General features: G+C 71.7%; 208 protein-coding genes, 1 tRNA gene, 2 pseudogenes and 1 riboswitch (2 of these 212 cut by a window edge). Of the genes and pseudogenes, 128 read left to right on the top strand and 83 right to left on the bottom strand.

The genetic code is table 11. From position 1 onward, the window contains the following. Positions 1-237: the beginning of a CHAT domain-containing protein gene (locus BLV96_RS35550; protein ID WP_086677959.1), read on the bottom strand. Its footprint begins 3216 nt before the window's first position; the window shows 237 of its 3453 coding nt (coding positions 1-237); it begins with the start codon at positions 235-237; the stop codon falls past the left edge of the window. 62 nt (positions 238-299) lie between these two features. On the opposite strand from BLV96_RS35550, the gene BLV96_RS35545 reads away from it, so the two are divergent. Together BLV96_RS35545 and BLV96_RS35540 are read left to right on the top strand one after the other, a co-directional pair. Further along, entirely contained in the window at positions 300-1472 is a 1173-nt protein-coding gene (locus BLV96_RS35545; RefSeq protein ID WP_086677958.1) for an SEFIR domain-containing protein, read from the top strand. 112 nt (positions 1473-1584) lie between these two features. Continuing rightward, entirely contained in the window at positions 1585-2106 is a 522-nt protein-coding gene (locus BLV96_RS35540; protein ID WP_086677957.1) for an RICIN domain-containing protein, read from the top strand. Positions 2107-2208: 102 nt separating this feature from the next. Here BLV96_RS35540 and BLV96_RS35535 read toward each other — a convergent pair whose 3' ends face one another. The 3 genes from BLV96_RS35535 to BLV96_RS35525 all read right to left on the bottom strand — a co-directional run bounded on the left by BLV96_RS35535 (position 2209) and on the right by BLV96_RS35525 (position 4016). Continuing rightward, complete coding sequence (locus tag BLV96_RS35535) at positions 2209-2619, bottom strand: histone-like nucleoid-structuring protein Lsr2 (protein WP_086677956.1); 411 nt, start codon at positions 2617-2619, stop codon at positions 2209-2211. A 196-nt stretch (positions 2620-2815) separates the two neighbouring features. Then, complete coding sequence (locus BLV96_RS35530; protein WP_086673238.1) at positions 2816-3007, bottom strand: hypothetical protein; 192 nt, start codon at positions 3005-3007, stop codon at positions 2816-2818. Positions 3008-3353: 346 nt separating this feature from the next. Next, entirely contained in the window at positions 3354-4016 is a 663-nt protein-coding gene (locus BLV96_RS35525) for an HU family DNA-binding protein (protein WP_086673240.1), read from the bottom strand. 762 nt (positions 4017-4778) lie between these two features. Here BLV96_RS35525 and BLV96_RS35520 point away from each other — a divergent pair. From BLV96_RS35520 to BLV96_RS51325, 4 genes are read left to right on the top strand one after another with little or no spacing between them, the layout of a single operon-like run. Then, the gene (locus BLV96_RS35520) at positions 4779-6521 is read left to right on the top strand and encodes an ATP-binding protein (RefSeq protein WP_086673242.1); all 1743 of its coding nucleotides are present in this window, start codon (positions 4779-4781) and stop codon (positions 6519-6521) included. Positions 6522-6558: 37 nt separating this feature from the next. Further along, positions 6559-7719, top strand: a complete 1161-nt coding sequence (locus tag BLV96_RS35515) for an exonuclease SbcCD subunit D (protein WP_086673244.1) — start codon at positions 6559-6561, stop codon at positions 7717-7719. 1 nt (position 7720) lies between these two features. After that, positions 7721-11122 (top strand): AAA family ATPase, encoded by a 3402-nt coding sequence (locus BLV96_RS35510; RefSeq protein ID WP_167379837.1) that lies wholly within the window; start codon positions 7721-7723, stop codon positions 11120-11122. Next, positions 11119-12096 (top strand): hypothetical protein, encoded by a 978-nt coding sequence (locus BLV96_RS51325; protein ID WP_086673246.1) that lies wholly within the window; start codon positions 11119-11121, stop codon positions 12094-12096. The genes BLV96_RS35510 and BLV96_RS51325 overlap by 4 nt, the downstream gene beginning before the upstream one ends. A gap of 111 nt (positions 12097-12207) precedes the next feature. Here BLV96_RS51325 and BLV96_RS35500 read toward each other — a convergent pair whose 3' ends face one another. Then, positions 12208-12555, bottom strand: coding sequence for a hypothetical protein (locus tag BLV96_RS35500; protein WP_086673248.1), 348 nt, complete (start codon positions 12553-12555; stop codon positions 12208-12210). 163 nt (positions 12556-12718) lie between these two features. Here BLV96_RS35500 and BLV96_RS35495 point away from each other — a divergent pair, with 163 nt between their 5' ends. Further along, positions 12719-14782 (top strand): glycoside hydrolase family 3 C-terminal domain-containing protein, encoded by a 2064-nt coding sequence (locus BLV96_RS35495; RefSeq protein ID WP_086673249.1) that lies wholly within the window; start codon positions 12719-12721, stop codon positions 14780-14782. 395 nt (positions 14783-15177) lie between these two features. Here the strand turns inward: BLV96_RS35495 and BLV96_RS35490 are convergent, their stop codons facing one another. Both BLV96_RS35490 and BLV96_RS35485 read right to left on the bottom strand, forming a co-directional pair. Further along, complete coding sequence (locus tag BLV96_RS35490; RefSeq protein WP_086673251.1) at positions 15178-15750, bottom strand: hypothetical protein; 573 nt, start codon at positions 15748-15750, stop codon at positions 15178-15180. Between the two features lie 52 nt (positions 15751-15802). Next, entirely contained in the window at positions 15803-16048 is a 246-nt protein-coding gene (locus BLV96_RS35485) for a hypothetical protein (protein ID WP_086673253.1), read from the bottom strand. A gap of 100 nt (positions 16049-16148) precedes the next feature. Here BLV96_RS35485 and BLV96_RS35480 point away from each other — a divergent pair, with 100 nt between their 5' ends. Then, a complete protein-coding gene (locus BLV96_RS35480) occupies positions 16149-16463 on the top strand; it encodes a nuclear transport factor 2 family protein (RefSeq protein WP_086673269.1) in 315 nt (104 codons plus the stop codon). 14 nt (positions 16464-16477) lie between these two features. Here BLV96_RS35480 and BLV96_RS35475 read toward each other — a convergent pair whose 3' ends face one another. Beyond that, positions 16478-17179, bottom strand: coding sequence for an IclR family transcriptional regulator (locus BLV96_RS35475; protein ID WP_051183801.1), 702 nt, complete (start codon positions 17177-17179; stop codon positions 16478-16480). Between the two features lie 143 nt (positions 17180-17322). On the opposite strand from BLV96_RS35475, the gene leuC reads away from it, so the two are divergent. The 4 genes from leuC (at position 17323) to BLV96_RS35455 (ending at position 23537) form a co-directional block, all read left to right on the top strand. Next, positions 17323-18756: a 3-isopropylmalate dehydratase large subunit gene (gene leuC / locus BLV96_RS35470; protein ID WP_086673255.1), complete on the top strand. Its 1434-nt coding sequence runs from the start codon at positions 17323-17325 to the stop codon at positions 18754-18756. A gap of 22 nt (positions 18757-18778) precedes the next feature. Then, entirely contained in the window at positions 18779-19381 is a 603-nt protein-coding gene (gene leuD / locus BLV96_RS35465; RefSeq protein ID WP_086673257.1) for a 3-isopropylmalate dehydratase small subunit, read from the top strand. A 229-nt stretch (positions 19382-19610) separates the two neighbouring features. Continuing rightward, positions 19611-20294 carry an HU family DNA-binding protein gene (locus tag BLV96_RS35460; RefSeq protein ID WP_086673259.1) on the top strand — a complete coding sequence of 228 codons (684 nt, stop codon included), beginning with the start codon at positions 19611-19613 and terminating at the stop codon, positions 20292-20294. Positions 20295-20735: 441 nt separating this feature from the next. Further along, positions 20736-23537: an AfsR/SARP family transcriptional regulator gene (locus tag BLV96_RS35455; RefSeq protein WP_244180709.1), complete on the top strand. Its 2802-nt coding sequence runs from the start codon at positions 20736-20738 to the stop codon at positions 23535-23537. Between the two features lie 77 nt (positions 23538-23614). On the opposite strand, the gene BLV96_RS35450 is transcribed toward BLV96_RS35455, so the two are convergent. Genes BLV96_RS35450 through cofC form a run of 3 tightly spaced genes read right to left on the bottom strand, consistent with a single transcriptional unit; the run spans position 23615 to position 27600 of the window. After that, positions 23615-24568, bottom strand: a complete 954-nt coding sequence (locus BLV96_RS35450) for an NUDIX hydrolase (RefSeq protein ID WP_086673264.1) — start codon at positions 24566-24568, stop codon at positions 23615-23617. After that, positions 24565-26937, bottom strand: a complete 2373-nt coding sequence (locus BLV96_RS35445) for an RNA degradosome polyphosphate kinase (RefSeq protein WP_086673271.1) — start codon at positions 26935-26937, stop codon at positions 24565-24567. Before BLV96_RS35445 ends, BLV96_RS35450 begins: the two co-directional genes overlap by 4 nt. Positions 26938-26988: 51 nt before the next feature. Next, positions 26989-27600: a 2-phospho-L-lactate guanylyltransferase gene (gene cofC, locus BLV96_RS35440; protein ID WP_086673265.1), complete on the bottom strand. Its 612-nt coding sequence runs from the start codon at positions 27598-27600 to the stop codon at positions 26989-26991. Between the two features lie 1410 nt (positions 27601-29010). Between cofC and BLV96_RS35435 the strand changes: the two genes are divergently transcribed. From BLV96_RS35435 to BLV96_RS35425, 3 genes are all read left to right on the top strand, one after another. Continuing rightward, positions 29011-29730: a lysophospholipid acyltransferase family protein gene (locus BLV96_RS35435; protein ID WP_086676610.1), complete on the top strand. Its 720-nt coding sequence runs from the start codon at positions 29011-29013 to the stop codon at positions 29728-29730. Then, positions 29730-30746: an NAD(P)H-dependent glycerol-3-phosphate dehydrogenase gene (locus BLV96_RS35430; protein ID WP_086676609.1), complete on the top strand. Its 1017-nt coding sequence runs from the start codon at positions 29730-29732 to the stop codon at positions 30744-30746. Before BLV96_RS35435 ends, BLV96_RS35430 begins: the two co-directional genes overlap by 1 nt. A gap of 187 nt (positions 30747-30933) precedes the next feature. After that, positions 30934-31413 carry a cysteine dioxygenase gene (locus tag BLV96_RS35425; RefSeq protein WP_086676608.1) on the top strand — a complete coding sequence of 160 codons (480 nt, stop codon included), beginning with the start codon at positions 30934-30936 and terminating at the stop codon, positions 31411-31413. Between the two features lie 5 nt (positions 31414-31418). On the opposite strand, the gene BLV96_RS35420 is transcribed toward BLV96_RS35425, so the two are convergent. The 7 genes and pseudogenes from BLV96_RS35420 to BLV96_RS35395 form a co-directional block, all read right to left on the bottom strand. Beyond that, a complete protein-coding gene (locus BLV96_RS35420; RefSeq protein WP_086676607.1) occupies positions 31419-32396 on the bottom strand; it encodes an asparaginase in 978 nt (325 codons plus the stop codon). A 13-nt stretch (positions 32397-32409) separates the two neighbouring features. Next, positions 32410-32679 (bottom strand): hypothetical protein, encoded by a 270-nt coding sequence (locus BLV96_RS51485; RefSeq protein WP_341866130.1) that lies wholly within the window; start codon positions 32677-32679, stop codon positions 32410-32412. A gap of 151 nt (positions 32680-32830) precedes the next feature. Next, positions 32831-33007: pseudogene (locus tag BLV96_RS51480) on the bottom strand (SAM-dependent methyltransferase); the annotation flags it as partial. Positions 33008-33231: 224 nt separating this feature from the next. Further along, complete coding sequence (locus BLV96_RS35410) at positions 33232-33612, bottom strand: VOC family protein (RefSeq protein ID WP_086676606.1); 381 nt, start codon at positions 33610-33612, stop codon at positions 33232-33234. Positions 33613-33676: 64 nt separating this feature from the next. Further along, positions 33677-34417: an FAD:protein FMN transferase gene (locus BLV96_RS35405; protein ID WP_086676605.1), complete on the bottom strand. Its 741-nt coding sequence runs from the start codon at positions 34415-34417 to the stop codon at positions 33677-33679. Beyond that, positions 34414-34872, bottom strand: a complete 459-nt coding sequence (locus BLV96_RS35400; RefSeq protein WP_086676604.1) for an FMN-binding protein — start codon at positions 34870-34872, stop codon at positions 34414-34416. Before BLV96_RS35400 ends, BLV96_RS35405 begins: the two co-directional genes overlap by 4 nt. 13 nt (positions 34873-34885) lie before the next feature. After that, a complete protein-coding gene (locus tag BLV96_RS35395; RefSeq protein ID WP_086676616.1) occupies positions 34886-36232 on the bottom strand; it encodes a ferredoxin reductase family protein in 1347 nt (448 codons plus the stop codon). Between the two features lie 147 nt (positions 36233-36379). Between BLV96_RS35395 and BLV96_RS35390 the strand changes: the two genes are divergently transcribed. Beyond that, entirely contained in the window at positions 36380-37093 is a 714-nt protein-coding gene (locus BLV96_RS35390) for a response regulator transcription factor (protein ID WP_086676615.1), read from the top strand. Beyond that, positions 37090-38511: a sensor histidine kinase gene (locus tag BLV96_RS35385; RefSeq protein WP_086676603.1), complete on the top strand. Its 1422-nt coding sequence runs from the start codon at positions 37090-37092 to the stop codon at positions 38509-38511. Before BLV96_RS35390 ends, BLV96_RS35385 begins: the two co-directional genes overlap by 4 nt. On the opposite strand, the gene BLV96_RS35380 is transcribed toward BLV96_RS35385, so the two are convergent. Next, positions 38489-39139: a pyridoxamine 5'-phosphate oxidase family protein gene (locus tag BLV96_RS35380; RefSeq protein WP_086676602.1), complete on the bottom strand. Its 651-nt coding sequence runs from the start codon at positions 39137-39139 to the stop codon at positions 38489-38491. The two genes, BLV96_RS35385 and BLV96_RS35380, sit on opposite strands and share 23 nt — an antisense overlap. Positions 39140-39219: 80 nt before the next feature. Between BLV96_RS35380 and pdxR the strand changes: the two genes are divergently transcribed. Both pdxR and BLV96_RS35370 read left to right on the top strand, forming a co-directional pair. Then, the gene (gene pdxR, locus BLV96_RS35375; protein ID WP_086676601.1) at positions 39220-40608 is read left to right on the top strand and encodes a MocR-like pyridoxine biosynthesis transcription factor PdxR; all 1389 of its coding nucleotides are present in this window, start codon (positions 39220-39222) and stop codon (positions 40606-40608) included. A 102-nt stretch (positions 40609-40710) separates the two neighbouring features. Next, positions 40711-41805, top strand: a complete 1095-nt coding sequence (locus BLV96_RS35370; protein WP_086676600.1) for a D-alanine--D-alanine ligase family protein — start codon at positions 40711-40713, stop codon at positions 41803-41805. Here BLV96_RS35370 and BLV96_RS35365 read toward each other — a convergent pair. Then, complete coding sequence (locus BLV96_RS35365) at positions 41802-42335, bottom strand: DUF3515 domain-containing protein (protein WP_208608405.1); 534 nt, start codon at positions 42333-42335, stop codon at positions 41802-41804. The genes BLV96_RS35370 and BLV96_RS35365 overlap by 4 nt on opposite strands. Before the next feature lie 64 nt (positions 42336-42399). Further along, entirely contained in the window at positions 42400-42633 is a 234-nt protein-coding gene (locus tag BLV96_RS35360; protein ID WP_003091994.1) for an Lrp/AsnC family transcriptional regulator, read from the bottom strand. A gap of 124 nt (positions 42634-42757) precedes the next feature. Between BLV96_RS35360 and BLV96_RS35355 the strand changes: the two genes are divergently transcribed. After that, positions 42758-43714 carry a thiamine-phosphate kinase gene (locus tag BLV96_RS35355; RefSeq protein ID WP_086676598.1) on the top strand — a complete coding sequence of 319 codons (957 nt, stop codon included), beginning with the start codon at positions 42758-42760 and terminating at the stop codon, positions 43712-43714. A 16-nt stretch (positions 43715-43730) separates the two neighbouring features. After that, positions 43731-44210 carry a GNAT family N-acetyltransferase gene (locus tag BLV96_RS35350; RefSeq protein ID WP_086676597.1) on the top strand — a complete coding sequence of 160 codons (480 nt, stop codon included), beginning with the start codon at positions 43731-43733 and terminating at the stop codon, positions 44208-44210. Here BLV96_RS35350 and BLV96_RS35345 read toward each other — a convergent pair. Then, positions 44197-45399, bottom strand: coding sequence for a glycoside hydrolase family 27 protein (locus BLV96_RS35345; RefSeq protein ID WP_086676614.1), 1203 nt, complete (start codon positions 45397-45399; stop codon positions 44197-44199). The genes BLV96_RS35350 and BLV96_RS35345 overlap by 14 nt on opposite strands. A gap of 32 nt (positions 45400-45431) precedes the next feature. On the opposite strand from BLV96_RS35345, the gene BLV96_RS35340 reads away from it, so the two are divergent. Genes BLV96_RS35340 through BLV96_RS35330 form a run of 3 tightly spaced genes read left to right on the top strand, consistent with a single transcriptional unit; the run spans position 45432 to position 47498 of the window. After that, on the top strand, positions 45432-45962 hold the full coding sequence (locus BLV96_RS35340) for a gamma carbonic anhydrase family protein (RefSeq protein ID WP_086676596.1): 531 nt from the start codon (positions 45432-45434) through the stop codon (positions 45960-45962). Positions 45963-45992: 30 nt separating this feature from the next. Further along, on the top strand, positions 45993-46670 hold the full coding sequence (locus tag BLV96_RS35335) for a uracil-DNA glycosylase (RefSeq protein WP_086676595.1): 678 nt from the start codon (positions 45993-45995) through the stop codon (positions 46668-46670). Positions 46671-46727: 57 nt separating this feature from the next. Beyond that, positions 46728-47498 (top strand): alpha/beta fold hydrolase, encoded by a 771-nt coding sequence (locus BLV96_RS35330; RefSeq protein ID WP_086676594.1) that lies wholly within the window; start codon positions 46728-46730, stop codon positions 47496-47498. Between the two features lie 58 nt (positions 47499-47556). On the opposite strand, the gene rpmB is transcribed toward BLV96_RS35330, so the two are convergent. After that, positions 47557-47748, bottom strand: a complete 192-nt coding sequence (rpmB, locus tag BLV96_RS35325; RefSeq protein WP_003091970.1) for a 50S ribosomal protein L28 — start codon at positions 47746-47748, stop codon at positions 47557-47559. Positions 47749-47882: 134 nt separating this feature from the next. On the opposite strand from rpmB, the gene BLV96_RS35320 reads away from it, so the two are divergent. The 3 genes from BLV96_RS35320 to BLV96_RS35310 are packed head-to-tail and all read left to right on the top strand — an operon-like array spanning position 47883 to position 52078. Next, complete coding sequence (locus BLV96_RS35320; RefSeq protein ID WP_086676593.1) at positions 47883-49457, top strand: DAK2 domain-containing protein; 1575 nt, start codon at positions 47883-47885, stop codon at positions 49455-49457. 3 nt (positions 49458-49460) lie between these two features. Then, entirely contained in the window at positions 49461-51614 is a 2154-nt protein-coding gene (recG, locus tag BLV96_RS35315; RefSeq protein WP_086676592.1) for an ATP-dependent DNA helicase RecG, read from the top strand. Then, the gene (locus BLV96_RS35310) at positions 51611-52078 is read left to right on the top strand and encodes a GNAT family N-acetyltransferase (protein WP_086676591.1); all 468 of its coding nucleotides are present in this window, start codon (positions 51611-51613) and stop codon (positions 52076-52078) included. The genes recG and BLV96_RS35310 overlap by 4 nt, the downstream gene beginning before the upstream one ends. Here BLV96_RS35310 and BLV96_RS35305 read toward each other — a convergent pair. After that, complete coding sequence (locus BLV96_RS35305) at positions 52038-52673, bottom strand: TetR/AcrR family transcriptional regulator (RefSeq protein WP_086676590.1); 636 nt, start codon at positions 52671-52673, stop codon at positions 52038-52040. The two genes, BLV96_RS35310 and BLV96_RS35305, sit on opposite strands and share 41 nt — an antisense overlap. A gap of 31 nt (positions 52674-52704) precedes the next feature. On the opposite strand from BLV96_RS35305, the gene BLV96_RS35300 reads away from it, so the two are divergent. The 5 genes from BLV96_RS35300 (at position 52705) to BLV96_RS35280 (ending at position 61373) form a co-directional block, all read left to right on the top strand. Next, the gene (locus tag BLV96_RS35300; RefSeq protein ID WP_086676589.1) at positions 52705-53838 is read left to right on the top strand and encodes an erythromycin esterase family protein; all 1134 of its coding nucleotides are present in this window, start codon (positions 52705-52707) and stop codon (positions 53836-53838) included. A gap of 301 nt (positions 53839-54139) precedes the next feature. Then, positions 54140-56113 (top strand): caspase-related protein, encoded by a 1974-nt coding sequence (locus BLV96_RS35295; RefSeq protein ID WP_341866129.1) that lies wholly within the window; start codon positions 54140-54142, stop codon positions 56111-56113. A gap of 37 nt (positions 56114-56150) precedes the next feature. Beyond that, complete coding sequence (locus tag BLV96_RS35290; protein WP_086676588.1) at positions 56151-57059, top strand: S8 family peptidase; 909 nt, start codon at positions 56151-56153, stop codon at positions 57057-57059. 133 nt (positions 57060-57192) lie between these two features. Then, on the top strand, positions 57193-60570 hold the full coding sequence (locus BLV96_RS35285) for a pyruvate carboxylase (RefSeq protein WP_086676587.1): 3378 nt from the start codon (positions 57193-57195) through the stop codon (positions 60568-60570). Next, positions 60567-61373, top strand: coding sequence for an arginase family protein (locus BLV96_RS35280; protein WP_086676586.1), 807 nt, complete (start codon positions 60567-60569; stop codon positions 61371-61373). The genes BLV96_RS35285 and BLV96_RS35280 overlap by 4 nt, the downstream gene beginning before the upstream one ends. On the opposite strand, the gene BLV96_RS35275 is transcribed toward BLV96_RS35280, so the two are convergent. Both BLV96_RS35275 and BLV96_RS35270 read right to left on the bottom strand, forming a co-directional pair. After that, positions 61345-61704, bottom strand: a complete 360-nt coding sequence (locus BLV96_RS35275) for a GntR family transcriptional regulator (protein WP_086676585.1) — start codon at positions 61702-61704, stop codon at positions 61345-61347. The genes BLV96_RS35280 and BLV96_RS35275 overlap by 29 nt on opposite strands. Further along, positions 61701-62396: a hypothetical protein gene (locus BLV96_RS35270; RefSeq protein ID WP_086676584.1), complete on the bottom strand. Its 696-nt coding sequence runs from the start codon at positions 62394-62396 to the stop codon at positions 61701-61703. Before BLV96_RS35270 ends, BLV96_RS35275 begins: the two co-directional genes overlap by 4 nt. Before the next feature lie 300 nt (positions 62397-62696). Here BLV96_RS35270 and BLV96_RS35265 point away from each other — a divergent pair, with 300 nt between their 5' ends. Then, on the top strand, positions 62697-63974 hold the full coding sequence (locus BLV96_RS35265) for a PucR family transcriptional regulator (protein ID WP_086676583.1): 1278 nt from the start codon (positions 62697-62699) through the stop codon (positions 63972-63974). A gap of 4 nt (positions 63975-63978) precedes the next feature. Here the strand turns inward: BLV96_RS35265 and BLV96_RS35260 are convergent, their stop codons facing one another. The 6 genes from BLV96_RS35260 to BLV96_RS35235 are packed head-to-tail and all read right to left on the bottom strand — an operon-like array spanning position 63979 to position 73400. Further along, positions 63979-65454 (bottom strand): AbfB domain-containing protein, encoded by a 1476-nt coding sequence (locus BLV96_RS35260; RefSeq protein ID WP_086676582.1) that lies wholly within the window; start codon positions 65452-65454, stop codon positions 63979-63981. Between the two features lie 12 nt (positions 65455-65466). Next, a complete protein-coding gene (locus BLV96_RS35255) occupies positions 65467-67485 on the bottom strand; it encodes an AbfB domain-containing protein (protein WP_086676581.1) in 2019 nt (672 codons plus the stop codon). Continuing rightward, positions 67482-67883 carry a hypothetical protein gene (locus BLV96_RS35250; RefSeq protein ID WP_091389973.1) on the bottom strand — a complete coding sequence of 134 codons (402 nt, stop codon included), beginning with the start codon at positions 67881-67883 and terminating at the stop codon, positions 67482-67484. Before BLV96_RS35250 ends, BLV96_RS35255 begins: the two co-directional genes overlap by 4 nt. Before the next feature lie 4 nt (positions 67884-67887). Beyond that, positions 67888-68457 (bottom strand): hypothetical protein, encoded by a 570-nt coding sequence (locus BLV96_RS35245; protein ID WP_086676579.1) that lies wholly within the window; start codon positions 68455-68457, stop codon positions 67888-67890. Beyond that, positions 68454-72269 (bottom strand): hypothetical protein, encoded by a 3816-nt coding sequence (locus tag BLV96_RS35240; protein ID WP_086676578.1) that lies wholly within the window; start codon positions 72267-72269, stop codon positions 68454-68456. Before BLV96_RS35240 ends, BLV96_RS35245 begins: the two co-directional genes overlap by 4 nt. Before the next feature lie 45 nt (positions 72270-72314). After that, a complete protein-coding gene (locus BLV96_RS35235) occupies positions 72315-73400 on the bottom strand; it encodes a hypothetical protein (protein ID WP_244180707.1) in 1086 nt (361 codons plus the stop codon). 198 nt (positions 73401-73598) lie between these two features. Between BLV96_RS35235 and BLV96_RS35230 the strand changes: the two genes are divergently transcribed. From BLV96_RS35230 to BLV96_RS35215, 4 genes are read left to right on the top strand one after another with little or no spacing between them, the layout of a single operon-like run. Then, positions 73599-74204, top strand: coding sequence for a hypothetical protein (locus BLV96_RS35230; RefSeq protein WP_086676577.1), 606 nt, complete (start codon positions 73599-73601; stop codon positions 74202-74204). A gap of 3 nt (positions 74205-74207) precedes the next feature. After that, positions 74208-75704 carry a chymotrypsin family serine protease gene (locus tag BLV96_RS35225; protein ID WP_086676576.1) on the top strand — a complete coding sequence of 499 codons (1497 nt, stop codon included), beginning with the start codon at positions 74208-74210 and terminating at the stop codon, positions 75702-75704. Next, positions 75701-76621 carry a polyprenyl synthetase family protein gene (locus tag BLV96_RS35220; RefSeq protein ID WP_086676575.1) on the top strand — a complete coding sequence of 307 codons (921 nt, stop codon included), beginning with the start codon at positions 75701-75703 and terminating at the stop codon, positions 76619-76621. Before BLV96_RS35225 ends, BLV96_RS35220 begins: the two co-directional genes overlap by 4 nt. Next, the gene (locus tag BLV96_RS35215; protein ID WP_086676574.1) at positions 76618-78477 is read left to right on the top strand and encodes a hypothetical protein; all 1860 of its coding nucleotides are present in this window, start codon (positions 76618-76620) and stop codon (positions 78475-78477) included. Before BLV96_RS35220 ends, BLV96_RS35215 begins: the two co-directional genes overlap by 4 nt. 10 nt (positions 78478-78487) lie before the next feature. Here the strand turns inward: BLV96_RS35215 and BLV96_RS35210 are convergent, their stop codons facing one another. Together BLV96_RS35210 and BLV96_RS35205 are read right to left on the bottom strand one after the other, a co-directional pair. Further along, positions 78488-79927, bottom strand: coding sequence for a DUF6801 domain-containing protein (locus BLV96_RS35210; protein ID WP_086676573.1), 1440 nt, complete (start codon positions 79925-79927; stop codon positions 78488-78490). An 89-nt stretch (positions 79928-80016) separates the two neighbouring features. Further along, a complete protein-coding gene (locus BLV96_RS35205; protein WP_086676572.1) occupies positions 80017-80625 on the bottom strand; it encodes a DUF6801 domain-containing protein in 609 nt (202 codons plus the stop codon). 506 nt (positions 80626-81131) lie between these two features. Here BLV96_RS35205 and BLV96_RS35200 point away from each other — a divergent pair. After that, the gene (locus BLV96_RS35200) at positions 81132-81971 is read left to right on the top strand and encodes an RCC1 domain-containing protein (RefSeq protein WP_428839445.1); all 840 of its coding nucleotides are present in this window, start codon (positions 81132-81134) and stop codon (positions 81969-81971) included. A gap of 56 nt (positions 81972-82027) precedes the next feature. Here the strand turns inward: BLV96_RS35200 and BLV96_RS35195 are convergent, their stop codons facing one another. The 12 genes from BLV96_RS35195 to BLV96_RS35140 form a co-directional block, all read right to left on the bottom strand. Beyond that, positions 82028-82696, bottom strand: a complete 669-nt coding sequence (locus tag BLV96_RS35195; protein WP_086676570.1) for a hypothetical protein — start codon at positions 82694-82696, stop codon at positions 82028-82030. Between the two features lie 42 nt (positions 82697-82738). Continuing rightward, positions 82739-83344 carry a hypothetical protein gene (locus tag BLV96_RS35190; RefSeq protein WP_086676569.1) on the bottom strand — a complete coding sequence of 202 codons (606 nt, stop codon included), beginning with the start codon at positions 83342-83344 and terminating at the stop codon, positions 82739-82741. Further along, the gene (locus BLV96_RS35185) at positions 83341-83856 is read right to left on the bottom strand and encodes a hypothetical protein (protein WP_244180703.1); all 516 of its coding nucleotides are present in this window, start codon (positions 83854-83856) and stop codon (positions 83341-83343) included. The genes BLV96_RS35190 and BLV96_RS35185 overlap by 4 nt, the downstream gene beginning before the upstream one ends. Continuing rightward, a complete protein-coding gene (locus tag BLV96_RS35180) occupies positions 83841-85046 on the bottom strand; it encodes an MCE family protein (RefSeq protein WP_086676568.1) in 1206 nt (401 codons plus the stop codon). Before BLV96_RS35180 ends, BLV96_RS35185 begins: the two co-directional genes overlap by 16 nt. Continuing rightward, positions 85046-86107: an MCE family protein gene (locus BLV96_RS35175; RefSeq protein ID WP_086676567.1), complete on the bottom strand. Its 1062-nt coding sequence runs from the start codon at positions 86105-86107 to the stop codon at positions 85046-85048. Before BLV96_RS35175 ends, BLV96_RS35180 begins: the two co-directional genes overlap by 1 nt. After that, entirely contained in the window at positions 86104-87108 is a 1005-nt protein-coding gene (locus BLV96_RS35170) for an MCE family protein (RefSeq protein WP_208608404.1), read from the bottom strand. Before BLV96_RS35170 ends, BLV96_RS35175 begins: the two co-directional genes overlap by 4 nt. Beyond that, positions 87105-88097, bottom strand: coding sequence for an MCE family protein (locus tag BLV96_RS35165; protein WP_086676611.1), 993 nt, complete (start codon positions 88095-88097; stop codon positions 87105-87107). Before BLV96_RS35165 ends, BLV96_RS35170 begins: the two co-directional genes overlap by 4 nt. Beyond that, on the bottom strand, positions 88094-89101 hold the full coding sequence (locus BLV96_RS35160) for an MCE family protein (RefSeq protein WP_086676565.1): 1008 nt from the start codon (positions 89099-89101) through the stop codon (positions 88094-88096). The genes BLV96_RS35165 and BLV96_RS35160 overlap by 4 nt, the downstream gene beginning before the upstream one ends. Then, positions 89098-90375, bottom strand: a complete 1278-nt coding sequence (locus tag BLV96_RS35155; protein ID WP_091389968.1) for an MCE family protein — start codon at positions 90373-90375, stop codon at positions 89098-89100. The genes BLV96_RS35160 and BLV96_RS35155 overlap by 4 nt, the downstream gene beginning before the upstream one ends. Next, a complete protein-coding gene (locus tag BLV96_RS35150; RefSeq protein WP_086674920.1) occupies positions 90372-91223 on the bottom strand; it encodes an MlaE family ABC transporter permease in 852 nt (283 codons plus the stop codon). The genes BLV96_RS35155 and BLV96_RS35150 overlap by 4 nt, the downstream gene beginning before the upstream one ends. A gap of 2 nt (positions 91224-91225) precedes the next feature. Beyond that, positions 91226-92020, bottom strand: a complete 795-nt coding sequence (locus BLV96_RS35145; RefSeq protein ID WP_086674921.1) for an MlaE family ABC transporter permease — start codon at positions 92018-92020, stop codon at positions 91226-91228. 558 nt (positions 92021-92578) lie between these two features. Continuing rightward, a complete protein-coding gene (locus BLV96_RS35140) occupies positions 92579-93571 on the bottom strand; it encodes an LLM class flavin-dependent oxidoreductase (protein WP_208608403.1) in 993 nt (330 codons plus the stop codon). An 82-nt stretch (positions 93572-93653) separates the two neighbouring features. Here BLV96_RS35140 and BLV96_RS35135 point away from each other — a divergent pair, with 82 nt between their 5' ends. Continuing rightward, a complete protein-coding gene (locus BLV96_RS35135; protein WP_086674923.1) occupies positions 93654-94136 on the top strand; it encodes an NUDIX hydrolase in 483 nt (160 codons plus the stop codon). An 81-nt stretch (positions 94137-94217) separates the two neighbouring features. After that, positions 94218-98000 carry an nSTAND1 domain-containing NTPase gene (locus BLV96_RS35130; protein WP_482746379.1) on the top strand — a complete coding sequence of 1261 codons (3783 nt, stop codon included), beginning with the start codon at positions 94218-94220 and terminating at the stop codon, positions 97998-98000. 181 nt (positions 98001-98181) lie between these two features. Here the strand turns inward: BLV96_RS35130 and BLV96_RS35125 are convergent, their stop codons facing one another. Beyond that, entirely contained in the window at positions 98182-100296 is a 2115-nt protein-coding gene (locus BLV96_RS35125; RefSeq protein WP_086674925.1) for a HelD family protein, read from the bottom strand. A 192-nt stretch (positions 100297-100488) separates the two neighbouring features. Between BLV96_RS35125 and rsmD the strand changes: the two genes are divergently transcribed. From rsmD to BLV96_RS35055, 14 genes are all read left to right on the top strand, one after another. After that, positions 100489-101049: a 16S rRNA (guanine(966)-N(2))-methyltransferase RsmD gene (rsmD, locus tag BLV96_RS35120; RefSeq protein WP_086674926.1), complete on the top strand. Its 561-nt coding sequence runs from the start codon at positions 100489-100491 to the stop codon at positions 101047-101049. Between the two features lie 43 nt (positions 101050-101092). Further along, on the top strand, positions 101093-101578 hold the full coding sequence (coaD, locus tag BLV96_RS35115) for a pantetheine-phosphate adenylyltransferase (RefSeq protein ID WP_086674927.1): 486 nt from the start codon (positions 101093-101095) through the stop codon (positions 101576-101578). A gap of 94 nt (positions 101579-101672) precedes the next feature. Next, positions 101673-102368, top strand: a complete 696-nt coding sequence (locus BLV96_RS35110) for a ribonuclease domain-containing protein (RefSeq protein WP_086674928.1) — start codon at positions 101673-101675, stop codon at positions 102366-102368. Between the two features lie 66 nt (positions 102369-102434). Further along, on the top strand, positions 102435-102947 hold the full coding sequence (locus tag BLV96_RS35105; RefSeq protein ID WP_086674929.1) for a SigE family RNA polymerase sigma factor: 513 nt from the start codon (positions 102435-102437) through the stop codon (positions 102945-102947). Further along, positions 102947-103687: a hypothetical protein gene (locus BLV96_RS35100; RefSeq protein ID WP_086674930.1), complete on the top strand. Its 741-nt coding sequence runs from the start codon at positions 102947-102949 to the stop codon at positions 103685-103687. Before BLV96_RS35105 ends, BLV96_RS35100 begins: the two co-directional genes overlap by 1 nt. A 113-nt stretch (positions 103688-103800) precedes the next feature. After that, on the top strand, positions 103801-104529 hold the full coding sequence (locus BLV96_RS35095) for a DivIVA domain-containing protein (protein ID WP_086674931.1): 729 nt from the start codon (positions 103801-103803) through the stop codon (positions 104527-104529). 212 nt (positions 104530-104741) lie between these two features. Continuing rightward, positions 104742-105329 (top strand): YceD family protein, encoded by a 588-nt coding sequence (locus BLV96_RS35090; protein ID WP_167379836.1) that lies wholly within the window; start codon positions 104742-104744, stop codon positions 105327-105329. A gap of 89 nt (positions 105330-105418) precedes the next feature. Then, a complete protein-coding gene (rpmF, locus tag BLV96_RS35085) occupies positions 105419-105601 on the top strand; it encodes a 50S ribosomal protein L32 (protein ID WP_013223689.1) in 183 nt (60 codons plus the stop codon). A gap of 13 nt (positions 105602-105614) precedes the next feature. After that, positions 105615-106364 carry a ribonuclease III gene (gene rnc, locus BLV96_RS35080; protein WP_208608402.1) on the top strand — a complete coding sequence of 250 codons (750 nt, stop codon included), beginning with the start codon at positions 105615-105617 and terminating at the stop codon, positions 106362-106364. An 89-nt stretch (positions 106365-106453) separates the two neighbouring features. Then, complete coding sequence (locus BLV96_RS35075; RefSeq protein WP_086674933.1) at positions 106454-107809, top strand: polysaccharide lyase 6 family protein; 1356 nt, start codon at positions 106454-106456, stop codon at positions 107807-107809. A gap of 30 nt (positions 107810-107839) precedes the next feature. After that, the gene (gene mutM / locus BLV96_RS35070) at positions 107840-108697 is read left to right on the top strand and encodes a bifunctional DNA-formamidopyrimidine glycosylase/DNA-(apurinic or apyrimidinic site) lyase (protein ID WP_086674934.1); all 858 of its coding nucleotides are present in this window, start codon (positions 107840-107842) and stop codon (positions 108695-108697) included. A gap of 58 nt (positions 108698-108755) precedes the next feature. After that, a complete protein-coding gene (locus tag BLV96_RS35065) occupies positions 108756-109190 on the top strand; it encodes a helix-turn-helix domain-containing protein (protein WP_086674935.1) in 435 nt (144 codons plus the stop codon). A gap of 311 nt (positions 109191-109501) precedes the next feature. Beyond that, positions 109502-110065 (top strand): hypothetical protein, encoded by a 564-nt coding sequence (locus tag BLV96_RS35060; protein WP_244180701.1) that lies wholly within the window; start codon positions 109502-109504, stop codon positions 110063-110065. Then, positions 110062-111249 carry an MAB_1171c family putative transporter gene (locus tag BLV96_RS35055; RefSeq protein ID WP_086674937.1) on the top strand — a complete coding sequence of 396 codons (1188 nt, stop codon included), beginning with the start codon at positions 110062-110064 and terminating at the stop codon, positions 111247-111249. Before BLV96_RS35060 ends, BLV96_RS35055 begins: the two co-directional genes overlap by 4 nt. On the opposite strand, the gene BLV96_RS35050 is transcribed toward BLV96_RS35055, so the two are convergent. Next, the gene (locus BLV96_RS35050) at positions 111224-112126 is read right to left on the bottom strand and encodes an SMP-30/gluconolactonase/LRE family protein (RefSeq protein ID WP_086674938.1); all 903 of its coding nucleotides are present in this window, start codon (positions 112124-112126) and stop codon (positions 111224-111226) included. The genes BLV96_RS35055 and BLV96_RS35050 overlap by 26 nt on opposite strands. A 62-nt stretch (positions 112127-112188) precedes the next feature. On the opposite strand from BLV96_RS35050, the gene BLV96_RS35045 reads away from it, so the two are divergent. The 3 genes from BLV96_RS35045 to BLV96_RS35035 all read left to right on the top strand — a co-directional run bounded on the left by BLV96_RS35045 (position 112189) and on the right by BLV96_RS35035 (position 114310). Continuing rightward, on the top strand, positions 112189-112635 hold the full coding sequence (locus BLV96_RS35045; RefSeq protein ID WP_244180699.1) for an Lrp/AsnC family transcriptional regulator: 447 nt from the start codon (positions 112189-112191) through the stop codon (positions 112633-112635). 89 nt (positions 112636-112724) lie between these two features. Then, positions 112725-113060, top strand: a complete 336-nt coding sequence (locus tag BLV96_RS35040) for a PadR family transcriptional regulator (RefSeq protein WP_086674939.1) — start codon at positions 112725-112727, stop codon at positions 113058-113060. Further along, complete coding sequence (locus BLV96_RS35035; protein ID WP_086674940.1) at positions 113057-114310, top strand: DUF1700 domain-containing protein; 1254 nt, start codon at positions 113057-113059, stop codon at positions 114308-114310. The genes BLV96_RS35040 and BLV96_RS35035 overlap by 4 nt, the downstream gene beginning before the upstream one ends. Positions 114311-114424: 114 nt before the next feature. Here the strand turns inward: BLV96_RS35035 and BLV96_RS35030 are convergent, their stop codons facing one another. Beyond that, the gene (locus BLV96_RS35030) at positions 114425-114949 is read right to left on the bottom strand and encodes a YflT domain-containing protein (RefSeq protein ID WP_086674941.1); all 525 of its coding nucleotides are present in this window, start codon (positions 114947-114949) and stop codon (positions 114425-114427) included. Positions 114950-115380: 431 nt separating this feature from the next. On the opposite strand from BLV96_RS35030, the gene BLV96_RS35025 reads away from it, so the two are divergent. The 4 genes from BLV96_RS35025 to BLV96_RS35010 are packed head-to-tail and all read left to right on the top strand — an operon-like array spanning position 115381 to position 119564. Continuing rightward, a complete protein-coding gene (locus BLV96_RS35025; RefSeq protein WP_208608401.1) occupies positions 115381-116745 on the top strand; it encodes a glutamine synthetase family protein in 1365 nt (454 codons plus the stop codon). After that, complete coding sequence (locus BLV96_RS35020) at positions 116726-117436, top strand: gamma-glutamyl-gamma-aminobutyrate hydrolase family protein (RefSeq protein WP_086674943.1); 711 nt, start codon at positions 116726-116728, stop codon at positions 117434-117436. The genes BLV96_RS35025 and BLV96_RS35020 overlap by 20 nt, the downstream gene beginning before the upstream one ends. Beyond that, positions 117433-118797 carry an aldehyde dehydrogenase family protein gene (locus tag BLV96_RS35015; protein ID WP_086674944.1) on the top strand — a complete coding sequence of 455 codons (1365 nt, stop codon included), beginning with the start codon at positions 117433-117435 and terminating at the stop codon, positions 118795-118797. The genes BLV96_RS35020 and BLV96_RS35015 overlap by 4 nt, the downstream gene beginning before the upstream one ends. Next, positions 118797-119564 carry a 3-oxoacyl-ACP reductase gene (locus BLV96_RS35010; RefSeq protein ID WP_086674945.1) on the top strand — a complete coding sequence of 256 codons (768 nt, stop codon included), beginning with the start codon at positions 118797-118799 and terminating at the stop codon, positions 119562-119564. The genes BLV96_RS35015 and BLV96_RS35010 overlap by 1 nt, the downstream gene beginning before the upstream one ends. On the opposite strand, the gene BLV96_RS35005 is transcribed toward BLV96_RS35010, so the two are convergent. Then, on the bottom strand, positions 119561-119758 hold the full coding sequence (locus BLV96_RS35005) for a hypothetical protein (RefSeq protein WP_086674946.1): 198 nt from the start codon (positions 119756-119758) through the stop codon (positions 119561-119563). The two genes, BLV96_RS35010 and BLV96_RS35005, sit on opposite strands and share 4 nt — an antisense overlap. A gap of 72 nt (positions 119759-119830) precedes the next feature. Here BLV96_RS35005 and BLV96_RS35000 point away from each other — a divergent pair, with 72 nt between their 5' ends. The 7 genes from BLV96_RS35000 (at position 119831) to BLV96_RS34970 (ending at position 129431) form a co-directional block, all read left to right on the top strand. Beyond that, positions 119831-121123 (top strand): helix-turn-helix domain-containing protein, encoded by a 1293-nt coding sequence (locus BLV96_RS35000; RefSeq protein WP_086674947.1) that lies wholly within the window; start codon positions 119831-119833, stop codon positions 121121-121123. A gap of 103 nt (positions 121124-121226) precedes the next feature. Beyond that, positions 121227-121320, top strand: a riboswitch (glycine riboswitch). Between the two features lie 136 nt (positions 121321-121456). Beyond that, complete coding sequence (gene gcvP, locus BLV96_RS34995) at positions 121457-124288, top strand: aminomethyl-transferring glycine dehydrogenase (protein WP_086674985.1); 2832 nt, start codon at positions 121457-121459, stop codon at positions 124286-124288. A 6-nt stretch (positions 124289-124294) separates the two neighbouring features. Continuing rightward, entirely contained in the window at positions 124295-125386 is a 1092-nt protein-coding gene (gene gcvT, locus BLV96_RS34990; protein WP_086674948.1) for a glycine cleavage system aminomethyltransferase GcvT, read from the top strand. Between the two features lie 13 nt (positions 125387-125399). Beyond that, complete coding sequence (gene gcvH / locus BLV96_RS34985; RefSeq protein WP_086674949.1) at positions 125400-125777, top strand: glycine cleavage system protein GcvH; 378 nt, start codon at positions 125400-125402, stop codon at positions 125775-125777. Continuing rightward, positions 125777-127051: a serine hydroxymethyltransferase gene (gene glyA / locus BLV96_RS34980; RefSeq protein WP_086674950.1), complete on the top strand. Its 1275-nt coding sequence runs from the start codon at positions 125777-125779 to the stop codon at positions 127049-127051. The genes gcvH and glyA overlap by 1 nt, the downstream gene beginning before the upstream one ends. Next, positions 127048-128049 carry a lipoyl synthase gene (gene lipA / locus BLV96_RS34975; protein WP_086674951.1) on the top strand — a complete coding sequence of 334 codons (1002 nt, stop codon included), beginning with the start codon at positions 127048-127050 and terminating at the stop codon, positions 128047-128049. Before glyA ends, lipA begins: the two co-directional genes overlap by 4 nt. Before the next feature lie 14 nt (positions 128050-128063). Further along, a complete protein-coding gene (locus tag BLV96_RS34970; RefSeq protein WP_086674952.1) occupies positions 128064-129431 on the top strand; it encodes an L-serine ammonia-lyase in 1368 nt (455 codons plus the stop codon). An 82-nt stretch (positions 129432-129513) separates the two neighbouring features. On the opposite strand, the gene BLV96_RS34965 is transcribed toward BLV96_RS34970, so the two are convergent. Next, positions 129514-129702, bottom strand: coding sequence for a hypothetical protein (locus BLV96_RS34965; protein ID WP_167379822.1), 189 nt, complete (start codon positions 129700-129702; stop codon positions 129514-129516). 155 nt (positions 129703-129857) lie between these two features. Here BLV96_RS34965 and BLV96_RS34960 point away from each other — a divergent pair, with 155 nt between their 5' ends. Further along, positions 129858-130577: a FadR/GntR family transcriptional regulator gene (locus BLV96_RS34960; RefSeq protein WP_167379835.1), complete on the top strand. Its 720-nt coding sequence runs from the start codon at positions 129858-129860 to the stop codon at positions 130575-130577. Positions 130578-130593: 16 nt separating this feature from the next. On the opposite strand, the gene BLV96_RS34955 is transcribed toward BLV96_RS34960, so the two are convergent. Beyond that, entirely contained in the window at positions 130594-132504 is a 1911-nt protein-coding gene (locus BLV96_RS34955; protein ID WP_086674988.1) for a LamG-like jellyroll fold domain-containing protein, read from the bottom strand. A 156-nt stretch (positions 132505-132660) separates the two neighbouring features. Between BLV96_RS34955 and BLV96_RS34950 the strand changes: the two genes are divergently transcribed. Further along, a complete protein-coding gene (locus BLV96_RS34950) occupies positions 132661-134574 on the top strand; it encodes a transglycosylase domain-containing protein (RefSeq protein WP_086674953.1) in 1914 nt (637 codons plus the stop codon). Between the two features lies 1 nt (position 134575). On the opposite strand, the gene BLV96_RS34945 is transcribed toward BLV96_RS34950, so the two are convergent. Next, positions 134576-135232: an O-methyltransferase gene (locus BLV96_RS34945; RefSeq protein ID WP_086674954.1), complete on the bottom strand. Its 657-nt coding sequence runs from the start codon at positions 135230-135232 to the stop codon at positions 134576-134578. 62 nt (positions 135233-135294) lie between these two features. On the opposite strand from BLV96_RS34945, the gene BLV96_RS34940 reads away from it, so the two are divergent. Both BLV96_RS34940 and BLV96_RS34935 read left to right on the top strand, forming a co-directional pair. After that, complete coding sequence (locus tag BLV96_RS34940; RefSeq protein WP_086674955.1) at positions 135295-136617, top strand: aminotransferase-like domain-containing protein; 1323 nt, start codon at positions 135295-135297, stop codon at positions 136615-136617. Between the two features lie 95 nt (positions 136618-136712). Beyond that, entirely contained in the window at positions 136713-137837 is a 1125-nt protein-coding gene (locus BLV96_RS34935; RefSeq protein ID WP_086674956.1) for an FAD-dependent oxidoreductase, read from the top strand. Here the strand turns inward: BLV96_RS34935 and BLV96_RS34930 are convergent. From BLV96_RS34930 to BLV96_RS34920, 3 genes are all read right to left on the bottom strand, one after another. Beyond that, positions 137834-139615, bottom strand: coding sequence for a hypothetical protein (locus tag BLV96_RS34930; RefSeq protein ID WP_086674957.1), 1782 nt, complete (start codon positions 139613-139615; stop codon positions 137834-137836). The genes BLV96_RS34935 and BLV96_RS34930 overlap by 4 nt on opposite strands. A 373-nt stretch (positions 139616-139988) precedes the next feature. Continuing rightward, a complete protein-coding gene (locus BLV96_RS34925; RefSeq protein ID WP_086674958.1) occupies positions 139989-141968 on the bottom strand; it encodes an SDR family oxidoreductase in 1980 nt (659 codons plus the stop codon). 59 nt (positions 141969-142027) lie between these two features. Beyond that, positions 142028-142231 (bottom strand): hypothetical protein, encoded by a 204-nt coding sequence (locus BLV96_RS34920; RefSeq protein WP_086674959.1) that lies wholly within the window; start codon positions 142229-142231, stop codon positions 142028-142030. A gap of 207 nt (positions 142232-142438) precedes the next feature. On the opposite strand from BLV96_RS34920, the gene BLV96_RS34915 reads away from it, so the two are divergent. Further along, entirely contained in the window at positions 142439-143662 is a 1224-nt protein-coding gene (locus BLV96_RS34915) for an NAD(P)/FAD-dependent oxidoreductase (RefSeq protein ID WP_086674960.1), read from the top strand. On the opposite strand, the gene BLV96_RS34910 is transcribed toward BLV96_RS34915, so the two are convergent. Then, the gene (locus BLV96_RS34910; RefSeq protein WP_086674961.1) at positions 143631-144848 is read right to left on the bottom strand and encodes a multidrug effflux MFS transporter; all 1218 of its coding nucleotides are present in this window, start codon (positions 144846-144848) and stop codon (positions 143631-143633) included. The two genes, BLV96_RS34915 and BLV96_RS34910, sit on opposite strands and share 32 nt — an antisense overlap. Before the next feature lie 205 nt (positions 144849-145053). Between BLV96_RS34910 and BLV96_RS34905 the strand changes: the two genes are divergently transcribed. The 6 genes from BLV96_RS34905 to BLV96_RS34880 are packed head-to-tail and all read left to right on the top strand — an operon-like array spanning position 145054 to position 151559. Beyond that, a complete protein-coding gene (locus BLV96_RS34905; protein WP_086674962.1) occupies positions 145054-145905 on the top strand; it encodes a fumarylacetoacetate hydrolase family protein in 852 nt (283 codons plus the stop codon). 2 nt (positions 145906-145907) lie between these two features. Continuing rightward, the gene (locus BLV96_RS34900) at positions 145908-147212 is read left to right on the top strand and encodes an enolase C-terminal domain-like protein (protein ID WP_086674963.1); all 1305 of its coding nucleotides are present in this window, start codon (positions 145908-145910) and stop codon (positions 147210-147212) included. Next, positions 147205-147951, top strand: a complete 747-nt coding sequence (locus BLV96_RS34895; protein ID WP_086674964.1) for an SDR family NAD(P)-dependent oxidoreductase — start codon at positions 147205-147207, stop codon at positions 147949-147951. Before BLV96_RS34900 ends, BLV96_RS34895 begins: the two co-directional genes overlap by 8 nt. Before the next feature lie 46 nt (positions 147952-147997). Next, positions 147998-149029 (top strand): sugar ABC transporter substrate-binding protein, encoded by a 1032-nt coding sequence (locus BLV96_RS34890; RefSeq protein ID WP_086674965.1) that lies wholly within the window; start codon positions 147998-148000, stop codon positions 149027-149029. Continuing rightward, entirely contained in the window at positions 149026-150549 is a 1524-nt protein-coding gene (locus BLV96_RS34885) for a sugar ABC transporter ATP-binding protein (RefSeq protein WP_086674966.1), read from the top strand. The genes BLV96_RS34890 and BLV96_RS34885 overlap by 4 nt, the downstream gene beginning before the upstream one ends. Continuing rightward, positions 150546-151559 (top strand): ABC transporter permease, encoded by a 1014-nt coding sequence (locus tag BLV96_RS34880; protein ID WP_086674967.1) that lies wholly within the window; start codon positions 150546-150548, stop codon positions 151557-151559. The genes BLV96_RS34885 and BLV96_RS34880 overlap by 4 nt, the downstream gene beginning before the upstream one ends. 28 nt (positions 151560-151587) lie before the next feature. Here BLV96_RS34880 and BLV96_RS34875 read toward each other — a convergent pair whose 3' ends face one another. Beyond that, positions 151588-152310: a FadR/GntR family transcriptional regulator gene (locus BLV96_RS34875; protein ID WP_086674968.1), complete on the bottom strand. Its 723-nt coding sequence runs from the start codon at positions 152308-152310 to the stop codon at positions 151588-151590. 80 nt (positions 152311-152390) lie between these two features. Here BLV96_RS34875 and BLV96_RS34870 point away from each other — a divergent pair, with 80 nt between their 5' ends. The 3 genes from BLV96_RS34870 to BLV96_RS34860 are packed head-to-tail and all read left to right on the top strand — an operon-like array spanning position 152391 to position 154551. Further along, the gene (locus BLV96_RS34870) at positions 152391-152729 is read left to right on the top strand and encodes an L-rhamnose mutarotase (protein ID WP_086674969.1); all 339 of its coding nucleotides are present in this window, start codon (positions 152391-152393) and stop codon (positions 152727-152729) included. A 5-nt stretch (positions 152730-152734) separates the two neighbouring features. Beyond that, on the top strand, positions 152735-153703 hold the full coding sequence (locus BLV96_RS34865; protein WP_086674989.1) for an aldo/keto reductase: 969 nt from the start codon (positions 152735-152737) through the stop codon (positions 153701-153703). Further along, the gene (locus tag BLV96_RS34860; protein WP_086674970.1) at positions 153700-154551 is read left to right on the top strand and encodes an amidohydrolase family protein; all 852 of its coding nucleotides are present in this window, start codon (positions 153700-153702) and stop codon (positions 154549-154551) included. The genes BLV96_RS34865 and BLV96_RS34860 overlap by 4 nt, the downstream gene beginning before the upstream one ends. A 31-nt stretch (positions 154552-154582) precedes the next feature. Here the strand turns inward: BLV96_RS34860 and shbA are convergent, their stop codons facing one another. The 4 genes and pseudogenes from shbA to BLV96_RS34840 form a co-directional block, all read right to left on the bottom strand. Beyond that, on the bottom strand, positions 154583-155239 hold the full coding sequence (gene shbA / locus BLV96_RS34855) for an RNA polymerase sigma factor ShbA (protein ID WP_244180696.1): 657 nt from the start codon (positions 155237-155239) through the stop codon (positions 154583-154585). A 255-nt stretch (positions 155240-155494) separates the two neighbouring features. Beyond that, complete coding sequence (locus BLV96_RS34850) at positions 155495-155791, bottom strand: DUF202 domain-containing protein (protein ID WP_086674972.1); 297 nt, start codon at positions 155789-155791, stop codon at positions 155495-155497. Positions 155792-156343: 552 nt separating this feature from the next. Further along, complete coding sequence (locus BLV96_RS34845; RefSeq protein WP_086674990.1) at positions 156344-156697, bottom strand: YidH family protein; 354 nt, start codon at positions 156695-156697, stop codon at positions 156344-156346. Positions 156698-156712: 15 nt separating this feature from the next. Then, positions 156713-157186: pseudogene (locus tag BLV96_RS34840) on the bottom strand (GtrA family protein); the annotation flags it as partial. A gap of 151 nt (positions 157187-157337) precedes the next feature. Here BLV96_RS34840 and BLV96_RS34835 point away from each other — a divergent pair. Both BLV96_RS34835 and BLV96_RS34830 read left to right on the top strand, forming a co-directional pair. After that, positions 157338-157748, top strand: coding sequence for a hypothetical protein (locus tag BLV96_RS34835; protein ID WP_086674973.1), 411 nt, complete (start codon positions 157338-157340; stop codon positions 157746-157748). Positions 157749-157831: 83 nt separating this feature from the next. Next, positions 157832-158125: an iron-sulfur cluster biosynthesis family protein gene (locus BLV96_RS34830; protein ID WP_020644357.1), complete on the top strand. Its 294-nt coding sequence runs from the start codon at positions 157832-157834 to the stop codon at positions 158123-158125. A gap of 57 nt (positions 158126-158182) precedes the next feature. Here BLV96_RS34830 and BLV96_RS34825 read toward each other — a convergent pair whose 3' ends face one another. From BLV96_RS34825 to BLV96_RS34810, 4 genes are all read right to left on the bottom strand, one after another. Further along, entirely contained in the window at positions 158183-159304 is a 1122-nt protein-coding gene (locus tag BLV96_RS34825) for a glycerate kinase (RefSeq protein ID WP_086674974.1), read from the bottom strand. Further along, entirely contained in the window at positions 159301-160233 is a 933-nt protein-coding gene (locus BLV96_RS34820; protein ID WP_086674975.1) for a 2-hydroxyacid dehydrogenase, read from the bottom strand. The genes BLV96_RS34825 and BLV96_RS34820 overlap by 4 nt, the downstream gene beginning before the upstream one ends. Positions 160234-160263: 30 nt before the next feature. After that, positions 160264-161151 (bottom strand): SGNH/GDSL hydrolase family protein, encoded by an 888-nt coding sequence (locus tag BLV96_RS34815; protein WP_086674991.1) that lies wholly within the window; start codon positions 161149-161151, stop codon positions 160264-160266. Positions 161152-161256: 105 nt separating this feature from the next. Further along, positions 161257-163335 (bottom strand): alpha-galactosidase, encoded by a 2079-nt coding sequence (locus tag BLV96_RS34810; RefSeq protein ID WP_086674976.1) that lies wholly within the window; start codon positions 163333-163335, stop codon positions 161257-161259. 76 nt (positions 163336-163411) lie between these two features. Here BLV96_RS34810 and BLV96_RS34805 point away from each other — a divergent pair, with 76 nt between their 5' ends. The 28 genes from BLV96_RS34805 (at position 163412) to BLV96_RS34670 (ending at position 195459) form a co-directional block, all read left to right on the top strand. Continuing rightward, positions 163412-164602: an ROK family protein gene (locus BLV96_RS34805; protein WP_244180695.1), complete on the top strand. Its 1191-nt coding sequence runs from the start codon at positions 163412-163414 to the stop codon at positions 164600-164602. A 19-nt stretch (positions 164603-164621) separates the two neighbouring features. After that, complete coding sequence (locus BLV96_RS34800; protein ID WP_086674978.1) at positions 164622-165890, top strand: ABC transporter substrate-binding protein; 1269 nt, start codon at positions 164622-164624, stop codon at positions 165888-165890. Beyond that, positions 165887-166843, top strand: coding sequence for a carbohydrate ABC transporter permease (locus BLV96_RS34795; protein ID WP_086674979.1), 957 nt, complete (start codon positions 165887-165889; stop codon positions 166841-166843). The genes BLV96_RS34800 and BLV96_RS34795 overlap by 4 nt, the downstream gene beginning before the upstream one ends. Further along, on the top strand, positions 166843-167682 hold the full coding sequence (locus tag BLV96_RS34790; protein ID WP_086674980.1) for a carbohydrate ABC transporter permease: 840 nt from the start codon (positions 166843-166845) through the stop codon (positions 167680-167682). Before BLV96_RS34795 ends, BLV96_RS34790 begins: the two co-directional genes overlap by 1 nt. A gap of 22 nt (positions 167683-167704) precedes the next feature. Continuing rightward, positions 167705-168457: an alpha-galactosidase gene (locus BLV96_RS34785; protein ID WP_086674981.1), complete on the top strand. Its 753-nt coding sequence runs from the start codon at positions 167705-167707 to the stop codon at positions 168455-168457. Between the two features lie 165 nt (positions 168458-168622). After that, positions 168623-169432 (top strand): CoA transferase subunit A, encoded by an 810-nt coding sequence (locus BLV96_RS34780; RefSeq protein ID WP_086674982.1) that lies wholly within the window; start codon positions 168623-168625, stop codon positions 169430-169432. 757 nt (positions 169433-170189) lie between these two features. Next, a complete protein-coding gene (locus BLV96_RS34775) occupies positions 170190-170915 on the top strand; it encodes a CoA-transferase subunit beta (RefSeq protein WP_208608410.1) in 726 nt (241 codons plus the stop codon). Between the two features lie 88 nt (positions 170916-171003). After that, positions 171004-172185 (top strand): thiolase family protein, encoded by a 1182-nt coding sequence (locus BLV96_RS34770; RefSeq protein ID WP_086673689.1) that lies wholly within the window; start codon positions 171004-171006, stop codon positions 172183-172185. Between the two features lie 12 nt (positions 172186-172197). Then, positions 172198-172935, top strand: coding sequence for a protocatechuate 3,4-dioxygenase subunit beta (pcaH, locus tag BLV96_RS34765; protein ID WP_086673691.1), 738 nt, complete (start codon positions 172198-172200; stop codon positions 172933-172935). Further along, positions 172932-173486, top strand: a complete 555-nt coding sequence (gene pcaG / locus BLV96_RS34760; RefSeq protein WP_086673693.1) for a protocatechuate 3,4-dioxygenase subunit alpha — start codon at positions 172932-172934, stop codon at positions 173484-173486. Before pcaH ends, pcaG begins: the two co-directional genes overlap by 4 nt. Continuing rightward, positions 173483-174277 carry a 3-oxoadipate enol-lactonase gene (gene pcaD / locus BLV96_RS34755; protein WP_086673695.1) on the top strand — a complete coding sequence of 265 codons (795 nt, stop codon included), beginning with the start codon at positions 173483-173485 and terminating at the stop codon, positions 174275-174277. The genes pcaG and pcaD overlap by 4 nt, the downstream gene beginning before the upstream one ends. Then, positions 174274-174675 carry a 4-carboxymuconolactone decarboxylase gene (pcaC, locus tag BLV96_RS34750; protein WP_086673697.1) on the top strand — a complete coding sequence of 134 codons (402 nt, stop codon included), beginning with the start codon at positions 174274-174276 and terminating at the stop codon, positions 174673-174675. The genes pcaD and pcaC overlap by 4 nt, the downstream gene beginning before the upstream one ends. A 9-nt stretch (positions 174676-174684) precedes the next feature. Beyond that, complete coding sequence (locus BLV96_RS34745) at positions 174685-175515, top strand: IclR family transcriptional regulator domain-containing protein (RefSeq protein WP_086673698.1); 831 nt, start codon at positions 174685-174687, stop codon at positions 175513-175515. Between the two features lie 503 nt (positions 175516-176018). Continuing rightward, complete coding sequence (locus BLV96_RS34740) at positions 176019-176606, top strand: nucleotidyltransferase family protein (protein ID WP_086673700.1); 588 nt, start codon at positions 176019-176021, stop codon at positions 176604-176606. A gap of 26 nt (positions 176607-176632) precedes the next feature. Beyond that, positions 176633-177499 carry an AAA family ATPase gene (locus BLV96_RS34735; RefSeq protein ID WP_086673748.1) on the top strand — a complete coding sequence of 289 codons (867 nt, stop codon included), beginning with the start codon at positions 176633-176635 and terminating at the stop codon, positions 177497-177499. A 39-nt stretch (positions 177500-177538) separates the two neighbouring features. Then, the gene (locus BLV96_RS34730) at positions 177539-179269 is read left to right on the top strand and encodes a hypothetical protein (protein ID WP_086673703.1); all 1731 of its coding nucleotides are present in this window, start codon (positions 177539-177541) and stop codon (positions 179267-179269) included. Between the two features lie 258 nt (positions 179270-179527). Further along, a tRNA-Arg gene (locus BLV96_RS34725) sits at positions 179528-179604 on the top strand. Positions 179605-179993: 389 nt separating this feature from the next. After that, positions 179994-181106, top strand: coding sequence for a vWA domain-containing protein (locus tag BLV96_RS34720; RefSeq protein ID WP_086673705.1), 1113 nt, complete (start codon positions 179994-179996; stop codon positions 181104-181106). Continuing rightward, positions 181099-182211 (top strand): XdhC family protein, encoded by a 1113-nt coding sequence (locus BLV96_RS34715; protein ID WP_086673707.1) that lies wholly within the window; start codon positions 181099-181101, stop codon positions 182209-182211. The genes BLV96_RS34720 and BLV96_RS34715 overlap by 8 nt, the downstream gene beginning before the upstream one ends. A gap of 271 nt (positions 182212-182482) precedes the next feature. Continuing rightward, complete coding sequence (locus tag BLV96_RS34710) at positions 182483-183007, top strand: (2Fe-2S)-binding protein (RefSeq protein WP_086673709.1); 525 nt, start codon at positions 182483-182485, stop codon at positions 183005-183007. Then, the gene (locus BLV96_RS34705) at positions 183007-185448 is read left to right on the top strand and encodes a xanthine dehydrogenase family protein molybdopterin-binding subunit (RefSeq protein ID WP_086673711.1); all 2442 of its coding nucleotides are present in this window, start codon (positions 183007-183009) and stop codon (positions 185446-185448) included. Before BLV96_RS34710 ends, BLV96_RS34705 begins: the two co-directional genes overlap by 1 nt. Further along, positions 185445-186299, top strand: coding sequence for an FAD binding domain-containing protein (locus tag BLV96_RS34700; protein ID WP_086673713.1), 855 nt, complete (start codon positions 185445-185447; stop codon positions 186297-186299). The genes BLV96_RS34705 and BLV96_RS34700 overlap by 4 nt, the downstream gene beginning before the upstream one ends. 78 nt (positions 186300-186377) lie before the next feature. Beyond that, positions 186378-187130, top strand: a complete 753-nt coding sequence (locus tag BLV96_RS34695) for an SRPBCC family protein (RefSeq protein WP_086673715.1) — start codon at positions 186378-186380, stop codon at positions 187128-187130. A gap of 1161 nt (positions 187131-188291) precedes the next feature. Then, positions 188292-189518 carry a diguanylate cyclase gene (locus BLV96_RS34690; RefSeq protein WP_086673750.1) on the top strand — a complete coding sequence of 409 codons (1227 nt, stop codon included), beginning with the start codon at positions 188292-188294 and terminating at the stop codon, positions 189516-189518. A 714-nt stretch (positions 189519-190232) separates the two neighbouring features. Further along, positions 190233-191300 carry an NAD(P)-binding domain-containing protein gene (locus BLV96_RS34685; protein ID WP_086673752.1) on the top strand — a complete coding sequence of 356 codons (1068 nt, stop codon included), beginning with the start codon at positions 190233-190235 and terminating at the stop codon, positions 191298-191300. 422 nt (positions 191301-191722) lie between these two features. After that, positions 191723-193282 carry a galactose-binding domain-containing protein gene (locus tag BLV96_RS34680; RefSeq protein WP_086673717.1) on the top strand — a complete coding sequence of 520 codons (1560 nt, stop codon included), beginning with the start codon at positions 191723-191725 and terminating at the stop codon, positions 193280-193282. 9 nt (positions 193283-193291) lie between these two features. Then, positions 193292-194521: an MFS transporter gene (locus BLV96_RS34675; protein WP_086673719.1), complete on the top strand. Its 1230-nt coding sequence runs from the start codon at positions 193292-193294 to the stop codon at positions 194519-194521. Further along, positions 194518-195459 carry a hypothetical protein gene (locus BLV96_RS34670; RefSeq protein WP_086673721.1) on the top strand — a complete coding sequence of 314 codons (942 nt, stop codon included), beginning with the start codon at positions 194518-194520 and terminating at the stop codon, positions 195457-195459. Before BLV96_RS34675 ends, BLV96_RS34670 begins: the two co-directional genes overlap by 4 nt. Here BLV96_RS34670 and BLV96_RS34665 read toward each other — a convergent pair. Beyond that, positions 195449-196021, bottom strand: a complete 573-nt coding sequence (locus BLV96_RS34665) for a TetR/AcrR family transcriptional regulator (protein ID WP_086673723.1) — start codon at positions 196019-196021, stop codon at positions 195449-195451. The genes BLV96_RS34670 and BLV96_RS34665 overlap by 11 nt on opposite strands. A gap of 79 nt (positions 196022-196100) precedes the next feature. Here BLV96_RS34665 and BLV96_RS34660 point away from each other — a divergent pair, with 79 nt between their 5' ends. Beyond that, complete coding sequence (locus tag BLV96_RS34660; protein ID WP_086673725.1) at positions 196101-197480, top strand: cytochrome P450; 1380 nt, start codon at positions 196101-196103, stop codon at positions 197478-197480. A 33-nt stretch (positions 197481-197513) separates the two neighbouring features. Here BLV96_RS34660 and iolD read toward each other — a convergent pair whose 3' ends face one another. Genes iolD through BLV96_RS34625 form a run of 7 tightly spaced genes read right to left on the bottom strand, consistent with a single transcriptional unit; the run spans position 197514 to position 204887 of the window. After that, positions 197514-199349: a 3D-(3,5/4)-trihydroxycyclohexane-1,2-dione acylhydrolase (decyclizing) gene (gene iolD / locus BLV96_RS34655; protein ID WP_208608400.1), complete on the bottom strand. Its 1836-nt coding sequence runs from the start codon at positions 199347-199349 to the stop codon at positions 197514-197516. Then, the gene (iolB, locus tag BLV96_RS34650) at positions 199346-200236 is read right to left on the bottom strand and encodes a 5-deoxy-glucuronate isomerase (RefSeq protein WP_086673727.1); all 891 of its coding nucleotides are present in this window, start codon (positions 200234-200236) and stop codon (positions 199346-199348) included. The genes iolD and iolB overlap by 4 nt, the downstream gene beginning before the upstream one ends. Then, complete coding sequence (gene iolC, locus BLV96_RS34645) at positions 200233-201174, bottom strand: 5-dehydro-2-deoxygluconokinase (RefSeq protein WP_086673729.1); 942 nt, start codon at positions 201172-201174, stop codon at positions 200233-200235. Before iolC ends, iolB begins: the two co-directional genes overlap by 4 nt. Beyond that, on the bottom strand, positions 201171-201950 hold the full coding sequence (locus tag BLV96_RS34640; RefSeq protein WP_086673731.1) for an ATP-binding cassette domain-containing protein: 780 nt from the start codon (positions 201948-201950) through the stop codon (positions 201171-201173). Before BLV96_RS34640 ends, iolC begins: the two co-directional genes overlap by 4 nt. After that, on the bottom strand, positions 201947-202990 hold the full coding sequence (locus BLV96_RS34635) for an ABC transporter permease (protein ID WP_086673733.1): 1044 nt from the start codon (positions 202988-202990) through the stop codon (positions 201947-201949). The genes BLV96_RS34640 and BLV96_RS34635 overlap by 4 nt, the downstream gene beginning before the upstream one ends. Further along, positions 202990-203985 carry a sugar ABC transporter substrate-binding protein gene (locus BLV96_RS34630; RefSeq protein ID WP_086673735.1) on the bottom strand — a complete coding sequence of 332 codons (996 nt, stop codon included), beginning with the start codon at positions 203983-203985 and terminating at the stop codon, positions 202990-202992. The genes BLV96_RS34635 and BLV96_RS34630 overlap by 1 nt, the downstream gene beginning before the upstream one ends. Positions 203986-204008: 23 nt before the next feature. After that, positions 204009-204887 carry a TIM barrel protein gene (locus BLV96_RS34625; RefSeq protein WP_086673737.1) on the bottom strand — a complete coding sequence of 293 codons (879 nt, stop codon included), beginning with the start codon at positions 204885-204887 and terminating at the stop codon, positions 204009-204011. Positions 204888-204999: 112 nt separating this feature from the next. On the opposite strand from BLV96_RS34625, the gene BLV96_RS34620 reads away from it, so the two are divergent. Genes BLV96_RS34620 through BLV96_RS34610 form a run of 3 tightly spaced genes read left to right on the top strand, consistent with a single transcriptional unit; the run spans position 205000 to position 207487 of the window. Next, positions 205000-206019 (top strand): LacI family DNA-binding transcriptional regulator, encoded by a 1020-nt coding sequence (locus BLV96_RS34620; protein ID WP_086673739.1) that lies wholly within the window; start codon positions 205000-205002, stop codon positions 206017-206019. Next, positions 206016-207014 (top strand): Gfo/Idh/MocA family protein, encoded by a 999-nt coding sequence (locus tag BLV96_RS34615; RefSeq protein ID WP_208608399.1) that lies wholly within the window; start codon positions 206016-206018, stop codon positions 207012-207014. Before BLV96_RS34620 ends, BLV96_RS34615 begins: the two co-directional genes overlap by 4 nt. After that, positions 206957-207487 carry a GNAT family N-acetyltransferase gene (locus tag BLV96_RS34610; protein WP_208608398.1) on the top strand — a complete coding sequence of 177 codons (531 nt, stop codon included), beginning with the start codon at positions 206957-206959 and terminating at the stop codon, positions 207485-207487. Before BLV96_RS34615 ends, BLV96_RS34610 begins: the two co-directional genes overlap by 58 nt. On the opposite strand, the gene BLV96_RS34605 is transcribed toward BLV96_RS34610, so the two are convergent. Further along, entirely contained in the window at positions 207477-207809 is a 333-nt protein-coding gene (locus BLV96_RS34605; protein ID WP_086673740.1) for an ester cyclase, read from the bottom strand. The two genes, BLV96_RS34610 and BLV96_RS34605, sit on opposite strands and share 11 nt — an antisense overlap. Before the next feature lie 60 nt (positions 207810-207869). On the opposite strand from BLV96_RS34605, the gene BLV96_RS34600 reads away from it, so the two are divergent. Then, positions 207870-208694, top strand: a complete 825-nt coding sequence (locus BLV96_RS34600; RefSeq protein WP_086673742.1) for a LysR family transcriptional regulator — start codon at positions 207870-207872, stop codon at positions 208692-208694. On the opposite strand, the gene BLV96_RS34595 is transcribed toward BLV96_RS34600, so the two are convergent. After that, complete coding sequence (locus tag BLV96_RS34595; protein ID WP_091389963.1) at positions 208650-208973, bottom strand: hypothetical protein; 324 nt, start codon at positions 208971-208973, stop codon at positions 208650-208652. The genes BLV96_RS34600 and BLV96_RS34595 overlap by 45 nt on opposite strands. 34 nt (positions 208974-209007) lie before the next feature. Next, the gene (gene asnB / locus BLV96_RS34590) at positions 209008-210849 is read right to left on the bottom strand and encodes an asparagine synthase (glutamine-hydrolyzing) (RefSeq protein WP_086673746.1); all 1842 of its coding nucleotides are present in this window, start codon (positions 210847-210849) and stop codon (positions 209008-209010) included. 402 nt (positions 210850-211251) lie between these two features. Between asnB and kdpF the strand changes: the two genes are divergently transcribed. From kdpF to BLV96_RS34550, 8 genes are read left to right on the top strand one after another with little or no spacing between them, the layout of a single operon-like run. Then, positions 211252-211353: a K(+)-transporting ATPase subunit F gene (kdpF, locus tag BLV96_RS34585; protein ID WP_091389961.1), complete on the top strand. Its 102-nt coding sequence runs from the start codon at positions 211252-211254 to the stop codon at positions 211351-211353. Next, entirely contained in the window at positions 211353-213014 is a 1662-nt protein-coding gene (kdpA, locus tag BLV96_RS34580; protein ID WP_091389959.1) for a potassium-transporting ATPase subunit KdpA, read from the top strand. Before kdpF ends, kdpA begins: the two co-directional genes overlap by 1 nt. Next, the gene (kdpB, locus tag BLV96_RS34575) at positions 213011-215011 is read left to right on the top strand and encodes a potassium-transporting ATPase subunit KdpB (RefSeq protein WP_091389956.1); all 2001 of its coding nucleotides are present in this window, start codon (positions 213011-213013) and stop codon (positions 215009-215011) included. The genes kdpA and kdpB overlap by 4 nt, the downstream gene beginning before the upstream one ends. A 5-nt stretch (positions 215012-215016) precedes the next feature. Beyond that, positions 215017-215607, top strand: coding sequence for a potassium-transporting ATPase subunit C (locus tag BLV96_RS34570; protein ID WP_091389986.1), 591 nt, complete (start codon positions 215017-215019; stop codon positions 215605-215607). A gap of 4 nt (positions 215608-215611) precedes the next feature. Further along, positions 215612-218140, top strand: a complete 2529-nt coding sequence (locus tag BLV96_RS34565; RefSeq protein WP_091389953.1) for a sensor histidine kinase — start codon at positions 215612-215614, stop codon at positions 218138-218140. Further along, positions 218137-218835 (top strand): response regulator, encoded by a 699-nt coding sequence (locus BLV96_RS34560; protein ID WP_091389950.1) that lies wholly within the window; start codon positions 218137-218139, stop codon positions 218833-218835. The genes BLV96_RS34565 and BLV96_RS34560 overlap by 4 nt, the downstream gene beginning before the upstream one ends. A gap of 22 nt (positions 218836-218857) precedes the next feature. Then, on the top strand, positions 218858-219085 hold the full coding sequence (locus BLV96_RS34555) for a hypothetical protein (protein ID WP_091389948.1): 228 nt from the start codon (positions 218858-218860) through the stop codon (positions 219083-219085). Further along, positions 219086-219277, top strand: coding sequence for a hypothetical protein (locus BLV96_RS34550; protein ID WP_091389946.1), 192 nt, complete (start codon positions 219086-219088; stop codon positions 219275-219277). Here BLV96_RS34550 and BLV96_RS34545 read toward each other — a convergent pair. Then, complete coding sequence (locus BLV96_RS34545; RefSeq protein ID WP_091389944.1) at positions 219274-220413, bottom strand: acyl-CoA dehydrogenase family protein; 1140 nt, start codon at positions 220411-220413, stop codon at positions 219274-219276. The genes BLV96_RS34550 and BLV96_RS34545 overlap by 4 nt on opposite strands. 65 nt (positions 220414-220478) lie before the next feature. Here BLV96_RS34545 and BLV96_RS34540 point away from each other — a divergent pair, with 65 nt between their 5' ends. After that, positions 220479-221120 carry a TetR/AcrR family transcriptional regulator gene (locus tag BLV96_RS34540; RefSeq protein ID WP_091389942.1) on the top strand — a complete coding sequence of 214 codons (642 nt, stop codon included), beginning with the start codon at positions 220479-220481 and terminating at the stop codon, positions 221118-221120. 107 nt (positions 221121-221227) lie between these two features. On the opposite strand, the gene BLV96_RS50040 is transcribed toward BLV96_RS34540, so the two are convergent. After that, the gene (locus BLV96_RS50040; protein ID WP_167379833.1) at positions 221228-221845 is read right to left on the bottom strand and encodes a hypothetical protein; all 618 of its coding nucleotides are present in this window, start codon (positions 221843-221845) and stop codon (positions 221228-221230) included. Between the two features lie 187 nt (positions 221846-222032). On the opposite strand from BLV96_RS50040, the gene BLV96_RS34530 reads away from it, so the two are divergent. Together BLV96_RS34530 and smc are read left to right on the top strand one after the other, a co-directional pair. Further along, the gene (locus BLV96_RS34530) at positions 222033-222320 is read left to right on the top strand and encodes an acylphosphatase (protein ID WP_086679970.1); all 288 of its coding nucleotides are present in this window, start codon (positions 222033-222035) and stop codon (positions 222318-222320) included. Between the two features lie 101 nt (positions 222321-222421). After that, positions 222422-226024: a chromosome segregation protein SMC gene (gene smc / locus BLV96_RS34525; RefSeq protein WP_086679968.1), complete on the top strand. Its 3603-nt coding sequence runs from the start codon at positions 222422-222424 to the stop codon at positions 226022-226024. 6 nt (positions 226025-226030) lie between these two features. On the opposite strand, the gene BLV96_RS34520 is transcribed toward smc, so the two are convergent. The 4 genes from BLV96_RS34520 to BLV96_RS34505 form a co-directional block, all read right to left on the bottom strand. Then, positions 226031-226255 carry a hypothetical protein gene (locus BLV96_RS34520; RefSeq protein ID WP_086679966.1) on the bottom strand — a complete coding sequence of 75 codons (225 nt, stop codon included), beginning with the start codon at positions 226253-226255 and terminating at the stop codon, positions 226031-226033. A gap of 56 nt (positions 226256-226311) precedes the next feature. Continuing rightward, complete coding sequence (locus BLV96_RS34515) at positions 226312-226812, bottom strand: DUF3455 domain-containing protein (protein ID WP_086679974.1); 501 nt, start codon at positions 226810-226812, stop codon at positions 226312-226314. Positions 226813-226898: 86 nt separating this feature from the next. Then, complete coding sequence (locus BLV96_RS34510) at positions 226899-228467, bottom strand: sodium:solute symporter (RefSeq protein WP_086679964.1); 1569 nt, start codon at positions 228465-228467, stop codon at positions 226899-226901. A gap of 15 nt (positions 228468-228482) precedes the next feature. Beyond that, on the bottom strand, positions 228483-228628 hold the 3' portion of the coding sequence (locus BLV96_RS34505) for an anhydro-N-acetylmuramic acid kinase (protein ID WP_208608397.1). The gene runs 1054 nt beyond the window's last position; only the last 146 of its 1200 coding nucleotides appear in the window; its start codon lies beyond the right edge, outside the window; the stop codon is at positions 228483-228485.

Below are 228628 nucleotides of genomic sequence, written 5' to 3'. Positions count from 1 at the left end.
TAGGTCGTCGTCTTCGCCCGTGACGCTGTGGCGTAACCAGTGCAGGGTGCCGAGCGCGTGGCGGACCTGCAGGTCCACCTCCACATCGGCCGCGGCGGCCAAGGCCGAGAGGCAGCGGTCGGCGTCGGCCGACGTGAGCACCTCCGGATCGGCGGTCTCCCCGAAGCGGGTCACCAGGCCGACGAGGTCGCGCAACGCGGCGTCACGTCCGGGGTTCCGCTCGTCGTCCGGGGGCACGCGGCCAGGATGCCACGACCGGCGGGCTACTCTGGCCGCTCGCGACCGGCCGGGGAGGCGCCGTGGAGGAAGAACTGTGCGAGCTGTCGTTCGGCTTGGTGGACGCCGGTGCCCGGACGATCGATGCGGAGCCGGCCAAGGTCGACCTGGGCACGCTGCGGCTGCGCGGCTGGCACGTCGACGCCGTGCGGTCCCCGGCCGGCTTCGGCGACCACGACGTCCATCTCCTGAAGATCAACGCGGAACTGCGTCGGGAACCCGGAGTTCCCGGCCCGCGGTGGTTCGAAGTGGGCTACACCTTTTCCGCGCCCGGGAACGGTGACGCGATCGTCGTCGACGCGATCCCGCGCACGGTCCTGGCACCGCAGCCGGCGGCTTCCCACCGGCTTGACGGTGGCCTCGCTTTCGTCGCCGGCCAAGGTGACCTCCACCTCCCGGCGTACGAGCCGGTGGTGGACGTGTTCGGCCTCGGCGGGCCGGACGTCCGCTGGCGGTACTCCGCGGCCGGCGTCCACCCGGGTTCGCGCGTGTCGTGGCTGGTTCTCGCCGTGCCGCCGGGAAGCCCGGAGGTCGAGGTGGAGGTGGCGATGCGCCACGACCTCACGCCGGACGACGCTCTCGGAATGGTGCCGACGGCGGACCACTCCCGGTTCACCCTCCGGCTGGACCGGGGCACTCGCGCGGTGGAACCGGAGAGCGCGCCCGCGGTCCGGGTGACCGGGACGGCGGCGCCCCGCGTGTTCATCTCCTACACCCACGACGACGCCCGGCACGTGGAAGCGGTGCGGAAGCTCGCCGACTTCCTGTGCGAGTGCGGGATCGACACGCACCTCGACCGCTGGGACCTGGAGCAGCGCCGCAACTGGGGTCACTGGGCGATCCACAACATCCGGGCCGCCGACTTCGTGCTGGTCGTCGCCTCTCCGCTCTGCAAGGCCGTCGGCAACGGCGAAGTCGCCAACAAGGCGAACCGGGGCATGCAGTCCGAGCTCGTCGTGCTGGCCGACAAGCAGCACACCGATCGCGAAACGTGGACGAAGAAGCTCCTCCCGGTCGTGCTCCCGCCGCACACACCGGACGACCTGCCGGACTTCCTGCTGCCCCAGTCGGCCGACCACTACGTGGTGTCCGCGCCGACCGTCGAGGGCGCGGAGAGCCTCCTGCGGACGATCACCCGCCAGCCGAAGTTCACGAGGCCGCGGGTCGCGGCCGAAGTGATCCGGTTCGACGACTGAAGCTGTCGACGGATTGTCGAAGACCTGTCGACGGGCCGACGGAGGATGCGTCCTGAGGCCGGTGGGCGGGGCCACTGCCTCGATCTGGTGCCGACCGGAAGAGGGAGCAACCATGAAGATCCGCACCAAGGTGTTCGCGGCGGTTTCAGCGGGCCTGATGGCCGTGGGGATGACCGTGCTGGGCGCGGGGGTCGCGCACGCCGCCGATCCGCATCCCATCAAGAACGTCAACGGCTTGTGCCTGGAACCGCTGGACAAGTCGGTCGAGCTGTTCGCGTCGATCGTGCAGGTGGACTGCGACGGGTCCGCCGCGCAGCGCTGGAGCGCGCAGGGCTTCGGGGGAACCAACCGGTGGCAGTTCGCCAACGAGGCGAGTCACCTGTGCTTCGACGCCTTCGACGGCGCCTTCAACCAGGCGCGGCTCCTGCAGAACCAGTGCGCGCCGATCAGCAACGACCAGTTCAAGAGCAGCAGATCGCTGCCGGACGTCGTGACGCTGATGGCCAGGGTGGGGTTCCGGGACACCGGTTTCTGCATCGACGTGCCGGGCAACGCGAGCACGCGGCGGCTGGCCGTGCAGCTGTTCCAGTGCAACAACACCGACGCGCAGAAGTGGCTGGTCGGGTTCGCGTGATGGTGAACTGAGCGGGCCTGCGTCGGCGGCGAAGACGCTTCGTCCTCGCCGCCGACGGGCCGCGGCCTCGATCTCTCCCCAGTGATCTGCCCGCCACCGCCGTCACTTCTTGGCGGCGGCGACCTTCTTGCGCGGGGCGCGCTTGCGCGGCGCGGCCGGGGCCTCGGTCTCGGCGACCTGGGCCTGCTCGTAGGCCGAGATCACCTCGGAGGACAGGCGGCCGCGCTCGGAGACCTCGTAGCCGTTCGCGTTCGCCCAGGCGCGGATCTGCTGGTTGCGCTCGCGGTCGGTCGTGCTGGTCGTGGTCGACTGCCCGGTGGCGACGCGCACCTTGCGGCCGCCGATGCGCCGGCCGGCCCCGATGTAGCGGGCGAGCTCGTCGCGCAGGGCGGCGGCGTTGTCGTCCGAAAGGTCGATTTCGTAGGTGACGCCGTCGAGGCCGAACTGAACGGTCTGGGCAGCGGCGCTGCCATCGATGTCGTCCAGGATCTCGACGAGGACTTTCTGGGCCACGGGAATGCTCCTCAAGCTGGATGTGCGTCCGGGGAACGTGACGTGTGACAAGTTGCACAATGATCGACGTTCTCAGGTGGAGTGTATCCACCCGGGGATCGGTACGGCAATTTCCCCGTGCTTCCCGTGATTCGGCGGTCCTGAGTGGACGCACGGCGCCGGTTCCACAGTGGAAACCCGGCGCGGCGCCCGGCCGTCAGGTTCCGGACGGCGTCGAGCCCTGCTCGCCGTGGTGGTAGGGCGGATCCGTCTCGAGCGCCTCGTCGGCCTCCTCCTCGACGGGATCCGAGAGGTCGGCTTTCTCGGCGGCCTCTTTGGCCTCTTCGATGTGCCGCCGCGAGCGGGCGAGGTCCGCTTCGGGCTCTTCGTGGTTCTCGTTCGCCGCCATCACAACTCCTTGCCGGGGGCAATTCCGTGGTGGGTGGTTACCCGCTTGGCGGGACGGCAACCGCGGGGGGTGGAGATCGATTCTTTCGGGGGCATTGCGGAATCCGGGACGGGGAATCGCGGGGCGGGTCTCGAGCGCTGTGGCGGCGTTGTGGTGCTTGGTGCAGCCCAGCCGGCGCTGTGGTCCGCCTGTGGGGTGGAAGCGCGTGGGGGGTCGTTACGGCCGCCTGTCGCGGGAGTTCGGTTCGCTTGTGCTGCGCGTGGCCGGGTCCGGGGAACGCCGTTCCCCCGAAACGCCGAAGGGCCCCGCACCAGCCGGTGCGGGGCCCTTCCGGGTGAAGACGGTGTTACTTCTTCTTGGCGGCCGACGTGCGCTTGGCCGGGGCCTTGGCAGCCGTGGTCTTCTTCGCGGCGGCGGTCTTGGTCGCGGCCGGCTTGGCGGCGGCCTTCGCCCGCGTGGTGGTCGCCTTCGCCGTGGTGGCCTTGGCCGCGGTGGTCTTCGCCGCGGTCTTCGGGGCCGCCTTGGTGGCGGTGGCCTTGGCGGCCGGCTTCGCCGCGGTGGCGCGGGCCCGCGTGGTCGTCGAGCGCGTGGTGGCCGGCTTGGCGGCAGCGGCGCGCGTGGTGCGGGTCGTGGTGGCCTTCGCCGGAGCGGCGGCGGCCTTGGTGGCGGTCGCCCGGGTCGTCGTCGCCGCCGCGGTGGCGCGCTTGACCGGGGTCGCCTTGGGCAGCTTCTTGCTGCCGGAGATGACGTCCTTGAAGGTGGTGCCGGCGCGGAAGGCGGGCACGTTGGTCTTCTTGACGCGCACGGCCTCACCGGTACGCGGGTTCCGGGCGGTGCGGGCCGCGCGGGCGCGCTTCTCGAACACCCCGAAGCCGGTGATGTTGACCTTTTCGCCCTTGTTGACCGTCCGGATGATGATGTCCACCAGACCGTCAACGGCCTGCGAAGCCACCTTCTTGTCGCCCAGACGCTCCGACAGCGCCTCGATCAGCTGGGCCTTGTTCGTCATTCCAGTCCTCCATAGTGGAACTACTAGTCACGGCCCATCTCGGCCGACACTGCACACGGTATTACCAATACCGCACAAAATCCAACCGGAGGTCGAAATATTTCCTTGCGAGGGCGCTGGTTCCGCCTCCCGAGGGAGGTTCGTGAGACGGCACCCGGAATGGAAAGCGGACGTCGACCATGGCTCTGAGCAGGCAAAACATGGTACGGGGGCCGTCCACTGTGGTCGTCCATATAGGACCCAGGGGGTTCCGCGCGGATTTTTGCGCGACACGCCGGTGCGAGGCCTCCGAGCGTGTGTCCGGGGCCACGCGGAGCCCGATCCCGCGTAGCGGCGGGGGTTCCCGGGCGCCGGATCAGGCTTGCCCTGGCGCCGCCGGGGATCTCGCTGCGGAGCCCGGGAGACCGATCGCGTGGGGCGGCCGCGTCGATCGACGGCCGTAACGCCGAACTCGTCGTGGACGACCTCTCCGGCGTGCGGGGCCATCCGCGGTCGACGGGCGAACAGTCCTTCCACGGCAGGCAGCACCGCGATCTCCCGCTGCGGTTCGTGCGGTTCGGGACCGGTACCGCCATCGAGTCGGTAAGTGACGGAAAAAGCCGTGCGGTGACTGAAGATCTTCCCCGTAGGGTGAACTCACTCGTTCGGCCCAGTGTGACCGCTCCGGTACGCAGCAGGCGCTACGCCGTGTTGGGCGCGGGACTGTCGGTCCGGCGGGCTAGTCTGCCGCGGGAGGAAGACCCGGGTGCGACAGGGAGAACCGTGGACCAGGAGACGCTCACCACCGTGGTCGGCCGGGTGGCCGGGACCGAGGACTCGACGCCGCTGCAGTTCCACGTGGCCATCGATCCGGATGCCTATCTGCAGCTCGACGACGTCGTCGTCACCCGCAGGCAACTGCCCGGCCTCGGCGAAGTCACCTCCTACGGCGTCGTCACGCAGGTGAGCGCGCGGCACGAAGGTGCCAGCTTCGGCAGCGATGTCTTCCTGATCTCCGACGGTGTCCTGCCCGCGCAGGTGCAGGAGATCGCCGAGATCGCGACCACCCGCGTCGAGCCCGAGTGCTACGTGCCGCCGAAGCCGGGCAGCCAAGTGTCCAGGGCGGTGGGGGAGGATCGCGCGCAGGCGCTGTACTTCGACAACATGACCCGCCAGGTGGCCGTCGGCCTGGGGCGGGACGGCGAACCCGTCTACCTCAACATGGACTTCCTCGACGGCACCCGCGGGGCGCACGTCAGCATCTCCGGGGTCTCCGGCGTCGCCACCAAGACGTCGTTCGCGTTGTTCCTGCTGCACTCGATCTTCCGCGGCGGCGCCCTGCCGAACGCCCACAACGCCAAGGCCCTCGTCTTCTCCGTCAAGGGCGAGGACCTGCTGTTCCTCGACACCCCGAACCGCGCGCTCGACGAGAAGCTCAAGGCCGAGTACGCCAAGCTCGGCCTGCCCGCGGAGCCCTTCGCCTCCGTCGGCTTCTACGCGCCGCCCACGCCGTCGGACACCACCGGGAAGCCTTACGTCACCGGGCGGACCTCCGGGGTCGGCGCCTTCTGGTGGACCATCGCGGAGTTCTGCGCCGGCGACCTGCTGCCCTACGTCTTCGCCGACGCCGAAGACGAGCGCAACCAGTACACGATGGTCATCCACCAGGTCGCGAACCGCTTGCGGCTCGACAGCACGCCCGCGGGCAAGGACGGCGCCGCGAACGTCGACGGCGTCCTGTGCCGCACCTATGCCGAGCTCATCGACGTCATCTGCGAGCGCGTCACCGACGAGGAAACCCGCGCGAGCTGGGCGGGTGCCGTCACCGGCGCCGGCACGGTCAACGCCTTCATCCGCCGCCTGCGCTCCAGCCAGCGCGCGCTCAACGGCCTCATCCGGGGCGACCTCACCGACCACGCCGCGCGCAAGCTGTCCACGGAAAACCAGCAGGTGACGGTCGTGGACATCCACAACCTCGTCGAGCGCGCGCAGCGGTTCGTCGTCGGTGTCACGCTCGCCGCGGAGACCGCGCGCAAGGAAGCCGCCGGTCCGGGCGGGCTGCTGTTCACCATGCTGGACGAGCTCAACAAGTACGCCCCGCGTGAAGGCAGCAGCCCCATCAAGGAGGTGCTGCTGGACATCGCCGAGCGCGGCCGGTCCCTCGGCGTCATCCTGATCGGCGCGCAGCAGACCGCCTCCGAGGTCGAACGCCGGATCGTCAGCAACAGCTCGGTGCGCATCGTCGGCCGCCTCGACGCCGCGGAGGCTTCGCGTCCGGAATACGGCTTTCTCCCGGCCAGCCAGCGGGTCCGCGCGACGCTCGCCACGCCCGGCACGATGTTCGTGAGCCAGCCGGAGATCCCGGTGCCGATCGCCGTCGGCTTCCCGTTCCCGGCCTGGGCCACGCGGCTTTCCGAGGCCGGGCGGATCCCCGCGACGACAGCGGCGTCGAAGAAGTCCGATCCCTTCGCCGGCCTGCCGACGCGCGGCAGCGACCCCTTCGGCGACGACCCGCCGCCGTTCTGAGCCCGCCGGCCCGCACGGAAGAACGGAAGGACGAAGCGTGAAGTTCCTGCACACCTCCGACTGGCACGTCGGCAAGACGCTCAAGGGCCGCAACCGCCTGGACGAGCAGCGTGCGGTGCTCGGCGAAATCGTCCGGATCGCGCGGGACGAGCAGTTCGACGCCATCCTCGTCGCGGGCGACCTCTACGAGACGTCGGCGCCGTCGGCGGCCGCGCAGGAGCTCGTGGTGCGGGCCCTGATGGCGCTGCGCGAAACCGGTGCCGAGGTCGTCGCCATCGCCGGGAACCACGACCACGCCGCGACGTTCGAGGCGTACCGCCCGCTGCTGAAGGCGGCGGGCATCCAGCTCACCGGCGACCCGCGTCCGGTCCACGACGGCGGCGTCCACTCGTTCGACGCGCGGTCGACGGGCGAACGCGTCAACATCGCCGTGCTGCCCTTCCTGTCCCAGCGCTACGCGGTCCGCGCCGCCGAGCTGCTCACCGGGACCCCGGCGGACAACGTCGGCGAGTACGACCAGCGCGTGCGCGACATCCTGGAGCACCTCAAGACCGGGTTCACGCCCGGCGCGGTGAACCTCGTCATGGCGCACCTGACGGTGACCGGCGGGACGATGGGCGGCGGCGAGCGCGCGGCGCAGTCCATCTTCGAGTACCACGTGCCGGCCACGGCGTTCGGCGCCGATCCGCACTACGTGGCGCTGGGCCACCTGCACCGGCGCCAGTCGCTGCCCGCCGCGTGCCCGGTGCACTACAGCGGTTCGCCGTTCGCCGTCGACTTCGGCGAGCAGGACAACAAGAGCGTCGTCCTGGCCGTCGAGGTCACGCCGACGACACCAGCGAAGATCACCGAAATCCCGATGACCCAGGGGCGCCGGCTGCGGACCGTCCACGGCACGGTGGCGGAGCTCGTCGGCCGCAAGGAGGAGTTCGGCGAGGACTACCTGCGCGTCTACGTCCGCGAGGCGACCCGGGCCGGGTTGCGCGAGGAGATCCAGGAAGCCCTGCCCCAGGCCCTGGAAATCCGCATCGACCCGGAGTTCGCCGCCGCGGTGACGACGGCGAACGGCGACCGCGCGATCGCGGACCGTTCGCCGGGGGAGCTGTTCGCGAACTACTGCGAAGAGCGGACAGTCGAGGACAAGCGCGTCCAGTCGCTCTTCGCGCGGCTGCACGACGAAGAGACGAGCGGGGTGTGACATGCGGCCTGTGCTGCTGGAGATGACCGGCTTCGCGTCGTTCCGCGACAAGACCGAAGTCAGCTTCGCGGACACGGACTACTTCGCGCTCGTCGGGCCGACCGGCGCCGGCAAGAGCACGGTGATCGACGCGCTCACCTTCGCCCTGTACGGCTCTGTCGCGCGCTGGGACCACGAAGGGCTCGTCGCGCCCGCGCTCGCTCCGACGGCGAACCGCGCGACCGTGCGGCTGGTGTTCGACGCCGGCGGCGCGCGCTACCACGTCGTGCGCGAAGTCCGGCGCAGCGGCGGGAAGAAACCCACGGTCAGCGTCAAGAACGTGCGCCTGGAACGGCTCATCGACCCGACGGCGCTCGGCGGTCCGGAGGACGACGCCGACCCGGTCGCCGCGGACTCCGAGGTCACCCCGGCCGTCGAGCGGCTGCTCGGGTTGACGTTCAAGCACTTCTGCACCTGCGTCGCGCTGCCCCAGGGCGATTTCGCCGAGTTCCTGCACGCCAAGGCCGCCGACCGGCAGAAGATCCTCATCAAGCTGCTGGGCCTGGAGGTCTACGAGCGGATCGGCCGCCGCGCCGACACGACCGCGAAAGAGCAGAAGCTGAGCGCCGAGGTCCTCACCCGCCAGCTCGGCAGCTACGCCGACGCGACGGAAGAAGCCGTCGAAGAGCTGGCCGCGCGGATGACGGCCCTCGCGGACCTGGACGCGCGCGTGACCGCGGCCCTGCCTGGGCTCGGCGACACGACCCGCGCGCACGACGAAGCCCGGCAAAGCGTCGTGACGCTGACGAAGGAACTGAGCGTCCTCGACGCGGTCGAACGTCCCGACGGCGTCGAAGACCTGGAAGCCCGGCGCCGCGCCGCGGCGGACGCGGTGACGACGGCACGGACCGGGCTGGAGACGGCCGAAACGGCGGACGAGGCGGCCCGTGCCGCGCTCGCGGCCGCTCCCGCTCGCGGCGAGCTGGAACGGATCCGCGCGGCCCGCACGGAACTCGCAGAGGCCGAGAAGGCGCTCCCGGGCCTGGAAGAGGCCGCGAAGGCGGCGTCGGAGGCGAAGACGGCCGCCGCGGCGGCGGTGACCGAAGCCGTGGCCGCGGTCGAGACGGCCCGCAAGACCCGGGACACGACCGCGCGGGCGGCCGAGGACGCGGCCGGCGAAGCGGCACGCGCCCGTCAGGACCGCGACCGGCTGGCCGGGTTGCGGCCGCCGGCGGACCTCGGTGACCTGGCGAAGGAAGCGGCGCGGGTGGCGAAGCGCACGTCGGACGCCGACGCGCGCCTGCGTACCGCCGAGACCGCCGACGCCGAAGCGCGCGCTGCGCTGGCCGCGCAGCCGGACGTCGCTCCGCTCGCGGCGGCCCGCTCCGACGCCCGGACGCTCTACACGGTGTGCGACGCGCAACGGAAAGCCGCGCCCGAGCAGGCCGCGCGCCGCACGGAACTCGAAGCGGCGCGAGCCACCTTCGCCCGCGCCGACGCCGAAGTCGCCGCGGCGAAGACGGCCGTGACCGAAGCCGAACGCGCCGGGCAGGCGCTGACGCTGCGGGCCGGGCTCGCCGTCGGGCACCCGTGCCCGGTCTGCGAGCAGGAAGTCGCGACGCTGCCCGACGCCGGCGGCCACGCCCACCTGGCCGAAGCGGGGGAACGCCTCGAGCGCGCCGAACGTGACCGCGCCGCCGCCGAGTCCGCGCTGCGCAAGCTGGAGCGGGCCGTGGACCGCGACGCCGACTCGGCCGCGTCGGCGGCCGCGCAGGCCGAAGAACTGCGTGCGGTGCTCGCGGAGGTCGACGGGCCGCCCGAATCGCCAGTGCTGCGTAGGCCGGTCGAGGCGGATTTTTCCGAGCAGGACTACGCCGACCTCGTTACGGCTGTACGTGAGCGGGGCGAGTGGCTGTCGGCGACGATCGACGGCCGCACCCGGGTCGCCGAGGCCGCGCACGCTGCGGACAAGGAACTGGCGGCGGCGCGCGCCGACCGCGCGGCGGCGAAGGAAGAAGCCGACGGCGTCGAGAAGTCGTTCGCGGCGGCCCGGGAAGCGCTGCGGGTGGCGCGCGATCCCCTGGTGGAGCTGGGTGCGCCCGCGGTCGACGACGGTGACGTCCCGGCGGGCTGGCAGCGGCTGACCGCGTGGGCGGCGGCCACCCTGGACGACCGGCGGACGGCGCTGGCCGCGCGGGAAGCGGCCGCCGAAGCCGCGGGCAAGGAAGCCGTCGTCGCGGCGGACGACCTCGCTTCGGCCGAGCGGACCGCCGAGCAACGGCGGAAGCGGGCGGAAGAGGCGGCGCTGGCCGAGCAGTCGGCGAGCACCGTGCTCACGACCACCCGGCGCCGGCACGGCGAACTGAGCGAGACCCTGGCGGACGCGCCCGCCGCCGAGGTCGTCACCGAACAGCTCGCGAAGGTCGCCGAACTCGAACAGGCCGCGAAGAAGGCGGACACCGACCTGCGCGCGGCCCGCGGTGTCGCGAAACAAGCCACCGAGGCCCAGGCGCGCATCGCCGAGCGGGTCGACGCCGAACGGCAGCGGCTGTCCCGGGCGCGCGATCCGCTGGTGAGCTTGGGTGCCCCGCCGATCGACGGCGAGAGTCTCCTCGGCGCCTGGACCGCGCTCACGGATTGGGCGGCCGGGCAGGCGAACCAGCACCGCGAGCGCCTGGCCGTCGCGACGACGGCCGAGGGCGAAGCGGCCGAAGCGTTGCGCGCGGCCGAACGCGCTGTCGCCGACGACGTCACCGCGCTCGGCGTCGCCCTGCCGGAGGGGCCGGTGCGCGACCGCGTGCCGGTCGCGCTGGCCACCGCACGGACGCGTGCCGAAGCCGACCACACGGAGCTGAAGCGGCGCGTCGCGCACGTGGCGGGCCTGCACGGCGACATCGCGGCCGCGGAGTCCGAGGCGCAGGTCGCGCGGCTGCTCGCGGATCTGCTGCGCTCGGACAAGTTCCCGCGCTGGCTGATCGCCGGGGCGCTGGACACGCTCGTCGCCGAGGCGTCGGCGTCGCTGCTGGAGCTGTCCGGCGGGCAGTTCGAGCTGACCCACGACAAGGGCGACTTCCTGGTGGTGGACCACAACGAGGCCGACGCCCGCCGGCCGGTGAAGACGCTGTCGGGCGGCGAGACGTTCCAGGCGTCGCTCTCGCTGGCCCTGGCGTTGTCTTCGCAGCTGGGCGCGATGGCCGCCGAGGGGGCGACCAAGCTCGAGTCGATCTTCCTCGACGAGGGCTTCGGCACCCTGGACGAGGCCACCCTCGACGTCGTGGCGTCCACATTGGAGAACCTGTCCGCGTCCGGCTCGCGGATGGTCGGGGTGATCACGCACGTGCCGGCGCTCGCCGAGCGCGTGCCGGTGCGGTTCCTGGTCACCCGCGACGGCTCCGGCTCGCACATCAGCAGGGAGGGTGCATGACGGCGGTGGCCGGGACGCACTTCAGCGTCGACTCGTGGGACCCGGGCTACGGCAGCTCGATGGAGGCCGAGGAGCTGGCGCGCTCGGGTGCCGAGGTCGAGCTCGAGGTCGAGGTGCCGATGGCGGAGTGGGCCCCAATCGACCCGTCGCCGGTTTCGCCGCCCGACGCGGTGTTGTTCGTCGACGGCGTCCGCCGCATCGACGCCCGCGTCTGGATCGACGACCCGGAGGGGACGAACTCGGCGTCGATCGGGCTGTGCGCGTCCTACGCGGCGGGCGTGGTGTGCTGCTGCGACGGGCGGGCGCACGTGATCGGCACGGACGTCCGGCGCGGGGTGTTCACGGTGGCCCCGGAGGCGGCCGACATCGCGACGACGGCGGGGGTCTACCGCGCGTTCCGCGCCACGGCCAAGGAGGACAAGCCACTGGCGGTGGTGCTGTCGTCGGCGTTGCAGGAGCAGCTGGCGGAGGCGGAGCTGGACACGGCGGTCGCGGCCCGGACGGCGATCGCGGACCACGTGGGCACCGACCTGCTGGTGGTGGACGGGCCGTTGAGCGGCCGCACGCACCTGCCGCGGGCGGTCGGGTTCATCAAGAGCCACCAGACGACGTACCTGCCGGGTGAGCTGAACGCGATGGTCGGCGGGCTGGCGCCGCACCAGCGGACCCCGGTGTTCCTGATGGGCACGACGTGGGTCCGGCACTCGTGGTACCTGCGGCTGCCGTCGGTGGGTGGGCCCCCGTGGTCGGGAGTGGTCCGGGTCGAGGCGGCGCCGCATCTGGGGCGTGCCGAGGTGGCGGAGCTGGCGAACCTGACGCAGTCGGTGCTGGGGCGGTTCGCGTCGGTGGAGTACAAGGACTCCCGGGCGCCGCAGAACCTGTATCCGATCGCCGGGCTGGAGCGGGATCTGCGGCATCGGCTGGGGGACCAGCAGTTCGTCTACCGGGCGTTGCGGCGGGCCGCGACCCGGTGAGACCGGCCCGGCGGGAGCGATCCCGCCGGGCCGGACCCGCCCTCTGGGGTGGGCGGGCCCCCGGAGCCGCTGCCTGGGGAGCACCCGCTCCGGGGAGTCCTGTGTGGACGGTCAGCCCGTCGGCTGCGTCACCGTGAAAGAACCCGTGGCCGTCCGCCCGTCCGCGCACGGGAACACCGCCAAGTACTTCCCAGGCCGCTCGACCGCCGTCGCGTAACCGGCGAACCGGCCCCACTCGCCGTCCTTCGTCCACTGCAGCGGCGCCGTGAAGCCCCTCGACGTCACCGGTCCGCTCGGCGTGCAGCCCACTTCCCACTCCGAGAACACGACCGCCTGGACCTGCCCGGCCGGCTCGGTGAACTGGGTCAGCGACCACACCACCGCCTGGTCCGCGTGCGCCGGTGCCGCCGAAAGGAGCGCCCCCGCCGTCATTAGGCCGATCAGTGCTTTCTTCACCATGCTCGATCCCCTCTTTCGCATGGCCACTCCACGCTTGAGCCGGGGAAACGGTTGAGCCGCACCGATGTTCAAGTACGTGAACGACTATCGAGTCTATGTTTCCTGGTCACGTATGCGTTAACTTGTCCGCCGTTGATCCCGTTCGACCGCGAGGGAGACCGCGATGCGCACCGGCCGGCTTGTTCTTGCCGCGGTACTGGGGTTGTCGCTCGCGGCGCCGGCCACGGCGCTCGCGGACGCGCAACCCTGGCGCGATGCCCGCCAGCCGCCCGATCGGCGCGCCGCGGAGCTCGTCGCCGCGATGACCCTCGACGAGAAGATCTCCCAGCTGCACCTGCAGCCCGACGCGCAGCACCAGCGGTTCGTCCCGCCGATCCCGCGCCTCGGCGTGCCCGGCTTCCGGATCGCCAACGGCCCCGCCGGCATGGGGCCGGCCGACGACAAGCCGCAGAAACCGGCCACCGCGCTGCCGGCCACGATGGCGCTCGCGTCGACGTTCGACACCGGCCTCGCGCGCCGATACGGCCGCCTGGTCGGCGACGAAACCCGCGCGCTCGCGCACAACGTGTCCGAAGGACCGGACATCAACATCGCCCGCGTCCCGCGCAACGGCCGGACCTTCGAAGGCATGGGCGAAGACCCGGTCCTCGTCGGGGCCATGGGCGCCGCCGACATCCGCGGCATCCAGGAGAACGGCACCATCGCCGAGGTCAAGCACTACGCGGCGAACAACCAGGAGACCCAGCGCCAGAGCATCGACGAGCACATCGACGAGCGCACCCTCAACGAGCTGTACCTGCCCCACTTCGAGCAGGCCGTCACCGAAGGCCACGCGGGCTCGGTGATGTGCGCCTACCCCAAGATCAACGGCGTCTTCACGTGCGAGAACCCGGCGCTGCTGCAGGACAAGCTGCGCGACGACTGGGGCTTCAAGGGGTTCGTCCAGTCGGACTGGGGTGCCGCGCACAGCACCGTCGGCTCGGCGAACGCGGGCATGAACCTCGAGATGATCGACGGCACGTGGTACGGCGAGAAGATGAAGCAGGCCGTGCTCGCCGGGCAGGTCAGCGAACAGCGCGTCGACCAGCTGCTCCTGCCGCGGTTCCGGACGATGTTCGCGTTCGGGCAGTTCGACCGCCCGCCGGTGCTCACGCCGTTGCCGGTCGCGGAGCACGACGCCGCCGCGAAGCAGTTCGCCGAACGCGGCATGGTGCTGCTGCGCAACGAGCACGCCCAGCTCCCGCTCGACGACCGCGCGGTGAAGTCGATCGCGCTGATCGGCCCGTTCGCCACCAAGGCCAAGACCGGCGGGGGCGGCAGCTCCGCCGTCATCCCGACGTCCACAGTGGACCCGTTGCCCGGGCTGCGGGCCCGGGTCCCGGGAGCCGCGGTGACGCTGGACGACGGCAGCGACCCGGCCCGCGCGGCTTCGCTGGCGGGGACTTCCGACGTCGCCGTCGTGATGGTCGGCGACAACGAAACCGAGGGCAAGGACCGGCCGAGCCTGGCCTTGGACGGCACGCAGGACGCCCTGGTGGCGGCGGTCGCGGCGGCGAACCCGCGCACGGTCGTCGTGGTGAAGAGCGGCGGCCCGGTGCTGATGCCGTGGGCGTCGTCGGTGCCGGCGATCCTGCAGGCGTGGTACCCCGGTCAGCAGGACGGCGCCGCGGTGGCGAGCGTGCTGTTCGGCGACGTCAACCCGTCGGCGAAGCTGCCGATCACGTTCCCCGCGGCGGACGCGGACACCCCGGCCAACACGGCGGCGCAGTTCCCGGGCGTGAACGGGGTCGCGGAGTACTCGGAGGGGCTGCAGGTCGGCTACCGCTGGTTCGACGCGCAGGGCCGCGCGCCGCTGTTCCCGTTCGGGTACGGCTTGTCGTACACGACGTTCGCGTTCTCGGGCTTGTCGGTGCGCTCGACGGGCGACGGCGCGACGGCGACGTTCACGGTCCGGAACACGGGCCACCGCGCGGGTGCGGAGGTGGCCCAGCTGTACCTCGGGTTCCCGGCGGCCGCGGGCGAACCGCCGCGGCAGCTGAAGGGGTTTTCGCGGGTGGAGCTGGCCCCGGGGCAGTCCCGCAGGGTGACGATCCACCTGGACGAGCGCGACTTTTCGGCGTGGGACGCGAGCAGCCACGCGTGGGCGCCGGTGAAGGGCGGGTTCACGGTCCAGGTGGGCGACTCGTCGCGGTCGTTGCCGCTGCGGGCGCCGCTCGTGCGCCGCTGACGTCGGGAGGAGTTGTCCACAGCCCGGGCGTGATGTGGATCAGTACGCCCGGGCGGTGGCTTCACACGGCTTTTCGTCGGAGGGGCCCGATACGCTGGAAGCGGGGCAGCCCCCCAGGGAGGGCGGGGTCCGGCAAAGTCGCGCCGGCCCGTTTCGCAGCGGCTCCGGCGGTGTCTTGAATGAGTCATTCAGGTCTTCAGAGGTCCTGAATGACTCATTCAAGACTTTCGCGGGGCCCGTTGCCGAGGCCATTACGACTTTGCCGGAGCCCCGAACTCCCAAGTCCCGAATGAGTCATTCAGGATTCCGGCGAGCCGGTCAACGGCGGCCTGCCCGCGTCTCCGCCCGGACCCTGCCCCAGACGGGCGGGGTCTGGTGACGGCGGGGCGTCCGCTTCAGGCCTTGCAGCCCGGTGCGCTGGCCGCGGCGGTCAGCAGCTCCTGGGACTCGGCCAGCGGGGCCACCGGGTCGTACGTGCCGTCCAAGTCCAGCTGCGCCTGCTCCAGCGCCTTCATCGCCGGGTCCTGCGAAGCCACGTCGCCCGGCTTCGCGCCGTCCAAAGCCGTCTTCGCGTCGCGCGCGCGGTTGTGGGATGTCGTGTACTTCTTCACGAACGCCTGCCGGACCGTCTCCGCCAGGGGTTCCGGCGCCGGCGGGAGCGCCTTCAGGCGGTCGACCACCTCGCCCGTCCGGTCCGCGATGCCGCCCAGCTCCTGGCTCAGCGTCTTCTGCACCTCCTCGACCGAGCCCGGCTCCGCCGTTCCCGGGGCCACCTCCGCGTTGTTGCGCTTCCGGTAGTCGTGGATCACCGAGCAGAAACCGTCCAGCCACGCGAGCGTCGCCGGTTCCACCGACGGCGGCGACACCGGCGCGGTCACCGTCACCGTCGGCGGTGGTGCCGATGGACCGGGCTCCGAACACGCGGTCAGCAGCAGGCAGGCCCCCAGCAAACCCGGCACGATCCTCATGGCGTCCCCTCACCGTTTGCGACTACACGCGCGAGGGGCTCCGCCGGTTGCGTCACGCCGCGGCGAGCGTTCCGCCCAGCGCGAGCCGGCCGTCGTCGGTCAGCTCCGCGCGCGTCCACTGCCCGAGCGCCGCCGCGCGGGCCGGCCGGATCAGCCCCGCCCGCGCCAGCTCGTGGGCCGTCGCCTGGTCGCAGCACGGCAGCCCGTCGACCCGCAGGTCCGGTTCGCAGCTGCAGGTCAGCTCGGCCCGCCCGGCGCCGACCGCCCGCAGCATCGCCAGTGCCCTTCTGTTCAACATGGTCGTTCCCCCTCCGTGGTGCTGTCCTGGAGGAGACGTGAGCGCCGTCACCGAATACGCGGTTTTCGCGAGGTTCCCCCGAACGGTGCACGATGACGCCATGACGAACCAGATCGAAGACCCGGCCGTGCGCGCGTTCGTAGACGCGCTGAACGCGGGCGACCGCACAGCGTTCCGGGCCGCGCTGACGCCCGACGCGACGATGTCCGACGACGGCACCGACCGGGACCTCGCGGAGTGGACCGAAAAGGAGATCTTCTCCAGCCAGGGCCACCTGGAGGTCGAAACCGCCCAGGACGAAGGGAGGCGGTTCGTCGCGAACTACTCGAACTCGACGTGGGGCGCCATGCGGACGCGGTGGGCGTTCACCGTTCGCGACGGCAAGGTGGCGCGCTTCGAAACCGGCCAAGCCTGACTCCTGACCGGAATTCAGAGCCGTTCCTGCAACGCGTCCGCGGCGGCGAGCAGGTCCGCGGCCCAGCGCGCGCCCGGCTTGCGGCCGATGCGCTCGATCGGGCCGGACACCGACACCGCGGCCACGACCGTGCCCGCGGAGTCGCGGACCGGCGCCGAGATGCTCGCCACACCGGGCTCGCGCTCGGCGACGGACTGCGCCCACCCGCGGCGCCGCACTTCCAGGAGAGTCCGCTCGCCGAAAACCGCGTCGGCCAGGATCGTGCGCTGCGTGTGCGGATCCGCCCACGCGGCGAGGACCTTCGCGCCCGAGCCGGCCGTCATCGGCAGCCGGGATCCGACCGGGACGGTGTCGCGCAGGCCGGACGGGGGTTCCGCGGTCGCGACGCACACGCGCTGGACGCCGTCGCGGCGGTAGAGCTGAACGCTTTCGCCCGTGACGTCCCGCAGCTTCGGCAGCACCACACCGGCCGCGTCGAGCAGCGGGTCCGTCGAACCGCCCGCCAATTCGGCCAGTGCGGTACCGGGACGCCAGCGGCCGTCCGGACCGCGGCGCAGCAGCCGGTGCACCTCGAGCCCGACCGCGAGCCGGTGCGCGGTGGCCCGGGGCAGGCCCGTCCGCGTGCACAGTTCCGCGAGGCCGCAGGGGTCGTCCGCGACCGCCTGCAGGACGGCCACTGCTTTGTCCAGTACTCCGATACCGCTATGCTGTCCCACGACCCGATACTAGCGTCCCGCACTTTGGGAAGTCCAGCATCTGGGAAAACCCTGAACTCGAGCTGCGCCCTTCCTTCGCGGCTCGCATCCGTTCCGCAGGTGCGCGCCCGAGTTCCGACGTCGAACCGTGGAAGGAGCCGGAGATGACCAGCCCGACCGGCAAGGCCCGCACGCTCGCGGAGAAGGTGTGGGAAAGCCACCTCGTGCGCCGAGGCGAAGGCGCCGAGCCGGACCTCCTCTACATCGACCTCCACCTGCTGCACGAAGTGACCAGCCCGCAGGCCTTCGACGGCCTCCGCCTGGCCGGGCGGCCGGTGCGCCGCCCCGACCTGACCATCGCGACCGAGGACCACAACGTCCCGACCGTCGACATCGAGCTCCCCATCGCCGACCCGGTCTCGCGCACCCAGGTCGACACCCTTCGCCGCAACTGCAAGGAGTTCGGCGTCCGGCTGCACCCGATGGGTGACGCCGAGCAGGGCATCGTGCACGTCATCGGCCCGCAGCTCGGCCTGACGCAGCCCGGCATGACCGTGGTCTGCGGCGACAGCCACACCTCCACGCACGGCGCGTTCGGCGGCATCGCCTTCGGCATCGGGACGTCCGAGGTCGAGCACGTGCTCGCCACGCAGACGCTGCCGCTGCGGCCGTTCAAGACGATGGCGATCACGGTCGACGGCGAGCTGCGGCCCGGCGTCACGGCGAAGGACGTCATCCTCGCGGTGATCGCGAAGATCGGCACCGGCGGCGGGCAGGGCTACATCCTGGAGTACCGCGGCAAGGCCATCGAAGCGCTGTCGATGGAAGCCCGGATGACCGTCTGCAACATGTCGATCGAGGCCGGCGCCCGCGCCGGGATGATCGCGCCGGACGAGACGACGTTCGCCTACCTGAAGGGCCGTCCGCACGCGCCGCGGGGCGCCGACTGGGACGCGGCGGTGGAGAACTGGCGGCAGCTGCGCACCGACGACGGTGCCGAGTTCGACGCCGAAGTGCACCTCGACGCGAACGAGCTCACGCCGTTCGTGACCTGGGGCACCAACCCCGGCCAGGGTCTCCCGCTGGGCGCCGACGTGCCCGACCCGGAGCAGATCCCGGACGAGAACGACCGCATCGCCGCTGAAAAAGCCCTGTCCTACATGGACTTGACGCCCGGGACGCCGCTGCGCGAGATCGCCGTGGACACCGTCTTCCTCGGCTCCTGCACGAACGGCCGGATCGAGGACCTGCGGGCGGCGGCCGAGGTGCTGCGCGGTCGGAAAGTGGCGGACTCGGTCCGGATGCTGGTGGTTCCCGGCTCCATGCGGGTCCGCAAGGCGGCCGAGGAGGAGGGCCTCGACGAGGTCTTCACCGCGGCCGGCGCCGAATGGCGGCAGGCGGGCTGCTCGATGTGCCTCGGCATGAACCCGGACCAGCTGAAGCCGGGCGAGCGCAGCGCGTCGACGTCGAACCGCAACTTCGAGGGCCGGCAGGGCAAGGGCGGCCGGACGCACCTGGTCTCGCCGCTCGTGGCCGCCGCCACGGCCGTGCGGGGCACGCTGTCGTCGCCGGAAGACCTCGTCACCGCCACCGTCTGACCTCCCGAGAGGAGTACCCACCATGGAACCGTTCACCCAGCACACCGGCATCGGCGTCCCGCTGCGCCGGTCCAACGTGGACACCGACCAGATCATCCCGGCGGTCTACCTCAAGCGGGTGACCCGGACCGGGTTCGAGGACGGGCTGTTCGCCGCCTGGCGCGGTGACCAGGACTTCATCCTCAACACCGAGCCGTTCTCGCGGGGCAGCGTGCTCGTCGCGGGGCCGGACTTCGGCACCGGATCGTCCCGCGAGCACGCCGTCTGGGCGCTGCTGGACTACGGCTTCCGGGTCGTCATCTCCGCCCGGTTCGCCGACATCTTCCGGGGCAACTCCGGCAAGGGCGGCCTGGTGGCCGCGCAGTGCGAGCAGCACGACGTCGAGCTGCTCTGGAAGCTGCTGGAGAACGAGCCCGGCACCGAGGTCACGGTCGACCTCGAGACCAAGACCGTGCGGGCCAAGGACTTCACCGCGCCCTTCCAGATCGACGACTACGTCCGCTGGCGGCTGCTCGAAGGTCTCGACGACATCGCTCTCACGTTGCGCCATGCCGGTGAGATCGATGCGTTCGAGACGGCCCGCCCGTCCTGGAAGCCGACGACGACGCCGATCGCCGTTCCGTAGCGCTTTCGGAGGCGGAATCTCTTGCGGTGCAAGGGATTCCGCCTCCGGTGCGGTCGGCTGCGACACCACGCCAAACGGCTCTCGCGGGGATCTCCCGCGAGGCGGAACCCGCCCCGGGGCAAGGGAAAGATTCCGCGTGCCGTTTGGAATTTGTGCTGCCTTGGTAATACCGTGTCGCTAGTCGGCCCGACGCGGCCGTGGACGAGTACTTCCTTCTTGGAGGACTGGAATGGCCAACAAGGCCCAGCTGATCGAGGCGCTGACGGAGCGCCTGGGCGACAAGAAGGCCGCTTCCGAGGCGGTCGACGGTCTGGTCGACATCATCATCCGGACGGTCAACAAGGGCGAAAAGGTCAACATCACCGGCTTCGGGGTGTTCGAGAAGCGCGCTCGTGCCGCTCGTACCGCGCGCAACCCGCGTACCGGCGAGGCCGTGAAGGTCAAGAAGACCAACGTGCCCGCGTTCCGCGCCGGGACCACCTTCAAGGAGGTCATTTCCGGCGCGAAGAAGCTGCCGAAGGCCACGCCGGTGAAGCGCGCGGCCGCGTCTTCCCGCGCCACCACCTCTTCCCGCGCGACGACCACCCGCGCGGCCGCGGCCAAGCCGGCCACGGCGCGGGCGACGGCGACGCGCACGCGGGCGACGGCGGCCAAGCCGGCGACGACAACGCGGGCGACGGCGGCGAAGGCGACCACGTCCCGCGCGAAGGCGGCTCCGAAGGCAGCCGCGGCGAAGACGACGGCCGCGAAGACAACGACGGCCAAGACGACGGCCGCGAAGACGACGGCCGCGAAGCCTGCGGCGGCGAAGACGACCGCGGCCAGGACGACCGCGGCGAAGTCCACGACGGCCCGGAAGACCACGGCCACCAAGGCTCCGGCCCGGCGCACCACGGCGGCGAAGAAGAGCTGACCACCCGAAACTGTCGTACCCCTGCGGTAACGTGAAAGCAGGGGTCCCCTGGGGGGTGACCCCCGCTGGGCGTAGGGCATTCACGGCCAGGGCCCCGCGCATCTCGTGCGCGGGGCCCTGCCGTGTTCGAGGACCCGATGGGGAAAAGCGATCGGCCGAAGGGCCGCGCGGGGGTGGCTCGGGTCTTCGGCCTGCCTGATGGGTGAAGCGATTCTGGTGGCTGTCGGCCGGTGGTGGAGAAGCGATCCGCCCGCAACCCACCTTGCCCCGCACCGGAACCCGCGTTACCCGCTGCCAAGATCGGCCGTCCGAACGGGACCCGTGCACCACCCGCTCGGAGCACCCGCCCGCCCCGCAACCGGTTCCGCCCAATTTCGCAAAGTTGCTTGAGCGCCCGGCCGAGTGATGCCACGCTGCCTTCCTCGGGGTCCGCGTCCGGCGGTGTCCCGCGGCGCGGCGAACCTGGGGGCGACCACCATCGACATCCGGCTGCTCGGCCCGTTCCAGGCGCTCGTCGGCGGCTCACCGGTCGTGCTGACCAGCTCCCGGCAGCGTGCCCTGCTCGCGACCCTCGCCCTGTCCGCGGGCCGCCTGGTGACGATCGACGCCCTCGCTCGCGGTGTGTGGGGCGAGGCCCCGCCCGCGCACATCCGCGGCAGCCTCCAGACCTACGTCATGCGGCTGCGCCGGCTGTGCGGCGAAGACACCGTCGTCACCGAACCGGACGGGTACCGGCTGGTCGTCGACCCGTCCCGGGTGGACGCGCTGCGCTTCCTGCGCACCCTCGACCAGGCCGCCGCCTCCACCGAACCCACCCGTCGCCGGGCCCTGCTCACCGCCGCGCTCGCCGCCTGGGGTGGTGCTCCGCTCGAAGGCGTCGGCTCTCCCGTGCTCGCCGCCGAATGGGGGCCGCTGCTGACCGAGCGGTACCTCTTCGCCGTCGAACAGCGCATCGACCTCGACACCGGGCTCGTCCCCGACGCCCGGCTCATCGCCGAACTCACCGACCTCGTCGCCCAGCACCCGCTGCGGGAATCGTTGTGGGAACGGCTGGTGCGCGTCCTCGCGCGGTCCGGCCGCCGCGCCGAAGCGCTGTCCCGCTACGCCGGGCTGCGCGCCCTCCTGGCCGACGAACTGGGCGTCGAACCCGGTGAGGACCTGCGCCGCCTCCACGCCGAACTACTGGCCGCCGACACCGAGCCGGCTGTGCACACTGTGCCGCGCCAGCTGCCCTTCGACGTCGCCGGCTTCACCGGGCGCGGTCCCGAACTCGCCGAACTCGACCGCCTGCCGCCCGGCGGCGCGTCCGGCATCGTCGTCATCGAAGGGACCGCCGGGGTCGGGAAGACGTCGCTGGCCGTGCACTGGTCGCACCGCGTCCGCGACCGCTTCGCCGGCGGCCAGCTCTTCCTCGACCTGCGCGGGCACTCCGCGGGCACCCCCGTCACGCCCGGCGCCGCGCTGGCCGGCTTCCTGCGCGCCCTCGGCGTCCCGGCGGAAACCCTGCCTTCCACAGTGGAGGAACGTTCCGCGCTCCTGCGCAGCCGCCTCGCCGGCAGCCGCACGCTCATGCTGCTCGACAACGCCCGCGACGCCGACCAGGTCCGGCCGCTGCTGCCGGGGCCGGACAACCTCGTCGTCGTGACCAGCCGCAACCAGCTGCGCGGCCTCGTCGCCCGCGACGGCGCCCGCCGGATCGCCTTGCGCTCCTTCGACGACGTCGACGCCGCCGCGCTGCTCGCCGGCAGCGTCGGGCCGCAACGCCTCGCCGCCGAACCGGACGCCGTCGCCGAGCTCGTCCAGCTGTGCGGCCGGCTCCCGCTGGCGCTCGCGCTGGCCGGGGAACGCGCGTCGCGGTTCTCCGGCGTCTCGCTCGCGGGGATCGTCGAAGAGCTGCGCGACCAGCGGCTGCGCCTGGACACCCTGCGCGACCCGCAGGACGCCGGCACCGACCTGCGGGCCGCGTTCTCGTGGTCGTACAAGGCGTTGCGCCCGGCCGCCGCGCGGTTCTTCCGGCTGCTCGGCCTGCACCCCGGCCACGGCTTCAGCCTGTCCTCGGCCGCCGCGCTCGCCGGTGCGGACCTGCGGGAAGCCCGCGAGCTGGCCGACCAGCTCGCCGCCGCGCACCTGCTCAACCAGCCCGGCACCGACCGCTACCAGTTCCACGACCTCCTGCGCGTCTACGCCGCCGAGCTCGTCGAAACCGAGTCGAGCGCGGCCGAACGCGCGGCGGCGCTGCGCCGGCTCCTCGACTGGTACCTCGCGAGCGTCGCCGAAGCGACCAAGCTCGTCCGCCCCGACCTGCTCACCGACGACATCGCGCTCGACGCCCCGCCGCTGCCCGCCGTCCCGTTCACCCAGCACGAACAGACGATCGCCTGGTACACGACCGAACGCGCGGCCCTCACCGCGCTCGTCGGCATCGCGGCCGAAACCGGCTTCACCGCCCACGCGTGGAAGCTCGCCTGGCTGCTGCGCGGGTTCTTCGCCGAACGCCACGACCGCGACGACTGGATCACGACGGCTCGCACGGCCGTCACCGCCACCCGCGTCGCCGGCGACAACACGGGCCTGCAGTACAGCGCCAACAACCTCGGCTCGGCCTACCTGCGCACCCTGCAGCCCGACAAGGCACTCGAAGCCCTGGAGGAGGCGCGCGCGGCGTCGGAGACCGGCGACGGGACCGCGCTGGCCGTGGCGATCCTGTCCAACCTGGCCGGCGCGTACTACGTCCGGGCCGAGTACGCCGAGGCCGAGCGCCACGCGCTGCAGGCGGTCCGGCTCGCCCGCGACCACGGCCAGCGGACGTTCGTGCCGCACGCGCTGCTCAACGTCAGCGCCAGCCGCATCGGCCTGCGCAACTACGACAACGCCGCCGACGCGGCCGAGGCGGCCCGTGACGCCTTCGAGGGACTGGGTGACCGTTACCACGCGGCGCTGGCGCTGGGCAACGTCGCCGAGGCGCTCGAAGGTGCCGGGCGGTACGACGAAGCGGAGAAGGCGGGCCTGAAAGCGCTCGCCGAGCTGAAGGAGCTGAACGCCGAATACGGCACCATCGACGTCCGGATCACCCTCGGCCGGCTGAAGCTCCGCACGGGCCGCGGCGAGGAGGCGCGGCGGCACTGGGCCGAGGCGCTGAGCGTCTGCCAGCGCCTCGGCGACCCCCGCATCCCGGAGATCCAGGCTCTGCTGGCGACGGTGCCGGCGGCCGGGCCCCCCGCCCGGGATGCGCCGTACCCCTAGCCCGGCGCAGCCCAGCGGGACCCGGTACCAGTACACCAAGATCGACTGTCACGACGCTGTCGCGGGACAGCGCCGCCTCAGCGGTGGCTGGGCGACGGCGTCGGCAGCGCGCTCGGGTAGTAGTCGGCCGCCAGGAGGACCGGGCCCTCCTCGGCCGTCGGCGCACGGAACGACAGGACCCAGAACGAGCCCTTCTTGCTCGGCACCACGCCACCGCGCGCCGCGGTCAGCTCCACGCCGTCGCGGTCGGCCAGCGCGCTTACCAGGTCCGGGATCACCCCGCCCTGGCTGCACACCACCGGGGTCCCGCCGTCGCCGGCCAGCGCCAGCAGGCGCGCGACGCCCAGCACCGGGTCCGGCCAGTATCCCTCTTCCGACAGCAGCGGCTCGTGCCGAACCTCGGCGCCGAGGTCCTCGGCGACCCCGTGCACGGTCTGCACGCACCGCAGCCGCGGCGCCGAAAGCACCCGGTCCGGGCCGAACAGCCCCAGCACCCGCCGCAGCGCCGAAGCCTGCCGCAGCCCCGCCTCCGACAGCGGGCGCAGGTCGTCGTCGCCGGTCCATTCGTCACGCTTGCCCGCCTTCGCGTGGCGCACCAGCACCAGCGTCGTCAGGCCCACCGGGAGCTCGCAGAAAGCGCGCAGCACCCGCACGTCTTCCGGCCGGGTCAGCAGTTTTTCCGCCGCCGTCGGGACGAGCCAGCGCAGTTCGTCGACCTCGTCGTTCGCGGCGAACTCGCCGGACACGGCCTTGGCGCTGAAGTAGTCGACCGTCTTCGGGACCGTGCCGTTGCCGCCGCGGGCCGGCACCGGGTACGCCGTCCGGGCCAGGTAACGGCCCAGGACCGCCTCGAACCCCGTCTCCTCGCGCACTTCCCGCACGGCCGCCTCGGCGATCGTCTCGCCGGGGTCGAGCTTTCCCTTCGGCAGCGACCAGTCGTCGTACCGCGGGCGGTGGACCAGGGCGACTTCCGTCGTCCCGCCGGCGACGCGCCACAGCACCGCGCCGGCCGCCCGTACCTCGTGGGTCATCCGGCGGCCCCGTGCAGCTTCGCCAGCTCCAGCTGGTGGTCGCGCACCCGGGAACCGTCCGCCGGGAACGGCGACCACTCGCCGCTCGCGGTCAGCACCCAGCAGCGCGTCGCCGGGTCCAGCGCCGAGTCGAAGATGTTGTCGAGCTGCGCGGTGAGCTTCGGGTCCTTGACCCGCACCAGCGCCTCGATCCGCCGGTCGAGGTTGCGGTGCATCATGTCCGCGCTGCCGATCCAGTGCGTGCCGCCGGCGCGGAAGTTGAAGATCCGCGAATGCTCCAGGAACCGGCCGAGGATCGAGCGGACGTGGATGTTCTCCGACAGCCCTTCGACGCCGGGCTTGAGCGTGCAGATCCCGCGCACCACGATCTCGACCGGCACCCCGGCCTGCGACGCGTGGTAGAGCGCGTCGATGACCTGCTCGTCGACCAGCGAGTTGCACTTGATCCGGATCCCGGCGTCCTGCCCGGCCCGCGCCAGCTCGATCTCTTCGCCGATCGCGCGCACGATGCCGCGGCGGATGCCGTGCGGCGAGGTCAGGATCGTCCGGTAGGTGTCCTGGCGGGAGTAGCCGGTGAGGACGTTGAACAGGTCGGTGACGTCCGCGCCGATGCTCGGGTCGGCGGTGAACAGGCCGATGTCCTCGTAGAGCCGCGCGGTCTTCGGGTTGTAGTTGCCGGTGCCGATGTGGCAGTAGCGGCGGATGGTCGAGCCCTCCTGGCGCACGATCATCGACACCTTGCAGTGCGTCTTCAGCCCGACCAGGCCGTACACGACGTGCACGCCCGCGCGTTCCAGCGTCCGCGCCCAGGTGATGTTGGCCTGCTCGTCGAACCGCGCCTTGATCTCGACCAGCGCGACGACCTGCTTGCCCGCCTCGGCGGCGTCGATCAGCGCGTCGACGATCGGGGAATCACCGGAGGTCCGGTACAGCGTCTGCTTGATCGCGAGGACCTTCGAGTCGGCCGCGGCCTGCTCGATGAAGCGCTGCACGCTCGTGGAGAACGAGTCGTACGGGTGGTGCACCAGCACGTCGCCCTCGCGCAGCGTCGCGAACACGCTTTTCGGCGTCTCGCGCTCGCCGAACGCCGGGTGCGTCGCCGGGACGAACGGCCGGTCCTTCAGCTCCTTGCGGTCCACTCCGGACAGCTGGTGCAGGCAGGTCAGGTCGAGCAGGCCGGGCACCTCGACGACGTCCGCCGGGTCGACGTCCAGCTCGCGCAGCAGCAGCTCGAGCATGTGCTCGCTCATGTCCTGCGCGACCTCGAGGCGCACCGGCGGGCCGAACCGGCGCTGCGCCAGCTCGCGCTCGAGGGCCTGCAGGAGGTCTTCGTCACGGTCTTCGTCGACCTCGAAGTCGGCGTTGCGGGTGACGCGGAAGACGTGGTGCTCGGTGACGTCCATGCCGGTGAACAGCTCGCCGAGGTGCGCGGCGATGAGCTCTTCGAGGGGGAGGAACGTGGCCGTCCGGCTGGTGCGCTCGGTCTCGACGCGCATCAGGCGTGCGACGTTGCTCGGCACCTTCACACGGGCGAAGCGCTCGGTGCCGCCTTCCGGGTCGCGCACGGTGACCGCGAGGTTGAGCGAAAGGCCCGAAATGTAGGGGAACGGGTGCGCCGGGTCGACGGCCAGGGGCGTCAGCACCGGGAAGATCTGCTCGGAGAAGTAGCTGGAGAGCCGGAGCTGGTCGGCGCCGGAGAGGTCGGTCCAGCCGACGATCCGGATGTCGTGCTCGGCCAGCAGCGGGCGCAGGCCCTTCTCGAACGCGCCGGTCTGCTGCTCGACGAGGTCCTGGTTGCGCTTGGCGATGTAGTCCAGCTGTTCGCGCGGGGTGAGGCCGTCGGCGCTGCGCACCAGCAGGCCGGTCTCGTCGCGGCGCTTCAGGCCGGCGACGCGGACCATGTAGAACTCGTCCAGATTGGACGCGAAGATGGCGAGGAACTTCGTCCGTTCGAGCAGCGGCTGCGACTCGTCCTCGGCCAGCGCGAGCACGCGGGCGTTGAAGTCCTGCCACGACAGCTCGCGGTTGAAGTACCGGTCGTCCGGCAGCGTCTCGACGGCGGTCGGCGCGGCGGTGACGGCGGGCGGCGCCGACGGGACGGCGCGGAACTCCTCGGCGCCGCGCGGGTTGCCCTGCGCGGAGCTGCGGCGCCGGGTCGCGGCCGGGGTGGCCGCCGCGGTGGTGGTCTTGCGGGTCCTGGCCTTGCCGGCGGTGGCACGAGCCGCGGTGTCGCGCGCGGTGGACTTCGACGGGACCTTCTTCGCCGCGGCGGGTTTGGCGGCCGTGGACTTCTTCGCGGTCTCCGAAGATCCGCTCGCCGGGTTCCGTCGCCTCCGCGGTGCGGGCGTGCCGCCGTCGTCTGTGCTCACGGACCCCATTCTTCACCACGCCACGCCGAATTGCGCAGGCCGCGGTGAAGGTCAGGTGAACAGCTCGGCGGTGTGTTTCCCGACACCCAGGGTTTTGACGTGGGCGAGGTCTTCGGGCGTGTCGACGTCGCTGCGCAGGCTCGGGAGCCTTCCCCGGAGCGGGACGGCGCCGGAGGCTTGGTGGAGCCGGGCCGAGCCGGGCCCGAAGCGCGGGTCGAGGGGGGCGCCGGGCGCGGACAGCAGGAGGGTGGTGCCGGTGCCTTGGCGGTCGGCGACGAAGGCTCTTTTTCCTCCGGCTTCGGCGATGGCTTCGGTCAGGTCGATGGCGCGCAGGGCGGGGAGGTCGGCCTGGAGAGCGCCGACGACGGCGTGGGGGTCGTCCTTACGGAGCAGGTCGGCACCGTGGCGGAAGGCGGCGTTGAGGGTCTGTTCGGCGGGTTCGGCGACGACCTCGACGCCCATCTCGGCCAGCTCCGCGAGCGCGGCCGGATCGGCGGCGACGAGGATCACCCGCCGGACCCGCGCGGTCGAGGTGACGGCGGCGAGCGTGTCGGCGGCCAGCGCGAGGACGAGCGCGGGATGCCGATCGGGTTCGACGGCACCACGCAGCCGCGACTTGCCGTCGCGGGGGTGTTTCATCGGCACGACCAGGTCCACGTCCACGTGTCCATTTTTACCCGAAACGGCGGGCGGGTGTCGGCGGGTGGGGCGGGTTGTCCACAGGTGACGGGGGTTGTGGACAACTTGGGGGTGGGGTGTGGCCGATGGGGGTTTCGGTCGGTCAGGGTCGATACGCTTGGGACAGGTGGCCCCCAGGGAGGGTGGGCTCCGGCGAAGTCGGATCGGTGCGGCCGGCCGGCGGCCGGTGACGTCATGAACGAGTCGTTCACCTCGCCGGATGCGATGAACGAGTCGTTGATGACCATCGAAGCGCCTCTTCGGCCCAGCGTTCCGCGGGCGGTGGGGTCAGGCGGAGCATCGCCCCGCCCCGCCCGGCTGCTGGAGCCCTGGCGTCAGGTGACTTGAATGGGTCATGGCGTTTGGGGCGGGGCTTGGGGACGTGCATTCGGGTCGCGCTAGGTGGAGTGGGGGCAGCTGTTCTGCCAAAGCCCTTCCGGCACCCCGAAGCTGTCATTGTGTTCTGGCTTCGGATCGGGGTGCGGGGGAGTCTGGGTTCTCGTCGGTGCCCGTTCTCGGGGGCCTCTCGCCTTTGGCGTCGGCTTTTGTGGCGAGGCGGTGGGCAGTCGTTCAGGCGGGGTTGGCGGTTGGCATGAACGGGTCGTTCGTCGCGTCCGACGTCAGGGTCCCGGCGAAGTCGGATCGGTGCGGCCGGCCGGTGGCCGGTGACGTCATGAACGGGTCGTTCATCTCGCCGGATGCGATGAACGAGTCGTTGATGACCGCCGACGCTCGGCATCCCGCCGAAGCGCCTCTTCGGCCCGGCGTTCCGCAGGCGGTGGTGCCGGGGCGGAGCATCGCCCCGGCCGACTTTGCCGGAGCCCTGCCAGGGAGGGTGGGCTCTGTCCGGGGGTGGGGCGTGGCTGCTGCGCAGGGATTTCGGCTGGGCCCGCGGCTGTCGGTCGGCGGGCCGAGGGGTGCCAAGGGGCGGGCTGGACCGGGGGTCGGGCTGGTTTGGGGCGCTGGGCCGGGCCGGGGCGGTGGGCGAGACTTGGGGCGCCAGGCCGGTTTGGACCGCTGGGCTGGGCCGTGATGTCGAGCCGGGCCCAGGGCGCTGAGCAACACCGGGGCGCCAGGCCGGGCCGAGGTGCAGACGGGTAACCCTGCGGCTCCCGCAGGCCGGACCGTCTTCTCGAAGCCGATGCCGCCCTGCCGAAAAGCCCGGCATCTCGCGAGCCGAACCCCGGGCACCCGACCCACCGGCCCGCCTGGACTCGCCCCGACCACCGCCGATCACCACCCACCGGTCCGAGGAGCCCGCGAGCCGCGTCCCGAGCGGCCGGCCGGCCACACCCGACCCGGCCCGACCACCGCCGATCACCCGCCGATCACCGCCCAAGGACACCCTCCCTGGACTGCCCCGACCCCGGCGCGGCAGGATCTGGGGGAGCTGACGTGGAGGAGGAGATCGTGGCCCGGCGTGAGAAGGGCGGCTTCTGGGTGGGGCTGGCCGCCGTACTGTTCTACCCGCTCACCGGCATTGCCCGGCGGGTTTTCGTCGGGGCCGAGAAGATCCCCAGGCAGGGGCCCGCGCTGCTCGTCATGAACCACATCTCGCACCTGGACCCCGTCGTCGACGCCGTCTTCGTGCACCGGCAGAAGCGCGTCCCGCGGTTCCTCTACAAAGAGAGCCTGCAGCGCGCGCCGATCCTCGGGCCGATCGTCTCCGGGTCGGGGCAGATCCCCGTCTCGCGCGGGTCCGCCGCCGCCGGGGACAGCCTCAAGGCCGCGCACCAAGCCCTCGAAGAAGGCAAGATCGTCGTCATCTACCCCGAGGGCACCATCACCAAGGACCCGGCCGGCTGGCCGAAGGAGTCCTTCACCGGCGCCGCCCGGCTCGCGCTGCAGAACGACGTCCCCGTCATCCCCATCGCGCGCTGGGGCACCAACCAGCTCTTCAACGGCTACACGAAGAAGTTCACGCCCTTCCCCCGCAAGACGATCACCCACTCCGTCGGCGACCCGATCGACCTGTCCGCCTACCGCGGCGGCAACACCCGCAGCGCGTCGAAGCTGCGCGAGGTCACCAAGGTCATGATGGACGAGGTGACCCGCCTGCTCGGCGAGATCCGCCACGAAGAACCGCCGTCGGCGAAGCCGGGGGACCCCGCCTGATGCGCGCCGACGTCCAGCGGGTCACCGTGCTCGGGGCCGGCTCGTGGGGCACCGCCTTCGCCAAGGTGCTCGGCGACGCCGGCCGCGACGTCACGCTGTGGGCGCGCCGCGAGCAGGTCGCCTCCGACATCCGCGAGCGGCACGTCAACAGCGCCTACCTGCCCGGTGTCGGCCTGCCGGAGAACATCACCGCGACCAGCGACCCGGCGCACGCCCTCGGAAACGCCCAGGCCGTCGTGCTGGCCGTGCCCAGCCAGAGCCTGCGCGCGAACCTCTCGGAGTGGCGGCCGCTGCTGCCCTCCGACGCCATCCTCGTCAGCCTCGCCAAGGGCGTCGAGCTCGGCACGCTCAAGCGGATGAGCGAGGTGATCGGGGAGATCGTCGGGATCGACCCCGGCGAGGTCGTCGTCGTCACCGGCCCGAACCTGGCCAAGGAGATCGCCGCCGGGCAGCCGTCCGCGTCGGTGCTCGCCTGCGCCGACCACGAACGCGCCGTCGCGATCCAGCGCGCGTGCGCCAACTCCTACTTCCGCCCGTACACCAACACCGACGTCGTCGGCTGCGAGCTCGGCGGCGCCTGCAAGAACGTCATCGCGCTGAGCACCGGCATGGCCGCCGGCCTGGGCCTGGGCACCAACACGATGGCGACGCTCATCACCCGCGGCCTCGCCGAGATGGCCCGGCTCGGCGCGAAACTGGGCGCCGACCCGCTGACCTTCGCCGGGCTCGCCGGCGTCGGCGACCTGGTCGCGACGTGCTCGTCGCCCCTTTCGCGCAACCGGACTTTCGGCGAACGCCTCGGCCGCGGCGAGACCCTCGAACAAGCGCAGGCGGCGGCCGGCGGGCAGGTCGCCGAGGGCGTCATGTCGTGCTCGTCGATCCGGGCGCTGGCGCAGAGCGTCGGGGTCGACATGCCGATCACCGACGCGATGCACCGCGTCTGCCACGAGGGCGTCGACCCGCGGCAGGCGGGCGCGGAGCTGCTGGGCCGGTCGCAGAAGCACGAGTGGTCCTGATCCTCCCGGCTGCTGGGACGGCTTGACCGCGGCGATGCCGTACGGAACTCTGGTTGCCATGTTCGCGTACGAGATGACTGAGCTGCGGGGCCGCACGGGCCTTCGCGCCGTCATGTGCGCGTGTCGCTGTTGTCGGTGAACCCCGCCCCGGCCCAGCTCGACACCCTTTTCTCCCGTGAGGACCCTCATGTTCGCCGTTCCGGACAACACCCTGCTGCGTCCCGAAAACCCCGCGCTGCGCCACCCCGTGCGCGTCGCGCTGGAGGTCGCCGCCGACCGCGACCGCTGGAAGCACCTGCTGCGCTATGACCCCGAAGAGCGCTTCGCGACGCTCGTCGAGAAGGACGGGCAGCAGGAGGTCTGGCTGATGAGCTGGCTGCCCGGCCAGCGCACCGACCTGCACGACCACGCGGTCGCCAGTGGCGCGTTCACGCTGGTCAGCGGCCGGTTGACGGAGGCGGTGGCCCGCCGCGCGCCCGGCGGCCGCGCGGTCACCGAGCTGCACGCGCTGTCGGCGGGGCAGTCGCGGGTGTTCGGCCCGGGGTACGTGCACGAGGTGCGCAACGACGGCCCGGACCCGGCGGTCTCGGTCCACGTCTACCGCGACGCGGGCCGCGCGATGCGCCCGTACCACCTCGACCCGCTGGGCGGCCCGGTCCTGGACTGAACCACTCAGTCGAGGTCGCCGCGGGCGCGGAACTCGCGGTCGATCGCCTCCCGGTCCGCGCCGGACGCGAGCAGCGTGTGCAGCAGGATGCGGGACTTGCGCGCGTCGAGCCAGCCGGCCATCGTCGCGCCCATTTCGATCAGGCTCGACTCCGAACCGTGGAAGCCGTACGTCGAGCGCAGCGTCGGCCCCGCGCCCGTCCGGGACGCCACCACGACCGGCACGTCGGGAACCAGCCGCGAAATCACGTCGGCCGTGGCGGACGACACATGGCCCACGCCGGTCGCCGCGACCACGATCCCGCGCACGCCCGGCTGCGTGGCCGCGTGCGCGAGCGTCGCCCCCGAGTCGTCCAGACCGGCTTCGACCACCGGGACCAGCCCGCCGAAGTCCGCACCGGGCAAAGGCGCGAGCCGTGGCGGCGACGGGTGGAACCAGTGCACGGCGTTCTCGACGACCATGCCGAGCGGACCCGCCGGCGCCGACGAAAACGCTTCCAGGTGGCTCGAATGCGCTTTCCGCACCCAGCGTGCCGCGTGGACGTCGTCGTTCAGCGTCACCAGGACACCCCGGCCGCGGCTGCGTGGGTCGGCCGCCACGGTCAGGGCGCCCCGCAGGTTGGCCGGGCCGTCCGGGCTGAGCAGCCCGGCGTTGCGCATCGCCCCGGTGACGACCACCGGGACGTCCGACGGCCAGGTCAGCTCCAGGAAGTACGCCGTCTCCTCCAGGGTGTCCGTGCCCTGGACGACGACGAACCCGTCGGCTTCCTGCCGCAGTCCCCAGTCGCGGCACCGCAGCAGCGTCGCGAAGTCGAGCGACGCGCTGCCGATGCCGGCCAGCGTCTCGGCCAGGACATCCATCGGCAGGTCACCGAGGCCGCCGAGCAGGTCGGCCGCGCCGAGCCGCGGCACCGCACCGCCGGAACCGGGCACCGGGGCCATGGAGATGGTCCCGCCGAGGGTGGCGAGGGCGATCAAAGGCATGCGCCCACCCTATTCAGCCGGCCTTGACCGCCTGGAGCGTGTAGCTCGCCGCGAGCCGCGACGGCGTGTCCGTGAGCCGCCACTCGCCGGTGGCCTCGTCGTGCGTCATCTGCCCGGGCAGCGCGTTCCACGGGACGCTGTCGTGCTCGGCGAACCCGGTCAGCGTCAGCCCGTTGTCCAGCAGCGCCGTGATGAGCTCGCCGAGCGAGTGGTTCCACGAGTGGCTGACGCTGTTCTCCAGCTTCCGCTCCACCTTGACGTACGTCTCGGGTTCGTCGAACACCAGCGGCTCGGCGTGCTCGAAGTACGGGGTAGCGCGGCGCCGCCGGGTCCGCCGTCTCGTCGAGCGACCACAGCATCGGGTGCCCCTCGCGGACGAACAGCCGGCCGCCGGGTCGCAGCAGACCGGCGACCACCGATGCCCAGCGCGCGATCGACGGCAGCCAGCACAACGCGCCGATCCCCGTGTAGACCAGGTCGAACCGCCCGGCGCCCAGCACCTCGACCGCGTCGTACACGTTCGCCTCGTGAAACTCGACCGAAGCGCCCGTGGTGGCCGCGAGCCGCCGCGCCGCCGTCAGCGCCGGGCCCGAGAAGTCGAGGCCGGTCATCGAAGCGCCCAGCCTCGACAGCGAAACGGTGTCCGTCCCGATGTGGCACTGCAGGTGGACCGCGCGCAGCCCCGCGATGTCGCCCAGCCGCGGCCGGTCGAACCGCACGACGCCGCTCAGGTACGCGGGGTCCGCCGCGAGGGCCGCGAAGCTGTAGTCCGGCGACGCCGCGTGCAGCACCGCGCGTTCGTCCCAGTTGGCCTTGTTGACGGCGAACGAGTCCGTCACGACGTCGCGGCTCGTTCGGCCGCGCTGCGCAGGACGCAGAACTCGTTGCCCTCCGGGTCGGCGAGCACGGCCCAGCCGGTGCCATCCGTGTTGCGGCGGTCGTCGACCAGCGTCGCGCCCAGGCCGAGGATGCGCTCGACCTCGTCGTCGCGCGGGCCGTCAGGCTGCAGGCACACGTGGAGCCGGTTCTTGACCGTCTTCGGCTCCGGCACGCGCAGGAACAGCAGGTCGATGCCGCCGGCCAGTTCGATGCCGCACTCGTCGTCGCCCGGCTGGTCCTCGTCGGGGACCGGCTTCCCGGTGACCTGGCTCCACCACTGGCAAAGCGTGTACGGGTCGGCGCAGTCGACGGACACGTGCAGGACGGACGACGGCATGGCTCTCCTCGAGGCAGACGGCTGCTCCCGAGTCTGGCCGAGCTCCCGCACGAGCGCGAACGGATTACGACGCCAGCGCGAGGCCCGCCGTCCGGTGCACGCGGCGGCTGTCGTCGACGATGAGGATCTCGCAGTCCGGCCGGTCGGCCGCCCACGTGATGCCCTCGGCGCCCATCGCGAACGCCGCCGTCGCCAGCGCGTCCGCGGTGACCAGGTCGCGGGCCATCACGGTGACGCTCAGCAGCCCGGTCGCCGGTGCGCCCGACCGGCCGTCGAGGATGTGCGAGCCGCGCTCGTAGGCCGCCGACGTCGCGATCGCGCCGTTGCGCGACTCCAGCACCGCGCACACGGCCAGGGGCTGCTCGGGGTGGCGCACCCCGACCCGCCAGGCGCGTCCCGGGTGCGGCTCGCCGGCGGTGACGACGTCGCCGCCGGCGTTGAGGCAGAACGTCGTCGCGCCCTCGGCCTTGAGCATGTCGGCGGCGCGCTGCACCGCCCAGCCCTTCACCACCGCGCACGGGTCGAGGCCGCGGCCGGGCAGCCGCGCGCGGAACGCGCCGCCGGAAAGCTGTTCGTAGTACGCGCACAGCTCCAGCACTTCGAGGAGGTCGTCGCTCAGCGCGTCGGCCGTCAGCTCGCCGCGGTCGTACCGGCTGACTTCACTGTCCTCTTTGAACGGGCTGAACTTCGCGTCGACGTCCCGGAACCACGCGAACACCTCGTCGACGATCTCGGCGAAGTCGCCTTCATCGCGCAGGTCCAAGGAAATCGGCAGGCCCATCACCTGCTCCACGCGCGTGGTCATCTGCTGCCCCGGGCGTCGATCGCCGCCTGCAGCGACGTCTTGTAGGACTCACTCGTCTCGGTCGCCCCGGTGATCGTGTCGATGTCGGCGCTCTGGGCCTTCATCGCTTCTTCCTGCAGGCGCGGCAACGCGGTGAGCGCGCGACCGTCGTCCGGAGCCTGCAGCAGCGTGACCGCGACCATCCGCGACCCGGTGAACGTGACCTGGACCTGGACCGTGCCGTAGCTGCTCGACTCCGGGGTGCCCTGCGTGGTCACTGTCGCGTTCGCACTGTCCGGAGTGGACGATGCGGGCGGAGCGGCCGAGGACGGCGGAGCGGCCGATGTGGACGGTGCGCTGGTGCTCGGCGGCGCCTGCGCGACGGACGCGGTGTTGTGCACCGGCCCCGGCTCGAACCGCCAGACCGCGATGAACCCCGCGATCGAGAGCGCGACGACGAAAATGGTCTTCTTCACGGTGGAAATCCCCCTAGGCCGCGAGGCTGAAGCGTTCGGCGTGGACCTGGGTCTTCGGCACCTTCAGCTCGCGCAGGCTGCGCAGCACGGCCGACGTCATCCCCGGCGGGCCGCAGACGAACACGTCCCGCTCGTGCACGTCCGGCACCATCATGTGCAGGTTCGCCGGCCCGAGCATCGTCCCGCGCGGGCCGACCGCCTGGTCCGGTCCGGTGAGGACGCTCACGACGGCGCCGCGCGCCTTGGCCAGCCCGTTCAGCTCGGGCAGCAGCACCGCGTCGGCCTGCGTGCGCACCCGGTACAGCACGACGACGTGGCCGTCGATGTCCTCCAGCAGCGCGCGGATCGGCGTGATGCCGACGCCGCCCGCCACGAGCAGCGCGTTGGGCCGCTGCTGGTGGATCGTGGTGAACGCGCCGTACGGGCCCTCGGCGAACACCCGCGTCCCGACCCGCAGGTGCCGCAACGACGCGCTGGCGTCGCCGAGCGCCTTGGCGGTCAGCCGCAGCGTGCGGCCGTCGGGCGCGGCCGACAGCGAGAAGGGGTTGGCCTGCCACCAGCGGTCCTTCGTGAGGAACCGCCACAGGAAGAACTGGCCCGCCCGCGCCGGCATCTTGTCGAGGTGCTTGCCGGTCATGTACACCGACACCACGTCCGGGGCCTCGGACACCACCGCGGTCACGCGCAGCTGGTGGCGCAGGTTCCGCCACAGCGGGAGCACGACGCGCCCGGCGAGCACGGCGGTGCCGGCGCCGAGCCAGAGCGTCCACCAGTAGGTCTTCGCGGTTTCCGAGCCGGCGAACGACTGGCCCAGCGCGATCTGGTGGGTGAACGCCAGCAGCACCGCGGCGTAGGTGTAGAGGTGGATGAAGTGCCAGGTCTCGTAGGCCAGCCGCTTGCGCGCGAACTTCGCCGACGCCGCCCCGACGATCAGGATCACGGCGAACGCCACGAGTGCCCGCAGGATGCCTTCGAGCGTGTCGGCCATTTCGACCAGCTCGTCGACGACGCCCTTGCTCGACACCTCCGCGTAGCCGAACGCGATGAACACCAGGTGCGCCAGCAGGGTCCACAGGATCGTGAAGCCGGTCCAGCGGTGCCACGTCGTGAGCCGGTCCATCCCGATCCGCCGGTCCAGCCACGGCAGCCGCGCGACGAGCAGCAGCTGCACCGCCATGGCCAGCGCGCCGTACATGCCGGCGAGCCGGCCGATGCTGATCAGCACGTTCTGCGACAGGCCGGCCTGCGCGAACAGCGCGGTGACGGCCGCCACATTGGCGCCCAGGAAGAGGAAAAGGCCGGATTTCGCGGCGATCCGGGGGCGGATCGCCGGGCGCGTGGCCTCGGCGGTCTGCGTCATGCTGGTCACACGGATCCCCTTCGGTTTCGGTTCACGAAGGCCAGCCTCGCCACGGACCCTGTGGCGAGTCTGGGTACCGGCTGTCGGATTCCTGTCGGCCGGTGCCAGCGGTCGCCGCGCGCGCGTGCGCCGGGAGAAGATGGGGTGGTGGAGCCCTCCGAACCCGTGCGCCTGCTCGTCGTCGACGACGAGCCGCACATCGCCGACCTCGTCGCCACCGTCGCCCGGTACGAGGGCTGGCAGGCGGTCACGGCCGGGTCCGGGAAGGCCGCGCTCAGCCAGGCCGCCGAGTTCGGGCCGGACATCGTCGTGCTCGACCTGATGCTGCCCGACCTCGACGGCTTCACCGTGCTCGACCGCCTCCGGGAGACCGGCAGCGCGGTGCCCGTGGTCTTCCTCACGGCCAAGGACGCGACGGCCGACCGGGTCGCCGGGCTCACCCGCGGGGGTGACGACTACCTCGTGAAACCGTTTTCCGTCGAGGAGCTGATGGCGCGGCTGCGGGCAGTGCTGCGGCGCAGCACCGGCGTCACGCACCAGGTGGCGACGCGCCCGGCCGTGCTGCGCGTCGGGGACCTGACGCTCGACGAGGACACCCGCGAGGTCCGGCGCGGCGACCGCCTCGCCGAGCTGACCCCGACCGAGTACGAGCTGCTGCGCTACCTCCTGCGCCGGTCGCCGTCGGTGCTGACGAAGGCGCAGATCCTCGACCACGTCTGGGAGTACGACTTCGGCGGCCGGTCCAATGTGGTCGAACTCGTCATCTCGCACCTGCGGCGCAAGGTCGACGCGGGCGACGGCGAACCGCTGATCCACACCGTGCGCGGCGTCGGGTACGTCGTGCGCCAGGCGCACCGGTGAAGCGCTTCTTCCGCCGGTGGTACGGGGCCTGGCAGCGCACGCGGCTGGGCACCCGGATCACGCTCGGCCTCGGCGCGCTCGCGCTGGTCGTGTTCGCGGCGGTCGGCGTCACGATGGTCGGGATCATGCACGGCTACCTCGACCGGCGGCTCGACGAGCAGCTGTCCAAGAGCCAGAACACCCAGCTGCCGCAGCTGCGCGAGACGCACGGCTCGCCGCAGTCGGTCTACTCGTGGTACTCGGCGCTGTACAAGGTGCGCGACGGCGTCGCGACGCCCCAGCCCGGCGGCCAGCTGCCCGGCGACGCCAAGCAGCTGGCCAAGATCGCCGCCGACGCGGCCGGCGGCGACGTCACGCGCAACATCTACCTGCACGACGACGGGCCGTACCGGGTGCGCGCGTGCCCGGTCGACAACGGGTCGGTGCTGCTTTCGGCCGCCCCGCAGAAGGACCTCGACGGGACCGTCCGGCAGTTGATCTGGGTCGAGGTCGGCGCGTTCACGTTCGCGCTGGCCGTGCTGGTCGTCGTCGGACGGCTGGTGCTGCGCCGCGGCCTGCGCCCCCTCGCCGACATGGCGGGCACCGCGCACGACATCGCGTCCCACGACCTCACGGCGAACGCCGACCTGCCGGTGCGCGCGGCGGGCACCGGCGGCGGCGCCGAGGTCGAGGAGCTGCGGACGGCGTTCAACGTGATGCTGGCCCACATCGACACGTCCTTGGCGGCGAAGACCGAGGCGAACGAACGGCTGCGCCGGTTCGTCGCGGACGCCTCCCACGAGCTGCGCACACCCCTGACGTCGATCCGCGGCTACGCCGACCTCTTCCGCTACGCGGCGGCGAACGAGCCGGCCGAACGCGAAGCGCACCTGGCGAAGATCCGCTCGGAGACGACCCGGATGAGCGTGCTGGTCGACGACCTCCTGCTGCTGGCCCGGCTCGACGCGCGGGCCGCCGAGACGCCGTTGCGGCCCGAGCGCGTCGACCTGGCGGAGCTGGCCGGCGACGCGGCGGACGCGTTCACCGCCGGGCGGCCGGACCACCCGCTGACGACGGCGCTTTCGCCGGCTTTCGTGTCCGCGGACCCGCTGCGCCTGCGGCAGGTGCTCGACAACCTGCTGGCCAACGCGGCCGTGCACACGCCGCCCGGGACCGCGGTGCACGTCTCGGTGGCGGTCGCGGATTCGTTCGCCGTCGTCGAGGTCGGCGACGCCGGGCCCGGGATCGCCGTCGCCGATCAGGAACGGATCTTCGACCGGTTCTTCCGCGTCGACGACTCGCGCACCCGCGGCAACGGCGGCACCGGGCTCGGGCTGTCGGTGGTCCAGTCCCTCGTGACGGCGCACGGCGGCACGGTCGGCGTGGCGTCGGAGCCGGGCCGGACGACGTTCACGGTCAGGTTGCCGCTCGCCCGGTGACGTGCGGCGGCGTCGTCCAGCCGGGGGAGAGGTCCTCGGACGGCTCGGGGGCGCCGAAGACCGTCCGGACCGGGAGGACGCCGGCCCAGGCTTTGTCGGCCTCGAGGTCCTCGGGCTCGTCGTCCGGGCCCTCGGCGCGCATCTTCACCGACGCCTCGGCGAGGTCGAGCGCGAGGACGGACACCGCCGCGAACTCCTTCGCGTTGACCTCGCGCGCGTGTTCCCACGAGCCCGGCGCGAGGTGGTCGGTGAGCACCCGGAGGCCGTGCGTCTTCGCTGCCGCGTCCGTGACGAGTGCCGCCTTCCCGAAGATCACCGCGCTGCGGTAGTTCATCGAGTGGTTGTTCACCGAGCGCGAGTAGACGATGCCGTCGAGGAGGGTGACGGTGACGCAGACGTCGAGGTCCTGCGACGCCGTGCGGAGGCTCGACGCGCCGGTGGAGCCGTGCAGGTAGAGCGTGTCGCCGTCGCGGCCGTAGCCGGTCGGCAGGACGATCGGCGCGCCGTCGCGGACGATGCCGAGGTGGCAGATCAGGCCCTCGTCGAGGACGGCGTGCAGGGCCGAGCGGTCGGTCACGGCACGGTGCTTCTTGCGGCCGAGCGTGGTGCGGGACGTGGTGGACAGCATGCGACCAGCGTCTCCCAGCGCAGTGGCATCGGAAAACGGCCACTTCTCGTACACTTGGGAAGTCCACTCGAGGAGGCCCCGTGACCCACGCCGACACCGCGCTCCCGGTCAGCCTCGACCGCGCGGCGGTGACCCCGCTGGCCGTCCAGCTCGCCGACGCGCTGCGCGAAGCGGCTGCTTCGGGCCACCTCCGGGGTGGCGACCGGCTGCCGTCGACGCGCGCGCTGGCCGGCCGGCTCGGGGTGAGCCGCACGGTGACGTCGGCGGCGTACGAGCAGTTGCACGCCGAGGGCTGGATCGCGGGGCGGCACGGCTCCGGCACGTACGTGACGATGCCGCCGTCCTTTTCGGCGTCGGAGGTGCCGGCGCCCGCCGTCCCGGCGCCCGAGGCCGACGCGCCCGCGCTGCTCGACCTCGGTCCCGGCACGCCGTGGGCGGACGGCCTGGACCGCGCGGCCTGGCGCCGCGCGTGGCGGGCCGCGGCCGACCCGGATCCGCTGGTCCGGGCCCACCGCGCGGGGCTGCCGGAGTACCGCGCGGCGGTGTCGGAGCACCTGCTGCGCCACCGCGGGCTGGCGGCGGGCTCGGTGCTGGCGACGGGCGGCACGACGGCGGCGGTGATCGAGCTGGCGGCGGCGGTCCTGGAGCGCGGGGACGTCGTCGCGGTCGAGGAGCCGGGGTACCAGCGGGCGGTGCAGGCGTTCCGCCGGGCGGGCCTGCGGGTGGTGGGGGTGCCGGTGGACGACGAGGGGTTGCGGCCTTCCGCGATCCCGGCGGGCACGCGGGCGGTGTACTGCTCGCCGGCGCACCAGTACCCGATGGGCAGCCGGCTCTCGGCGGCGCGGCGGGTGTCGCTGGTGGAGCTGGCGCGGTCGTCGTCCATGTTGGTCATCGAGGACGACTACGACGGGGAGCTGCGCTTCGACGTGGCGCCGTTGCCGATGCTGGCTTCGCTGGCCCCGGACGTCGTGGTGCACCTGGGGACGACGTCGAAGATCCTCACGCCGACGTTGGGCGCGGGCTGGATGGTGGCGCCGGAAGCGATCACGTCGGCGGTGCTGGCGTACCGGGATTCGACCGGGACGCGGCCTTCGCCGGCGGGGCAGCGGGTGTTGTACGAGTTCGCCCGAAACGGGGATCTGGGACGGCACCTGCGGAAGCTGCGCCGCGAGATGGCGGAGCGCCGGACGCTGCTGGCGGGAGCGTTGTCGTCGGCGGGGATCCCGATCCGCGGCGACGACGCCGGGGCGCATCTGGTGGTGCCGTTTTCGTCGGCTTCCGTGGAGGCTTCGGTGATCGCGGCGGCCGAGCGGCGGGGGATCCGGTTGGACGGGTTGGCCCGGCATTTCGCGGGCGAGCCGTCGGCGCACGGGGTGGCGATCGGGTATGCGGGGTGTTCGCGGGAAGCGCTGGTCGCGGCCCTGCCGGCCCTGGTTTCCCTGCTGCGCGGACAGTCCCTCCCGTCGTAGCGACGCGCCGGGAGCGCCGAGGTTGCGTTCACCGCTCCACCGCCGCCGCCCGCCGCACCGGGCTCGGCTGTTCCGCGAGGTCACCGGGTACGGTGGCTCACCATGAGCGAGAAACTCCGGGTCGCGGTCGTGTTCGGCGGGCGCAGCAGCGAGCACACCATCTCGTGCCTCTCCGCGGGCAGCGTCCTCGGGAACCTCGACCCCGAGCGCTTCGAAGCCGTGCCCGTCGGGATCACCCGGGAAGGCCGGTGGGTGCTCGGCACCGGCGACTCCGCCCAGCTCGCCATCCGCGGCCGCGAACTGCCGTCGGTCGACGACGGCAAGGGGCTCGTCCTCGCCGGCGATCCCTCCAGCCGCGGGCTCGTCGCCGTCGAGGCCGGGCGGGAAAGCGAACTCCTCTCCCAGGTGGACGTCGTTTTCCCGGTGCTGCACGGCGCCTTCGGTGAGGACGGCACCATCCAGGGCCTGCTCGAGCTCGCCGGCATCCCCTACGTCGGCCCCGGCGTGCTCGCCAGCGCCGCCGCCATGGACAAGGAAACCGCGAAGAAACTCCTGGCCGCCGAAGGACTTCCGGTCGGGACCTTCACCGCGCTCAAGCGGAGCCAGTCCACTTTGGACGACGAGGACCGGGCCGAGCTCGGCCTGCCCGTCTTCGTCAAGCCCTCACGCGCCGGCTCGTCCGTCGGGATCAGCCGCGTGACGACGTGGGACGACCTCGACGCCGCCATCGCGTTCGCCCGCGAGACCGACCCCAAGGTCCTCGTCGAGGCCGCCGTCGTCGGGCGCGAGGTCGAGTGCGGCGTCCTCGAATTCCCGGACGGGCACGTCGAAGCCTCGCTGCCCGCCGAGATCCGCGTCCTCTCCGAAGACGAAAACGCTTGGTACGACTTCGAAACCAAGTACCTCGGCGACGACGCCGAGCTGGACATCCCGGCCAAGCTCGACGACGCCCTCACCGAGAAGCTGCGCGCGATGGCGGTCCAGGCCTTCGACGCGCTCGACTGCCAGGGCCTCGCCCGCGTCGACTTCTTCGTCGGCGCCGACGGCGAGCTGACCATCAACGAGGTCAACACCATGCCCGGCTTCACGACGAAGTCCGCCTACCCGAAGATGTGGGAGGTCACCGGCGTGGACTACGCGACGCTGCTGACCACGCTCATCGACACGGCGATCGCCCGCGGCACCGGCCTCCGCTAGAACTTCAGCGGCTTGGCCGGCAGCTTCGCGGCCACGGTGTCCGAGATCGTCTGCAACGGACCCGTCCCGGCGCTGTCCGGCACGGTCAGCGCCGCGTAGACCTCGCGGTCCACGACGTACCACGTCGACGCGCCCTCGCCCGGCACCTGCAGCCACTGGACGCCGTTCACCAGGCGCAACGCCGCTGTCGGCGTCAGCTCCGGCGGCCGGTTCAGCCCGCAGCGCAGCACCAGCGGGTCGTCCGTGCCCCAGGCCACCGTCGCGGGCGGCGCCGGGGCGGCCAGTTCGCGCACCTTGAGAGAAGTCCCGTTGGACGTCAGCTCCGTGGGCACTGCCCCCAGCAGTGTGGTGCAGGCGGGCGAGCCCGCGGCGGGCGCCGGCACGGGGACCAACGGCAGCGGACCCGCGGCATCCGAGGACGAGCGCTGGGTCAGCGCGAAGACGGCGACGGCGACCGCCAACGCCACGGCGAGCACGGTCGCGGTGACGAGCACCACCCTGGGCGGGGCACCGGTGTCGGAGTCAGGCACCCCCCAATGACACCACAGTGACATTGCACGGGGGACGACCCCCGAACCCCCGGAACCGCCGAGGTCAGAGGTGGACGACCGGGCAGGTCAGCGTCCGCGTGATGCCTTCCACGTTCTGCACCTTCGCGACCACGAGCTGGCCCAGCTGGTCCACGTTGTCGGCGGCCGCGCGGACGATCACGTCGTACGGTCCGGTGACATCCTCCGAGCTGGTCACGCCCGGGATGCTGGAGATCTCGGCGGCCACCGCGGCCGCCTTGCCGACCTCGGTCTGGATGAGGATGTATGCGTGGACCACGGCGCGCCCTTTCGTCGGGATCGGTCGGCTCAGGTAGGAACGTATAGCCAGCTCACCGAAAAACATAGGGCATCCGACTATCGGTGATCGATCTTTGTCCTGGGGAAGAAAGCAGAGGTGACGGGTGTCACCGAACGACGGAACGGTCGCCGGGACCGGCGAGTTCGCGCTCATCCGCGCCGTCACCGAAGGACGGCGCCAGCCGCCGGGCACCCTGCTCGGCCCGGGCGACGACGCCGCCGTCGTCGCCGCGCCCGACGGCCGCGTGGTCGCCAGCACCGACGTGCTCGTCCAGGGCGTCCACTTCCGGCTCGACTGGTCGCCGCCCGAGTCCGTCGGGCGCAAGGCCGTCGCGGTCAACCTGGCCGACATCGCCGCCATGGGCGCCGCGCCCACCACCGTCCTGGTCGGCATCGCCTGCCCGCCCGACACCCCGCGCGAGGTCGTCACCGGCCTCGCGGACGGCATGTGGGCCGAGGCCGAACGCGCCGGCGTCGGCGTCTCCGGCGGCGACATGGTGCGCGCCGACCAGCTCGTGATCAGCGTCACCGCGCTCGGCGACCTCGGTGACCGCGAACCCGTGACGCGCTCGGGTGCCCGTCCCGGCGACCTCCTCGCCGTCAACGGGCGCCTCGGCTGGGCCGCCGCCGGCCTGGCCGTGCTGGGCCGCGGCTTCCGCTCCCCGGTCGGCGTCGTCAACGCCCAGCGCTGCCCGGAACCGCCCTACGAAGCCGGTCCGCGCGCCGCCCTGGCCGGGGCAACGGCCATGATCGACGTCTCCGACGGCCTGCTGGCCGACCTCGGGCACATCGGCGCGGCCTCCGGCGTCGGCATCGACGTCCGCACCGCCGACCTCGACGTCCCGGCCCGGCTCACCGAAGTCGGCGCCGCGCTGGGCGCCGACCCCCTCGACTGGGTCCTCACCGGTGGCGAAGACCACGCCCTCGCGGCCACCTTCCCGCCGTTCACCGAACTCCCCGAAGGCTGGCGCACGATCGGCGTCGTCACGATGGCCGACTCCGGGATCACCGTGGACGGGAAACCGTTTTCGCGAGAAGCGGGCTGGACGCACTGGCGCTGATCTAGGCTCGGAAAGCGTGAGAATCGTTCCGGTCCCCTACGACCACCCCGACGCGGCCAAGCTCATGGCCGCGGTGCAGCTGGTGTACGTCGAGCGTTACGGCGACGAGGACATGACCCCGATGAGCCCGGCGGACTTCGATCCGCCGCAGGGTGTGTTCCTCGTCGGCTACCAGGGTGAAGAAGCCGTCGCCTGCGGGGCGTGGCGCGCCCACGACGGCCCCGAGCCCGACTTCCGCGAAGGCGACGCCGAGTTCAAGCGGATGTACGTCGCCGATTCGGCGCGCGGCCGCGGGTTCGCGCGGATGATCCTGTCCGAGCTGGAGCGCACCGCGGCGCTGTGCGGCCGCAAGCGCGCGGTCCTGGAAACCGGGACCAAGCAGCCGGAGGCGATCGCGCTCTACACGTCGTCGGGGTACGACGAGATCCCGAAGTTCGGCGTCTACAAGAACGAGCCGGACAGCCGGTGCTACGGCAAGGACCTCACCTCGGTGTGAGCTTGAGCAACGCCGCCGCGTGCGGGCGCAGCGACGCCGACACGGCGGTGCCCGTGTCCTGGTGGGTCCACAGGTCCCGGACGGACCAGGAACCCGGGATCGACGCGGAAACGGTCGTGGTGGTGCTGCCGGTGTTGAGCAGCACCACCGCGAACCCGCCGCCGGTAAGCGGTTTCCCCCACACCTGGTAGCCGGGGCCGGTGTCGAGCTGCCGGCCCTGGCCGCCCGCGAAGTCCTGGTCCACGGCGATCGCCTCGGGGTTGGCGAGGGTCGCGAGGTCGGTGCCGGTCAACTTCGCCGGGTCGGTGCCGGCGAACAGCGGCGCGTTCAGCACGGCCCAGACGCTGAAGTGCGCGCGGGCCTCGTCCGCGCTCAGCGTGCCGTTGCCGACCTGCAGCATGTCCGGGTCGTTCCAGCCGCCCGGACCGCCGCTGTGCACGGCGACCGCGGCCTGCTGGTCGATCGTCGCAAGCACGGAGTCCCAGGTCGCGACGAGGTCGTTCGTCGTCCGCCAGGAGTTCGCCACCGGCCGCGCCCAGGTCCACGGGCTGGAGACGCCGTATTCGGAGATCGCGTAGACGATCGGGCGGGGCAGCGCGGCGAGCTCGTCGCGCATCTTCTCGAACGCGGCCCTGCGGTCGAGGCCGTCGACGGTGTCGGCGTTGCACCAGTCGTACTTGAGGTAGTCGACGCCCCAGCGGCCGAACGTCTCGGCGTCCTGGCGTTCGTGGCCGAGCGAGCCGATACCGGACGCGGGGTAGGCGTCGTTGGCCATCGCGCACGTCCGGCTGCCGGGCACCGCGTAGATGCCGAACAGCAGGCCGCGCGAGTGGACGTAGTCGGCGAGGTCGGCGATGCCGTGCGGGAACCGCTTCGGATCGGCCTGCAGCGACCCGTCGGCGGCGCGCGTGGGCGCCTGCCAGCAGTCGTCGACGACGACGTACCGGTAACCCGCGTCACGCAGACCGGAGTCGGCGAGCGCGTCGGCCGCCTTCTCGACGACGTCTTCGGTGAGGTCGTAGCAGCGGACCTGGTTCCAGCTGTTCCAGCCCATCGGCGGGGTCGCGGCCAGGCCGTTCGCCAGCGCCGGGGTCGCGACGGGCAGGCTGAGCAGCCACGTCAGCACGACGAGGAGGAGCACGAGCGGGCTGGTTTTCGGCTTCGCGGTGATGTCGTGATCCAATCGCACCGGAAGTGAAACCGCGGTCACCCGGAGGCGGCATGCCGATCTACGCACTCGGTTCGCTCGAGCCGACGATCCACCCCGACGCCTACGTCCACCCGGACGCGACGGTGATCGGCGACGTCCGGATCGGCGCGCACGCGTCGGTGTGGCCGCAGACCGTGCTGCGCGGCGACCACGGCTACATCGAGATCGGCGAGCGCTCGAACGTCCAGGACGGGTGCGTCCTGCACTGCACCGAGCGGCACCCGACGATCCTCGGGCCGTCGTCGGCGATCGGCCACGCCGTGCACGTCGAGGGCGCGCGGATCGGCACCGGCTGCCTGATCGCGTCCGGCTCGGTGGTGCTCAACGGCTCGGTGATCGAAGACGGCGGCATGGTCGGCGCGGGCGCGGTCCTGTCCTACGGCTCGCGCGTCAAGACCGGCGAGATCGCGCTGGGCGTGCCGGGCAAGACGCGGGAGAACAAGTCGTTCAGCGCGGAGAACATCGCGATGGTGGTGGAGTCCTACGTCGAACGCGGCCGCCGGTTCAAGAAGGAGCTGAGGCGGCTCGACCCGCTCGGGTGACGTCGGCCACGCCCGGTAGGCTTGCGCGCCGTGACCGCACGACCGCTGCAGGACATCGTCGAGGCAGGCTGGGCCGAGGCCCTGGAACCGGTGGCGCCGCAGGTCGCCGCGATGGGGGAGTTCCTCCGCGCGGAGATCGCCGCGGGCCGGACCTACCTGCCGGCGGGTGAACACGTGCTGCGGGCGTTCAAGCAGCCGTTCCACGACGTGCGCGTGCTGATCGTCGGGCAGGACCCGTACCCGACGCCCGGGCACGCGGTGGGCCTGAGCTTTTCGGTGGCGCCGGACGTCCGGCCGATCCCGAAGAGCCTGATCAACATCTACAAGGAATACGCCGACGACCTCGGCCACCCGCTGCCGTCGAACGGCGACCTCACGCCGTGGGCCGACCAGGGCGTGCTGCTGCTGAACAGGTCGCTGACCGTGCAGCCGGGCAAGTCCAACTCGCACCAGGGCAAGGGCTGGGAGGCGGTCACCGAGCAGGCGATCAAGGCCCTCGCGGCCCGGTCGGAGCCGATGGTGGCGATCCTCTGGGGCCGCAACGCGCGCAACCTGCGGCCGATGCTGGGTGAGGTCCCGTGCATCGAGTCGGCGCACCCGAGCCCGCTCTCGGCGCACAACGGCTTCTTCGGGTCACGGCCGTTCAGCCGGGCCAACCAGCTGCTGGAGCAACAGGGCGCGGCGCCGGTGGACTGGAAACTCCCGTAGGTTCGGTGTCCGGATCCGCGTGACGGCTCCGACCAGGGGTGAACCTTTGGAGGAAGCATGAACGTCACTTCGGCCGACGGCACGGCCATCTTCTTCGAGCGGCGTGGGTCGGGCGCGCCGGTGATCCTGGTCGGCGGCGCGTTCAACGACCGGACGACCGTCACGGGCCTGGCGGAAGTCCTGGCTCCGGACTTCACGGCGATCACCTACGACCGCCGCGGACGCGGCGACTCCGGCGACTCGCCGGACTACGCGATCGAGCGTGAGATCGAGGACATCGCGGCGCTGATCGCCGAGGCCGGCGGGACGGCGTCGGTGTTCGGGCACTCGTCGGGGGCCGTGCTCGCCCTGGAGGCGGCCGCGGCGGGCATCGGCATCGACAAGCTGGTGGCGTACGAACCGCCGTACGCGACGCCGGAGCAGGACCGGGGCGACGTCCTGGAGCAGGTGCAGGCCCAGCTGGCGGCGGATGACCGCGACGGCGCGGTGAAGACGTTCCTGATGGTCGCGGGCACCCCGGAAGAGATGGTCGAGGGCATGAAGCAGGCGCCGGTGTGGGGCTGGTTCACGGCCCTGGCGCACACGCTGCCGTACGACCTGACGATCTGCGGCCCGGGTGCGCGTCCCCGCCTCGACCACCTGGCGAAGATCACGGTCCCGACCCTCGTCATCGGCGGCGGCGCGAGCCCGGAGCAGCTCCAGGCGGGCGCCCGCGTGGCGGCCGAGGCGGTGCCGGGCGCTCGGTACGAGACCCTGGCCGGGCAGGACCACGGGGTGCTGCAGTTCCCGGAAACGCTGAAGGACCTGCTGACCGGCTTCCTGAAGTAGCCACAGAAAAAGGGCGGGTGCTCCGAGGAGCACCCGCCCTTTTCGAACTCTTCTCGCCTCAGCCGCGAACGACCTTGCCCGCCTTGATGCACGAGGTGCACACGTTCAGGCGCTTGCGCTGGGACACACCCACCTTGGCGTGGACGGTCTGGATGTTCGGGTTCCACCGGCGGTTGGTACGGCGGTGGGAGTGCGAGACCGACTTGCCGAAGCCGGGTCCCTTGCCACAGACGTCGCACACGGCAGCCACGTCGAACTCCTTTGGATCTGGGTCATAGAAATGAGCCCAGATGCACTGGGCAACTCGACCATAGTAACTACTGCGATCGAGGCCCCCGGCACCGGGTCGATACGCTGCCGGAAGACCGGTCAGGAGGTTACGGGGTGCGGGTGCTGGACGCGGCGGCGGTGGCGGCCTGGGCTGCGGGTTGTGTGCACAGCCTGGCGAGCCTGCGGCCGGCCATCGACGAGATCAACGTCTACCCCGTCGCCGACTCCGACACCGGCTCCAACATGCTCTTCACGATGACCGGCGCGGCTCGCGCACTCGCCGAAGCCGACCCGGGAACCGCCGCCGAAGCGCTGAAGGTCCTCGCCCGGGGTGCGGTCGCCGCCGCCAAGGGCAACTCCGGCGTCATCCTCTCCCAGGTCGTGCGCGGGCTGGCCGACCGCGCCGAAGGCGAGCTGGACGGCCCGTGGCTGGCGCAGGCGCTGGGCCACGCCGACCAGGTCGCCACCGGTGCCGTGAGCCGCCCGGTGGCCGGGACCATCCTGACCGTCCTGCACGCCGTGGCGACCGCCGTGCGCGGGGACACCCGGTCGCTGACCGAGGTCGCCCGCGAGGCCGCGAAGGAAGCCGCGCACGCCCTCGAGAAGACGCCCCTGCAGCTGCCCGCCCTGGCCAGGGCCGGGGTGGTCGACGCCGGCGCCCGCGGGCTCGTCGCGGTGCTCGACGCCCTGGTCGGCGTCCTCACCGGCACCGCGCTCGAGCGGGACCACGCCCTCGAAGTGCCCACCGCGGAAGAGCAGGCCTACGCCTGGGAGGTCATGTACCTCCTCGACGGCGTCGACGAGCAGAGCCTGCCGACCCTGCGCAAGGAGCTGAGCGGCCTCGGCGACAGCGTCACGGTCGCCGGCGACGGCTCGGGCAGCCACGCCGTGCACGTCCACTGCGCCGACATCGGCGCCGCGATCGAAGCGGGGCTCACGCTCGGCCGTCCGCGTGCGATCCGCGTCGAACCGCTGCTCACGCCGACGCCGATCGAGCCGGGCGGCGGGATCGACCGCACGGTCGTCGCCGTCGTCCACGGTGGCGGGCTGGCCGAGCTGCTGCGCGCCGAAAGCATCCCGGTGCTGGCCGTGCCCGAGGGCGAGACGCCGAGCGTCGAAGACGTGATCGGCCTGCTCAACGAAGCCGCCGGCCGGCACGTCACCGTGCTGCCGGGCAGCGTCGGGCTCACCGCGGCGGTCGACACCGCGGCCGGGCACGCGATGGCCGCCGACCGGGACGTCGTGGTCATCCCGTGCGTCTCGCCGGTGCAGGTGCTGGCCGCCCTCGCCGTGCACGACGCCGGGCGCCGCACCAACGACGACGTCGTCGCGATGGCCGAGGCGGCCGCGGCGACCAGGCGTGGCGAACTGCGGATCGCGCAGGAGGAGTCGCTAACCTGGGTGGGCCGGGCCCAGTCCGGTGACGTCGTCGGCCTGGTCGACGACGAGGTGGTGCACATCGAGCCCGCGCCGGCTTCGGAGACGAACCTGGTCGCGGCCGCGATGAAGGTGCTCAACCGGATGCTGGCCCTCGGCGGGGAGCTGGTGACGGTGCTGAGCGGGGCCGACGCCCCGCCCGGGGTCGCCGAAGAGCTCGCGGAGCAGCTGCGGGTGGAGCACCCCGAGGTGGAGCTGACCAGCTACGCCAGCGGCCAGGCGGAAGCCGTGCTGCTGATGGGAGTCGAATAGCCGATGGCCGGACTGCGCGACAAGCTGCCGCTGCTGCTGGGCGCCAAGACGGCGAAGGCGCTCGCCACCTCGCTCGACATCGAGACGGTCAGCGACCTGCTGCGCCACTACCCGCGCCGCTACGCCGAGCGCGGCGAGCTCACCGACATCGCTGGCCTCGAGCTGGGCGAGCACGCGACCGTGCTGGCGCGCGTGGAGAAGGTGAGCAAGCGGCGGATGAAGTCCCGCAACGGGACCATCCTCGACATGGTGATCACCGACGGGAAACGCCGGCTCACCTGTGCCTTCTTCAACCAGGCCTGGCGCGAGAAGGACCTCGTCCCCGGCAAGCACGGCCTCTTCGCCGGCAAGGTGTCCGCCTTCCGCGACACCCTGCAGCTGACCAACCCCGAGTACGAGCTGTTCGAAGCCGACCGCGCCGACGAGGCCATGGACGACTTCCTCGCCGCGATCATCCCGGTCTACCCGGCGGCGCAGGGCATGCCGACGTGGTCGATCGCCAAGTGCGTCCGGCAGGTCCTGGACGTCCTGGAGGTCGACGAAGACCCGATGCCGGCCGAGCTGCGGCGGCTGCACAAGCTGTCCGACCTCGACACCGCCCTGCACGGCATCCACCGCCCGGCCAACTGGGCGCACCTGGAGGCGTCGAAGAAGCGGCTGAAGTGGGACGAGGCCATGGCCGTCCAGCTGATCTTCGCGCAGCGGCGGCACTCGGCCATCTCGCGGCCGGCGAAGGCCAACCCGCACGTCAGCGGGGGCTTGATGGACGCCTTCGACAAGCGGCTGCCCTTCGACCTCACCGCCGGCCAGCGCGGGATCGGCGACGAGATCGCCGCGGACCTCGCCACCGAGCACCCGATGAACCGGCTGCTGCAGGGCGAGGTCGGCTCGGGCAAGACGATCGTCGCGCTGCGGGCGATGCTGCAGGTCGTCGACAACGGGCGGCAGGCCGCGATGCTCGCGCCGACCGAGGTCCTCGCCGCGCAGCACGCGCGGTCGCTGCGGGAGATGCTCGGCGACCTCGGCCAGGCGGGTGAGCTGGGCGCGGCGGAGAACGCCACGAAGGTCACGCTGCTGACCGGGTCGATGGGCGCCAAGGAGCGCAAGAAGTCGCTGCTGGAGATCGTGAGCGGCGAGGCGGGCATCGTCGTCGGCACGCACGCGCTGATCCAGGACCACGTCGAATTCGCCGACCTCGGCCTAGCCGTCGTCGACGAGCAGCACCGCTTCGGCGTCGAGCAGCGGGACGCGCTGCGCACCCGCGGCGCCGGCGACACCAGCCCGCACGTGCTCGTCATGACGGCGACGCCGATCCCGCGCACGGTCGCGATGACCGTCTACGGCGACCTGGAGGTGTCCGCGCTGCGCGAGATGCCGGTCGGGCGCTCGCCGATCTCCACCACGGTCGTGCCGGTCGCCGAGAAACCCGCGTGGTTCGACCGGATCTGGCAACGCGTGCGCGAAGAGGTCGGCAAGGGGCACCAGGGGTACGTCGTGTGCCCGCGGATCGGCGACGAGCCGCCGTCGGACAAGAGCGACAAGCGGCCGCCGCTCGCGGTCCTCGACGTCGCGCCCGACCTGGAGCACGGCGCGCTGCAGGGCCTGAAGATCGGCGTGCTGCACGGCCGGATGCCGCCCGACGACAAGGACGCCGTGATGCGGGCGTTCTCCGCGGGCAACCTCGACGTCCTCGTGGCCACGACGGTGATCGAGGTCGGCGTCAACGTCCCGAACGCGACCGCGATGGTGATCATGGACGCCGACCGGTTCGGCGTCAGCCAGCTGCACCAGCTGCGCGGCCGCGTCGGCCGCGGCAGCGTGCCGGGGCTGTGCCTGCTGGTCACCGAGGCCCTCGACGGCACGGCGACGCGCGAACGGCTGGCGGCGGTGGAGTCGACGACCGACGGCTTCGAGCTGTCCCGGCTGGACCTCGAACTGCGGCGCGAAGGCGACATCCTCGGGGCGGCGCAGTCCGGCAAGCGGTCCGGGCTGAAGCTGCTTTCGCTGCTGCGCGACGAAGACGTGATCGCGGCTTCGCGGGCGAGCGCGCAGGAGATCGTCGAGAAGGACCCGGACCTGAAGAAGTACCACGGCCTGGCGCAGATGGTCGCCGACGTCGTCGACGTCGAGCGCGCCGAGTACCTGGAGAAGACGTGATCCGCGACGCCACGGTGGCCGACGCGCCCACGATCGGCGAGGTCCACGTGCGGTCGTGGCAGGCGGCTTACGAAGGGTTGATCCCGGCGGACTTCCTCGCCGGGCTGTCGGTGGAGCCCCGCGCGGCGGCGTGGGCTCGGCAGATCAGGGATGGCGGCCGGGTGCTGGTCGCCGACGACGACGGCGTCATCGCGGGGTTCGCCGCCTTCGGGCCCGGGCAGCTCTACGCGCTCTACCTGCTGCCGGAGCACTGGGGGCGGGGCGTCGGCCGGGCGCTGCACGACCGGGTCGTCGAAGAGCTGCCCGGCGACAGCGCCATCTTGTGGGTGCTCGCGACGAACGAGCGCGCGAAGGCCTTCTACGTCCGGCAGGGCTGGGTGGCCGACGGCGCGTCGCAGACCGAGACGATCGACGACGGCCGCGTCACGCTGGAGGAACTGCGGTACCGGCGTTCGCTGCCGTGAACACGCCGGCTTTCGCGGCGGCCGCGGCGGCTTTGGCGGCGACTCCGGCGTCTTCTTTGCTGACGCCCTCGCGGGAGACGAACAGGCGGTAGAAGATGGGCCCGCAGGCGACCCGCACGACCTCGACCGCGTCGGTGCCCGCCGGGACCTCGCCGCGTTCGACGGCCCGGTCGACCACGACCGCCGAACGGGCGTGGCGGTCGACGTAGAACTCCTGCAGTGCGTCCGCCGCGCGGGGTGACAGGAACGCCGCCGAGATCGACGCCGTCGGCAGCTCGCGCTCGCCGGGCGAGGTGAAGTAGTGCACCAGCTCCAGGTTGATCCCGCGCAGGTCGCCCTCCAGCGAACCGGTGTCCGGCGCGGTCCACTCCTGCTCGGTGCCCATCAGCAAAGCCGCGGCGACCAGGCCTTCGGCGGACTCCCAGCGGCGGTAGAGCGTCGTCTTGTGGACGCCGGAGCGTTCGGCGACCGCCTCGACGGTCAGCTCCGCGTACCCGCGTTCGCCGAGCAGCTCGAGGGTGGCGTTCAGCGCGGCGAGGCGGGTCCGCTCGGTGCGGCCGCCCGGGCGCTTGGTCCCGGAAATCTCGGTTGCCAACTGCTACTCCTGTTGCGTTAGTGTGCCCAGTATGCCAGAAACCGACTCCGTCGACGTCGCCTCCATCGCCGAGCTGATCGGCGACGCCGAGGTCGTCGCCCTCGGCGAGAACAACCACCACATCCGCGAGTTCGGCGTGCTGCGCGACCGTCTCCTGCGGTACCTCGTCGCCGAGCGCGGGTTCACCGTGCTGGGGTTCGAGGGCGGGTTTCCCGAAGGGCGCCTGGTCGACACCTGGCTGCGGGGCGGACCCGGCGAGGTCGCCGACGTCGCCCGGGACGGCTTCACCTTCGGCCTCGGCGACTCGGCCGAAGTGCACTCGATGCTGACCTGGCTGCGGGGTCGCGAGGTCCGGTTCTCCGGGCTGGACGTGCCGAGTTCGGCCGGGTCACCGGTGCCTTCGCTGCGCGCGGTCCGCGAAGTCCTGGCGCGGGTCGATCCCGCCAATGTGTCTCTTGTGGACACGGCGTTGGCGGCCTGCGAGCCGTACGCGTCGGTGAGCAGCGCGGTCGCGCCGGGTCGGTACGCCGCCATGGACGTGGCAGCGCGGGATGCGGCCACCGCGGCGCTGACCGTCCTCAAAGGACACGTCGAGTCGCTGGCGCCGGAGGCCGCCCACGACGCGGAGGGCGCGCTGCGCGTCGACCTGTACCTGCGGGAGCTGGCCGCGCTGATGGCCGGGCAGGCGCCGGAGCCGCAGAGTTCTTCGCGGGACACGTACATGGCGGCGACCGTGCGGCTGCTGCGTCGCCGGCACCCGGGCGAGAAGATCGTGCTGATGCTCCACAACGGACACCTCCAGCGCGTGCCGTTCTCGCCGATGCCGGGCATGACGGCGCCGTCCGCGGGCACGCACCTGGCCGCCGAGCTGGGCGATCGTTATTTCGCGCTGGCCATGACGGCCGTCTCGGGGACGACGACCGGGCTCGCGCCCGACGACGCGTTCCCGCTCGGCTTCCGGATGTTCGAGCAGGCCCTGGAAGCGCCGGCGGACGGCAGTGTCGAGGCGGCGCTGGCCGCCGAAGCGCCGTGCGTGGTCGCGCGTCCCGTGGCGACGGGCATCCGGCACGCGCACATGAACGTGGCGGTCGACGTCGCTTTGGCGTTCGACGCGGTGGTCTGCCTGAAAGGGCAGGAAACGATTTTCCGTTCGGACGCTGAATAGGTGTGCCCGTTCGGCTGCTTGCCGTAACGCGTCGCGTGGGCGTTTCCTACCGGTATGGCCGGGCGGAGGCGGGCGTTGATCGTCGCCAACGGCGAGTACGACAACGCGGGGCTGCAGCGGCTGGGCTCGCCCGCGGCGGACGCGGACGCCCTCGCCGGGGTGCTGGCCGACCGGGCGATCAGCGACTTCGACGTGCGGGTGGTCCGCAACGAGACCGCGCACGTCGTCCAGGCGGATCGAGGACCTGTGCGCGGAAGGGCGTCCCGACGACGTCCTGCTGCTGCACTTTTCCTGCCACGGCTTGAAGGACGACGCGGGCGGCCTGTACTTCGCGGCGCGCAACACCCGTCCGGACCGGCTGCGGTCGACGGCCGTGCCCGCCCAGTTCGTCCAGCAGTGCATCCGGCAGACGCGCTCGCGCAGCGCGGTGCTGCTGCTGGACTGCTGCTACGGCGGGGCGTTCGGGCAGGGCGTGGCGGTCCGGGCGTCGGGTGACGCGAACGTCCTGGACAGCTTCCGCGGCGGCCGCGGGCGAGCGGTGATCACGGCGTCGAACTCGATCGAGTACGCGTTCGAAGGGGCGACGCTGGCGTCGGACGAGCCGGCCCGGCCGTCGGTGTTCACCTCGGCGCTGGTGGAGGGGCTGCGGACGGGCGAGGCGGACCGCGACGAGGACGGCTGGATCGCGCTGGGGGAGCTGTACGAGTACTTGTTCGACCGCGTCCGCGAGCGCAACCCCAAGCAGACGCCGAGCCGGGACATCGAGATGCAGGGCGAGCTGTACCTGGCGAAGAGCCGGCGCCGGCGCATCAAGCCGTCCCCGGTGCCGCCGGATCTGGCGGGGGCGATCGCGGCGGAGAACCCGTTCACGCGGCTGGGAGCGGTGGCGGAGCTGCGGCGCCGGTTGTCGAGTCCGAACCTGCCGGTGGCGGTGGGGGCGTTCGAGGCGTTGAAGTCGATGGCGGCGACGGACATCGAGCACGTGGCGGCGGCCGCCGCGGACGCGTTGTCGTTCGCGGTGGTGCGGGTGGATGCCGGGTCTTTCCGGTTGTCGGCCCCGGCTGGGTCCGGGGCGTCGGCTTCGCTGCGGGTTTCGGGACCGCCGGTGGCGCGGGAGGTCCGGTTCGACCCGTCGCACGCGTGGATCCGGGTGGCCGAGGTGGCGGGCGGGGCCGAGGTGACGGCCACGGCGGGCGAGTCGGGAGTGCGGCGCGGAAAGGTGGTGGTGACGGGCCCGACGGGCGACGCGGTGGTGGAGGTGGAGATAAGAACCGAACCGGCACCGACTGCGGTCGCCGAACCTGAATCCGCACCGAACGTCGAGCCGGTGGTCGCTGCGGAACCGGAGACCGTGCCTTCGCCTCACCCCGAGCCCGAGCCCGAGCCCGAGCCCGAGCCCGAGCAAGTGGCGGAACTGGCCCCACCAAAGCGCCCCAATGTGGCCTTCGGTGCGTCTGACGCAACCAAGGCCACATTGGGGCGCACTCCCGAGCCGACCAAGCAAACCGGCGCCATCGATCCTGTCGGTGGCTTCGCCGGGATCCTCGCCATCGCCGGTACCGTCTTCGCCGTCGCCGGGCTACCCCTCCACTACCGCTACGACAGCTACACCCTCGCCCAGTACCGCCCCGGCATGGAGTACTCCGTCGCCGTCGTCGCCGCGTGCGCCCTCGTTGCCGGGATCCTCACCCTCGCCCCGAGGACTCGCGAACGCACCGGCCCCGCCCTTCTCCTCGGTGCCGGCCTCGCCGCTCTCTTCGGCCTCCTCCGCTTCGTCGGCGAAGCGCTCACCCTGTCCACCGGCTCGGACACCGAACTGAACGCCGGTTTCACGTTCGCGCTGCTCGCGCACCTCGCCTGGGCCGTCGCCGGCCTGTGCGCCTTCGTCGCGTTGCGACGGACCGTTCGCCGGATCACCGGCTGGGCCTCGTGGGCCGCCATCGCGCTCGGTGTCCTGGCCGCCGCCGGGTGGATCCTCCAGCTCGTCGAACTCGACAGCTACGACTCCGACAACGCCGGTCGCAACGGGGCCTACTTCCTGCTCGGTGCCCTGGTCGCCGTCGTCGTTCCCGTCGTCGCCGTGGTGCTGCGCCCCGCCGTGCTCGTCACCGGGCTCGCCGGGCCGGTCGCGGTGCTGCCGCCGACCTTCGCCGTGCTCGCCGACTACTCCTCCCTCACCTACGCCGGGCAGATCGTCGCCGTGGTGGCTGTGGTGCTGCTCGCGGTCGATGCCGGGGTGCTGGCCCGACGTCAGCCGATCGAGCGACAGTCCTGAGTTGTCACCTCGCCACCGCCGGGGTACCACGACGATCATGAAGACAGCGACAGTGGCCGCGGCCGTGGCGATCGTGCTCGCCGGGCAGACCCCTGCCCTCGCCGACGGCGGTGTGCAGGCCGACCCGCCCAGCTGGGGTCTCGACCGGATCGACCAGCGCACCGGGCTCGACCACGCCTACCACTACGCCACCGCGGCCGAAGGCGTCTCCATCTACGTCATCGACAGCGGCGTCGACGCGAAGCACCCCGACTTCCAGGGCCGCGTCGCCCCGGGACGGGACTTCCTGAACGGCGGCTCCGACACGTCCGACACCAACGGTCACGGCACCCGCCTCGCCGGGATCGCCGCCGGCAAGGACTACGGCGTCGCGAAGGGTGCGCAGATCGTGCCCGTGCGGGTGCTCGACAAGGACGGCGGCGGCGCCACCGACCAGATCATCGCCGGCATCGACTGGGTCACGCAGAACGCCCAGCAACCCGCCGTCGCCGTCCTCGGCATCGGCGGGGTCCCGAACGACCAGCTCGACGCCGCCGTCAAGCGCCTCGCCGCCGTGGTCCCGATCGCCGTTCCGGCGGGCAGCGAGGCCGCGGACGCCAGCGGCTTCTCCCCGGGCCGGGTCGCCGAGGCGCTGACCGTCGGGGCCACCGACGCCCAGGACCACCCGGACAAGGCGTCGAACTTCGGCCAGGACGTCGACCTCTACGCCCCGGGTGCCGACGTCCCCGGCCCGGTCGCGGGCGGCACCGGCGCGGGGCCCGAGTCGGGCACGTCGATGGCGGCGGCCTTCGCGGCCGGCGTAGCCGCGCTCTACCTGGCCCAGCACCCGGAATCCAGCCCTGGCCAGGTGGAGCAAGCGCTTGTTCAAAGCGCGACGGCGAACGCGCTGCAGGGCGTCCCGGACGGCACGGCCAACCGGCTGCTTTACGCGCCACCGGGATCCTGACAAGCTGCCCAGACGCTCCCCCGGCCAACCTCCAGCGGCGCATGATGTCCATCACCCGGGACAGAACTCCCGCAGAGCGGGAAGAACCGGGTAACGTGCGTTGACTTACCGATCCAAATGGGAAGGACCGGGCATGTTCCGCAAGGTGCTGGTGGCCAACCGCGGGGAGATCGCGATCCGAGCGTTCCGCGCCGGCTACGAACTGGGCGCGGGGACCGTCGCCGTGTTTCCGCACGAAGACCGCAACTCCCTGCACCGGCTGAAGGCCGACGAGGCGTACGAGATCGGCGAACCCGGTCACCCCGTGCGCGCCTACCTCTCGGTCGACGAGATCGTCGCCGCCGCGAAGAAGGCGGGGGCCGACGCCGTCTACCCCGGGTACGGCTTCCTCTCGGAGAACCCCGACCTCGCGCGCGCGTGCGAAGAAGCGGGCATCACCTTCGTCGGGCCGAGCGCCGACATCCTCGAGCTCACCGGCAACAAGGCCCGCGCGGTCAAGGCCGCGCGCGAGGCGGGCGTGCCGGTGCTCGGGTCGTCCGAACCCTCCAGCGACGTCGACGCGCTGGTCGCCGCGGCCGAAGAGCTGGGCTTCCCGGTGTTCGTGAAGGCCGTCGCCGGTGGTGGCGGGCGTGGCATGCGCCGCGTCGAGGACCCCGCCCAGCTGCGCGAGTCCATCGAGGCCGCCGCGCGCGAGGCCGAGTCCGCCTTCGGCGACCCGACCGTCTTCCTGGAGAAGGCCGTCGTCGAGCCGCGGCACATCGAGGTGCAGATCCTCGCCGACGGCGCGGGCAACATCATCCACCTCTACGAGCGCGACTGCTCGGTGCAGCGGCGCCACCAGAAGGTCGTCGAGCTGGCCCCGGCGCCGAACCTCGACCCCGAGCTGCGCGACCGGATCTGCGCGGACGCCGTGAAGTTCGCGAAGCAGATCGGCTACCGCAACGCCGGCACCGTCGAGTTCCTGCTCGACAAGCAGGGCAACCACGTCTTCATCGAGATGAACCCGCGCATCCAGGTCGAGCACACGGTCACCGAAGAGGTCACCGACGTCGACCTCGTGCAGTCCCAGCTGCGGATCGCCTCCGGCGAGACCCTCGACGACCTGGGCCTGAGCCAGGACAAGATCTACCTGCGCGGCGCCGCGCTGCAGTGCCGCATCACCACCGAAGACCCGGCCAACGGCTTCCGCCCGGACACCGGCATGATCTCCGCCTACCGCTCGCCGGGCGGCTCGGGCATCCGGCTCGACGGCGGCACCGCCTTCTCCGGCACCGAGATCAGCGCGCACTTCGACTCGCTGCTGGTGAAGCTCACCTGCCGCGGCCGCGACTTCAAGACCGCCGTCGGCCGCGCGCGCCGGGCCGTCGCCGAGTTCCGGATCCGCGGTGTCGCGACGAACATCCCGTTCCTGCAGGCGGTTCTGGACGACGAGGACTTCCGCGCCGGGCGCGTCACGACGTCGTTCATCGAACAGCGCCCGGAGCTGCTCACCGCCCGGCAGTCCGCCGACCGCGGCACGCGGCTGCTGACCTACCTCGCCGACCAGACGGTCAACAAGCCGAACGGCGAACGCCCGAAGACGCCGGACGCCACGCTCAAGCTGCCGAAGCTCGCGAAGGACGCCGAGCCGGCGCCGGGGTCGAAGCAGAAGCTCGTCGAGCTGGGCCCGGCCGGGTTCGCGCGCTGGCTGCGGGAGTCGCCGCACATCGGCGTCACCGACACGACGTTCCGCGACGCGCACCAGTCGCTGCTCGCCACCCGCGTGCGCACGAAGGACCTCTTGGCGGTGGCACCGGTCGTCGCGAACACGCTCCCGGAACTGCTGTCGCTGGAGTGCTGGGGCGGCGCGACCTACGACGTGGCGCTGCGGTTCCTCGCCGAGGACCCGTGGGAGCGCCTGGCCGCACTGCGCGAGGCCGTGCCGAACATCTGCCTCCAGATGCTGCTGCGCGGGCGCAACACCGTCGGATACACGCCGTACCCGACCGAGGTGACGAACGCCTTCGTCGAAGAAGCCACGAAGACCGGTATCGACATCTTCCGGATCTTCGACGCGCTCAACGACGTCGAGCAGATGCGCCCGGCCATCGAAGCCGTGCGCGAGACCGGGTCCGCGGTCGCCGAGGTGGCGCTCTGCTACACCTCGGACCTGTCCGACCCGGGCGAGAAGCTCTACACGCTCGACTACTACCTCAAGCTGGCCGAGCAGATCGTCGGCGCCGGGGCGCACGTCCTGGCGATCAAGGACATGGCCGGGCTGCTGCGCGCGCCCGCGGCGACCAAGCTGGTCACCGCGCTGCGCAAGGAGTTCGACCTGCCGGTGCACATCCACACCCACGACACCGCGGGTGGCCAGCTGGCCACCTACCTCGCGGCGATCAACGCGGGCGCGGACGCCGTCGACGGCGCGGTCTCGTCGATGGCGGGCACGACGTCGCAGCCGTCGCTGTCGTCGATCGTGGCGGCCACCGACCACTCCGCGCGCACCACCGGGCTGGACCTGCGGGCGATCGGGGAGCTGGAGCCGTACTGGGAGAGCGTGCGCAAGATCTACGCGCCGTTCGAGGCCGGGCTGGCCTCGCCGACCGGGCGCGTCTACGACCACGAGATCCCCGGCGGTCAGCTGTCGAACCTGCGCACGCAGGCCATCGCGCTCGGCCTGGGCGACCGGTTCGAGGACATCGAGGCGATGTACGCCGCCGCCGACAAGATCCTCGGGCACCTGGTGAAGGTGACGCCGTCGTCGAAGGTCGTCGGCGACCTCGCGCTGCACCTGGTCGGTGCGGGCGTCTCGCCGGCCGACTTCGAGGCGGAGCCGAACAAGTTCGACATCCCCGACTCGGTGATCGGCTTCCTGCGCGGCGAGCTCGGCGACCCGCCGGGCGGCTGGCCGGAGCCGTTCCGCACCAAGGCCCTCGAAGGCCGGGCGGCGGCGAAGCCGGTGGCGGAACTGTCCGAAGAGGACCGTTCCGCGCTGGCGGAGCACCCGCGCCGGACGCTCAACCGGCTGCTGTTCCCGGCGCCCACCAAGGAGTTCGAGGCGCACCGCGAGGCCTACGGCGACACGTCCGTGCTGCCCAGCAAGGACTTCTTCTACGGGCTGCGCCCGGGGGAGGAGTACGCGGTCGACCTCGAGCCGGGCGTCCGGCTGCTCATCGAGCTGGAGGCGATCGGCGAGGCCGACGAGCGCGGCGTCCGCACGGTGATGTCGACGCTCAACGGCCAGCTGCGGCCGATCCAGATCCGCGACCGCTCGATCGCCTCGGACATCCCGGCGACCGAGAAGGCGGAGAAGGGCAACCCGAAGCAGGTTGCGGCGCCGTTCGCCGGCGTCGTCACGCTGCAGGTTTCCGAGGGCGACACGGTCGAGGCCGGGGCGACGGTCGCGACGATCGAGGCCATGAAGATGGAGGCGTCGATCACCGCGTCCGCGGGCGGCAAGGTCGGCCGGCTGGCGATCAACTCCGTCCAGCAGGTCGAGGGCGGCGACCTCCTGCTCGTCCTGGAATGACGCTGATCAACGCGGTCCCGCAGCGCCAAGGCGCCGTGGGATCGCGGGCGGCGGAGCTGCCGGACGGGTGCCTCGCGCTCGCCGAGCTGGCCGGGCACGTGCTCGGCCGGCCGGTGCACCACGTCCGGCAGACGCCCGAAGTGTCCGAAGTGGACGGCGGGGTGTCCTCCCGCGCGGTGCTCACGGGTCCGAACCGGGCGGCGCAGCTGGCGGCGCTGGAAGCCCCGGGCGGCCCGGTCCTGACGATCGGCGGCGACTGCGGGGTCGAGCTGATCCCGATCGGCGTGGCCCGGTTCCGGTACGGGCCGGGCCTGGGCGTCGCGTGGTTCGACGCGCACCCCGACCTGAACACGGCCTCGACGTCGCCGTCGGGGGCGTTCCACGGGATGGTGCTGCGGTCGCTGTTCGGGGAGGATGACCCGGAGTTCGCGGCGGCGCCGGCTCTGGAGCCGGGGCGCGTGGCTCTGCTCGGGACGCGGGTGTTCGACCCGGAGGAACGGGCGGCCGTCTCACGGGGTTTGGCGGTGACGTCGCTGGATGCCTTGACCGGTGTGGAAAAGCTGTACGTGCACGTGGATCTCGACGTGCTCGATCCTTCGGAGTTCCCGGGTCTCAACTACCCGGAGCCGGACGGCTGGACGATCCCTCAGCTGGTCGCCGCCCTCGACGGGCTCGCCGGGTACGAGGTCATCGGCGCGGGCATCACCGAGTGCGTGGGAACAGCGCGTGAGGTCGAGGTGCTGGAACCGGTCCTGGCCGCCGTGGGCCGGCTGCTCATGGCCACGCCGCGCGAAGGGCGTTGATCGCCGTCTCCAGGTCGGCGCCGATGTCCTGGGCCTGGGTCGCGTAAGTCGCCGCGGCCTTGAGGAGGAGTTCCGCCGGGGCCGGGCGGCCCTCCGGGAGCGTCACGACGGTGCCGCGGGCCCGGGCCGTCGTCACCCAGCCCGCCGCCTCCAGCTCGCGGTACGCGCGAGCCACCGTTCCGGACGCCAGTCCCAGGTCCCGGGCCAGCTGGCGGATCGGCGGCAGGCGCGTGCCTTCGGCCAGCGCGCCCGTCGTGACCGCGTGGACCACCTGGTCGTGTACCTGCCGCCACGGCGCCAGCCCGTTCTCTGTGTCGACGACGATCTTCACGCCGCGGCCGGAAGCCGTTTCAGCGGGGCCGTCACGGCCAGGAACGCAGCCACGCCCGCGACCACCACCAGCAGCGACACCAGGTTGCCGCCCGGCCAGCCGATCGCCGTCACCGCGCCGATGCCCAGGCCGATCGCCACCCGCGCGCTGCGGCAGCGCAGCGCCAGGTCGGCCCGCGCCGCGCCGGCGGCCGGGCGGCGGACCGCCAGCGCCGTGATCGCCGCGCAGAGCACCGTCGTGCCCGCCGCGAACGCGAGGAGCTTCCACTGGGCCGTCACGACGAGGTGCGCGACCGATCCGGCGGCCGCCAGGGCGCCGAGCACGAGCATCCAGGCCGGGGTGATCACCGCCAGCGGGCGCGGGGCGAGGTCGGCCTCCCGCCGCGCGCTCCGGGACGGCCGCTGGGCGAACAGCTCGGCGATCAGGCCGCCGAGCAGCAGGGTGGCGACGATCGAGCCCAGCCCGGCGTCACCGAACAGCGGCGGGAGCGCCAGGAACAGCCACGGGTACCAGAGCCGGCGCCGCTTCAGGTAGCGGACGGCCAGCGCGACCTCGGCGGCGTCCGGGTCGGGGACGCCCCAGCGCACGAGCAAGCGCTTTCCGTGCTTCTCACCCGGCCAGAGCACGATCAGGATCGCCAGCCCGATCAGCCCGGTGAAGAGCGCGACCGCCAGTACGTTGTCCCACGGCATGCCGGACCTCCCTCGCTTGTATCAACCACATGATACAAGAATGCCGGATGGCCGCAGTGCGGGCGCGCTCGTCCGTTCGTATGCAGGTGAAGGTGCAGTCGGCGGGGTACTTGTCAGCGTTTTGCAGAGGGGTTCGGTGAACTTGTCACAAAGTTGACAAGAAATCGGTTTCCTCTCATTCAGGTGACACATTCGGCGCTAGCTTTTCGATGTGTCCGTTGTCACCCCGCTTCAGGTGCGGGGGTACCCGGTCACGCGTGCGCGGGGCGGGGTTCGGCGGGGCGGAGCGAAGGAGCTGCGATGTCGGTGGAGCGCGGATTCGAACACGCTGCGCCCCCGGCCGCACTACCCCGCAAGCTCGCCGACATCCTGCGGCCCGAGCTGGCCAGCCTCGCGGCCGAGATCGTCGACGAGATCCGCGCGACCATCCCGGCCTACGCGCGTCCGCTCGACGGCCCGTACGGCAAGTCCATCCGGGCCGGCGTCGAATACGCGATCACGTTGTTCGTCGCGCAGATCGCCGACCCGACGGTGTCGAAGGACCAGTCCCACGAGGTCCACCACCGGCTGGGGCAGAACGAAATGCGCGAGGGCCGCAGCCTCGACACGCTGCAGTCGGCGTACCGCGTCGGCGCGCGCGTGTCGTGGCGGCGGATCATGCGCGTCGGGCGGCGAAGCGGGCTTTCGTCGGCGGTGATGTCCCAGCTGGCCGACGCGATGCTGGCGTTCATGGACGAACTCGCCTCCGTCGCGCTCGACGGCTACCTGGAGGCGAAGGCACGCACGGCGGGCGCGCTCGACACCTGGCGCCGCAAGCTGCTGCACCTGATCCTGGAGGCGCCCCCGGCGTCCCCGAAGGCGATCGCCGAGCTGGCCCAGCTGATCGGCTGGCCGGTGCCGACGGACGCGACCCCGGTGGCGGTCTGCCCCGCCGACGGCGTCGCCCCCGCCCGCCGCCACGCCGGCCTCGACGCCGACATCCTCGCCGAGCTCGACACGCCCGACCCCAAGCTGGTGGTCCCGGGCGAACTCGGCGGCGCCCGCCTGGCGACGCTGCAGGTGGCGCTGCCGGACTGCCGGCTCTCGATCGGCCCGTGCGTCCCGCTGGCGTCGGTGGCGGATTCCCTGCGCTGGGCCCGCAACGCGCTGCACCTGGCCGAGCGCGGCGTCCTGGCCCCGCGCCCGGTGCTGCGCGCGGAGGAGCACCTGGCGACGCTGCTGGTCAACTCCGACACGGGCCTGGTCGGCACGCTCCGGCACCGCCTGTTCGCGCCGCTGGCGGACATGACGGGCAAGCAGCAGGAGCGCCTGCTGGAGACGCTGCGGGCGTGGCTGGACAGCCAGGGCAACGTCGTGGAGATCGCGGAACGCCTGGGGGTCCACCCCCAGACGGTCCGCTACCGCATGAGACAGCTGCAGGCGACGTTCGGCGACAGCCTCCGCGACCCGGCGGCGCGGTTCGAGATGGAGCTCGCGTTGCGCGCGGGTGCGGCTCCGTTGCCGCTGCGGTACCCGGTGAGCGAGCTCCTGCCCTCGCCGCGGGCGGGCGGTTCGCGTCCACAGTGGACACCACGGTAGCCGGTCACGGCACGTCCACCTGCCAGGACGCGTCCGCCGCGTAGCCGGCCGGCGTGTCGTAGGGGTGCTGGCCGCTGGAGTCGGCCGCCCACACCTGGGTCGTGTACTGGCGCAGGGACTTCCCGGGCGCGCTGAACGACTCCAGCGTGACGCCGGTGCCGGAAAGCCCGACCTTCGAGCACCAGGTCGCGTCCGCGCGGAACGCGTCGGTGCCGTCGGACGCGGCGAGCACCACGCGCAGCCCCTGCTGGCGCAGGTAGTACTCGGGGTGCGCCACGGATTCGAAGGAGTGGCACGTCGAGTCCGCCTTGCCGGGGACGACCCGCCACGCCGTGTCCGGCCCCGCTCCCGCGCCGACGACGGCGTCGGTCAGGCCGCGCAGGTACCAGCCGGCGGCACCGGGGCTCTGCGAGCGGACGGACTGGACCAGCACCGCGTCCTCGTACTGGCCGAGCCGCAGGAAGCGGTCGACGTCGTCGTCCGTGCCCGCCATGGCCGTGGTCGCCCCCGCGACCAGCGCGGGGTGCACGCGGCTCTGCTCGGCCCGCGTCCGCAGCTCGAACAGCAGCCGCCGGTCGGCCTCGCCCTTCGTGCGGATCCAGGTGAACCAGTCCTGCAGGTTGGCGTTGTGGATCCCGGTGCCGATGTAGGCCTTCAGCTGCGCCTCGTCCATCGTCCGCAGCGCGCGCTCGGCCGCCGCCCGCACCTCGGTGCCCGCCTTCGCGGCCTGCCAGAGGTCGAGCACGAAGTTGACGTCGGGCTCGACGAGCTGGCCTTCGGTCGGCACGACGGCCACCACCGCGGCGGCGCGGACCCGCGCGTCCCGCACCGCGCGGGCCTTCTTCTCCTCCTCGGTCGCCGTCGTGTCGGCGTCGATCAGGTCCTGCTGGTCGGCCGCGCGGGCGGTGAAGATCCCGGTGAGGATGAAGTCCTTCTGCGCGGCCGCGTCGCCTTGGTACGCGGCGAGCGCGGCGGCCTTCAGCTTCGGCCCGGAAGCGTTCTCCCACATGGCGAACGCGAACTCCCGGTCGCTCTGGATCAGCAGCACCGGCGACGGCACGATGTCGTTGACCAGCGCGGCGCGCTGCTTGGCCTCGCGAGCCGCCCGCGCGACCGCGTCGTCACGCAGGATCCGCGCCTGGTCGCGGGCGTTGGCGTCGTGGACGCCGGTCTTGATCCACTGCGTCTGCTCGGCGTCGGTGCCCGCGTAGGCGAGCTGGGCCGACGCGCGCACCTCGGTGCCGGTGGCCCGTTGCCACAGCGCGAACACGAAGTTCCGGTCGGTGAGGATCAGCAGGTCGGGGCTCGCGACGATGCCGATCTCCTGCGCCGCACGGACTTTGTCGTCCTGGGTGGCGCTTCGGGGCGCGTCGGCGGTGATCGCGGCTTCCGCCCGCGGGGTGAGCACCGGGGCCCCGGTGCCGAGGAGGGCCAGGGCCGCGGCGGCCGCCGCGAGCGCCGGCCGGGTTCTGCCTGTCATCGTCGGGCTCCTTCAGCTCGCCGGGTACACGGTCGCCACGCCGGTGGCGGTGTCGTAGTCGATGCGGCCGCGTTCGAACGTGCCGCGGCGGCCGCCGGGGATCGCGACCTCGTCGGCGGTCGGGTAGCCGAGCGTGGACTTCTCCGCGCCGAGGGAGACCCACTTGTCGCGGATCGCGCCGAGCACGGCGTGCGCGCCCGCGCGGTCGATCGAGTAGATCGAGCCACCGCCCGCGAAGTTCACGAACCGGCCGGCCTTGTCGGACGTGCAGGCTTCGTCGGTGACCGGCACGCCGAGCGCCGGGTGCCCGCCGAGCCGCAGGTAGGTCGCGAGGAGTTCCGGGGACGCGCACGCCGTGCCGCGGCCGGCGGTCAGCGGGTGCACCGCGCCGCCGCGGCTCCAGTAGCTGCGGAACGCGACCTGCCCGGGCGCGCTCCGGCGCTGGAAGTCCCGGTACCGCACGGGGCCGTCGACCTGTTCCGGGCCCAGCGGGGAGACGAGCAGGTCGGTGTAGGGGTCGTAGTCGGGCAGGTACTTGTTCAGCCAGTTCACCGTGATCTCGGTCGAGTCCGGCAGCGGTTCGGTGACCCACCAGTAGAACTCGATGCCCACCCCGGCGCGGCCGTCGGCCTGCCGCGTCAGGAAGTCCGCGCCACCGCGCAGGGTCACGCCGGCGCCGGGGAGGATGTTGTCGACGCACCAGGTGGCGTTCCAGTCGAAGTCGACGGTCCCGTTCGCCGGCTGCACGGCGACCTGGGTCTTCTTGCCGTCGTAGTAGCGCGCGAGGTAGTGGTTCGGTTTCGTCGTCGATTCCAGCGAGAAGCAGTCCGCGCCGGCCAGGCCGTCGACGACCCGCCAGGTCGCGTCGAGCCCTTCGCCCGGCGCGGGTTCGGCGGCCCCCGGCTGGACGACGACGCCGCCGGCGGTCTCGCGCAGGTACTGCCCGGCGATGTTGCCGTTGATGGCGTTGCGGCTGAACGACTGCGTGAGCGCGTCGTACTGACCTTGGTCGAGGAACGCGCGGACGTCGTCGACGCCACCGGCGAGGGCGCGTTCGGCGGCCCGCGCCAGCCGCGGCCGGATGCCCCCGACGACGGCCTGGTGCCGGATGTCGTCGACGAGCGCCCGGTCGGCTTCGGCCTTCTGCGCCAGTACGGCGGCGACGTCCCGCCAGTTGGCCTCGTAGACACCGGAGTCGACAAAGCGCTTCCAGTCCGCGCGTACGCGGCTGCGCAACGCCGTGACGGCCGCCTTTTCGACCTCGCTGCCCGGCCGGGCACCGTCGGCGATCACGCGGAGGACGTCGTCGTCGGGGAGGCTCACGATGTCGGGCGTGGGAACCACCCGGACGACGGTGACGGCCCGGCCACGGGCGGCCTCGGCGGCTTTGCGCGCCTTCTCGGCCTCGGTGGCCTGCTGGTCGGCGTCGATGGCGTCCTGCTGGTCGCCGGCGTGCGCGGTCCGCAGGCCGTTGGCGATGAGTTCCTTCCGTTCGGCGGAGGTGCCGGCGAGGGCGGCGAGGATCGCGGCCCGCACGCGGGGCCCGCCGACCCGGCCGAACACGGTGAAGAGGAAGTCGCGGTCGTTCTGGATCAGCAGTTCGGGCTCGGGCTGGACACCGAGCACGATGGCCGCGGCCTCCTTCGCTTCCCGCGCCACCCGCGCGGCCTCGGCGTCCCGCATCTGCTGCGCCTGGTCGCGTTCGTTCGCCGAGATGATCCCGGACTTGATCCACTCGGTGCAGGCGAGATCGGTCCCGGCGAAGGCGAGTTCGGCCGAGGCGCGCACTTCGGCCCCGGTGGCCTGCCGCCAGAGCGCGATGACGAACTCCTTGTCCCGCAACAGCAACATGGCATCGGTGGGGACGACGCCGAGCGTCCGGGCGGCCCGCAGCTTTTCGGATTCACTGGCGACGGGCGGGACTTCGGCGGCCGCGGTGATCCCGGTCGGTGTGGCCACGGCCGGGGTTGCGGGAACGGCGAGCGCGCTCGCCGCCACGATGGCGACGGCCAGGGTGGCCAGGGCTCTCACGGTGTCTCCTGTTCTTCCGCCGGGTCGCGGACTTCCCAGCCGGACCAGTCGGGGTACTCGTGGTGGTGAGCGGTGAACCCGAGGGCCTGGACGACTTTGACGAGCGCTTCTTCCATGGCAGCCTCCACGGCTCCGAAGCGCAGGGTGTCCGGGTGGTCCGATTCGCCCGCGATGGTGTGGCCGACCACCTGCCGGATCCAGGACGGGTGGACGTACCAGTGCAGGAACACCCCGGGCGCGTAGCGCATCTTCTTGACCTCGACTTCGACCCCACCCGCCTCGGTCGCGGTGGCCGGCACGGCGAAACCCGCGACGCGCAGCTGCTCGACGACCCGCTCGGCGAGCAGCCGAAGGCGGTGTTCGTGGGCTGCGTCGATGAAGAGTTCGGCGTTCAGCATCGGCTCAGGTCAGGTTCTGCCACAGGTTTTTCCATTCCCGGTAGGTGTCCCGGTCCGCCGACGCGGGGAGCAGGTGCTCGATCCGGTCCAGCTGGCCGGCCAGGACCATCGGCGCGAGGAGCCACCGGACCTCGGCGCCGTCGGGTTCGCCGCGCCACCGCGAGACCGTGCTCCGGGCCTCCGCGGCCGAGCAGGGGAGCTCGGCGATGAAATCGCCGAGCAACCGCCCGGGCGACAGCAGCGCGAGCCCGGGCCGCGGCCCGACCTCGAGCAGGAGGCTGGCGGACAGGTGGAACCGGTCGGCCGTCACGCTCAGGTGGGAGGTCCCGCCGAAGGCCTCCACCCAGCCGAAGAGGCGTCCGGCGACCTCGTCGCACCGGCGCCATTCGGCTTCGCCCAGGTCCCGGCAGTGCGCGATCAGCCCCCCGCGGAACTGTTCGCTCGTCAACGTCCACTCCCCGTCGGCGAGCACGTCCGGGTCGAGCGCGGCCAGCTCTCCGGTGCGGATCCGGGACAGCCGGTCCACCAGGTCGCGGAAGCCCAGTGTCTTGAGTTCGTCCAGGTCGGGGATCACGGGAAGAACACCCCGAAGGCTTCGAAGGCGTCCCTGGCTATCTTCATGTACCCCTGCCCTCGTGAGCCGCTGCGCGGAGTCCGGTAGTGGCCGCTGTTCAGGTTGATGTTGATGCCGAACGTGCCCGGGCCGGCCCCGTTGATGACGGCTTCGCCGGCGTCGAGGACGTCCGCGCCACCGCTGAGCACCGGGTGCTTGAGCTCGACCGAGCCCACGTACTTCGGGATCACGACGAGCCGCCCGTCCAGCAGCACCGCCCACTTCACCGCGACGTCGCCCGCCCCGATCAGGTGCCGGAACTCCTGGGTGCCGAGCTCGACCGGTTCGATGCCGAGCTCGCGGGCCTGACGCAGCTCGTCGTCCAATCGCTCCGGCAGGCGGTTCTTCAGCGGGAGGCAGATGAAGAACTCCGCCGCGTCGGCGGTCGACGCGCGGTTCGCCGCGAGCCGGCCGCGGACCTTGCAGACCCGCCGCAGCTGGTCGAGCAGGACGGTCATCTTCTCCGCGAGCCGCGCGATCTTTTCGGACTTGGCGAGGTACTTGCCGATGTTCACGACCACGGCGGTGATCGCCTTGACGATCGCCTTGCCCTTCACGAACGGCAGGACCAGCCCGATGACGTTGACGACGGTCCACAGGCAGGCCTCGATGTCCCCGGATCCGAAGCAGCGCTTGAGGTCCGGGATCCCGATGTACTCGAGGAGCACCTCGCCACCGACCTCGGCGAGGAAGCTGATGACGTCCTCGCCGTTCATGCAGCCCTGCTGGGCCGCCCGGTACTCCGTGAGGGCGGCTTCGCTGTCCGGCTCCGCGACGAGCTCGTCGATGTCCTCGACCGAGAGGCCGGGCAGGCAGCCGGCCAGCACCATCGCCTTGGTGTACTGGATTTCGAGGTCCCGCTGCCGTTGGTCGGCTTCGGCCTGGTCCGCCGCGCGCTGGGCGTCGGCCGCGGCGTCGCGGGCCCGCTGGGCCGCGTTCGACGTCTCCTGCGCGTGGATCCGGGCGCGCTCGGCCGCCGCGGCCGCTTCGCGCGCGTAGCGGTCGGCGTCGTCGGCTGCCCGGTGCGCCGCGGCCGCGTCCGTTTCGGCCTGGGTGGCCGCGGCGCGGGCCGCGCTCGCCTGACCTTCGGCCGCGTCCGCCGCCAGTCCGGCGATCGCCGCGTCCGAGGCCGCGTTGTTCGCCTCCTGCCGGGCCTTGGCGGCGTTCTCGTGGGCCTGCACGTCGTAGCCGTTGGCGGTGTTCGCCGCGTCGCGGGCGGCACTCGCCGACCCCGCCGCGTCGGCCGCGGACCGCTGCGCCTCGGCCGCGGACTGCGCGGCGGCCGACGCCGACTTCGCCGCGTTGGCCGCCGCCTGGAACGCCGCCTTGGTGTCCGCGGCGGCGTTGTCGGCGGCCTGCTGGGCCTGGGTGGCCGCCAGCTTGGCCTCGTCCGCCCGGGTCTGCGCGGCCCGTGCCTGTTCGTCGCCCACGGCCTGGGCCTGCGCCGCCACCTCGGCGACGAAGTCCGCGTCGAGGTCGGTCCCGGTGAACGGGGCCACCACGACGATCGCCGTGTTCGCCGGTTCGGTGATGGCGGCCGAGGACGCCCGCGCGGCGAGCGCGGCCCGGCCGGCGAGGTTCGCCTGGGTCGCCGAGGAAACGGCTTCGGTGAAGGACTCACTCGCGTTCTGCCCGGCCCGGGCGGCGGCCACGGTGGCCAGCCGGGCCTGCTCCGTGGCCTGCTCGGCGAGCGTGGCGGCCGTGCGGGCGGCGTCCGACGCCTTGACCTCTTCGGCGGTCGCGGTCGCGGCCGCGGAGTTCGCCCGCATCGCGGACGCGTGGGTGTCGGCGGCGGCGGATTCGGCGGTGTCCGCGGCGAGGTCCGCGTTCGCGGCGGCCTGCTCGGCCTGCTGCGCCGCGGCGCGGGACGCGGCGGCGGCCGCGGTGGCCTTGGTGGCCGCTTCCCGGGCCTGCGCGGCGGCACCGGTCGCCCGGTTGGCGGCGTCACGCGCACCCCGGGCGGCGGTCGCCGCGTCGGCGGCGTCCCGCCGGGCTTCCTGGGCCGCCGCCCAGGCCGGCGCCTCCTGATCGGTTCCCCTCGCCGCCGCCGCGGACGCCTCGAGCGCCTGCGCCCGGGCTTCGGCGGCGTTGCCTGCCTGTTGCGCGGCCCACGCCCGGTCACGCGCGGTCGTGGCGTTCGCCTCCTCCCGCCGGGCGGTGTCTTCGCAACCGGCGGCGATGTCCTCCTGGGCCCGGGCGCGTGCCAGCGCGGCGGCCGCTTCCCGCTTCTTCGCTTCCGCCTCGCCCCGCGCCCGGCTCGCCTCGGCCGCGGCCTCGTCGGCCTGCTGGCGGTAGCGGGCGGCTTCGTCGCGCTGGCGTTCGGCCTCCTGCCGGGCCGTGCGAGCGTTGCCCGCCTCCCGCTCGGCCGTGTGGAGGGCCTCGTAGGTGCGTTGCAGGTCGTCCCAAGCCTGGTTGCGAGCAACTTGCGCGTCGTACCGGGCCTGGTCGGCGCGCACGGCGGCGTCCTTCGCCGCCTTCGCCTGGTCGGCCGCCGCGGTGGCGAGTGACGCTGCCTGGGCGGCGTGCTCGTCCGCGTGCAGGCGCCACTGCCGGGCTTCCTCCGCGCGGGCCGCGGCTTCGTTCTGGTGCCCGATCGCCGCGTCGGTGGCCGCGGTCGCGTCCGTGGCGTGCTGCGCGGTCTGGATCGCCGACACCGCCGCTTGCGAGGCCGACGACATGCCCTGGGTCAGCCGCGCCCAGTCCGCGCCGTAGGGCAGGCCTGCCTCGACCAGGATGTTCGCTTCGGCCGTCGCCGCGACGGACGCGCTCTGCGCCTCGGACGCCGCTTGTCCCGCCAGGTCCAGCTGCCGCTGGACTTCCTGGCGCACCAGGCTGAACGTCTCGGGGGAGTGGTGGCCGCCGGCGGTGTTCGCGGCCAAGATCTGCGCTGCCTGTCTCGCCGCGGTGCCCGCGGACACCATCGCGTTCGCCGTGCGCTGCAGCGCACGGACGCCCCGGCCGTTCGCGACCAGGAGGTTCTGCCGGGCCCGGGACGCGCGGGCCGCGCGCTGGGCGAGGTCGCTCGCCGCTTCGGCCGCCTTGTTCCGCTCTTCCAGGTCCTTCAGGTACTGCTCGCGGTTGGCCGCGTCCCGCTGGGCCGCCGCGATGTACCCGCCGTTGAAGAACGCCACGATCGCCGCGTCCCCGGCGGCGAGGGCCTGCTGCGCGGCCAGCTTGACCTCCGGCCCGGCCGAGCCGGACAGCGCGGTCACCCGCGCCCGCAGCTCGTCGGCGCGGGCCTGGGTGTTGTGCCGGTTGCGGTCGTCCCGCTCGGCGGCGATGTCCTTGCCGTAGTCGAGGAACGCGGCCCGGTCGGCGTCCGAACCGGCCAGCACGCGCTCGACCTCGGCGTTGAAGATCGGGCCGCCGGTGCCGCGCAGGTCCAGGACGGCTTCGCGGTTCAGCCGGGCCGTTTCGTCGCGGCGGGCTTGGGCGCGTTGCTGTGCTTCGACCTCGCCCGTGTCGAGGAACTCCCAGATGGCGTCCTCGGTCCCGGCGTCCAGTGCGGCCTGCGCGGCCGCCCGGACCTCGGGTTCCTCGGACAGCTGTGCGATGTCCGCGACCAGCTTCCACAGCCGGGGGTCGATCGGCTCGCCCGTCCCGGTTTCGCCGTCCCAGCCCGGGTAGTCCGTGTGCGGGATCGGCCGCGGGGTTCCCGGTTCGTCGGCGGCGACCGCGGCGGTCGCCTGCGGTACCGCGCCGACGTCGGTCGTGACGAACACGGTGAACGCCAGCACCAGGGCGAGCACTCTCGTGACGAATCCGTGCGGCATTTCCGCGTCCCGTCGTAGTCGAAGAAGAATGGCGGTGGAAAGCGCTTACCTGATCGTTGCGAATTGCGGATTCCGCATCCGCGTCTCGCCGTCGACGGCATCGGCGAGCAGGGCGTTCCAGAAGCTGGCCTGCTCGGCGGCCCAGTCCTGTTCGGCCGCCCAGGCGGCCCGGGTGGGATCGGCCGCGTCCCGCACGGCCTGCCAGTTCGGCCCGGTCGTGGCCTGCGCGGCCGCGGCGACGGCGGCCCAGTTCGCGGCCTGGTCACGGGCGACCTGCGCGGCATCGGCCCAGGCGACGCGCGGGGCGCCGGTCTGCTCGCCGACCCGTTGCCACGCCCGGGCCGCGGCCTCCCGCAGCTGGACCTCGATCTCGCCGGAGGCTTCGAGGGCGGCCCGTTCCGCCTCCTGCGCGTCGGTGAGCAGCCGCCGCACGGTGGCCAGCCAGCGTGCCTCCTGTTCGGCGTCGCGCAAGCGGTGCGCTTCCAGGTCGAGTTCCGCGCCGGTGGCCCAGCCGTAGGCGAAGAACTCGACGAGGTCCGCGTCCGTCGCGGCCGACCGGGTCGCCCATGCGGCGGCGGCGCGCACCTGTGTGCCCGGGTCGTGCGCGGCGAGCGTGCGGACGTACTGGCGGTCCGCTTCGACGAGGGCTTCCTGCTGGCTCCCGTCCGCTTCGCGCGCGAGCCGGTCGCGCTGCTCGGCGGCGGCGAAACCGCTGCGCACGAACAGTTCCCGGTCGGAGTCGGTCCCGAGCAGCGCCCGTTGCGCGGCGGCGTTGACCTCCGGCGCGTACGCCACGGTGTAGGTCAGGACGACCCGGCGGCAGAAGTCGGCGTCGGCGGACGCGGTTTCCGCGGCCCGCTGTTCGGCCGCGGCGAGACCGAAGTCGAGGAATTCGTAGACGACGTCGTCGTTCTCGTCGGCCCACGCCACCCAGGCGTCGGCTCGCACCGCGGCCCGCGGGTCCTTGCCGGCCAGCCGGCGGACGAGTTTCCGCGCGGTGGCCGCGGGATCGGCGACGGCGGCGGCCGCCAAAGTGTCCGATGTGGACGCGAGAGCGGCTGGGACCTCGAACGGCCCGGTGATCGCCGTGGCGGCCAGCGCACCGCACAACAGGACGCGCAGCCGCGTCATCATGGCCTCCCCCCATGGTGACCGGGCGGGCAAAACGCCCGATCCGAACCAACGTAACATCGCGGTGAAGTGATGATCAATCGGCCGTTCGGACCACTCGATTTTTTGTCGCGATCCGATGAAAGCGGAGAATTTCCTTGTCCGTTCTTCGATTCTGCGGTTAGCCTCCGAAAAGGACGATTCCGAGGGGGAGTCACGATGGAACCCGTATTCAAGAGACGGTCCGCGCTGCGCGGGGCGGCGGTGCTCGCCGCGGGCGCGGCGGTGCCGGTGGGCACCGCGGCCGCCGGCGAGTTCCCGGAGCTCACCTGGCGGGCGACCGGGCCTGGGGCGAGCCCGCCGCCGTTCCGGATGCGGATCATCTCCGGCATCCCCGCCGCCGCCGGCTACGGGACGGTCGTGACGCTCGGTCCGGTCATCGTGCAGGTGATCAGCGATCGGGTCTTCCCGCTGATGCTCCGGGACGTCGGGTACAGCTCGCTGACCGCGACAGTCACCGGTGCGGTGGTGGTGACCGACGCCAGGGGCCTCTCCGGGCGGTTACCGGTGACTGTCGAATTCCCGCGCGTCACGATGCCGGCCATCGCGATCGAGACGGTGCTGACCGGAACCGCCACGCTGACCGGGGCGCCGCAGCTGCCGGCGGTGCGCAACCCCGGGACGATGACGATCAAGGTGGAGCCGAGTGCCACGGGTGCTGTCACGGTGTTCAAGGACAGCGGGGTCAGCAGGTCGTTCACGAGCACGATCACGCTCTTCCCACCGAACGGGAATCCCCTGGTCGCGACGGTCGAGGTGCGGTGACCCATGCTGATGGACGCGAAAACGGCGGCCGCGCTCGACGAAGCGAAGACCCGGCTGGCCGAGGAGCACCTCACCGACCCGAACGTCGTGGGCGTCGCGAAGGGCTTCCGCACTCGCGATGGTGAGCTGACGGACGAGCCGGTCGTCATCGCGCTGGTCCGCAAGAAGCGCCGCGCCGCACTGGTTTCCCGGAGCCGGCTGCTGCCGGAGGTGATCGGCGGCCACGGCGTGGACGTCGTCGAGACCGGGGAGTTCCGGTTCTCCGGTGCCACCAAAGCGGCCGCGGCGACGCCGATCGCGGAACGGTTCCGGCCCCCGCTGCAGGGCGCCGGCCTCGGCTCGCTCGCCGACGGCACGCTCGGCACCTTCGGCTGCCTGGTCCGCGACCGCACCGACGGCTCGATCTGCGTGCTCTCGGCCAACCACGTCCTGGCGAACTTCGGGGCCACCGCGCCGGGTACCGCGATCGTGCAGCCCGCCCCGCTGGACGGCGGGGCCGCCGAAGCGAACACCGTCGCTCGGTTCAAACGGGCCATCCCGCTCGTCAAGGGCGTCGGGAACACCGCCGACGCCGCCATCGCCCAGCTGGAACCGGGCATCGACGTCAGCTCGACCGTGGCCCGCAACCTGATGGCGCCGATCTCCCCGACCCACCGGGCGATCGGGCTGGCGTTCCTCGCGAGTGTCCACGGTGGCACCTTCATGGCCAAGATCGACACTGTGCTGGCGCAGCTGGACGTCGAGCTCCTCACGCCGGATTCGACCGTCGCCGCGGTGGAGGGCGGCCGGATCGAGAAGGTCGGCCGCAGCTCGGGGTACACCTCCAGCGTCGTGCTGGACACGACGGCAAGGGTGTTCGTCGACGGCTACTCCTTCGACGACCTGATCTACGCCCAGCGGTTCTCGCTCGTCGGCGATTCGGGCGCGGTCGTGTGCGAAGGCGGCAACGGCAGGACGTACACGCCGATGCCGGCCATCGCCTGCCGGATGCTCGGCGCGGCCGGGACGCTGTACGACCTTCCGCTGGACGGCGACAACGCGTACCTCGACCAGGCCCGGGACGAGTTCTTCGGCGAGAGCGCGGTCGGCAACCTGGTGGTCCAGCTCGTGTACCAGAACCTCGACGTCGCCGTGAACCGGCTCGAAGCGGCCACCGCCAGCCCGGAGGAGAAGGCCGAAGCCCAGCGGTACTACGCCAAGTACCGCGCGCTCGTCATCGGCCTGCTCGGCGATCCCGGCTCGGCCGTCCAGCTGAGCCAGGAGAACGTGGACGACATCCGCACGGTCTTCGCCGGGTTCTCGCCGGAGCTGGTCACCCTGCCGGAGAAGCAGGCGCTGTGGGTGATCTTCGACGACGTGATCGTCCCTTCGGTGGGCCGCACCCGCGCCGGGCTGCTCGAGTACATGAACGACCCGGCGGTTTACCGGCGGGTGGTGACGGCTCTGCGGGAGATCCCGGGGCTCGAGGTGGACGACACCTACGGGTTCTCCGGCCGGTGACGACGGCCGCGGACCCGGTCCGGTACCACCTCGCCCGGCTCGTCGGCGGGCTTTCCACACCGCTGCGCGAGACCGTCGGCGGGCTCGTCGACCGGCCCGGCAAGCTGCTGCGGTCGCGGCTGCTCACCGCCTGCGCGGGGTTCGGCCGGGCCGACGCCGGGCGGGTGGCGCGGCTCGGCGCGGTCGTCGAGCTCGTGCACCTCGCCTCCCTGGTGCACGACGACGTCATCGACCGCGCGGCGATCCGCCGGGGCGGGCCGGCCGCGCACCGGACCGCCGGGCCGGAACTGGCGGTGCTCGGCGGCCTGGCGTGCCTGGCGGCGGCCGGGACCGAGGCGGCGGACCTCGGCGAGGGCGTCGCCACGGCGGTGAGCCGGACGGTGGCCGAGCTCGCGCACGGCGAGCTGCTCGACGTCGAACGCGGCTTCGACACCGGACTGTCCTTACCGGACTACGTCGACCTCGTGCGGCGCAAGACCGGCGTGCTGTTCCGGCTGTGCTGCCTGCTCGGCGCGGTGGAGTCCGGAGTGGACAGTGCGGTGATCGCGGCGCTGGCCGAGTTCGGCGTCGAGTGGGGGATCGCGTTCCAGGTCCTCGACGACTGCCTCGACCTGGAGACCACGGGCGACGACAAACCGGCGGGCACCGACCACCTGCTCGGCCTGTTCGGCGCGCCGACGCTGGCCGCCCTGCGCGCGGACGCCACCGGGGAACTGCACCGGCTCCTGCTCACGCCGTCGTTCTCCGGCGGTGACCTGACGCGGGTGCGCGAGCTGGTCACCGCACGCGGCGGCCTGCGGGCCGCGCGGACCCTGGCAGGTGTCCACTTCGGACACGCGCAGACCGCGCTGGCGCGCACCCCGGACGGTCCGGCGCGCCGAGCGTTGGCCGCGATGCTCGAGGCGAGCCGCTCTTGAGCCACGCCGTCGTGATCGGCGCCGGGCCGGCCGGCGCGGTCGCCGCCGCCGTGCTGGCCCGCGGCGGGGTGCCGGTCGTGCTCGTCGGCCGCGAGGGCGACGAGCCGGGGTACGACGTCCTCGTCAGCGGCCCGGCGCGGGAGATCCTGCGCTCGATCGGCGTGACGGTCGACGACTGGCCGGTGTACGGGGTGACGATCGCCTTCGACGCCAACACTTCCCACGCCGTCCCGGACGCCGGGTATGCCGTCGTCGACAGCGTCGTGCTCCGGGAAACCCTGCGCGCGCACGCCGTCCGGTGCGGTGCCGAGTACCGGCCGACGGCACCCGCGGCACCGCACGTGGTGCTGGCCGGCGGCGGCGGGCTGTCTCCTTCCGAAAGCACCGGGGTGAGCTGCGCGGGGCGGTTCAGCGGGCCGGACCTGGGCGACCGGGTCGTGCTCCGGATGCTCGCCCCGCCCGCGGACGACCCGCGCGGGCAGCCCCGCTGCGCCTGGCTCGCGCCGGCCCCGGGTGGCTGCACGATCGGCGTGTCCGCCCTCGGCGGCGGTGGCTGCCTGGACGAGGCGATCGAGGCCCTGGCCGAGGTCGAGCCCCGCGTGCGGGACTGCGTCCCGGCCGGGCCGGAAGTCTCCGGTCCGCTGTCGTGCGGCTTCAGCCCCGGTTCGGCGGCCGGTCCCGGCGGGCTGCGCGTGGGGGACGCGGCGGGCCTGGTCAACCCGTTCACCGGCGAGGGGCTGAGCGGAGCTGTCCAATCCGGACGGCTCGCCGCCCGCGCGATCCTGTCCGAAGTGGATGATCCGGCCGCCGCCCGTCGGGAGTACGAACGGCTACTGGGCACCGCGTTCGTCGGCTACTTCGAGACCGCGCGGCACGCGGCCCGCCGGTACCACCTCGCGTGGCGCGTGCTCGCCGCCGGCGCGGGCAGCGAGCACCCGTTCTACGCGAAGGGGCGGCGGGCGGTGGTGCTGCCCGAAGGTGCGGCGGCTCTCGCCGGCGCCGAGCCCCTGGAGCTGCCGCCCGCGACCCGGGTCCGGCTGCTGCCGTTCCTGGCCGCGTGCGACGAGGTGTGCCTGTCGATCGTCCGCGGCGACTGGCCGTTCCTGGCCCGGATGTTCACCGCCGACCGGGAGGAGAAACTGCTGCTGCGGCCCGCGATCGGGTTCTTCGCGGCCCTCACGGCCGGCGGCGACCGCCCGGCACGCGGAGACGCCTCCGTGGCGGCGGCCGTCGAACTCGCGACGCTCGGCGCGCTGGCTTTCCTCGGCCCCGCCGGCACCCCGAAGGAAGTCCGGGGCGTGGACTGGGAGTCCGCGACGACCGTGCTCGCCGGCGACTACCTGCTGGGCCAGGCGTCCCGGCTGATCGCGGAGGCGGCGCCGGATCTGTCCTGGTCCTTTTCGGACTGGCTGGGCGAACTGGCGGCGTTGCGGGCGAACGTCGTGACGACCGGCGCCGGCGCGGAAGCGGTCTTCGCCTCGCTGTTCGAGTTCCCGCTGCGCGTCGGCGCGGCCCTGGGAGGTGCCGACGCGGAGGTGTTCCGGGCCTGCGGCGAGGTACTGGGCAAACTGTTCCTGCGCACCGAGGACGTCCTGGCGCTGCGAGGCGAGCGGACTCGGCTCGACGCCACGCTCACCGATCTGCTCGGCGGCCGGATCTCGGCCCTGCCGGAGCTGCTGTCCGCGCCGGGCCTGACCGCGGCTTCGATTCCGCCCCGCGCCGCGGGAGTGGCGGTCGAGGCGGTTCGGCGGGCGCGCGCGGAGTTCGAGCGGTTTCGCGGGGACATCGCCGATCCGGGCGCACGGACGACACTGGCCGTCGTCGCGGACTGGGTGGCGGCCCCGGCCATCGCGTGAGCCCGACCCGTCAGCGGCTGTTCCGGAAGACCTCCGCCGGAATCGGGATGGTCGGCGGGCAGAGGGTGTGGTCGGCCTCGAAGCACGGCTGGATGATGGCCAGGTTGGCCGTGGCCTGGTTGCCGGGCCCCGAGTTCTGACCGGTGAACAGCGAGCTCAGCTTCTCCGCCGCGCCGCAGTTCCGGAACGGCGGCAACGTGAACCCCCGGTACTTCGGGTCGGGGTTGTCCGGGTCGGTCTTGATCGTGCCGCCTTCGAAGGGACCGTACTCGCCGAGCATGTCGATCGAGATGGTGCTCTCGGACACGCAGTCCGGCCCGGCGTCCAGCGGGACGCCGTTGACCTTCACGTCGCTGAGCCGGGACCGCACGTCCAAGTGGTTGTACAGGATCCCGTCGACCAGCGAGCCCTTCGAGCTGATTTCCTTGCCGCGCCGGTAGTCGTCCGGCAGGAACTCCACGGTCGCGGAGATGGGGAGGAAGCCGTAGCCCAGGTAGGTCACGGTGACCGGCGTGAAGCTGAGCTCGCCGGTGATGGTGCCGGAGATCTGGTTCCCGTCCTGGTCGGTGACCTGCACCCACATGCCGTTCACCAGTGCGGCCGCGTTGCTGTGGATCTTCGCGCCGGTCTTCACGATGTCCGTCGTGTTGTCCACCTGGTTCGGGAGGAGCGGGAGCCGGAGCGTGACGGTGTCGTCCGGGGGCGGGTCGTCGTCGATCAGGTTGTGCTGCTTCCCGCCGCCGCGGACCTTCGGCGCGGGTTTGCCCGGCGCGGGCGCGACGGGCTTGGCCGGGACGGCGGCCGAACCCACGACGAGGTAGCCGAACGACAGGTCCTGGCCGGCCGCGGCCGTGCAGGTCGCCTGCGGGGCGGGTGCCGGCGCGGTACCGCTCGCCGCGGGGGCGGCCGGGCCCAGCGCGATCCGCGGCGCGGCGAGCCGGATCTTCGTCGCGCCCGACGAGGTGACCGAGAAGCCGGGCACCTTGCCCGTGGCGACGAGGGACAGGTCGCCGTCGGCGGGAAGTGCGGTCGCGGCGATCGTCAGCGGAACCGCCAGCGTGTCGCGGACCTTGCCCTGCTCGAGCACCAGGTCGACGGTCAGGCCGCCCTCGAGCTCGGTGCCGTCCGGGCCGAGCAGTTGCAGTGCCGCCGTCCGCGGCACGCCGAGCCGGACCGTGAAGCCGTCGATGGTCGCGCGATCACCGGATCGGACGGAGGCGGGGAGCCGGGCTTCGGCGTTCATCGCGATGGTGACCGCACCGACCGGGTCGGCGAACGGGCAGGTCGCGGTGAACGCCCGGTGCGCGGCGTACCTGGCGCCGGGGTCCGGCGCCGTGGCGCCCGGCGCCGCCGACCCGGTTCCGGTGAGCGCACCGGTCGCCGCCGTCACCGCGCACACCAGTGCGATCGCGCCGCGTGCCGCCGTCCGCCGGGTCGGCCGAGCTGCCATGACCGTGCTCCTGTTCGTACCGCTGGGAAACGGGGTGTGGGGATGGCCGGCGAACCGGCCATCCCCACGGTGGTGCTAACCGCGCGGCATCACGTGATGGTGAACGTCGGCGAGAAGGCCGGCGCCGACGTCTTGGGCGTGCAGCTCATGTTCCAGTTGGACCAGGTGTTGTTGGACTTCTTGTGGAACTGCAGCGCCGCGGTGATCGGCGTGCCGAGCGACAGCGTGTCCGTCCCCGCGGCGGCGGGGGCGGTGTAGCTCGGGATCGACGACGTGGCGACTTGGTTGATGTTGACGGTGATCGCCCCGCCGGCCGGGTAGATGACCTCCGGGATCTGGAGGCCGCTCGCCGGACCGGAGACCGAGCCGGAGGCGGCGGTGACCGGAACGGTCGCGGTGCCGCGGATGCCGTCGTAGCCGACCGCGGTCAGGAGGGAGTGCACGGCCGCGGAAATGGTCGCGGTGCCGCCCACGTTGGTCGGCGTCACGCTGGTGCCGGCCGCGATCGAGTCCGGGCCGGTCAGGGTCGCGGTGATCGCGACGTCCTGCAGCGGGATGCCCGGGAAGGTGCACCGGTACGTGCCGGCCGCGTTGTACGCCGTGTCGGCGGACGCGACACCGGCGACCATCACGCTGAGCGTGCCGACGGCGGCGGCGGTCGCCATCGCCTTGAGGGACAAGTTCCTGAGTCGGGTCATGACTGTCAATCTCCTTCGATCATCCAGTTGACGGCTCGACGGACGCTGCCCACGCGTCCCGCGGACCGAGTGCGGTTCCGCGAATTCCCCCGGGTGTGTTTCCCTGGTGCAGCCCGAACCCTCGCGAGGTGGCTGTGGAAATGAGGTTACTCGCGAGTCGGTTGCGCAACAAGGATGTCACCTCGAAGGTTTTCCACGAGGGTGAGTCGTGGAATTTCTTGTCAGGAACGGAGCATGGACCCGGTGACCTTGGTGCGCTTTTGACAAAGACGTACGGGTGTCGATCGGTCGCCGTCCGGGTTACTATCGGAAGGCGCGCGCGTGTCATTACCGCGGAAATCGATTCAGTGAAAGAGGATGTCGTGGCCGCAGTCCTTCGCCGTCCCGGAGCACCCCGCCGAGCCGTCGCGCTCGTCGCCGTCGCACTGGCCTCGGCGTCCGTCGTCCCGGCCGCCTCGGCCGCACCCGAAGACGCCGGCGGCGTGCTGGAGTGGGGGTCGCTCGCGCTGTACTTCCCCACCGACGAAAGCGGGTTCCCGGCCCCGCCGCCCGAAGCCGGCGCCGGGGTCACGGCCGTCTCGGTGGGCAGGCTCGACGCGATCGCGCTGAAGGACGGGCAGGCCCTGGTCTGGGGCGACAACAACTTCGGCCAGACGGAGGTGCCCGCCGCCGCGCAGTCCGGGGTGAGCGCGGTTTCGGCCGGCTGGGCGCACGCGCTGGCCCTCAAGGGCGGGCAGGTCCTGGCCTGGGGCAACGACTGGTACGGGCAGGCCGACGTGCCGGCCGAGGCGCGGTCCGGGGTCACCGCCATCTCCACGAGCGAGATGCACAACCTCGCGCTCAAGCAAGGCGGCCGGGTCGTCAGCTGGGGCCTGCGCTCGGACGTCCCGCCCGAAGCGCTTTCCGGCGTCACGGCCATCGCCGCGGGCGGCGACCACAGCCTGGCCCTGAAGGACGGCGGGGTGCTCGCGTGGGGCGCGGACAGCCACGGCCAGATCGACGTGCCGGCCGCGGCGAGGTCGGGGGTCACCGCGATTTCGGCTGGTCACCAGCACAGTCTCGCGCTCAAGGACGGCGGCGTGATCGCCTGGGGCCGCGACGACGACCACCAGGCCGAGGTGCCCGAAGCCGCGCTCTCGGACGTGGTCGCGATCGACGCCGGCTGGACGTTCAACATCGCGCTCAAGAGCACCGGCGACCTCGTCATGTGGGGCTCGAACGACGCGGGCGAGCAGGACACCACCAGCGGCAACCCCACCATCCCGGCCTGCGGCCCGTACCTCGCCGTGTCGGCGGGCGACCGGATCGGCATGGCGCTCAAGGCGGATCCCACCGCACCCTGCTGACCTGGCTGCGGAAAGAGGGGCTTCCCGCACCGGGAAGCCCCTCTTCGCGTACCGGGTCAGCCGGCGTTCTTGGAGACCAGGTCCAGGGAAATCGTGTTGCCCGGGCCGGACACCAGCGCGCCCAGGGCGAGGTCCGCGATGAAGCAGTTCTTGAAGTCCGGGATCGTGTACGTGCCCGTCACCGTGATCTTCGGGCCGAAGATGTCCACGTCCTTGGCGCTCAGGTCCAGGTCGAGCGGCTTGCTGGCCTTGCAGCTGCCCGGCACCGTCGGCAGCGGGATCACCGGGACCAGCAGGCCGGCCCAGATGTCGTAGATCTCCATGTTCGCCTGGGCGTGCGTGGTCAGCGTGCCGTCGGCGATGGTGCCCGTGGCCGGGGCCGTCGGGGTGATCTTGACCTTCGCCTTGATCTTGAAGATGCCCGACACCAGCGAGATGTTGGCCTGCGACGGCGGCAGCGTCAGGTCCGCGCGCAGCCCGACCGAGCCGGTCTGGTCGTCGATGACCAGGGCGCCGTCGAGGTTGCCCGGGCCCAGGGCCATCGCGCTGCCGGTCTTCTTGACGACCGTGCTGCCGGTGACCGTGTAGCCGACCGGGATCTCGACCACGTCGGCCGAGGCGGGAACGGCGGTGACAACGCTCATCGCGATGCCGGCGACCGCCGTGACCGCGGCCGCGCGCGCCCATTTCCGGCCGTTCTTCCGAGTGCGCGACAAAGTAGGCATGCCGACTCTCCTTCACATTGTGAAACGGTGGGGAATACGGGGTCAGCGAGGGGTGAGCCCGGTGATTTTCCAGGTGTTTCCCTCACGTTCCGCGGTCACCGAAAGCTGGGCCGCGGCGGAACTGCTGGAATTGTTGTCGGCGCGGGTCGCCGATTGGTCGAGGAACACGAGCAGCCGGGCGTGGCCGTCGCGGATCTCCTGCACCGCGGACGACGTCACCCGCGTGGTCAGCACCAGTTTCTGGGCCGGTGCTTTTTCCTTCACCTGCGCGAACAGCCGGTCGTAGGTGGAAAGGGCGTCGCCGCGCAGGACGTCCTTCGCGGCCTGCTCGGTGACGTCGGTCCGGTCGTAGGAGTAGGAGAAGATCCGGTTGAGCGCGAGCGTCACCGCCGAGGTGACCTCCGCGGTGGCCCCGACGTCGGTCAGGGCGTGGTTGGCCGCGGCCGGGTTGTCCGCCGCCGACCGCGTCAGCATTGTGAACGTCACGCCGGCGCCGGCCAGCAGCACCGAGACCGCGACCAGCAGCGGCAGCAGGAACCGGCGGCGCCGCCGCGGCTCCTCGGCGACGACCTCGTCGGCTGCCACTTCGGCTTCTTCGGCCGCCACGTCGGGCTCTTCTTCGGTCGTGGGCGGTGCGTCGGTGCTCATCTCGCCCCCACCGGCAGCTCGTCGAGCGCGCTGAGCTTCCAGCCGCCCTCGGTCCGGGTCAGCCCCGCGGCGAACCGGTTGCGCTTGGTCGCCGGCGCGACGCCTTCCTTCTGCGCCGTGATCTCCACCGACGCGATCAGCTTCGCGGTGCCGGCGTGCTCGTCCAGCTCACTCAGCGCCGCGTCCAGCACCTTGCCGGTCGACACCGTCGCGTCCTGCGTGAGCGTCTTCTTCGTGGTGTCGTCGGTGTGGGCGAGCCGGTCGTGCAGCGGGCCGGTCGACGCGTCGAGCCACTGCGCGAGCCCCTGGTCGAGCTGGTGGTAGTCGAGGGTGCACAGCCGCGCGACCAGCTCGCGGCCGGAGGCCAGAGCCTCGTCGCGCGCGGCGCCGTAGGTCAGCTCGGCGCTGTGCGCGGTGCGGTACCAGGTGAACCCCGACCAGCCCGCGAAAGCGGCGGTGACGACGAGGGCGAGCACCGCGGCCCGCAGCGGCCACTTCACTTTCCCAGCCACAGCATCTCCTCGAGGGTCGGGGACACCGTCAAGCCGTCCGGCGCGGAGAGCGGGAGGCCGGTGCCGGGCACCGCCGGCGCGGGCACCGGCAGGTGGGGCACGTTCTGCGACCCCCGCACCGAGGTCGCGTCGCCCTTCTCGAGCGTGCACGACGCGCCGGTGTTGAACGGCAGCGGCGAGGTGTCGGTGCTGGGCCGGAACTTCGTGCCCTCGTAGCCGGCGCGGCACGGGACGGGGTCGTAGAACGTCAGCGCCATGCCGAGGTTGCCGTCCTTCCCGTCGAACGCCGCCGACGTCGCCGCGACCAGCTTCGGCGTCGCGACCAGCAGCTGCTCCAGGTCGCCGGTGCGGGCCTGGACCACCTGCGCGGTGGTGAGCAGGTTGGCCAGCAGGATCGGCAGGCCCGGGTCGGTCTCCCGCAGCAGGGTCCCCAGCTCGGACGCGGCGGGCGGCGCGGTGGCGATCAGCCGCCGCAGGTCACCGTCCGAAGCGGACAGCTGCGCGGCGAAGAGCTTGGCGTTGCTCGTGAACGAGCGCCACTCGGCCGAGGAGTCCAGCTGGGTCCGCAGCACGGTGGAGCCGTCGTCGATCAGCTTGGCGGTCTGCGGCAGGTTGTCGGCCGCGTCCTTGGTGAACGTCGTCGCCGTGTCGAGCAGCACCTGCAGGTCCGGGCCGGTGCCGCGCAGGGCGTCGTCCAGCTCGTCGACGACCGTGCGCAGGTCGCCGGTCGGCACCGACGCGGTCAGCGAGTCGAGGTCGCCGAGCAGGTGCTGGACCGGCATCGGCAGCGTCGTCTTCTCGCGCGGGATGACCGAGCCGCCGGCCAGGTACGGGCCGTCGGACGTGCGCGGCTGCAGGTCGACGTACTGCTCGCCGACCGCGGACCGGTTGGCCACGACGGCCTGGGCGTTCGACGGGATCGGCGGGGCCGAGCCGTCGATGACGAGGTCGGCCTCCATCCCGGACGGCGTCAGCCGCAGGTCGCCGATCCGTCCGACGGCGACCCCGCGGTAGGTGACTTCGCCGTTGGTGAAGATGCCGCCGCCTTCGGCGAGCTCCAGCTTCACGGTGTACCCGCTGCCGCCGAAGAGCCGGTCGATCCCGGCGTAGTTGGCGCCGACGAACGCGACCGTGACGAGTGAGATCACGACGAACGCGACGACCTGGATCCGGACCCGGGTGGTCAGCATCACTGGCCTCCCGAAGGCAGCGGCAGGACGGGCAGGCCCGGCGGGGTGCCTTCGCCCGGCGGCGGCAGCGGCATCCCCGGCGCCGGGATGACCGACAGGTAGACGTTGAGGTAGTCGCCCTTGATCGCCGGGATGACCGCGTCGGTGTACGGGAAGGACGGCAGGATCTCCAGCGCCTTCGGCAGGGACGCGCCCGCGTCGGCGAGGCGGTGCAGGATCGGGGCCAGTGCTCGCAGGTCCGCGACCAGGTCGTCCTTGCTCTTGTGGATGACGTCGGTGGCGACGCCGGAGAGGTCGTCGAGCGAGGTCAGCATCGCCACGAGCTGGGTGCGCTGGTCGGTCAGCGTGCGCAGGCCCGGCGTCAGGTCGGTGAGCGCGCCGGACACCTGCTTGTCGCGGTCGGCGAGCGTCGTCGCGAGCTGGTTGACGCCTTCGAGGGCCGCGGTGATGTCCTGGCGGTGCGCGTCGAGGTCGGTGGCGAGGGTGTTGACGCCGGAGAGGAACGAGCGGATCTGCGTCTCGTTGCCGGTCATCACCTTGGACAGCTCGCGGTTGATGGTCTGCAGCTGCCCGATGCCGCCGCCGTTGAGCAGCAGGGAAAGCGCGCCGAAGACCTCTTCGAACTCGGGGTTGCGGTTGGTGCGCGACACCGGGATCACGGCGTTGTCGGCCAGCCGCGCGCTCGCGTTCGTCTCCTTGTCCGGTGCCGCCAGTTCGACGAACTTCTCGCCGAGCAGGCTGGACTGCCGCAGCCGCGCGACGGCGTCGGCGGGCAGCACGACGTCGCCGTTGACCTCGACGACGGCTTCGGCGGTCCAGCCGTCGCTGCCGAGCCGGATGGTCTGGACCCGCCCGACCGGGACGTCGCCGACCTTGACCGCGGCCTGCGGCACCAGGTCGAGGACGTCGGCGAACTGGACGGTGACGTGGTAAGGGTGGTCGCCGACGTCGGCGCCGCCGGGCAGGGGCAGGTCGTAGACGCCCTTGAACTCGCCGGAACAGGCGGTCAGCACCAGGCAGCAGCCCGCCGCCAAGGCCGTGACGCGTCGCAGTGGTCTCATCGGCCCGCCTCGTTCGTGTAGACGGACCCGGTCACCGGCAGCGGCAGGTAGTCGAGCAGGTCGGTGCGGGTCTGCAGGGCGCCGGTGGCGGGGTCGACCGTCTGGACCAGGTTGCTGGCGGCCAGCGGCGCGGTTTCGAGGTACTCCGCCAGGGACGCGCGCTGGTCGACGAGCGTCTGCGTGGTCACCGCCAGCTTGTCCACATTGGACTTGATGAGCGCCCGGTTGTCCTTGAGGAACCCCTGGATGTCCCCGAGCGCGGAACCGAGCGAGCGCAACGCCGAGGCCAGCTCGTCGCGGTTGGCCGACAGCGTGCTCGACACCGACGAAAGCTGCTGGTTGACCTTGCTCACCTGGTCGTCGTTGGCGGCCAGCATGGACGTGAACCGCTGCAGCTCCCGGACGGTGGTGAACAGGTCGCCGGAGTTGCCGGCCAGTGTCCGGGCCAGCTCCGAGAGCTGCTTGACGGAGTCGTTGAACGCGGTTCCGTTGCCGCGCAGGTTGTTCGCGCCGGTGGTGAGCAGGTCCGACAGCGCGCCGTTCTTGTTCGCGCCGTCCGGGCCGAGCGCCTTGGTGAGCGTGTCGAGGCTGGCGTAGAGCTCGTCCAGCTCGACCGGGGTCGCGCTGCGGTCGACGCCGATGGTCGCGTTGTTCACGAGCCGAGGGCCGCCGCGCGCGGGCTTGGAGAACTGGACGTACCGGTCGGCGACGACGCTGGGCGCGATGACGACGACGTCGGTGTCGGCGGCGATCGGCGCGGAGCCGTCGTAGGTCAGCGTCACCTCGACCTGCTCGCCGCGCGGGGTCACCGACTCGACCTGGCCGATCCGGACCCCGAGCAGCCGGACGTCCGAGCCGCTGTACACGCCGACCGCGCGGGAGAACAGCACGGTCGCCCGGTCGAGGCCGGTGCCGGAGAAGATCCACCACAGCGCGGCCACGACGACGAGCGCCGTGACGACCGCCGCGGCGAGGAACCGGTAGGTGCGGGTGGCGTTCACTTCGGGGCTCCGAACTGCTTCGGCGGCGTGCACGGGTCGCGGTTCTCCGGCAGCAGGCCGCAGAGGTAGCCGTCGAGCCAGCGCCCGTTGCCGAGCGCGTTGTTCGCCAGCCGGAAGACCGGGCCGGCGGCGGCCAGGCTCTTGTCCAGGTTGCCGTTCTGGCGCGACAGCAGGTCGGTGACCGTGTTCAGCTGGCTCAACGCGGGTTTGAGCGCCGCGGTGTTGTCGGCGACCAGGCCGGAGAGCTGCGTGGCCAGCGCCTGCGCGCCGGTCAGCAGGTCGTGGATGGCCTGGCGGCGCCGGTCCAGCTCGCCCAGCAGCAGGTTGCCGTCGGAGAGCAGCTGCTCGAAGTCCTCATTGGAGTCCGCGAGCGTCGTGGTGATCTTCTTGGCGTTGGCCAGCAGGTCGGCGAGCTGGTCGTCGCGGGAGGACACGGTCTTCGACAGCGCGGAGAGGCCGTCGAGCGCGGTGCGCACGTGGGCCGGGGCGTTGCGGAAGGTGTCGCTGATCGCGGTGAAGCTGTCGGCGAGCTGCGTGGTGTCGATCGCGCCGGCGGTGTTCGCGAGGCCGTTGAAGGCCTCGGTGACGTCGTAGGGCGTGACCGTCCGGGTGCGTGGAATCGCCTGGTCCGGGTCCTGCACGGCGTCCCCGGTCGGCTTGAGGGCGAGGAACTTGCGGCCCAGCAGCGTCTTGATCCGGATCTCCGCCGACGTCCGGTCGCCGACCCACGCGTTCTTGACGCGGAAGGTGACGAGCACGTGGTCTTCGGCCAGCTCGACGTCGCGCACCTCGCCGACCTTGATGCCGGCGACGCGGACCTCGTCGTCGGCCTGCAGCCCGGCCGCTTCCGAAAACTCGGCGCGGTAGGTGGTGCCGCCGCCGACGACCGGCAGGTTGTCGTAGTTGAACGTCACGGTCAGCAGGGCGGCGAGCACGACGCTCCCGGCGATGCCGAGGGTGAGCGGGTTGCGTTCCTTGAAGGACTTCACGAGCCGCACCTCTCCGCCGTGACGGGTGTTCCGCGCGGAGGCGTGGTCTGCAGGGTGGAGCTGCAGAGGTAGAAGTTCATCCACGAGCCGTAGGAGGCGATCCGGCCCAGGCTGTTCAGCTTCTCAGGCAGCGTGCTCAGCGTCTGTTCGAGACCGGACAGGGTCTTCTCGTCGGCGAGGTTCTTCGTGACGCCGTCGAGCCCGGTGATGCTGTCCTTCAACGGCGTCCGCGCGTCGCCGAGCAGGCCCGCGGTGGCCGTGGAGAGGTCGCCGAGGCCGCCGATCGCGTCGCCGATCGCGGTGCGGTCCGCGGCCAGGCCGGAGACGAGCTCCCGCAGCGTCGAGATCAGCGTCGTCAGCGCGGTTCCCTTGCTGTTCACCGTGCCGAGCACGTGGTTGAGGTTGGTGATGACGTCGCCGATCAGCTGATCGCGGCTCGCCAGCGTCGAAGTCAGCGAACCGGTGTGGGCGAGCAGCTCCTCGACCGTGCCGCCTTCGCCCTGCAGCACCTGGACGATCTCGCCGGAGAGCTGGTTGACGTCGGTGGGCGAGAGCGCCTGGAACAGCGGCTTGAAGCCGTTGAAGAGGTCGGTCAGGTCCAGCGCCGGCGTCGTGCGGTTCAGCGGGATCTCCCCGCCGACCGGCAGGGTGCCCTTCCCGCCCGCGCCGCGTTCGAGCGCGATGTAGCGCTGCCCGACCATGTTGCGGTACTTGATGACCGCGCCGACGTCGGCGGGCAGCTGCCGGCCTTCGTCCAGGGAGAACCTGACGTGCGCCAGGCTGTGGTCGGCGATCTCCAGCTCCTCGACCTGGCCGACCCGGACGCCGGAGATCCGGACGTCGTCACCGACGTTCAGCGACGTCGCGTCGGTGAACGTGGCGCCGTAGAGGTCGGTGCGCCCGACGCCGGTGTTGGCGATCGAGACGGCCAGCAGCACGGTCGCGGCCGTGGTGACGAGGATGAAGATCAGGCTCTTGATCAGCGGGGCGGCGAACTTCCTCACTTGAGCGTCACCTCCGTGCCGCGGTAGAGCGCGCCGACCAGCACGCTGCTCCAGTCCGCGACCTGCCCGGTGGGCACGCCCAGCTGCGGCGCCAGGATCGTGGCCAGCAGCTCGCGCTCCTGCGGGGAGTTCGCGACGCCGAGGTCGTCACGCGTGCCGGTCACCAGGGGGTGCTGCGGGGCGCCGGGCGCGACCGCGGCGGTGCCGGTCGTCGGAACGACGCCGCTGGGGTAGCAGCGCGGACCGCCGCCGTCGGCCGGGTACATCGGGTCGTCCTTGCCGGGCACGTACTTGCCGCGCGCCTGGCTGACGGTGACCTGGGCGTGCATGCCGGGCTGGTTCGTGCCCTTGCCCAGTGCCTCGTCGACCGGCCCGCGCAACGCGTCCATCGCCTTGATGGTGCAGGGGAAGCTGGGGGAGTAGCGCGCCGCAACCTCCAGCGCCGAGCGGCTGTCGGCGGAGAGGGCGATGATGTTGTTCTTGTTGCGGTTCAGGAACTCCCGGACCTCACCGGCCGAACCGGACACTTCCTGGTAGACGGTCGCGAGGTCGGGTGCCTTGTCCCGCACGGTGTTCAGCGTGACGGCGGAGTCGGTGAGCGCGTCCAGGAGGTCGGGGGCGATGTCGCCGTAGAGCCGGGAAACCGACGCGAGGTCCTGGACGTCCTTGGTGAACGCCGGCAGCTGCGGGTTGAAGTTCGTCAGGTAGTCCGCGGCGGTGGAGAGCGTCTCGCCGATCTGCTCGCCGCGTCCCTGCAACGCCGTCGAGACCGCGGTCAGCGTCGTCGCGAGCTTCTGCGGCTGGACGGCTTTCAGCAGGGGCAGCAGGTTGTCGAAGACGCGCTCCAGCTCGATCGCGTTCGCCGAGCGGTCCTGCTCGATCACGGAACCGGCGACGAGATGCGGTGCGCGGACACCGTCCGGAATGGACAGTTGCACGTACCGCTCGCCGAACAGCGTCTTCGGCACCAGCAACGCGGAGACGTTGCCGGGCAACAGGTCCACCTTGTCCGGCTCCAGGGCAAGCGCTATCTCGGCGCCCTGCGGCGTCGCCCGGACCTCGCGGACCTCGCCGACGAGCACGCCGCGGGCCTTGACCTGGCCACCGGCCTGGAGCTGGTTGCCGATGCGGTCCGCCTTCAGCGTCACCGGGACGACGCTGACGAAGTCCTTGTCGTACACCTTGATCGAGAGCGTCACGAGCACGCCCAGCACCACCAGGAACAGCACGCCCGCGGTGCGGATCCCGGCCTTGCGGCGGGTTTCGCGTCTCATCCGGCCACCTGCACGGTGGTCGTCGCGCCCCAGATCGCCAGGGACAGGAAGAAGTCGAGGACGCTGATCGCGACGATCGCGGTGCGCACCGCGCGGCCGACCGCCACGCCGACGCCGGCCGGGCCGCCGCTCGCGCGGAAGCCGTAGTAGCAGTGGGCCAGCACCACGACGACGCTGAACACGAGGACCTTCCCGAACGACCACAGCACGTCGCCGGGTGGCAGGAACAGCAGGAAGTAGTGGTCGTAGGTGCCCGCGGACTGGCCGAAGAACCAGACGGTTATCTGCCGCGAGGCGAGGTAGCTCGACAGGAGCCCGATGGCGTAGAGCGGGATGACGGCGAGGAAACCGGCGATCACCCGCGTCGTCACCAGGTACGGGACGCTGGGGATGCCCATGACCTCGAGGGCGTCGATCTCCTCGGAGATCCGCATCGCGCCGAGCTGCGCGGTGAAGCCGCAGCCGACGGTGGCGGACAGGGCGAGGCCGCTCACCAGCGGCGCGATCTCGCGCGTGTTGAAGTAGGCGGAGACGAACCCGGCGAACGCCGACGTCCCGACCTGGTTGAGCGCGGAGTAGCCCTGCAGGCCGACGACCGTCCCGGTGGCGACGGTCATCCCGATCATCACGCCGATCGTGCCGCCGATGACGGCGAGCGCACCGGAGCCGAAGCTGACTTCGGCGAGCAGGCGGACGATCTCGCGCAGGTAGCGGCGGAGCGCGCGCGGGATCCAGGCGATCGCGCGGAGGAAGAAGAGGATCTGGTCGCCGAGGACGTCGAGGAAGCCGAAGCGGCGGTCGACGGCTTCGCGGACCCTCGTGGTTCTCGGGACGTCCGTGGTCACCATGGTCAGCTCCCCTTCGGCGGAACGAGCTGCAGGTAGACCGTGGTGAGCACCAGGTTCAGCACGAACAGCAGCAGGAACGTGATGACCACGGACTGGTTGACGGCGTCGCCGACGCCCTTCGGGCCGCCCTTGGGGTTCAGCCCGCGGTAGGCGGCCACGACCCCGGCGACGAACCCGAAGATGACCGCCTTGATCTCGCTGATCCACAGGTCGGGCAGCTGGGCGAGGGCGGAGAAGCTGGCGAGGTACGCGCCGGGCGTCCCGTGCTGCATGATCACGTTGAAGAAGTAGCCGCCGAGCACGCCGACGACGCTGACCATGCCGTTGAGGAAGACGGCGACCCCCATCGCGGCGAGCACCCGCGGCACGATCAGCCGCTGCACGGGCGAGACGCCGAGGACCTCCATGGCGTCGATCTCTTCGCGGATGGTGCGCGACCCGAGATCGGCGCACATCGCGCTGCCGCCGGCGCCGGCGATGAGCAGCGCGGTGACGATCGGGCTGGCCTGCTGGATGATGGCGAGGACACTGGCGGCGCCGGTGAACGACTGCGCGCCGATCTGCGTGGTCAGCGACCCGATGTGCAGCGCGATGACCGCGCCGAACGGGATGGAGACCAGGGCGGTCGGCAGGATCGAGACGCTCGCGATGAACCAGAACTGCTGGATCAGTTCACGCAGCTGGAACGGGCGCCGGAACGTCAGCCGGACGACGTCGAGGCCGAGCCCGTAGAGCCGCCCGGTCTGCCGCAGCGCGGCGGCCCCGGGGAACGACGTCGTCGTCGTCCGTTCGGCCATTCGTGTGCCTCCCCAGCGGTTCCGGCGGCACGCCGAATACACCCGAGATGAGCAAGGGGAAATGGTCCGAACGGGGTAACAATGGTCGGCCATTCACGGTCTCGGGGGACACCGTGCCGTTTCCTACTGGTCGGTACGCTAACGACGGCCCTGCTGGGAGACAAGAACTTGAGCGGGATCGCGCGGTCACGGGCTGGTAACCGCGCATTTCTTGTCCGACGCTGACAAACGGACCGGATCTTGTTGTCAAAAGTGGAAAAGAAAATACCGACCCGACCGTCGGAAGAGACGGAAGGGCACCTTTGTAACACCGGATGCCCCGAAGGGCACCTCCACTGCACTGGCTCCGGTGACGACGGGCCGCCGCGAATGACTCATTCGGGACCTCCGACGCCCCGAATGGGCCATTCGCGGCGCTCGCCCGGCGTCGCGGGCCTTCGGTGCGCTCGCTCGCCTGGCGGTGTCTTCGTGAGGAGAGTGCCCGGCGGCCCGCCGTTCGCGGCGTCGGCGGTCACCGGGAGCCCCGCAACTCCCGGGCGCCTCGCGCCGGAGCGGCCGTCAGGACTTGAGGCCGGCCAGCAGCTCGTAGGAGCGCACCCGGTCCGCGTGCCCGTGGACCATCGTCGTGACCATCAGCTCGTCGGCCCCCGTGTCGGCCAGCAGCTGCTCGAGTCCCTTGTGGACCGTCTCCGGCGAGCCGATGATGCTCGAGCCGAAGCGGTCGGCCAGGAACGCGCGGTCCATCTCCGTGTACGGGTACTCGGCCGCCTCCTCCGGGGTCGGCAGCGCGATCGGGCGGCCTCGGCGCAGGCTCAGGAACGTCAGCCCGGACGGCCCGGCCAGGAACTGCGCGCGCTCGTCCGTCTCCGCCGCGACGACCGAGACCCCGAGCATCACGTACGGCTCGTCCAGCACACCCGGCCGGAAGTTCTCGCGGTACAGCTGCACCGCCGGGATCGTGTTCTCGGCCGCGAAGTGGTGGGCGAAGGAGAACGGCAGCCCCAACCGGCCGGCCAGCTGGGCGCTGAAGCCGCTCGAACCCAGCAGCCACACCGGCGGCTGGTTGCCCTCCGCGACCACCGCGTTGACCCCGCGGGCCTCCGAATGGGTGAAGTAGCCGATCAGCTCCTGCAGGTGCTCCGGGAAGTTCTCCGCGGACAGCCCGCCGGGGCCGCGCAGGGCCAGCGCCGTCCGCTGGTCGGTGCCCGGCGCGCGGCCGATGCCGAGGTCGATGCGGCCCGGGTGGAACGCCTCCAGGGTGCCGAACTGCTCGGCGACGACCAGCGGCGCGTGGTTGGGCAGCATGATCCCGCCCGACCCGACGCGGATCCGCTCGGTCGCGCCGGCGACGTGGCCGATCAGCACGGCCGTCGCCGAGCTGGCGATGCCGGGCATGTTGTGGTGCTCGGCCAGCCAGTAGCGGGTGAAGCCCAGCCGTTCCGCGTGCCGGGCGAGGTCCAGGGTGTTGCGCAGCGTCTCGCCGACGGTGTTCCCCTCCGAAACGGGGGACAGGTCGAGCACGGACAGCGGCACGTCAGGCAGTGAGCTCACAACCGGGGTCAACGCCCCGGTGCCGCGATTGCTTCCCGGCTCTTCGGTTGTGACGCCCTTCACGGACTGGTGAAGATGACGCATGGCCGAGCTTCCCCTCCGCGACCGTGCGGGCAACCTCCTGCTGGCCGTGCGCCGGGTCGCCGAAAGCGATCTCACGCGCCTGGCCGCCGCGGTCCCGGTGCCCGCTTCGGTGGTCGTGGCCGTCCACGCCGGCGCCGTCCTGATGATGTTCGACCGGCGGCGGCAGCAGTGGGAGCTGCCCGGCGGCACGCGGGAGGCCGGGGAGAGCAGCCACCGGGCGGCGGCCCGCGAACTGGCCGAGGAGACCGGCATTTGCGAGGTGGTGCTGACTTTCGCGGCGGTGGCCGAGTTCGCCCTGACCCGGCCCGCGCGCCAGGAGCTCCTCGCTGTCTACCGCACCGATCTCGGCGCCGCCCCCGCGCTCAGCCTCAGCGAGGAAGGGCTCGGCTTCCGCTGGTGGTCGCCCGGCGAGCGCGTCGGCGCGGACATGAGCCCACTGGACGCGGAGATCGCCGCGCGGGTCCTCGCCGACGTCGTCTGAAGGCGGCCGGTTTTCCCGAACGGGCCCGGCCCGGCGCGCGACCCGATACCGTGGGTCGGAAACCGGAACAGGGAGGACGGGGTGCCGCGTCCCGAGCGACCCTTGGATCCCGGGGACGACCCGCTGACCGGATTCGCCGCCGATCTCCGGCGGTTGCGGGAAAGTGCCGGGAATCCCACGTACCGCGAGCTCGGCCGGCGCGCGCACTATTCGGCCGGGACGCTTTCGGAGGCCGCCGGCGGGCGGAAACTCCCCAGCCTGGCCGTGACGCTGGCCTACGTCCGGGCCTGCGGCGGGGTACCCGCTGAATGGGAAGAGCGCTGGCACGCCGTCGCCGACGACGCGCGTCCGGACGAAGCCGCCGTGCCTGAGCCCGAAACCGGGGAAAAGCCGCCGTACGTCGGGCTGTCCGCATTCACCTCCGCCGACGCGAGCCGGTTCTTCGGCCGCGAACGGCTGGTCGAAAAGCTCGTCGCGCGGCTTTCGGGACAGCGTTTTCTCGCGGTTCTCGGCGCGTCCGGCTCCGGGAAGTCGTCGCTGCTGCGGGCCGGCCTGCTGCCGTCGGTGAAGGGCCCGGTCATCCTGCTGACCCCGGGTGCCCGGCCGCTGCAGGAGTGCGCGGTGAAGTTCGCCGCCGCGCTCGGCCTCGCGCCCGGCGCGCTGCTCGACGACTTCACCGCGCACCCGCGCAACCTCGGCCTCGCCGCCCGGCAGCTCGCCGAACCGGACGACACCGACGTCGTGCTCGTCGTCGACCAGTTCGAAGAGGTCTTCACGCTCTGCCAGGACGAGCGGGAACGCGCGCGCTTCCTCGACGCCCTCGTCACCGCGACCACCGAGCCCGGCAGCCGGATCCGGGTCGTGCTCGGCATCCGCACCGACTTCTACACCCACTGCGCGCGGCACGCGGAGCTCGCCGAAGCCATGCAGGACGCGCAGGTCCTCGTCGGCCCGATGACCACCGAGGAGCTCCGGCAGGCGATCTCGCGGCCCGCCGTCGACGCCGGGTACCGCGTCGAGACCGCGCTCGTCTCGCGGCTCGTCGCGGACGCCACCGGCCGGCCCGGCGTGCTGCCACTGCTCTCCCACGCGCTCCTCGAAACCTGGCGACGCCGGCGCGGCACCACGCTGACCCTGGCCGGGTACGAGTCGACCGGTGGCATCGAGCGGGCCATCGCCCAGACGTCGGAAAGCACTTTCGCGCGCCTTTCGCCGCGCCAGCAGCGGCTGGCCCGGCAGGTCTTCCTCCGGATGACCGCGCTCGGCGAAGGCACCGAAGACACCAAGCGCCGCATCGGCCGCGGCGAGCTCGACACCGACGACGAGGACACCGCCGTCGTGCTCGACGGCCTCGCCGCCGCGCGGCTGGTCACCCTCGACGACACCGGCATCGAGATCACGCACGAGGCCCTCATCCGCGGCTGGCCGCGGCTGCGCGAGTGGCTCACCGAGGACCGCGAGGGCCTGCGCGTGCACCGCCAGCTCACCGAGGCGACCGACGCCTGGGAGGGCGTCGGCGAGGACTCCGGCTGGCTCCACCGCGGCACCCGGCTGGCCGTCGCGCGGGAGTGGGCCGCGCGCCAGGACACCGCGCTTTCCCAGCGGGAACGGCGGTTCCTCGACGCCAGCCTCGCCGTCGAGCACGCGGAGAAGGAACGCGACCGCCGGCGCACCCGGCGGCTGCGGCAGCTCGTCGCGCTGCTCGCCGTGCTGCTGGTCGTCGCCGTCGCGGCCACCGCGTACGCCGTGCACGCCCAGGGCACGGCCACCGACCAGCGCAACAGCGCGCTCGCGCAGAAGGTCGCCGGGCAGGCGCTGGCGATGCGCGCGACCAACCCCGCGCTGGCCGCGCAGCTCGCGCTCGCCGCGTACCGCCTCGACCCGAGCGCCGAAGCGCGCAGCAGCGTGCTCGGTGTCTTCTCGACGCCGTATTCGACCCGCGTCACCGGGCACACCGGCCGGGTCAACACCGTCGCCCTGCGCCCGGACGGCCGGGTTCTCGCCACCGCGAGCTGGGACGGCACCGCGCGCCTGTGGGACGTCCACGACCCGCACCACCCGGTGCCGCTGGGCGTGCTGACCGGCCACACCGGCAACGTCAACAACGTCGCCTTCAGCGCCGACGGCCGGACCGTCGCCACCGCCGGCTTCGACGGCACCGCCCGGGTCTGGGACGTCGGCGACCCCGCCCGGCCGGGCCCCGGGATGATCGTCGAGCAGCACGAAGGCAAGTCCTACGCGGTCGCCTTCAGCCCGGTCGCGCCGCTGCTGGTCACCGCCGACGTCGCCGGCAAGCTCCGGTTCTACGACACCACCGATCCGGCGCACCCGCGGCCGGCAGGGGAGCTGACCGGGCACACGTCGTACGTCAACAACCTCGCCTTCAGCCCGGACGGCCGGCTGCTCGCCTCCGCGTCGGCCGACCAGACCGCCCGTCTCTGGGACGTCGCCGGTAAGCGCTCGCTCGGCGTCGCGACCGGGCACACCGACGTCGTCCACTCCGTCGCCTTCAGCCTCGACGGGCACACCCTCGCCACGGCTTCGGCCGACCAGACCGCGCGCCTGTGGGACGTCACCGATCCCGCCGCCCCGGTGCAGCTGGCGTCGCTCGGGGCGCACAAGGCGATCGTCCGGTCGGTCGCGTTCGGTCCCGACGGGCACACCCTGGCCACGAGCGGCTTCGACCGCACCGCGCGGCTGTGGGACGTGGCCGATCCGCGGCACCCGCGGGAGCTGCAGTCCCTGCCCGGTCACATCGGGGCCGTCGGGTCGGTGGTCTTCAGCCGCGACGGGCGCACGCTCGCCACGGCCAGCGACGACCAGTCCGCCCGGCTCTGGGACCTGCCCGGCCCGGCGCTGCCCGCCCACACGGCACGGGCGTGCCACGAAGCGTTCGGCCGCGGGGTGCTCGCGACCGGCGGCTACGACCAGGTGGTGCGCCTGCACGAACTCGCCGACCCGGGCGCGCCCCGGACGGTCGCCACGATCGGCGGCTTCGGCGACGCGGTGTGCGGCGTCGCGATCAGCCCGGACGGCCGCACGCTGGCCACCGGCAGCTGGGACCACACGATGACGCTGCGGGACATCACCGACCCGGCCCACCCCGGGCCGCCGACGGTGTTCTCCCGGCCGCACGACGACATCGACGCGGTCGTGTTCAGCCCGGACGGCCGGTTCCTCGCCACGGCGGGCGACGGCCACACCGTCCGGCTCTGGGACCTCGCCGACCGCCTGCACCCCGTGGAGATCGCGAAGCTTCCGGGGCACGACGACGACGTCCACACGCTCGCCTTCAGCCCCGACGGCCGGACGCTGGCCAGCGGCAGCTGGGACCACACCGCGCGGCTGTGGGACGTCTCGTCGCCCCGGGCCCCGAAGTCACTCGCCAAGCTCGAAGGGCACACCGACACGATCTTCTCGGTCGCGTTCAGCCCGGACGGCCGCACGCTCGCGACCGCGGGCGCCGACCGCGTGGTGCGCCTGTGGTCGGTCGCGGACCCCGCGGCCGCGCGGGTGTCGGCGGTCCTCGCGGGACACACCGACATCGTCATGGGGGTGTCCTTCAGCGGCGACGGGAAGGTGCTGGCCTCCGGCAGCTACGACCGCACGGTCCGGCTGTGGGACGTCGCTCGCGCGGAGCCGTACGCGGCGCTGCCCGAGGAGGCGGACCGGGTGTACGCGGTGCAGTTCGCCCCGGACGGCCACACGCTGGCGGGCGCGGTCGCGGACGGCACTGTACGGTTCGTCGAAACCGATCCCGACCGCGCGGCCGAACGGATCTGCGCCGTCGCGGCGCCCCGCATCACCGAAGCCGAGTGGTCGGCGGGCCTGCCGGGCATCGACTACGCCCCGCCCTGTCGATAACGAGTTGTTCGGCGTTGTTGTTCGGTGCGCGAGCGCGGACACCGAACAACGTTTGTCCACTAGACATGCCCTCGGACGGCGACGTCCCACGACGTTCACTCACCGGGGGTCTGAAGGGCTCCTTCATGGGCGGGAGCCCCCGCATCCCGCCCATCGGAGGAGCCCTTCAGCGTGTCCGGGGTCAGCCGGCCGGGATCCAGTCGGGGTTGGACGCCAGCACGACCAGCTGCTGCGTCGCCCGGGTCAGCGCCACGTACAGCACCCGCCGGCCCGTCGTCGACTCCGTGATCAAGTCGTTCGGCTCCACGAGCACCACGGCGTCGTACTCCAGGCCCTTCGAATCGAGACTGCCGACGACCTTCAGCCGCTCGTCCGCCTGACCCGACACCCAGCCCGCGACCTCCGGCACCCGGTCCATCGCCGTGATGACGCCGACCGTGCCCTCGACCCCGCCGAGCAGTTCCTTCACCGCCGCCTGCGTCGCGGCCGCCAGGCCGGTCGCCTCCACCGGGCGGACCTCCGGCTCGACGCCGGTCTTGCGCACGGCCACCGGCAGCTCGCCCGCCTCCGCGTGCCCCGCCACCACCTTGGCCGCCAGGTCGAAGATCTCCGCCGAGTTCCGGTAGTTCGTCCGCAGCGTGAACCGCCGCCGGGCCGTCTTGACGCCGAACGCCTGGTCACGCGCGGAAGCCGCCTCCGCCGGGTCCGGCCACGAGCTCTGCACCGGGTCGCCGACGACCGTCCAGCTCGCGTACTTGCCGCGCCGCCCGACCATCCGCCACTGCATCGGCGACAGGTCCTGCGACTCGTCGACGACGACGTGGGAGTACTCGTCGTAGTGCTCGGGACGCGTCGGCGCCCCGCCGGAACGCTCCGGCTCGACCTCGATCACCTGGCGCCGCTTGCGCTTCGGCGGCGGCCCGATCAGCACGCGCAGCTCGTCGAGCAGGGCGACGTCCGCGATCGACCAGCCGCGCGAGCGGTCCGCGAGGTCCGCCGCCAGCAGCGAAATCTCGGCACGGTTCAGCACGCCCTTCGACACCGACGCGAGCCGCTTCTCCTCGCCCAGCCACTTGAGGATCTGCGCCGGGTACAGCACCGGCCACCACACGACCAGGAACCGGTGGAAGTCGATCCGCTCGCCGAGGTCGGTGATCAGCTCCGCACGGTCGAGCTGCTTGCCGTCGGCCTTCGCGTACTCCTCGGCCTTCGCCGCCAGCGCGTCGAGCAGCAGCTCCGCCGCCCGGATCCGCGACCGGTTCGGCGGCGCGCCCTGCGTGTGGGCCTTGCGGCGCACCTTCTCCAGCTCGCGCGCGTTGAGCTTCAGCACTTCGCCGCGGTAGACGATCCGCATCTCCTCCGGCGCGTCCGGCGGCGTGTCGCGCAGCGCCCGCAGCAGGATCTTGCGCATCCGCAGCGACCCCTTGATCGCGGCCAGCGGCGCCGCGTCCTGCCGCGTCGCCTCCAGGCCGTCGAGGACCTCGCCGAGCGCACGCAGCTCGACGTTCGTCTCACCCATCGAGGGGAGGACGCGCGAGATGTAGCTGGTGAACACGCCCGACGGCCCGATCACGAGCACGCCGGCCCCGCCGAGCTGACGGCGGTAGCGGTAGAGCAGGTAAGCCGCGCGGTGCAGCGCGACGGCGGTCTTGCCGGTGCCCGGCCCGCCGGTGATCTCGGTGACCCCGCGCCACGGCGCCCGGATGACCTCGTCCTGCTCCTTCTGGATGGTCGCGACGATGTCGCGCATCTTCTCGCCGCGCGAGCGCCCCAGCGCGGCCATCAGCGCGCCCTCGCCGACGATCTGCATGTCCTCGGGGACGGCGTCGGCGATCAGGACGTCGTCGTCGACGTCGAGGACGTTCTGGCCCGAGCAGCGGATCACGCGCCGCCGCACGACGTCCATCGGTTCCTCGGCCGTGGCCTGGTAGAACGCGGCCGCGGCCGGCGCGCGCCAGTCCGTGACGAGGTTGTCGAACTCCGCGTCGCGGATGCCGAGCCGGCCGACGTAGGTGCGTTCGCCCTCGCGGTCGTCGAGGCGGCCGAAGACGAGCCCTTCGTACTCGGCGTCGAGCGACTGCAGCGTCTGGTTCGCGTGGTAGACCATCATGTCGCGCTCGAACAGCATCGACGCCTGCTCGAAGATCGCCTCGCGCTGCGCGCCCTGGCCGATCTCGTAGCCCTTCGTGCGCATCGCCTCGGCTTGGGCGCGCAGTTCGTCCAGACGGGTGTACACGCGATCGACGTGGGCTTGTTCGATGGCGATCTCGGCCCGTCTGACCCGAGGTTCCGACACGCATGGCTCCTTGACAGCTCTGGATCGCCTCCGAGGGCGAAGAACGACTCTACGCGTTGGCTCCGGCGGGCACACCGATGTCCCGGCCATCAGTGCCGCGTGTCATCTCCGGGTGCTTGCGGGGGTCCGGGTGGCGGAGCCCCCGGCGCGGGGTGCGGGGCGCGGCCCCGCAAGGCACTGCACAATCAGGGGGTGACCAGGATCGTGGCCGGGACGGCGGGCGGGCGGCGGCTGAAGGTGCCGCCGAAGGGCACCCGGCCGACGTCGGAACGCGTGCGGGAAGCCCTGTTCAACGCCCTGGAGACGGCGGGTGAGGTGGACGGCGCCCACGTCCTCGACCTCTACGCGGGCTCCGGCGCGCTCGGCCTCGAAGCGCTCTCCCGCGGTGCGGCGGACGCCCTGTTCGTGGAGGCCGACCGGCGCGCGGTCGACGTCCTGCGCGGCAACGTCGCGGCCTTGGGCCTGGGCGGCACGGTCCGCGCCGGGCAGGTCGAGGCGGTCGTCGCGGCGCCCTCGCCGGCTTCGTACGACCTGGTCCTCGCGGACCCGCCGTACGCCGTGGACGCGGCCGCGCTCGGCAAGGTGCTGGCGGCGCTGGCGGCGGGCGGCTGGCTCGGGTCGTCGGCGCTGGTGGTGATCGAACGCGCCGCGCGGGACGGCGCACCCGCGTGGCCCGCCGGCTTCGAGCCGACGCGCGACAAGAAGTACGGCGATACGGCGGTCTTCTGGGCCGAATACTCGCCTGTGGCGTGAGCCACGCGGCGGAAACCCGGTCCGGCACGGTAGCGTCCGCGCCATGCGGCGTGCGGTCTGTCCCGGTTCCTACGACCCGGCCACCAACGGCCACCTCGACATCATCGAACGGGCGAGCGTGCTGTTCGACGAGGTCGTCGTCGCGGTGGGGGTGAACAAGAGCAAGAAGGGCCTCTTCGAGGTTTCCGAGCGGCTCGACATGCTCCGCGAGATCACGGCGAAGCTCGGCAACGTGCGCGTCGACTCGTGGGAGGGCCTGCTGGTCGACTACTGCCGCGAGAACGACATCGCGGCGATCGCCAAGGGCCTGCGCTCGGTCAGCGACTTCGACTACGAGCTGCAGATGGCCCAGATGAACCGCGAGCTGACCGGCGTCGAGACGCTGCTGATGGCGAACAACCCGGCGTACGGGTTCGTGTCCAGCTCGCTGGTCAAGGAGGTCTCGGCCCTCGGCGGCGACATCGAGCACCTGGTCCCGCCGGTGGTCTACGAGCGCCTCTCGGAGAAGTTCCCGAAGCTCGAGCGCTGATCGGCCCCCTACCTTCGTCGGGACTTGCGGCCCGTGCCGCCTCAGTTCACGTTCTCGTCTTCTGACGATCATCCGGTCGGGTTACGGTCCGAAAATGACCAACTACCGATCACGCCTGGTCGCGGTCCTTTTCGCGCTCTTGGCCACGTTTTCCATGGGGGTCACCGCCGCCGAGGCGGTGACGAACACGACGGCCGCGCAGAACGCGTGCGGCAACCTCTCCGGGTTCTCCCACACGACGCTGTCGGCCCTGCCGGCCGAGGCGACGACGACGTACAACCTGATCCAGAAGGGAGGCCCGTTCCCGTACCCGCAGAACGACGGCGTCGTCTTCGACAACCGGGAAGGCATCCTCCCGTCGTGCGCGTCGGGCTACTACCACGAGTACACGGTGCCGACGCCCGGCTCGAGCAACCGCGGCACGCGCCGCATCGTGACGGGCTCGGCCGGCGAGTACTTCTACACGGGCGATCACTACGCCACCTTCAAAGTCATCGACATCTCCGGCGGCGGCCAGACGCACGCCTGCGGCGACCTGTCGGGCCTGACCAAGATCGGCTACTCGCAGCTGTCGGCCGCGGCTCGCACGGTGGTCGACAACGTCCGCGGCGGAGCGACCAGCAGCACGACGTACGAGAACCGCGAAGGCGTGCTCCCGGCCTGCGCGCCCGGCTACTACAAGCTCTTCACCGTGGGCACGAACGACCGCGTGATCTCCGGCAAGGCGGGCGAACTCGCCTACACGCCCGACCACTACGTCACGTTCAAGCGGATCGACCTGAATTCCTGAGTCCCGTGCAACGCGCCGCGCCCCCTCGTCCGTGAGTACCGGTGGAACAACGGACGGGGAGGCGCGATGCGGGCTGGGGACGAAGCGGGATTCCGGGAGTTCGCCAGGGAACGGGCGCTGCCGCTGCGGCGCACCGCGTTCCTCTTGTGCGGCGACTGGCACCTCGCCGAAGACCTGGTCCAGGTCGCGCTCATCAAGCTCTACCGGGTCTGGCCGAAGGTCGCCCGGACGGGGCCCGTCGACAACTACGCGAGACAGGTCCTGCTCCGCTGCTGGCTCGACGAGCGGCGACGACCCTGGCGGCGCAACGAGCGTCGCGACGGCGTCGTCCCCGAAGAGCCGCGGCCCGACGATCCGGCCGACGCCGGCATCTCCGGTGACCTGCTCCGCGCCCTCGCCGGGGTTCCGCCGAAGCAGCGCGCCGCCGTCGTGCTCCGCTACTGCGCCGACCTCCCGGTCGCCGAAGTCTCGAAGGCACTGCGCTGCTCCGAAGGAACCGTCCGGAGCCAGGCCGCGCGCGGGCTCGAAGCCCTGCGCGCGGAGCTGACGCGGCTCGAGGCCGCCGAGAGGAGCGTGTGATGACCGACATGGAGACACGGCTGCGCGAGGTGTCGCTCGCCGAACCACCGCTGGGGTTCGACCCCGACGACGTCGTGACGAAGGCGGCGAAGCGGCAGCGCACCCGCCGCGCGACCGTGGCGACCGCGGTCGTGACGCTGGGGATCGCCGGCGCCGCGGTCGTCGCGCTGCGGCCGTCGCCCCCGCCACTCGCGCCCCCGGCGGCAACCTACCTGCCGCCGGTGATCATCGTGAAGCCCACACCGCGCAATCCCCTCGAGCAGCGAACGCTCGATCACCTGAAAGAGGCGCTGCCCACGGTGCTGGCCGGCGCGCGCAAGATCCTCATCGGCGGCTTCTACAGCATGGGCGGCGAGCTGCACCCCGACGAGCTGACGGTGACACTGTCCTTCCTCGACCACGAGGGGGCCGGGCACTCGCTCAACCTCGGCCTCATCGGCAAGCTGACCGTCTCGCGGAACATGGTCCCGCCGGCCGAGGTGTGCGCGGCGCCCCAGGAGAGCCGCTGCGAGAAGCGGCCCGACGGCAGCACGGTCGTGCTCAGCCCGCGGAGCGCCGTGCACTACCGCACCGACGGCACCGCGGTCGACGTCAGCGACGTCGGGAAGGTCTATCCCGACGACGCGCCCGCGCTGGGCCTTCCCGCCGGTCCGGGCGCCGCCCCCTTCGCGGACGGCACGGCCATCGACGAGCGGCAGCTGATCGCGTTGGTGACCGACCCGGGCTTCGTCGCCCAGTAGGGGGAGCCGCCACCGGGCGTGGTCCACGGGGACACGCCCGGTGCCGGTGGCGTTCACCGGTTCGGCCGCGGAAACGGGCAGACTGGTCCCAGCGACAGGGGATTGGAGTTGCCGTGTACCGGGTTTTCGAGGCGCTCGACGAGCTCGTCACCATCGTCGAGGAGGCGCGCGGCGTCCCGATGACGTCCAGCTGCGTGGTGCCCCGCGGCGATGTGCTCGAACTCCTCGACGACGTCCGCGACGCGTTTCCCGCGGAGGTCGACGACGCCCAGGACGTCCTCGACAAGCGTGACGACCTGATCCACGCCGCCCGCAAGGAGGCGGGGGAGACGGTCGCGGGGGCGAACGCCGAGGCCGAGCGCACGATCGCGGACGCGACGGACGAGGCGGAGCGCATCCTGGCCGACGCGCGCGCCCGCGCCGAGGAGATGCTCGCCGACGCGCACGACCAGGCCGACCGCACGGTGGCGGCGGGCCAGGCGGAGTACCAGAACCTCACGGACCGCTCCCGCGCGGAGTCCGAGCGCATGATCCAGGCCGGCCGCGACGCGTACGACCGCGCGATCGAGGACGGCCGCGCCGAGCAGAGCCGGCTGGTCGCGCAGACGGAGGTCGTCCAGGCGGCCCACGCGGAGTCGGCCCGGATCGTGGACGAGGCTCACGCGGAGGCCGACCGCCAGCGAGCGGACTGCGACGCGTACGTGGACGGGAAGCTGGCGGAGTTCTCGGAGCTGCTGGCGACGACGCTGCGGACGGTGGACTCGGGGCGCAACCACTTGCGCTCGCCGGCGAACCTGCCGAGCTCGGGCGGGCGTCCGACGCTGTACGACTACCAGGTGTGACGAGCTTCTCAGCCGCTCTGAGGCGCGTTGTCCCCAGGCCGGCCCGGTTGTGGACAACCGGGCCGCGGCAGCGCCATTCCCGGCTTTCCGCCGGGCGGCGCCGGTAGACTGGACCAGGGACGCCCCCCTGGGAGTGGCGGGGGCCGCCGGCCCCCTGGCCTCCGTGCCGCCCAGCTCAAAAGGGGTGGCACCCGGTGCGTACCCTGGACTGGATGTCCGAGAACAAGACCCCCCAGCTCGACGACCGCAGCCCGTGGGTGATCGACACCCGTGAGCTCGGCCGTCACGCCGGTCTCAGCCGCGCCCTCACGCGCAGCGTGCCGGTGGAGACGCCGCTCGGCGTCCCCGATGTCATCACCATCGAGGCCGGCTCCGCGCTGGAGCTCGACCTGCTGCTCGAGTCCGTCGTCGAAGGCGTGCTGGTCAGCGGCACCGCGACGGCCACGGCGAAGGGCACCTGCGCCCGCTGCCTCGACCCCCTGACCGAAGAGGTCGAGGTCGAGGTCCAGGAGCTGTTCGCCTACCCGGGGTCGGCCACGGAGGAGACCACCGAGGAGGACGAGATCCCCCGGCTGGTCGACGACCGGATCGACCTCGAACCCACCGTCCGCGACGCCGTGGTGCTGGCCCTCCCGCTGGCGCCGCTGTGCACCGAAGACTGCGCCGGGCTCTGCACGGAGTGCGGCGTCAAGTGGGCCGATCTCGAGCCCGGACACGGGCATGAGAAGATAGACCCTCGGTGGGCCGCCCTCGTCGAGCGCTTCGACGAGAACGCGGGCGAAAAGCCCGGGCCCAGCTGAAGCAGCAAGCCTGACGAGCGCCCCAGCTCGATCCGGTGAGAAAGTTCGCTCGCACGACCGCGAGCAGACCGTCTTAAGGAGATCTACTCGTGGCCGTCCCGAAGCGGAAGATGTCGCGATCCAACACGCGCTCCCGCCGCAGCCAGTGGAAGGCGGCTCCGGTGCAGCTGGTGCCCTGCTCCAACCGCGCCTGCAAGCAGCCGAAGCTCCAGCACATCGCGTGCCCGTCGTGCGGCCAGCACAACGGTCGCCAGGTCGTCGAGCCCGCCTGATCGGGTAGCCGACATGGGGGGCAAGACGCCCGGGGGACCACCCGCCGATCCGGCGCCGTTGCTCGAAGCGCTCGGGGTCACACTCGACCCCGAGCTGCTGCGGCTGTCGCTGACCCACCGTTCGTACGCGTACGAAAACGGGGGCCTGCCGCCGAACGAGCGGCTCGAGTTCCTCGGTGACGCGGTGCTCGGCCTGGTCGTCACCGACCACCTCTACACCACGCACCCGGACCTGCCCGAAGGTCAGCTCGCGAAGCTCCGCGCCAGCGTCGTCAACATGCACGCGCTGGCGCGGGTCGCCCGCGGGCTCGGCGAGGGCGGGCTCGGGGCGCACCTGCTGCTGGGCAAGGGCGAAGAGCTCACCGGCGGTCGGGACAAGGCGAGCATCCTCGCCGACGGGCTGGAGGCGGTCATCGGTGCCGTCTACCTCGAGCACGGCATCGAGATCGCCCGCAAGCTCGTGCACCACCTCTTCGACGGCCTGCTCGCCGAAGCGCCGCTGCGCGGTGCCGGTCTCGACTGGAAGACCAGCCTGCAGGAGCTGACCGCGTCGGCCGGCCTCGGCGTGCCCGAGTACCGCGTCGAAGACACCGGACCGGACCACCGCAAGGAGTTCACGGCCACGGTGCTCGTCGCGGGCCGTCCCCTCGGGCACGGCACCGGCTCGACGAAGAAGGAAGCCGAGCAGAAGGCCGCCGAAACGGCGTGGCGCTCGCTGTCCGCCGAACTCGAGGCCGAAAAGAAGGACGACGCGGAGTCCTGATCACCGGGAACCTCCGTTGACGATTTCCCGAACCGCTCAGTAGCGTGTGGCGATCCGCCGCGCTCGTACCTGACTGAGAGGTTTGGCGGATGCGTCTGTTCTTCGTCCCCTTGATCGCGGCGGCGCTTGTCGTCGTGCCCGGACCGGTGGCCTCGGCCGCGCAGGTCCGCGTCACGTCGCTTTCGGCGCTGCAGTCCGCGATGGACAAGGCGAACCCCGGCGACACGATCGTGCTCGCCGACGGCTCCTACTCCGCGGGCTCGACGCTCTCGATCAAGCGGTCCGGCACGTCCACCGCGCCGGTGACCGTCGCCGCCGAACACACCGGCCAGGCGACGATCACCGGCTCGAAGACGTTCGCCTTCGCGAGCGGCGTCTCGAACGTCGTGCTGCGGGGGTTCAAGTTCCGGGGCAGCGCGAAGCTGAGCGTCCCGGCCGGCGCGCCGGACAACCGCTTGACCCGCAACGACTTCCAGCTCACGACCGACGGCAACTGGGTCACGGTCAGCGGCGACGACACCGTCGTCGACCGCAACGTCTTCCAGAACCGCACCACCGAGGGCGTGTTCCTGCAGATCCTCGGGCCGTCCGGCGCGATGGCCAAGCACGTCCACGTGCACCACAACTACTTCTACAACCACCAGTTCGGCGGCACGAACGGCGGCGAGTCGATCCGGCTGGGTCTCAGCGACCGGCAGTCGTACACGGCCAACGCGCTGATCGAGAACAACCTGTTCGAGAAGGCGGACGGCGACAGCGAGGCGATCTCGGTCAAGTCGTCCGACAACGTGGTGCGCTACAACACCATTCGCGACAGCAAGGGCTACATCGTGCTGCGCCACGGCAACCGCAGCACCGTCGAGGGCAATGTCCTCTTCGGCTCGGGGATCCGCTTCCACGGCAACGACCACAAGATCGTGAACAACTACGTCGCGAACTCCGGCGACCGCGCGATCGTGTTCGGATCCGGTGACGAAGCCGACAGCGGGCCGACGAGCAAGCTGCACGACCGCCCGGACCGCGTCACGGTCGCGTACAACACGGTGCTCGGGTCCAAAAGCGTGATCGACGGCGACGGCGGCGACTTCAAGCCGAAGGACTGCGTGGTCGCGGACAACATCGTCAAGGGGACGTCGGGGACGCTCGTGACGCTGCCGAGCGGGTCGACGGTCAAGTACGAAGGCAACATCACGTTCGGTGGCACCGCGGGGATCCCGTCGCGGAACGTCGATCCGAAGCTGGTCAAGGACGCCGCGGGGCTGTACCGGCCGGCTTCCGGCAGCCCGGCGATCAACGCCGGCGTGGGGTCGTACCCGTTCGCGGCGAAGGACTTCGACCTGCAGGCGCGTAGTGGTGCATACGACGTCGGCGCGGACGAGTACTTCGCGTCCGGCACGACCCGCGTCCCGCTGACGAAGGCCGACGTCGGACCGGCCGCGCCGTAAATTGTCGTACCCGCCGGGCACAATGGTCGTATGCCCGAACTCCCCGAGGTCGAAGTCGTCCGCCTGGGCCTGCAGGCGCACGTCGCGGGCCGGACCATCCGCGAGGCGGAGGTCCTGCACCCGCGCGCCATCCGCCGGCACGCGCTGGGCGCGGAGGACTTCACGAAGCGGCTGATCGGCAGCCGCGTCGAGGCGGCGCGGCGCCGCGGCAAGTACCTGTGGCTGGAGCTGTCCGACAAGGAGGCGCTGCTGGCCCACCTGGGGATGAGCGGGCAGATGCTCGTCCAACCCGAGGACGCGCCGGACGAGAAGCACCTGCGCGTGCGGCTGCGCTTCGACGACGACGGCCCGGAGCTGCGGTTCGTCGACCAGCGGACGTTCGGCGGCCTCGCACTGGACGACCTGAACGACGTGCTGCTCCCGGACACGATCGCGCACATCGCGCGCGACCCGATGGACCCGGCGTTCGACCTCGACGCGGCGGTGCGCGCGTTGCGGTCGCGGCGCACGGAGGTCAAGCGGGCGCTGCTGGACCAGACGCTGGTGTCGGGCATCGGCAACATCTACGCGGACGAAGCGCTGTGGCGCGCGCGCCTGCACTGGGCCCGGCCGACGGAGAAGCTGACGTTGGCGAAGGGGCGCGAGCTGCTGTCGGCGGCCTCGGACGTGATGAACGCGGCCCTGGGCGCGGGCGGCACGTCGTTCGACGCGTTGTACGTGAACGTCAACGGGCAGTCGGGCTACTTCGACCGTTCGCTGGACGCGTACGGCCAGGAGGGGATGCCGTGTCACCGCTGCGGCACGGCGATCCGGCGGGAGCCGTTCATGAACCGGTCGTCGTTCTCGTGCCCGAAGTGTCAACCCCGGCCGCGCGCCAACTTGCGTTGATAAATGGTGTTCAGCTTTCAGCTAGGATGAATGTGCCTGGTAGCTGAGGGAGTGCATCGTGGTCAAGGAGCCCGGAAAGTCGACGCTGGCCGACAAGATCGACCGGCTGTTCCACGTGGTCCGCAGGCCCGATCGGGAGCCGTACAGCAACGAAGAGGTCGCGAAGGCGTGCCGCGAGGCAACGGGGGAGAGCTTCTCGACGACGTACTTGTGGCAGCTGCGCACGGGCCGCCGCGACAACCCGACGAAGCGGCACTTGGAGGCACTGGCCCAGTTCTTCGGAGTCCCTCCGGCATACTTCTTCGACGACGAGCAGAGCACGAAGATCGCGGAGGAGCTGGCGCTCCTGGGAGCGTTGCGCGACGCGGGGGTCCGGGACCTGGCACTGCGAGCGGTGACGCTGTCGTCGGACGGCTTGGACACGATCAGCGACATGATCGACGCGATCGCCCGAAGGGAGGCGGGTCGCGGCACACCGAAGAGGGAGGCCTGAGGTGACGGCGGTTGCGGCGGACGAGCGGCCCCATGCTCGCTCGGGTGTTGTGAGCTGCCGGCTGCGCGCCGGTCTCCGCCGCCGGCCCTGCGCTCGCGCGGGCTGCCGGCCGGGCGCCGCGCTTGTCCGCCGGGCCGGGGCCGCTCCGAGCCGCCGCGCCTGCTCGAACCCTGCGATCCCGCCGGAACTCCGCTCCCCGGGCGCCGCCCCGAAACTCGCGCTTCCGATCTTCCCCTCCTCGCGTATCCCCACCGCCGCCTCCGCGTTGAACCGGCCGAGGCCGTGGGGGCGCGGCATGAGGGAGGGCTGACGTGGCGCAACCATCGCGGCGCGCCGGACGCGCTTTGTGGAAGCGGGCTCGGGAAGTCGCCGACTCCGTCACCCTGCCCGAACCCTTCGACGCCGAGACCTTCGTCGCGAGCCTCGCCTCGACCAGGGCGCGGCCCATCGAACTCATGCCCGTCAGCGCCCCCGAAGGCGCTCCCTGCGGGCTGCTCATGAGCACCGAACGCGCCGACTACATCCTCTACCCCACCAACACCACCGCCCTGCACCGGCGGCACATCCTGCTCCACGAGGTCGGCCACCTGCTCTGCGGCCACACCGGCGCCGACGGTGGCGCGGACGGCGTCGCCATCGATGCCGCCGCCGGGCGGCAGCTCATGCCGAACCTTTCGCCCGAACTCGTCCGGCGCGTGCTCGGGCGCACCACCTACACCGAGGTCGAGGAACGCGAAGCCGAGCTCGTCGCCAGCCTGCTCGCCCAACGCGCCGTGCGGCCCGAAGAGCCGCGGGAACTCGCCGCCGACGTCCCGGACGGCGTGCGGCGCTTCGACTCCCTCTTCGGCGGCCGGTCCCGCCGCCGGGCGCCGTGATCGAAACCCTGGCCTACCACCTCTGCCTGGTCGGGTTCGCCGGGTTCGGGTACAAGCTCGTCGAGGCGCGCCGCAGCCAGCCCGTGCGGACCATGTGGTTCCTCGCCGGCTTCGGCATCTGCATCGCCACCGGCATCATCGTGCTGACGCCCGCGACGGCCGCCCTCGCCGGACCCGGCCCGGTCGCCGAATGGGTCCTCAGCCTGGCCGGCGACGAGCTCAAGCTGGGCGCGATCGGGTTCGCCGTCGCCTTCACGCAGTCCGTGTGGCGCGGCGAAGGCGCCCGGCTCGCCCCGCACGCGCTGTTCACCGGCGCGACCATGGTGCTGCTCGCGGTGTGCTTCACGCTCTCCAGGCCGCGACGCGTCGGCGACGACACCGTCTTCTCGCCCGACGGCCTGCCCTTCGCCCTGGCCGACAAGGTCGTCTTCCTCGTCTACAGCCTGATCAGCCTCGGCGTGCTGATCGCCGTGTTCGCCCGCAGCGCGTGGCACGCCGAGCCCGGCCCGCTGCGCACCGGGCTGTGGCTCCTGCTGGTCGGTGTGGTGGCCGCGTTCGCGTGGACGTTCTGGGACGTCGACGACGTCCGTCAGCTCGCCCGGACCGCGCGGATCGGCGCGCGCGAGGACCTGCCGTCGTCGGTGCTCGCCGCGGCGACGATCGGGTTCGTCGCCGCCGGCGCGACGCTCTCCGCGTGGTCGCCGGCGGTGTCGTCGGTGCTCGGCCGGGTGCGGGCGTACCGCGCGTACCGCCGCATCGAGCCACTGTGGACGGCGTTGCGCGCGGCGGTCCCGGGCATCGCGCTCGACCCGGGCCGCGAACTGGCCGGTGGCGCCGAATTCGCGTTGTACCGCAGGGTGATCGAGATCCGCGACGGCCACCTGGCGCTGCGGGCCCACTTCGACCCGGAGCTCCCGGCCCGCGCGGAGACGGCGGCCCGCCGCGCCGGGGTCCGCGACGCCGACCTCGCGCCGACGGTCGAGGCCGTGGCCCTGGCCGCGGCGATCGAGGCGGGCCGCGAAGGCCGCCGCTTCGAGCCCCCGCTCCGCGAGCCCGCCGACCTGGCGGAAGCCGACGCGGACGTCGACGCCGAAGCGGCTTGGCTGGTCCGGGTGAGCCGGGCCTGGCGGCGCGGCGCGGTGGTCGAGCGGGTGCGGGCTAGCGCGGGTAGCGGGCCCCGTTGACCGTCACGCGCAGCGTGTAGACCGAGCTCGACGCCGTGATGAACAGCTCGTTGCCCCTCGCTCCGCCGAAGGTGAAGTTGGAGCAGATCTCCGGCACCCGCAGCTTGCCGATCCGCGTCCCGTCCGCGGCGAAGCAGTGCAGGCCGTCGTGGGCGGCCGCCCAGACCTGGCCTTCGCTGTCCACGCGGACGCCGTCGAACACGCCGTTGTCGCACGTCCCGAAGATCTCGCCGCCCGAGAGCTTCCCGTTCGCGCCCACCGAGAACACCCGGATGTGGCTGGGCTGCTGCCGGGTGTCCACTATGTACAGCAGCGACTCGTCGGCCGAGAACGCCAGCCCGTTCGGCCGCGAGAAGTCGTCGGCGACGATCCGGACGTCCCCCGACGGGTCGACGCGGTACACGTGGCACGCGCCGATCTCGCTCTCCGCCCGGTACCCCTCGTAGTCGCTGTCGATGCCGTAACTCGGGTCGGTGAACCAGATTGACCCGTCCGAGTGCTCGACGACGTCGTTCGGGCTGTTGAACCGCTTGCCCTCGAACTCCGCCGCCAGCACGGTAATCGAGCCGTCGTGCTCGGTGCGCGTGACGCGGCGGGTGCCCTGCTCGCAGCTGATCAGCCGTCCGTGGCGGTCGACAGTGTGCCCATTCGAGTACTGCGACGGCTGCCGGAAGACGCCGACCTCGCCGGTCGTCTCGTCCCAGCGCAGCGTCCGGTCGTTCGGGATGTCGCTGAACACGAGGTAGCGCCCGGCCGGGAAGTACGCCGGCCCCTCGGTCCAGCGGCAGCCGGTGTGCAGGCGCCGCATCCACTCGTCGCCGTTGACGCGCGCGAAGCGCTCGTCGAGCACCTCGAAGTTCGTCTTGACCTGGTCCATCCGCTCACCCCTAATGAGATTCTGCGAACAGCATGGATCGCCGAACCTGATATGGTCAAGTAGTGGACGATCTGGATCGCATGCTGCTCGCCGAACTCCAGCGGGACGCGACGCAGGCGTACGCCGCGCTCGGCAAGGTCGTCGGCCTCTCCGCCGGCGCGGCTCACGAGCGCGTCCGGAAGCTGCGCGAGCAGGGCGTGATCCGCCGGACCACAGTGGACGTCGACCCGGCCGCGGTCGGCCGCGGCGTCGCGGCGTACGTCCTCGTCGAGGCGAACGCCTGGATGGGGGACGAGCCGGTGCGCGCGGCTCTCGAGGCGCTGCCCGAGGTGGTGGAGGCGCACGTCATCGCCGGGCCCGCGTCGCTGCTGGTCAAGGTGCGCACGCCGACGACCGAGCAGCTCCAGGCGTCGCTGCGCCGGCTCTTCGCGATCGACGGCGTCACCGGCACGCAGACCGTCGTCATCCTCGAGTCCTTCTTCGAACGTCCGGTGGATCCCACCGCCTGATCTTTCCCTCGACACGCCGTTCGGCCCTCCGCCGTGCGCACTACTGTGCAATGCGTGGTACCTTCCCAAGCGTAAGACTGGAGGGTGCAGTGGAGATCAGTCAGCTGCTCAAAGGGGTGCTCGATCTCGCCGTGCTCGCGGTGCTCCGCGAGGAAGACGGCTACGGGTACGACGTCCTGCGAAGACTCCGGGGCGCCGGCCTGGACGAGGTGGGGGACGCGTCGGTGTACGGGACGTTGCGCAGGCTCTACAAGGCCGGCCTGCTCACCTCGTACGTGGTGCCCAGCGAAGAGGGCCCGCACCGCAAGTACTACAGCCTGAACGAGCCGGGCCGGGCCCGGCTGGCGGAGTCGGGCAGGACCTGGCAGAGCTTCGCATCGACGATGAACGTACTCCTGGGAGACGCAGTGGGAGAGGCAGCATGAGCGAGAAGCCGACCGCCGTGCGGGTGTATCTGGCGCGGGTCCGCACCGCGCTCGCCGACCTGCCCGCGAGCGAAATCGAAGAGATCCTCGAGGACGTCCGCCCGCACCTGGCGGAGCTCGAAGCCGAACTGGGGGAGGGCGCCCGCGTCGAGGCCCTGATCGAACGGCTCGGCACGCCGGAGAGCTACGCCGCCGAGCTGCGCGCGTCGGGCGGGTACCCGCCGGCGGCCGAAGGGGCGACGCAGGTGCTCGCCACGGCGAAGGCGCCGAGCCTCGCGAAGCCGCGGATCGCGTTCTGGGGCCTGGTGCTCTCCGCGGTGGCGCTCGCGCTGTTCGCGTTCGCCGCCGCCGTCCGCATCGACCCCGACGGGCTGATCGGCGCCGTGCTCTTCCTGCCCGTGTTCCTCGTCAGCCTCATCCTGCTGCTGCGCGGCGGGGTCGAGGCGGTGCTGGCGCTGCCGGAGGTGGTGTGGCTGCGGCAGGCGCTCGCCAAGGGCCGCCGGCAGGAGGACTCCGGGAAGGCGCTGAACTACCTCTCGTCGCTGAAGCCGGCGTGGTGGATCGTGTGCGCCGTCGTGCTGGTCGCGTTCGGGCTGCTGCTGATGCTGCGTTCGCGCAGCGCGGTGCTGCTGCTGCCGTTCCTGCTCGTCGCGGGCGGCGCGGCGGTGTGGGCGGGCCCGCGGCTGCGCGGCGACCGGCGGCTGCTGTGGGTCGCGGTGCCGATCTCGGCGTTCGTCATCGGCGGCATCCTGGGCGGCTTCGGCGCGGCGGTCGACCTCATCTCGCACCGGAACTCCTACTCGAGCTCGCCGTCGTACTACCCGTCGTCGTCCGACCGGTACGGCAACGAGCAGCTGACCTACGGCGGCAACGAGGTGGAGAACGTCTACGCGTTCGACGCCGAGGGCAAGCCGCTGACCGAGGTCTACCTCTACGACGAAGAGGGCCGCCCGCTCACGGTGACCCGCTACGGCTGCGAGCGCTCGAGCGGGACGAAGGAGAAGATCGGCGCGGACAACCGGTTCCCGCGGCCGAAGGTGGAGCAGGGCGTGACCGACGACCAGGGCAACTACAACGGCTACAACGGGTACCGCTCGGCCTGCCGCGAGGACGCGGGGGTGCCGTTCAGCGCGGCGATCCCGAAGGTGACGGCGCCTTCGCCGTCGGCTTCCGCCACGCCGACGCCGAGTTCGACGCCGACGCCCGCGGCGACCACTCCGGCCTCGCCGACCGCGACGCCGACGCGGTAGAGCTTTCAGGAGCGGAGGTCGGGGCCGCTCCTGACGCGACGAAGGCCGCCTCCGGAACACCGGGGGCGGCCTTCGATCTTGCGGTGAGTCAGTGCCGTCAGGGCGTCAGCCGTGTCAGTGGCCGAAGGCGCTGCGAGCGGCGAGGTCCGCCAGCAGCGCACGGCCCTTCTCGGCGTTGCGCGGCTGGGAAAGGACGTCGTAGCGGCGGGCGACCAGCTGGCTCTGGGAGATGAACCCGCGCTTGTTGCGGTTCACCGCGTAGCCGAGCGCGCCGAAGAGCAGGTTGAACCCGAGCCCGGCGACCAGGCCGATGACGATCGGGACGAGGCCCGCGCCCGGGTTCAGCAGGCTGAGCACCAGGCCGAGGAACAGGCCGAACATCGCGCCGGAGGTCGCCGCGCTGCCCAGGACCTTGCCCCAGGACATCTTGCCGGCGATGCGCTCGACGAGCATCGGCTCCACGCCCACGATCGTGACGTCGGTGACCGGGAAGTCGGTGCCCGCGAGGTGGTCGACCGCGCGCTGCGCCTGCTCGTAGGACTCGTAGGAACCGATCGGCCAGCCGGTGGGCAGGGTCGGCAGCTGGGGCCGCGCCTGCTGCTGGCCGATCGTGTTCTGCTGCGTGAATGCTGTGGTCATCGATCTCACCTCTCCTGCCCCGTTCAACGTGGGAGTACCCGGGATTCCTCCCGCTCGCGCGGAATTCACAGACTCTTCTCAGCCGGGCAAACCGCGCATACCGGCGGTGAGCGTAGGCGGGGTGAGCGGAGGGGGTGGCAGGCGGTGGTGTGGTCGAGGCCAGGCGGCTGCGCGCAGGTGGTGAACGCCGCGGCCGGGCGGGGCGTGACCCGGCCCGCCGCGGCAGTGAAACCGGCGAGCCGCGGAGCCGGCGCGGGTGCCGGCACCGTCGCGGCGGCCGGCCGCGCCAAGAGGCCGGCGGTGTCTCGGGAGGTCGTCCGCAGCCGGCAACCCAATGGCTCAACAAAATACCTTTGCTCCGGTTGACCCCGAGCCCATGACCGGGTAGGAAGAACCCGCAAAGGATTCGCATCAAACCTTTGGGGCGGCTGATGGCACGCAGGCGAGGCATGCTCACCCTCGACGAGCTCCGGGCCCGCGTCGACGCGGGCACGATCGACACCGTGCTCGTCGCGATCACGGACATGCAGGGCAGGCTCCAAGGCAAGCGCTGCTCGGCGGAGTACTTCCTGGACGAGGTCGTCGGCCACGCCACCGAGGCCTGCAACTACCTCCTGGCCGTGGACGTCGACATGAACACCGTCGACGGCTACGCGCTCTCCTCCTGGGAAAGCGGCTACGGCGACTTCGTGCTGCGCCCCGACTTCGACACCCTGCGGGAGATCCCCTGGCAGGAGGGCACCGCGCTCGTGCTGGCCGACGTCGAGCGCGTGCAGGGCGGCGCGGTCAGCGTGTCGCCGCGGCAGATCCTGCGGCGGCAGCTCGAACGGCTCGCCGAACGGGGGCTCGCCGCCTACGTCGGGACCGAACTCGAGTTCATCGTCTTCGACGACACCTACGAAGCCGCCTGGGACAAGCGCTACCACGGCCTCAAGCCCGCCAACCAGTACAACGTCGACTACTCGATGCTCGGCACCGCGCGCCTCGAGCCGCTGCTGCGCCGCATCCGCAACGACATGGCCGGCGCCGGGCTCTACCCCGAGTCCGCCAAGGGCGAGTGCAACCCCGGCCAGCAGGAGATCGCCTTCCGCTACACCGACGCGCTCGCCACCTGCGACAACCACAGCGTCTACAAGAACGGCGCCAAGGAGATCGCCGCGCAGGAGGGCAAGAGCCTCACGTTCATGGCGAAGTACAACGAGCGCGAAGGCAACTCCTGCCACATCCACATCAGCCTGCGCTCCACCGAAGGCCGGGCCGTCCTGTCGGGCGACCACGACCACGGCTTCTCGACGCTCATGGAGCAGTTCCTCGCCGGTCAGCTCGCCGCGCTGCACGAGCTGACCTACTTCTTCGCCCCGAACATCAACTCCTACAAGCGGTTCATGCCCGGCAGCTTCGCGCCGACCGCGATCGCGTGGGGCACCGACAACCGCACCTGCGCGCTGCGCGTCGTCGGGCACGGCGAGTCGCTGCGCGTCGAAAACCGCGTGCCGGGCGGGGACGTCAACCCCTACCTCGCCGTCGCCGCGTTGATCGCCGCCGGCCTGCACGGCATCGAAAACGAGCTGGAGCTGGAAGAACCCTTCACCGGCAACGCCTACAGCTCCGATCGCGACACTGTCCCGACGACGTTGCCCGAGGCCGCCGCGGCTCTCGCGGGGAGCGACTTGGCGCGGGAGGCGTTCGGCGACGACGTCGTCGACCACTACCTGAACGCGGCGAAGATCGAGATCGACGCCTACAACGCCGCCGTCACCGACTGGGAGCTCGTCCGTGGCTTCGAGCGACTTTAAGCCCGTCATCGGCCTCACCAGCTACCTCGAACCCGCGAAGTTCGGAGTCTGGGAGACCGAAGCCGTTCTGCTGCACCGGTTCTACGTCGACTGCGTCGTCACGGCCGGCGGCATCCCGGTGCTGCTGCCGCCGGTGTCCGACGCGTACGACGGGCTCGTGTCCACCGTGGACGGGCTCGTGCTCACCGGCGGCGCCGACGTCGAACCGGCGCGCTACGGCCACGAGCCGCACCCCGCCACCTACACCCGGCCGAACCGCGACGCCTTCGAGTTCGGCCTGTTCGACGCCGCGCGCCAGGCGGGCAAGCCCGTGCTCGGCGTCTGCCGCGGCCTGCAGGTGATGAGCGTCGCCCTCGGCGGCACCCTGGTCCAGCACCTGCCGGAGGCGAGGGAGACCACCGAGCACCAGCCCGCGCTCGCGACGTTCGGCCGCGGAACGGTGACGCTCGCCGAAGGCAGCCGGGCGGCGTCGATCCTGGGCTCGGAGACCAAGACCCTGTGTTACCACCACCAGGCGATCGACCGGCTCGGCGCCGGCCTCGAAGCGGTCGGCTGGGCCGCCGACGGCACCATCGAGGCCGCCGAGATCCCGGGTGAGTTCGCCCTGGGTGTCCAGTGGCACCCCGAGCAGGACAGCGACGACGTCCGGCTGTTCCAAGCCCTCGTCGACGCGAGCAAGGAGAACCGATGACCACGTTCGACGTCCGGAACCCCGCCACCGAGCAGGTCGTGCGGACGGTCCCCCTGACCAGCGCCGAAGAGACCGACGCGGCGATCGCCCGCGCGCGGGCGGCGTTCCCCGCGTGGCGCGACGTCACCCCCGGCGACCGCGCGCGGCTCCTGCGCCGCTTCGCCGACGCCGTCGAGGCCGACATCGAGCACCTCGCGCGGCTGGAGGTCGAGAACTCCGGGCACACCATCGGCAACGCCCGCTGGGAGGCCGGCAACGTCAGAGACGTCCTCAACTACTACTCCGCCGCGCCGGAACGCCTGATCGGCAAGCAGATCCCGGTGCCGGGCGGGGTCAACGTCACGTTCCAGGAGCCCCTGGGCGTGGTCGGCGTGATCGTCCCGTGGAACTTCCCGATGCCGATCGCCGGCTGGGGGTTCGCGCCCGCGCTCGCCGCCGGCAACACCGTCGTCCTCAAGCCCGCCGAGCTGACGCCGCTGACCGCGATCCGGCTGGCCGAGCTGGCGCGCGAGGCAGGCATCCCGGAGGACGTCTTCCAGGTGCTGCCCGGCAAGGGATCCGTTGTCGGGCAACGGTTCGTGGACCACCCGGGCGTGCGCAAGGTCGTCTTCACCGGCTCGACCGAGGTCGGCAAGCAGATCATGGCCGGCTGCTCGGCGCAGGTGAAGCGCGTGACCCTCGAACTGGGCGGCAAGAACGCGAACATCGTCTTCGCCGACTCCGACCTGGAGAAGGCCGCGGCGACCGCGCCCTACGGCGTCTTCGACAACGCCGGCCAGGACTGCTGCGCGCGGTCACTGATCCTGGTGCAGGCGAGCGCGTACGACCGCTTCATGGAGCTCCTAGAGCCCGCGGTGCACGGCGTCGTCGTCGGCGACCCCGGTGACGAGAAGACCGAGATGGGGCCGCTGATTTCGGCGTCACACCGGGAAAAGGTGGCCTCCTACGTCCCGGACGACGCGCCCGTCGCGTTCCGCGGCAGCGCGCCCGCCGGCCCCGGCTACTGGTTCCCCCCGACCGTCCTCACCCCGCCCGACCTGCGCCACCCCGCCGTGGCGGAGGAAGTGTTCGGCCCGGTCGTCGCCGTCGTGCCGTTCGCGGAGGAGGCCGACGCGGTCCGGATGGCCAACGCGACCGAGTACGGCCTGTCCGGGTCGATCTGGACCCGCGACGCCGGCCGCGCGTTCCGCGTGGCACGCGGCGTCGAAGCCGGCAACCTGTCGGTGAATTCGCACTCTTCGGTGCGCTACTGGACGCCGTTCGGCGGCTTCAAGCAGTCGGGCCTCGGCCGCGAGCTGGGCCCCGACGCCGCGGCGGCGTTCACCGAAACCAAGAACGTCTTTCTCAGCACGGAGGAGTAATGGTCCAGCGTTTCGAAGGCCGCGTCGCGGTGATCACCGGCGGCGCGAGCGGCATCGGGCTCGCGTCGGCCCGCCGCCTGGCGAGCGAAGGCGCGAAGGTCGTCATCGGGGACCTGACGCCGGATTCGGGCAAGGCCGCGGCCGACGAGATCGGCGGCGCGTTCATCCAGACCGACGTCACCGACGCCGAACAGGTGGAGAACCTGTTCCACAGCACGGTCGAGCAGTTCGGCTCGGTCGACGTCGCGTTCAACAACGCGGGGATCTCCCCGCCCGAGGACGACTCCATCCTGACCACCGGCATCGACGCGTGGGAGCGGGTGCAGCGCGTCAACCTGACGTCGGTGTACCACTGCTGCAAGGCGGTGTTGCCGCACATGCAGCGCCAGGGCAAGGGGTCGATCATCAACACGGCGTCGTTCGTCGCGGTGATGGGCGCGGCGACGTCGCAGATCTCGTACACGGCGTCCAAGGGCGGCGTGCTGGCGATGAGCCGCGAGCTGGGCGTGCAGTTCGCGCGGGAGAACATCCGCGTCAACGCGCTGTGCCCGGGCCCGGTCAACACACCGCTGCTGAAGGAGCTGTTCGCCAAGGACCCGGAACGCGCGGCGCGGCGCCTGGTGCACGTGCCGGTCGGCCGGTTCGCGGAGCCGGAAGAAATCGCGGCGGCGGTGGCGTTCCTGGCCAGCGACGACGCGAGCTTCATCACGGCGTCGCAGTTCCTGGTCGACGGCGGTATCTCCGGCGCGTACGTCACCCCGCTCTAACGGCGCGTCGGTTTCTTGACGCCGTAGACCTCCCGGAGGTAGTTCCAGGCGGCGTTGAGCTTCTTGCGCTCTTCGGTGATTTCGCGTTCCCGGCGGCGCAGGATCCGGGTGGCGATTTCGGAGGCGAGGAACGCGCCGGCGGCGAAGGTGAGCACGCCGACGATCAGGGTGAGGGCGACGATGGTGGTGGTCATGGTGACCAGCGTCGACGCCGGATGGGCGATTCGTCCCTGCGCAAAGCTAGCGGGTTTCGTTAGCTTTGTGAGGTGACGCACTGGCGCGCCGGCGAGTGGGCGGAAGCGGTCCGGGCCGGGATCCGCTCGCGGGGCCTCTCCCTGGACGAGGCCGCCCGGCGCATCGGCGTCCCCACCTCCACCCTGCGCAGCTGGATCGAGCACCGGCACGCGCCGAAGGTGACCGTCTTCGACCACTGGGCCCAGCTCGCCGAAGTCACCGGCCTCGGCGAAGCCGAACTCCTGCGCGTCGCCGGCGTGCTGCCCGACTCCCTCGCCAGCCCGGTGCACGTCGCCCAGGCCGCGAAGGCCCTGCGGGAAGGCATCGACCAGGCCGGGCGGTTCCTGCGGCAGGCCACCGCGCTCGTCTACTCCTCGCCCGGCACGCAGGTCGCCAACGCCATCGCCGCGTCGGCGATCGACTGGGAGATGCGGATCCGGTCGGCCACGCGCGGTGACGAAGTGCGCGTCACCTACCACCACTACGTCGGGATCGTGGCGCCGCGGGACTTCCCGCACGACGACGGCGAGGTGCGCCGGATCATCGAGCACGACATCCTCGGCGAGCTGTGGCGGCCGCTCGGGCTCTACTGGCGCGTCGCCGAGGTGCACGACTGGCACGCACCGCCGCGGCTGGTCATCCAGGTGCCCGAGCAGGAGGCGACGCGCCCGCCCGCGCCGGCGCCCGTGGTCGCCGCGCCGCCGGTCGTCGTGCTGTCGCCGATCTGGGGGTACGGCGAGCTGCTGGCCTCGCTCGTCGCCGACGGACTCGGGTTCGGCAACGTCGACTTCCGCTACTTCGGCCTCCCGGACGCGATGGCCGACCGCGTCCGGATCACCGCCCGTGAGCTGGCGGAACCGGCACCGCGGCTGGTGCACTCGGTGCCGCCGATCATGCTGCTGCACGGGCTGGCCGTGCCGGACCTGACCGGACGCCTGCCCGTCGTGGTCCGCTACGGCCCTCGCATGCGCGCCCGCGCGGCGCGGATCTACCGCGAGCCGCTGCTCGAAGCCGGGTTCGAAGATCCCGAAGAGGGAGCGCGGGCCATCGAGGAGGCGATCTCGGTCCCGCCGGGGTGCGCGTACTTCGAGGTGACGCTCGCCGACGAGGACGTCTTCGACGGCGACCACCCCTCGCTGGACCGGCTCAACGACTCGGTCGCGTGGCTCGCCGAGCAGCTCGTCGAGCAGGTGCTGCTGGGGGCCGGGCACCCGCCCGTGCCGGTTGGCGGGCCGCTGAAACGCCTGGTCGGGCCCTCGGGCCGGGTCCGGCGGCCACCCGCGCTGGCCGGGAGCGTGACCCGCCGGGTCGACCGTGCGCCGTGAGGGTCGAGGCGAGGTCGAGGATCACTGTGGCGTTGCCCGGGTGAAGTAGACGGACCTCGAACCCGGCAGGTACCGTGACCGTCACAACTGCAGATCGGGCCGTAGAGCCGGGGCGGGAGAGCCCCCACGAAGTCAGTGGGGCACCGAAGGAGCAAACTCCCCAGAATCTCTCAGGTACCTGTTACCGCTTCGCGCGAGGCCACTCTGGAAAGCAGGCGCACCCGCGCCTCACCCAAGGTGAAAGCCGTGTCTCCCACGGTGAAACTCTCAGGTGCCATGACAGAGGGGGAGTTCCCAGCGCACCGCTGTGTGCCCAGGCCCGAGGAGCTCCCCATCACCTCAACGCAGTTCGACGCCCGCCACATCGGCCCGTCCGAGGCCGAACGCGCGAAGATGCTGGCCGAGTGCGGTTACGGCAGCCTGGACGCACTCGTCGGCGCCGCCGTCCCGACCGCGATCCGCGCGACGAAGGAACTCACCCTCCCGCCCGCCGCGTCCGAAGAGGACGCCACCGCGGAGCTGCGCGCCCTCGCCGCGCGCAACCGGCCGATGACGCAGATGATCGGCCTCGGCTACTCCGACACCGTCACTCCCGGCGTCATCCGCCGCAACGTCCTCGAGAACCCGGCCTGGTACACCGCGTACACGCCCTACCAGCCGGAAATCTCCCAGGGCCGGCTCGAAGCCCTCCTCAACTTCCAGACGATGGTCGCCGACCTGACCGGCCTGGCCACCGCGAACGCCTCGCTGCTGGACGAGTCGACCGCCGTCGCCGAGGCCGTCACGCTCATGCGCCGCGCGTCGAAGTCGAAGTCCAACAAGGTCGTGCTCGACGCCGAGTGCCTGCCGCAGACCATCGCCGTCGTGCGGACCCGCGTCGAGGCCCTGGGCATCGAGGTCGAGGTCCGCGACCTGCTCACCGGCCTGCCGGACGACTTCTTCGGCGTCGTCGTCCAGTACCCCGGCGCGTCCGGCGTGCTGCGCGGCCGCGGCTTCTACCACGCGATTTCCGAGTCGGCGAAGGCCGCGGGCGCGCTGTTCACCGTCGCCGCCGACCTCCTCTCGCTGACGCTGATCACCTCGCCCGGCGAGTTCGGCGCCGACGTCGCCGCCGGGTCGACGCAGCGCTTCGGCGTCCCGCTCGGCTACGGCGGCCCGCACGCCGGGTACATGTCCGTCCGCTCCGGACTCGAGCGCTCGCTGCCCGGGCGCCTGGTCGGCGTCTCGGTCGACGCCGACGGCAACTCCGCCTACCGCCTCGCCCTGCAGACGCGTGAGCAGCACATCCGCCGCGAGAAGGCGACCTCCAACATCTGCACCGCGCAGGTCCTGCCGGCCGTGCTCGCCGCGATGTACGCGGTCTACCACGGTCCGGACGGCCTGAAGAAGATCGCCCAGCGCGTCCACGGCCTCGCCGCGGGCTTCGCCGACGCTCTGCGCGAGGCCGGCGTCGAGGTCGTGCACGAGTCCTTCTTCGACACGGTCGTCGCGCGCGTCCCGGGCCGCGCCGCCGAGGTCCACACGGCCGCCCGCGAAGCCGGGATCAACCTCGGCCACGTTGACGCCGACCACGTCCGCGTCGCCTTCGACGAGGTCAGCACCCCCGCGATCACCGCGAAGGTCCTCGGCGCCTTCAAGATCGACGCCGAAGTCGAGGACGGCGTCGCGCTGCCGAACGGCCTGGCCCGCGAGAGCGGCTTCATGGGCCACGAGGTCTTCGGCACCCACCGCTCCGAGACGGCGATGCTGCGCTACCTGCGCAAGCTGTCCGACCTGGACTACGCGCTCGACCGCGGCATGATCCCGCTCGGCTCCTGCACGATGAAGCTCAACGCCACCACGGAGATGGAACCGATCAGCTGGCGCGAGTTCGCCGGCATCCACCCGTTCGCGCCGGCCGAAGACGCCGAGGGCTACCACGTCCTCGTGGCGCAGCTGGCCGAGTGGCTGGCCGAGGTCACCGGCTACGACAAGGTGTCGCTGCAGCCGAACGCGGGCAGCCAGGGCGAACTGGCCGGCCTCCTCGCGATCCGCGCCTACCACCGCGCGAACGGCGACGAGGCCCGGGACGTCTGCCTGATCCCGTCGTCCGCGCACGGCACCAACGCCGCGTCCGCGGTGCTCGCCGGCATGCGCGTGGTCGTCGTGAAGTGCACCGACGAGGGCAACGTCGACCTCGCCGACCTGCGGTCCAAGGTGGACACCCACCGCGACACCCTGGCGGCGATCATGGTGACGTACCCGTCCACGCACGGCGTGTACGAGCACGACATCGACGAACTCTCGAAGATCGTCCACGACGGCGGCGGCCAGGTGTACGTCGACGGCGCGAACCTCAACGCCCTGCTGGGCCTGGCCAAGCCGGGCGAGTTCGGCGGCGACGTCTCGCACCTGAACCTGCACAAGACCTTCTGCATCCCGCACGGCGGTGGCGGCCCCGGCGTCGGCCCGGTCGCGGTGCGCGCGCACCTCGCGCCGTTCCTGCCCAACCACCCGCTGCTGGACCAGGCCGGCCCGGCGACCGGTGTCGGCCCGATCAGCGGCGCCCCGTACGGCTCGGCGTCGATCCTGCCGATCTCGTGGGCCTACGTCCGGATGATGGGCGCGCCCGGCCTGACCGCGGCGACGAAGGTCGCCGTGCTGGCCGCGAACTACGTCGCCGCCCGGCTGGCGCCGCACTACCCGGTGCTCTACACGGGCCAGGACGGCCTGGTCGCGCACGAGTGCATCCTCGACCTGCGCCAGATCACCAAGGAGACCGGCGTGACGGTCGACGACGTCGCCAAGCGGCTCATCGACTACGGCTTCCACGCGCCGACCATGTCGTTCCCGGTCGCGGGGACGCTGATGGTCGAGCCGACCGAGTCCGAGGACCTGGGCGAGATCGACCGGTTCATCGCCGCGATGATCGCCATCCGCGCCGAGATCGACGAGGTCGCTTCCGGGAAGTGGAGTGCCGAGGAGTCGCCGCTGCGCGGGGCCCCGCACACCGCGGAGACGCTGGTCGGGGAGTGGGACAAGGTCTACGACCGCGAGCTGGCCGTGTACCCGGCCGGGGTGTCGCGCAAGAACAAGTACTGGCCCCCGGTGCGTCGCATCGACGGCGCCCGCGGCGACCGTAACCTCGTGTGCTCCTGCCCGCCCCTCAACGCTTACGAAGGCTGAGCTCCAGTGTCGAAAGAGACCTCCCTGCACGGAGTCCACAAGGGACTCGGTGCGCTGTTCACCGACTTCGCCGGCTGGTCCATGCCGGTCCGCTACGCCAGCGAGCTGGCCGAGCACAAGGCCGTCCGCGAGGCGGCCGGGCTGTTCGACCTCTCGCACATGGCCGAAATCCACGTCACCGGCAAGCAGGCGGCCGACGTCCTGGACTTCGCGCTGGTCGGCAACCTCACCGGGGTCAAGCCGGGCCGCGCGCGGTACACGATGATCTGCGACGCTTCCGGCGGTGTGCTGGACGACCTGGTCGTCTACCGCCTGGCCGACGAGCACTACCTGGTTGTCGCGAACGCGGGCAACGCGAAGGTCGTCGCGGATGCGCTGGCCGAGCGGGTCGCGGGCTTCGACGCCGTCGTCGACGACCGCAGCGAGACCACCGCGCTGATCGCGGTCCAGGGTCCGAAGGCCGTCGAGATCCTCGGCGCGGTCACCGACGCCGACCTCGACGCGCTGAAGTACTACGCCAGCGTCCCGGCGAACGTGAAGGGCCACGACGTCCTGCTCGCCCGCACCGGCTACACCGGCGAGGACGGCTTCGAGCTGTTCGTCGACGCCGACGAGGCCCCCGCGGTCTGGCGCATCCTCACCGAGGCGGGCGAGGGCCACGGCCTGGTCCCGGCCGGCCTGGCCTGCCGCGACACGCTGCGGCTGGAAGCCGGGATGCCGTTGTACGGCAACGAACTCACCCTCGACCAGAGCCCGTTCGAGGCCGGCCTCGGCCGCGTCGTCAAGTTCGAGAAGCCGGGCGACTTCGTCGGCCGCGCGGCTCTGGAGGAGCGGTCCAAGCAGGACGTCCCGCGCGTGCGGGTCGGTCTCAAGGGCGCCGGTCGCCGGGCCCCGCGTCACGGGTACAAGCTGCTGGCCGACGGCAAGGAGATCGGCGAGGTCACCAGCGGCGCGCTGTCGCCCACGCTGGGTTACCCGATCGCCATGGCGTACGTCGATCGGGCGTACGCCGAGCCCGGCACCGAGCTCTCCGTCGACATCCGGGGCAGGATCGAGCCCGTCGAGGTCGTCGCCCTGCCCTTCTACTCCCGCGCGTAAGGACTGTTGAACCGTGAGCATCCCCGAGAACCTGAAGTACACGAAGGAACACGAGTGGCTGTCCGTCGAAGACGGCGTCGCCACCGTGGGCATCACCGCCTTCGCCGCCGAGTCGCTCGGTGACATCGTGTTCGTCCAGCTGCCCGACGCGGGCTCGACCATCACCGCCGGCGAGGTGTTCGGCGAGGTCGAGTCGACCAAGTCGGTCAGCGAGCTGTACGCGCCCGTCTCCGGCGAGGTCGTCGAGGTGAACGGCACCACATCGGACACCCCCGAGGTCATCAACTCCGACCCGTACACCGAAGGATGGCTCCTGAAGGTGCGTCTGACCGGGGACGTGCCGGAGCTGCTCGACGCCGCCGCGTACGCCGCGCACACCCAGGAGAACTGATGACGACTTTCGACGCCCACCTCGCCGACGTCGACCCCGAGGTCGCCGCGGCCGTCGCGGACGAGCTGACCCGCCAGCAGTCGACCCTGGAGATGATCGCCTCCGAGAACTTCGCCCCGGTGGGCGTGCTCGAAGCGCAGGGCTCGGTGCTGACCAACAAGTACGCCGAGGGCTACCCCGGACGTCGTTATTACGGCGGCTGCGAGCACGTCGACGTCGTCGAGCAGCTGGCGATCGACCGCGCGAAGGCTCTCTTCGGCGCCGAGCATGCCAACGTCCAGCCGCACTCGGGCGCGCAGGCCAACGCGGCCGCGATGTTCGCCGTGCTCAAGCCGGGCGACACGATCCTCGGCCTCGACCTGGCGCACGGCGGCCACCTGACGCACGGGATGAAGATCAACTTCTCGGGCAAGCTCTACAACGTCGTCGCCTACCACGTCGACAAAGAGACCGGGATCGTCGACCTCGCCGAGATCGAGCGCCTGGCCGTCGAGCACCAGCCGAAGCTGATCATCGCCGGCTGGTCCGCCTACCCGCGTCAGCTGGACTTCGCCGAGTTCCGCCGCATCGCGGACAAGGTCGGCGCCAAGCTGATGGTGGACATGGCGCACTTCGCCGGGCTCGTCGCGGCGGGGCTGCACCCGTCGCCGGTGCCGCACGCCGACATCGTCACCACGACCACGCACAAGACCCTCGGCGGTCCGCGCGGCGGCCTGATCCTCTCACGCGAGGAGCTGGCGAAGAAGATCAACTCGGCGGTGTTCCCCGGCCAGCAGGGCGGGCCGCTGGAGCACGTCATCGCGGCCAAGGCCGTCGCGCTGAAGATCGCCGCGAGCGAGGAGTTCAAGGAGCGTCAGGAGCGGACCCTCGAGGGCTCGCGGATCCTGGCCGCGCGGCTGTCGCAGTCGGACTGTGCCGACGCGGGTGTCCGGGTGCTGACCGGCGGGACCGACGTCCACCTGGTGCTCGTCGACCTCGTCCAGTCCACTCTGGACGGTCAGCAGGCCGAGGACCGCCTGCACGAGGTCGGCATCACGGTCAACCGCAACGCCGTCCCGTTCGACCCGCGCCCGCCGATGATCACGTCGGGCCTGCGCATCGGCACGCCGGCGCTTGCCACGCGCGGGTTCCGGGCCGAGGACTTCACCGAGGTCGCCGACGTCATCGCCGAAGCCCTCAAGCCGGACTTCGACGACGCTCTCCGCTCGAAGCTGCGCGACCGCGTCGAGGCGCTGGCCGCGAAGCACCCGTTGTACGCGGACCTTTCGCGATGAGCGCGTTGCCCGAGGGCCGGAAGCTGCTGCGGCTGGAAGTCCGCAACAGCGAGACGCCGATCGAAAAGAAGCCGCCGTGGATCAAGACGCGGGTGCGGATGGGGCCGGAGTTCACCGAACTCAAGGGCCTGGTTCGGCGCGAGGGTCTGCACACGGTGTGCGAAGAGGCCGGTTGTCCCAACATCTACGAGTGCTGGGAAGACCGTGAGGCCACGTTCCTCATCGGTGGTGACCAGTGCACGCGCCGGTGTGACTTCTGCCAGATCGACACGGGCAAGCCCGCGGAGCTGGACCGCACGGAACCGCGGAAGGTCGCGGAGTCCGTGCAGGCCATGGGTTTGCGGTACTCGACGGTCACCGGCGTCGCCCGCGACGACCTGGAAGACGGCGGTGCCTGGCTCTACGCCGAGACCGTCCGGCAGATCCACGACCTGAACCCGGGTACCGGTGTCGAGCTGCTGATCCCGGACTTCAACGCCGACCCCGCGCAGCTGGCCGAGGTGTTCGGTTCGCGGCCGGAAGTCCTTGCCCACAACGTCGAGACGGTGCCGCGCATCTTCAAGCGCATCCGCCCCGGCTTCCGGTACGCGCGCTCGCTGGAAGTCATCACCAAGGCCCGTGAGTTCGGCCTGGTCACGAAGTCGAACCTGATCCTCGGCATGGGTGAGACGCCCGAAGAGGTGGCTCCGGCCATGCGGGACCTCGTCGACGCGGGCTGCGAAATCCTGACCATCACGCAGTACCTGCGTCCGTCGCCGCGGCACCACCCGGTGGACCGGTGGGTCAAGCCGGAGGAGTTCGTCGAGCACTCCCAGGCCGCCGAGGCCATGGGCTTCGCGGGCGTGATGGCGGGTCCGCTGGTGCGGTCGTCGTACCGCGCCGGACGGCTCTACGCCCAGACCAAGGGTTACCGTGGGGAGGAGCTGCCGGAGAACCTGCGGCACCTCGCCGACCAGGGCCCGGCCGCGCAAGAAGCCAGCTCGCTGCTGGCGCGATAGGAAGGGGCGGATCAATGGCGATCAGCGTCTTCGACCTGTTTTCCATCGGCATCGGGCCGTCCAGCTCCCACACGGTCGGCCCGATGCGGGCGGCACTGACCTTTGTGGACGGACTCGGCGACGACCTCGCCGCGACGTCCCGCGTCCAGGCCGAGCTGTTCGGCTCGCTCGGCGCGACCGGATTCGGCCACGGCAGCGACAAAGCCGTCCTGCTCGGGCTTTCCGGCTCGCGTCCGGAGGAGATCGACACCTACACCGTGCCGGCCCGCATCGCGGAAATCCGCGAGTCCGGGCAGCTGCTTCTGGGCGGCACGCACAAGATCGGGTTCGTCGAGGACACCGACCTCACCATGCACCGGCGCAAGTCCCTGCCGGCGCACCCGAACGGCATGGTCTTCCGCGCGTTCGACGCTTCGGGCGCGCTGCTGCGGGAACGCACGTACTACTCGGTCGGCGGCGGCTTCGTCCGCGACGAGTCGTACGAGACGGACACGGTGTTCGTCGAGGACTCGACGCCGGTGCCGTACCCGTTCCGCACCGGCGCGGACCTCCTCGGGCACTGCTCGGCGACGGGTCTGTCGATCAGTGAGGTCATGCTGGCGAACGAGCTGTCCTGGCGCACCGCCGAGGAGGTGCGCTCCGGGCTGCTGGACATCTGGGCGGTCATGGCGGAGTGCGTCCGCAACGGCTGCACCCACGAGGGTGTCCTGCCGGGCGGGCTGAAGGTGCCGCGGCGCGCGCGTTCGCTGCACGAGAAGCTCCTGGCCGAAGACGGCGCGGACGACCCGTTGTACGCGATGGACTGGGTGAGCCTGTACGCCCTGGCAGTCAACGAGGAGAACGCGGCGGGCGGCCGGGTCGTCACGGCCCCGACCAACGGCGCGGCGGGCATCATCCCGGCGGTCCTGCACTACTACCAGCGGTTCATCCGGCACTCGACCGACGACGGCATCGTGAAGTTCATGCTCACGGCGGGCGCGATCGGCTCGATCCTCAAGCAGACGGGCTCGATCTCCGGCGCGGAAGTGGGCTGCCAGGGCGAGGTGGGCTCGGCGTCGGCGATGGCGGCGGCCGGCCTGACCGAGGTCCTCGGCGGCACGCCGGCCCAGGTGGAGAACGCGGCGGAGATCGGCGTGGAGCACCACCTCGGGCTCACGTGCGACCCGGTCGGCGGCCTGGTGCAGATCCCGTGCATCGAGCGCAATGCGGTGGGAGCGTCGAAGGCGATCCACGCGGCCCGCATGGCGATGCGCGGGGACGGAAGCCACGTGGTGACGCTGGACAAGGCGATCAAGACGATGCGCGAGACGGGCGCGGACATGAGCGTCAAGTACAAGGAAACAGCCCGCGGCGGCTTGGCGGTGAACGTCATCGAGTGCTGAGACCGGAGCTTTCACGTGAAAGCTACGCCGCAGCTTTCGTAGGGAAAGTGCCGGGGGCGCAGCTTTCGTAGGGAAAGCTCCGTCAGTTGCGGCGGTCCTCGTCCTCCGCCGCCAGCTTCAGGCCCACCTCGACGAGGCGCCAGCCGAACTGCTGTTTCCTCGTGCCGAGGTGTCTCCGCGGGGCCGCCCGGCCCGGGGGGCGGTTGCGGACGCCGTGGCGCAGCTCGTCCTCCCGCTCGTGGACCAGGTCTTCCGCCATCAGGAAGTGCACCGGATCGCCCCCTGCGTCGATGTTCGGTGTCGGTGGTTACATCGTCGCCGACAGTGGCCGTTCGGTTCCACAGGTTTTCCGCACCGCGAACACAGTGTGATCGCCTCGCGAGCCCGAAGCCACTCCGAGACTGCCCCGCGGCCTAAACTCACCGGATGGAACCGACCTCGGTGGTGAATGCCGGTGAAGCGCTGTTCCGGCCGGTCCGCGCGGGCAACGCCTTCGAGGAGACCGTCGAGCGGCTGCTGCAGGCCATCCGCCTCGGTGTGGTCGGCGCGGGGGAGCGGCTGCCGTCGGAGCGGGAGCTCGCCGAGCGCCTCGGGGTCAGCCGCGTCACGCTCCGCGAAGCCATCCGGGCCCTCTCCGACGCCGGTTACGTCGAGTCACGGCGGGGCCGCTACGGCGGCACCTTCGTGAACGACACCCTTCCCGGCCCGCCCGCGCCCGACGGCAAGATCGACGCCGTCGGCCTGGAGGACGCGTTGTGCCTGCGGTACGTCCTCGAGACGGGCGCCGCGGAGATGGCCGCCGCCCGGTCGCTCAGCCCGGCCGACCGGCGCCACCTCACCGGGACCCTCGCCGAAGCCGCCGGCGCGGACCTCGACGACTACCGCCGCAAGGACTCCCGCCTGCACCTGGCGATCGCCGAGGTGACGGCGTCCGGCTCGCTGACCACGGCGATGGCCGACGCCCGCACCCGCGTCAACCAGCTGCTCGACCGCATCCCGCTGCTCCCGCCCAACCTCGAGCACTCGAACGCCCAGCACGAGGCGATCGTGGACGCGATCCTGGCCGGCGACGCCCCGGCCGCCCGGCAGGCCATGGCGGAGCACATCGAGGGCACCGCGTCCCTGCTGCGCGCCTTCCTGTCCTGACCGGGCGGCCGGTGGGTCACCGGGTCATGAACTCCTCGAGCCGCAGCGCGCGGCCGACGATCCGGACGTCGCCGATCCAGCCGTGGAACACGTTGTCGAGCGCGCCGCCGTATTCGTGGCCGCCGAGGAGCCACGGGAGGCCGAGCGAGGCGATGCCGACGGAATCGGTGAAGGGGTTGTCGGCCACCGGGGAGCTTTCGACGTAGAGCTTCGCGTGGTGCCCGTCGTTGACCACCGCGATGTGCCACCACTGGTCTTCGGCCAGGCCGTGGCTCCAGTTGGTGGTCGGGTAGGTCTGGCTGAGCGGGTAGTGGTTGAACTGCACCTCACGACCGTTGTTCGTGGTCATGAGCTGGGCCACCGGCTCCCTCGGGTCGGTGTTCTTGCCGTGCTTGCCCGCGTCGCCGGACGCGCCGCGGCGGACCAGGACCGGCATGTTGCCGTTGGTCCCGCCGTCCCAGTCACGCGGGATCTTCACGAACGTCTCGATCGTGTAGCCGCGCTTGAACGTCTCGGTGTTCAACGGCGCGCGCGGCCCGGTCGTCAGGTAGGCGCCGTGCAGCGGGTTCTTGCCACCGGCGAACCGGAGGCTCGCGTGCCCCGGCTGGTCCGGGTGGTGGTCGTCGGTCCGGACCAGCGCGTCCGGCGCGGTGCCGGGGACCGACTGCAGCGTGAGGTCGTTGCCGTGGCCCGACAGGTCGCGCACGGCGGTGACGGCGCCGCCGCTGGTGTCAACGTTGTCAAAGCGCCAGTACGCGAGCGTGCCCGGCACGAGCACCTTGTTCGCCGGCCGCGCCGGGCGGACCGGCACCGGGATGAAGCCGGCGAACCGCCGCTCGAAGTCGAACGGCATCGAGAAGCGGTCGACGGCCGTGGTGAGCCGCGCCTCCAGCACCTCCATGCGGTTGCGCGTCGCGGGGTCCTTCTCGAGGATCCACGGCGAGACCGTCTCGACGTCGATCGTGTTGCGGTCCAGGTCGAAGTGGTACAGGCGCAGCATGCCGCCGCCGCTCATGTACCGGTTCTGGTAGTTCGTGATGTGCAGGTGCACGTCGTGGCCGGCGGTGTTCTGCTTCGTCACGCGCCCGGAGGGCCAGTAGTGGCCGTTGAGCGTGAGGAAGATCTGGTCGTTGTCCTTGATCAGCGAGTCCCAGACGGTCTGGCCGTAGCCGCTGAACTCGGCGTTGTTCTCGGGGTCGCCGGACTCGTACGGGTAGACCTCGTCGCCGTAGGTCGGCCCGACGATCTCGTGGCAGGTGAGGATCACCGGCAGCTTCGGGTGCTTCTCGATGACGTCGTTGGCCCAGGCGAAGCCCGCGGCGGACGTCCGCCAGTCCATGGCCAGCAGCAGCCACTCCTGCCCGGCGGCGCGGAAGACGTGCGCGGTGTTGTAGCCGCTCGCGTCGGAGCCGAGGAACGACTTCTGCCGGCGGAACCGCTGGGGGCCCATCGTCTGCAGGTACGGCGTGGTGCCGCGCGTGTCGTCGCCGGACACGTCGTGGTTGCCCGCGAGGACGCTGTAGGCGACGCCGGCCTGGTCGGCGATCTCGAACGTCTTGCCCACGGCCTGGAACGACGTCGTGTCGGCGTCCTGCGTCAGGTCGCCGAGGTGAGCCAGGAAGACGATGTTGTGGTCCGGCCGGCCGCTGTTTTCGATCACGTACCGCAGCGACGCTTCCTGCGGCTCCGGGTTGATGCTGTTCTGGCTGCCCCAGTAGAGGTACTGGGTGTCCGGCATGACGGCGACGGTGAACTGGCGGCTTTCGCCGTCCGGGTTCCACCGGCCGCGGCTGAAGTTCTCGGGGGTCGGGGGAGCGGCTTCGGCCGGTGCGGCGCCGAGCGCGCCCAGGGCCGTCGCGCCGACGCCGGCCAGCCCCGCGTTGCGCAGGAACGACCGTCTGTTCGGGCCCGCCTGGTTTTCGCGCATGATGTGCCTCATTCGGTTTTCCGGGGGAGAGTTCTTCGGCGGTCCGGACGCTAATCCCGCCTGCTTGAGCCGACGCGAACATCGTCTTGACAGGATTCGAACAACTCTCGGTAGTTCTCCACAGAACCTCTTCACCCGTCCGGCCGTCATCCATTCGTGACCTTGGCGACCGAGGAAAACGACGAAGAAGCCGCGAAGCCGGACAACCCGCGCCGCCGGCGGTGGCGGCGGATCCGGCGGATCGGGTACTGGAGCTTCGGGCTGCTCGTCGGCGTCCCGCTGATCGCCTTCTGGGTCGCCTACCTCGTGCTCGACGTCCGCAGCCCCCAAGAGGTCCTCGCCGGGCTCGACAAGACCGTCGTGCTCACCTACTCCGACGGCTCCGAGCTGCTCAAAGTCGTCCCGGCCGACGGTGACCGCACCTTCGTGCCCTACGCGCAGGTGCCCGCGAAACTGCGTGACGCCATCATCGCCACCGAAGACCCGACGTTCTGGGACAACCAGGGCTTCGACCCGACCGGCATCGGCCGCGCGTTCCTCACCGGCGTCGGCGGCGGGTCCGGGATCACCCAGCAGTACATCAAGAAGTCCACCGGCGACGACGACGCCACGATCGGCCGCAAGTTCGCCGAGCTCGTGCTGGCCACGAAGATCACCCAGGAGCAGAGCAAGGAGCAGATCTTCGAAAGCTACGTCAACATCATCTCCTTCGGCCGCGGCACGTTCGGGCCCGCCGCGGCGATGAACGCCTACTTCGGCAAGAAGCTCGACGACTCGATGACGTGGAGCGAAGCGGCCTTCCTCGCCGGGATGATCCAGTCGCCGTCGGTGCACGACCCGGCCGCCTCCGGCGACGCGCACGCCGCCCGGCGCTGGCAGTACGTGCACGACAAGCTCGTGGCCCGCGGGTACGTGCGGCCGGGCGAACCCATGGCCTACCCCGGGACCGAGATCCAGTCGCCGTCCGAGACCCGCGCCGGCCGCCTGACCTACGACCAGTTCCACGTCAAGCAGGAGGTCCTCGCCGAACTGGAGCAGGACGGCTTCCCGCTCGCGCGGCTGCAGCAGGGGAACATGACCGTCGAGACGACGCTGGACCACGGCCTGCAGGACGCCGCGAAGAAGGCGTTGCAGGACAGGCTGAAGGGCGAGCCGAAGGAGTTCCGCGGCGCGCTGGTCTCGATCGACCCGAAGACCGGCGCCGTCCGCGCCTACCAGGGCGGCGACCAGGGCGTCCGCGACTACGCGAGCACCCCGCACGCCGCGGGCTCGGCGTTCTACCCGTTCACGCTCGCCGCCGGCCTGCGCCGCGGCTACGGCCCGGACGTGCCGGTCCCGGCGCCCGAGGAGCAGGAGTTCCTCGGCGAGAAGTTCAAGTACCCCGAGGTCTGCGGCCCGAAGTGCACCCCGCGCACGGCGATGCGGGCGCACGCCGACGGCCCGTTCGTCGCGCTGGCGAAGAAGCTCGGCCCGGACGCGCTGAGCGAAACCGCGCGGCAGGCGGGCATCCCGGAGACCGTCGACGGCACGCCGACCCTGCGCGAGAAGGACGGTTTCCTGATCGGCGCGGGCATCGCGATCGGCCGGTACCCGGTGCGGCCGCTGGACTTGGCGGGCGCCTACGCGACGTTCGCCGCGGACGGCCGCCGCACCACCCCGCACCTGGTCGCGAAGGTGCGGGACGACAGCGGCACGGTCGTCTGGGAGCACACCGACACCGCGCGGCCGGCGTTCGACGAAGACGGCGACGAGAGCCGCCGCATCGCCCGGGAGGTCACCGGCACGCTGACCGACGGCACCGGCGCCGCGCTGCGCACCGGCGAGGCCGAGCACGGCAACAGCCCCGACTTCCAGGACGCCTGGGCCGTCGGCTACACGCCGGAACTGGCGACCGCGGTCTGGATCGGCTCCGACGACGAGCGCCTGCTGAAGGACGCGAACGGCGTGAAGCTCACCGGTGACGTCGTCCCGGCCGACGTCTGGCGTGGGTACACGGCCGCAGCCGGGCAGGGACAGCCGGCCCGGCCGATCGCCGTCGGGCCGCCCCCGGTGGTGCGGCCGCCGCGGTGAGTCAGCGGACCAGGGCCAGCACGAACCCGTCGTGCCCCTTGGCGCCCACGGTCTGCACGGCGGTCGCGTCCAGCCGCGGTTCGGCGGCGAGGACGTCGAACATCTCGCGCGCGCCCAGGACGTTCGGGTCGGTGCTCCCGGCGTCGGCCACCCCGCCCTGGCGGACGACGTTGTCGACGACGATCGTCGTGCCCGGCCGCGACAGCTCCAGCGACGCGCGCACGTAGTTGGCGAGGTTGTTCTTGTCGGCGTCGACGAAGATGAAGTCGAACGGCCCGGTCAGCGCCGGCAGCGTGTCGAGCGCGGCGCCGACGCGGATGTCGACGACGTCTTCGCCGAACCCGGCCCGCGCCAGGTTGGCCTTCGCGACTTCGGCGTGCCGCGGCTCGTATTCGCAGGTCACCAGCTTGCCGCCGGTCGGCAGCGCGCGGGCCAGCCAGATCGTGCTGTACCCGCCGAGCGTGCCGATCTCCAGGATCGAGCGGGCACCGGCCTGGCGGGCCAGCAGGTTCAGCAGCTTGCCCTGGTTGGGCGCGACGGCGATGTGCGGCAGCCCGGCGGCATCCGCGTCCGCCAGCGCGGCGTCGAGCACCGGGTCGGCGGGGAGCAGCGCCGAAGCGAGGTAGTCGTCGACTTCGGCCCAGGTCTTGTCGGTCATGGCACCTCCACCGCCAATCTAGCGGGCTGGGATCATGCCCAGGAGGAAAGGGAGGTGGGGCCGTGGACGACTACCGCGTCGTCGCGGACGCCCTCGCCGCGGACATCGAAGCCGGCCGGCTCCGGCCCGGCGACCGCCTCCCGCCGCAGCGGCGCTTCGCACGTCAACGCGGCATCGCCGGCTCCACCGCCGCCCGTGTCTACGGCGAACTCGTGCGACGCGGCTTGGCCGTCGGCGAGGTCGGGCGCGGCACGTTCGTCCGGGCCGCGAAGCCGCCGCCGGAACCCGCGCTCGCCGAACCCGGGGACGCGCGCGTCGACCTCGAACTCAACTTCGCCGTCCTGCCTGGCGAATCCGCGAAGCTCGCCCGGGCACTGCAACCCCTGCTGCGCGACGACGTCCTCACCGCCGCCCTGCACCCGATCGGCGCCGCGGGCACGCCCGCCGCCCGGCAGGCCGCGGCCACGCTGCTCACCCGCGGCGACTGGCGGCCGGACCCCGGAACGATCCTGTTCACCGGCAGCGGGCGGCAGGCCATCGCGGCCGCGGTCGCCGCGTTCGTGCCGGTGGGGGAGCGGCTCGCGGTCGAGTCCCTGACCTACCCGGTGGTCAAGGGCCTCGCCGCCCGCCTCGGCGTCGAACTCGTGCCGATCGAGACCGACGAGCACGGCCTGGTGCCGGCCGCGCTGGCCGCGGCCGGGCCGGTCCGCGCGCTCTACGTCCAGCCGACGCTGCACAACCCGCTCGGCACGACCATGCCCGAGCGCCGCCGCGAAGAGCTGGCGGACGTCGTGAACCGGCTGGACCTGCCGGTGATCGAGGACGGCATCTACACGTTCCTGCGCGACGACGTCCGGCCGTTCGCCGCGTACGCGCACGCGCGGACGGTGTTCGTCGACAGCCTCTCCAAGCGCGTCGCCCCCGGTTTGACGGCGGGTTTCCTGGTGACGCCGCCGGCGTGGACGCCCCGGCTGGCGTCGTCGGTGCGGTCGGGTGCGTGGGCCGCGTCGCGCTTCGCCGTCGAAGCGGCGACCCAGTGGATCATGACCGGCACCCTCGCCGAGGTCGAAGCGGCGAAACGCCGTGACGCCGCCGAGCGGGCCGCCGTCGTCGAGGAGAAGCTGCCGGGCCTGCGGGGCGATGCCGCGTCCTACCACCGCTGGTGGGAGCTGCCGGAGCAGTGGCGGGCGGAGACGTTCGTCGCGGCGGCCGCCCGGCGCGGCATCGCGCTGCTGCCGGCGGCGGCGTTCGCGGTCCTGCCGGGGCACGCGCCGAACGCCGTGCGGCTCGCCGTGTCCGCGCCGCCGGTGCCGACCCTGGAAGCGGCCCTCGACGTCCTGGCGACCCTGGCGAGCGGCAGTCCCGACGACCTCCTCGCCGACTGACAGCGGGTACCAGCGGGGTGCCAGTGCGGTGTGCGGCCCGCACCAGGCGCCCTCGCCACTCTTCGGTGGTCGCGAAACGAACCGAAGGAGCAACCATGACCGTCACGATCATCGGCGCCGGCCTCGGCGGCCTCACCCTGGCCCGGGTCCTGCACGTCCACGGCGTCCCCGTCACGGTCTACGAGGCCGAGGATTCCCCGATGGCCCGGATGCAGGGCGGGATGCTCGACATCCACGACTACAACGGGCAGCTCGCCGTCGAAGCCGCCCGCCTGGTGGACGAGTTCCGCGGTCTCGTCCTGGACGGCCGCCAGGCGATGCGGATCCTCGACCGGGACGGGAACCTGGTGTACGAGAAGGTCGACGACGGCACCGGCGGCCGCCCCGAGGTCCAGCGCGGCGAACTGCGGCAGATGCTGCTCGACGCGCTCCCCGACGGCACTGTCCACTGGGGACACAAGGTCACCGGCGTCCGCACGCTCGACGACGGCTGCCACGAGGTGACCTTCGCCGGCGGCGGCACCGTCGTCGCGGACCTGCTGGTCGGCGCCGACGGCGCGTGGTCGAAGGTCCGGCCGCTGCTCACCGGCGCGACCCCGGAGTACGAGGGCACGGCGTTCGTCGAGACCTACCTGTTCGACGTCGAGTCGAAGCACCCGGCCACCGCGGCGGCGGTCGGCACGGGGTCGATGGTCGCCCACGGCGGCTCGCCCGACGACGGGATCAACGCCCACCGCGAAAGCGGCGAGACCGTGCACACCTACGTGGCGCTCTCCCGGCCGCTGGAGTGGTTCGAGGCCATCGACTTCACCGACCCCGCCGCGGCCGCCGCGCGGATCGCGGAGGAGTTCGACGGCTGGGCCCCGGAGCTGACGGCGCTGATCACCGACGGCGACACCGACCCGGTGCTGCGTCCGCACTACACGCTGCCGGTGGGGCTGCGGTGGAACCGCGTGCCGGGCGTGACCCTCGTCGGCGACGCCGCCCACCTCGCGCCCCCGAACGGTGAAGGCGCCAACCTGGCCATGCTCGACGGCGCGGAGCTGGGCCAGGCGCTCGCCGCCCACCCCGGCGACGTCGAAGCGGCTCTGAACCAGTACGAGGAGGCCATGTTCGTCCGCAGCGCGACCCCGGTCGACGACGCCGTCCTGCTCGAAAGCCTCTTCGGCGACGACGTCCCGGAGAGCCTGCTGGAACTGGTCCGCGGCGAGGGGAATTAGGGCGCGTACTTCCCGACGAAGCTGCCGCACGTGACGGCGCGGCCCGTGAGCCGGGCCTGGATCGCCTTCTCCAGGCCGAGGTAGTCGAACACCGGTGTGTCCACCGGGATCGACTCCGGCACCGGGCCGCCCGTCGCGAGCTGCCGGATCGAGTCCGTCTCGAACAGCACCAGGTAGCCGCCTTCGCGGTTCAGCTCGTCGGCCGTCGCGAGCATGCGCTCGGGCGCGTCGCCGACGATCTCCAGCGGCAGCGGCCATTCGAGCGGGAACGGGTTCCGCAGGCCGAACGCGGGGTAGGCGAACGGGCTGTCCGGCAGGATCGCCGTCTTCGCCGCCGGGAAGCGGTCCAGGCAGCCGCGGATCTGGCGGACGAACGTGTGCGTCGAGGGGTTGGTGCGGATGCCGGCCATCGCCGGGGTGACGTCGCCGAGGTCCTCGGTCAGCCGGTCGTGGCCGAGATCGAGGTAGGCGGCCTGGTCGTGGCGGGCGACGACGACCCAGCCGCAGACCGCCACCGCGGTCAGGCCCGCCGTCGCGGTCACCCAGCGGCGCGCGAGCCGCGGCCGCGGCGGGACGACGTGGCTCAGCAGCAGCAACGCGGTCAGGGCGAGGGTGCCGGTGAGCAGCGTCGGCGTGTCGTTGCCCCAGGACAGGCTGGTCATGAACCCGGTGGCGAGCACGAGCAGTCCGGCCCAGGGCACCTTGCGCGTGACGGCCGCGTTGACCGGCACGCTCACCGCGACGATCCACCACAGGACGTCGGCCCAGCGCGAGGAGCCGGTGAACCGGCCGTCGACGACCGTCCAGACGACCGCGGCGGCGCCGGCGAGCACCAGCACCCAGGACGCGATCCGCCCGGCCGCGCCGAGCCGGTCACCCGGCAGCCGGACGGCCAGCAGCACCACGGCGATCGCGGCGAAGAAGGCCAGCTCCCGCACGGGCGCGCGGGTCAGCGCTTCGGGGTCTTCCAGCCAGAGCCCGAGCAGGCGTTCGCCGTACGCGGGGACGCCGCCGGTCAGCTGCTCGACCATCTCGGCGAACCCGCCGCCGAGGCTGACCCAGGCGACGTACAGCAGCCCGGGCGCACCGAGCGCGAGGAGGTCGAGGACGAACCGGAGCACGCGGCGGGTGCCCGCGCGGGTGGCCGGGTGCAGCAGCAGCCAGACGACGCCGATCACCGCGGCCAGCACGAAGCTCTGCTTGACGAAGACCGCGCAGCCGAGCAGCGCGAGCCCACCGCGCCGGGCCAGCGCCCGGTTCTTGGAGAGACCGGTGTCGAGGGCCCAGGCGCCGCACGCGGTGAGCGCGATGCCGTCGACGGTGTGCCAGGCCATCAGCGGGAAGGCGTTGAGGTTGATCAGCGACGCCGCCGCGACCATCGCCGTCATGCCCGGCCCCCAGTCGAGAACGCGGCGGCGCGTGACGAGCGCGGCGAAGGCGATGGTGGCGACGATGATCTCGATCATCGAGAGGAAGCTGGACCCGAAGAACAGCGGCATGGGCAGCGCGAAGTCGGCGACGTGCAGCACCGCGGACCCGAGCGGGCGCGCGGAGATGATGTCGGCGTGCGGGACTTCGCCGTGCAGGACGCGCCAGGCCTGGGCGAGGATGAAGCCCTGGTCGGAGGGGTGGAACCCGAACCGGCCGACGCGCAGTTCGGTACCGAGGGCGAGCACGAGGACCCAGCCGGCGTGCACGCCCCACCGCAACAGCGGGCGGCGAGTGTCCTCGGCCGCGGGTTCCGGCACGGCGGCGCGCGCAGGACTCGCCACGTCCACGCCTGCCCGCCTTCCGCTCCCCGATCACGCCCGGAAAGCGATGGTAGCGGCCGGGCCCGGGACCGGCATGGACAGCACCACCCGCCCTTGGGCTGAAGCGCCCCAATGTGGCCTTCGGTGCGTGAGACGCACCCAATGTGGCCTTCGGTGCGTCTGACGCAACCAAGGCCACATTGGGGCGCTTGGGCTCAGCCGAACGTGTGGCGGGCTGTGCCTATCGCGGCTGTCTCATCGGCGACGGCGGATCGTTCCCCAGTGGTGATTTCGCGCATTTCGAACTCCCCAGTTCACGCCCGTACCGGTGTACGGGACTCGCGCGAGGGTAGAAGTACCGTCGTGCGCAGAGCCAGGGTTTCCGCGGAATTCGCGGGGATCAAGCACGACGGCGCCAGATCAGGCGGGTGATCGCCGCCGCGACGGCCGCCGGCGCGGGCCGGCGGGCCAGGCCGCGGGCCTCGGGCGCGGACTCGCGCATCGCCGAGTACGCGAGGTGCGCGGCGAACCGCGCCACCCGCGGCGCGGCGAGCGTCGCCAGCTCGGCCGCCCGGCCCTCGGGCAGGCTCAGGATCTCCGGCCGCTCTTCGAGGGCCTTCACGACGAGCGCCGCCGCGCGCTCCGGGCTGCTCGACGGGATGCCGCGGTACCCGGTCGGTGCGATCATCGGCGTCCGCACCAGGGGCATCCGGACCGAGGTGAACGTGACGCCGTCGGAGAGCGTCTCGCGCCCGGCTGTCAGCCCGAACTCCTCCAGAGCGGCCTTCGACGCCAGGTAGGCCGAGAACCGCGGGGTGTCGGTCTGCAGGCCCTGGGTCGTCACGTTGACGACGTGGCCGAACCGCCGCGCGGCCATCGACGGCAGGAACCCGAGGATCAGCCGCACCGGCCCGAAGTAGTTGATGGCCATCGTGCGCTCGAAGTCGTGGAAGCGTTCGGTGGACAGCGCGACCGAGCGCCGGATCGACCGGCCGGCGTTGTTGACCAGCATGTCGACCGCGCCGTGCTCGCCGAGGACGTCCTTGACCAGCGCGTCGACGGCGTCGCCGTCGGTGAGGTCGCAGGGGTGGGCCGCCGCGACCCCGCCGGCCGCGGTGATCTCGTCGCGGACCTCGGCCAGCTCCGATTCCCGCCGCGCCACCAGGATCACCTTCGCGCCCTTGCGCGCCACGGCCAGCGCCGACGCCCGGCCGATCCCCGACGACGCGCCGGTGATCAGCACCGTCCGCCCGGCCAGCCCGTGCTGCCGCCGCGCGCGGTCGAGGTCGAGGTGGGCCTGCCAGTACCGGTAGAGCGGCGCCGCGTAGTCCCGCAGCTCCGGCAGCTCGATCCCGCTGCCGAACAACGCGGTCGTCGTCCGCGCGGTGTCGAAGACGACGTCCATGCTCAGGTGCGGCAGCACGTCCAGGGGGATGCCGAGCTCGTCCAGGACGGCGGCGCGGGTGGCCCGGCCGCCGGGCACGCGGTCGACGCCGTTCGCCGCTGCGTGCGCGAGCCGCGTCCCCAGCCGTCGCACCACGCCGGACGGCCGCGCGGGCAGCACGGCCCGGATCGTCGGACCACCGGCGGCGCGCGCGAAGGCGTTGTAGACGGAGTTGAGCGGCTGCGGCCGCGCGGCGGCGAGGTGGTACGTCGCCCCGGACGGCGCGTCCCGGTGCATCAGGAACTCCATCGCCTCGACGACGTAGTCGACCGGCACCAGGTTCGTCGCGCCCAGGTCGGGGGCGGCCAGCGGCAGCCGCGCAGGCAGGGCCGCCAGCCGCGAGATGGCGGGCAGGAAGAAGTACGGGCCGTCGACCTTGTCCATCTCGCCGGTGCGCGAGTCGCCGACGACGGCCGAGGGCCGGTAGACGCGGAAGGGCAGCGCCTGTTCGCGGACGAGCTTCTCGGCCTGGAACTTCGTCGCGTGGTACGGCGAGGAGAAGTGCTGCCCGAGGTCGAAGTCGGCCTCGGTGAACCGCCCCGCGTGGTCGCCCGCGACGGCGATCGACGACACGTGGTGCACCAGCCCCGCCCCGGCCGCGGCGGCGAAGGCCAGCAGGTGCCGGGTGCCCTCGACGTTGGCGCGCCGGTTGGCCTCCTCGTCCGCGGTGAGGTCGTAGATCGCGCCGAGGTGGACGACGTGGTCGAGGTGCGGCAACTCCGCGGGATCCGCGCCGAGCCGCGGTTCGGCGAGGTCGCCGACCACCGGGTGCAGCTTCTCCGCGCCCGGCCAGGCCGCGGCCGAGGCGGTCAGGCGCTCGCGGGAGGTTTCGCGGACCAAGGCGTACACGGCGGACGTCTCCGGCCGCCGCAGCAGGCGGGCGACCAGGCGTTTGCCGATGAAGCCCGTCGCGCCCGTCACGAAGTAGGTCGTCATGGCCGGTCCCTTCGGTAGGGGACCGACTCTAACCTACTGGAAAGTAGGAACGGTAGTTGTCAGCTTTCCAATTGGTCGTCGGCCGTCGCGACGACGGCGTCGCGCAGGGCGGCCCGCAGCCGTCCGACGTCGAGCGGGCCCAGTACGGCCGCTTCACCCGGCGGCGCGACCAGCACCACCTTGTCGTTGCTGACGAACACCGTCACGTCCCTGCGCCTGCCGGCCAGATCCCGGCAGCCGACCGACCATTCGCCCCGACTCATGGTCGCCGCCCTCCGTTTTCTCCTCGTGGTCGTGCTCCGTGCGAAGAGGGGAGCGCGGCGCGGAGGCGCTATGACGCCGGTTCACCCGATCTGCCTACTCGCGGGTTTTGCCTTGCGCTTCGCGGATTTCCGGCGTATCGCCCGGTCGTGGCGACGGCCGTTCGGGAGTACCGTCCGCACCGTCTCGTCGTCGTGGGAGGTCAGCTGATGTCGGAGCCGCGGAAGATCGTCATCGTCGGAGCGGGCCTGGGTGGCGCGTCCGCCGCGGCCGCGTTGCGCGAACGCGGTTACAGCGGGGAAGTCCTGCTGATGGGGTCCGACCCGCACCGGCCGTACGAGCTGCCGGCGCTGTCGAAGGGCGTCCTGCTCGGCAACGGCGACGAACCCGACTGGGTGCACGAAGAGAAGTTCTACGCGGAGAAGGACATCCGGTTCACCGCCGGCGTCACGGCGACCCGGATCGAGCTGGGCGCCCGCCTGGTCCTGGACGACGCGGGCGGCGAACACCGCTACGACCGCCTGGTCCTGGCGACCGGCTCGCGCCCGCGGTCGCTCCCGGTGCCCGGCGGCGACCTGCCCGGGCTGTACACGCTGCGCAGCCTCGACGACTCGCTCAAGCTGCGCTCGGCGTTCGCCGAAGCGGAGCGCGTGGTGATCGTCGGCGCCGGCTGGATCGGCTCGGAAGCCGCGGCGGCCGCCCGGACGCACAACGCGGACGTGACGGTCGTGGACCCGGTACCGGTCCCGCTGGCGAACGTCGTCGGCGAGACGGTCGGCGGGGTGTTCCGGGACCTGCACGTCTCGAACGGCGTGCACTACCGCCTGGGTGAGCAGGTCGCGGAGATCACGGGCGGCCCGGACGGCGTCCGCGGGGTCCGGCTGGGCAGCGGCGACGAGATCACGGCGGACGTGGTCCTGATCGCGGTCGGCGCGGCACCCCGGGTCGAGCTGGCCCACGCGGCGGGCCTGGAACTGTCCGACGACGGCGGGGTGTGCGTGGACGCGGGCCTGCGCACGGCGGCCCCGGACGTGTACGCGGTGGGCGACATCGCGGCGCACTTCCACCCTCGCTACGGGCGCCGGATCCGCGTGGAGCACTGGGCGAACGCGAAGGACCAGGGCGCGCACGTGGCGCAGAACCTGCTGGGGGAGAACGAGCCGTTCCTGGGGTCGCCGTACTTCTTCACCGACCAGTACGACCTGGGCTGCGAGTACCGGGGCCTGGCGGACCCGGCGTCGGACGAGCTGGTGGTCCGCGGAGAGCTGGCCACCCGGGAGTTCACGGCGTTCTGGCTGCGCGACGGCGAAGTGGCGGCGGCGATGAACGTGAACATGTGGGACGACGGGGATGCGTTGGGAGCCTTGGTGGACGGCCGCGCGAAGGTGACGGCGGAGCAGCTCAAGACGGCGGATCTGGCGTCGCTGGCCTAGCCAGGACGAGGAAAGCCACGAGTGCCAGCAGCGCGAAGCCCGCCATGGTCGCGGCCATCGGCACCGCCGTCCCCGGACCGCCGAGCCCCACCAGTGGCGTCGCCGCCGCGCCCACCACGAACTGCAGCACCCCCAGCAACGCCGACGCCGCCCCCGCCGACCGCGCGTGGGACGCCAGCGCCAGCGAACTCGCGTTCGGCATCACCAGCCCGATGCTGGACACCAGCAAGAACAACGACACCAGCAGGAAGGCCAGCGGCGCGCGAAAGAAAGCCGAAGCCAGCACAGCGGCCCCGCCGAGAACCCCCAGCAGCAACCCCGAAAGCAGCAGGACGCGCTCGGGCACCCGCCCCACGAGCCGCCCGTTGAGCTGGCCCGCCAGCACGATGCCGACGCCGTTCACCCCGAACACCACGCTGTACGCCTGCGGGCTCAACCCGTACACGCCCTGCAGCGCGAACGACGAGCCCGAGATGTAGGCGAACATCGACGCGAACAGCAGCCCGGACGCCAGCGCGTACCCCGCGAACGACCGGTCCAGCGCCAGCCGCCCATAGGTCCGCATCCCCTGGCCGAGCCGCGCCGGCGAGCGCGAGCCGGAAGGCTCCGGCAGGAAGAACACGACCACGGCCAGCAGCAGCGCCCCGAACGCCGTCAGGACCACGAACACCCCGCGCCACGACGTCCAGTTCAGCAGCTGCCCGCCGATCAGCGGCGCCAGGATCGGGGCCAGCCCGCTGACCAGCATCAACGTCGAGAAGAACTTCGTCATCGCCGTGCCGTCGAACAGGTCGCGGACCGTGGCGCGGGCGATCACGATGCCGGCCGCCGCGCCGACCGCCTGCACCAGCCGCGCCGCCACCAGCAGCCACGCGTCCGGGCTCACCGCGCACAGCACCGACCCCACGACGTAGAGCACGAGCCCCACCAGCAAGGGGCCACGGCGGCCCAGGGCGTCCGACAGCGGTCCGATCACCAGCTGGCCCAGCGCCAGGCCGACGATGAACGCGCTGAGCGTGAACTGGACCGTCGTGTCCGCCGCGTGCAGGTCGGCCGCCATCCGCGGGAGCGCGGGCAGGTACATGTCGATCGACAGCGGCCCGAACGCCGACAGACCGCCCAGGATGAGGACGAACTTCAGCTGCGCCCGCCTGCTCGGCGCGGTACGTTCCGCCGTGGTGGTCATGCGCCTCCTGTCGGTCCCGCTTCCGACCAGCGACGCGATGACCTGCGCTATTCCGGGCTGTGATCGGTGACACGCCGTGCTCAAACGAGCACTGAACCGGTACTGATCCGATCAATTTTCCGACCGATTGGGCGTCAGCTCTGGATCGAGCGAACCGGCTGCGATATACATCGGATGTCTGGTCGGGCGGGTGAAGGGAAAATCCGTGCAGCTTGTGCGTCTCGGGGAACCGGGAAGTGAGCGTCCGTTCGTGCGTGCCGACGACGGTACGGCCTACGAGCTGGGCGGGCTGACCGCCGACGTCGACGGCGGGTTCCTCGCCACCGGCGGCGTCGCCCGCGTGGCCGCCGCGCTCGCCGCCGGGGAGCTGCCGAAGGCCGACGTCGGGGGACTGCGCGTCGGCTCGCCGATCGCCCAGCCCGGCAAGGTCGTCTGCATCGGCATGAACTACCGGCGCCACGCCGAAGAAACCGGCGCGACGCCGCCCACCGAGCCCGTCGTCTTCATGAAGGCGCCGGACGTCGTGGTCGGCCCCGGCGACGACGTCCTCATCCCGCGCGGCTCCACGAGCACCGACTGGGAGGTCGAGCTCGGCGTCGTCATCGGCAAGACCGCCCGCTACCTCGACAGCGTCGAGGAGGCCCTGGAGTACGTCGCCGGCTACGTCGTCTCCAACGACGTCTCCGAGCGCGCGCTGCAGTTCCGCACCGCCCAGTGGGACAAGGGCAAGTCGTGCGAGAACTTCAACCCGCTCGGCCCGGCGCTCGTCCCGGCCGGCGAGGTGCCCGACCCGCAGGACCTCGGCCTGCGCCTGTGGATCAACGGCGAGAAGAAGCAGGACTCGTCCACCAAGGACATGATCTTCAGCGTCGCCGAAATCATCCACCACCTGAGCCAGGTGATGGTGCTGCGGCCCGGCGACCTGATCAACACCGGCACGCCCGAAGGCGTCGCGCTCGGGCAGCCCGACCCGAAGCCGTACCTGCGCGACGGCGACGTCGTCGAGCTCGAGATCGACGGGCTCGGCCGGCAGCGCCAGGTCGCGAGGCAGGCCTGACCATGGCGAAGATCACCGGCATGGAGGTCCTCGACGTCCGGTTCCCGACGTCGAAGGACCTGGACGGCTCGGACGCGATGAACCCCGACCCGGACTACTCGGCCGCCTACGTCGTGCTGCACACCGACGGCGGCCCGGACGGCTACGGCCTCGCGTTCACCATCGGCCGCGGCAACGACGTCCAGGCCGCCGCGATCCGCGCGCTCGCCCCGCACGTCGTCGGCCGGGACGTCCCCGAGGACGCGGCCACGCTCGGCGAGCTGTCCCGCACGCTCGTCGGCGACTCGCAGTTCCGCTGGCTGGGCCCGGAAAAGGGTGTCGCGCACATGGCCGTCGGCGCGATCGTCAACGCCGCCTGGGACCTCGCCGCCCGCCGGGCGAACCTGCCGGTCTGGCAGTTCGCGGCGCGCATGACACCCGAAGAACTGGTGTCCCTGGTCGACTTCCGGTACCTGTCCGACGCGCTCACCGAGGCCGAGGCCCTGGACATCCTGCGGCGCGCGGAACCCGGTCGCGCCGAGCGCGTGAAGCAGCTCGAAGCCCACGGCTACCGCGCCTACAGCACGTCTCCCGGCTGGCTCGGGTACGCCGACGCGAAGCTCGTCCGGCTGGCCGAACAGGCCGTCGCGGACGGCTTCGAGATGATCAAGCTGAAGGTCGGCGGCAACCTCGAGGACGACGTCCGGCGCATGAAGCTCGCCCGCGAAACCGTTGGGCCGGACGTCCGGATCGCCGTCGACGCCAACCAGCGCTGGGACGTCCAGGCCGCGGTCGACTGGATGACCGAACTCGCGCCGTACGACCCGTACTGGATCGAGGAGCCGACCTCCCCGGACGACGTCCTCGGCCACGCGGCGATCGCGAAAGCGCTTGCGCCGATTCGCGTGGCGACCGGTGAGCACGTCCAGAACCGCGTGATCTTCAAGCAGCTGCTGCAGGCGGACGCAATTTCGGTGCTGCAGCTGGACGCCGCGCGCGTCGGCGGGTTCAACGAGAACCTGGCGATCCTGTTGCTGGCCGCCAAGTTCGGCGTCCCGGTGTGCCCGCACGCCGGGGGTGTCGGGCTCTGCGAGCTCGTCCGGCACCTGTCGATGTTCGACTTCGTGGCGGTGTCCGGCACCGACGCGGACCGCTCGATCGAGTGGGTCGACCACCTGCACGAGCACTTCACCGACCCGGCCGTCGTCGAGCGCGGCCGCTACCTGGCCCCGACCGCCCCCGGGTTCTCCGCGCGCATGCACGACGCCACGCTGCGCCGGTTCCGGTTCCCGGACGGTCCCGAGTGGACGGAGACCGCAAGTGAGTGAATTCGAGGGCCTGGTGGCCGCCGTCACCGGAGGCGCCTCGGGCATCGGCAAGGCCACCGCGGACCTGCTGGCCGCGCGCGGCGCCCAGGTGGTGGCGCTGGACCTCAAGCCGGGCGACGACGGCATCCGCTGCGACGTCTCCTCCGACAGCGAAGTCCGCGCGGCGATCGACGCCGTCGTGGAACGCTTCGGGCGCCTCGACATCCTGGTCAACAACGCCGGGATCGGCGCGCAGGGCGACGTCACCGCCAACGACGACGACGAATGGCACCGCGTGTTCGACGTCAACGTCGTCGGCATGGTCCGGCTCGCCCGGGCCGCGCTGCCGCACCTCAGGAACTCGCCGTCCGCGGCGATCGTCAACACCTGCTCCATCGCGGCCTGGGCCGGCCTGCCCAACCGCGCGCTCTACTCGGCCAGCAAGGGCGCGGTGCTCTCGCTGACCCTGGCCATGGCGACCGACCACCTGCCGGACCGGATCCGCGTCAACTGCGTGTGCCCGGGCACGGCGGACACCCCCTGGGTGGGCCGGCTGCTCGACTCCGCCGCCGACCCGGCGGCCGAACGCGCGGCCCTCGCGGCGCGCCAGCCCATGGGCCGGCTGGTCACCGCCGAGGAGGTCGCGAACGCCGTCGTCTACCTCGCGAGTCCCCTTTCCGCCTCGACCACCGGCACCGCGCTCGCGGTCGACGGTGGCATGTACGGCCTGCGCCCGCGCGGTCCCGTTCACCACGACTGAAACAAGACTTTCCGCTGTCATCAAGGAGGATGCGGTGCGCAATAGGGTGATCACGGTGGCCGCTACGGCCGCCGTCTGCGGTCTGGTCCTGACCGCCTGCGGGTCCACCAAGGACAACGCGTCGGCGCCCGCCGCGGGTGGCGGCGCCGGGGGCAAGGTCGGGGCCACGCTGCCCCTGCTGACCTCGCCGTTCTGGCAGGCCTACAACAACTACGTGCCGAAGATGGCCCAGCAGGAGGGCGTCGACGTCCTCCCGACGGTCAACGCCGACAGCGACCCCGCGAAGCTGATCACCGACATCGGCACCTTCCTCAACCAGGGCGTCAAGGGCCTGGTCGTGACGCCGCTGGACTCGGCCGCGATCGTCGCCGGGCTCAAGCAGGCCGAGAACAAGGGCGTGCCGGTCGTCGCCGTGGACGTCGCCCCCGAGAGCGGCAAGGTCGCGATGGTGGTCCGGGCCGACAACAAGGCCTACGGCACCAAGGCGTGCGACGCGATCGGCGCGAAGGTCAAGTCCGGCAAGGTCGTGCAGATCATGGGCGACCTCGCGTCGGTCAACGGCCGCGACCGCTCGGAAGCCTTCCGCGACTGCATGAAGTCGAAGTACCCGGGCGTCCAGGTGCTGGAGATCCCGGCCGAGTGGAAGGCCGACAAGGCGTCCTCCGGCCTGGACAGCATGCTGACCGCCAACCCGGACATCAAGGGCGTCTACATGCAGGCCGGCGGTGTCTACCTGGCCCCGACCGAGCAGGCGCTCAAGCGCAAGAACCTGTTCTTCCCGGTCGGCGACCCGAAGCACATCGTGCTCGTGTCCAACGACGGCATCCCGCAGGAGCTGGCCGCGATCCGCGCCGGCGAACTGGACGCCACGGTGTCCCAGCCGGCCGACGCCTACGCGAAGTACGGCCTGTACTGGCTGAAGAAGGCCATGGCCGGCGAGACGTTCAAGCCGGGCCCGACCGACCACGACAGCACCATCGTCGAGATCAGCCCCGGCATCCTCGAAGACCAGCTGCCCGCGCCCGTCATCACCAAGGACAACGTGGAAGACAAGGCCCTCTGGGGGAACAACCTGTGACCGCGCTGCCCGCCGGCGAACCCGCCGTCCCGGTGGTCAGCGCCGTAGGTGTCGGGAAGCGCTACGGCCCCACCGTGGCGCTGCACGACGTCAGCCTCACCGTGCACCCCGGCGAGTCCCACGCGCTCGTCGGGCGCAACGGGGCCGGCAAGTCGACGCTCGTCTCCATCCTCACCGGCCTGTCCGCCACGGACACCGGGCACGTCGAGTTCGGCGGCGAGCCGGCCCCGCCACTGTCCAAACAGGACGACTGGAAGGCGCGCGTCGCCTGCGTGTACCAGCACGCGATGGTCGTCCCGCAGCTCACCGTCGCCGAGAACCTGTTCCTCAACCGGCAGGCCGGCGGCAGGTTCTCGATCGGCTGGAAGTCGTTGCGGCGCAAGGCCCGCGAGCTGCTCGACTCGTGGGACGTGCACGTCGACGTCGACACCCCGGCCGGGGAGCTGTCGGTCGAGGACCGGCAGTTCGTCGAGATCGCCCGCGCGCTGTCCTACGGCGCCCGGTTCATCGTCCTCGACGAACCGACCGCGCAGCTCGACAGCCAGGCGATCGAGCGGCTCTTCGAGCGGATGCGCCAGATGCAGGCGGGCGGGGTGACGTTCCTGTTCATCTCCCACCACCTGCACGAGGTCTACGAGGTCTGCCAGGCGGTGACCGTGCTGCGCGACGCGAAGCACGTGCTCACCGCGCCGGTGGCCGAGGTCGGCAAGGCGCAGCTGGTCGACGCGATGACCGGCGAACCCGGCGGTCTCTCGGTCCGTGACGCGGCTTCGCGGGAGTCGCTGGAAGCCGACGCCGCCGAGATCCTTGCGGTGGACGGACTGTCCGGCGACGGCTTCCGGGACGTCTCGTTCCGGCTCCGCCGCGGCGAGGTCGTCGGGCTCGCGGGCAGCAACGCCAGCGGGAAGCACCAGGTCGCCGAAACGGTCTACGGTCTGCGGACGCCGTCCGCGGGCACGATCCGCGTCGACGGCTCGCCGCTGCGGCCGGGCGACATCCCGGCGGCGATCCGGGCCGGGATCGGGTGCGTGCCGCGCGACCGGCACCACGAAGGCCTGGTCCTGGAGCACTCGATCGCCGACAACGCGACTTTGTCCATTTTGGACAAGCTGGGCCGCGGCGGGATCGCGTCGCCGCGCACCCGCTTCGCGCGGGCGTCGCAGGCTCTGAAGGACTACGACATCGTGGCCGCGAGCGCCGAGCAGCCCGTGTCGGACCTCTCCGGCGGCAACCAGCAGAAAGTCGTGCTGGCCCGGGCCCTGATCGGCGACCCGCGGGTCGTGGTGCTGATCAACCCGACCGCCGGGGTGGACGTGAAGTCGAAGGAGGCGCTGCTCGCGGTCGTCGACCGGGTGCGCGCCGAGGGCAAGGCGGTGCTGATCGTCAGCGACGAGCTCGACGACCTGCGCCTGAGCGACCGGGTCCTGGTGCTGCGCGCCGGGGCCGTCGTCGCCGAACACCAGGCCGGGTGGTCCGACGGCGACCTCGTGGCCGACATCGAAGGAGTCGAGCTTTCGTGACCGACGTGATGACCTCTCCGCAGACTTCGTTGCCGGCGCCCCCACGACGCCGGAAAGCCGGCTGGCTGCGTGAACTCGCGCTGCTGCCCGCCCTGGTCGTCGTGTTCGTCATCGGCGGCCTGGTCGACGACACGTTCGTCGGCTGGAGCAACATCGTCAGCATCCTGACCGCGTCGGCGGCGCTGTCGCTGGTCGTGCTGGGCGAGTCGCTGGTGCTGATCACCGGGAAGTTCGACCTGTCGCTGGAATCGACGATGGGTCTCGCCCCCGCGCTCGGGGCCATGGTCGTGATCCCGGCGGCGTCGGCCGGGTTCGGTGTCGAGCTGCCCGCGGCGATCGGGCTCCTGATCATCCCGCTGTGCGGCGCGCTCGTCGGGTTCGTCAACGGCTTCCTGATCGTGAAGCTGAAGCTGAACGCGTTCATCGTGACGCTGGCGATGCTGACTGTCCTGCGCGGCGTGCAGGTCGGGTCGACCAAGGGCAAGACGCTGTTCAACCTGCCGGACTCGTTCACCAACCTGGCGACGACGACGTTCGCCGGGCTGCCGATGTCGGTGTGGCTGGCGGCGCTGCTGTTCGCGATCGCCGGCTGGGTGCTGCGCTACCACCGCGTCGGCCGCGCGCTGTACGCGATCGGCGGCAACCGCGAAGCCGCGCGGGCGGCCGGTGTCCGCGTCGACCGGATCGCGTGGGCGGTGTTCGTCGTCGCCGGGATCCTCGCCGCGATCGGCGGGCTCGCGTACACGGGGTACGTCGGCGCGCTGGGCGCGAACCAGGGGTCCGGGCTGATCCTGCAGGTCTTCGCGGCGGCGGTGATCGGCGGCGTCTCGCTCGACGGCGGCAAGGGCACCCTGGTCGGCGCCCTCACCGGCGTCCTGCTGCTGTCGTCGGTGTCGAGCCTGCTCAACTACGCGCACGTGACGGCGGAGTGGCAGGGCGCGATCTACGGCGCCATCATCCTGGTCGCGCTGATCATCGCTCGCTACGCGGGCGGAAAGCCCCAGACCTGATGGTCACTCCGTGATCATCGGATCACTGTCAGGAGGCTTCCGCGGCCGGCTCGGCATCGGCCGTCGGGTCGTCCGCGGTGCCCAGGGCGTTGCGCAGCCACTGCTCGACGCCCGCGACGTGCACGGTCGCCCACGAGCGCGCCAGCTCGGGCTCGCGCGCCGCGATGGCCTCGTAGATCGCCGTGTGCTGCTCGCGGGTCTTCGCGACCGCGCCCTCCTGCGTGAGGCCGCGCCAGATGCGAGCGCGCGCGGTCGGCCCGGAGAGGCTGTCGAGCAGCGAGCACAGCACCGGGTTGCCGGAACCGTCGGCGATCTTGCGGTGGAACTGCAGGTCGTTCGCGACGAGCGCCTCGACGGTCGGGGAGTCCTCCAGCTCGCCGAGCAGCTGGCCGAGCTCGGTGATGTCGTCGTCGCTCATGTGCAACGCGGCCAGCGCGGTCGCCGCCGGCTCGAGGATCCGCCGCACGGCGAGGAAGTCGAGCACGGTGTCGTCGCGGTGGAAGTCCACGACGAACGTCATGGCGTCGAGCAGCAGGTTCGGCTCGAGGCTGGTGACGTACGTGCCGTCGCCCTGCCGGACGTCGAGCACCCTGATCAGGCACAACGCCTTGACGGCCTCCCGCAGGGAGCTGCGCGAGAGCCCGAGCCGCTGGGCCAGCTCGGCCTCCTTCGGCAGCCGGTCGCCCGGCGCCAGCTCGCCGGAGATGATCATGTCCTTGATCTTGTCGATCGCGACATCGGTGACGGGCATCGCGTCCGCCCTCCCTGCAACAGACCTCGGATGTTTCGGTGTTCCTCCCCAGCGTGCCATGACCCGGCCAAGGAGTGGTGATGACCCACCAGCCCGCACCTCAAAGAGTGGCTCTGCACACCCGGCTCAAGCCCGGCAAGGAGGCCGAGTACGAGTCCGTCCACGCCGTGATCCCGCCCGAGCTGGACACCGCCCTGCGCGAGGCCGGCGTGCGCGAATGGCGGATCTGGCGTAACGGTCTCGACCTCTTCCACGTCGTCGAAGTCGACGACTACGCGGCGATGCGGGCGGCCCTGCGGGACCACCCCGCGAACGTCCCCTGGCAGGCCAGGATGGCCGAGCTGCTGGCCGTCGAAGACGACTACTCCGGCGGCGACACCGGCATCGGGCTGGTCTGGGAACTGCCGGAAAAGGAGTGACGGCGTTGGAAATCCCCCTGTCCCCGCTGGGTCTCGGCTGCGCGCAGCTGGGCAACCTCTACCACGCCATCAGCGACGAGACGGCGGCCGCGACCGTGCGCCGCGCGTGGGACGAGGGCGTCCGGTACTTCGACACCGCGCCGCACTACGGCCTCGGCCTGTCGGAGACCCGCCTCGGCGCGGCGCTGCGGTCGTTCCCCCGCGACGAGTACGTGCTGTCCACGAAGGTCGGCCGCGTGCTCGAACCGAACCCCGGCGGCGCGGGCACGCGGGACGACGAGGGCTTCGCCGTCCCGGCCGCGTACAAGCGGCGCTGGGACTTCAGCCGCGACGGCGTCCTGCGCTCCTTCGAGGACAGCTTGACGCGGCTCGGGCTCGACCGCGTCGACATCGTCTACGTCCACGACCCCGACGACCACTTCGAGGACGCCCTGCGCGGCGCCTTCCCGGCGTTGCGCGAACTGCGCGAGCAGGGCGTGATCCGGGCGTTCGGCGCCGGGATGAACCAGGCGCCGATGCTCACGGAGTTCGTCCGCCGCACCGACCTCGACGTGCTGCTGGTGGCCGGGCGCTACACACTGCTGGACCAGCCGGCGCTCGACGAGCTGCTCCCGCTGTGCCTCGACCGCGGCGTGTCCGTGGTCGTCGGCGGCGCGTTCAACGGCGGCATCCTGGCGACCGCCGAGCCCGGCAGCGTCTACGACTACGCCGAGGCCCCGGCGGAACTGGTCGAGCGGGCCGGTCGCATCGCCGCGATCTGCGCGCGCCACGGCGTCGAGCTGCCGGAAGCCGCGCTGGCGCTGCCGATGGCGCATCCCGCGGTGGCGTCGGTCGTCGTCGGCGCGCATGATCCTTCGCAGGTCGGCGTCAACGCGCGGCGCGCGCGGGCCGTCGTGCCGCCGGAACTGTGGACCGACCTGGTCGACGCGGGGTTTCTGCGCGCCGGCGTCGTCACCGCCGAAGGAGTCTCATGATCGATGCCCACCACCACCTGTGGGACCCGGCGCGGCGCGAGTACCCGTGGCTGGCGGGGGAGGCCTTGGCCCCGCTCCGCCGCCCGTACACGGTGGACGACCTGCGCGCGGTGACCAAGGCGGCCGGCGTGCACGCGACCGTGCTGGTCCAGACGGTGTCGTCGGCTTCGGAGACCGAGGAGTTCCTGGCGATCGCCGCCGCGGAGCCGGTCGTCGCCGGCGTCGTCGGCTGGGTGGACCTGGCGGCCCCGGACGTCGTGGACCGGCTGGCCGCTTCGGACGGTCCCCTGGTGGGGATCCGGCACCAGGTGGAGAACGAGGCGGACGACGACTGGCTGCTGCGGCCGCCGGTGGTCGCCGGCCTGGGGGCGGTGGCTTCGGCGGGGTTGGCGTACGACCTGCTCGTGCGCGTCGAGCAGCTGCCCGCCGCTGCCGCGCTGGCCGAGCGGCTGCCGTACCTGCGGCTGGTGCTGGACCACGCGGCGAAACCGCCGATCGCGGCGGGGGAGTGGGAGCCGTGGGCGTCCGGGGTGGCGGCGCTGGCCGCGCACGAGAACGTGGTGTGCAAGCTCTCCGGGCTGGTCACGGAGGCGGACTGGACGGGCTGGGAGGTCGGGCACCTGCGCCGGTACGTCGACCACGTGCTGGACGTCTTCGGCCCGTCGCGCATGCTGTTCGGCTCGGACTGGCCGGTCTGCGAGCTGGCGGCGTCCTACGAAGTGGTGCTGGACGCGGCGATCGCGCTGACCGGCTCGCTGTCGGACGCCGAGCGGCTGGGCGTGTTCGAGCACAACGCCCGCCGCGTCTACGGCTTGGATGCGAGCGGGGAAACCCCTTCCAGGGGGTAAAAGGGGTTCCCCCGCCCGCCGCTGGGATGGCCTAGAACTCGTCGTCGCCGATCATGCCGCGCAGCCGGGTGAGGGCGCGGTGCTGCGTCACGCGGACGTTGCCGGCGGAGATGCCGAGCGCTTCGGCGGTCTCCTGCGCGGAGAAGCCGACGGCGATGCGCAGGGTCAGGATTTCCTGCTGCACGCGCGGGAGCGAGGCGAGCAGCCGGCCGAGGCGGGCGCCGAGGTCGAGGTGCAGCGCGTGGGACTCGGGCTCGTTGCCGGCGACGAGCGGGCGCTCCGGGAGCTCGGGGACGGGCTCGGAGCGGTCGCGGGCGACGGCGCGGTAGGCGTCGGCGACCTTGTTGGCCGCGATCGCGTGGACGAGGTAGAGGAAGGAACCGCCGCGGTCCTGATAATCCGGAAGGGCCTTCAAGACGGCGAGGCAGACTTCCTGGGCGACGTCGTCGGCCGAGAGGTAGGAGAGGTCGCGCCCACCCATCCGCGCGCGGCAGTACCGCACGACGACCGGCTCGATCATCTGGAGCAGGCTGTGGATGGCGGCGGGGTTGCCCTCGCCGGCGTCCTTCACCAGAGGGTCGAGATCCTCCTTCGTCAGGCGTCCGTTCGGCCTGGGAGTTGTCTCCAAGGTGCGATAATCGCGAACGTCCGAAGCGGATTGCTCGGTGGTCCTCGGCGGTGCTGTCATGGTCGTCTCCCCGGCCGACCCTCGACCGTCGCTTGCCGGGGGTTCCACTCTCCGTGACTTTTCGGTTGCAGATCTTCCCGGGCTCCCCCGCTTGACCTGCGCTCCGTGCGACGCTGGGTAATCGTAAGCACCTCCCGGGCCATCAGTCCAGATTTCAACGACCAATACCCCGTTAGCAGCAGCGACCGTGATGTTCCCGCGACCCGGCCGCGCACATTGCGATTAATCGGTTTCAGGATGTGCCGAGTTCACCCGTCAGTGGAGGACGGCCACGGAAGCGGCAGTCACGGTAACGGCGAGCGACGCGACGGCGGGCAGGATCGGGCTCATCGCGGCGGGCTTTTCGGTCCGCAAGGCACGCTCCCGCCGAGCGCCCACGCCCGCGAGCAGGGCAGATGTGACGGCGGCGAGCACCACGGGGACCAGCGAGACACCCCAATGGCGCTGGGCGGCGGAGTGCAGGAGCAGTACGGTGCAGGCGGCGGAGGCGAGGGCGGTCCGCCGCCAGGCGAGCCCGGTTCGCTCGGCTTGGGCGCCGCCGGGGCTGGTCACGCGGGAGTCCCGAGGCTCATGACGGTAGTTCTGACGTCGTGATAATCGCGAAGAAGCGGTATTCGGGTCCGGCGCCGAGGTGAAGCGGGGTTGAGCCGAACGGCCGGAGGGGCGGTCGGCCGGGTGTGGATAACCCGATCGGGTGGGGTGAAGATGAGTGCGGTCCGTGGTCGCGCGAATGGATTAACCGGGGCGCGGCGGGCCGCAGGGGCGAGTTGGGGCGCACAGCTCGCGGGGTTCCCTGCGGTCGAGTGCGGCGGGCGCTCACGGCGGCCCGGGGTGGCTCAGCCGGCTCGACGTGCCGCCCGCTCGCGGCTGGCCCGATCCGCTGGAATTGGGTCGGCTCGTCGTGCGGCAAGATCGCGGCCGGCTCAGGTCGGGGTGGCTCAGCCGGCTCGCCGTGCCGCGGCCCGCCCGCAGCCGGCTCGACCCGGCCTCCCCGAAGCGGCTCGGCCGCCCCGCCGAAGCTCTCGCGCCGCATCCGCGCGACGTGACCGTCCCGACCAAGCCGGCCCCGCAAGCTCGGTCGCATCCGCGAATCCCCCGGCTCGCTCACGACACGACCAGCAGCACCGCCGCCGCGACGATCAGTGCCAGCAGCCCGCCCGTCAGCACCACGATCATCCAGCTCCGCGGCAACGGCTCCCCGGCCCGCATCGCGATCTGCACCCGCCGCCACCGCGGATAGGCCGTCGCCGCCAGGGCTGCCGCCAGCACTACGCACAACCCCGCCAGCACCGCGCTCGCCGGCGCGGGAGCCGGGACCAGCTGGTGAACCGCCACCCCGCCCGCCAGCAACCCCAGCGCCGTCCGGAGCCACGCCAGGAACGTCCGCTCGTTGGCCAGGGTGAAGCGATAATCCGGTTCGCTGCCGCCCGCGTGGGGCGTGATGTCTTCCGAGGCCACGGCCCCGACGCTAGCGGTGTGGGCCACCGTGGCGCCCTCGGTGCGGTGCGCGAACACCCACCAGCGCAGCACCGCGAACCGCACGAAGCCGCCGACCAGGCTGGCCAGCAGCAGCGTGCCCGTCTCCTCCCACGACGTCGGCCGGTCGACCACCGCGTCCAGGATCGCCAGCACCGCCGAGCCGTACCCCGCGTAGAACGCGAACGTCAGCAGGTCCTGCAGGTGCCGCTTCCCCGCGTTGCTCTGCCGCCCGGCGAACGTCACGCGGCGGTGGAACTCCGTGTTGCCGATCGTCGTCAGCGCGATCGCGACCAGGTTCGCCACCTGGGAGCCGAGCTCGTCGCGCAGGAGGAGGAACAGCACGGCCTGGACGCCGGTCGTCACCACGCCGGCCACGACGTACCACGCGGCGTGGGTGCCGAGCTCGTGGTGGCGGTCGGGGTCGGCGGCGAGCAGCCGGTGTCCCGGTGCGCACCTGGTCGTGGCCATGATCCCAACCTACTCTGCGTTCACAAACTTGTGAATGTGTTAAACCAGTTGAAGAAATGTGATTCCGGCGACACCGCCGGAGTTTCGGTCCCCGGGACCCCGGGTAGGTCACCACCGATGATGCTTGTTGCCTACGCGCCGGGAGAGACCAGTGAGTGACCGTGACGCGGCCGAACCGGAAAGCTTGGACCCCAGCGAAGCGCTGGACGAGGACGAGCTGCGCGTGGACCCCCTCGAAGAGGGCATGGAGCCGCCTGAGCACTGGAGCGCCGCCAACCGCTTCGGCACGACGCCGAGAGAAGTCCGCGAAGGCGAGCCGATGGACCAGCGCCTCGCCGAAGAGGTGCCCGACACCGAACCGGAGCCCGTCCCGGAGCGCCCGCTCGCGGTGACCCCGGCGGACCAGCTCGACGAGACCGTCGAGGACGCGCCCGCGGACTTCGAGCCGGTCGCCCCGGAAGACGAGGTGCCGCGCCGGCACGCCGACCCCGATCCGCGCGAGCAGGCGGACTACGCGGGCGGGTCCGTGGCGGACGCCATCCGCGAGGCCCGGCAGGGCTGATCCGCTCAGACTGCACGTCCGAACGGACGCCCCTAGCGTGGAGGCCTCCAGTGCATCGGACCGCGACGAAGGGAAGGCCGTAGATGCTGACCGTGACCGAAGCCGCCGCCGAGGCGATCACCGCACTGACCAGCCAGGGGGAGGGCGACGCCGGGCTCCGCTTGGCGGTGCAGAACGCCGACGGCGAGAGCGCGCAGCTCGCGCTGTCCGTCGCCCCTGAACCCGCGGAGGGCGACAGCGTGCTCGGCGCCGAGGAAGGCCCGAAGGTCTTCCTGGAACCGCAGGCCGCGGCGTTGCTCGACGACAAGGTGCTCGACGTCCAGGAGGACGAGGCCGGCGGAGTCGCCTTCGCCGTGCTGCCGCAGCACACGAGCTGACCTCGGCGGACGGGCCTTTCGCAGCGCGGCGGGAGGTCCGTTCGCCGGCGGTGCCGCTCAGCCGGCCCGCCAGGCGCGCACCACCTCCTCCGCGCGAGCCCGCAGCAACTCAGCCGCGTGCGCCCGCGCGTACTCCAGCGAAGGCGCGTGGTCGATCAACGCGCTGCTCCCCACCACGCCCAGCCGCTCCAGCCCGGCGGAGCCGAGCTGAATCCGCCCGGCCAGCGCCACCACCGGCACCCCGCGCGGACGCGCCCGGTCCGCGATCCCGGCCGGTGCCTTGCCGTTCAGGCTCTGCTCGTCGAGCGATCCCTCCCCGGTGATGACGAGATCGGCGCCGTCCAAAGCCTGGTCGACCCCGGTCAGCCCGGCGATGAGGTCGAACCCGGATTCGACGCTCGCCCCGAGTGCGATCGCCGCCGCGGCCACCCCGCCGCCGGCCCCCGCTCCCGGAACTCGCGAGACGTCCGGAGCGCCACCCACCTGCAACGCGTGCGCCCACCGCCCGAGCGCTTCGTCGAGCAACGCGACTTCCGACGGCCCGGCGCCCTTCTGCGGCCCGAACACCGCCGCCGCGCCCGACGGCCCCAGCAACGGGTTCGTGACGTCGGTCGCGACCGCGACACGCACCCCGTCCAGCCGCTCCCGCACCGGCGCCAGCTCGGTCGACGCGACGCGCCCCAGCGTGCCGCCGCCCAGGCCGACCGGCGCGCCGAACGCGTCCAGCACGCCGGCGCCGAGCGCGCCCAGCATCCCGGCGCCGCCGTCGGTGCTGGCCGTGCCGCCGACGGTCAGCACGAGTCGGCGGGCACCGTGGATCAACGCGTCGGCCAGCAGCTCGCCGACGCCCCAGGTGTGCGCGGCCCGCGCGGTTTCCGGGCTCGGCTCGACGAACTCGATCCCGCACGCGCGCGCCGACTCGACGTACGCCGTGCCGTCCAGTACCGCGTAGGAAGCCTTGACCGGCTCCTCCAGCGGCCCGCGGACCGTCAGCCGGACGATCCGCGCGCCCGCCGCTTCGAGGACGTCGAGGGTGCCTTCGCCGCCGTCGGCGACCGGGCACGTGACGACCTCGGCGTCCGGTAAGGCATCGCGCACGCCGAGCGCGATCGCCTCCGCGGCCTCGACTGCGGTGAGACTGCCCTTGAACTTGTCGGGCGCGATGACGATCCGGGTCACGGCTTCACCTCCGTCAGCGGGGCGCGTCCGCCCAGCACTTCGACGACGTTGCGCGCGGCCAGCACGGCCATCCCGGTCCGCGTCTCGATCGTGGCGGACCCGAGGTGCGGGCTCAGCACGACGTCATCGCGGCCGAGCAGCCGCGGTTCGACCTCGGGCTCCTTCTCGAACACGTCCAGCGCGGCCCCGGCGATCTCCCCGGCTTCGAGGGCGTCCGCGAGCGCGGCCTCGTCGACGACCGGGCCGCGCGTCGTGTTCACCAAGTACGCGCTGGGTTTCATGGCCCGCAACGCGGCCGCGTCGATCAGGTGCCGCGTCTCGGGCGTCAACGGGCAGTGCAGTGAGACGACGTCCGAGCGCGCCAGCAGTTCCTCGAAGGAAACAGAACCCCGGCCCGACCGTCCCGAGTGGACGATCTCCATGCCGAACGCCTCGGCGCGCTTCGCCACCGCGCGGCCGATCTGGCCGTACCCGACGATGCCGAGCGTCTTGCCCTGCAGGCCCGAGCCGAGCAGGAACCCGAGGTGGAACGACCACGGCGTGCGCGAGCGCAGCAGCCGTTCCCCTTCGCCGAGCCGCCGCGTGACGGCGAGCAGCAGGCCGAACGCGAGGTCGGCGGTCGCGTCGGTCAGCACCCCCGGTGTGTTCGTGACGACGATCCCGCGGGCGGCCAGCGCCGGGACGTCGACGTTGTCGTACCCGACCGCGACGTTCGCGACCACCTTCAGCCCGGGCCCGGCGGCGTCGGCCAGCGCGCCGTCGAGCCGGTCGTGCAGCATCCCGACGACGGCCGAAGCGCCGGAGACGAACTCGTGCAGTTCGTCCGGCGCCAACGGCCGATCGGCGGGCGACACCACCACGTCGCCCGCCTCGGCGAGGAGCTTCACCGCGTCGTCCGGAATCCATCGGGTCACCACGATCTCGGCCACCCCGACAGACTAGATCACGGCACCGACAATTCAGCCCCGCTGGACCGCGTCCAGGACGATCTCCGACTGCGCGGCGGCCCCGGCTCCGTTGGGGTGGAAGGGAAACGCGAGCAGCAAGGGGTTGCTCGTCGAGATCGGGATCAGACCCTCGACGTACCGGACGGTGGGTGCCTGGCACGCGTCGTGGCCGAGCGTGGGGGAGTAGGTGTCGACGAGTTCGACGCCGTTGTCCGCGGCGACCCGCGCCAGCATGGCGTTCATCGAGAGGAACTTCGCCTGCAGGTAGGCGACGTCGCCGTCGGCGATCGGGATGACCGGCCAGCAGCCCTTCCCGCTCGCGGGCAGCCCGGCGAGGTAGTTCACCAGCAGGATCCGCGCGTTCGGTGAGCGCTCCTTGATCGCCTGAAGCGAAGCGGCGACCTTCGGTTCCGTCGCCGCGACAGCGTTTTCCAGCTGGTCGACGCCGCCCGCGGTGAACTTCGCCTTGCACGTGCTCACCGGCAGCAGGTTGAGGCACTTCGTCACGGCGGAGGCGAGCCCGATGTCATTGCCGCCGATTCCGACGGTGACCAGGTCCGTGGTGGCCGTGAGCCGGTCGAACTGCGGCGGGTTCGTCCCGCCCAGCGGCAGCTTCTGCTGCTGCGTGAAGTCGGTCGTCGTCGCGCCGCCGCAGCTGGCGTCGCGGAACGTCTCGACGCCGAGCGCGCCGGCCAGCTCGTGCGGGTAGTCCGAAGTGGACTGTGCGCAGTCGAGCGGGGTGAACTGGGTGGTGGGCGGCAAGGTGACGAAGACGTCGGCGGTCCACGAATCGCCCAGGGCGACGTACTCGTGGTAGCCCGTGCTCGCCGACGCCGGGGCGGCGAAGGCGAGCACGGCGAGCGCGGGGACGACGAGCAGGGCGGACAGGCGCTTGCGCATGCTGCCTCCGTTGGCGAGCAGGGTGAAGGACTTCACATTCAGCTCACGGACGGTGAAAAGTCAATCGGGCTCACCCGGCCCGGTCACGCCGATCGGCGTGGGTAATCAGACCCTGGTCAGCCGCACGACGGCACTCGCGTAACCGCTTCCCGGCAGGTCGACGTCGAGACCGTGGCTCAGCAGCACCGCGCCGTCGTGCACGACGCCGTCGGAGTCGCGGTACCGCGCGGCCGGATCCAGTCCCGCCAGCCGCGGCGGCGTGACCGGCCGCGCGAACTCCGCGGGCCGCCGCCAGAAGAACACGACGACGGAACGGTCCAGGACGTACTGGACGGCGGTCAGCGCCGACGTCGCCGGGTCCGCCAGCCGGTACAGCTCGCCGTGCTGCACGACCGGCCGGATCTCCTTGTACAGCGCGACGAGCGACGCCGCTTCGCCGAGTTCCGCGGCGGACCAGCGAGGCAGGTCGCCGCCGAGGCCGAGCACGCCGGCCATGGCGACGTGGAAGCGGAAGCTCAGCGGCGCCTCGCGGCCCGTCGTCGGGTTCGGGCTGTCGGTGACCCAGGCCGACATCGTGCCCGCGGGGTAGATCTGCCCGTAGCCGTGCTGGATGGTGATCCGGTCGGCGGCGTCGGTGTTGTCGGACGCCCAGATCTCGTCGGTGCGCGCGAGGATCCCGAGGTCGGTGCGCCCGCCGCCGCCCGCGCAGCCCTGGATCCGCAACGCCGGGTGGTCGGTGCGCAGCCGGTCCAGGATGGCGTGCACCGCGCGGACGTGGTCCACCCACACGCGACCGGCGTCCGCGCCCGGCTGGCCGGCTTCGGTGAACGCGCGGTTCATGTCCCACTTGAGGTAGTCGATGCCGTGCTCGCCGACGAGCCGGTCGAGCCACTTGTGCGCCCAGTCCGCGACGTCCGGGCGCGCGAAGTTCAGCACGAGCTGGTTGCGCAGGGTCGTCCGTGCGCGGTTCGCCATGTGCAGCACCCAGTCCGGGTGCGCGCGGTAGAGATCGCTGTCCGGGTTGACCATCTCCGGCTCGACCCACAGCCCGAACTTCATGCCGTGCGCGTGGACGGCGTCGACCAAGGGCCGCAGGCCGTTCGGGAAGCGCTGCTCGTTGGGGGTCCAGTCGCCGAGCCCGGCGGTGTCGCCGGTGCGGGCGCCGAACCAGCCGTCGTCCATGACGAACAGCTCGGCCCCCAGGCCGGCGGCGGCCTCGGCCAGCGAGGTCTCGGTCCGCTCGTCGACGTCCCAGCCGGTGGCTTCCCAGGAGTTGTAGACGATCGGCCGCAGCTCTTCCGGGTGCGGCTGGACGAACTCGCGGACGTAGGCGTGCCACCGGCGGCTCGTCCCGCCGAAGCCGTCGGCCGCGTAGAGCCCGGCGAACACCGGTGTTTCCCACGTCTCGCCGGGGTGCAGCGTCCAGGCGACGTTCTCGTGGCCGAACCCGCCGGTCCACGTCACGCGCCCGGTGTGCGTGTGCTCGACGGTGATCCGCCAGCTCCCGCTCCAGGCCAGCGCGGTCGACCACACTTCGCCGGACGTCTCGGTGGCGTCGCCCGCGTCGAGCATCACCCACGGGTTGACCTGGTGGCTGGACACGCCGCGACGGCTGGTCAACGTCGTCTCGCCGACCGGCAGCGGCTCGCGCAGCACGCCGTACTCGGCGCTCCACGCCCCCGACGTCCGGGTCAGCCGGGCGCCGTCGCGGCGGGGGAGCGTCCACGCCGCGGAGTCGGTGCGCAGCAGGGAAACCGGCTGGTCCGCACGCAGCGATGTCCAGCGCTCGACGACGTCGCCGCGGACGCGGTAGTGCAGCGAGAGTTCCAGGGGGTAGTGCCGGTCGGCGAGCCGCACGACGAGCGTGTCGCCTTCGATCGCGAAGCCGTCGTAACGCCACTCGAGCGCCGACGTCCCGTCTTCGTACCGTACGGCCAGGGCCGCGACGCCGAAGAACGCGCCACCCTCGGCCGGCAGTTCCTGCCGCTCGTCGCCCGGCTCGTCGAAGCTGCTGTCGGCCGGGTTGCGCCGCGCGGCCACCTGCGCCGCCTGGGCCAGCGTCAGTGGCGGCCCCCAGTGGACGTGCCGCGGCCGGTCGTCGGCGTCGAGCCGGAACGCGTAGGAGCTCTCGGGGGTGCGCAGCAGCCAGAGCCGGCGCGCGGGGTCGTGTTCGACGAGCGACATGATCCCGAGCGTAGGCATGACCAGCGAAAAAATAAATTCTTGACGAAGTTAATTAATCCTGCCTACCCTTCCGGCCATGCCTCGCAGTGCACCGGCAAGGGCGCCGATCACCAGTCCCGCGGCAGCGACCGTGTTCACCACGGTCCTGACCGAAGGGCCGGTCTCCCGCGTCGACGTCGCCCGGCGCACCGGTCTGTCGTCGGCCGCGGTCACCAAGGCGGCCCGGCCGTTCATCGAAGCCGGTTACCTCGAAGAACTCGCTTCCGAAGGCCGCACCACGCCCGGGGCCGGCCGACCCGCGAACCCCCTCGCGATCCGCCCGGACCGCGAGTACTTCGTCGGCGTGAAGATCACCGGCGACGACCTCATCGGCGTCGTCACCGACCTGCGCGCCGACGTCCGGGCCAGCGCCCACCACGCGCTGAAGAGCCACGACGTCGGCCACGTCGTCCGCGCGCTGGCCGACCTCGTCGGTGAGCTCCTCTCCGGCCCGACCCCGGACGGCACCAGCAACCTGCGTGAACGCGCCTACTGCCTGGGTGTCGCGGTGTCCGGCGACGTCGACCGCGCGTCCGGCGTCGTCCGGTACTCGCCCTTCCTCGGCTGGCGGGACGTCCCTCTGGCGTCTCTGCTGGAAGACGCGACCGGGCTGACCGCGACGCTGGAGAACGACGTCAAGGCGCTCGCCGTCGCCGAGCAGTGGTTCGGTGAAGGCGTCGGCGCGTCGTCGTTCGCACTGGTCACGGTGGGGACCGGCATCGGCAGCGCGCTCGTCGTCAACGGCGACCTGGTCCGCGGCGCGCACGGCGTCGCGGGCGAGATCGGGCACGTCCCGGTCGCCGACGGCGGCCCGTCCTGCCACTGCGGCGGCCAGGGCTGCGTCGAGGCGATCGCGTCCACCGAAGCGATCCTCGTCCGCGCCCGGGACGTCTCCGGGGAACCCGCGCTGACCATGGAAGACGCCGTGGTCCGCGCCCGCGGCGGCGACGAACCGCTGCGCGCGGTGTTCGCCGGGGCGGGGCACGCGATCGGGCTCGGCCTGGCCGCGCTGGTCAACCTGTTCGGCCCGGAACGAGTGGTCGTCTCCGGTGAAGGCGTCGCGACCTACGACCTGTTCGAGGACCAGATCCGCCGGACCTTCGCGGTCCAGGCGTTCGGCAGCGCCGCCCGCTGCGGCCTGGTGATCCGGCCGCTGCCGTTCGAGGAGTGGGCGCGGGGCGCGGCCGCCGTCGCCATCCAAAGTCTTTTCGTCGCCGAGAGCGTCTAAGGAGTCCCTTGTGAGCCCCATGAATCGCCGAAGCTTCCTGGTCGGTTCCGTCCTCTTCGCCGGGGGAGCAGCTCTCGCGGGCTGCACTTCGGACCCGTTGAACAAGAACGCGGGCGCCGCTTCGGGGGCGAAGGTCACGCTGCAGCAGTGGTACCACGCGTACGGCGAATCCGGGACGCAGCAGGCGGTCCAGCGGTACGCGCAGGAGTTCACGAAGGCCAACCCGGACATCGCGATCAACGTCAGCTGGATCGCCGGCGACTACGAGACCAAGCTCAACTCGGCGATGCTGACCGCGCAGGCACCCGACCTGTTCGAGCTGGGCGACTTCCGGTACCAGAACGTCAAGAACGGCCTGCTCGCGCCGCTCGACGACGTCGTGGACCCGGTGAAGGCCGACTTCAGCCCGGCCGCGCTGGACACCGTGACCGTCGACGGCAAGATCTACGGCGTCAAGATGATCGACGACGTCATGATGCTGTACTACCGCAAGTCCGTGCTGCAGGCCGCGGGCGTGCAGCCGCCGCAGACGTTCGCCGAGCTCCTCGAAGCGACACGGAAGCTGAACACCGGCAAGCAGAAGGGTCTCTACGTCGGCACCGACGGCGTCGGCGAGGCCGCGACGCTCCTGCTCTGGTCGTCCGGCGGAGACTTCTTCGACTCGAGCGGCAAGAAGATCGCGTTCGCCTCGCCCGAGGCGATCGCCGCGATCGGCGGGCTCAAGCAGCTGCACGACACCGGCGGCCTGCTCCAGGGCTACCCGACGGACTGGTCCGACCCGGGCGCGTTCGCCAACGGCGCCACCGCGATGCAGTGGGGCGGGCTGTGGTCGCTGCCGGACATCAAGAAGGCCCTGGGTGACGACTTCGGCGTCGTCGCGTGGCCGAAGTTCGGCGACGCCGGCAAGCAGGTCGCCCGCGTCGGCGGCTGGTACCAGCTGGCGAACGCCAAGAGCCAGAACCTGGACGCCGTCAAGAAGTTCATCGACTGGCTGTGGGTCAAGAACGCCGACCTGCAGAAGGACTGGTGCGTCAAGTACGGCTTCCACATCCCGGCCCGCAAGGAGGTCGCGGCGCAGACGACCGAGTTCTCCAGCGGTCCGGCGAAGGACGCCGTGACGATCTCGCAGCAGAACGGCAAGTCGTACTCGGGACTGTGGAACAAGGCGTCGGCGACGCTGTTCCTGCAGGCCGCGACGAAGATCGCGAACGGGCAGGCCGACCCGGCCGCCGAACTCGCCGACGCGGCGAAGAAGGCGCAGGCCGAAGTCGACAAGCAGCTGGCATGACGGCCTTGATGGAGGCCCCGGCGGTCCCGGCGGCGGCCGCGAAGAGACGTCGCCGGCGCCGGGACTGGCGGGCGATCGGCGCGTTCGTCGTGCTGACCGGGCCCGTGGTGATCGGGCTGGGGCTGTTCAAGTACGTCGCGATCGCGTGGAGCTTCCTGCTCAGCTTCAACGACGCCCGCGGCACGATCTCGCTCGGGCACTGGATCGGCTTCGACAACTACGCGTTCCTGCTCGGCGACGACGCCTTCCTGACGTCGCTGTCGACGATCGCGCTCTTCACGGTCTTCATCGTGCCGATCACCTTCGTCGCCTCGCTGGGTCTCGCGGTGCTGATCAACAGCATTCGCCGGGGCAAGGCGTTCTTCCGGACGGTGTTCCTCATCCCGGCCGCGGTGTCGTACGTCGTCGCGGCGCTGGTGTGGAAGATGGCGCTGTTCAACGGCCTGCCGTCCGGGGTCGCGAACGTTCTCGGCGGCCTGTTCGGCGCCGACCCGGTGCCGTGGCTGTCGACGACGAGCCCGCCGGTCTACTGGGTCGCGGTCGTGACGCTGCGGCTGTGGCTGCAGGTCGGGCTGTACATGATCCTGTTCCTGGCCGGGCTGCAGGCGATCTCGCCGTCCCTGTACGAAGCGGGTGAGCTGGACGGCACGACCAAGTGGCAGGCCTTCCGGTACATCACGGTGCCGCAGCTGAGGAACACGTCGGTGGCGGTGCTGCTGCTGATCCTCATCGCCGCGTTCCAGGCGTTCGACGAGTTCTACAACCTGTTCGGCACCGGCCTTTCCGGCACGGCGACCGCGCCGGTGAAGCCGCCGCTCGTCTACCTGTACGACTCCGCGCTCGGCGACCAGAACTACGGCGTCGGCTCGGCGGGCGCGTTCCTGCTGACGGTGATCATCATCGTGATCACGCTGCTGCAGGGCCGGTTCGTCGGCTTCGGGAAGAAGGACTGATGACCGTCCTCGCCGCTCCTCGCGCCAGGAAGGCGCCGAAGTACGTCCTGGCGTCGGTGCTCTCGCTGATCTTCCTGCTGCCGTTCTACATCATGGTGCGCAACGCGCTCATGACGCGCCAGCAGGTCAGTTCGCCGGACTGGTCGTGGCTGCCGGACCCGCTGTCATGGGTCAACTTCGGCGACCTGTTCGCCGATGCGTCGGTACCGATGGCGCACTCGTTGTGGAACTCGTTCCTGGTCGCGGTCGTCACCGCTCCGGTCGGCACGCTGTTCGGGTCGATGGCCGGCTACGCGCTGGCCCGGATCAACGTCCCGGGACGGCGTGCGGTGTTCACGTACGTGCTGGTCACGCTGATGATCCCGCAGTCGGTGACGTTCGTGCCGACGTTCGTCGTCGTCGGCTCGCTGGGCGGGGTCAACACCGAGTGGGGCATCATCGCGCCGAACCTCTTCAGCGCGTTCACCGTGATCCTGTTCCGCAACTTCTACCTGCGGTTCCCGGCCGAGATCGAAGAGGCCGGGCGGCTCGACGGGCTCGGTTACCTGGGCGTCTACCGCCGGCTCGTGCTCCCCAACTCGGGAAGCATGATCGCCTCGCTCGGGGCGCTGATGTTCATCGAAAGCTGGAACGCGTTCCTGTGGCCACTGGTGATCGGGCAGGACCCGTCGTCGTGGACCGCGCAGATCGCTCTCTCGACGTTCCTGACCGCGCAGTCGGTCAACCTGCCGGCGCTGTTCGCCGGCGCGCTCGTCACCATCGCGCCGCTGGTCGCGATGTTCCTGGTCGCCCAGCGGTTCATCGTCCGCGGGATCGCGGCGAGCGGGCTCAAGGAGTAGGTCCCCTCTGGAGGAGTGTCCGGTGAAACGCTTCCTTTCCGTTTTCCTCGCTGTCCTGGGTCTTTCCGCTTTTCTGGTGCCTTCGGCCGAGGCCCGGACGCCGTTCGTCAAGCCGTTCATGGGCTGGAGCAGCTGGAGCCTGGAGTCGTCGACCCGCGCGGGTTACGGCACTTCGTGGCTGAACGAGTCGCACGTCCGTGACGCGGCTCAGGCTCTCTCCGCCAAGCTCAAGTCGGCCGGCTACACCTACGTCAACATCGACTCGGGGTGGAACGCTTCGCAGTCCTGGGTCTTCCACACCGACGCCAACGGCATCCCCGACCCCGATCCGTCGCGGTTCCCGTCCGGGATCTCCTCTCTCGCTTCGTATGTGCATTCGCTCGGGCTCAAGCTCGGCCTGTACGCCGTGACGGGGCTGGAGAAGGAGGTCTACGACAAGAACGCGCCGATCCTCGGGACGTCGTGCCACGCGCAGGACATCGCGTACAAACCGCTGACGCCGTCCAACGGCTGGGGTGGCAACTGGAAGGTCGACTTCGCCAACCCGTGCGCGCACGGCGGCGACCACCAGGTGTGGACGAAGCGGGCGCCGGACGGCCGGACGTACGCGGCCGTCTACAACCTGGGTTCCACGCCCGCGGACATCACGGTGGACCTCCCCGGGGCGCGGCCGGTGCGTGACCTCGTCGCGCGCAAGGACCTCGGGCGGTTCCGCGGCTCGTGGACGGCTTCCGCGGTGCCTCCGCACGGCTCCCGGCTGGTCCGGATCGGCTGAGTTCTTCCGACGAAGGGGACTTTCCTCGCTCCGGGTGCGAGGAAAGTCCCCTTCGTCGTGCGTGCGTCATCCATTGGGTGGAAGACGTCTGGTCGGTGCCCTCGGGTCGTGCTATGTTCGGTTTCAGAACGAGTGTGCGTGATGCGAACAGATTCGGAGCGTGGGATGGCGGAGCTGCTGTCACTGGAGGAGGCCGTGGGCCGGCTGGTGCACGACGGCGACACCGTCGCGCTCGAAGGGTTCACGCACCTCATCCCGGTCGCGGCCGGGCAGGAGATCATCCGGCAGGGCAGGCGGGGCCTGACGCTGGTGCGGATGACCCCGGACATCGTGTACGACCAGCTGATCGGCGCGGGCTGCGCTTCGAAGCTGGTGTTTTCCTGGGGCGGTAACCCGGGAGTCGGTTCGCTGCACCGGTTCCGCGACGCGGTCCAGCACGACTGGCCGGTCCCGCTCGAGATCGAGGAGCACAGCCACGCGGGCATGGCGAACCGCTACGTGGCCGGCGCGTCCGGCCTGCCGTTCGCGGTCCTGCGCGGCTACACGGGCACGGACCTCCCGGCCCAGACGGAGACGATCAGGCCGATCACGTGCCCGTTCACCGGCGAGCGCCTGACGGCGGTCCCGGCCCTGAACCCGGACGTGACGATCGTCCACGCCCAACGCGCGGACCGGTCCGGCAACGTCCAGATGTGGGGCATCACGGGAGTCCAGAAGGAAGCGGTCCTGGCGGCGAAGCGCTCGATCGTGACGGTCGAGGAGATCGTCGACGAGCTGGAACCCCGCCCGGGAGCAGTGGTTCTTCCGGCGTGGGTGGTTTCGGCGGTCGCCGAGGTCCCAGGCGGCGCGAAGCCGTCGTACGCGGCGGGGTATTACGAGCGCGACAACTCGGCGTACCAGGCGTGGGACGAGATCGGCCGCGACCGCGAGGAGTTCACGAAGTGGCTGAACGAGCTCAAGGGCGTGAAGGCATGACCGCAAGCCTGCCCGTTGGGCGTCGCGGAGTCGCCCACCCGACCCCCGCGGCCGGGTGCCCTCGGGACGCCTGGCCGCCCCTCGGGATCGCCCCGGCACCCACCCCACCCGGCTCGCGGTCTGCCGAGGAGGCATCGGCCAAGCGAGCCGGAGTCGCCCGCCGCACGGCCGCGGGGCCCACCCCCGCCGCCTTGGGCTGCGTGGCTCAGCCCCGGGGAGCCGGAGTCGCCTGCCGCACGGCTGCCGCGCCTACCCCCGCCGCCTTGGGCTGCGTGGCTCAGCTCCGGCGAGCCGGAGTTGCCTGCGGCACGGCCGCCGCGCCTACCCCCGCCGCCTTGGGCTGCGTGGCTCAGCCCCGGGGAGCCCGAGTTGCCCGCTGCCGCACGGCTGCCGCGCCTACCCCCGCCGCCTTGGGCTGCGTGGCTCAGCCCCGGCGAGCCCGAGTTGCCTGCGGCACGGCCGCCGCGCCTACCCCCGCCGCCTTGGGCTGCGTGGCCCAGCTCCGGCGAGCCCGAGTTGCCCGCTGCCTCGCCGCCGGGCCTACCCCCGCCGCCTCGGGTCACCGGGCCTCGCTCCTGCAAGCCGCGGTCGTCCGCCCCCACGCGGCCGGGCCTGCCCCGGCCGCCCCGGGTCGCCCGGCCCAGCCCCACCGAGCCCAAGCCGCCCACCGCCCCGGCGCCACTCCCACCCCGACCCGCCCCACCCCGCCCGACTCCGCGGAGGTCCCAGCGTGAGCACCGACTACACCGCCGACGAGATGATGAGCATCGCGGCCGCCCGCGCCCTCGGCGACGGCATGTCCTGCTTCGTCGGTATCGGCCTCCCCAGCAAAGCGGCCAACCTCGCCCGCCGCGCCCACGCCCCGAACCTCACCCTCATCTACGAATCCGGTTGCCTCGGCGCGAAGCCGTCCCACCTCCCGCTGTCCATCGGCGACGGCGAGCTGGCCGACACCGCCGACGCCGTGGTCAGCGTCCCCGAGGTGTTCAACTACTGGCTCCAGCCGGGCCGCATCGACGTCGGCTTCCTCGGCGCAGCCCAGCTCGACAAGTTCGGCAACATCAACACCACGGTCATCGGCTCGGACTACCACGACCCGAAGGTCCGCCTCCCCGGCGCGGGCGGCGCCCCCGAGATCGCGGCGTCCTGCGGCGAGGTGTTCATCGTCCTGCGCCAGAGCCCCCGCGCCTTCGTCGAGAAGGTCGACTTCGTGACCTCCTTCGGCCACGGCACCGGCAAGGGCGACCGCGAAAAGCTCGGCCTCCCCGGCAAGGGCCCGACCCTGGTGGTGACCGACCTGGGCCTGATGCGCCCCGACCCGGAGACCGCCGAGCTGACCCTCACCGAGCTCCACCCGGGCGTGGAGCTCGACCAGGCGGTCAAGGCCACGGGGTGGACACTGAAGGTCGCGGACGACCTGAAGGTCACCCCCGCCCCGACCGAGCAGGAGCTGACGGTGCTCCGAGAGCTGGAGAAGGCATGAGCGCGGTGCTTTCCCGTCCGGCAGCGCCCGCTCCCGCCGTGGCAGGCTCGATCCACCCGATCACCTCAGCACCCCGGAAGGCGAGCGCATGACCGACGTCTACGTCCTCGACGCGATCCGCACCCCGTTCGGCCGCTACGGCGGCGCGCTGGCCGGCGTCCGCCCGGACGACCTGGCCGCCGGGGTCCTCAAGGCACTCCAAGCCCGCACCGGCCTCGATCCGTCCACAGTGGACGAGGTCACCCTCGGTGACGCGAACGGCGCCGGCGAAGACAACCGCAACGTCGCCCGCATGGCCGCCCTCCTCGCCGGCTGGCCGACGAGCGTCCCCGGCAACACCGTCAACCGCCTCTGCGGCTCCGGCCTGGACGCGGTGATGCAGGCCAGCCGCGCGATCCAGGTCGGTGACGCGTCCCTGGTCGTCGCCGGCGGCGTCGAGTCGATGACCCGCTCGCCGCTGGTCATGCAAAAGCCGGAGAAGGCCTTCCCGGCCGGCAACCAGGCCCTCTACAACACCGCGCTCGGCTGGCGCATGGTCAACCCGGCGATGCCGTCGCAGTGGACCGTCTCCCTCGGCGAGTCCACCGAACTGCTCGCCGAGCGCTACGGCATCGGCCGCGACGAGCAGGACGCCTTCGCCGCCCGCAGCCACGTCAACGCCGCGAAGGCGTGGGACGAAGGGTTCTACGACGACCTGGTCGTCCCGGTCGAGGGCATCGACCTCGCCCGCGACGAAGGCATCCGCCCGGACTCCAGCCCCGAGAAGCTCGCCAAGCTGAAGCCGGTCTTCCGCAAGGAGAACGGCACCGTCACGGCCGGCAACGCCTCCCCGCTGAACGACGGCGCCTCGGCGCTGCTCCTCGGCGACGAGGCGACCGCGAACCGCCTGGGCAAGGCGCCGCTGGCCCGGATCGCCGGTCGCGGCGCGGCGGGCGTCGACCCGGACGTCTTCGGCATCGGCCCGGTCCGCGCGGCCGAGATCGCTCTCGAACGCGCCGGCATCGGGTGGGACGACCTGGCCGCGGTGGAGCTGAACGAGGCCTTCGCGGCGCAGTCGCTGGCCTGCCTGCGCGACTGGAAGAAGCTCGACCCGGAGATCGTCAACACCCACGGCGGCGCGATCGCGATCGGGCACCCGCTCGGCGCGTCCGGTGGCCGGATCCTCGGCACCCTGGCCCACGACCTGCACCGCCGCGGCGGGGGCTGGGGACTGGCCGCCATCTGCATCGGCGTCGGCCAGGGCCTGGCCGTCGTCCTCGAAGGCCGGTAAGGGAGAGAAAACGTGGCCACTCCGACCGAATTCAGGCTGCTGCGCTACGGGCAGGACCCCGAAGGCACGCACCCGCCCCTCGGCTTCACCGGCTACCGCTCGACGGCGCTGCGGTACCCGCAGCAGGACCTCGTGCTGCTGCCGCAGATGCTGACCGAGGTCACCGGCCCGCTGCTCGGCCCCGGCCGCCTCGGCGAGCACGACAACGACCTCACCCGGCAGCACGAGGGCGAGCCGCAGGGGCAGCGGATCATCGTGACCGGCCGCCTCCTCGACGGCGACGGCCGCCCGGTGCGCGACTCGCTCATCGAGATCTGGCAAGCGAACGCCGGCGGCCGCTACCGCCACACCGGCGACCGCTGGCCGTCGCCGCTCGACCCGAACTTCGACGGCGTCGGGCGCACCTTGACCGACAGCGACGGCCGCTACACGTTCACCACCATCAAGCCCGGCGCGTACCCGTGGAAGAACCACGACAACGCCTGGCGCCCCGCGCACATCCACTTCTCGGTGTTCGGCGCGGCGTTCACCCAGCGCCTGGTCACCCAGATGTACTTCCCGGACGACCCGCTCTTCTACCAGGACCCCATCTTCAACTCCATCCCGGACGAGAAGGCCCGCCAGCGCATGGTTTCGCGCTATGACCACGAGATCACGCAGGCCGAGTGGGCGCTCGGGTTCCAGTTCGACATCGTGCTGCGCGGGCGCGACGCGTCGGTGTTCGAAGAGGAAGAGGACGAGGACGAATGACGAAGCTGCTGCCCACCCCTTCGCAGACCGTCGGCCCGTACCTGTCGATCGGGCTGCCCTGGCCGGACGGCCCGCACGTGGTGCCCGAGGGCACGCCCGGCGCGTTCTGGATCCGCGGCACCGTCCGGGACGGCAACGGCGACCCGGTCCCGGACGCCATGATCGAGACGTGGCAGGCCGACCCGGACGGCGGCTTCCGCCACCCCGACGACCCGCGCGGCGAGGCGTCCGGCGAGTTCCGCGGCTTCGGCCGCTGCCCGACGGAAACCGATGGCACGTACGGGATCCTGACGCTGCTGCCGGGCCCGGTGCCGGGGGAGCACGGCACCACGCAGGCACGCCACATCGACGTCTCGGTGTTCGCCCGCGGGCTGCTCAACCGGGTCGTCACGCGGATCTACTTCGAGGACCAGGACAACTCCGCCGACCCGGTGCTGGCGACGGTTCCGGAAGAGCGTCGCGGCACCCTGATCGCGGCCAAGACCGACGACGGCTACCGCTTCGACGTGCGGCTGCAGGGCGACGGCGAGACAGTGTTCTTCGCCGTATGAACGGAGGTGGCAACGTGAGCGCCGTGCGGGTGCACCGGGTCGTGGAAGGCCCGGAGGACGGTCCGGTGGTGGTGTTCGGCGGGTCGCTCGGCAGCGACGTCCGGATGTGGGAGCCGCAGGTCGTGCCGCTGCTCGAGCGCGGCTTCCGGGTGATCCGCTACGACACGCGCGGGCACGGCGCCTCGCCGGTGCCGCCGGGTCCGTATGAAATCGAGGACCTGGGCGCCGACGTCCTGGCGCTGCTCGACGACCTCGAGGTCGAGCGGGCGCACCTGGTCGGCCTGTCGCTGGGCGCGATGACCGGCATGTGGCTCGGCACCCACGCGCCCGACCGGGTCGCGAGCCTGGTGCTGTGCTGCACGTCGGCGAAGCTGGGCCCGCCGCGGATGTGGGCCGACCGGGCCCGCACGGTCCGCGCCGAGGGCACCGGCGCGGTCGCCGAGGCCGGCGTCTCGCGCTGGCTGACCCCGGCGTACGCCGAGCGGCACCCGGACCGCGCCGCGTTCCTGCGGTCGATGATCGCCGGCGTCCCGGCGGAGGGCTACGCGGCCTGCTGCGGCGCGATCGAGCGGATGGACCAGCTCGACGCGCTGCCGAAGATCACCGCCCCGACGCTGGTCATCGCGGGCGCCGAAGACCCGGCCACCCCGCCGGAGGGCCACGCCGACCTGATCGCGGCGGGCATCCCGGGCGCGCGTCTGGAAGTCGTCGCGGACGCGGCGCACCTGGGCAGCTACGAGCGGCCCGAGGAGTTCACCCGGCTGATCCTGGACCACTTGGAGCGAGCGTGACCGACCGCCACGAGCAGGGCATGAAGGTGCGGCGCGAGGTGCTCGGCGACGAGCACGTCGACCGCGCGGTCGCGGGCACGACCGGCTTCAGCCGCCCGTTCCAGGACTACATCACCGAAGGTGCGTGGGGCACGGTCTGGGCCCGCGACGGCCTGGACCGCAGGACGCGCAGCTGCGTCACGCTCGCGGCGCTGACCGCGCTGCAGGCGCACAACGAGCTGGCGATGCACGTCCGGGCCGCGGTCCGCAACGGCCTGACGGCGGCGGAGATCAGCGAGGTCCTGCTGCACACGGCGGTCTACGCGGGCGCCCCGGCGGCGAACGCGGCGTTCGCCATCGCCCAGCGCACCCTGGCCGAGCTCGGCGAGCCGACCGCCCGCCCGGGCGACGCCGGATAGGCTGCGGTCATGGACGTGGGGAGGCAGATCGAAGCCGAGGTCGACACCGAACCGGCCCACCGCGGCGCCCACCACGTGCAGTCGCTGGAGCGCGGCCTGGCCGTGATCAAGGCCTTCCACGCGGACGCGGCGGAGCTGACCCTGAGCGACGTGGCCCGGTCGACGGGCCTCACCCGCGCCGCGGCCCGCAGGTTTCTGCTGACCCTGGCCGACCTGGGGTACGTCCGCACCGACGGCAAGTACTTCTCCCTCACGGCCAGAGTGCTGGAGCTGGGGTATTCGTACCTGTCGAGCATGACGTTGCCGGAGGTGGCGCAGCCGCACCTGGAGCACCTGTCGGCGGGGGTGCACGAGTCGAGCTCGGTGTCGGTCCTGGAGGGAACGGAGATCGTCTACGTGGCCCGCGTGGCGGTCTCCCGAATCATGACGGTGAGCATCAACGTGGGCACCCGCTTCCCGGCGTACGCGACCTCGATGGGGCACGTGCTCCTGGCCGGCCTGAGCAAGGCGGAGCTGGAGGCGTATTTCGTGGTGGCGCAGTTCGACAGGCTGACCGACCGAACGGTCACCGCCCCCGACCGGCTCCGGACAGAGCTGGCGAAGGTAACCGACCAGGGCTGGGCCATGGTGGACCAGGAGCTGGAGGAGGGCCTCCGTTCAGTGGCGGCCCCGATCCGCGACCGCAGAGGCCGAGTGGTGGCGGCGGTGAACCTGTCCACGCACGCGAGCCGCACAACGGCGGAGTCGGTGGAGAAGGACTTGGTGCCCCCACTGCTGGAGACGGCAAAGGCAATCGAGGACGACTTGGCGATCAGCGCCCCCGGCCGAGCCCATGGCTGAGAAGGCGCGCCGGCCACCGGCTGGGCTCGCTGTCGGGGCATCGGCCGGACCGGCGGAGATTGGGGCGCATCGGCCGAGCGACTCGCCGAGGAGCCTCACCAGCCGACCGGGGCGCCGATGACCGCGGCCAACCAAGCCGTCGCCGGCCTGCTGCCCGCCGCCGGGTCTGCCGGCCGGGCAATCGGCGCGCCGGTAACCCCGGCTCCTTGCCCATCGCCGGTCTCCTGCCCGCTGCCGGGAAGTTGGGTGCACCGATGACCTCAGTTACTCCGCCGGTCGCTGGTCTGCTGCTTGCCAGCGGGAAGCCGGTGCGTCGATGACCCCGGCGACCCCGCCCGTCGCCGGTTTCCTGCCCGCTGCCGGGAAGCCGGGCGCGCAGATGACCTCAGCTACTCCGCCGGTCGCCGGTCTGCTGCTTGCCTGCGGGAAGCCGGTGCGCCGATGACCCCGGCAACTCCGCCGGTCGCTGGTCTGCTGCTTGCCAGCGGGAAGCCGGTGCACCGATGAGCCCAGCCACCCCGCCCGTCGCCGGCCTGCTGCTCGCCGCCGGGGCCGGTCGTCGGTTCGGTGGTCCCAAAGCCCTCGCCGAACTCGATGGCCACCCCCTCGTCCTCCGCGCCCTCGCCACCCTCTCCGCCGCCGGCTGCCACCCGATCCGCGTCGTCGTCGGTGCCGCTGCCGACCGAGTGCGCGCCCTCCTGCCCGACTCCGCTCAAGCCGTCTTCGCCGAGGGCTGGGAAACCGGCATGGGCGCTTCCCTCAAAGCCGGCCTGGCCGCGCTCGCCGGAGAACCGGCCCCGGTCGCCGCCCTGGTCCACCTCGTCGACCTGCCGTGGGTCGGCGCCGACATCCTCGCCCGCGTCGCCGCCGGCGCCACTGCCGAGACCGTCGCCCGCGCCTCCTACGACGGCGTCCCCGGCCACCCCGTCCTCCTCGGCCGGCGCTGGTGGCCCGAAATCGCCGACTCCGCCCGAGGCGACCGCGGCGCCCGGGACTGGCTGGCCACCCGCGAAGACCTCGAACTCGTCGAGTGCGGCGACCTCGGCAGCGGCCGCGACGTCGATCGCCGGGCCGATCTGCCCGGCCGGTGACCAGCGTGCCGCCTACGATCGACAGCGTGACCGACTCGCCCGAAGAACTCGCCGCCGCGCTGGACGCGACCGGCTACCTCGCCGACGACGGGCTCGCCACCGCCGGCTTCCTCGCCCTGCGGATGGGCCGCCCCCTCTTCTGCGAAGGCGAACCGGGCACCGGCAAGACCTCGCTCGCCATCGCACTGGCCACCGCGCTCGGCCGCCCGCTCGTGCGCCTCCAGTGCCACGAGGGCATCGACGCCGCCCAAGCCCTCTACGAGTGGGACTTCCCCCGCCAGCTCCTGCACCTGCGCGCCCTCGAGGCCGCCGGCGACGGGCACCTCGACGTCGAGGCCGCCGAACGCTCGCTCTACACCGAGCGGTTCCTGCTCGCCCGGCCGCTGCTGCAGGCCCTCACCGCGCCGTGCGTCCTGCTCATCGACGAAATCGACCGCGCGGACGACGAATTCGAAGCCTTCCTCCTGCAGTTGCTCGACGAAAACGCTGTCACCATTCCCGAATACGGCGAAGTCCGCGCTGAACACCCGCCGCTGGTGGTGCTGACCTCGAACCGGACGCGCGAAGTGCACGACGCCCTCAAGCGCCGCTGTCTGTACCACTGGCTGGAACACCCGGACCTGGCGCGAGAGGTCACGATCCTGCGCCGTAGGATCCCCCTAATAGGGGAAGTTTTGGCTCGGCAGATCGCTGAAGCGGTGCATCGGCTCCGCGAAATGGACCTGCTGAAGCCACCGGGAGTAGCGGAGTCACTCGACTGGGCGAGGGCCCTGCTGGCTCTGCAGCGAGACGAGCTGGACGCGGCGACGGCGGCGCGAACGCTCGGAGCAGTCCTGAAATACAGCGAAGACCTCGACCGGGTGCGGGCCAAGCTCGACGCGTTGTTCGCCTGACCGGCACGGGGTATCCGAAGGCAGGGGAGAGCCTGAGGCATGAGCGTGGCCGAGACAACCGAAGCGCGGCCGTCGACCGGACGGGACGCGAAACCCGCGGTGACCGCGCGCCGCACCTGGCCGGCCTGGCTCGGCGCCGTGGCGGCCGTCCTGGGCGGCACCGCGCTGATCGCCGTGCACGCGTCGTTCTACGGCCACTGGCTGATCGACGACGCCGCCATCACGTTCGCCTACTCGCGCAACGTCGCCGACGGGCTCGGCCCCGTGCTCCAGCCCGGCGTCGCGCCGGTCGAGGGCTACTCGAACCCCACCTGGATGATCCTGCTCGCCCTCGGCAAGCTCGTCGGCCTGTTCGACCACGGGACGCTCTTCGGCGTCTCCGACCAGATCCTCTTCCCGAAGGCGCTGGCGCTGGCCTGCTGCGCCGGCGTCCTGGTCCTGTTCCACGCCGGCGCGAAGGAACTCACCCGCCGCCCCGCGCTCGTCACCTTCCTCGCCGGGGCCGCGCTCGCCGCGAACCCGTCGTTCGTGATCTGGTGCTTCTCCGGCCTGGAAAACTCGTTCTACGCGCTGACCGTCGCCGCGCTGGCCGTGCTGCTCCTGCGGTCGGTGCTGAGCGACAAGCTCCTGCTCCACCGCGTCGCGATCGGCGCCGGCGTGCTCGCCATGCTGGCCGCGCTGACCCGTCCCGACGGCATCATCTACGCGGGTGCGTACCCGATCGCCGTCGCCGTCTTCCTGAAGCGAGCCGTGCTCGCCCGCAGCGTCCGCGCGGTGGTCGTTTCGATCGCCGCGTTCGCCGTTCCCTTCGGCGCGTACGTCGTCTACCGCTGGTTCGAATTCGGCCGGCTGCTGCCCAACACCGCGGTCGCGAAGGGCCAGGAGCCGCCCGACCTCGCCGACCTCGCGCGGCCGGGGGAGATCCTGTCCTACGCGGGCTGGCTGCTCGTCGCCGTCGTGGCCGGCTGCCTGGCCGTGCAGCTGGTCAAGCCGGGCCGGTTTCGGATCGGGCTGATCGCGCTGCTGGTCCCGTTCGGCTTGGCCGTCGCCGCGTTCATCGTGCTCGAGTACGACTGGATGGGGCACCTGCGGTTCGCGACGCCGGTCTGGACGGTCGGCGCCCTCCTCGGCGCGACCGCGGTCGTCGAGACGTTCGCCGTGGTCCGCCGGACGCGCAGCCGCGTCGTCCTGGCGTTGCTGCTCGTGGCCGCGTCCGTCAGCGCGGTCGGCGGCTACTACAGCCAGGGCACGAAGTACCGCGACGACGTGAAGACGGCCATGTGCGCCGTCGCCGAGCGCGACGACACCGCGATCAACGGCTTCGCGGACATCCTGCGGCTGCCGGACACGGCGTCGGCCGGCGTGATCGACCTCGGCGGCACGGCGCTGGGCAGCCGCCTCCGGCTGCTCGACCTCGCCGGGCTCGGCGACGCCCCGATCGCGGACTACCTGCACACCGCCGATTTCGCCGGCCTGCGCGACTACGTCTTCACGACGGCGAAGCCCGAACTGATCGTCTTCGTGGGCTCGTGGAGCAGCACGCTGCAGTTCGACCAGGACCCGCGGTTCGAGCGCGACTACGCGACGATCTTCGTCCGGAACGACGCGAAGAACCAAGCTGCCTATCACGTCCGCCGCGACTTGGCGGACGAAGCGAAGCTCGCCGAACTGCAGGCGTTCGCGCAGCGGGAGCTGCCGCCGATCCTGTCGAGCAACGACGTGGCCCGCCGCCGCGGCTGCGCGAACATCGTGCCGGGCTTCTCGGCCTGACGGTCCACAAAGGACGCGGGAATTAAATGCGTTGCCCGGTGCGCCGGGCTCCGGCATGCTTTTTCCAGCACCGCAAGGACCGCCACCGAGAGGAGGAGATCGTGAACCGGCAAGCGAACCGATGCGGCACGATCTCCCGTGCCGTTCGCTGAATCTTCCTGAAGGCTCTTCGCGCCCACCCCTCGCTACCTCGGGTCGGCCGCCGCGAAGAGCGCGGTCTGCGCCCGCCCGGGGAGGGGCGTGCGCGCAGACCGCCCCGTCCCGGTAGCTCAGCAGGACAGAGCGCGGCGCTACGAACGCCGAGGTCCGAGGTTCGACTCCTCGCCGGGACGCCAAAACCGCCACGCCGACAGGCCCGCGAGTGTGCGCGCCTCGGGCCGATAGCGCCGAAACCGCCATGCCGGCCGGTCCGCGGGTGCGCGCGCCTCGGCCAGGCGGCGCCGAAACCGCCACGCCGGCCGGTCCGTGAGTGCGCGCGTCCCGGGCCGATAGCGCCGAAACGGCCACGTCGGCCGGTCCGCGAGTGCGCGCGCCCCGAGCCGGCAGCGTCGAAACCGCCACGCCGGCCGGTCCGCGAGAGCACGCGCCCCGGCCCGGCAGCGCCGAAACCCTGGCCGCCGGCCCCCGTTTCCCACGCTACCCAAGGGCACCGACAGTTTCCGGTGCCCACCGTCGCGTTGTCCACAGGCGCGCCCCCCTCATCAAGTGAGCGCACAATGGAGTCATGACCACCGTCGCCGATCCCGTGGCCGGGTATGCCGGGTTCGCCGCCGCCCTGCGCGAAGCCGGTGTTGCCTGCGATGCCCATCGCGTGCAGGCCTACCTGGCCGCCGTCGCCGAGGTCGATGTTGCCGAACCCACCCAGCTCTACTGGGCCGGGCGGCTCACCCTCTGCTCCAGCCCCGATGACCTCCCCTGCTACGAAGAAGCCTTCAGCCAGTGGTTCGCCATCGAAACCACCACCCCGCAACGCGCCAAAGCCGCCGCGCCCAAGCAGGCCCGCATCGCGCCGCTCGTCGATGCCGGCGGCGGGGACACCACCACCGAAGATGCCCCTGACCAGCTCAAAGTCGCCGCCAGCGCGCAAGAGGTGCTGCGTCACCGGGACCTCGCCGCCCTCACCACCGCCGAACGGGAACACCTCCGCGAACTCCTCGCCACCCTGAAACCCGTCCCCCCGAAACGCCCGGCCGCGCGGAAAACGCCGTCGCACCGGGGGCGGCTCGACCCCTCGCGCACCCTGCGCGCCATGCTCGCCAGCGGCGGCGAACCCGTGAAACTCGCGCACGTCCGACGCGGGAGCCGGCCGCGGCGGGTCGTGCTGCTCATCGACGTATCAGGCTCGATGTCGCCCTACGCCGACGCCTTGCTGCGGTTCGCCCACGTCCTGACCCGGTGCGCGCCCCAGTCCGTCGAGGTCTTCACCCTCGGCACGCGCCTCACGCGGGTCTCGCGCCAGCTGCGGCAGCGCGACCCCGAACGCGCCATGCTCGCCGCCGGCTCGGCGGTCCCGGACTTCGCCGGCGGCACCCGGCTCGGCGAGACGCTGCAGGCCTTCCTCGACCGCTGGGGCCGGCGCGGGGTCGCGCGCCGCGCCGTGGTCACCGTCTTCTCCGACGGCTGGGAACGCGGCGACACCGGCCTGCTCGGCGAGCAGCTCGCCCACCTGCGCCGGCTCGCGCACGCCGTATTCTGGGTGAATCCGCACGCCGGCCGTGCGGGGTACGCTCCGGTCCAGTCGGGCATCGTGGCCGCGCTGCCCCACATCGACCGGCTCCTGGCCGGGCACACCCTGGCCACCCTGGAACGACTGCTCGGGGAGATTTCCGATGCGTGACGTACTCGACGACGTGTACCGCCGCTGGTCCGACGGGGAGACGGTCGGCCTCGGCACCGTGGTCGCGACCTTCTCCTCGGCGCCGCGCGCGCCCGGTGCCGCGATGGTCGTCGCCCCCGACGGGACCGTCGCCGGCAGCGTGTCCGGAGGCTGCGTCGAAGGCGCCGTCTACGAGCTCGCGCAGGAGGTCGTCGCCGAGCGCAAGCCCGTCCTGCAGCGCTACGGCGTCACCGACGACGACGCTTTCGCGGTGGGTCTGACCTGCGGCGGGATCATCGACATCTACGTCGAGCACGTCGACCGCGCGTCGATGCCGGAGCTCGGCGACGTCGTCGCGTCGGTGCGTTCCGGTGAGCCGGTCGCGGTCGTCACGGTCATCGAGCACGAGCGCGAAGGCCTGGTCGGCGAGCACATGATCGTCTGGCCGGACCGCGCCGAGGGCTCGCTGGGGTCGTCGCGGATGGACGACGCCGTCGCCGACGACGCGCGCGGCCTGCTGGCCAGCGGCCGCACCGGAACCCTGCACTACGGCCCGGACGGGCAGCGCCGCGGCGAGGGCATGGCGGTGTTCGTCAATTCGTTCGAGCCGCCGCCCCGGCTGCTCGTCTTCGGCGCGATCGACTTCGCCGCCGCGATGGCCCGCATGGGCGCCTACCTCGGCTACCAGGTGACGGTCTGCGACGCGCGGCCGGTGTTCGCCACCAGCAGCCGGTTCCCGGACGCGCACGACGTCGTCGTCGACTGGCCGCACCGCTACTTGACGGCGGAAGCCGAGGCGGGTCGCATCGACCAGCGCACGGCGATCGCGGTGCTGACCCACGACCCGAAGTTCGACGTGCCGCTGCTGGAGGTCGCGCTGCGCCTCGACGTCGGCTACGTCGGCGCGATGGGCTCCCGCAAGACCCACGACGACCGCTTCGCCCGGCTGCGCGACGCCGGGATCACCGAGGGGGAGCTGGAAAGGCTGTCTTCGCCGATCGGCCTCGACCTCGGCGCCCGGACCCCGGAGGAGACGGCCGTTTCGATCGCCGCGGAAATCATCGCGTTGCGGTGGGGTGGCGGCGGAAAACGCCTTGCGGAACTCAGTGGACGCATCCACGGCTGAATCGCTTTTGCGGGGGCTCCGGGTGGCGGAGCCCCCGGCCCGGCGCGAAAGCCCCGGCTGACACTGCTGGTCCAGGTGGCTTACAAAAGTTCACCCATCCGGACTTCCGCAGATGCGGCGATCCACAGTGGATTCCCGCGCATCTGCGGAACAGGTAGTTGAACGTGTGACATCAGGACTTGTCCGCGCGAAGGTCGCGTAGCACGCTCGGGAGTCTGTGAGCCCGATCACGATCGGGCAGGCCGCTCCCGAACCGGCTTTTGGAGGCCTGATGCGCATCACCGTCACCGTCGACGGGACGAAGTACACCGACGAAGTCGAGCCCCGCACCCTGCTCGTGCACCACCTGCGCGAAAAACTCGGGAAAGTCGGCACCGTCGTCGGCTGCGACACCAGCAACTGCGGCGCGTGCACCGTCCACCTGGACGGGCACAGCGTGAAGTCCTGCTCCGTCCTGGCCGTGCAGGCCGACGGCTGCGAGGTGACCACCATCGAAGGCCTCGCGCGCGACGGCAAGCTGCACCCCGTGCAGCAGGCCTTCCACGACAACCACGCGCTGCAGTGCGGGTTCTGCACGCCCGGCATGATCATGCAGTCGATCGACCTCCTGGCCGACAACCCGGACCCGGACGAGGAAGCCGTCCGCGAAGGTCTCGAAGGCAACCTCTGCCGCTGCACCGGCTACCAGAACATCGTCCGCGCGGTCCGCGACGCCGCGCAGCACATGAGCCCCGGCGCCGGACCCGAAGCCGAGCGGATCGCCGAGACCAAGCACGTCGGCGTGGGTGGTGACTGATGACCGCGACGATCGAACCGGAAGTCGGAAAGTCCCGTCGCCGCAAGGAGGACGAGCGGCTGATCACCGGCCGCACCCGCTGGACCGACAACATCGCGCTGCCCGGCCTGCTGCACATGGCCGTCCTGCGCAGCCCGTTCGCGCACGCCAAGATCGTCTCGATCGACACGTCGGCGGCGAAGAGCGCCTCCGGCGTCATCGCCGTGTACACCGGCAAGGACCTCGACCCGGACGGCGCCGTCGGCATGCCCTGCGCGTGGCCGATCACGCCGGACATGAAGGCGCCGCGCCGCCCGGTGCTCGCCGCCGACACCGTCAACTTCGCCGGTGAAGGCGTCGCGGTCGTCGTCGCGCGGTCGTCCGCCGAAGCGCACGACGCGCTCGAGGAGATCGACGTCGAGTACGACGAGCTGCCGGTGGTCCTCGACATGGAAGCCGCGATCGCCGACGGCGCCGCGCTCGTCCACGAGGACCTGGGCACCAACACGAGCGCGGTCTGGAAGTTCGACTCCGCCGAAGCGGGTACCGGCGGCAACGTCGAGGACGCGATCAGCTCGTCGGAGGTCGTGCTCAAGCGCCGCTTCCGGCAGCAGCGCCTCGTGCCGGCGTTCATGGAGCCGCGCGCCTGCGTCGTCGACCCGACCGGCACCCAGATCACCATGTGGTCGGCCACGCAGGTCCCGCACATCCTGCGCGTGATGTCGGCGCTGACGCTCGGCATCCCCGAGCACAAGCTGCGCGTGATCGCCCCCGACGTCGGCGGCGGCTTCGGCGGCAAGATCGGTGTCCTGCCCGAAGAGATGATGTCGCTGCTCGTCGCGCAGAAGCTCGGCAAGCCGGTCAAGTGGAACGAGACGCGGTCGGAGACCATGCTCGCCGCGCACCACGGCCGCGACCAGATCCAGGACATCACCATCTCCGCGACGCGCGACGGCCAGGTCACCGGCCTCAAGGTCGAGCTGCTCGCCAACCTCGGCGCGTACAACGGCCTCGTCGGGCCCGGGGTGCCGATCCTCGGCGCCTTCATGTTCAACGCGATCTACAAGATCCCGGCGTACCACTTCGCGTGCACCAACGTGTACACGACGACGACGCTGACCGACGCCTATCGCGGCGCCGGCCGCCCCGAGGCGACGTTCGCGATCGAACGGATCATGGACGAGCTCGCCGTCGAGCTCGGCGTGGACCCGATGGAACTGCGCGAGAAGAACTGGATCAAGCACGAGGAATTCCCGTTCACCACGGTGTGCGGGCTGACCTACGACTCCGGCAACTACGAAGCCGCGACCGAAAAGGCCAAGCAGCTCTTCGACTACGACGGCCTGCGCGCCGAACAGGACAAGCGCCGCAAGGCCGGCGACAAGGTCCAGCTCGGCATCGGCATCTCGACGTTCACCGAGATGTGCGGGCTCGCGCCGTCGCGGGTGCTCGGCTCGCTCGACTACGGCGCCGGCGGCTGGGAGTACGCGTCGATCCGGATGCTGCCCACCGGCAAGGTCGAGGTCACGACCGGCGCGTCCGCACACGGCCAGGGCCACGAGACGGCGTGGAGCCAGATCGTCGCCGACCAGCTCGGTGTCGCGTTCGAGGACGTCGAGATCCTGCACGGCGACACCCAGTCGTCGCACAAGGGCATGGACACCTACGGCTCGCGGTCGCTGGTGGTCGGCGGGATCGCCGTCATCAAGGCGGCCGAGAAGGTGATCGCCAAGGCGAAACCGATCGCGGCGCACCTGCTCGAATGCGCCGAAGACGACCTGGAGTTCGCCGGCGGCAAGTTCACCGTCAAGGGCACCGACACGTCGACGTCCATGGGCGACATCGCGCTCGCGGTGTTCGCGGCGCACAACCTGCCCGACGGGGTCGAGCCGTCGCTCGACTCGGACGCCACGTTCGACCCGGAGAACTTCTCGTTCCCGCACGGCACGCACCTGTGCGCCGCCGAGGTGGACACCGAGACGGGCCGGATCAAGCTGCGCTCCTACGTCTGCGTCGACGACGTCGGTGTCGCGGTGAACCCGCTGATCGTCGAAGGCCAGGTGCACGGCGGGCTCGCGCAGGGCATCGCGCAGGCGCTGTTCGAGGGCACCGAACACGACGACAGCGGCACGCTCACCACCGGCACGTTCGCCGACTACCTGCTGCCGTCGGCGGCCGACCTGCCGTCGTTCACCACCGACCGCACGGAGACGCCGGCGACGTCCAACCCGCTCGGCGCCAAGGGCGTCGGCGAGGCGGGCACCATCGCGTCCACCCCGGCGGTGGTCAACGCGGTGATCGACGCGGTGCGGCACTTCGGCGTGAACGACATCGAGATGCCGTTGACGCCGATGCGGGTGTGGCACGCCATCCAGCACGGCACGACCGACGCGGGCGGCCCGGGCCGCGACGAGGCCGGCGGCGGCCTGGGTTCCATCGACGCTTCCGGAGGTGCGCAGTGATCCCGGCTTCCTTCGACTACGTCCGCCCGTCCACAGTGGACGAAGCGGTGCAGGCGCTGGCTTCGGCGGGCGAGGACGCCAAGGTCATCGCGGGCGGGCAGAGCCTGCTGCCGGTGCTGCGGATGCGTCTCGCCGCACCGACGACACTGGTCGACCTCGGGCGCGTCGCGGAGCTGCGCGGCGTGCGCGAGGACGGCGACGACCTGGTGATCGGCGCGATGACGACGCACTACGACGTCCAGCGGGACGCTCTGGTGGCCGCGCACGCGGAGCTGCTGAAGTCGGCGACCGACACGGTGGCCGACCCGCAGATCCGCCACCGCGGCACCCTGGGCGGCGCGATCGCGCACGCCGACCCGGCGGGCGACCTGCTGGCACCGGTGCTCGCGCTCGAGGCGTCACTGGTGGTGGCCGGGCCGTCCGGGCGCCGGACGGTGCCGGCCGCGGAGTTCTTCCAGGACCTGTTCACGACGGCGCTGGCGCCGGACGAGCTGCTGGTCGAGGTCCGCGTGCCCAAGCACACGGGGTGGCGGGCGCACTACGAGAAGTTCAACCGGGTCGCCCAGGCGTGGTCGATGGTCGCGGTCGCGGTCACCGTCCGCACCGAGGCCGGGGTCATCGAGGAGGCGCGCGTCGCGCTGACGAACATGGGCTCGACGCCGGTCCGGGCGTCCGGCGTCGAAGCGGCGCTGGTCGGCGTCCAGGCATCGGCCGATTCGATCGCGGCGGCGGCGTCGCACGCGGCGGAGGGGACGAATCCGCCGGTCGACAGCAACGCCGACGTCGAATACCGCCGGCACCTGGCCCAGGTGCTGACGGGCCGCGCGATCGCGGCGGCGGCGGGGGCCTGACGCTTCACCCTGGCCGCCGTTCCGGCGGCGGCTAGGGTGGGGACCGGACCCCGTCGTCATCAGGAAGGAGGTCGGCCCGTGCGGCTCGACCACGAATTCACCGTCCCGGCTCCGATCGGCGAGGTCTGGCAGGCGGTCGTCGACCCCGAGCGCGTCGCCCCGTGCATGCCGGGAGCCACGCTGACGAAGGTCGAGGGCGACAAGTTCAGCGGAACGGTGAAGGTCAAGCTCGGGCCGATTTCCTTGTTGTACAAGGGAAACGGCGAGTTCCTGGAGAAGGACGACGCCGCCCACAAGGTGACGATCAAGGCCTCGGGCAAGGACTCCCGCGGAGCGGGCACGGCGGCGGCAACGGTGACGTTGACGCTGACCGAGGCCGAGGGCGGAACGCACGGTTCGGTGGCGACGGACCTGTCGATCACGGGCAAGCCGGCCCAGTTCGGCCGCGGGCTGATCAGCGAGGTGGGCGGCAAGATCCTGGACACGTTCGCGGGGTGCCTGTCGGGCAAACTGGCCCCGTCGGCTTCGCCAGCACCGTCGCCGGTGGCCGCGGCACCGACGCCGGAGCCGACCGCGACGGCTGAACCGGTGGCGAAGCCGGCCCCATCGGTCAAGCCGGCCCCGACGACGGCGGAGATCAACACGGACCCCAAGCCGGCGTCGTCGTCGGACCGGCCGCCGTTGCGGAGCGTGCCGGCGGCGCCGGAGACGGAAGCGATCGACTTGCTCGACTACGCGGGGCAGTCGGTGCTGAAGCGGGTGACACCGGTGCTGCTGGGGATCGCGGCGGTGGTCGGTTTGGTGGCGATCATCCGGGCGCTGCGGAAGTAGCGAGCTGAGCCGCGCCGGCTCGGTTGTGCACTGCGCGGCCGAGCCCGCTGCATCCGGTGGGGCGGGCAACCACCCTGAGGACTGAGGCGGGCGGGCGCCGAGGTTTGCCGCCTGGGCTGCGGGGCTGGCTGGGAGTGGGCGCGCTTTGGGCCAAGCGAGCCGTGCCGGCTTCCCGGTTGCGTGCTCGTGTCGAGGTTTGCCGCCTGTGCTGTGGCCCTGACCGGTGTGTGCCGCTTGTGCCATGCGAGCCGCATCGGGCGTGCTTGTGCCGAGGTTTGCTGCCTGCGCTGCGGTGCTGACCGGCGTGCGCCGCTTTGTGCCATGCGAGCCGAATCGGGCGCGTGCTCGTGCTGAGGTTTGCCGCGTGCGGTGCTGGCTGGGAGTGCGCGCGCTTTGCGCCGTGCGAGCTGCACCGGGCGCGTGCTCGTGCTGGGGTTTGCCGCCTGTGCTGTGGCGCTGGCTGGGAGCGGGCGCGCTTTGCGCCGTGCGAGCCGCGCCGGGCGGGCGCTTGTGCCGAGGGTTGGCGCCCTTGCTGTGGCGCTGACCGGCGTGCGCCCGCTTTTGGCCAAACGAGCCGCGCCGGCCTCCCGGTTGCTCGCGGTGCGGAGTCGCGCGGGCGCCGGAGCTTGCCCATGTGCGCTGCGGCGCCGGCTGTGAGCCGCACCCGCTTTGCGCGCTGCATCCGCGTCGGCCTCGGCGACCGTCGCGCGCTCGTGTGCGTGCGCGGCTGGGCCGGCGTGCGGCTGCCCGGACCTTTGCCTGTCGGCCGGTGCGGGGATTGTGCTCCGTCCTCGCGAGCCGTGGGATCGCTGCGGTGGGATTCCCACATCCGCGTTCCCAAGTCCGGGTTCTCGTCCGCGGGTTCCCGCTCCCGCGTTCTCGATGCCGGATTCCCCGGGCGATGATCCGCTCGTGCACTGCTGAGCTGGGTTGATCTACTTTGCGCGGGTCTTCGGGCAGGCGCGTTGCCCGCAAATCGCCCGGACTGGCGACGCGCGTCGTCGGAACGGCTACGCTGGGCTACCTGGTCGGCCGAACTTCGCGCAAGGGGTACGTCACGATGCCGGTCCGTCACTGCTGCGGTTTCGGCTCTTGAGAGCCCAGGCCGCCGTGCGCCGGGAAGCGCTTTCCGCCTGGCCGGGCTGGCCCGCGCGCTGGGACATGTGGGCCGGGGCGAAGCCCCGTTGGATCGCCTACGCGCTCGGATGTGAGCTGGTCGCCGTCGCCGCTACTGTGACCGCGCTGGTCAGTGGGTTCGGCGGGCCCGTGCGGCCGGTCTGGTTCGCGGTGCTCGTCGCGCTCGGTGTGGCGCAGGCCGAGATGTCGCGCCGGATCGAGCGGCTGCGGCGGTGGATGAGCGGGCAGACCCACATCAACGTCACGTCGGTCTGGTACCTCGCCGGCGTCGTCCTGCTGCCGCCCGCGTGGGTGGCGTTGCTGGCCGTCGTGCTCTACACGCACCTGTGGGTGCGCGTGTGGCGTCAGGTGCGTACGCGGCCCGCGCACCGCTTCGTCGCGAGCACGGCTTGGGCGATGCTCTCGTGCTTCGCCGCTTCGTCCGTTCTCGCGGTGTCCGGGCTGCACGGAACGCCGTTGCAGTCGGCGCGGGGGCTCTTCGCGCTCTGCCTGGCCGCCGCGGTGTTCGAGCTGGTGAACATGGGCCTGGTCGCGGCCGGCATCTACCTCTACACGAGCCAGCGCTCGGCGGCCGACCTGATCGGCACCTGGGAGGACAACGCTTTCGAGCTGGCGACGCTCTGTCTCGGCGGCCTCGCCGCGCTGGCGCTGGCCGAGCAGCCGGTGCTGGTGGTGTTCGTCGTCGCGCCGCTGCTGCTGTTGCACCGCTACTTGTTGCTGAAACAGCAACTGCAGGTCGCGGCGGTGACGGACGAGAAGACGGGCCTGCTCAACACGGCGGGCTGGCACGAGTCGGCGGTCCGCGAACACACGCGCGCGCAGCGGCGCGGCCCGGCGGGCGGCGGGTTCGCGGTGCTGATGATCGACCTCGACCACTTCAAGCGCATCAACGACACGTACGGCCACCTGACCGGCGACGACGTCCTGGCCGCGGTGGCGGTCGCGATCTCGGGATCGGTGCGCCAGGGCGACACGGTCGGCCGGTTCGGCGGCGAGGAGTTCGTGGTGCTGCTGCCGGGCATCGGCCGCGCGGACGTGCTGGGCATCGCCGAACGCGTGCGGGCGGCGGTGGGGGAGCTGAACGTGGTGATCTCGACGGGCGGCGGCACGGTCCGGGTGAGCGGTCTGTCGGTGTCGATCGGGGTGGCGCGCCACCCGGACGCGGGGCCGACGCTGGACGACGTGCTCCGGTCGGCCGATGCCGCGCTTTATCGGGCGAAGGACGCTGGGCGGAATCGCGTTGCCGTGTGAGGTAGGGGCCGGGTCCGTGAGTTGAGGTGCTGCCGGTCGCATCGGCCGGGGGTGAGGAAGCGCGCGTTCGGAGCGCGGCGGGAGGACCGACGCCGGTCGTTGCCGTGTGAGGTAGGGGGCCGGGTCGGTGAGTTGAGGTGGTGCTGGCCGTATCGGCGAGGGGTGAGGAAGCGCGCGTTCGGAGCGCGGCGGGAGGACCGACGCCGGTCGTTGCCGTGTGAGGTAGGGGGCCGGGTCGGTGAATTGAGGTGCTGCCGGCGTGGGAACCGCCGCATCGGCGAGGGCGAGGAAGCGTGGGTTCGGAGCACGGCGGGAGGACTGGCGCCGGTCGTCGCCGTGTGAGGTAGGGCAGGGTCGGTGAGTTGAGGTGCTGCCAGCCGTATCGGCGAGGGTGAGGAAGCGTGGGTTCGGAGCGCGGCGGGAGGGCTGGCGCCGGTCGTCGCCGTGTGAGGTGGGGGGCCGGGTCGGTGGGTTGAGGTGCTGCCGCCGCGTCGGCGAGGGCGGGGAAGCGTGGGTTGGGAGCGCGGCGGGAGGGCTGGCGCCGGTCGTCGCCGTGTGAGGTGGGGGGCCGGGTTGGTGAGTTGAGGTGCTGCCGGCCGCATCGGCCAGGGGTGAGGAAGCGCGCGTTCGGAGCGCGGCAGGAAGACCGACGCCGGTCGTCGGCGTGTGATGGACGGCGCGAAATACCCTCTGGCCGTAACCGTTGAACCTCACATGAGCCGTGCGGATCACGAGACCGACGTCGTGGTGATCGGGGCTGGGCAGGCCGGCCTCTCGGCCGCCTATCACCTGCGTCGGGCCGGGTTTGCCAATGGTTCCGGCTTTGTCGTCCTCGACCACGGGAAGCGGGCCGGGGGTGCGTGGCAGTACCGGTGGCCCTCCCTCGTCCTCGGCAAGGTTCATGGCATCTACGACCTGCCCGGCATGGCCTTCGGCAGCCCGGACGTGACGCGTCCCGCCTCCGAGGTCGTCTCGGAGTACTTCGCTCGCTTCGAAAGCGTCTATGACCTCCCTGTTCTGCGGCCCGTCGACGTCCAGTCCGTGACGCGGGTGGGGGAGCGGTTGCAAGTCGACAGCCCCGTCGAATCGTGGGCCGCGAAGGCCGTCATCAGTGCCACCGGTACCTGGGACCGGCCCTTCTGGCCGCGCTACCCCGGGCAGGACACCTTCGCCGGTCGTCAGGTGCACACGGCGGACTACACCGGCCCCGAAGACTTCCGGGGCCAGCGGGTAGTCGTTGTCGGGGGTGGGGCCTCCGCCGTTCAGCTACTCATGGAGTTCGCCCCTCTCGCCCGCGCGACGGCGTGGGTGACCCGGCGGCCGCCCGTGTGGCGGGACGAGCCGTTCAGCGAAAACTGGGGACGCGACGCCGTCGCGAAGGTCGATGAACGCGTGCGTGCCGGACTCCCTCCGGAGAGCGTGGTGAGCGTGACCGATCTGGCCGTGACGCCCGAGGTGCGCGCCGCGCGGGCGGCCGGGATCCTCGATCGGCGGCCCATGTTCGAGCGCATCACGCCCGACGGGGTCGTCTGGGCCGACGGCTCTCGCTTCGACGCCGACGTCATCCTCTGGGCGACCGGGTTCCGCGCGGCGATCGACCACCTCGCGCCGCTGCACGTCCGGGAACCCGGGGGCGGGATCCGGATGGACGGCACGCGCGTGGTGCGCGAGCCGCGGCTGCACCTCGTGGGCTACGGGCCTTCGGCGAGCACGGTCGGGGCGAACCGGGCGGGACGGGCCGCGGTCGGGGAGATCAAGAAGCTGCTGAGTTCGGACGGTTGAGGTCATACATCCGAAGCTACCCGAACACCTGTGCGAAGATCATCGCTGGATCGGGTGAAGCAAGAACCCAAGTTTTCGGCGTGAAATAAGGGAAAGCGATGGGCGCTGCCCCCGGTTCCCACGCTACCCGTGACCACCGACAAAACCGGACGCGGCCGGGAAAGATCCGACCCCCATCCCGGACGGCGGTGCAGTATCCCGCTCATCGACACACGCCCTGAGCTGCGGAAACCGTCGAAAACTCACCCTCTTGACCGATTCAACGACAAGACACGTCTTGTCAGCCGAAACCGGTCATCGATACAGTCCGCTTAGTTAGGAAACTTTCCTAACAGTTTGTCCCGACGCCGCAGCCCACCAGCCACCGCCAGGCCCGTAAGGAGCGCGACGTGCCGTCGACCCGCCTACGAAAACTCGTCCCCGTGCTAGCCGCGGCCACGCTGCTGCCCTCCGCGATCGTCGTCGCGCAGGCCAGTGCGCAGGCCGATGTCCTGCTCTCGCAGGGAAAACCCGTCGCCACCTCCACCGTCGAGAGCTCGTCCTACGCCGGGAGCAAAGCCGTCGACGGCAGCACCACCACGCGCTGGGCCAGCGCCGAAGGCGCCGACCCGCAGTGGCTGCGGATCGACCTCGGCCAGTCCGCCGCCATCCACCGCGTCCTTCTCAACTGGGAAGCCGCCTACGCCAAGAAGTACCGCATCGAAGTCTCCGACGACGGCACGAACTTCACCGCCGCCACCTCCGTCGACGCCGGTGACGGCAAGACCGACGACCTCACCCTGAACGCCCACGGCCGGTACGTCCGCTTCGTCGGCGTCACCCGCGCCACCAGCTACGGCTACTCCTTCTGGGAGATGCAGGTCTTCGGCAGCACGGACTCCTCCGGCGACACCCAGGCCCCAACGACCCCGGCCGGCCTCACCGCCGGCACGACCACCGCCACCAGCGCCGCCCTGACCTGGACCGCCGCCACGGACAACGTCGGCGTCGCCGGGTACGACGTCCTGCGCAACGGCACCCCCGTCGCCACCAGCACCACGACGTCCTACACCGACTCCGGCCTCACCCCCGACACCAGCTACACCTACGCCGTCCGCGCGCGCGACGCCGCCGGGAACACTTCACAGAACAGCACCCCGATCACCGTCAAGACCAAGGCGGGCACCGGAACCGGCTTCGTCCTCGCCGCGGCCGGCGACATCGCCGAACGCTGCACCTCCAGCAGTTCGAGCTGCGCCCACGTCAAGACCGCGAAGCTCGTCGAGAACATGAACCCGGCCGCCGTGATCACCATGGGCGACAACCAGTACGACGACGCCCACCTCTCGGACTTCAAGTCCTACTACGACAAGACGTGGGGCAAGTTCAAGAGCATCACCCGCCCGATCCCCGGCAACCACGAGTCCTACGACGACACGCCGTTCAAGGGTTACGAGGACTACTTCGGCGCCATCGCCAAACCGCAGGGAAAGCGCTACTACAGCTGGGAAATGGGCAACTGGCACTTCATCGCCCTCGACTCCAACGACTTCGTCACCCACGACGACTTCGCCGAGCCGCCCCAGATCACCTGGCTCAAGCAGGACCTGGCGAACAACAAGAAGGGCTGCGTCGCCGCCTACTACCACCACCCGCGCTGGAGCTCGGGTGACCACGGCGACAACCCCGACAGCACCGAGCTGTGGAACATCATGACCGCCAACAAGGTCGACCTGGTCCTCAACGGCCACGACCACGACTACGAGCGGTTCGTCCCGCAGAACGCCGACGGCAAAGCGGACGCGAACGGTCCGGTCGAGATCGTCGGCGGCTCCGGCGGCGCGAACCTCTACGACCTGAGCCCGGCGCACAGCACGACCGCCAAGCTGCTGAAGACCTTCGGCGTCCTCAAGCTGTCGATGACGGACACCTCGTTCCAGTCGCAGCTCATCGGCGTCGACGGCAAGGTCCTCGACAGCAGCCCGACCTACACCTGCCACTAGGAGCCGGGCATGTACATCGCGGCAAGCCGTACCTCGGACCTGGCGGCCGGCGAAAACCGGAAACCCGCCCTCAACCGGGTGTCCGCCAACGTGGTGGCACTCGGCATGGTCAGCCTGGTCACCGACGTCTCCTCGGAGATGGTGACCGCCGTCCTCCCGCTCTACCTGGTGCTCGGCCTCGGCCTGAACCCGCTGCAGTTCGGGCTGCTCGACGGGCTCTACGCCGGCGCCACGGCCCTGGTGCGGGTGCTCGGCGGCCACCTCGCCGACCGGTGGCGGCGCCTGAAGGCGGTCGCCGGGTTCGGGTACGGCTTGTCCGCGGTGTGCAAGCTCGGGCTGGTCGCGGCCGGTTCCTCGGTCGCCGCGATCGGCGTCGTCCTCGCCGCCGACCGCACCGGCAAGGGCGTCCGCACCGCCCCGCGCGACGCCCTGATCTCGCTGTCCAGCGAGCCGGCCGCGCTCGGCCGGTCGTTCGGCGTGCACCGCGCGCTCGACACGGTCGGCGCGTTCCTCGGCCCGCTCGTCGCCATGGCCGTGCTCGCGCTGAGCCTCGGCAGCTACACCAGCGTGTTCTTCACCAGCTTCTGCGTCGCGGCGATCGCCGTGCTGCTGCTCGCCCTCTTCGTCCGCGACCACCCGGGCAGCGTCGACCGGGCGGCGGTCTCCGCCAAAGCCGCGTTCAACCTCCTGAAACAGAGCGACTTCCGGCGCGTGACGCTCTGGGCCGCGCTGCTCGGCCTGGTGACGGTCGGCGACTCCTTCGTCTACCTCGCCCTGCAACGGCGCTGGGAGATCGCGGCGACGTTCTTCCCGTTGCTGCCGCTGGGCACCGCCGGGGTGTACCTGGTCCTGGCCGTGCCGCTCGGCAAGCTCGCCGACCGGGTCGGGCGCTGGCCGGTGTTCCTCGGCGGCCACGTCGCGCTGTGCCTGGCGCTGGTCGTGCTCTGCGGTCCGGCTTACGCGGTGATCCCGGTCGTCGCGCTCGGCCTGCACGGCGTCTTCTACGCGGCCACCGACGGCGTCCTCATGGCCGCCGCCGGCCCGCTCATCCCGCGGGACCTCCGGGCCACCGGGATGGCCGTCGTGCAGACCGGGCAGGCCGTCGCCCGCATGCTCTCCTCCGTCCTCTTCGGACTGGCCTGGACGCTCTGGGACCTGCGGCCCGCGGTGCTCGTCGCCGCCGGCTGCCTGGCCGCCGTCGCCCTCGCCGCCGCCCTCGCGAAACCGGTGCGCCCGTGAAGAAGATCGTCCTCGCCCTGGCCGGCACGGCCCTGCTGGTCGCCGCGGCCGCCGTCTACACCGTCAGCTCCCGCCACGACGCGGACGCGACCCCCGCGGCCCAGCTCACCCTGGGGCCCGGGCAGCTGTTGTTCCGCGACACGCCGTCCGGCCGCATCGGCGCGGTGCCCTTGGCCGAACCCGGAGCAAAACCCCAGCTCAGTGGCCTGAAGTGCGACCGGTTCGCGGTGGCGGAGCAGACGGCGGTGTGCCTGGCCGTCGAGCCGGGGACGCTCCCGGCGATGACCGACGTACTCGTCCTCGACGACCACCTCGCCGTCCGGCACACGGAGAAGCTGCCGGGCACGCCGAGCCGCGCCCGGGTCTCCCCGGACGGCAAGCGCGTCGACTGGACGCTCTTCGTGACCGGTGACTCCTATGCGCAGACCGGGTTTTCGACCCGCGCCGGACTGTACGAAGTGGACACCGGACGGCTCGTCAAGACGATCGAAGAGCTGCCGGTGTTCGTCGGCGACCAGCGCTACTTCGCCGCCGACGTCAACTACTGGGGCATCACCTTCGCCCCCGACGGCAACCGCTTCTACGCCACCCTCGGCAGCAAGGGCAAGACGTACCTCGTCGAAGCCGACTACAAGCGCTACCGGGGGAAAGCCATCAGGGAGAACGTCGAGTGCCCGTCGCTGTCCCCGGACGCCACCCGGGTCGCCTTCAAGAAGAAGGTCGGCGACGGCGTCTGGCGGCTCTCGGTCCTCGACCTCAAGACCCTGGAGGAGACCGAGCTGGCCGAACAGCAGAGCGTCGACGACCAGGCCCTGTGGCAGGACGACCACACCGTCCTCTACGGGCGGGACAACGCCGTCTGGGCGGTCCCGGCGGACGGCTCCGGCGCGCCGCGCAAACTCGTCCAGGGCGCCGCGTCGCCCGCCGTCACGGGGTGACGCCGACCGCCGCGAACAACGTCCGGACGCCGAGGTCGCGCAGCTCCTCCTGGGTGATCTTCGGCTGGTCGAGCCACTCGAGGATGGTCGTCGCGACGAACGTCAGCCAGCCGCGCACGGCCAGCCGCGTCACCTCGGTGACCGGCGTCAGCACGCTCACCGCGTCCAGGATGCGGGTGGCGTTCGCGGCCATCCCGGCCTCGCGGATCTCCTGGATCTCGCGGTCGGCGCCGCTCGCGGCGCGGTGCACGATGCGATAGCCGTCCGGGTGCGTGCGCGCGAACTCGAGGTACACGTCGAGCCCGGCCCGCAGCTGCTCCGCCACGGGCAGCGCCGGGTCGGGCTCGCTCATCTGCAGCAGCTGGTCGCGTTGCGCGCGGACGATCGACGCGAAGAAGTCCTTCTTGGTCGGGAAGTAGTGGTACAGCAGGCCGCGCGAGACCTGCGCGATCTCGGCGACCTCCTCGATCCACACCTCGTCGTACGGCCGGTTCGCGAACAGGCCGGCGCCGATCGCCAGCAGCTGCTCGCGACGCTGTTCGGTGCTCAGCCTCGTCCGCATCCCCCGAGCTTACTTGACACGGGTTCAGTAGCGCGGCATCGTGACCCTATTGGATACGGGTTCAATAGAGGGGCTTGCCGTGGACACCACCGGGATTCCGCACCGGCCGGGCCGCCTGCCGGTGATCGGCGACCTGATCGGCGCCAACCCGCGCACGCCGCTGCAGGACACGCTGCGCATCGGCGAGCGGCTGGGCCCCATCTTCACCCGCAAGATCTTCGGCTTCGAGATCGTCTTCGTCGGCGGCGTCGACCTGGTCACCGAGCTGAACGACGAGAAGAAGTTCGGCAAGCACGTCGGCATGGGCGTCGAGAACCTCCGCGCGGTCGCCGGTGACGGGCTGTTCACCGCCCACACGCACGAGCCGAACTGGCGGCTGGCCCACGACATCCTGCAGCCGGCGTTCTCCGCCGAGGCGATGCGCCGCTACCACCCGGTGATGCTGGAAGTCGCCCACGAGCTGACGTCGGCCTGGGACGCCGCGGACGGCCCGGTCGACGTCGCCGCCGACATGACCCGCCTGACCCTGGAGACGATCGGCCGCGCCGGCTTCGGCTACCGGTTCGGCTCGTTCGAACGCGCCGAGCCGCACCCGTTCGTGACGGCGATGATCCGCGCGCTGCGGTACGCGCAGCTGCAGAACGTCAAGCTCCCGTTCGTGCGACGCGCGTTCGCCGGGACGCCCGAGCAGAACCGGGCCGACATCGCGACGATGACGGACCTGGTGGACGAGGTCATCGAAGCCCGCGAGGGCTCGGAGAACCTCCTCGACCTGATGCTCACCGAAGGCCACCCCGCGACGGGGGAGCGCCTGGACCCGGTGAACATCCGCAACCAGGCCATCACGTTCGTCGTCGCGGGCCACGAGACGACGTCCGGCGCGCTGTCGTTCGCGTTGTACTACCTGACGCGCCACCCGGAGTTGCTGGCGAAGGCGCGGGCGGAGGTCGACGCGGTGTGGGGCGACCGCGAGCCGGCGTTTTCGGACGTCGCGAAGCTGCGTTACGTGCGTCGCTGCCTCGACGAGGCTATGCGGCTCTGGCCGACCGCGCCCGGTTACTCGCGCGAAGCAAGCGAAGACGTCGTGCTCGGCGGGAAGTACCGGATGCGCAAGGGCGACTGGGTGATCGTGCCGCTGCCGCTGGTGCACCGCGATCCTTCGGCGTGGCCGGACCCCGAGCGGTTCGACCCGGACCGCTTCGAGCCCGCCGCGGCGAAGAAGCGGCCGGCGCAGGCGTACAAGCCGTTCGGGACGGGCGAGCGCGCCTGCATCGGCCGCCAGTTCGCGCTGCACGAAGCCGTGCTGGCGCTGGGGATGGTGTTGCAGCGCTATGACTTCGAGGTCGATCCGGCCTACGAGCTGAAGATCGTCGAGTCGTTGACGCTCAAGCCGAGCGGGTTCACGCTGCGGCCTCGGGTGCGTGACCGGGCGGCCGAAAATGTCGGTGCCGTCCGGTAAAGTGGAAAACGGGGGGCGCCCCCGCGGCCGGGGTCAGGAATTGAGGTAGCGCACCTGATCCGGCTTTGCCCGCTCGTACTCGTCGCGGCCCGCGAGGTGCTCGGGTACGCCGACCTCCCACCACGCGCCGGCTTCGGTCCACGTCGACGGCTGCGTCTTCACCACGACCACGGCCGGCCGTCGTTCGGCCACGGCGGCTTCGCGCGCCGACGCGTACGCAGTCCGCAGGGAGTCCACTGTGGACGCCTCGAAGACCAGGCAACCCAGTGACTCCGCGTGCCGCGCGAAGTCGACTCGTGGTGGTGAAGCGTGCGAAGTCGTGCAGTCGGCGTAGAAGTTGTTGAATGGCTTCCCGCCTTGCCCCTCTTGAAGCCGCGCGATGACCGCGTAACCGTCGTTGTCGCAGACGACCGCGACGAACGGGTGACCCGCGAAGGCCGCCGAGAACAGCTCCGAGTTCAGCATCAGGTACGAGCCGTCGCCGAGCAGCGTCGTGACCAGACCCGGCCACGCGATCGCCGCGCCCCACGCACCGGACACCTCATAACCCATGCACGAAAACCCGTACTCGACGTCCATCGAGAGCGAACCCGAACCGCGCCAACCGCCGATCAGCTCGCCCGGCAGGCCGCCGGACGCCGTCATGACGTAGTCGTCCGCCGCCGACAGGTCGTTCACGACCCCGACGACCTGGGCGTAGGACGGAAGCTCCGAAGTGGCCGAGCGCAGGGAGTCGATGTGCGCGTCCCAAGACGCCCGTTCGTCGGCAGCCCGTGAGGTCCACGCCGGGTCCACCCGCCAGCTCTCCAGCTGGGCGGCCAAGTCCGTCAGGCCCGCGTCGGCGTCGGCCACCACGGACAGCGCGCCGTGCTTGACCGCGTCGAACCGGGCCGCGTTGAGCGTGACCAGGCGGACGTCGGGGGAGAACACCGTCCAGGACGCCGTGGTGAAGTCCTGCAGCCGCGTCCCGACCGCCAGCACGACGTCGGCCGAAGCCGCGACGGCGTTCGCCGACGACGAGCCGGTGATGCCCAGTGGCCCCGCGTGCAGCGGGTGGTCGTGGGACACCAGGGTGCGGCCCGCGGTCGTCTCGACGAGCGGAATCCCGTGCCGCTCGGCGAAATCGAGGGCGCGCTGCCCGGCGCCGGAGTACCGGACGCCGCCGCCGAGCACCAGCAACGGCCGCTTCGACGAACGCAGCACCCCGGCCGCCTCGGTGACCTGACGGCGGTCGGGACGCGGGCGCAGCGGCCGGTGCGTCACGGGGGCGAACAGCGCGTCCGGGAAGTCGTACGTCTCCGCCTGGACGTCCTGGGGCAGTGCGAGTACCACCGGCCCACTGTCCGCCGGGTCCGTGAGCACCCGCGCGACCTGCGGCAACGTCGAGATCAGCTGCTCGGGCCGGGTGATCCGGTCGAAGTAGCGCGAGACCGCGCGGAAGGCGTCGTTGACCGTCGCGGTCGCGTCGCCGAAGGGCTCGATCTGCTGCAGCACCGGGTCCGGCGCGCGGCTGGTGAACGTGTCGCCCGGCAGCAGGAGCACCGGCAGCCGGTTCGCGTGCGCGACGCCGGCCGCGGTGACCATGTTCAGCGCGCCCGGCCCGATCGACGACGTCACGACGCCGACCTGCCGCCGGTGCGTGGCCTTCGCGTAGCCGACCGCCGCCAGGGCCATGCCCTGCTCGGTGTGCCCGCGCCACACCGGGATCTCGCCGCGGTGCTCTTCCAGCGCGGTCCCGAGCCCCAGGACGTTGCCGTGCCCGAAGATCGCGAAGACGCCGGGGAAGAGCGGAACCTCGCGCCCGTCCAGGGTTTCCGAGCGCTGCGCCAGGATCCAGCGGACCAGCGCCTGGGCCGTCGTCAGCTTCACGGCACGATCCCTTCGTGGCTCGTCACCGGGCAGCGCGGGTCGAGGTCCTGCGACTCCCACGTGTCGCGGATCCAGCCGTGCGCGGGGTCGTCGCAGAACGCCATCGAGCGCTCGCCGGCCGGCCCGGCCAGGACGTTCAGGTAGTACATCGGGTACCCCGGCGCGGCCACGCACGGCCCGTGGTAGCCGCGCGGGATGAGAAAGACGTCGTGGTCGCGCACGGCCACGTCCTCGTCGAGGTCGCCGTCGGCGGTGTACGTCCGGTGCAGGCCGAAGCCTTCGCGGGACGGGGTCACGCCGTCGCGGCCGGCGATGCGGAAGTAGTAGATCTCCTCGTTGACGACCTCGCATTCGGTCGCTTCGTCGTGCTTGTGCGGCGGGTACGACGACCAGTTCCCGCCCGGCGTGATCAGCTCGCACGCGTTGAGCTTGTCCGCGTGGTCCCACACGCCGGGGACGCCGAAATTGGTCACCTGCCGCGTCGCCTGCCCGGCGCCGCGCACCTCGACCGGAACGCCTTCGGCGGGTCCGTACTTCGCCTCGAGGCGGCGGGTGCAGCGCGCCATCGGCAGCGCGACTTCGAGACCGCCCGTTGTCGACAACTCGACTTCGGCGTCGCGTGGCACGTAGGCGAAGTCCGTCACGCGCGAGAAGACCGACTCGCGGCCGCGTAGTTCGAAGACCTGCCCGTCGACCCGGACGGTCGCCGACCCGGCCAAGGGCAGCACGAACGCTTCGAACTCGCCGGTGTGCAGGACCCGGACCGCGCCGGGTGCCAGGGAAAGCACCCGCAGCCCGGTGTAGGTCCAGCCTGCGCTGTCCGGGGTGAGCCGGACCGGGTCGGCGTCGTCGGACAGCGTCCCGAGTGGACGGTGCAGCTTGCTCACTTCGCGCCCTCCAGCAGTTCCTCGATCTCCCCGGCGGCCGGCATCGCGTCGGCGCAGGCCAGCCGGGACGCGACCAGCGCGCCCGCGGCGTTCGCGTACTCGGCGATCCGCACCGGGTCCCAGCCCGACAGCAGGCCGTGGATCAATGCCCCGCCGAAGCCGTCGCCCGCGCCGAGCCCGCAGACGACCTCGACGCGTTGCGGTGGCACGGTCGAGCGTCCCTCCGGCGTCGCGACGAGCACGCCCTCGGCGCCCTTCTTGATGACGGCCAGCCGCACTCCGCGTGCGAGCAAGCGGTCGGCGGCGGTGTCGGGATCCGCCGTGCCGACGGCGACTTCGACCTCGGCCCGGTTGCCGACCGCGACCGTGACGTGGTCGAGCATCCCGCCGATCTCCTCCCGCGCGCTTGCGACGTCAGGCCAGAACATCGGCCGGTAGTCGAGGTCCAGGACGGTGTGCTCACGACGTCCCCGCGCTTCGAGGATCTTCCGCTGGGTCGTTCGCGCGGGCTCGGCGGAGACGCCCGTGCCGGTGACCCACAACAACGGCACCGATTCCACGACGTCCCAGGGCACGTCGTCGTCGGTGAGCGTGAGGTCGGGGGCGATGGGGGAGCGGTAGAACAGCAACGGCGGGTCCGCGGGCGGGTTCAGCTCGCAGAACACCACCGGCGTCTGCAGATCTCCGGAGGTGCCCACGTGCGCCGGGGACACCCCGAACCCTTCCAGAGCCTGCCGGACGTAGTCGCCGAAGCCGTCCGGCCCGACCTTGGTCAGCACCGCCGTGCGCCGGCCGAGCCGCGCGCCGGCGACCGCGACGTTGGTCGCGGTCCCGCCGAGCGACTTGGCGAACGTGCTGACCTCGGCCAACGGGACACCGCTCTGCTCCGGGTAGAGGTCGACGCCCACCCGGCCGATCGTCAGCGCTTCGAGACTCACGCCTTCTCCACCTGCCGCAGCTCGTGCTCGAGGGCTTCCAGTTCCGCACCGCCCGCCATCTGCCGGGTCAGTTCGTTGATGTCGATGTCCTTCTTCTCGTACGACCCGAGTGGCGCACCCCGCTTGAGCAGCAGGAACCGGTCGGCGACGGGGAAGGCGTGGTGCGGGTTGTGCGTGATCAGCACGACGCCGAGCCCGCGGTCCCGCGCCTGCGCGACGTACTTGAGCACGACGCCGGCCTGCTTGACCCCGAGGGCCGCGGTCGGTTCGTCGAGGATCAGCACCTTCGCGCCGAAGTACACCGCCCGCGCGATCGCGACGCACTGGCGTTCGCCGCCGGAGAGCGTGCCGACCGGCTGCTCGACGTCCCGCAGGTCGATGCCCATGTCGGACAACGCCTTCTTGGTCGTCTCGCGGCCTTTTCGCCGGTCCAGGAACTTGAACGGGCCGAACCCGGTCGTCGGCTCGGAACCGAGGAAGAAGTTCCGCCAGACGCTCATCAACGGCACCACCGCGAGGTCCTGGTAGACGGTCGCGATACCGCGATCGAGGGCTTCGCGCGGGGAGGCGAACCGGACCGGCTCGCCCTCGACGAGGAACTCGCCGCGGTCGTGCTGGTGCACGCCGGCCAGGATCTTGATCAGCGTGGACTTCCCGGCGCCGTTGTCGCCGAGCACGCAGGTCACCTCGCCCGCGTTGACCACAGTGGACACATCGCGCAGCGCGATCACGCTGCCGTAGGTCTTCCCGATGTCCTTGACTTCCAGCAAGCTCATCGGCGTACCCTTTCCGCGCGGCGCCGGAAGGCGTTGTTCACCAGGACCGCGGCCAGCAGCATGATGCCGAGGAACAGCATGAACCAGTCGCTGTTCCACTGCGCGAACACGATGCCCTGGCGCGCCATGCCGAAGATCAGCGCGCCGATCGCCGCGCCCACCGCCGACCCGAAGCCGCCGGTGAGCAGGCAGCCGCCGATCACGGCCGCGATGATGTACTGGAACTCCAGCCCGATGCCCTGGTTGGCCTGCACGCTCGCGAACCGCAGGATGTTGATCGAGCCGACCAGCCACGCGCCGAACGCGGTGCCCATGAACAGCAGGATCTTCGTGCGCACCACCGGCACGCCGACCGAGCGGGCCGACACCTGCGACCCGCCGACCGCGAAGATCCAGTTGCCGAACCGGGTCCGCACCAGCAGCACCGCCGCGATCGCCGTGACGACGATCCACCACACGATCGACGACTGGAACTCCGTGCCACCGATGTCGAAGGTGGACGCGAACAGCCCGCCCGCCGACTCGTAGCCGCTGGTCGAGCGCATGCCCGAGACCTGGACGGTGTTGGTCACCCAGCGCGTCACGCCGAGGTTGAGCCCCTGCAGGGCGAGGAACGACCCCAGCGTGACGATGAAGCTGGGCAGGCCGGTCTTCATGACCAGCCAGCCGTTGAACGCGCCGACGCCGAGGGCGAAGGCCAGCGAAACCAGTAGCGCGAGCCAGACGTTCCACCCTGCCTGCGTCGCCAGGATCGCGGTGACCAGCGACGTCGACGCCGTCATGACGCCGGCCGAGAGGTCGAACTCGCCGCCGACCATGAGCAGCGCGACCACGACGGCCATGATGCCCAGGGTCGAGGAGTCGTCGAGCCAGGTCGCCACGCCCAGCGGGCTGAGGAACTGGCCGGTGACGACGGAGAAGAACACGAACACGAGGACGGCGCCCAGCAGCGCGCCGATCTCGGGCCGGACGACCAGGCGGTCGGTCAGGCTCTTCTTGGCGACGCGCTCGTCGGGCTGTGCCTGGATGGCTGCGGTCATCAGCGAGTACCGCGCTGCGCGTACGGGGCGATGGTGTCGATGTTGGTCTTGTCGACGAACCCGGGGCCGGTCTGGACGGGGTGGCCGCCGCCGATGGTGTTGCCGTTTTCCTTGTACAGCTTGAGGAACACGATCGGCAGGTAGCCCTGCTCGTACTGCTGCTGGTCGACGGCGAAGAGGATCGTGCCCGCCTTGATGGCCGCGACGACGTCGGCGTTGAGGTCGAACGTCGCCACCTGCGCCTTCGAGCTCGCCTCCTTGGCGGCGTCGACCGCGCGGGCCGCGACCTGCGAGTTCAGTGCCAGCACGGCGTCGATCGACGGGTCGGACTGCAGCGCGCCGCGGATCCGGGCCTGGGCGTCGGTCGGGTTGGAGATGTCGACCTGCAGCGTGGTGACGTTGCCGAAGCTCTGCTTCGCGCCGTCGCACCGCTGGTTCTGGCCGATGTTGCCGGCCTCGTGGATGACGCACAGCAGCTTCGTCTTGCCGGCCGCCTTCAGCCGCTGGCCCGCGCCCTGGCCCGCGAGGCCCTCGCTCTGCCCGACGTGCGCGATCGCGCCGAACTGCGCGCTGGAGTCCTCGCCGGAGTTGATGGTGACGACCGGGATGCCGGCCTTGACCGCGTTCTGGATCGACGTCTGCAGGGCCTGCGGGTTCGCCATCGAGACGACCAGGCCGCCGACCTTCTGCGCGACCGCGTTGTCGATCAGCTTGGCCTGGTTGCCCGGGTCACCGTCGGAGTAGTAGTCGACGCCGACGTTCAGGTCCTTGCCCGCCTGCTCGGCGCCGTTCTTGACGACGTTCCAGAAGGCGTCGCCGGCGCTGCCGTGCGTGACGACGGCGACCTTCAGCGGCCCGCCGGTGCTCGGCGCGGCGGCCTGGGAGCTCGGGCTGCCGCTCGACGAGTTGTCGGCGCTCGGGCCGCTGCAGGCGGACAGGACCAGCCCGGCGGCGGCGATCGCCGCCACACCGGCCAGCTTCTTGATTGAGAACACAGTCACTCCTTCGGGACCAGGGATCAGTGGGAGTCGATGATCTTCGCGAGGTGGGCCAGGCTGCGCTCGGTGTCCCGCCGGGGCAGGTCGTCGGGGCTCTCCGCGCCGAGTGCGGTGTCCTGTTCGAGGACATACCAGCCGTCGTAACCCGCCGCCTGGACGGAGCGCACCATCGCCGCCACGTCCACGTCGCCCTCGCCGAGCGGGGTGTAGATGCCCCGCCCGACCGCGTCGGTGTAGCCGAGCCGGCCCGCGCGGACCTCGGCCGCCAGGTCTTCTCGGACGTCCTTCAGATGCACGTGCCCCACCCGTTCGGGATACCGCTGCGCCAGCTCGACCGGATCCGTCCCGCCGATCATCAGGTGCCCGGTGTCGAGGCACAAGCCGAGATCGGAGTCGGCGAGGAACCGCTCGACCTCGGCCCGCTGCTCCACGTGCGTCCCGACGTGCGGGTGCAGCACGGTGCGCAGGCCGTGGGCGGCGGCGATGCCGCGGATCTTGCCGGCCGTGTCGACGAGCGTCGCCCATTCGGCGTCGGTGAGCTTCGGGCGGTCGTCGTAGCCGTCGAGGCCGGTCGCGGCGGCGAGCACGAGGACGTCACCCCCGCACGCGGCGAACAGCGCGGCCGACTCTTCGGCTTCCTTGAGCGCGTTGTCCTGGTTTTCGTGGAGGACGACGGCGAGGAAGCCGCCGACGAGCGTCAGACCGTACTGCCCGAGCAGCTCCCGCAGCGCGGCCGGGTCGCGCGGGAGGTACCCGGGCGGGCCCAGCTCCGTCGCCTGGACGCCGAGGGCCGCCATCTCGCCGAGGACGGTTGCCGCGTCCAGCACCCGGCCCCAGCCCGGGACTTCGCAGACGCCCCAGGAGATCGGGGCGGCGGCCACGCGGATCGTCGCTGTCACAAGGGGCCTCCGTTGGTCCGTTGGAGCGCTCTATTGATTAGAGCGCTCTAATCTTGTAGCGTCCGTCACAGCAAGTCAAGGCCGAGTTTCCGGTGATCAGGGGAGGTGCCGCATGCGTCCGACGATGGAGGACGTCGCCGCGCGGGCGGGAGTTTCCCGCGCGCTGGTCTCCCTGGTGATGAGGAATTCACCGAAGGTTTCCGACGCGCGGCGCGCGGCGGTCCTGCGCGCGGCCGAGGAGCTCGGCTACCAGCCGCACGTGATGGCGCGGTCGCTGGCCAGCCGGACGTCCACGGTGCTCGGCGTGATGGTGAACGACCTGCGCAACGCGTTCTTCGCCGACGTCGTCGAGGGGCTGGACGCCGCCGCGCAGGCCGCGGGCTTCGACCTCATCCTCAACACCGGCGGCCGCAGCCCCGCGCGCGAGTGGAACGCCCTGCACAACCTGCTTTCCTTCCGCCCGGCGGGGATCATCCTGCTGTCGCCGGTCGTGCCGGCGGCGTCGATCCAGCTCGCGGCCAAGCAGTGCCCGGTCGTGCTGGTCTCGCGGACGAGCCGCTCGTCCACAGTGGACACGGTGAACGACGACGGCGAGGCGGGCTCCGCGCTGGCCGTCGACCACCTGGTCGGGCTCGGGCACCGGCGCATCGCACACCTCGACGGCGGCGGAGCGGCGGGCGCGGCCCAGCGCCGCCGCGGGTTCCAGGAGGCGATGCGGCGCCACGGCCTGGACCCGGTCGTCGTGCGCAGCGAGCACACCGACACGGCGGGCGAGAAGTCCGTGCGGGAGCTGCTGGCGACGTACTCGCGGGCGGAGCTGCCGACGGGGTTGGTGGCGGGCAACGACTTCAACGCGGTGGGGGCCATTTCGGCGTTGGAGGAGGCCGGGCTTCGGGTGCCGGAGGACGTGTCGGTGGTGGGCTACGACAACACGTCGTTGGCCGCGCTGCGGCACCTTTCACTGACCACAGTGGACCAGCCGCGCACCGAGATGGGCCGCCTGGCCTTCGAAGCGCTGGCCGAACGCATCCGCGGGGAGCGCACGGAGCCGGTCCGGCACCTGCTGCACCCGTCCTTGGTGGTCCGGGCGACCACCGCGGAGATTTCCGAATCAGGAGGAGCTTCACGATGAGGTTGGGACTGGCGGGCACCGGCCGGATCGGCACCGCGCACGCGGAAACGCTGAAGGGCTTCGAGGAGGTCGAGTCGGTCGTGGTGGCCGACGTCGACCCGGCACGGGCCGCCGCGGCCGCCGCGAAGCTGGGGGTGGAGACGAGCTCCCTCGACGAGCTGTTCACCGCGGGGCTGGACGGCCTGGTCGTCACGGCGGCGACGGACGCGCACCCCGGCCTGCTCATCGCGGCCGTCGACGCGGGCCTCCCGGTGTTCTGCGAAAAGCCGGTGGCCGCGGACATCCCGGGCACCCTGGCGGTGATCGACCGCATCAGCGCGTCGGACGTCCCGGTCCAGATCGGCTTCCAGCGCCGGTTCGACGCGGGCTACGCGGCGGCCCGCGCGGCGGTCGGGTCGGGCGAGCTGGGCTGGCTGCACACTCTGCGCGCGACGACGTTCGACCCGGCACCCCCGCCGGCGGAGTACGTCGCCCACTCGGGTGGGCTGTTCCGCGACTGCGGCGTCCACGACTTCGACATCGTCCGCTGGGTGAGCGGCCGCGAGGTCGAGGAGGTGTACGCGATCGGCGCGAACCGCGGCGAGGCGTTCTTCGCGGAAGCGGGCGACGTCGACACGGCGGCGGCCACGCTGACCTTGGACGACGGAACGTTGGCGACGGTGTCGTTGACCCGCTACAACGGCGCGGGCTACGACGTGCGCTTGGACGTGCTCGGGTCGGTTTCGGGCGTGGTGGTCGGCTTGGACGACCGGGCGCCGTTGCGCTCGGTGGAGCCGGGAGTGGCCCCGCTGCCGGGGCCGGCGTACCCGGGGTTCATGGAGAGGTTCCGCCCGGCGTACACGACGGAGCTGAAGGCGTTCCTGGACGTGGTCGCGCGCCGGGCGCCATCGCCGTGCGGGGCGGCGGACGCGTTGGAGGCGTTCTACATCGCCGAGGCGTGCGAGGTGTCGCGCCGGGAACGGCGCCCGGTTCGCCTTGCGGAGGTCCGGCGCTGATCACGCTGGTTCCGCTCGACGAGCCCGCGCTGGCCCGGCTGCTCGACGCGGCCGTGGCCGGCGCGGACCCCCTCGAAGTGATGCCGCCGGTGACCGGGCCGCCGGGGTGGACGGCGGCCCGGCGGGCGGCGTTCCTGGCGTTCCACCGCGGCCGGTCCCTGGATCCGTCGACCGCGGTCGAACGCACGTGGGTGGTCGACGTGGACAGCGCGGCCGTGGGCGCGGCCCGGCTGGAGCGCCACGGCGACGCGGTGGAGGCGGGCCTCTGGCTGAGCCGTGCCGCCCGCGGCCGGGGCGTCGGGCGCGAGGTGACGAGGTTGCTGCTGGCCGAAGCCCGCACGTCCGATGCGGCGAGGTTCATCGCTTCGACGACCCCGGACAACCACGGCGCCCGATCGTTGCTGGCCGGCCTCGGCGCGGTGCTCACCACCGAGGGCGACGAGGTCGCCGCGGTGCTGCGGCTCAGGCCGTGACGCGCCAGTGCTCGACGATCCGGCCGTCCCGGAGGCGCTCGATCTGCATCTGCCGGGCCGGTTCCGGACCGAAGCCGTGGACCAGCAGGTGCGCGGCCACGAAATCGCCGTCCGCCAGCAAATGGACCTCCTCGAACCGCAGACCCGGCGCCTGCCGCCGCAGGTCCACGACGATCGGCTTCAATCCCGCCGGCCCGGGCGGCAGGTCCGGCAGGCTCGGGCTGTGGTTGACGTACCCGGGGTCGATCAGCTCGTCGAACGCGGCGAGGTCACCGCGGTTGAAGGCGTCCAGGTAGCGGCGGACGACGTCGATGTTGGTCATGCCGACCAGGCAACCAGCGGCCCGGCCCGGACGGAAATACGCCACTTATGCTGAACCCGTATGAATGGGTTCGAGGCTTTCGTCGCGGTCGCCGAGGAGCTGCACTTCGGCCGGGCCGCCGAGCGGCTGGGGGTCACCCAGCCGACGCTGTCGCGCGCGGTCGGCGGGCTCGAACGCGCCCTCGGCGTGACGCTCTTCGACCGCACCACCCGCCGCGTCGCCCTCACTCCCGAAGGCGAGGCGATGCTGCCGGACGCCCGCACCGCCGTCGACGCCACCCGGGCCGCGCGGCGGCGGGTCCGGCGGGCGGGGTCGCTGGTCGTGGTGTCCAAACCGGACGGTGACGGTGGCCTCCTACCGGGCATCCTGGCGTCTCTCGAAGAGCCGGCGGAGCTGTGTTTCGCGACCAGGGGCGACGAAGCCGCGAACATGCTCCGCGACGGCCGGGGTGATGTCGCGTTGGTGACCGCGCCCTTCGACCGCACCGGGCTGGACGTCGAGCAGGTCCGAGCCGAGCCGCGGGTGGTCGCCCAGCCGAGGGATTGGGCAGTGACGACGCTGGCCGAGGCCCTCGCTCTCCCCGCGGTCACCTGGCCCGGTGTCGACGAACGCCTCGACGCCCACTACCGCGCGAGGGACAGCGCCGATGCGCCGTCGGCGAAGCTCGGGCCGCCGGCGAAAGACCTGGCGGAGGCACTGCGGCTGGTGGAACTCGGCCAGGCGGTGACGTTCCTGCCGGAGTCGGTCGCCCGGAGGTACCCGCGTGACGGCATCGCATACCGCCGGATCGAGGGCCTCGGCGACGCCCGGCTGCAGGTCGCGTGGCCGGAGACGTCCCGCTCACCGCGGGTGGCGGAGTTCGTGCGCGCGGCGCTCGGCCAGTAGCGGCAGGATCTCCGTCCGCACGTACTCCAGCGCGTCCCGCGAAGGCAGGATGTGCGGCCCCTGCACCCACACGACCCCGTGCCGGACAGCCGCGGCCGTCACGCGCTCGCGCGACGCTCCCACCACCCCCGCGCCCAGCACCAGCGCGTCCACCACCCCGAGCCGGGACAGCACCGCTTCCTCCGAAGCGACGCCGTCCGCGGCGAGACCCGCCGCGGACAGCGCCGCCGTCACCCTCGAGACCGTGGCCGGGTTGCGGCCGAACAGCAGCACCTTCATGCCGCCCAGGCTCACACCTCAAGGGCACTCGAAGTCAAGACAGTTCGAGCGTGGGGGAGTACATCTCGATCCAGTGGTAGAAGTCGAGCACCCGGTCCAGGCCGATGCGCATGGCCGGGTCCATGGTCGCCGAGTCCACTTCGGACGCTCGGTGCGCCCACGCGCGGTCCACCAGGCCGAACACCGGGTGGCCCGGGTCGGCCAGGACCTCCTTGACCTGCTGCTGCAGCGCCGCCGCGTAGCCCGGGTCCTGCGTCGACGGGTACGGGCTCTTCACCCGCTGGGCCACCGACTCCGGCAGCACGTGCTTGGTGGCGTGCCGCAGGAGGCTCTTCTCGCGGCCGTCGAACGTCTTCAGCGACCACGGCGTGTTGTACACGTACTCGACCAGCCGGTGGTCGCAGAACGGGACGCGGACCTCCAGGCCCACCGCCATCGACGCGCGGTCCTTGCGGTCGAGCAGCATCCGCACGAACCGGGTCAGGTGGAGGTTGCAGATCGTCCGCATGCGCGCCTCGAGAGCGGACTCGCCGTCGAGGTGCTCGACCGCGGAAACGGCCGACGAGTACTGATCGGCGACGTAGGACTCGACGTCGAGCTTCTTGACCAGCTCCGGCGTGTAGAGCGACGACCGCTCGTCCATCATCGACGTGCGGAACGCCAGCCACGGGAACGTGTCCGCGTTGACGGCCTTCTCGTCGTGGAACCAGCGGTAGCCGCCGAACACCTCGTCGGCCGACTCGCCTGACAGGGCCACCGTCGACTGGCCGCGGATCGCCTTGAACAGCAGGTACAGCGACGTGTCCATGTCGCCGAGGCCGGCCGGGATGTCGCGGGCCCGCAGCACCGCGCGCCGGACCTCGGGGTCGGTCAGGTCGCCCGGGTTGAGCATGACGTCCTCGTGCGCCGAGTTCACCAGCTGGGCGACGTCCCGCACGAACGGCGAGTCCGCCGTGTCGCGCATCTCGTCCGGCTTGAAGTTCTCCTCCTGGCCGAAGAAGTCGACCGAGAACGTCCGCAGCTGCTCGCCCTGCTCGGCCAGCCGCGCGGCCGCGAGCCCGGTGACGGCGCTCGAGTCGAGCCCGCCGGAGAGCAGCACGCAGCGCGGGACGTCGGCGACGAGCTGGCGGTTGACGATGTCGGTCATCAGCTCGCGCACGCGGGCGACCGTCGTCTCCTGGTCGTCGGTGTGCTTCTTCGCGTCCAGCTTCCAGTACGTGCGGGTCTTGATGCCGTCGCGGGTCACCGAGACGATCGTGCCCGGCTGGACCTCTTCCATGTCCTTCCACAGCGACCAGCCCGGCCGCTTGGTGAAGCCGGCCAGCTCGCGGAAGCCGTCGAGGTCGACGACCTTCTTGGCGAGGGGGTTCGCCAGGATGGCCTTCGGCTCGGAGCCGAACAGGACGCCGTCGCGGGTCGGGTAGTAGTAGAACGGCTTGATGCCCATCCGGTCGCGGATCATGACGAGCCGGTCGTCGCGCTCGTCCCAGATCGCGAAGGCGTACATGCCGTTGAGGTGGTCGACGACCTCGTCGCCCCACTGCAGGTAGCCGTGCAGCACGACCTCGGTGTCGCTGTCGGTCTCCCACTTGTGGCCGAGCTTGGTCAGCTCTTCCTTCAGCTCGGTGAAGTTGTAGGCCTCACCGCTGTAGACCATCGCGACGTCGCCGTTCGGCGTGTGCACCGACATCGGCTGCCGGCCGCCGGGCAGGTCGATGATGGCCAGCCGCCGGTGGCCGAGCGCGACGTGCTGACGCACCCAGGTGCCCTCGTCGTCCGGGCCGCGGCAGGACATGGTCGCGGTCATCGCGTCCACCACGTCCGGGCGGCGGGTGAGGTCGGCGTCGTAGGAAACCCAGCCGGCGATACCGCACATAGGTGATCCCCTCTCCCAAGATTTGCTTAGCCGATACAACTATCGGTAACACAGGTGTAACACGGGCTGTAGATCTTGTCTGCCCGAATTGCACGTTCCGCACCTGTTCGGTCACCCGTTGTGTCGCGAGTCACTAACCAACTGCATACAGTGATTAATCGGCAAACGTTTGCGTGACCGCCGCCACCCGCCATAAAGACGGCGTAAATGCGTGTCAGGAACGCATCAAGGCGCCATCAGCCGCAGGTCGCGGCGGGGTCCCGCCGCCGCACAGTGAGCGTGTCCGGTCACCGAACCCGGTGACCCGTCTTGAGAGGTGCCTGTGGCCGACTTGCTCTACGCCGTTCTCCTGATCGGCGTTTTCGTGGTGCTCGCACTGGCGCTGCGCGGGCTGGAGAAGCTGTGAGCGGCGCCGGAGCCGTGGCCAACGTCGTCGGCGGGCTGCTGGCGCTGGGCCTGCTCGTCTACCTCTTCGTCGCGCTGATCAAGCCGGAGAAATTCTGATGTCGGACACGACGGCCGGGCTCATCCAGCTCGGCCTCCTCCTCGCCGCCCTCGCCGCGGTCTACAAACCGCTCGGCGACTACTTGGCGCGCGTCTTCTCCACCGAGAAGCACACGAAGCTCGAAAAGGGCCTGTACAAGCTCTTCCGCGTCGACCCGGACTCCGAGCAGCGGTGGCCGACCTACGCCGCCGGCGTCCTCGGCTTCTCGTTCGTCTCGGTCGTCCTGCTCTACCTGCTGCAGCGCCTGCAGCCGCTGCTGCCGTGGAACCTCGGCCGCGGCGCCGTGAGCCCCGGCGTCGCCTTCAACACGGCGATCTCGTTCGTCACCAACACGAACTGGCAGTCCTACGTCCCCGAGACGACGATGGGCCACTTCGTGCAGATGGCCGGGCTGACCGTGCAGAACTTCCTGTCCGCCGGCGTCGGCCTGGCCGTGGCGATCGCGGTGACGCGCGGGTTCGTCCGCGCGAAGACCGACCGGCTCGGCAACTTCTGGGTGGACCTGACGCGCGGCACGGTCCGCGTGCTGCTGCCGATGGCGTTCGTCTTCGCGCTCGTGCTCGTCGCGCTCGGCGTCGTGCAGAGCCTCAAGGCCGGCGTCGCCGTGACGAACCCGGACGGCAGCCACAGCACCCTCGCCCTCGCCCCCGCGGCGAGCCAGGAGGCGATCAAGGAACTGGGGACCAACGGCGGCGGCATCCTCAACGCCAACTCCGCGCACCCGTTCGAGAACCCCAGCGCGTGGAGCAACCTGGTCGAGCTGTTCCTGATCCTGGTGATCCCGGTCAGCCTGACGCGCGCGTTCGGCAAGCTCGTCGGCAAGCCGAAGCAGGGGTACGTCCTGCTCGGCGTGATGAGCCTGCTGTGGGCGGCCTCGCTGGCGATCATCTGGTTGTCCGAAGCCACCGCGAACAACCCGGCGGCGCTGGCCGCGGGCGCGAGCATGGAGGGCAAGGAACAGCGGTTCGGCATCGGGCTGACGTCGATCTTCGCCGACACCACCACCGGCACGTCCACGGGCGCGGTCAACGGCGCCCACGACAGTCTCTCGGGGCTCGGCGGTGGGGGACCGCTGCTGAACATGCTCTACGGCGAGATCTCGCCCGGCGGCGTCGGCACCGGCCTCTACGGCATCCTCGTCATGGCGATCATCGCGATGTTCCTGGCCGGCCTGATGGTCGGGCGCACCCCGGAGTACCTGGGCAAGAAGCTCGGCAAGCGCGAGGTCACCTGCGCAGCCATCGCCATGCTCGCGATGCCGACCGTGGTGCTCCTCGGTTCCGGGATCGCCCTGCTGCTGCCGGACACGGCGGGCGCGCTCGGCAACGGCGGCGCGCACGGCCTGTCCGAGATCCTCTACGGCTATGCGTCCACCGGCAACAACAACGGCAGCGCGTTCGGCGGCCTGACCGCGACGAACGACTGGTTCCAGTCCTCGTTCGGCGTCGCCATGGCGTTCGGCCGGTTCATCCCGATCGTCGCCGTGCTCTGCCTGGCCGGATCCCTGGCCGCGCAACGCAGGGTGCCGGAAACCGCCGGCACGCTGCCCACCACCGGGCCGCTGTTCGCCACCATGCTCACCGGCACGGTGGTGCTCGTCGCGGCCCTCACCTTCATCCCGGCGCTCGCGCTCGGGCCCATCGCGGAGGCACTCGCATGACCGTCGGCGCCGGGGTGTTCAGCCCCCGCCAGCTCTGGACGTCGCTGCCCGACGCGGTCCGGAAGCTCAACCCGAAGCACCAGCTCGGCAACCCCGTGATGTTCGTGGTGTGGGTGGGTTCCGCACTCACCACCGTTTTCGCGGTCACCGACCCGAGCGTGTTCACCATCCTGATCACGGTCTGGCTGTGGTTCACGGTCCTCTTCGCGAACCTCGCCGAAGCCGTCGCTGAAGGGCGCGGCAAGGCGCAGGCGGAATCGCTGCGGAAGTCGAAGAAGGAGACCGTCGCCCGCCGGCTCACCGGAACCGGCTCCGAAGAACAGGTGCCCGGCGTCGAGCTGAAGATCGGCGACCTGGTCGTCGTCGAGGCGGGCCAGGTGATCCCGGGCGACGGCGACGTCGTCGAGGGCATCGCGACTGTCGACGAGTCGGCCATCACCGGCGAGTCCGCCCCGGTCATCCGCGAGTCCGGCGGCGACCGCTGCGCGGTCACCGGCGGCACGACCGTGCTGAGCGACCGGATCGTCGTGAAGATCACGACCAAGCCGGGTGAGTCCTTCGTGGACCGCATGATCGCCTTGGTGGAAGGCGCTTCCCGGCAGAAGACGCCGAACGAGATCGCGCTGACCATCCTGCTCTCCACGCTCACGATCATCTTCCTGCTCGCCGTCGTCGCGCTGCAGCCGATGGCCCGCTACTCCGGCAGCGAACAGTCCGTGATCGTGCTGACCGCGCTGCTGGTCTGCCTGATCCCGACGACGATCGGCGCGCTGCTGAGCGCCATCGGCATCGCCGGGATGGACCGCCTGGTGCAGCGCAACGTCCTCGCGACGTCAGGTCGCGCGGTCGAGGCCGCGGGTGACGTCTCGACGTTGCTGCTCGACAAGACCGGCACGATCACCTTCGGCAACCGCCGCGCCACCGAGCTGATCCCGGTCGGATCGTCCACACCGGACGAACTCGCGCGCGCCGCCCGGCTGGCCAGCCTCGCCGACGAAACCCCCGAGGGCCGCAGCGTCGTCGAGCTGACGGCGGACCACGCGGCCCAGGACGAGCACGGGGAATTCGTCCCCTTCACCGCGCAGACCCGGATGAGCGGGCTCGACGTCGGCGACCGGCGGATCCGCAAGGGGGCGGCGAGTGCCGTCCGCGCGTGGGTGCGCGACAACGGCGGTGAGTTCCCCGACGAGACCGAGCGCGTGGTCGACGAGATCAGCGCCGACGGTGGCACACCGCTCGTCGTCGCCGAGGACACGGTGGTGCGCGGCGTGATCCGGCTGTCCGACGTCGTCAAGCCGGGCATGAAGGAACGCTTCGAAGAGCTACGCGCGATGGGCATCAAGACGGTGATGATCACCGGCGACAACCCGCTCACCGCCAAGGCCATCGCCGCGGACGCCGGCGTCGACGACTTCCTCGCCGAAGCCAAGCCCGAAGACAAGATGGCGCTCATCAAGCAGGAGCAGGAAGGCGGCCGGCTGGTCGCGATGACCGGCGACGGCACCAACGACGCCCCCGCGCTCGCGCAGGCCGACGTCGGCGTCGCCATGAACACCGGCACCTCGGCGGCCAAGGAAGCCGGGAACATGGTCGACCTCGACAGCGACCCCACGAAGCTGATCGAGATCGTCGAGATCGGCAAGCAGCTGCTGATCACGCGCGGCGCGCTGACCACGTTCAGCGTCGCCAACGACCTGGCCAAGTACTTCGCGATCCTGCCCGCGATGTTCACCGGGATCTACGCCCAGCTCGGCGGGCTGAACATCATGCACCTGGCCACGCCGAAGTCGGCGATCCTGTCGGCGGTCATCTTCAACGCGCTGATCATCGTCGTGCTCATCCCCCTGGCCCTGCGCGGCGTGCGGTACAAGCCGTCGTCGGCCTCGGCCCTGCTGCGCCGCAACCTGCTCGTCTACGGCCTCGGCGGGATCATCAGCCCCTTCCTCGGGATCTGGCTGATCGACCTCCTCGTCCGTCTCATCCCTGGAATCGGGTGACTTCCGTGAACACACTCGTCAAGCAGACCTGGGCGGGGCTGCGCGTCCTCGTCGTGCTGACCGTCCTGCTCGGGATCCTCTACCCCCTGGCCGTGTGGGCGTTCGCCCGCATCCCCGGCCTGGAGTCCAACGCCGAGGGGTCGGTCGTCACGCGGAACGGCCAGGCCGTCGGGTCGTCGCTCATCGGCGTCGACCCGGTGCCCGCCGACCCCGCGCACGACCCGTGGTTCCACACCCGGCCCTCGGCGGTCACCCCCGAGATGCCCTCCGGCGCGTCGAACAAGGGGCCGTACAACGAGGACCTCGTGAAGTCCATCCAGGAGCGGCGCGCCGCCATCGCCCAGCGCGAAGGCGTGTCACCCGGTCAGGTGCCGCCGGACGCCGTGACGGCGTCGGGTTCCGGCCTCGACCCGGCGATCAGCGTCGCCTACGCCGACCTTCAGGCACAGCGGGTCGCGCGGAACGCCGGCCTGCCGCTCGACCGGGTGAAGCAGCTGATCGAAGCGAACACCTCCGGTGCCGGGATCGGCGTCCCCGGGGTGAATGTGCTCCCGCTCAACTTGGCCGTGCAAGCCGCGGCCGGAGGGGCACACTGACACCGTGACCACGGAAAAGAAGCCGCGCCGAGGGGAGCTGAGGATCTACCTCGGCGCGGCGCCGGGCGTCGGCAAGACGTTCGCCATGCTCGGCGAAGCACGCCGGCGGCTGGACCGCGGCACCGACGTCGTCGTCGGCTTGGTCGAGACGCACGGCCGCGAGAAGACCGCGGTGCTGCTCGACGGCCTGGAGCTCGTCCCGCGACGCCACGCCGGCCACCGCGGCCGCGAGTTCGACGAGATGGACGTCGACGCGATCCTGGCCCGCGCGCCCGAGGTCGCCGTCGTCGACGAACTCGCCCACACGAACGTCCCCGGCTCGCGCCACCTCAAGCGCTGGCAGGACGTCGAGGAGCTCCTCGAAGCAGGCATCGACGTCCTCTCCACGGTCAACGTGCAGCACCTGCAGAGCCTCAACGACGTCGTCGAGCGGATCACCGGCGTCACGCAGCAGGAGACCGTGCCCGACGAGGTCGTCCGCCGCGCCGAACAGCTCGAGCTGGTCGACATCACCCCCGAGGCGCTGCGACGCCGGCTCGCGCACGGCAACGTCTACCCGGCCGAGCGGATCGACGCCGCCCTCGGCAACTACTTCCGCCCCGGCAACCTGACGGCGTTGCGCGAGCTGGCCTTGCTCTGGGTGGCCGACCAGGTCGACGTCGCCCTCCAGCGCTACCGCGCCGAGCAGCGGATCACCGACACGTGGGAGGCGCGCGAACGCGTCGTCGTCTCGATCACCGGCGGGCCGGAGAGCGAGACGCTCATCCGCCGCGCCAGCCGGATCGCCACCCGGGCCGGCGCCGAGCTGCAGGTGCTGCACATCCTGCGCGGCGACGGCCTGTCCGGCATCGGCCCGACCGCGATGGCCCGCTGCCGCACCCTGGCCGAAGAGGTCGGCGCGACCTTCCACACCGTCGTCGGCGACGACGTCCCGACCGCGCTGCTGGACTTCGCGCGTGGTGTCAACGCGACCCAGCTCGTCATCGGCACGTCGCGGCGCTCGCGCGTGGCGCGGCTGTTCGACGAGGGCATCGGCGCCGGGGTCGTGCGGCAGTCCGGGGCGATCGACGTCCACATGGTCACCCACGCCGAGGCGGGCGGGCGGCTGCGGGCGCGGCTCGGCGCCAGCCCGCTGGGGTTCTCGCGGCTGGTCTCGGGCTGGGTGCTCAGCGTCGTGCTGCCGGTGCTGGTCACCGTGGTCGGCTTCTTCATCCCGGCGGGGCTCGACTTCGCCACCGACGTCATCTCCTACGTGCTGGCCACGGTCGTCGTCGCGCTGGTCGGCGGCCTCGGCCCGGCGCTGGTCGCGGCCGTGCTCGGCGCCGGGCTGCTCAACTTCTTCTTCACGCCGCCGCTGTACACGCTGACCGTGCACACGCCGCAGAACCTGGTGACGCTGATCGCGATGGTCGTGGTCGCCGTGCTCGTCGCGCTGGTCGTCGACCAGGCGGCTCGCCGGGCCACGCAGGCCGCGCGGGCGCGGACGGAGGCGGCGCTGCTCGCCTCCTACGCCCGGACCGTGCTGACCCACACCGACCCGATCGAGCGGCTGCTGGAAAAGGTGCGGGAGAACTTTGCGCTGACGTCGGTGACGCTGCTGGAAAAGCAGGAAGGCGAGTGGCAGGCGGTGGCGTGCGCGGGGGAGCACCCGTGCGCGGATCCGGACGAGGCCGACGTCGACATCGCCGTCACCGCGGACGTCCACCTGACCCTGCGCGGCCGGACGCTGCCCGCGGCCGACCGGCGAGTGCTGGAAGCCGTGGCCGGGCAGGCGTTGCTCGCGTTGCGCCAGCAGCGGACGGCGGCCGCCGCGGCCCGCGCCGAGCGCAAGGCCGAGGCGACCGAGCTGCGCACGACGCTGCTTTCGGCCGTCGGCCATGACCTCCGGACGCCGCTGACGTCGATCAAGGCGTCGATCGGCAGCCTGCGCGCGCCCGATCTCCGGCTGTCCGAAGAGGACACCGCTGAGCTGATGGAGGCCATCGAGCTGTCGGCCGACCGGCTCGCCGGCCTGATCGACAACCTGCTCGATTCGTCTCGGCTGGCCACCGGCGCGGTGCAGCCGCACCTGCGTCCGGTCGGCTACGACGAGGTCGTCGCGCACGCGCTGTCCACTGTGGACAGCTCGGAGGACGTGCTGGTGGCCGTGGACGACCAGCTCCCGGCGGTGCTCGCCGACCCGGGGCTGCTGGAGCGGGTGGTGGCGAACGTCCTGGACAACGCCCTGCGCCACGGCGGGGGCCCGGTGTCCGCGCGGGCGTCGGCGCACTCCGGCCAGGTGGAGCTGCGGATCGTCGACCACGGCAAGGGCCTGCGCAAGGGGGCCGCGGACTCGGCGTTCGCGCCGTTCCAGCGCCTGGGCGGCGACCGCGACACGACCCCGGGCGTCGGGCTCGGGCTGTCGGTCGCGAAGGGGTTCACCGAGGCGATGGGCGGCACGATCCGCGCGGAGGACACCCCGGGCGGCGGGCTCACGATCGTGGTCTCGCTGCCCGCGTTCAGCGTCGAGTTCGAAGAAGAGGGGGTGCGATGAGCGACCCGGGGGCCACCGTGCTGGTGGTGGACGACGAGCCGCAGATCGTGCGGGCACTGCGGATCAACCTGAACGCCCGCGGCTACAAGGTGATCACCGCCCACGACGGCACGGCCGCGCTGAAGGCGGTGGCCGAGACCAAGCCGGATGTGGTGGTGCTGGACCTCGGCCTGCCGGACCTGGACGGCACGGAGGTGATCGCGGGCCTGCGCGGCTGGACGACGGTCCCGATCATCGTGCTGTCTGCCCGCGGCGACTCGGCGGACAAGGTCCAGGCCCTCGACGCGGGCGCGGACGACTACGTCACGAAGCCGTTCGGCATGGACGAGCTGCTGGCCCGCCTGCGCGCGGCGGTCCGCCGTTCGGCGGTGACCGGCACGGACGGCGCGGACGCGGTGGTGGAGACGGCGTCGTTCACGGTGGACCTGGCGGCGAAGAAGGTCCGCCGCCACGACGGCGTCGAGGTCCACCTGACGAAGACGGAGTGGGGCGTGCTGGAGCTGCTGGTCCGCAACCGCGGCCGGCTGGTGGCGCAGAAGCAGCTCCTGCACGAGGTGTGGGGACCGTCGTACGAGACGGAGTCCCACTACCTGCGGGTGTACCTGGCCCAGCTGCGGCGCAAGCTGGAGCCGGAGCCGTCGCGGCCCCGGCACCTGCTCACCGAACCGGGCATGGGCTACCGCTTCGAGGTCTGAGCGGCTGGGTACTCCACTCGGCATGGACGGGACGAAGACGTGGCTGCAGGGCGGTGAGCGCATCCCGCCGGTGATCGTGCTGACGCTGGCGGTGGGCGCGACGTTCGGCGCGTTCGGCTGGCTGTTCACGGCATTCGACGGCGGCGTGAGCGGGGTGACGTGGCTGCGCGTGGCGGCGGCAGGTGCGGGTGCCCTGCTGACCGTCTACCTGTGGGCGCTGTTCGCCCACCGCCTGCGCCGGCGTCGCTAGATGCCGGCGAAGGTGGCCTTGGGCTTGGCGGTCCTGTGGAGCGTGTTCACGGTCGCCACCCTGGTCCTCGCTCTCGGCTGGGAAGCGACCGGGTGGCGAGAAGCGCTTCGGTTCGGGTGGCCGGTGTTCGGGGTGGCAGCGGCCGCGTTCTACTGGGTGCGGTGCCTCCGAGCGCGCTGGAAGCGCGGCTAGAACCAGAAGGTCGGCTGGTCGATCCCGAACCGCAGCTTGGCGTACCTCTTCGACGCCGCCGCGGAGAAGTAGATGTGCTGGGACGCCGCGTGCAGGTCGCGGAAACACCGTTGCACCGGCTGGTCCGCGTGCAGCGCGCCCGCTCCGGCGAAGCCGAAGGCGATGTTCACCGCGCTCAGCGCCGCCCGCATCGCCTGCTGCGTCGACAGCAGGAACTGCCCCCGCTGGGCCGCGTCCGGCACGTCGCCCGCGCACGCCGTCTCCCACAGCGTGCCCAGCGCGTCGAACACGAACGCGCGGGCCGAGCGCAGCTCGCCCTCGGCCCTGGTCAAGGCCACCTGGACGTCGCCGTCCTCGGCGATCGGGCCCGGGCCCGGCGGGCGGAACTTGGCCGGGGCGAACCCGGTGAACTCGTCCAGCGCGCGCCGGGCGATGCCGAGCGGGACGCCCGCCATCAGCGTGCCGATGAACGTGAAGAACGGGAACCGCCACAGCGGCCCGTCGTGGCGCGCCGGGTTCGTGAACGGCGAGATCGTGTGCTCCTCGCGCACGACGGCGTCGATCTCGACGTCGTGGCTGCCGGTGCCGCGCAGGCCGCTGACGTCCCAGTTCTCGACCACCCGGACCTGGGTGGCCGGCACGGCGGCGAGCCGCCAGTCCCGCGGGTCGCCGCCGGCGAAGGCGCCGTTGAAGAACAGATCGGTGTGCGGGCTGCCGCTGCAGAACCCCCACCGGCCGGCGAACGCGAACTTGCCGGCGCCGTCCGGGGTGAGGCGGCCCATCGGCGCGAAGACGCCGCCGCCGATCGGGTCCGGCGTGCCGGCGACGAGCTCCGCGGCGACCGCGGGGTCGAGCCAGGCGAGGAACGCCGAGCCGTTGCCGATGGTGATCGTCCAGCCCGCGGACCCGTCGGCGCGAGACAGCTCCTCGACGACTTCGACGAGCTCGGCGGGCGGCAGCTCCCGCCCGCCGAGAGCGCGCGGTGTCGCCAGGCGGAAGAGCCCGGCTTCCCGCGCCTTCTCGACGAGGTCGCGCGGCAGCGTCTGCAGCCGTTCGGCTTCGACGGCCCGCGCGCTCAGCTCGGGTGCGAGCTCCCGCGCGGCGGTCACGGCGTCGGTGGTGGCTTGTCCCATCATGGTCAGCGCCCCCTCAGGGTGTCATGATAGATGGACGTCTATTTGATAGAGGAGTCTCTACCTAAATGACTGAGCCTGTCAAGCGCCGTTACGACACGTCGCGACGCCAGGAGCAGGCGCGCGAGAACCGCCGCCGGATCCTGGTGGCGGCGTTGGGGCTCTTCCGGGAGAAGGGGTACGCGGGCACGGCGATGCCCGAGGTGGCGAAGGCCGCGGGCGTCGCGGTGCAGACGGTCTACAAGGCCTTCGCGAACAAGGCGACGCTGCTCAAGGTGGTCTTCGACGTCACCGTCGCGGGCGACGACGAGGACGTCCCGATCGCCGGCCGCGACTTCATCGCGGCGATCCAGGCCGAGCCGGCCGCCGCCCGCAAGATCGCGATGTACTTCGAGCACCTCACGGCGATCGCGCCGGTCGTGTTCCCGGTCCAGCTGCTGGCCCGCGACGCGGCCGCGGCCGACCCGGCGGCCGCCGAGGTGTGGGCCCAGATGCGGGCGGAGATGCTGACGGCGATGACGTACTTTTCGGCCGACTTGCTGGCGACCGGGCAGGTCAAGCCGGGCTTGGCCGCCGACGACGTCCGGGACGTGCTGTGGACCTACCACGGGCCGGAGCAGTACGAGCTGCTGTGCCTGGAGCGCGGCTGGCCCCCGGAGCGCTACGGAAAGTTCCTGCGCGACGCGGTCATCGCGGCGATCCTGGCCTGACCCGGCTCAAGCGCCCCAATGTGGCCTTGGTTGCGTCTGACGCACCCAATGTGGCCTTCGGTGCGTCAGACGCACCGAAGGCCACATTGGGGCGCTTGGGACTCGGTTTACTGAGCGTGCGCGGTGCTTCCGCCCGTGGTCGGGGAGTCGGGCGTGCTCGGCGACGGCGAACCTGCGGTGCTGGTGCCGCCCCCGCCGGAGGTCGTCGAAGTCGGGGGCGTCGGGTCCTCCGACGTGGTCGGCGTCGTCGGTGTGGTGGTCTTGGTCGTCGGCGGCGGCTTCGGTGAAGAAGTCGTCACCGGGGGCGGGTTGCCCGTGTCGTCGCGTGGGGGTGGGGGCGGGTCGGCGTGGGTGACCACCGTGGTCGTGGTCTTGCCGTCCGGGCTGATCGACACCACCGTGCTCGGCGCGGTCGAGGACGTCGCCGACTCGCTCGACGTCGGCGCGCCGCCCACGGTCGACGGGCCGGCGGACGACGGGGTGTTCGGCACCGTCTGCAACCCGGCCTGCGAGGTTCCCTGGCCGCCGGTGCCACCGGTGCCGCCCGCGGTGCCGGCCGGGTCCGGGCCGGCGAGCTCGGCGACCGCGGCGAACGCGGTCGCGACCACCAGACCGGCCACCCCGAGCACGACGTACCCGGTGCGGTTCGGTTTGCTGCTCTTCGGCGGGGCGGTGTCGATCCTGGTCACGGGGGAGTTCGAGGCGGACCCGTCGGGGCGGGGCATTGCAGGCTCCTCGGGGGTTCGGGAGAGGCGCGGTCGAGGCCGGTGAATCGATTACTGCCTCCCCGGGCGGGGGAACCCGGGAGGACGACCTCGGCGGCGAGGTTATCACCGTCGGTGCCGCATTCGCCCAGGTAGTGGGCCTGCGCGATCACTGTGCGCAGTCGGAGTGTCCGGAAAGGATGAAAGCGTGAGTGAGGAACAAACGAACACGCGGTTGACGGCGTGGGTGCGCGGTCGCGTCCAGGGTGTCGGTTTTCGCTGGTGGACCCGCAGCCGTGCGCTCGAACTGGGGCTGGTCGGCAGTGCCCGCAACATGCCCGACGGGCGTGTCGAGGTCATAGCGGAGGGTGATCGAGACCACTGTGAGCGGTTGCTCGCCGCCCTGCGGTCCGGAGAATCACCCGGAAGTGTGGAGACCGTCGTCGAGCGCTGGTCCGACCCGAAAGGGGGACTCACCGGCTTCCTCGAGCGGTAGGCCGCGCCGATGAGGGGGCGCGTCCGGCGGCCCACCGGGGCCCCCGGGTAGCCTGGGACGATTGAATCGCCAGTACCGGCAGCCAGAGGGGTCAGCACCCAGTGCACCTGAAAAGCCTGACGCTCAAGGGCTTCAAGTCCTTCGCCTCGGCCACCACGCTGCGCTTCGAGCCGGGTATCACCTGCGTGGTCGGGCCGAACGGCTCGGGCAAGTCCAACGTGCTGGACGCCCTGCGCTGGGTCATGGGCACCCAGGGCGCCAAGGACCTGCGCGGCGGCAAGATGGAGGACGTCATCTTCGCCGGCACGGCGGGCCGCGCCCCGCTCGGCCGCGCCGAGGTCACCCTCACCATCGACAACGCCGACGGCGCGCTCCCGATCGAGTACGCCGAGGTGTCGATCACCCGCCGGATGTTCCGCGACGGCGCCAGCGAGTACGAGATCAACGGCGACCGCTGCCGCCTGATGGACGTCCAGGAGCTGCTCTCGGACTCCGGCATCGGCCGCGAGATGCACGTCATCGTCGGACAGGGCCAGCTCTCGGCGATCCTCGAATCCAAGCCCGAGGAGCGCCGCGCCTTCATCGAAGAGGCCGCCGGCGTCCTCAAGCACCGCAAGCGCAAGGAACAGACCCTGCGCAAGCTGGCCAACATGCAGGGCAACCTCGACCGCCTCGGCGACCTCACCACCGAGCTGCGCCGCCAGCTCAAGCCCCTGGGCAAGCAGGCCGAGATCGCCCGCAAGGCCCAGTCGGTGCAGTCCGAGCTGCGCGACTCCCGCCTGCGCCTGCTCGCCGACGACCTGGTCACCCAGCGGACCACCATCGAGCGCGACGAAGCCGACGAGCGCACCGCCCGCCAGCGCCGCGCCGAGGTCGAGCAGCACCTCGAGCTCGTCTCCGCCGAGGAAGCCGAGCTGGAGGCCTCGCTCGCCGAGGACGCTCCGATGCTGCAGACCGCGCAGGAGACCTGGTACAAGCTGTCCGCGCTGGCCGAACGCCTGCGCGGCACCGTCCGGCTCGCCATCGAGCGGCAGCGCCACCTCTCGGCCGACGTCTCGACGTCGACCGGCGGCCGCGACCCCGAGGAACTCCTCGAAGAGGCCGAGCGCGTCGCCGAGCAGGAGGAAGAGCTCAACGAGGCCGTCATGGAGGCCCGGGAGCTGCTCGCCCAGACCGTGCTGCGGCGCGAGGACCTCGAACAGCGCGTCCAGGCCGCCGAGCGCGCGCACTGGGCCGCCGTCCGCGCCATCGCCGACCGCCGCGAGGGCATGGCCAAGCTGACCGGCCAGGTCGAGGCGCTGCGCAGCAAGAACGGCGCCACCTCCGACGAGATCGACCGCCTCAGCGTCTCCCTCGAAGAAGCCGCCGAGCGCGCCGAGATCGCCGTCGAAGAGCTGGAGACGGCCAAGGCCGAGGGCGGCGTCGAGGAGTCCGACGACGCCGGGCTGATGGACCGCCACGACCGCGCGGTCGAGGCCAACAACGCGGCCAAGGCGCGCGTCGAAGAGCTGGTCAAGGCCGAACGCACGGCCGAGCGCGAGATCGCGTCGGAGAAGGCGCGTGTCGAAGCGCTGTCGATGGGCCTGCGGCGCAAGGACGGCGCGGGCGCGCTGCTCGGCGCGTCCCACGAGCTGCCGGGCCTGCTCGGCTCGGTCGCCGCGCTGCTCACCGTCGAGCCCGGGTACGAGGTCGCGCTGGCCGCGGCCCTCGGCCCGGTCGCCGACGCGGTCGCCGTCACCGGCGGCGAAGACGCCCTGCGCGCCCTGAAGTACTTGAAGGACACGGATTCCGGCCGCGCGGGCATCCTGCTCGGCGGGCCTGAGTCCACTGTGGACACCTACTCGTGGCCGTCGCTGCCGGAAGGCGCGCGCTGGGCCCGCGAGGTCGTCACGGCGCCCGCGCAGCTGCGGCCCGCCGTCGAGCAGGCCCTCGACAAGCTCGCCCTGGTCCGCGACCTCGACGCGGCCCGCCACCTGGTCGCGGTGCACCCGGACGTCCGCGCGGTCACCGCCGAGGGCGACGTGTTCGGCGCCCGCTGGGCGATCGGCGGCTCCGGCAAGCGCGAGAGCGTCATCGAGGTGCAAGCGGCCGTCGACGAGGCGGGGGACCGGCTCCGCACGGCCGAACGCTCGCTGGAGCGCTACGCGGCCGAGCTGGAAGGCGCCCGTGCCGAGCAGCAGGCACGTCGCGAAGAGGTGTCGCAGGCCAAGGACGCTCTCGGTGAGGCCAAGGTCCGCAAGGCCCGGTCCTCGGAGCGCCTCAACCGGCTGCAGCAGGCGGCCCGCCAGGCGCAGGCCGAGGTGGAACGCTTCGCCGGCCAGCGCGCGAAGGTCGAGCAGAGCCGCGAGCAGGCGCTGGCCCAGCTCGCCGAGCTGGAGGAACGCCTCGCCGCCGTCGCCGAGCAGCCCGTCGAGGACGACCCGGACACCGCCGAGCGCGACGCCGCCGTCGAGGAGCTGGCCGTCGTCCGGCAGGAGGAGATGGAAGCGCGGCTCGCGCAGCGCACCGCCGAAGAGCGGGCGCGCAGCATCGCCGGCAAGGCCGAAGGCCTCCGCCGCGCCGCGCACGCCGAGCAGCAGGCCCGCGAGCGCGCCGAGCGCGCCGCCACGGCCCGCAAGCGGGGCGCCGAGATCGCCAACGCCGTCGTCAACGGCGGCGAGCTGGCCCTCGACCGCATCGAGCACTCCGTCCAGCGCGCGGCCACCGAACGCGACCAGGTCCAGGCCCGCCGCCAGAGCCGCGAGCAGGCGCTGACCGGTGTCCGCGCCAAGGTCCGCGAGCTGACCGGCGAGCTGGAGAAGCTGACCGACGCCGTCCACCGTGACGAGGTCCTGCGCGCCGAGCAGCGGCTGCGGCTGGAGACCCTGGAAGCGAAGATCGCCGAGGACTTCGGCATCGGCCTCACCGACCTGGTCCAGGAGTACGGCCCGGACGTCCCGGTCCCGCCGAGCGCGGGCGAGATGGCCGAGTACGAGGCGGCCAAGGAGCGCGGCGAAGACGTCACCGCGCCGCCGCCCATGCCGTACGACCGCGACACGCAGGCCCGCCGCGCCAAGCGCGCCGAGAAGGACTTGTCGTTGCTGGGCAAGGTGAACCCCCTTGCCCTGGAGGAGTTCGCGGCGCTGGAGGAGCGGTACAAGTTCCTCTCCACGCAGCTGGAAGACCTCAAGGACACCCGCAAGGACCTCGAAGCCGTCATCAAGCAGGTCGACGAGAAGATCCTCGAGGTCTTCGCCGGCGCGTACGCCGACGTGGCGCGCGAGTTCGAGACGGTGTTCGGCGTGCTTTTCCCCGGCGGCGAGGGCCGGATGGTCCTCACCGAGCCGGACGACCTGCTGGCCACCGGCGTCGACGTCGAAGCGCGCCCGCCGGGCAAGAAGGTGAAGCGGCTGTCGCTGCTGTCGGGTGGCGAGAAGTCGCTGGTCGCGGTGGGCATGCTGGTCGCGATCTTCCGTGCCCGGCCCTCACCCTTCTACGTCATGGACGAGGTCGAGGCCGCCCTCGACGACACCAACATGCGCCGCCTGATCGGGCTGCTGGAGCAGCTGCGCGACTCCTCGCAGCTGATCATCATCACCCACCAGAAGCCGACCATGGAGATCGCCGACGCGCTCTACGGCGTGAGCATGCAGGGCGACGGCATCACCAAGGTGATCTCGCAGCGCCTGCGCACGGCCGAGGAAGAGCCGGTCCCGGTCAGCTGACCGAGGTCAGCGCATGTCGTCTTCGTGCGGCGCGCGCTCGTCCGGCTTCGCGCGGGCATCGAACGTGCCGAGGTCGTTGCCGACCCAGCGTCCGTCGTCGATCCGCGCCCGGCGGCCGTGCGGGGTGATGAAGCCGCGTTTCGCGCCGCGCTTGCGGTCCGACCGGTCCAGGACCAGGGCGATGACCAGCAACACGACGAGCACGCCGCCGATCCCGATGAAGAACCCCATGTGAGACCCCCTCTCCCGCTCCCAGGCTACGGGAGCGGGAGGGGTCGCACATCCGCTTATCCGGCGACCCAGAAGGCGTAGTCGGCCGAGTAGCGCACCGCGGTCTGCGCGCCGTCGGTGCAGGTCCCGGCCGGGGCGACGCCGCCGCGGGTGTTCAGCCGCTGGATGAAAGTGACCTTGCCGAAGATCCCGTCACCGGTGTTGAGGTTGGCCTTGAGCAGCAGCTCCGGGATCGCGCCGTCGCGCGGCGCGTTGGCCACCGCCGCCGCGCCGACCGTGCTGCCGTCCACAACGGACGTCCACACCGGACCCTTGCTGTGCAGGGCCACCGGCTTGCCGTGTCTGGTCAGCACCGCGGCGGGCTGGATCAGCGTCCACGCGCCGCTCGCGCACCCGTAGATCTGCACGCCTTCGGCGGGGTAGCTCGCGAGCGCCCGGTTGCCGGCCGGGACCTTGACCGCGTCCGGCACCTTCGCCCCCGCCGGGGTGGCCGAAGCCGTCGCCGCGCCGCCGACCAGCAGGGCACCGACCGCGAGCGCCACCGTCATCCGCTTCATGAAGTCCACCTTCGAAGTCCTCCCGCCGCTTCTCGGCGGGCTCCCGCAGACCGACACGGGCGCCCGCCGGAAACGGTTCAGAAGGATCAGGCGGCGGGGACTTCCGCTTCCGCTTCGCCGGCGGCTTCGGCTTCGGCCGCCTTCGGGTCCGGCGTCCGGTGCCGCAAGGCCAGCAACCCGCCCACGACCAGCGTGATCACCACGCCCAGCAGCGTGTACCAGGGGTAGGCGAGGGCCACGCGATCCCCGGCGGCCTTCGAGAAGTCGATCCCGATGAGCCCGCCGGTCTTCGCGCTGAACTTCACCCCGAGGATGACGAACGCCATCACCACGACCGTGGCGACGAACGCGATGATCGCGTCCACCTGCCGCGCCTTCTTGATCAGCAGGCCGAGCAGGAACGACCCGAGCAGCGCGCCGTAGGTGTAGCCGGTGATGGCGAGCCCCAGCTCGATGACCGAGTTCTTCGTGGTGGAGAACAGCGACGCGAAGAGCGCGAACACCACCGCCCAGATCAGTGTCCACATGCGACCGTGCCGCAGCAGCTTGGAATCCTCGGGCGCGCGCTTGGTGAAGCGCTGGTAGAGGTCGGCCACCGTGGACGTCGAAAGGGCGTTGAGCGCGGACGCGAGCGCCCCCATGGTGGACGCGAGCACGCCCGCGATGAGCAGCCCCGAGACGCCGACCGGCAGGTCGTCGATGATGAACCGCGAGAACACGTCGTCCGGGCTCTGCAGGCCGAGCTGCGCGACCGACTTGCGGCCGTTGAACACCCACAGCATCGCCCCGACCAGCAGGAACAGCGCGAACTGGATGGTGACGATGATGCCGCTGCCGATGAGCGCCTTCTGGCCGTCGCGCAGGCTGCGCGTGGCCATCAGCCGCTGCGCGATCAGCTGGTCGGCGCCGTGCGAGGCCATCGACAGCGCGGCGCCGCCGAGCACCGCCGTGACGAACGCGTACGGGCTGGTCAGCAGGTTCTTCGTGAAGTCGACGAGCATGAACTTGCCGTCGTCGGACGCCTGCGTCATCCAGTCGCCGGGCAGCTTGTTCAGCAGCACGATCGCGGCCACCGCGGCACCGCCAAGGTAGAGCGTCAGCTGGATGACGTCGACCCAGACGACCGCCTTGATCCCGCCGATGTAGGCGTAGATCAGCGTCAGCGCGGTCAGGATCACCACGATCACCCAGTAGTCCAGGTGGATGTTGTAGTGCCCGAGGATCACCTTGATCGGGATCGCGCCGGCGAACAGGCGGACACCTTCGGCGAGCAGCCGGGTGATCACGAACGTCACCGACGCCGTGCCCTGCAGGCCCGAGCCGAAGCGCTTGCCCAGGAACGCGTACGCGCTGACCAGGTTGCCCTTGAAGTACCGCGGCAGCAGCACGAACGCGGCGACCGTCCGGCCGATGATGTAGCCGAAGGCCAGCTGCAGGAACAGGAACGCGTTGCCGAAGACGAGGCCCGGCGTGCTGATCACGGTCAGCGTCGAGGTCTCCGTGGCCACCACGGACAGCATCACCGCGCCCCACGGCAGGCTGCGCTCGCCGACGAAGTAGTCGGCCGCCGACCGTTGCTTCCGGCCGACGAGCACGCCGATCAGCGGCATCGCCGCCAGGTAGACCACGATGATCGCGAGGTCAACACCGCGCATGGACTTCTCCTACTGTCATCCGTTCTTCTCCGCGACTCGCAACCGCGTCACGGTGCCCCCCAGCGGGGCGGGAAGGATCAGGGGCCCGGCGCCCGGGACGAGCGCGCCGAGCAGGCGCGGTCCGCGGGCACCGGTCGCCGACGGGACGCTACCGGGTACGC

Source organism: Amycolatopsis pretoriensis, assembly GCF_900107925.1.
GTDB classification, from domain to species: domain Bacteria; phylum Actinomycetota; class Actinomycetes; order Mycobacteriales; family Pseudonocardiaceae; genus Amycolatopsis; species Amycolatopsis pretoriensis.
Note: the sequence above shows the minus strand (reverse complement) of the source record. Positions and strands in the feature narration are given on the sequence as shown.

What these genes read in the sequence shown, in the direction of transcription:
- BLV96_RS35540 (WP_086677957.1), top strand. Translation starts at nt 1,585, where the DNA reads ATGAAGATCCGCACCAAGGTGTTCGCGGCGGTTTCAGCGGGCCTGATG.
- BLV96_RS35530 (WP_086673238.1), bottom strand. Translation starts at nt 3,007, where the DNA reads ATGGCGGCGAACGAGAACCACGAAGAGCCCGAAGCGGACCTCGCCCGC.
- BLV96_RS35525 (WP_086673240.1), bottom strand. Translation starts at nt 4,016, where the DNA reads ATGACGAACAAGGCCCAGCTGATCGAGGCGCTGTCGGAGCGTCTGGGC.
- BLV96_RS35510 (WP_167379837.1), top strand. Translation starts at nt 7,721, where the DNA reads ATGCGGCCTGTGCTGCTGGAGATGACCGGCTTCGCGTCGTTCCGCGAC.
- BLV96_RS51325 (WP_086673246.1), top strand. Translation starts at nt 11,119, where the DNA reads ATGACGGCGGTGGCCGGGACGCACTTCAGCGTCGACTCGTGGGACCCG.
- BLV96_RS35500 (WP_086673248.1), bottom strand. Translation starts at nt 12,555, where the DNA reads ATGGTGAAGAAAGCACTGATCGGCCTAATGACGGCGGGGGCGCTCCTT.
- BLV96_RS35495 (WP_086673249.1), top strand. Translation starts at nt 12,719, where the DNA reads ATGCGCACCGGCCGGCTTGTTCTTGCCGCGGTACTGGGGTTGTCGCTC.
- BLV96_RS35490 (WP_086673251.1), bottom strand. Translation starts at nt 15,750, where the DNA reads ATGAGGATCGTGCCGGGTTTGCTGGGGGCCTGCCTGCTGCTGACCGCG.
- BLV96_RS35485 (WP_086673253.1), bottom strand. Translation starts at nt 16,048, where the DNA reads ATGTTGAACAGAAGGGCACTGGCGATGCTGCGGGCGGTCGGCGCCGGG.
- BLV96_RS35480 (WP_086673269.1), top strand. Translation starts at nt 16,149, where the DNA reads ATGACGAACCAGATCGAAGACCCGGCCGTGCGCGCGTTCGTAGACGCG.
- leuC (WP_086673255.1), top strand. Translation starts at nt 17,323, where the DNA reads ATGACCAGCCCGACCGGCAAGGCCCGCACGCTCGCGGAGAAGGTGTGG.
- leuD (WP_086673257.1), top strand. Translation starts at nt 18,779, where the DNA reads ATGGAACCGTTCACCCAGCACACCGGCATCGGCGTCCCGCTGCGCCGG.
- BLV96_RS35460 (WP_086673259.1), top strand. Translation starts at nt 19,611, where the DNA reads ATGGCCAACAAGGCCCAGCTGATCGAGGCGCTGACGGAGCGCCTGGGC.
- BLV96_RS35450 (WP_086673264.1), bottom strand. Translation starts at nt 24,568, where the DNA reads ATGACCCACGAGGTACGGGCGGCCGGCGCGGTGCTGTGGCGCGTCGCC.
- BLV96_RS35430 (WP_086676609.1), top strand. Translation starts at nt 29,730, where the DNA reads ATGCGCGCCGACGTCCAGCGGGTCACCGTGCTCGGGGCCGGCTCGTGG.
- BLV96_RS35425 (WP_086676608.1), top strand. Translation starts at nt 30,934, where the DNA reads ATGTTCGCCGTTCCGGACAACACCCTGCTGCGTCCCGAAAACCCCGCG.
- BLV96_RS35420 (WP_086676607.1), bottom strand. Translation starts at nt 32,396, where the DNA reads ATGCCTTTGATCGCCCTCGCCACCCTCGGCGGGACCATCTCCATGGCC.
- BLV96_RS35410 (WP_086676606.1), bottom strand. Translation starts at nt 33,612, where the DNA reads ATGCCGTCGTCCGTCCTGCACGTGTCCGTCGACTGCGCCGACCCGTAC.
- BLV96_RS35405 (WP_086676605.1), bottom strand. Translation starts at nt 34,417, where the DNA reads ATGACCACGCGCGTGGAGCAGGTGATGGGCCTGCCGATTTCCTTGGAC.
- BLV96_RS35395 (WP_086676616.1), bottom strand. Translation starts at nt 36,232, where the DNA reads ATGACGCAGACCGCCGAGGCCACGCGCCCGGCGATCCGCCCCCGGATC.
- BLV96_RS35380 (WP_086676602.1), bottom strand. Translation starts at nt 39,139, where the DNA reads ATGCTGTCCACCACGTCCCGCACCACGCTCGGCCGCAAGAAGCACCGT.
- BLV96_RS35370 (WP_086676600.1), top strand. Translation starts at nt 40,711, where the DNA reads ATGAGCGAGAAACTCCGGGTCGCGGTCGTGTTCGGCGGGCGCAGCAGC.
- BLV96_RS35340 (WP_086676596.1), top strand. Translation starts at nt 45,432, where the DNA reads ATGCCGATCTACGCACTCGGTTCGCTCGAGCCGACGATCCACCCCGAC.
- BLV96_RS35330 (WP_086676594.1), top strand. Translation starts at nt 46,728, where the DNA reads ATGAACGTCACTTCGGCCGACGGCACGGCCATCTTCTTCGAGCGGCGT.
- recG (WP_086676592.1), top strand. Translation starts at nt 49,461, where the DNA reads ATGGCCGGACTGCGCGACAAGCTGCCGCTGCTGCTGGGCGCCAAGACG.
- BLV96_RS35300 (WP_086676589.1), top strand. Translation starts at nt 52,705, where the DNA reads ATGCCAGAAACCGACTCCGTCGACGTCGCCTCCATCGCCGAGCTGATC.
- BLV96_RS35290 (WP_086676588.1), top strand. Translation starts at nt 56,151, where the DNA reads ATGAAGACAGCGACAGTGGCCGCGGCCGTGGCGATCGTGCTCGCCGGG.
- BLV96_RS35285 (WP_086676587.1), top strand. Translation starts at nt 57,193, where the DNA reads ATGTTCCGCAAGGTGCTGGTGGCCAACCGCGGGGAGATCGCGATCCGA.
- BLV96_RS35280 (WP_086676586.1), top strand. Translation starts at nt 60,567, where the DNA reads ATGACGCTGATCAACGCGGTCCCGCAGCGCCAAGGCGCCGTGGGATCG.
- BLV96_RS35270 (WP_086676584.1), bottom strand. Translation starts at nt 62,396, where the DNA reads ATGCCGTGGGACAACGTACTGGCGGTCGCGCTCTTCACCGGGCTGATC.
- BLV96_RS35265 (WP_086676583.1), top strand. Translation starts at nt 62,697, where the DNA reads ATGTCGGTGGAGCGCGGATTCGAACACGCTGCGCCCCCGGCCGCACTA.
- BLV96_RS35260 (WP_086676582.1), bottom strand. Translation starts at nt 65,454, where the DNA reads ATGACAGGCAGAACCCGGCCGGCGCTCGCGGCGGCCGCCGCGGCCCTG.
- BLV96_RS35250 (WP_091389973.1), bottom strand. Translation starts at nt 67,883, where the DNA reads ATGCTGAACGCCGAACTCTTCATCGACGCAGCCCACGAACACCGCCTT.
- BLV96_RS35240 (WP_086676578.1), bottom strand. Translation starts at nt 72,269, where the DNA reads ATGCCGCACGGATTCGTCACGAGAGTGCTCGCCCTGGTGCTGGCGTTC.
- BLV96_RS35235 (WP_244180707.1), bottom strand. Translation starts at nt 73,400, where the DNA reads ATGACGCGGCTGCGCGTCCTGTTGTGCGGTGCGCTGGCCGCCACGGCG.
- BLV96_RS35230 (WP_086676577.1), top strand. Translation starts at nt 73,599, where the DNA reads ATGGAACCCGTATTCAAGAGACGGTCCGCGCTGCGCGGGGCGGCGGTG.
- BLV96_RS35225 (WP_086676576.1), top strand. Translation starts at nt 74,208, where the DNA reads ATGCTGATGGACGCGAAAACGGCGGCCGCGCTCGACGAAGCGAAGACC.
- BLV96_RS35210 (WP_086676573.1), bottom strand. Translation starts at nt 79,927, where the DNA reads ATGGCAGCTCGGCCGACCCGGCGGACGGCGGCACGCGGCGCGATCGCA.
- BLV96_RS35205 (WP_086676572.1), bottom strand. Translation starts at nt 80,625, where the DNA reads ATGACCCGACTCAGGAACTTGTCCCTCAAGGCGATGGCGACCGCCGCC.
- BLV96_RS35195 (WP_086676570.1), bottom strand. Translation starts at nt 82,696, where the DNA reads ATGCCTACTTTGTCGCGCACTCGGAAGAACGGCCGGAAATGGGCGCGC.
- BLV96_RS35190 (WP_086676569.1), bottom strand. Translation starts at nt 83,344, where the DNA reads ATGAGCACCGACGCACCGCCCACGACCGAAGAAGAGCCCGACGTGGCG.
- BLV96_RS35180 (WP_086676568.1), bottom strand. Translation starts at nt 85,046, where the DNA reads ATGCTGACCACCCGGGTCCGGATCCAGGTCGTCGCGTTCGTCGTGATC.
- BLV96_RS35175 (WP_086676567.1), bottom strand. Translation starts at nt 86,107, where the DNA reads ATGAGACCACTGCGACGCGTCACGGCCTTGGCGGCGGGCTGCTGCCTG.
- BLV96_RS35155 (WP_091389968.1), bottom strand. Translation starts at nt 90,375, where the DNA reads ATGAGACGCGAAACCCGCCGCAAGGCCGGGATCCGCACCGCGGGCGTG.
- BLV96_RS35150 (WP_086674920.1), bottom strand. Translation starts at nt 91,223, where the DNA reads ATGGTGACCACGGACGTCCCGAGAACCACGAGGGTCCGCGAAGCCGTC.
- BLV96_RS35145 (WP_086674921.1), bottom strand. Translation starts at nt 92,020, where the DNA reads ATGGCCGAACGGACGACGACGACGTCGTTCCCCGGGGCCGCCGCGCTG.
- BLV96_RS35135 (WP_086674923.1), top strand. Translation starts at nt 93,654, where the DNA reads ATGGCCGAGCTTCCCCTCCGCGACCGTGCGGGCAACCTCCTGCTGGCC.
- coaD (WP_086674927.1), top strand. Translation starts at nt 101,093, where the DNA reads ATGCGGCGTGCGGTCTGTCCCGGTTCCTACGACCCGGCCACCAACGGC.
- BLV96_RS35110 (WP_086674928.1), top strand. Translation starts at nt 101,673, where the DNA reads ATGACCAACTACCGATCACGCCTGGTCGCGGTCCTTTTCGCGCTCTTG.
- BLV96_RS35105 (WP_086674929.1), top strand. Translation starts at nt 102,435, where the DNA reads ATGCGGGCTGGGGACGAAGCGGGATTCCGGGAGTTCGCCAGGGAACGG.
- BLV96_RS35100 (WP_086674930.1), top strand. Translation starts at nt 102,947, where the DNA reads ATGACCGACATGGAGACACGGCTGCGCGAGGTGTCGCTCGCCGAACCA.
- BLV96_RS35090 (WP_167379836.1), top strand. Translation starts at nt 104,742, where the DNA reads ATGTCCGAGAACAAGACCCCCCAGCTCGACGACCGCAGCCCGTGGGTG.
- rnc (WP_208608402.1), top strand. Translation starts at nt 105,615, where the DNA reads ATGGGGGGCAAGACGCCCGGGGGACCACCCGCCGATCCGGCGCCGTTG.
- BLV96_RS35075 (WP_086674933.1), top strand. Translation starts at nt 106,454, where the DNA reads ATGCGTCTGTTCTTCGTCCCCTTGATCGCGGCGGCGCTTGTCGTCGTG.
- mutM (WP_086674934.1), top strand. Translation starts at nt 107,840, where the DNA reads ATGCCCGAACTCCCCGAGGTCGAAGTCGTCCGCCTGGGCCTGCAGGCG.
- BLV96_RS35050 (WP_086674938.1), bottom strand. Translation starts at nt 112,126, where the DNA reads ATGGACCAGGTCAAGACGAACTTCGAGGTGCTCGACGAGCGCTTCGCG.
- BLV96_RS35035 (WP_086674940.1), top strand. Translation starts at nt 113,057, where the DNA reads ATGAGCGAGAAGCCGACCGCCGTGCGGGTGTATCTGGCGCGGGTCCGC.
- BLV96_RS35030 (WP_086674941.1), bottom strand. Translation starts at nt 114,949, where the DNA reads ATGACCACAGCATTCACGCAGCAGAACACGATCGGCCAGCAGCAGGCG.
- BLV96_RS35025 (WP_208608401.1), top strand. Translation starts at nt 115,381, where the DNA reads ATGGCACGCAGGCGAGGCATGCTCACCCTCGACGAGCTCCGGGCCCGC.
- BLV96_RS35015 (WP_086674944.1), top strand. Translation starts at nt 117,433, where the DNA reads ATGACCACGTTCGACGTCCGGAACCCCGCCACCGAGCAGGTCGTGCGG.
- BLV96_RS35010 (WP_086674945.1), top strand. Translation starts at nt 118,797, where the DNA reads ATGGTCCAGCGTTTCGAAGGCCGCGTCGCGGTGATCACCGGCGGCGCG.
- BLV96_RS35005 (WP_086674946.1), bottom strand. Translation starts at nt 119,758, where the DNA reads ATGACCACCACCATCGTCGCCCTCACCCTGATCGTCGGCGTGCTCACC.
- glyA (WP_086674950.1), top strand. Translation starts at nt 125,777, where the DNA reads ATGACGACTTTCGACGCCCACCTCGCCGACGTCGACCCCGAGGTCGCC.
- lipA (WP_086674951.1), top strand. Translation starts at nt 127,048, where the DNA reads ATGAGCGCGTTGCCCGAGGGCCGGAAGCTGCTGCGGCTGGAAGTCCGC.
- BLV96_RS34970 (WP_086674952.1), top strand. Translation starts at nt 128,064, where the DNA reads ATGGCGATCAGCGTCTTCGACCTGTTTTCCATCGGCATCGGGCCGTCC.
- BLV96_RS34960 (WP_167379835.1), top strand. Translation starts at nt 129,858, where the DNA reads ATGGAACCGACCTCGGTGGTGAATGCCGGTGAAGCGCTGTTCCGGCCG.
- BLV96_RS34955 (WP_086674988.1), bottom strand. Translation starts at nt 132,504, where the DNA reads ATGCGCGAAAACCAGGCGGGCCCGAACAGACGGTCGTTCCTGCGCAAC.
- BLV96_RS34945 (WP_086674954.1), bottom strand. Translation starts at nt 135,232, where the DNA reads ATGACCGACAAGACCTGGGCCGAAGTCGACGACTACCTCGCTTCGGCG.
- BLV96_RS34935 (WP_086674956.1), top strand. Translation starts at nt 136,713, where the DNA reads ATGACCGTCACGATCATCGGCGCCGGCCTCGGCGGCCTCACCCTGGCC.
- BLV96_RS34925 (WP_086674958.1), bottom strand. Translation starts at nt 141,968, where the DNA reads ATGACGACCTACTTCGTGACGGGCGCGACGGGCTTCATCGGCAAACGC.
- BLV96_RS34920 (WP_086674959.1), bottom strand. Translation starts at nt 142,231, where the DNA reads ATGAGTCGGGGCGAATGGTCGGTCGGCTGCCGGGATCTGGCCGGCAGG.
- BLV96_RS34915 (WP_086674960.1), top strand. Translation starts at nt 142,439, where the DNA reads ATGTCGGAGCCGCGGAAGATCGTCATCGTCGGAGCGGGCCTGGGTGGC.
- BLV96_RS34910 (WP_086674961.1), bottom strand. Translation starts at nt 144,848, where the DNA reads ATGACCACCACGGCGGAACGTACCGCGCCGAGCAGGCGGGCGCAGCTG.
- BLV96_RS34900 (WP_086674963.1), top strand. Translation starts at nt 145,908, where the DNA reads ATGGCGAAGATCACCGGCATGGAGGTCCTCGACGTCCGGTTCCCGACG.
- BLV96_RS34875 (WP_086674968.1), bottom strand. Translation starts at nt 152,310, where the DNA reads ATGCCCGTCACCGATGTCGCGATCGACAAGATCAAGGACATGATCATC.
- BLV96_RS34870 (WP_086674969.1), top strand. Translation starts at nt 152,391, where the DNA reads ATGACCCACCAGCCCGCACCTCAAAGAGTGGCTCTGCACACCCGGCTC.
- BLV96_RS34860 (WP_086674970.1), top strand. Translation starts at nt 153,700, where the DNA reads ATGATCGATGCCCACCACCACCTGTGGGACCCGGCGCGGCGCGAGTAC.
- shbA (WP_244180696.1), bottom strand. Translation starts at nt 155,239, where the DNA reads ATGACAGCACCGCCGAGGACCACCGAGCAATCCGCTTCGGACGTTCGC.
- BLV96_RS34830 (WP_020644357.1), top strand. Translation starts at nt 157,832, where the DNA reads ATGCTGACCGTGACCGAAGCCGCCGCCGAGGCGATCACCGCACTGACC.
- BLV96_RS34815 (WP_086674991.1), bottom strand. Translation starts at nt 161,151, where the DNA reads ATGCGCAAGCGCCTGTCCGCCCTGCTCGTCGTCCCCGCGCTCGCCGTG.
- BLV96_RS34810 (WP_086674976.1), bottom strand. Translation starts at nt 163,335, where the DNA reads ATGTCGCTCGTCGAACACGACCCCGCGCGCCGGCTCTGGCTGCTGCGC.
- BLV96_RS34805 (WP_244180695.1), top strand. Translation starts at nt 163,412, where the DNA reads ATGCCTCGCAGTGCACCGGCAAGGGCGCCGATCACCAGTCCCGCGGCA.
- BLV96_RS34800 (WP_086674978.1), top strand. Translation starts at nt 164,622, where the DNA reads ATGAATCGCCGAAGCTTCCTGGTCGGTTCCGTCCTCTTCGCCGGGGGA.
- BLV96_RS34795 (WP_086674979.1), top strand. Translation starts at nt 165,887, where the DNA reads ATGACGGCCTTGATGGAGGCCCCGGCGGTCCCGGCGGCGGCCGCGAAG.
- BLV96_RS34790 (WP_086674980.1), top strand. Translation starts at nt 166,843, where the DNA reads ATGACCGTCCTCGCCGCTCCTCGCGCCAGGAAGGCGCCGAAGTACGTC.
- BLV96_RS34780 (WP_086674982.1), top strand. Translation starts at nt 168,623, where the DNA reads ATGGCGGAGCTGCTGTCACTGGAGGAGGCCGTGGGCCGGCTGGTGCAC.
- BLV96_RS34775 (WP_208608410.1), top strand. Translation starts at nt 170,190, where the DNA reads ATGATGAGCATCGCGGCCGCCCGCGCCCTCGGCGACGGCATGTCCTGC.
- BLV96_RS34770 (WP_086673689.1), top strand. Translation starts at nt 171,004, where the DNA reads ATGACCGACGTCTACGTCCTCGACGCGATCCGCACCCCGTTCGGCCGC.
- pcaG (WP_086673693.1), top strand. Translation starts at nt 172,932, where the DNA reads ATGACGAAGCTGCTGCCCACCCCTTCGCAGACCGTCGGCCCGTACCTG.
- pcaD (WP_086673695.1), top strand. Translation starts at nt 173,483, where the DNA reads ATGAACGGAGGTGGCAACGTGAGCGCCGTGCGGGTGCACCGGGTCGTG.
- BLV96_RS34745 (WP_086673698.1), top strand. Translation starts at nt 174,685, where the DNA reads ATGGACGTGGGGAGGCAGATCGAAGCCGAGGTCGACACCGAACCGGCC.
- BLV96_RS34740 (WP_086673700.1), top strand. Translation starts at nt 176,019, where the DNA reads ATGAGCCCAGCCACCCCGCCCGTCGCCGGCCTGCTGCTCGCCGCCGGG.
- BLV96_RS34730 (WP_086673703.1), top strand. Translation starts at nt 177,539, where the DNA reads ATGAGCGTGGCCGAGACAACCGAAGCGCGGCCGTCGACCGGACGGGAC.
- BLV96_RS34720 (WP_086673705.1), top strand. Translation starts at nt 179,994, where the DNA reads ATGACCACCGTCGCCGATCCCGTGGCCGGGTATGCCGGGTTCGCCGCC.
- BLV96_RS34715 (WP_086673707.1), top strand. Translation starts at nt 181,099, where the DNA reads ATGCGTGACGTACTCGACGACGTGTACCGCCGCTGGTCCGACGGGGAG.
- BLV96_RS34710 (WP_086673709.1), top strand. Translation starts at nt 182,483, where the DNA reads ATGCGCATCACCGTCACCGTCGACGGGACGAAGTACACCGACGAAGTC.
- BLV96_RS34705 (WP_086673711.1), top strand. Translation starts at nt 183,007, where the DNA reads ATGACCGCGACGATCGAACCGGAAGTCGGAAAGTCCCGTCGCCGCAAG.
- BLV96_RS34690 (WP_086673750.1), top strand. Translation starts at nt 188,292, where the DNA reads ATGTGGGCCGGGGCGAAGCCCCGTTGGATCGCCTACGCGCTCGGATGT.
- BLV96_RS34685 (WP_086673752.1), top strand. Translation starts at nt 190,233, where the DNA reads ATGAGCCGTGCGGATCACGAGACCGACGTCGTGGTGATCGGGGCTGGG.
- BLV96_RS34675 (WP_086673719.1), top strand. Translation starts at nt 193,292, where the DNA reads ATGTACATCGCGGCAAGCCGTACCTCGGACCTGGCGGCCGGCGAAAAC.
- BLV96_RS34665 (WP_086673723.1), bottom strand. Translation starts at nt 196,021, where the DNA reads ATGCGGACGAGGCTGAGCACCGAACAGCGTCGCGAGCAGCTGCTGGCG.
- BLV96_RS34640 (WP_086673731.1), bottom strand. Translation starts at nt 201,950, where the DNA reads ATGAGCTTGCTGGAAGTCAAGGACATCGGGAAGACCTACGGCAGCGTG.
- BLV96_RS34635 (WP_086673733.1), bottom strand. Translation starts at nt 202,990, where the DNA reads ATGACCGCAGCCATCCAGGCACAGCCCGACGAGCGCGTCGCCAAGAAG.
- BLV96_RS34620 (WP_086673739.1), top strand. Translation starts at nt 205,000, where the DNA reads ATGCGTCCGACGATGGAGGACGTCGCCGCGCGGGCGGGAGTTTCCCGC.
- BLV96_RS34615 (WP_208608399.1), top strand. Translation starts at nt 206,016, where the DNA reads ATGAGGTTGGGACTGGCGGGCACCGGCCGGATCGGCACCGCGCACGCG.
- BLV96_RS34605 (WP_086673740.1), bottom strand. Translation starts at nt 207,809, where the DNA reads ATGACCAACATCGACGTCGTCCGCCGCTACCTGGACGCCTTCAACCGC.
- BLV96_RS34600 (WP_086673742.1), top strand. Translation starts at nt 207,870, where the DNA reads ATGAATGGGTTCGAGGCTTTCGTCGCGGTCGCCGAGGAGCTGCACTTC.
- BLV96_RS34595 (WP_091389963.1), bottom strand. Translation starts at nt 208,973, where the DNA reads ATGAAGGTGCTGCTGTTCGGCCGCAACCCGGCCACGGTCTCGAGGGTG.
- asnB (WP_086673746.1), bottom strand. Translation starts at nt 210,849, where the DNA reads ATGTGCGGTATCGCCGGCTGGGTTTCCTACGACGCCGACCTCACCCGC.
- kdpA (WP_091389959.1), top strand. Translation starts at nt 211,353, where the DNA reads ATGTCGGACACGACGGCCGGGCTCATCCAGCTCGGCCTCCTCCTCGCC.
- kdpB (WP_091389956.1), top strand. Translation starts at nt 213,011, where the DNA reads ATGACCGTCGGCGCCGGGGTGTTCAGCCCCCGCCAGCTCTGGACGTCG.
- BLV96_RS34560 (WP_091389950.1), top strand. Translation starts at nt 218,137, where the DNA reads ATGAGCGACCCGGGGGCCACCGTGCTGGTGGTGGACGACGAGCCGCAG.
- BLV96_RS34555 (WP_091389948.1), top strand. Translation starts at nt 218,858, where the DNA reads ATGGACGGGACGAAGACGTGGCTGCAGGGCGGTGAGCGCATCCCGCCG.
- BLV96_RS34550 (WP_091389946.1), top strand. Translation starts at nt 219,086, where the DNA reads ATGCCGGCGAAGGTGGCCTTGGGCTTGGCGGTCCTGTGGAGCGTGTTC.
- BLV96_RS34545 (WP_091389944.1), bottom strand. Translation starts at nt 220,413, where the DNA reads ATGATGGGACAAGCCACCACCGACGCCGTGACCGCCGCGCGGGAGCTC.
- BLV96_RS34540 (WP_091389942.1), top strand. Translation starts at nt 220,479, where the DNA reads ATGACTGAGCCTGTCAAGCGCCGTTACGACACGTCGCGACGCCAGGAG.
- BLV96_RS50040 (WP_167379833.1), bottom strand. Translation starts at nt 221,845, where the DNA reads ATGCCCCGCCCCGACGGGTCCGCCTCGAACTCCCCCGTGACCAGGATC.
- BLV96_RS34520 (WP_086679966.1), bottom strand. Translation starts at nt 226,255, where the DNA reads ATGGGGTTCTTCATCGGGATCGGCGGCGTGCTCGTCGTGTTGCTGGTC.
- BLV96_RS34515 (WP_086679974.1), bottom strand. Translation starts at nt 226,812, where the DNA reads ATGAAGCGGATGACGGTGGCGCTCGCGGTCGGTGCCCTGCTGGTCGGC.
- BLV96_RS34510 (WP_086679964.1), bottom strand. Translation starts at nt 228,467, where the DNA reads ATGCGCGGTGTTGACCTCGCGATCATCGTGGTCTACCTGGCGGCGATG.